Annotated in this window: 218 protein-coding genes and 3 tRNA genes; 97 read left to right on the top strand and 124 right to left on the bottom strand. The window is 49.2% G+C overall.

Annotated elements, in window-relative coordinates; all coding sequences use genetic code 11:
* Positions 1 to 41 precede the first annotated feature (41 nt).
* The gene (gene nagB, locus BLQ88_RS23700; protein ID WP_090155142.1) at positions 42 to 1,982 is read right to left on the bottom strand and encodes a glucosamine-6-phosphate deaminase; all 1,941 of its coding nucleotides are present in this window, start codon (positions 1,980 to 1,982) and stop codon (positions 42 to 44) included.
* Positions 1,983 to 2,329: 347 nt separating this feature from the next.
* On the opposite strand from nagB, the gene glyA reads away from it, so the two are divergent.
* The 5 genes from glyA (at position 2,330) to serS (ending at position 8,068) form a co-directional block, all read left to right on the top strand.
* Positions 2,330 to 3,631, top strand: a complete 1,302-nt coding sequence (gene glyA, locus BLQ88_RS23695; protein WP_090155114.1) for a serine hydroxymethyltransferase — start codon at positions 2,330 to 2,332, stop codon at positions 3,629 to 3,631.
* Between the two features lie 236 nt (positions 3,632 to 3,867).
* Positions 3,868 to 4,569 carry a tetratricopeptide repeat protein gene (locus tag BLQ88_RS23690; protein WP_090155113.1) on the top strand — a complete coding sequence of 234 codons (702 nt, stop codon included), beginning with the start codon at positions 3,868 to 3,870 and terminating at the stop codon, positions 4,567 to 4,569.
* Positions 4,570 to 4,688: 119 nt separating this feature from the next.
* Positions 4,689 to 5,186: a 6,7-dimethyl-8-ribityllumazine synthase gene (gene ribH / locus BLQ88_RS23685; RefSeq protein WP_090155111.1), complete on the top strand. Its 498-nt coding sequence runs from the start codon at positions 4,689 to 4,691 to the stop codon at positions 5,184 to 5,186.
* Between the two features lie 173 nt (positions 5,187 to 5,359).
* Complete coding sequence (locus BLQ88_RS23680; RefSeq protein ID WP_015813265.1) at positions 5,360 to 6,718, top strand: aspartate kinase; 1,359 nt, start codon at positions 5,360 to 5,362, stop codon at positions 6,716 to 6,718.
* 57 nt (positions 6,719 to 6,775) lie between these two features.
* Positions 6,776 to 8,068 carry a serine--tRNA ligase gene (gene serS, locus BLQ88_RS23675; protein WP_090155109.1) on the top strand — a complete coding sequence of 431 codons (1,293 nt, stop codon included), beginning with the start codon at positions 6,776 to 6,778 and terminating at the stop codon, positions 8,066 to 8,068.
* Between the two features lie 34 nt (positions 8,069 to 8,102).
* Here serS and BLQ88_RS23670 read toward each other — a convergent pair whose 3' ends face one another.
* The 3 genes from BLQ88_RS23670 to BLQ88_RS23660 all read right to left on the bottom strand — a co-directional run bounded on the left by BLQ88_RS23670 (position 8,103) and on the right by BLQ88_RS23660 (position 12,087).
* Positions 8,103 to 9,446: a MutS-related protein gene (locus BLQ88_RS23670; protein WP_090155107.1), complete on the bottom strand. Its 1,344-nt coding sequence runs from the start codon at positions 9,444 to 9,446 to the stop codon at positions 8,103 to 8,105.
* Positions 9,447 to 9,562: 116 nt separating this feature from the next.
* Positions 9,563 to 10,819, bottom strand: coding sequence for a hypothetical protein (locus tag BLQ88_RS23665; RefSeq protein WP_090155105.1), 1,257 nt, complete (start codon positions 10,817 to 10,819; stop codon positions 9,563 to 9,565).
* Positions 10,816 to 12,087: a hypothetical protein gene (locus tag BLQ88_RS23660; RefSeq protein ID WP_090155103.1), complete on the bottom strand. Its 1,272-nt coding sequence runs from the start codon at positions 12,085 to 12,087 to the stop codon at positions 10,816 to 10,818. Before BLQ88_RS23660 ends, BLQ88_RS23665 begins: the two co-directional genes overlap by 4 nt.
* Before the next feature lie 152 nt (positions 12,088 to 12,239).
* Here BLQ88_RS23660 and BLQ88_RS23655 point away from each other — a divergent pair, with 152 nt between their 5' ends.
* Positions 12,240 to 13,379: an acyl-CoA dehydrogenase gene (locus BLQ88_RS23655; protein WP_090155140.1), complete on the top strand. Its 1,140-nt coding sequence runs from the start codon at positions 12,240 to 12,242 to the stop codon at positions 13,377 to 13,379.
* A 172-nt stretch (positions 13,380 to 13,551) separates the two neighbouring features.
* A complete protein-coding gene (locus BLQ88_RS23650) occupies positions 13,552 to 14,481 on the top strand; it encodes a helix-turn-helix domain-containing protein (RefSeq protein WP_090155101.1) in 930 nt (309 codons plus the stop codon).
* Between the two features lie 100 nt (positions 14,482 to 14,581).
* Here BLQ88_RS23650 and BLQ88_RS23645 read toward each other — a convergent pair whose 3' ends face one another.
* Positions 14,582 to 15,013, bottom strand: a complete 432-nt coding sequence (locus BLQ88_RS23645) for a nuclear transport factor 2 family protein (protein ID WP_090155098.1) — start codon at positions 15,011 to 15,013, stop codon at positions 14,582 to 14,584.
* 96 nt (positions 15,014 to 15,109) lie between these two features.
* Between BLQ88_RS23645 and BLQ88_RS23640 the strand changes: the two genes are divergently transcribed.
* Positions 15,110 to 15,499 (top strand): hypothetical protein, encoded by a 390-nt coding sequence (locus tag BLQ88_RS23640; protein WP_090155096.1) that lies wholly within the window; start codon positions 15,110 to 15,112, stop codon positions 15,497 to 15,499.
* 37 nt (positions 15,500 to 15,536) lie between these two features.
* Here BLQ88_RS23640 and nadD read toward each other — a convergent pair whose 3' ends face one another.
* From nadD to BLQ88_RS23605, 7 genes are all read right to left on the bottom strand, one after another.
* A complete protein-coding gene (nadD, locus tag BLQ88_RS23635) occupies positions 15,537 to 16,109 on the bottom strand; it encodes a nicotinate (nicotinamide) nucleotide adenylyltransferase (protein WP_090155095.1) in 573 nt (190 codons plus the stop codon).
* A 15-nt stretch (positions 16,110 to 16,124) separates the two neighbouring features.
* A complete protein-coding gene (gene gmk, locus BLQ88_RS23630) occupies positions 16,125 to 16,694 on the bottom strand; it encodes a guanylate kinase (RefSeq protein ID WP_090155093.1) in 570 nt (189 codons plus the stop codon).
* Between the two features lie 9 nt (positions 16,695 to 16,703).
* Positions 16,704 to 16,907, bottom strand: coding sequence for a phosphohydrolase (locus BLQ88_RS23625; RefSeq protein ID WP_229212819.1), 204 nt, complete (start codon positions 16,905 to 16,907; stop codon positions 16,704 to 16,706).
* A gap of 166 nt (positions 16,908 to 17,073) precedes the next feature.
* Positions 17,074 to 17,673 (bottom strand): sigma-70 family RNA polymerase sigma factor, encoded by a 600-nt coding sequence (locus tag BLQ88_RS23620; protein WP_015813277.1) that lies wholly within the window; start codon positions 17,671 to 17,673, stop codon positions 17,074 to 17,076.
* 221 nt (positions 17,674 to 17,894) lie between these two features.
* Complete coding sequence (locus tag BLQ88_RS23615) at positions 17,895 to 18,398, bottom strand: hypothetical protein (RefSeq protein WP_090155089.1); 504 nt, start codon at positions 18,396 to 18,398, stop codon at positions 17,895 to 17,897.
* Positions 18,395 to 19,237, bottom strand: coding sequence for a rod shape-determining protein MreC (mreC, locus tag BLQ88_RS23610; RefSeq protein WP_090155087.1), 843 nt, complete (start codon positions 19,235 to 19,237; stop codon positions 18,395 to 18,397). Before mreC ends, BLQ88_RS23615 begins: the two co-directional genes overlap by 4 nt.
* A 12-nt stretch (positions 19,238 to 19,249) precedes the next feature.
* Positions 19,250 to 20,275: a rod shape-determining protein gene (locus tag BLQ88_RS23605; RefSeq protein ID WP_015813280.1), complete on the bottom strand. Its 1,026-nt coding sequence runs from the start codon at positions 20,273 to 20,275 to the stop codon at positions 19,250 to 19,252.
* A 261-nt stretch (positions 20,276 to 20,536) separates the two neighbouring features.
* On the opposite strand from BLQ88_RS23605, the gene BLQ88_RS23595 reads away from it, so the two are divergent.
* The 3 genes from BLQ88_RS23595 to BLQ88_RS23585 are packed head-to-tail and all read left to right on the top strand — an operon-like array spanning position 20,537 to position 23,673.
* Positions 20,537 to 22,039 (top strand): GH3 auxin-responsive promoter family protein, encoded by a 1,503-nt coding sequence (locus tag BLQ88_RS23595; protein WP_090155084.1) that lies wholly within the window; start codon positions 20,537 to 20,539, stop codon positions 22,037 to 22,039.
* Positions 22,040 to 22,062: 23 nt separating this feature from the next.
* Positions 22,063 to 23,223 (top strand): 1-deoxy-D-xylulose-5-phosphate reductoisomerase, encoded by a 1,161-nt coding sequence (locus BLQ88_RS23590; RefSeq protein ID WP_090155082.1) that lies wholly within the window; start codon positions 22,063 to 22,065, stop codon positions 23,221 to 23,223.
* The gene (locus BLQ88_RS23585; protein WP_090155080.1) at positions 23,224 to 23,673 is read left to right on the top strand and encodes a hypothetical protein; all 450 of its coding nucleotides are present in this window, start codon (positions 23,224 to 23,226) and stop codon (positions 23,671 to 23,673) included. It abuts the gene before it with no gap.
* A gap of 74 nt (positions 23,674 to 23,747) precedes the next feature.
* Here the strand turns inward: BLQ88_RS23585 and BLQ88_RS23580 are convergent, their stop codons facing one another.
* The 7 genes from BLQ88_RS23580 to BLQ88_RS23550 form a co-directional block, all read right to left on the bottom strand.
* On the bottom strand, positions 23,748 to 24,512 hold the full coding sequence (locus BLQ88_RS23580) for a glycosyltransferase family 2 protein (RefSeq protein WP_090155078.1): 765 nt from the start codon (positions 24,510 to 24,512) through the stop codon (positions 23,748 to 23,750).
* Positions 24,513 to 24,550: 38 nt separating this feature from the next.
* Entirely contained in the window at positions 24,551 to 25,381 is an 831-nt protein-coding gene (locus BLQ88_RS23575; RefSeq protein WP_090155076.1) for a glycosyltransferase family 2 protein, read from the bottom strand.
* 9 nt (positions 25,382 to 25,390) lie between these two features.
* Positions 25,391 to 25,615 carry a DUF2283 domain-containing protein gene (locus BLQ88_RS23570; RefSeq protein WP_090155074.1) on the bottom strand — a complete coding sequence of 75 codons (225 nt, stop codon included), beginning with the start codon at positions 25,613 to 25,615 and terminating at the stop codon, positions 25,391 to 25,393.
* 2 nt (positions 25,616 to 25,617) lie between these two features.
* A complete protein-coding gene (locus tag BLQ88_RS23565; protein ID WP_090155072.1) occupies positions 25,618 to 25,857 on the bottom strand; it encodes a hypothetical protein in 240 nt (79 codons plus the stop codon).
* Positions 25,858 to 25,874: 17 nt separating this feature from the next.
* Positions 25,875 to 26,693 carry a phytanoyl-CoA dioxygenase family protein gene (locus tag BLQ88_RS23560; protein ID WP_090155070.1) on the bottom strand — a complete coding sequence of 273 codons (819 nt, stop codon included), beginning with the start codon at positions 26,691 to 26,693 and terminating at the stop codon, positions 25,875 to 25,877.
* A gap of 96 nt (positions 26,694 to 26,789) precedes the next feature.
* Complete coding sequence (locus BLQ88_RS23555) at positions 26,790 to 27,725, bottom strand: glycoside hydrolase family protein (RefSeq protein ID WP_090155068.1); 936 nt, start codon at positions 27,723 to 27,725, stop codon at positions 26,790 to 26,792.
* Between the two features lie 33 nt (positions 27,726 to 27,758).
* Positions 27,759 to 28,640 (bottom strand): class I SAM-dependent methyltransferase, encoded by an 882-nt coding sequence (locus BLQ88_RS23550; protein ID WP_090155066.1) that lies wholly within the window; start codon positions 28,638 to 28,640, stop codon positions 27,759 to 27,761.
* 186 nt (positions 28,641 to 28,826) lie between these two features.
* On the opposite strand from BLQ88_RS23550, the gene BLQ88_RS23545 reads away from it, so the two are divergent.
* The gene (locus BLQ88_RS23545; protein WP_090155064.1) at positions 28,827 to 30,020 is read left to right on the top strand and encodes a M20 metallopeptidase family protein; all 1,194 of its coding nucleotides are present in this window, start codon (positions 28,827 to 28,829) and stop codon (positions 30,018 to 30,020) included.
* Here the strand turns inward: BLQ88_RS23545 and BLQ88_RS23540 are convergent.
* On the bottom strand, positions 29,983 to 30,744 hold the full coding sequence (locus BLQ88_RS23540; protein ID WP_090155062.1) for a polyprenol monophosphomannose synthase: 762 nt from the start codon (positions 30,742 to 30,744) through the stop codon (positions 29,983 to 29,985). The genes BLQ88_RS23545 and BLQ88_RS23540 overlap by 38 nt on opposite strands.
* 55 nt (positions 30,745 to 30,799) lie before the next feature.
* A complete protein-coding gene (locus BLQ88_RS23535) occupies positions 30,800 to 31,159 on the bottom strand; it encodes a DUF4296 domain-containing protein (RefSeq protein ID WP_090155060.1) in 360 nt (119 codons plus the stop codon).
* Between the two features lie 84 nt (positions 31,160 to 31,243).
* Here BLQ88_RS23535 and BLQ88_RS23530 point away from each other — a divergent pair, with 84 nt between their 5' ends.
* The 4 genes from BLQ88_RS23530 to rnhB are packed head-to-tail and all read left to right on the top strand — an operon-like array spanning position 31,244 to position 34,709.
* The gene (locus tag BLQ88_RS23530) at positions 31,244 to 32,131 is read left to right on the top strand and encodes a DUF58 domain-containing protein (protein WP_090155058.1); all 888 of its coding nucleotides are present in this window, start codon (positions 31,244 to 31,246) and stop codon (positions 32,129 to 32,131) included.
* Positions 32,124 to 33,050: a hypothetical protein gene (locus tag BLQ88_RS23525; protein ID WP_090155056.1), complete on the top strand. Its 927-nt coding sequence runs from the start codon at positions 32,124 to 32,126 to the stop codon at positions 33,048 to 33,050. Before BLQ88_RS23530 ends, BLQ88_RS23525 begins: the two co-directional genes overlap by 8 nt.
* Before the next feature lie 13 nt (positions 33,051 to 33,063).
* The gene (locus BLQ88_RS23520) at positions 33,064 to 34,083 is read left to right on the top strand and encodes a VWA domain-containing protein (protein WP_090155054.1); all 1,020 of its coding nucleotides are present in this window, start codon (positions 33,064 to 33,066) and stop codon (positions 34,081 to 34,083) included.
* Positions 34,083 to 34,709, top strand: coding sequence for a ribonuclease HII (gene rnhB, locus BLQ88_RS23515; RefSeq protein ID WP_090155052.1), 627 nt, complete (start codon positions 34,083 to 34,085; stop codon positions 34,707 to 34,709). The genes BLQ88_RS23520 and rnhB overlap by 1 nt, the downstream gene beginning before the upstream one ends.
* On the opposite strand, the gene BLQ88_RS23510 is transcribed toward rnhB, so the two are convergent.
* From BLQ88_RS23510 to BLQ88_RS23475, 8 genes are all read right to left on the bottom strand, one after another.
* Entirely contained in the window at positions 34,670 to 35,203 is a 534-nt protein-coding gene (locus BLQ88_RS23510; RefSeq protein WP_090155050.1) for a DUF2480 family protein, read from the bottom strand. The two genes, rnhB and BLQ88_RS23510, sit on opposite strands and share 40 nt — an antisense overlap.
* 73 nt (positions 35,204 to 35,276) lie before the next feature.
* Complete coding sequence (tsaB, locus tag BLQ88_RS23505) at positions 35,277 to 35,972, bottom strand: tRNA (adenosine(37)-N6)-threonylcarbamoyltransferase complex dimerization subunit type 1 TsaB (protein WP_090155048.1); 696 nt, start codon at positions 35,970 to 35,972, stop codon at positions 35,277 to 35,279.
* 42 nt (positions 35,973 to 36,014) lie between these two features.
* Positions 36,015 to 37,667, bottom strand: coding sequence for a S41 family peptidase (locus BLQ88_RS23500; RefSeq protein WP_090155046.1), 1,653 nt, complete (start codon positions 37,665 to 37,667; stop codon positions 36,015 to 36,017).
* 6 nt (positions 37,668 to 37,673) lie between these two features.
* Positions 37,674 to 38,090 (bottom strand): ribonuclease P protein component, encoded by a 417-nt coding sequence (locus tag BLQ88_RS23495; protein WP_090155044.1) that lies wholly within the window; start codon positions 38,088 to 38,090, stop codon positions 37,674 to 37,676.
* 97 nt (positions 38,091 to 38,187) lie between these two features.
* Positions 38,188 to 38,346 (bottom strand): 50S ribosomal protein L34, encoded by a 159-nt coding sequence (gene rpmH, locus BLQ88_RS23490; RefSeq protein ID WP_015813300.1) that lies wholly within the window; start codon positions 38,344 to 38,346, stop codon positions 38,188 to 38,190.
* 244 nt (positions 38,347 to 38,590) lie between these two features.
* A complete protein-coding gene (locus tag BLQ88_RS23485) occupies positions 38,591 to 38,815 on the bottom strand; it encodes a hypothetical protein (RefSeq protein WP_229212818.1) in 225 nt (74 codons plus the stop codon).
* 223 nt (positions 38,816 to 39,038) lie between these two features.
* Positions 39,039 to 42,155 carry a sensor histidine kinase gene (locus BLQ88_RS23480; protein WP_090155040.1) on the bottom strand — a complete coding sequence of 1,039 codons (3,117 nt, stop codon included), beginning with the start codon at positions 42,153 to 42,155 and terminating at the stop codon, positions 39,039 to 39,041.
* A 142-nt stretch (positions 42,156 to 42,297) separates the two neighbouring features.
* A tRNA-Met gene (locus BLQ88_RS23475) sits at positions 42,298 to 42,370 on the bottom strand.
* A gap of 108 nt (positions 42,371 to 42,478) precedes the next feature.
* On the opposite strand from BLQ88_RS23475, the gene BLQ88_RS23470 reads away from it, so the two are divergent.
* From BLQ88_RS23470 to BLQ88_RS23455, 4 genes are all read left to right on the top strand, one after another.
* Positions 42,479 to 44,479 carry an LTA synthase family protein gene (locus tag BLQ88_RS23470; protein ID WP_090155038.1) on the top strand — a complete coding sequence of 667 codons (2,001 nt, stop codon included), beginning with the start codon at positions 42,479 to 42,481 and terminating at the stop codon, positions 44,477 to 44,479.
* A 45-nt stretch (positions 44,480 to 44,524) separates the two neighbouring features.
* Positions 44,525 to 45,451, top strand: a complete 927-nt coding sequence (gene era / locus BLQ88_RS23465) for a GTPase Era (protein ID WP_090155036.1) — start codon at positions 44,525 to 44,527, stop codon at positions 45,449 to 45,451.
* Positions 45,452 to 45,515: 64 nt separating this feature from the next.
* Positions 45,516 to 46,826 (top strand): ribosome biogenesis GTPase Der, encoded by a 1,311-nt coding sequence (gene der, locus BLQ88_RS23460; protein ID WP_090155138.1) that lies wholly within the window; start codon positions 45,516 to 45,518, stop codon positions 46,824 to 46,826.
* A 329-nt stretch (positions 46,827 to 47,155) separates the two neighbouring features.
* Entirely contained in the window at positions 47,156 to 47,539 is a 384-nt protein-coding gene (locus BLQ88_RS23455) for a hypothetical protein (protein WP_090155035.1), read from the top strand.
* 62 nt (positions 47,540 to 47,601) lie between these two features.
* Here the strand turns inward: BLQ88_RS23455 and BLQ88_RS23450 are convergent, their stop codons facing one another.
* From BLQ88_RS23450 to BLQ88_RS23425, 6 genes are all read right to left on the bottom strand, one after another.
* Complete coding sequence (locus tag BLQ88_RS23450) at positions 47,602 to 48,438, bottom strand: fumarylacetoacetate hydrolase family protein (protein ID WP_090155033.1); 837 nt, start codon at positions 48,436 to 48,438, stop codon at positions 47,602 to 47,604.
* 120 nt (positions 48,439 to 48,558) lie between these two features.
* Positions 48,559 to 49,023: an RES family NAD+ phosphorylase gene (locus tag BLQ88_RS23445; protein WP_090155031.1), complete on the bottom strand. Its 465-nt coding sequence runs from the start codon at positions 49,021 to 49,023 to the stop codon at positions 48,559 to 48,561.
* Between the two features lie 11 nt (positions 49,024 to 49,034).
* On the bottom strand, positions 49,035 to 49,460 hold the full coding sequence (locus BLQ88_RS23440) for an Xre family toxin-antitoxin system antitoxin (RefSeq protein WP_090155029.1): 426 nt from the start codon (positions 49,458 to 49,460) through the stop codon (positions 49,035 to 49,037).
* 50 nt (positions 49,461 to 49,510) lie between these two features.
* On the bottom strand, positions 49,511 to 52,387 hold the full coding sequence (uvrA, locus tag BLQ88_RS23435; protein ID WP_090155027.1) for an excinuclease ABC subunit UvrA: 2,877 nt from the start codon (positions 52,385 to 52,387) through the stop codon (positions 49,511 to 49,513).
* Between the two features lie 75 nt (positions 52,388 to 52,462).
* Positions 52,463 to 53,257 carry a cysteine hydrolase family protein gene (locus tag BLQ88_RS23430; protein WP_090155025.1) on the bottom strand — a complete coding sequence of 265 codons (795 nt, stop codon included), beginning with the start codon at positions 53,255 to 53,257 and terminating at the stop codon, positions 52,463 to 52,465.
* A gap of 14 nt (positions 53,258 to 53,271) precedes the next feature.
* Positions 53,272 to 53,823, bottom strand: a complete 552-nt coding sequence (locus tag BLQ88_RS23425; RefSeq protein ID WP_090155023.1) for a hypothetical protein — start codon at positions 53,821 to 53,823, stop codon at positions 53,272 to 53,274.
* A gap of 53 nt (positions 53,824 to 53,876) precedes the next feature.
* On the opposite strand from BLQ88_RS23425, the gene BLQ88_RS23420 reads away from it, so the two are divergent.
* The 3 genes from BLQ88_RS23420 (at position 53,877) to BLQ88_RS23410 (ending at position 57,003) form a co-directional block, all read left to right on the top strand.
* Positions 53,877 to 54,905: a glycosyltransferase family 2 protein gene (locus tag BLQ88_RS23420; protein ID WP_229212817.1), complete on the top strand. Its 1,029-nt coding sequence runs from the start codon at positions 53,877 to 53,879 to the stop codon at positions 54,903 to 54,905.
* 22 nt (positions 54,906 to 54,927) lie between these two features.
* On the top strand, positions 54,928 to 55,680 hold the full coding sequence (locus BLQ88_RS23415; RefSeq protein ID WP_090155022.1) for a DUF5672 family protein: 753 nt from the start codon (positions 54,928 to 54,930) through the stop codon (positions 55,678 to 55,680).
* Between the two features lie 84 nt (positions 55,681 to 55,764).
* A complete protein-coding gene (locus tag BLQ88_RS23410; RefSeq protein ID WP_090155020.1) occupies positions 55,765 to 57,003 on the top strand; it encodes an OmpA family protein in 1,239 nt (412 codons plus the stop codon).
* 242 nt (positions 57,004 to 57,245) lie between these two features.
* Here the strand turns inward: BLQ88_RS23410 and tpiA are convergent, their stop codons facing one another.
* Complete coding sequence (gene tpiA, locus BLQ88_RS23405) at positions 57,246 to 58,007, bottom strand: triose-phosphate isomerase (RefSeq protein WP_090155018.1); 762 nt, start codon at positions 58,005 to 58,007, stop codon at positions 57,246 to 57,248.
* A 300-nt stretch (positions 58,008 to 58,307) separates the two neighbouring features.
* On the opposite strand from tpiA, the gene BLQ88_RS23400 reads away from it, so the two are divergent.
* The 5 genes from BLQ88_RS23400 (at position 58,308) to BLQ88_RS23380 (ending at position 65,247) form a co-directional block, all read left to right on the top strand.
* Positions 58,308 to 59,576: an aspartyl protease family protein gene (locus tag BLQ88_RS23400; protein WP_090155015.1), complete on the top strand. Its 1,269-nt coding sequence runs from the start codon at positions 58,308 to 58,310 to the stop codon at positions 59,574 to 59,576.
* 29 nt (positions 59,577 to 59,605) lie between these two features.
* Positions 59,606 to 60,262 carry a tRNA (5-methylaminomethyl-2-thiouridine)(34)-methyltransferase MnmC2 gene (mnmC2, locus tag BLQ88_RS23395; RefSeq protein WP_229212816.1) on the top strand — a complete coding sequence of 219 codons (657 nt, stop codon included), beginning with the start codon at positions 59,606 to 59,608 and terminating at the stop codon, positions 60,260 to 60,262.
* A gap of 23 nt (positions 60,263 to 60,285) precedes the next feature.
* Complete coding sequence (gene lpcA, locus BLQ88_RS23390; protein ID WP_090155012.1) at positions 60,286 to 60,870, top strand: D-sedoheptulose 7-phosphate isomerase; 585 nt, start codon at positions 60,286 to 60,288, stop codon at positions 60,868 to 60,870.
* Positions 60,871 to 60,928: 58 nt separating this feature from the next.
* Positions 60,929 to 61,372: an NUDIX domain-containing protein gene (locus tag BLQ88_RS23385; RefSeq protein ID WP_090155010.1), complete on the top strand. Its 444-nt coding sequence runs from the start codon at positions 60,929 to 60,931 to the stop codon at positions 61,370 to 61,372.
* An 89-nt stretch (positions 61,373 to 61,461) separates the two neighbouring features.
* Complete coding sequence (locus BLQ88_RS23380; RefSeq protein WP_090155008.1) at positions 61,462 to 65,247, top strand: DEAD/DEAH box helicase; 3,786 nt, start codon at positions 61,462 to 61,464, stop codon at positions 65,245 to 65,247.
* A gap of 38 nt (positions 65,248 to 65,285) precedes the next feature.
* Here BLQ88_RS23380 and BLQ88_RS23375 read toward each other — a convergent pair whose 3' ends face one another.
* The 7 genes from BLQ88_RS23375 to BLQ88_RS23340 all read right to left on the bottom strand — a co-directional run bounded on the left by BLQ88_RS23375 (position 65,286) and on the right by BLQ88_RS23340 (position 74,272).
* Positions 65,286 to 65,582: a hypothetical protein gene (locus tag BLQ88_RS23375; RefSeq protein WP_090155006.1), complete on the bottom strand. Its 297-nt coding sequence runs from the start codon at positions 65,580 to 65,582 to the stop codon at positions 65,286 to 65,288.
* A gap of 152 nt (positions 65,583 to 65,734) precedes the next feature.
* Positions 65,735 to 66,118 (bottom strand): RidA family protein, encoded by a 384-nt coding sequence (locus tag BLQ88_RS23370; protein ID WP_090155004.1) that lies wholly within the window; start codon positions 66,116 to 66,118, stop codon positions 65,735 to 65,737.
* Positions 66,119 to 66,612: 494 nt separating this feature from the next.
* Positions 66,613 to 67,203, bottom strand: a complete 591-nt coding sequence (locus BLQ88_RS23360) for a Panacea domain-containing protein (protein WP_090155000.1) — start codon at positions 67,201 to 67,203, stop codon at positions 66,613 to 66,615.
* A gap of 60 nt (positions 67,204 to 67,263) precedes the next feature.
* Positions 67,264 to 69,420 (bottom strand): DNA helicase RecQ, encoded by a 2,157-nt coding sequence (gene recQ, locus BLQ88_RS23355; RefSeq protein ID WP_090155135.1) that lies wholly within the window; start codon positions 69,418 to 69,420, stop codon positions 67,264 to 67,266.
* 59 nt (positions 69,421 to 69,479) lie between these two features.
* A complete protein-coding gene (locus BLQ88_RS23350; RefSeq protein WP_229212815.1) occupies positions 69,480 to 71,585 on the bottom strand; it encodes a ComEA family DNA-binding protein in 2,106 nt (701 codons plus the stop codon).
* Between the two features lie 36 nt (positions 71,586 to 71,621).
* On the bottom strand, positions 71,622 to 72,485 hold the full coding sequence (gene nadC, locus BLQ88_RS23345; RefSeq protein ID WP_090154996.1) for a carboxylating nicotinate-nucleotide diphosphorylase: 864 nt from the start codon (positions 72,483 to 72,485) through the stop codon (positions 71,622 to 71,624).
* A 17-nt stretch (positions 72,486 to 72,502) separates the two neighbouring features.
* The gene (locus BLQ88_RS23340; RefSeq protein WP_090154994.1) at positions 72,503 to 74,272 is read right to left on the bottom strand and encodes a capsule assembly Wzi family protein; all 1,770 of its coding nucleotides are present in this window, start codon (positions 74,270 to 74,272) and stop codon (positions 72,503 to 72,505) included.
* A gap of 126 nt (positions 74,273 to 74,398) precedes the next feature.
* Here BLQ88_RS23340 and upp point away from each other — a divergent pair, with 126 nt between their 5' ends.
* Positions 74,399 to 75,043 carry a uracil phosphoribosyltransferase gene (gene upp, locus BLQ88_RS23335; protein ID WP_090154992.1) on the top strand — a complete coding sequence of 215 codons (645 nt, stop codon included), beginning with the start codon at positions 74,399 to 74,401 and terminating at the stop codon, positions 75,041 to 75,043.
* Positions 75,044 to 75,046: 3 nt separating this feature from the next.
* Here the strand turns inward: upp and BLQ88_RS23330 are convergent, their stop codons facing one another.
* Positions 75,047 to 78,130, bottom strand: coding sequence for a carboxypeptidase-like regulatory domain-containing protein (locus BLQ88_RS23330; RefSeq protein WP_090154990.1), 3,084 nt, complete (start codon positions 78,128 to 78,130; stop codon positions 75,047 to 75,049).
* Between the two features lie 286 nt (positions 78,131 to 78,416).
* Between BLQ88_RS23330 and BLQ88_RS23325 the strand changes: the two genes are divergently transcribed.
* Both BLQ88_RS23325 and BLQ88_RS23320 read left to right on the top strand, forming a co-directional pair.
* Positions 78,417 to 79,484: a mannose-1-phosphate guanylyltransferase gene (locus BLQ88_RS23325; RefSeq protein ID WP_090154988.1), complete on the top strand. Its 1,068-nt coding sequence runs from the start codon at positions 78,417 to 78,419 to the stop codon at positions 79,482 to 79,484.
* Positions 79,485 to 79,594: 110 nt separating this feature from the next.
* Positions 79,595 to 79,879 carry a hypothetical protein gene (locus BLQ88_RS23320; protein ID WP_143016914.1) on the top strand — a complete coding sequence of 95 codons (285 nt, stop codon included), beginning with the start codon at positions 79,595 to 79,597 and terminating at the stop codon, positions 79,877 to 79,879.
* 34 nt (positions 79,880 to 79,913) lie between these two features.
* On the opposite strand, the gene recF is transcribed toward BLQ88_RS23320, so the two are convergent.
* Entirely contained in the window at positions 79,914 to 81,011 is a 1,098-nt protein-coding gene (recF, locus tag BLQ88_RS23315; protein ID WP_090154984.1) for a DNA replication/repair protein RecF, read from the bottom strand.
* Between the two features lie 124 nt (positions 81,012 to 81,135).
* Here recF and pdhA point away from each other — a divergent pair, with 124 nt between their 5' ends.
* Entirely contained in the window at positions 81,136 to 82,167 is a 1,032-nt protein-coding gene (gene pdhA, locus BLQ88_RS23310; protein ID WP_090154982.1) for a pyruvate dehydrogenase (acetyl-transferring) E1 component subunit alpha, read from the top strand.
* A gap of 137 nt (positions 82,168 to 82,304) precedes the next feature.
* Positions 82,305 to 83,192, top strand: coding sequence for a twin-arginine translocase subunit TatC (gene tatC, locus BLQ88_RS23305; protein ID WP_090154980.1), 888 nt, complete (start codon positions 82,305 to 82,307; stop codon positions 83,190 to 83,192).
* 15 nt (positions 83,193 to 83,207) lie between these two features.
* On the opposite strand, the gene BLQ88_RS23300 is transcribed toward tatC, so the two are convergent.
* From BLQ88_RS23300 to BLQ88_RS23280, 5 genes are all read right to left on the bottom strand, one after another.
* Positions 83,208 to 84,302, bottom strand: coding sequence for an aminotransferase class I/II-fold pyridoxal phosphate-dependent enzyme (locus tag BLQ88_RS23300; protein WP_090154978.1), 1,095 nt, complete (start codon positions 84,300 to 84,302; stop codon positions 83,208 to 83,210).
* 8 nt (positions 84,303 to 84,310) lie between these two features.
* The gene (locus BLQ88_RS23295) at positions 84,311 to 85,333 is read right to left on the bottom strand and encodes a dipeptide epimerase (protein WP_090154976.1); all 1,023 of its coding nucleotides are present in this window, start codon (positions 85,331 to 85,333) and stop codon (positions 84,311 to 84,313) included.
* Positions 85,334 to 85,359: 26 nt separating this feature from the next.
* Positions 85,360 to 86,235 carry an NAD kinase gene (locus BLQ88_RS23290; protein WP_090154974.1) on the bottom strand — a complete coding sequence of 292 codons (876 nt, stop codon included), beginning with the start codon at positions 86,233 to 86,235 and terminating at the stop codon, positions 85,360 to 85,362.
* 105 nt (positions 86,236 to 86,340) lie between these two features.
* Positions 86,341 to 87,012 carry a CBS domain-containing protein gene (locus BLQ88_RS23285; protein ID WP_090154972.1) on the bottom strand — a complete coding sequence of 224 codons (672 nt, stop codon included), beginning with the start codon at positions 87,010 to 87,012 and terminating at the stop codon, positions 86,341 to 86,343.
* An 89-nt stretch (positions 87,013 to 87,101) separates the two neighbouring features.
* A complete protein-coding gene (locus BLQ88_RS23280) occupies positions 87,102 to 87,875 on the bottom strand; it encodes an alpha/beta fold hydrolase (protein WP_090154970.1) in 774 nt (257 codons plus the stop codon).
* Between the two features lie 367 nt (positions 87,876 to 88,242).
* On the opposite strand from BLQ88_RS23280, the gene BLQ88_RS23275 reads away from it, so the two are divergent.
* Positions 88,243 to 89,154 (top strand): alpha/beta hydrolase, encoded by a 912-nt coding sequence (locus BLQ88_RS23275; RefSeq protein ID WP_090154968.1) that lies wholly within the window; start codon positions 88,243 to 88,245, stop codon positions 89,152 to 89,154.
* 33 nt (positions 89,155 to 89,187) lie between these two features.
* On the opposite strand, the gene BLQ88_RS23270 is transcribed toward BLQ88_RS23275, so the two are convergent.
* From BLQ88_RS23270 to glpK, 7 genes are all read right to left on the bottom strand, one after another.
* Positions 89,188 to 90,348, bottom strand: coding sequence for a polysaccharide biosynthesis protein (locus BLQ88_RS23270; RefSeq protein ID WP_090154966.1), 1,161 nt, complete (start codon positions 90,346 to 90,348; stop codon positions 89,188 to 89,190).
* Between the two features lie 113 nt (positions 90,349 to 90,461).
* Positions 90,462 to 91,856 (bottom strand): NADH-quinone oxidoreductase subunit N, encoded by a 1,395-nt coding sequence (locus BLQ88_RS23265; RefSeq protein WP_090154964.1) that lies wholly within the window; start codon positions 91,854 to 91,856, stop codon positions 90,462 to 90,464.
* A gap of 9 nt (positions 91,857 to 91,865) precedes the next feature.
* Positions 91,866 to 93,314 (bottom strand): complex I subunit 4 family protein, encoded by a 1,449-nt coding sequence (locus tag BLQ88_RS23260; RefSeq protein WP_090154962.1) that lies wholly within the window; start codon positions 93,312 to 93,314, stop codon positions 91,866 to 91,868.
* A gap of 54 nt (positions 93,315 to 93,368) precedes the next feature.
* Positions 93,369 to 95,288: an NADH-quinone oxidoreductase subunit L gene (gene nuoL / locus BLQ88_RS23255; protein ID WP_090154960.1), complete on the bottom strand. Its 1,920-nt coding sequence runs from the start codon at positions 95,286 to 95,288 to the stop codon at positions 93,369 to 93,371.
* 53 nt (positions 95,289 to 95,341) lie between these two features.
* A complete protein-coding gene (gene nuoK / locus BLQ88_RS23250) occupies positions 95,342 to 95,677 on the bottom strand; it encodes an NADH-quinone oxidoreductase subunit NuoK (protein WP_176885077.1) in 336 nt (111 codons plus the stop codon).
* Positions 95,678 to 95,797: 120 nt separating this feature from the next.
* Positions 95,798 to 96,607, bottom strand: coding sequence for a 3'-5' exonuclease (locus tag BLQ88_RS23245; RefSeq protein WP_090154956.1), 810 nt, complete (start codon positions 96,605 to 96,607; stop codon positions 95,798 to 95,800).
* Positions 96,608 to 96,827: 220 nt separating this feature from the next.
* Positions 96,828 to 98,327: a glycerol kinase GlpK gene (glpK, locus tag BLQ88_RS23240; protein WP_090154954.1), complete on the bottom strand. Its 1,500-nt coding sequence runs from the start codon at positions 98,325 to 98,327 to the stop codon at positions 96,828 to 96,830.
* Between the two features lie 163 nt (positions 98,328 to 98,490).
* Here glpK and pbpC point away from each other — a divergent pair, with 163 nt between their 5' ends.
* Entirely contained in the window at positions 98,491 to 100,791 is a 2,301-nt protein-coding gene (gene pbpC, locus BLQ88_RS23235) for a penicillin-binding protein 1C (RefSeq protein WP_090154952.1), read from the top strand.
* Between the two features lie 197 nt (positions 100,792 to 100,988).
* Here pbpC and BLQ88_RS23230 read toward each other — a convergent pair whose 3' ends face one another.
* Genes BLQ88_RS23230 through BLQ88_RS23210 form a run of 5 tightly spaced genes read right to left on the bottom strand, consistent with a single transcriptional unit; the run spans position 100,989 to position 104,852 of the window.
* A complete protein-coding gene (locus BLQ88_RS23230; protein WP_090154950.1) occupies positions 100,989 to 102,023 on the bottom strand; it encodes a M28 family peptidase in 1,035 nt (344 codons plus the stop codon).
* Entirely contained in the window at positions 102,007 to 102,528 is a 522-nt protein-coding gene (locus BLQ88_RS23225; protein WP_090154948.1) for a DUF192 domain-containing protein, read from the bottom strand. Before BLQ88_RS23225 ends, BLQ88_RS23230 begins: the two co-directional genes overlap by 17 nt.
* 1 nt (position 102,529) lies before the next feature.
* Positions 102,530 to 104,032 (bottom strand): cysteine--tRNA ligase, encoded by a 1,503-nt coding sequence (gene cysS / locus BLQ88_RS23220; protein WP_090154946.1) that lies wholly within the window; start codon positions 104,030 to 104,032, stop codon positions 102,530 to 102,532.
* A gap of 21 nt (positions 104,033 to 104,053) precedes the next feature.
* Entirely contained in the window at positions 104,054 to 104,440 is a 387-nt protein-coding gene (locus BLQ88_RS23215; RefSeq protein WP_090154944.1) for a DUF5618 family protein, read from the bottom strand.
* 28 nt (positions 104,441 to 104,468) lie between these two features.
* On the bottom strand, positions 104,469 to 104,852 hold the full coding sequence (locus BLQ88_RS23210) for a DUF5618 family protein (protein ID WP_090155133.1): 384 nt from the start codon (positions 104,850 to 104,852) through the stop codon (positions 104,469 to 104,471).
* A gap of 191 nt (positions 104,853 to 105,043) precedes the next feature.
* On the opposite strand from BLQ88_RS23210, the gene BLQ88_RS23205 reads away from it, so the two are divergent.
* From BLQ88_RS23205 to BLQ88_RS23195, 3 genes are all read left to right on the top strand, one after another.
* A complete protein-coding gene (locus BLQ88_RS23205; RefSeq protein ID WP_090154942.1) occupies positions 105,044 to 105,961 on the top strand; it encodes a PfkB family carbohydrate kinase in 918 nt (305 codons plus the stop codon).
* Between the two features lie 131 nt (positions 105,962 to 106,092).
* Positions 106,093 to 106,911, top strand: coding sequence for a glycerophosphodiester phosphodiesterase family protein (locus BLQ88_RS23200; RefSeq protein WP_090154940.1), 819 nt, complete (start codon positions 106,093 to 106,095; stop codon positions 106,909 to 106,911).
* A 17-nt stretch (positions 106,912 to 106,928) separates the two neighbouring features.
* The gene (locus BLQ88_RS23195) at positions 106,929 to 107,468 is read left to right on the top strand and encodes a hypothetical protein (RefSeq protein WP_143016913.1); all 540 of its coding nucleotides are present in this window, start codon (positions 106,929 to 106,931) and stop codon (positions 107,466 to 107,468) included.
* Here the strand turns inward: BLQ88_RS23195 and BLQ88_RS23190 are convergent.
* The 4 genes from BLQ88_RS23190 to kdsA form a co-directional block, all read right to left on the bottom strand.
* Entirely contained in the window at positions 107,465 to 107,998 is a 534-nt protein-coding gene (locus BLQ88_RS23190) for a DNA-3-methyladenine glycosylase I (RefSeq protein ID WP_090154936.1), read from the bottom strand. The two genes, BLQ88_RS23195 and BLQ88_RS23190, sit on opposite strands and share 4 nt — an antisense overlap.
* A gap of 37 nt (positions 107,999 to 108,035) precedes the next feature.
* Positions 108,036 to 108,494, bottom strand: coding sequence for a GyrI-like domain-containing protein (locus BLQ88_RS23185; protein ID WP_090154934.1), 459 nt, complete (start codon positions 108,492 to 108,494; stop codon positions 108,036 to 108,038).
* A 61-nt stretch (positions 108,495 to 108,555) separates the two neighbouring features.
* The gene (locus BLQ88_RS23180; RefSeq protein WP_229212814.1) at positions 108,556 to 109,233 is read right to left on the bottom strand and encodes a phosphatase PAP2 family protein; all 678 of its coding nucleotides are present in this window, start codon (positions 109,231 to 109,233) and stop codon (positions 108,556 to 108,558) included.
* Positions 109,234 to 109,244: 11 nt separating this feature from the next.
* Positions 109,245 to 110,057, bottom strand: a complete 813-nt coding sequence (kdsA, locus tag BLQ88_RS23175) for a 3-deoxy-8-phosphooctulonate synthase (RefSeq protein WP_090154930.1) — start codon at positions 110,055 to 110,057, stop codon at positions 109,245 to 109,247.
* A 232-nt stretch (positions 110,058 to 110,289) separates the two neighbouring features.
* On the opposite strand from kdsA, the gene BLQ88_RS23170 reads away from it, so the two are divergent.
* From BLQ88_RS23170 to BLQ88_RS23150, 5 genes are all read left to right on the top strand, one after another.
* Positions 110,290 to 110,526 (top strand): acyl carrier protein, encoded by a 237-nt coding sequence (locus tag BLQ88_RS23170; protein ID WP_015813362.1) that lies wholly within the window; start codon positions 110,290 to 110,292, stop codon positions 110,524 to 110,526.
* Positions 110,527 to 110,569: 43 nt separating this feature from the next.
* Positions 110,570 to 111,823: a beta-ketoacyl-ACP synthase II gene (gene fabF, locus BLQ88_RS23165; protein ID WP_090154928.1), complete on the top strand. Its 1,254-nt coding sequence runs from the start codon at positions 110,570 to 110,572 to the stop codon at positions 111,821 to 111,823.
* Between the two features lie 14 nt (positions 111,824 to 111,837).
* On the top strand, positions 111,838 to 112,584 hold the full coding sequence (gene rnc, locus BLQ88_RS23160) for a ribonuclease III (RefSeq protein WP_090154926.1): 747 nt from the start codon (positions 111,838 to 111,840) through the stop codon (positions 112,582 to 112,584).
* A 238-nt stretch (positions 112,585 to 112,822) separates the two neighbouring features.
* Complete coding sequence (locus BLQ88_RS23155; RefSeq protein WP_090154924.1) at positions 112,823 to 113,251, top strand: Hsp20/alpha crystallin family protein; 429 nt, start codon at positions 112,823 to 112,825, stop codon at positions 113,249 to 113,251.
* A 203-nt stretch (positions 113,252 to 113,454) separates the two neighbouring features.
* Complete coding sequence (locus BLQ88_RS23150) at positions 113,455 to 114,987, top strand: Do family serine endopeptidase (protein WP_090154922.1); 1,533 nt, start codon at positions 113,455 to 113,457, stop codon at positions 114,985 to 114,987.
* 70 nt (positions 114,988 to 115,057) lie between these two features.
* On the opposite strand, the gene BLQ88_RS23145 is transcribed toward BLQ88_RS23150, so the two are convergent.
* Positions 115,058 to 116,839 carry a pseudouridine synthase gene (locus tag BLQ88_RS23145; protein ID WP_090154920.1) on the bottom strand — a complete coding sequence of 594 codons (1,782 nt, stop codon included), beginning with the start codon at positions 116,837 to 116,839 and terminating at the stop codon, positions 115,058 to 115,060.
* A 301-nt stretch (positions 116,840 to 117,140) separates the two neighbouring features.
* Here BLQ88_RS23145 and BLQ88_RS23140 point away from each other — a divergent pair, with 301 nt between their 5' ends.
* The 4 genes from BLQ88_RS23140 (at position 117,141) to BLQ88_RS23125 (ending at position 123,043) form a co-directional block, all read left to right on the top strand.
* Positions 117,141 to 119,090: an acetoacetate--CoA ligase gene (locus BLQ88_RS23140; protein WP_090154918.1), complete on the top strand. Its 1,950-nt coding sequence runs from the start codon at positions 117,141 to 117,143 to the stop codon at positions 119,088 to 119,090.
* Positions 119,091 to 119,211: 121 nt separating this feature from the next.
* Complete coding sequence (locus BLQ88_RS23135; protein ID WP_090154916.1) at positions 119,212 to 120,915, top strand: S41 family peptidase; 1,704 nt, start codon at positions 119,212 to 119,214, stop codon at positions 120,913 to 120,915.
* A 24-nt stretch (positions 120,916 to 120,939) separates the two neighbouring features.
* Positions 120,940 to 121,692: an SDR family NAD(P)-dependent oxidoreductase gene (locus BLQ88_RS23130; RefSeq protein WP_090154914.1), complete on the top strand. Its 753-nt coding sequence runs from the start codon at positions 120,940 to 120,942 to the stop codon at positions 121,690 to 121,692.
* A gap of 106 nt (positions 121,693 to 121,798) precedes the next feature.
* Positions 121,799 to 123,043 (top strand): MFS transporter, encoded by a 1,245-nt coding sequence (locus tag BLQ88_RS23125; protein WP_090154912.1) that lies wholly within the window; start codon positions 121,799 to 121,801, stop codon positions 123,041 to 123,043.
* A 12-nt stretch (positions 123,044 to 123,055) separates the two neighbouring features.
* Here BLQ88_RS23125 and BLQ88_RS23120 read toward each other — a convergent pair whose 3' ends face one another.
* The 5 genes from BLQ88_RS23120 to BLQ88_RS23100 form a co-directional block, all read right to left on the bottom strand.
* The gene (locus BLQ88_RS23120) at positions 123,056 to 123,475 is read right to left on the bottom strand and encodes a type II toxin-antitoxin system VapC family toxin (protein WP_176885076.1); all 420 of its coding nucleotides are present in this window, start codon (positions 123,473 to 123,475) and stop codon (positions 123,056 to 123,058) included.
* Complete coding sequence (locus BLQ88_RS23115) at positions 123,465 to 123,713, bottom strand: DUF6364 family protein (RefSeq protein WP_090154909.1); 249 nt, start codon at positions 123,711 to 123,713, stop codon at positions 123,465 to 123,467. Before BLQ88_RS23115 ends, BLQ88_RS23120 begins: the two co-directional genes overlap by 11 nt.
* A 42-nt stretch (positions 123,714 to 123,755) precedes the next feature.
* Positions 123,756 to 124,430: a peptidoglycan DD-metalloendopeptidase family protein gene (locus BLQ88_RS23110; RefSeq protein ID WP_090154907.1), complete on the bottom strand. Its 675-nt coding sequence runs from the start codon at positions 124,428 to 124,430 to the stop codon at positions 123,756 to 123,758.
* Between the two features lie 60 nt (positions 124,431 to 124,490).
* Positions 124,491 to 127,058, bottom strand: a complete 2,568-nt coding sequence (locus BLQ88_RS23105) for a zinc-dependent metalloprotease (RefSeq protein ID WP_229212813.1) — start codon at positions 127,056 to 127,058, stop codon at positions 124,491 to 124,493.
* A 63-nt stretch (positions 127,059 to 127,121) separates the two neighbouring features.
* Positions 127,122 to 128,057 (bottom strand): Ppx/GppA phosphatase family protein, encoded by a 936-nt coding sequence (locus BLQ88_RS23100; protein WP_090154903.1) that lies wholly within the window; start codon positions 128,055 to 128,057, stop codon positions 127,122 to 127,124.
* A gap of 157 nt (positions 128,058 to 128,214) precedes the next feature.
* Here BLQ88_RS23100 and rpsU point away from each other — a divergent pair, with 157 nt between their 5' ends.
* The 6 genes from rpsU (at position 128,215) to BLQ88_RS23070 (ending at position 134,107) form a co-directional block, all read left to right on the top strand.
* Positions 128,215 to 128,409 carry a 30S ribosomal protein S21 gene (gene rpsU, locus BLQ88_RS23095; RefSeq protein WP_090154901.1) on the top strand — a complete coding sequence of 65 codons (195 nt, stop codon included), beginning with the start codon at positions 128,215 to 128,217 and terminating at the stop codon, positions 128,407 to 128,409.
* A 106-nt stretch (positions 128,410 to 128,515) separates the two neighbouring features.
* A complete protein-coding gene (locus tag BLQ88_RS23090) occupies positions 128,516 to 129,388 on the top strand; it encodes a phage lytic cycle repressor MrpR family protein (protein WP_090154899.1) in 873 nt (290 codons plus the stop codon).
* A gap of 66 nt (positions 129,389 to 129,454) precedes the next feature.
* The gene (locus tag BLQ88_RS23085) at positions 129,455 to 132,037 is read left to right on the top strand and encodes a phosphoenolpyruvate carboxylase (RefSeq protein ID WP_090154897.1); all 2,583 of its coding nucleotides are present in this window, start codon (positions 129,455 to 129,457) and stop codon (positions 132,035 to 132,037) included.
* Between the two features lie 177 nt (positions 132,038 to 132,214).
* Complete coding sequence (locus tag BLQ88_RS23080; RefSeq protein WP_015813381.1) at positions 132,215 to 132,649, top strand: MarR family winged helix-turn-helix transcriptional regulator; 435 nt, start codon at positions 132,215 to 132,217, stop codon at positions 132,647 to 132,649.
* Positions 132,650 to 132,876: 227 nt separating this feature from the next.
* A complete protein-coding gene (locus BLQ88_RS23075) occupies positions 132,877 to 133,614 on the top strand; it encodes an SIMPL domain-containing protein (RefSeq protein WP_090154895.1) in 738 nt (245 codons plus the stop codon).
* 163 nt (positions 133,615 to 133,777) lie between these two features.
* Positions 133,778 to 134,107 (top strand): YtxH domain-containing protein, encoded by a 330-nt coding sequence (locus tag BLQ88_RS23070; RefSeq protein ID WP_090154893.1) that lies wholly within the window; start codon positions 133,778 to 133,780, stop codon positions 134,105 to 134,107.
* Positions 134,108 to 134,163: 56 nt separating this feature from the next.
* On the opposite strand, the gene nudK is transcribed toward BLQ88_RS23070, so the two are convergent.
* On the bottom strand, positions 134,164 to 134,748 hold the full coding sequence (nudK, locus tag BLQ88_RS23065; RefSeq protein WP_090154891.1) for a GDP-mannose pyrophosphatase NudK: 585 nt from the start codon (positions 134,746 to 134,748) through the stop codon (positions 134,164 to 134,166).
* 134 nt (positions 134,749 to 134,882) lie between these two features.
* On the opposite strand from nudK, the gene BLQ88_RS23060 reads away from it, so the two are divergent.
* Entirely contained in the window at positions 134,883 to 135,389 is a 507-nt protein-coding gene (locus tag BLQ88_RS23060) for a cupin domain-containing protein (RefSeq protein WP_090154889.1), read from the top strand.
* 55 nt (positions 135,390 to 135,444) lie between these two features.
* Here the strand turns inward: BLQ88_RS23060 and ggt are convergent, their stop codons facing one another.
* Positions 135,445 to 137,211, bottom strand: coding sequence for a gamma-glutamyltransferase (gene ggt, locus BLQ88_RS23055; protein WP_090154887.1), 1,767 nt, complete (start codon positions 137,209 to 137,211; stop codon positions 135,445 to 135,447).
* Between the two features lie 124 nt (positions 137,212 to 137,335).
* Here ggt and BLQ88_RS23050 point away from each other — a divergent pair, with 124 nt between their 5' ends.
* Positions 137,336 to 138,580, top strand: coding sequence for an ABC transporter permease (locus BLQ88_RS23050; RefSeq protein WP_090154885.1), 1,245 nt, complete (start codon positions 137,336 to 137,338; stop codon positions 138,578 to 138,580).
* Between the two features lie 67 nt (positions 138,581 to 138,647).
* The gene (locus tag BLQ88_RS23045) at positions 138,648 to 139,088 is read left to right on the top strand and encodes a DUF8785 domain-containing protein (RefSeq protein ID WP_090154883.1); all 441 of its coding nucleotides are present in this window, start codon (positions 138,648 to 138,650) and stop codon (positions 139,086 to 139,088) included.
* Positions 139,089 to 139,100: 12 nt separating this feature from the next.
* On the opposite strand, the gene BLQ88_RS23040 is transcribed toward BLQ88_RS23045, so the two are convergent.
* Together BLQ88_RS23040 and BLQ88_RS23035 are read right to left on the bottom strand one after the other, a co-directional pair.
* Positions 139,101 to 139,433, bottom strand: a complete 333-nt coding sequence (locus tag BLQ88_RS23040; protein ID WP_090154882.1) for a translation initiation factor — start codon at positions 139,431 to 139,433, stop codon at positions 139,101 to 139,103.
* Between the two features lie 20 nt (positions 139,434 to 139,453).
* A complete protein-coding gene (locus BLQ88_RS23035) occupies positions 139,454 to 140,329 on the bottom strand; it encodes a diacylglycerol/lipid kinase family protein (protein ID WP_090154880.1) in 876 nt (291 codons plus the stop codon).
* Positions 140,330 to 140,423: 94 nt separating this feature from the next.
* On the opposite strand from BLQ88_RS23035, the gene BLQ88_RS23030 reads away from it, so the two are divergent.
* Complete coding sequence (locus tag BLQ88_RS23030; protein WP_090155131.1) at positions 140,424 to 140,858, top strand: YybH family protein; 435 nt, start codon at positions 140,424 to 140,426, stop codon at positions 140,856 to 140,858.
* Positions 140,859 to 140,912: 54 nt separating this feature from the next.
* Here the strand turns inward: BLQ88_RS23030 and BLQ88_RS23025 are convergent, their stop codons facing one another.
* Together BLQ88_RS23025 and meaB are read right to left on the bottom strand one after the other, a co-directional pair.
* The gene (locus BLQ88_RS23025) at positions 140,913 to 141,389 is read right to left on the bottom strand and encodes a lipocalin-like domain-containing protein (protein ID WP_090154878.1); all 477 of its coding nucleotides are present in this window, start codon (positions 141,387 to 141,389) and stop codon (positions 140,913 to 140,915) included.
* 161 nt (positions 141,390 to 141,550) lie between these two features.
* The gene (gene meaB, locus BLQ88_RS23020; protein ID WP_090155129.1) at positions 141,551 to 142,555 is read right to left on the bottom strand and encodes a methylmalonyl Co-A mutase-associated GTPase MeaB; all 1,005 of its coding nucleotides are present in this window, start codon (positions 142,553 to 142,555) and stop codon (positions 141,551 to 141,553) included.
* Positions 142,556 to 142,628: 73 nt separating this feature from the next.
* On the opposite strand from meaB, the gene BLQ88_RS23015 reads away from it, so the two are divergent.
* Positions 142,629 to 144,629: a M1 family metallopeptidase gene (locus tag BLQ88_RS23015; protein WP_090154876.1), complete on the top strand. Its 2,001-nt coding sequence runs from the start codon at positions 142,629 to 142,631 to the stop codon at positions 144,627 to 144,629.
* Positions 144,630 to 144,701: 72 nt separating this feature from the next.
* Here BLQ88_RS23015 and BLQ88_RS23010 read toward each other — a convergent pair whose 3' ends face one another.
* From BLQ88_RS23010 to yihA, 5 genes are all read right to left on the bottom strand, one after another.
* Positions 144,702 to 145,646: a 3-oxoacyl-ACP synthase III family protein gene (locus BLQ88_RS23010; protein ID WP_090154875.1), complete on the bottom strand. Its 945-nt coding sequence runs from the start codon at positions 145,644 to 145,646 to the stop codon at positions 144,702 to 144,704.
* Positions 145,647 to 145,787: 141 nt separating this feature from the next.
* Complete coding sequence (locus BLQ88_RS23005; RefSeq protein ID WP_090154873.1) at positions 145,788 to 146,900, bottom strand: glycosyltransferase; 1,113 nt, start codon at positions 146,898 to 146,900, stop codon at positions 145,788 to 145,790.
* Positions 146,897 to 147,556, bottom strand: coding sequence for a deoxyribose-phosphate aldolase (deoC, locus tag BLQ88_RS23000; protein WP_090154871.1), 660 nt, complete (start codon positions 147,554 to 147,556; stop codon positions 146,897 to 146,899). The genes BLQ88_RS23005 and deoC overlap by 4 nt, the downstream gene beginning before the upstream one ends.
* 54 nt (positions 147,557 to 147,610) lie before the next feature.
* The gene (locus BLQ88_RS22995) at positions 147,611 to 148,156 is read right to left on the bottom strand and encodes a DUF5606 family protein (RefSeq protein WP_090154869.1); all 546 of its coding nucleotides are present in this window, start codon (positions 148,154 to 148,156) and stop codon (positions 147,611 to 147,613) included.
* 98 nt (positions 148,157 to 148,254) lie between these two features.
* The gene (yihA, locus tag BLQ88_RS22990; protein WP_090154868.1) at positions 148,255 to 148,863 is read right to left on the bottom strand and encodes a ribosome biogenesis GTP-binding protein YihA/YsxC; all 609 of its coding nucleotides are present in this window, start codon (positions 148,861 to 148,863) and stop codon (positions 148,255 to 148,257) included.
* 195 nt (positions 148,864 to 149,058) lie between these two features.
* On the opposite strand from yihA, the gene BLQ88_RS22985 reads away from it, so the two are divergent.
* Complete coding sequence (locus tag BLQ88_RS22985) at positions 149,059 to 149,475, top strand: thioredoxin family protein (protein ID WP_229212825.1); 417 nt, start codon at positions 149,059 to 149,061, stop codon at positions 149,473 to 149,475.
* 67 nt (positions 149,476 to 149,542) lie between these two features.
* On the opposite strand, the gene gmd is transcribed toward BLQ88_RS22985, so the two are convergent.
* A complete protein-coding gene (gene gmd / locus BLQ88_RS22980; RefSeq protein WP_090154863.1) occupies positions 149,543 to 150,655 on the bottom strand; it encodes a GDP-mannose 4,6-dehydratase in 1,113 nt (370 codons plus the stop codon).
* A 55-nt stretch (positions 150,656 to 150,710) separates the two neighbouring features.
* Positions 150,711 to 151,277, bottom strand: a complete 567-nt coding sequence (locus BLQ88_RS22975) for an SPOR domain-containing protein (RefSeq protein ID WP_229212812.1) — start codon at positions 151,275 to 151,277, stop codon at positions 150,711 to 150,713.
* A 111-nt stretch (positions 151,278 to 151,388) separates the two neighbouring features.
* Here BLQ88_RS22975 and murB point away from each other — a divergent pair, with 111 nt between their 5' ends.
* Together murB and BLQ88_RS22965 are read left to right on the top strand one after the other, a co-directional pair.
* The gene (gene murB, locus BLQ88_RS22970) at positions 151,389 to 152,405 is read left to right on the top strand and encodes a UDP-N-acetylmuramate dehydrogenase (protein WP_090154859.1); all 1,017 of its coding nucleotides are present in this window, start codon (positions 151,389 to 151,391) and stop codon (positions 152,403 to 152,405) included.
* Between the two features lie 126 nt (positions 152,406 to 152,531).
* Complete coding sequence (locus tag BLQ88_RS22965) at positions 152,532 to 153,890, top strand: hypothetical protein (RefSeq protein ID WP_090154857.1); 1,359 nt, start codon at positions 152,532 to 152,534, stop codon at positions 153,888 to 153,890.
* A gap of 245 nt (positions 153,891 to 154,135) precedes the next feature.
* On the opposite strand, the gene BLQ88_RS22960 is transcribed toward BLQ88_RS22965, so the two are convergent.
* Positions 154,136 to 155,044 carry an ROK family protein gene (locus BLQ88_RS22960; protein WP_090154855.1) on the bottom strand — a complete coding sequence of 303 codons (909 nt, stop codon included), beginning with the start codon at positions 155,042 to 155,044 and terminating at the stop codon, positions 154,136 to 154,138.
* A 73-nt stretch (positions 155,045 to 155,117) separates the two neighbouring features.
* Positions 155,118 to 155,828, bottom strand: coding sequence for an SDR family oxidoreductase (locus BLQ88_RS22955; RefSeq protein ID WP_090154853.1), 711 nt, complete (start codon positions 155,826 to 155,828; stop codon positions 155,118 to 155,120).
* Between the two features lie 62 nt (positions 155,829 to 155,890).
* Here BLQ88_RS22955 and BLQ88_RS22950 point away from each other — a divergent pair, with 62 nt between their 5' ends.
* Positions 155,891 to 156,619 (top strand): MlaE family ABC transporter permease, encoded by a 729-nt coding sequence (locus BLQ88_RS22950; protein WP_015813410.1) that lies wholly within the window; start codon positions 155,891 to 155,893, stop codon positions 156,617 to 156,619.
* 41 nt (positions 156,620 to 156,660) lie between these two features.
* Positions 156,661 to 157,407 (top strand): ABC transporter ATP-binding protein, encoded by a 747-nt coding sequence (locus BLQ88_RS22945; RefSeq protein WP_090154852.1) that lies wholly within the window; start codon positions 156,661 to 156,663, stop codon positions 157,405 to 157,407.
* A 5-nt stretch (positions 157,408 to 157,412) separates the two neighbouring features.
* Here the strand turns inward: BLQ88_RS22945 and BLQ88_RS22940 are convergent, their stop codons facing one another.
* The 8 genes from BLQ88_RS22940 to BLQ88_RS22905 all read right to left on the bottom strand — a co-directional run bounded on the left by BLQ88_RS22940 (position 157,413) and on the right by BLQ88_RS22905 (position 168,915).
* Positions 157,413 to 158,915, bottom strand: coding sequence for a lipopolysaccharide biosynthesis protein (locus tag BLQ88_RS22940; protein WP_090154850.1), 1,503 nt, complete (start codon positions 158,913 to 158,915; stop codon positions 157,413 to 157,415).
* A gap of 98 nt (positions 158,916 to 159,013) precedes the next feature.
* Positions 159,014 to 159,619, bottom strand: coding sequence for a TetR/AcrR family transcriptional regulator (locus BLQ88_RS22935; protein ID WP_090154848.1), 606 nt, complete (start codon positions 159,617 to 159,619; stop codon positions 159,014 to 159,016).
* Positions 159,620 to 159,947: 328 nt separating this feature from the next.
* On the bottom strand, positions 159,948 to 161,006 hold the full coding sequence (gene darG / locus BLQ88_RS22930) for a type II toxin-antitoxin system antitoxin DNA ADP-ribosyl glycohydrolase DarG (RefSeq protein ID WP_090154846.1): 1,059 nt from the start codon (positions 161,004 to 161,006) through the stop codon (positions 159,948 to 159,950).
* Entirely contained in the window at positions 161,006 to 161,650 is a 645-nt protein-coding gene (gene darT / locus BLQ88_RS22925; protein WP_090154844.1) for a type II toxin-antitoxin system toxin DNA ADP-ribosyl transferase DarT, read from the bottom strand. The genes darG and darT overlap by 1 nt, the downstream gene beginning before the upstream one ends.
* 103 nt (positions 161,651 to 161,753) lie before the next feature.
* A tRNA-Gln gene (locus BLQ88_RS22920) sits at positions 161,754 to 161,824 on the bottom strand.
* A gap of 66 nt (positions 161,825 to 161,890) precedes the next feature.
* Positions 161,891 to 162,769, bottom strand: coding sequence for an ACP S-malonyltransferase (fabD, locus tag BLQ88_RS22915; RefSeq protein ID WP_090154842.1), 879 nt, complete (start codon positions 162,767 to 162,769; stop codon positions 161,891 to 161,893).
* A gap of 94 nt (positions 162,770 to 162,863) precedes the next feature.
* The gene (locus tag BLQ88_RS22910) at positions 162,864 to 165,722 is read right to left on the bottom strand and encodes a T9SS type B sorting domain-containing protein (RefSeq protein WP_090154840.1); all 2,859 of its coding nucleotides are present in this window, start codon (positions 165,720 to 165,722) and stop codon (positions 162,864 to 162,866) included.
* 286 nt (positions 165,723 to 166,008) lie between these two features.
* Complete coding sequence (locus tag BLQ88_RS22905; RefSeq protein WP_090154838.1) at positions 166,009 to 168,915, bottom strand: T9SS type B sorting domain-containing protein; 2,907 nt, start codon at positions 168,913 to 168,915, stop codon at positions 166,009 to 166,011.
* 290 nt (positions 168,916 to 169,205) lie between these two features.
* Here BLQ88_RS22905 and BLQ88_RS22900 point away from each other — a divergent pair, with 290 nt between their 5' ends.
* From BLQ88_RS22900 to BLQ88_RS22885, 4 genes are all read left to right on the top strand, one after another.
* Positions 169,206 to 169,877 carry a succinate dehydrogenase cytochrome b subunit gene (locus tag BLQ88_RS22900; protein WP_090154836.1) on the top strand — a complete coding sequence of 224 codons (672 nt, stop codon included), beginning with the start codon at positions 169,206 to 169,208 and terminating at the stop codon, positions 169,875 to 169,877.
* Between the two features lie 50 nt (positions 169,878 to 169,927).
* Positions 169,928 to 171,916, top strand: coding sequence for a fumarate reductase/succinate dehydrogenase flavoprotein subunit (locus tag BLQ88_RS22895; protein ID WP_090154834.1), 1,989 nt, complete (start codon positions 169,928 to 169,930; stop codon positions 171,914 to 171,916).
* 75 nt (positions 171,917 to 171,991) lie between these two features.
* Positions 171,992 to 172,744: a succinate dehydrogenase/fumarate reductase iron-sulfur subunit gene (locus tag BLQ88_RS22890; protein ID WP_218132948.1), complete on the top strand. Its 753-nt coding sequence runs from the start codon at positions 171,992 to 171,994 to the stop codon at positions 172,742 to 172,744.
* A gap of 126 nt (positions 172,745 to 172,870) precedes the next feature.
* Positions 172,871 to 173,449 (top strand): Uma2 family endonuclease, encoded by a 579-nt coding sequence (locus BLQ88_RS22885; protein WP_090154830.1) that lies wholly within the window; start codon positions 172,871 to 172,873, stop codon positions 173,447 to 173,449.
* 79 nt (positions 173,450 to 173,528) lie between these two features.
* Here BLQ88_RS22885 and BLQ88_RS22880 read toward each other — a convergent pair whose 3' ends face one another.
* The 4 genes from BLQ88_RS22880 to BLQ88_RS22865 all read right to left on the bottom strand — a co-directional run bounded on the left by BLQ88_RS22880 (position 173,529) and on the right by BLQ88_RS22865 (position 177,850).
* Positions 173,529 to 174,146 (bottom strand): OmpH/Skp family outer membrane protein, encoded by a 618-nt coding sequence (locus BLQ88_RS22880; protein WP_090154828.1) that lies wholly within the window; start codon positions 174,144 to 174,146, stop codon positions 173,529 to 173,531.
* 109 nt (positions 174,147 to 174,255) lie between these two features.
* The gene (locus BLQ88_RS22875) at positions 174,256 to 174,621 is read right to left on the bottom strand and encodes a hypothetical protein (protein ID WP_090154826.1); all 366 of its coding nucleotides are present in this window, start codon (positions 174,619 to 174,621) and stop codon (positions 174,256 to 174,258) included.
* A gap of 3 nt (positions 174,622 to 174,624) precedes the next feature.
* On the bottom strand, positions 174,625 to 177,081 hold the full coding sequence (locus BLQ88_RS22870) for a penicillin acylase family protein (RefSeq protein WP_090154824.1): 2,457 nt from the start codon (positions 177,079 to 177,081) through the stop codon (positions 174,625 to 174,627).
* Between the two features lie 37 nt (positions 177,082 to 177,118).
* Positions 177,119 to 177,850 (bottom strand): copper homeostasis protein CutC, encoded by a 732-nt coding sequence (locus BLQ88_RS22865; protein ID WP_090154822.1) that lies wholly within the window; start codon positions 177,848 to 177,850, stop codon positions 177,119 to 177,121.
* 322 nt (positions 177,851 to 178,172) lie between these two features.
* Between BLQ88_RS22865 and BLQ88_RS22860 the strand changes: the two genes are divergently transcribed.
* The gene (locus BLQ88_RS22860) at positions 178,173 to 178,394 is read left to right on the top strand and encodes a DUF2795 domain-containing protein (RefSeq protein WP_013927448.1); all 222 of its coding nucleotides are present in this window, start codon (positions 178,173 to 178,175) and stop codon (positions 178,392 to 178,394) included.
* Positions 178,395 to 178,583: 189 nt separating this feature from the next.
* The gene (locus BLQ88_RS22855; RefSeq protein ID WP_090154820.1) at positions 178,584 to 179,237 is read left to right on the top strand and encodes an AlbA family DNA-binding domain-containing protein; all 654 of its coding nucleotides are present in this window, start codon (positions 178,584 to 178,586) and stop codon (positions 179,235 to 179,237) included.
* 6 nt (positions 179,238 to 179,243) lie between these two features.
* Here BLQ88_RS22855 and crcB read toward each other — a convergent pair whose 3' ends face one another.
* From crcB to BLQ88_RS22840, 3 genes are all read right to left on the bottom strand, one after another.
* Positions 179,244 to 179,627 (bottom strand): fluoride efflux transporter CrcB, encoded by a 384-nt coding sequence (crcB, locus tag BLQ88_RS22850; RefSeq protein ID WP_090154818.1) that lies wholly within the window; start codon positions 179,625 to 179,627, stop codon positions 179,244 to 179,246.
* Between the two features lie 26 nt (positions 179,628 to 179,653).
* Positions 179,654 to 180,016: a DUF3127 domain-containing protein gene (locus BLQ88_RS22845; protein WP_090154816.1), complete on the bottom strand. Its 363-nt coding sequence runs from the start codon at positions 180,014 to 180,016 to the stop codon at positions 179,654 to 179,656.
* A gap of 80 nt (positions 180,017 to 180,096) precedes the next feature.
* Positions 180,097 to 181,242 carry a cystathionine gamma-synthase gene (locus BLQ88_RS22840; RefSeq protein ID WP_090154814.1) on the bottom strand — a complete coding sequence of 382 codons (1,146 nt, stop codon included), beginning with the start codon at positions 181,240 to 181,242 and terminating at the stop codon, positions 180,097 to 180,099.
* A 100-nt stretch (positions 181,243 to 181,342) separates the two neighbouring features.
* Here BLQ88_RS22840 and BLQ88_RS22835 point away from each other — a divergent pair, with 100 nt between their 5' ends.
* From BLQ88_RS22835 to BLQ88_RS22815, 5 genes are all read left to right on the top strand, one after another.
* The gene (locus tag BLQ88_RS22835) at positions 181,343 to 182,029 is read left to right on the top strand and encodes a VTT domain-containing protein (RefSeq protein ID WP_229212811.1); all 687 of its coding nucleotides are present in this window, start codon (positions 181,343 to 181,345) and stop codon (positions 182,027 to 182,029) included.
* Between the two features lie 126 nt (positions 182,030 to 182,155).
* The gene (locus BLQ88_RS22830) at positions 182,156 to 183,739 is read left to right on the top strand and encodes a sodium:solute symporter family protein (protein WP_090154810.1); all 1,584 of its coding nucleotides are present in this window, start codon (positions 182,156 to 182,158) and stop codon (positions 183,737 to 183,739) included.
* A gap of 65 nt (positions 183,740 to 183,804) precedes the next feature.
* A complete protein-coding gene (locus BLQ88_RS22825) occupies positions 183,805 to 184,785 on the top strand; it encodes a dihydrodipicolinate synthase family protein (protein WP_090154808.1) in 981 nt (326 codons plus the stop codon).
* 31 nt (positions 184,786 to 184,816) lie between these two features.
* Positions 184,817 to 185,140: an RNA polymerase sigma factor gene (locus BLQ88_RS22820; RefSeq protein WP_090154806.1), complete on the top strand. Its 324-nt coding sequence runs from the start codon at positions 184,817 to 184,819 to the stop codon at positions 185,138 to 185,140.
* A 152-nt stretch (positions 185,141 to 185,292) separates the two neighbouring features.
* On the top strand, positions 185,293 to 186,168 hold the full coding sequence (locus BLQ88_RS22815) for an AraC family transcriptional regulator (RefSeq protein WP_090154804.1): 876 nt from the start codon (positions 185,293 to 185,295) through the stop codon (positions 186,166 to 186,168).
* Here the strand turns inward: BLQ88_RS22815 and BLQ88_RS22810 are convergent, their stop codons facing one another.
* The 6 genes from BLQ88_RS22810 to prfB all read right to left on the bottom strand — a co-directional run bounded on the left by BLQ88_RS22810 (position 186,169) and on the right by prfB (position 190,600).
* Entirely contained in the window at positions 186,169 to 186,603 is a 435-nt protein-coding gene (locus BLQ88_RS22810; RefSeq protein ID WP_090154802.1) for a DoxX family protein, read from the bottom strand. It abuts the gene before it with no gap.
* 137 nt (positions 186,604 to 186,740) lie between these two features.
* On the bottom strand, positions 186,741 to 188,024 hold the full coding sequence (locus tag BLQ88_RS22805) for an MFS transporter (protein ID WP_090154800.1): 1,284 nt from the start codon (positions 188,022 to 188,024) through the stop codon (positions 186,741 to 186,743).
* A gap of 24 nt (positions 188,025 to 188,048) precedes the next feature.
* On the bottom strand, positions 188,049 to 188,831 hold the full coding sequence (locus BLQ88_RS22800) for an alpha/beta hydrolase (RefSeq protein ID WP_090154797.1): 783 nt from the start codon (positions 188,829 to 188,831) through the stop codon (positions 188,049 to 188,051).
* 1 nt (position 188,832) lies between these two features.
* Complete coding sequence (locus tag BLQ88_RS22795; protein WP_090154795.1) at positions 188,833 to 189,216, bottom strand: type II toxin-antitoxin system VapC family toxin; 384 nt, start codon at positions 189,214 to 189,216, stop codon at positions 188,833 to 188,835.
* Positions 189,216 to 189,425 carry a type II toxin-antitoxin system VapB family antitoxin gene (gene vapB, locus BLQ88_RS22790; RefSeq protein ID WP_090155127.1) on the bottom strand — a complete coding sequence of 70 codons (210 nt, stop codon included), beginning with the start codon at positions 189,423 to 189,425 and terminating at the stop codon, positions 189,216 to 189,218. The genes BLQ88_RS22795 and vapB overlap by 1 nt, the downstream gene beginning before the upstream one ends.
* 100 nt (positions 189,426 to 189,525) lie before the next feature.
* A protein-coding gene (gene prfB, locus BLQ88_RS22785) for a peptide chain release factor 2 (RefSeq protein ID WP_143016912.1) occupies positions 189,526 to 190,600 on the bottom strand; the annotation gives its coding sequence in 2 pieces (ribosomal slippage) (positions 189,526 to 190,539 and positions 190,541 to 190,600; 1,074 coding nt in all).
* A 319-nt stretch (positions 190,601 to 190,919) separates the two neighbouring features.
* Between prfB and lpdA the strand changes: the two genes are divergently transcribed.
* Complete coding sequence (gene lpdA, locus BLQ88_RS22780; RefSeq protein ID WP_090154793.1) at positions 190,920 to 192,317, top strand: dihydrolipoyl dehydrogenase; 1,398 nt, start codon at positions 190,920 to 190,922, stop codon at positions 192,315 to 192,317.
* A gap of 174 nt (positions 192,318 to 192,491) precedes the next feature.
* Here the strand turns inward: lpdA and BLQ88_RS22775 are convergent, their stop codons facing one another.
* Together BLQ88_RS22775 and BLQ88_RS22770 are read right to left on the bottom strand one after the other, a co-directional pair.
* Entirely contained in the window at positions 192,492 to 193,487 is a 996-nt protein-coding gene (locus tag BLQ88_RS22775) for a polysaccharide deacetylase family protein (protein ID WP_090154791.1), read from the bottom strand.
* A gap of 87 nt (positions 193,488 to 193,574) precedes the next feature.
* Positions 193,575 to 195,311 (bottom strand): DUF4153 domain-containing protein, encoded by a 1,737-nt coding sequence (locus BLQ88_RS22770; RefSeq protein WP_090154789.1) that lies wholly within the window; start codon positions 195,309 to 195,311, stop codon positions 193,575 to 193,577.
* Between the two features lie 138 nt (positions 195,312 to 195,449).
* Here BLQ88_RS22770 and BLQ88_RS22765 point away from each other — a divergent pair, with 138 nt between their 5' ends.
* On the top strand, positions 195,450 to 196,430 hold the full coding sequence (locus BLQ88_RS22765) for a DUF6268 family outer membrane beta-barrel protein (protein WP_090154787.1): 981 nt from the start codon (positions 195,450 to 195,452) through the stop codon (positions 196,428 to 196,430).
* On the opposite strand, the gene BLQ88_RS22760 is transcribed toward BLQ88_RS22765, so the two are convergent.
* From BLQ88_RS22760 to BLQ88_RS22750, 3 genes are read right to left on the bottom strand one after another with little or no spacing between them, the layout of a single operon-like run.
* Positions 196,431 to 197,408, bottom strand: coding sequence for a bifunctional heptose 7-phosphate kinase/heptose 1-phosphate adenyltransferase (locus tag BLQ88_RS22760; protein WP_090154785.1), 978 nt, complete (start codon positions 197,406 to 197,408; stop codon positions 196,431 to 196,433).
* Positions 197,409 to 197,450: 42 nt separating this feature from the next.
* Positions 197,451 to 197,879: a GNAT family N-acetyltransferase gene (locus BLQ88_RS22755; protein ID WP_090154783.1), complete on the bottom strand. Its 429-nt coding sequence runs from the start codon at positions 197,877 to 197,879 to the stop codon at positions 197,451 to 197,453.
* The gene (locus BLQ88_RS22750) at positions 197,876 to 199,132 is read right to left on the bottom strand and encodes a bifunctional 3,4-dihydroxy-2-butanone-4-phosphate synthase/GTP cyclohydrolase II (protein ID WP_090154782.1); all 1,257 of its coding nucleotides are present in this window, start codon (positions 199,130 to 199,132) and stop codon (positions 197,876 to 197,878) included. Before BLQ88_RS22750 ends, BLQ88_RS22755 begins: the two co-directional genes overlap by 4 nt.
* 182 nt (positions 199,133 to 199,314) lie before the next feature.
* Here BLQ88_RS22750 and BLQ88_RS22745 point away from each other — a divergent pair, with 182 nt between their 5' ends.
* The 4 genes from BLQ88_RS22745 (at position 199,315) to BLQ88_RS22730 (ending at position 204,827) form a co-directional block, all read left to right on the top strand.
* Complete coding sequence (locus BLQ88_RS22745) at positions 199,315 to 201,273, top strand: T9SS type B sorting domain-containing protein (RefSeq protein ID WP_090154780.1); 1,959 nt, start codon at positions 199,315 to 199,317, stop codon at positions 201,271 to 201,273.
* 189 nt (positions 201,274 to 201,462) lie between these two features.
* Positions 201,463 to 203,385, top strand: a complete 1,923-nt coding sequence (locus BLQ88_RS22740; RefSeq protein ID WP_090154778.1) for a T9SS type B sorting domain-containing protein — start codon at positions 201,463 to 201,465, stop codon at positions 203,383 to 203,385.
* Positions 203,386 to 203,440: 55 nt separating this feature from the next.
* A complete protein-coding gene (locus BLQ88_RS22735) occupies positions 203,441 to 203,788 on the top strand; it encodes a YbaB/EbfC family nucleoid-associated protein (RefSeq protein ID WP_176885075.1) in 348 nt (115 codons plus the stop codon).
* 10 nt (positions 203,789 to 203,798) lie between these two features.
* The gene (locus tag BLQ88_RS22730; RefSeq protein WP_090154776.1) at positions 203,799 to 204,827 is read left to right on the top strand and encodes a glycosyltransferase family 2 protein; all 1,029 of its coding nucleotides are present in this window, start codon (positions 203,799 to 203,801) and stop codon (positions 204,825 to 204,827) included.
* Here BLQ88_RS22730 and BLQ88_RS22725 read toward each other — a convergent pair.
* Positions 204,808 to 205,029 (bottom strand): PspC domain-containing protein, encoded by a 222-nt coding sequence (locus BLQ88_RS22725; protein WP_090154774.1) that lies wholly within the window; start codon positions 205,027 to 205,029, stop codon positions 204,808 to 204,810. The genes BLQ88_RS22730 and BLQ88_RS22725 overlap by 20 nt on opposite strands.
* 352 nt (positions 205,030 to 205,381) lie before the next feature.
* On the opposite strand from BLQ88_RS22725, the gene BLQ88_RS22720 reads away from it, so the two are divergent.
* The gene (locus BLQ88_RS22720) at positions 205,382 to 205,576 is read left to right on the top strand and encodes a cold-shock protein (protein WP_015813455.1); all 195 of its coding nucleotides are present in this window, start codon (positions 205,382 to 205,384) and stop codon (positions 205,574 to 205,576) included.
* Positions 205,577 to 205,639: 63 nt separating this feature from the next.
* On the opposite strand, the gene lysS is transcribed toward BLQ88_RS22720, so the two are convergent.
* On the bottom strand, positions 205,640 to 207,355 hold the full coding sequence (gene lysS, locus BLQ88_RS22715; protein ID WP_090154772.1) for a lysine--tRNA ligase: 1,716 nt from the start codon (positions 207,353 to 207,355) through the stop codon (positions 205,640 to 205,642).
* Between the two features lie 212 nt (positions 207,356 to 207,567).
* Here lysS and BLQ88_RS22710 point away from each other — a divergent pair, with 212 nt between their 5' ends.
* The gene (locus BLQ88_RS22710) at positions 207,568 to 210,063 is read left to right on the top strand and encodes an AsmA family protein (protein WP_090154770.1); all 2,496 of its coding nucleotides are present in this window, start codon (positions 207,568 to 207,570) and stop codon (positions 210,061 to 210,063) included.
* Between the two features lie 3 nt (positions 210,064 to 210,066).
* Here the strand turns inward: BLQ88_RS22710 and BLQ88_RS22705 are convergent, their stop codons facing one another.
* The gene (locus BLQ88_RS22705) at positions 210,067 to 210,777 is read right to left on the bottom strand and encodes a response regulator transcription factor (protein ID WP_090154769.1); all 711 of its coding nucleotides are present in this window, start codon (positions 210,775 to 210,777) and stop codon (positions 210,067 to 210,069) included.
* An 87-nt stretch (positions 210,778 to 210,864) separates the two neighbouring features.
* On the bottom strand, positions 210,865 to 211,674 hold the full coding sequence (locus BLQ88_RS22700) for a YjiK family protein (RefSeq protein WP_090154767.1): 810 nt from the start codon (positions 211,672 to 211,674) through the stop codon (positions 210,865 to 210,867).
* A 46-nt stretch (positions 211,675 to 211,720) separates the two neighbouring features.
* Here BLQ88_RS22700 and BLQ88_RS22695 point away from each other — a divergent pair, with 46 nt between their 5' ends.
* Positions 211,721 to 212,887: an AI-2E family transporter gene (locus BLQ88_RS22695; RefSeq protein ID WP_090155123.1), complete on the top strand. Its 1,167-nt coding sequence runs from the start codon at positions 211,721 to 211,723 to the stop codon at positions 212,885 to 212,887.
* A gap of 3 nt (positions 212,888 to 212,890) precedes the next feature.
* Here the strand turns inward: BLQ88_RS22695 and BLQ88_RS22690 are convergent, their stop codons facing one another.
* From BLQ88_RS22690 to BLQ88_RS22675, 4 genes are all read right to left on the bottom strand, one after another.
* Entirely contained in the window at positions 212,891 to 213,373 is a 483-nt protein-coding gene (locus BLQ88_RS22690) for a gliding motility lipoprotein GldH (protein WP_090154765.1), read from the bottom strand.
* 46 nt (positions 213,374 to 213,419) lie between these two features.
* Positions 213,420 to 213,920, bottom strand: a complete 501-nt coding sequence (locus BLQ88_RS22685; protein WP_090154763.1) for a hypothetical protein — start codon at positions 213,918 to 213,920, stop codon at positions 213,420 to 213,422.
* 90 nt (positions 213,921 to 214,010) lie between these two features.
* The gene (locus tag BLQ88_RS22680) at positions 214,011 to 214,808 is read right to left on the bottom strand and encodes a (Fe-S)-binding protein (RefSeq protein ID WP_090154761.1); all 798 of its coding nucleotides are present in this window, start codon (positions 214,806 to 214,808) and stop codon (positions 214,011 to 214,013) included.
* Positions 214,809 to 214,820: 12 nt separating this feature from the next.
* Entirely contained in the window at positions 214,821 to 216,179 is a 1,359-nt protein-coding gene (locus BLQ88_RS22675) for a 4Fe-4S dicluster domain-containing protein (protein ID WP_090154760.1), read from the bottom strand.
* Between the two features lie 223 nt (positions 216,180 to 216,402).
* Here BLQ88_RS22675 and BLQ88_RS22670 point away from each other — a divergent pair.
* The 3 genes from BLQ88_RS22670 to BLQ88_RS22660 all read left to right on the top strand — a co-directional run bounded on the left by BLQ88_RS22670 (position 216,403) and on the right by BLQ88_RS22660 (position 218,193).
* A tRNA-Phe gene (locus BLQ88_RS22670) sits at positions 216,403 to 216,475 on the top strand.
* Between the two features lie 401 nt (positions 216,476 to 216,876).
* On the top strand, positions 216,877 to 217,170 hold the full coding sequence (locus BLQ88_RS22665; protein WP_090154758.1) for a helix-turn-helix domain-containing protein: 294 nt from the start codon (positions 216,877 to 216,879) through the stop codon (positions 217,168 to 217,170).
* Positions 217,171 to 217,215: 45 nt separating this feature from the next.
* A complete protein-coding gene (locus tag BLQ88_RS22660) occupies positions 217,216 to 218,193 on the top strand; it encodes an AAA family ATPase (RefSeq protein WP_090154756.1) in 978 nt (325 codons plus the stop codon).
* Between the two features lie 37 nt (positions 218,194 to 218,230).
* On the opposite strand, the gene BLQ88_RS22655 is transcribed toward BLQ88_RS22660, so the two are convergent.
* On the bottom strand, positions 218,231 to 218,530 hold the full coding sequence (locus BLQ88_RS22655) for a hypothetical protein (RefSeq protein WP_090154754.1): 300 nt from the start codon (positions 218,528 to 218,530) through the stop codon (positions 218,231 to 218,233).
* Positions 218,531 to 218,638: 108 nt separating this feature from the next.
* Here BLQ88_RS22655 and BLQ88_RS22650 point away from each other — a divergent pair, with 108 nt between their 5' ends.
* The 9 genes from BLQ88_RS22650 (at position 218,639) to BLQ88_RS22610 (ending at position 227,476) form a co-directional block, all read left to right on the top strand.
* A complete protein-coding gene (locus tag BLQ88_RS22650) occupies positions 218,639 to 219,619 on the top strand; it encodes a DUF8464 domain-containing protein (protein WP_090154752.1) in 981 nt (326 codons plus the stop codon).
* Positions 219,594 to 219,920: a hypothetical protein gene (locus tag BLQ88_RS22645; protein ID WP_090154750.1), complete on the top strand. Its 327-nt coding sequence runs from the start codon at positions 219,594 to 219,596 to the stop codon at positions 219,918 to 219,920. Before BLQ88_RS22650 ends, BLQ88_RS22645 begins: the two co-directional genes overlap by 26 nt.
* A complete protein-coding gene (locus tag BLQ88_RS22640; RefSeq protein WP_090154749.1) occupies positions 219,917 to 220,627 on the top strand; it encodes a P-loop NTPase family protein in 711 nt (236 codons plus the stop codon). The genes BLQ88_RS22645 and BLQ88_RS22640 overlap by 4 nt, the downstream gene beginning before the upstream one ends.
* Positions 220,608 to 221,141 (top strand): hypothetical protein, encoded by a 534-nt coding sequence (locus tag BLQ88_RS22635; protein WP_090154747.1) that lies wholly within the window; start codon positions 220,608 to 220,610, stop codon positions 221,139 to 221,141. Before BLQ88_RS22640 ends, BLQ88_RS22635 begins: the two co-directional genes overlap by 20 nt.
* Positions 221,142 to 221,355: 214 nt before the next feature.
* Entirely contained in the window at positions 221,356 to 221,685 is a 330-nt protein-coding gene (locus tag BLQ88_RS22630) for a plasmid mobilization protein (RefSeq protein ID WP_090154745.1), read from the top strand.
* A complete protein-coding gene (locus BLQ88_RS22625) occupies positions 221,682 to 222,467 on the top strand; it encodes a relaxase/mobilization nuclease domain-containing protein (protein ID WP_090154743.1) in 786 nt (261 codons plus the stop codon). Before BLQ88_RS22630 ends, BLQ88_RS22625 begins: the two co-directional genes overlap by 4 nt.
* Before the next feature lie 207 nt (positions 222,468 to 222,674).
* Entirely contained in the window at positions 222,675 to 225,719 is a 3,045-nt protein-coding gene (locus tag BLQ88_RS22620; RefSeq protein ID WP_090154741.1) for a sensor histidine kinase, read from the top strand.
* Positions 225,720 to 225,725: 6 nt separating this feature from the next.
* On the top strand, positions 225,726 to 226,160 hold the full coding sequence (locus tag BLQ88_RS22615) for a response regulator (protein WP_090154739.1): 435 nt from the start codon (positions 225,726 to 225,728) through the stop codon (positions 226,158 to 226,160).
* An 8-nt stretch (positions 226,161 to 226,168) separates the two neighbouring features.
* Positions 226,169 to 227,476, top strand: a complete 1,308-nt coding sequence (locus BLQ88_RS22610; protein WP_090154737.1) for a hypothetical protein — start codon at positions 226,169 to 226,171, stop codon at positions 227,474 to 227,476.
* Positions 227,477 to 228,106: 630 nt separating this feature from the next.
* On the opposite strand, the gene BLQ88_RS22605 is transcribed toward BLQ88_RS22610, so the two are convergent.
* Both BLQ88_RS22605 and BLQ88_RS22600 read right to left on the bottom strand, forming a co-directional pair.
* A complete protein-coding gene (locus BLQ88_RS22605; protein ID WP_090154735.1) occupies positions 228,107 to 228,778 on the bottom strand; it encodes a hypothetical protein in 672 nt (223 codons plus the stop codon).
* A 2-nt stretch (positions 228,779 to 228,780) separates the two neighbouring features.
* Positions 228,781 to 230,043 (bottom strand): site-specific integrase, encoded by a 1,263-nt coding sequence (locus tag BLQ88_RS22600; protein WP_090154733.1) that lies wholly within the window; start codon positions 230,041 to 230,043, stop codon positions 228,781 to 228,783.
* Positions 230,044 to 230,199: 156 nt separating this feature from the next.
* Between BLQ88_RS22600 and BLQ88_RS36800 the strand changes: the two genes are divergently transcribed.
* Both BLQ88_RS36800 and BLQ88_RS22590 read left to right on the top strand, forming a co-directional pair.
* Positions 230,200 to 230,346 (top strand): hypothetical protein, encoded by a 147-nt coding sequence (locus tag BLQ88_RS36800; RefSeq protein ID WP_176885073.1) that lies wholly within the window; start codon positions 230,200 to 230,202, stop codon positions 230,344 to 230,346.
* 77 nt (positions 230,347 to 230,423) lie between these two features.
* Positions 230,424 to 230,686: ISAon1 family transposase N-terminal region protein (locus BLQ88_RS22590; protein ID WP_090154730.1), on the top strand; the 263-nt coding region annotated here is incomplete at its 3' end.

The following is a 230,686-nucleotide window of genomic DNA, read 5'->3' as shown; positions in this document are numbered from 1 at the left end:
AGCCCGGAATTTTCCGGGCTCTTTTCATTTACGGTTATCGCTTAGAATTTCCAGCGTACAAATGCTTCCATCGCTTCGTATTCGGCGAGGCCAAGGGAATCGTAAAGCTGCGCGGTGCCGCGGTTACGCTCTTCAGCACGCTGCCAGAATTCGCGGGAATCTTCTCCCTGGAATACCACACCGTCTTTTTGAGACTGGTGTTTGAAAATTCCCTGGCGTTTTTTCAGCACCTGGTCAGGGCTCATCGGTACCGCCATTTCGATTTCATAGATGTCCCACTCAGCCCATGCACCGCGGTACAACCATACCCAGCAATCTTTCATGAAATTCTTATGTTTCGAACGCTGCAATGCGGCTTCGATCGCGTCCCAGCACACTTTGTGCGTTCCATGCGGATCGGCGAAGTCGCCGGCTGCGTAGATCTGGTGCGGTTTTACCTCTTCGATCAGGTTTTCGATGATCTTGATATCTTCTTCTCCGATCGGCTTTTTCTGCACGGTACCCGTTTCGTAGAAAGGCATATCGAGGAAATGCGCCTGGCTGGTAGGGATACCTACGAAACGGCAGGTAGCCTTCGCCTCACCGCGGCGGATCAGACCTTTCACTTTACGAACCTCAGGAGAGTCGATTTCGCTATTTTTGGTATGTCTCAAAAATTCCTTTGCATCGAGGAAGAGCTTGCTGGCATTCGGGCTGTCAATCTCGAAACCTTGGTTGAAGTCGACTACGAAATCGATGAAACGCAATGCTTCGTCGTCAGCAACGGCGATGTTACCGGAAGTCTGGTAAGCAACGTGTACTTCATGGCCCTGGTCGACGAGGCGCTGGAAGGTACCACCCATCGAGATGATGTCGTCATCCGGGTGCGGGCTGAAAATCAACACGCGTTTTTTCGCAGGCTGTGCACGTTCCGGACGGTGGGTATCATCCGCATTAGGCTTACCACCCGGCCAGCCGGTAATAGTATGCTGCAACTGGTTGAATACATTGATATTGATCTCATAACCGGCACCATATTGCGCCAGCAAGTCGCTCATACCATTATCGTTATAGTCCTTGTCGGTCAGTTTCAGGATCGGTTTTTTCAAGGTTTGCGACAAATGTGTCACCGCTTTCTTGATCATTTTATTATCCCAGATCACCGAATCGACCGCCCAAGGCGTTTTAATGCGGGTCAGCTCGGAAGCCGCACTTTCATCGACTACGAAAGAAACATCGGCGTGCGCTTGCAGGTACGAAGCAGGGTTCAGCTCCGTTACCGGGCCTTCTACCGCACCTTTGATCACCTGCGCTTTTCTTTCACCCCAGGCCAGCAATACCACGCGGCGTGCATTCAAAATCGGCGCAACACCCAATGTGATTGCCTTACGCGGTACATTATGCAGCCCGCCGAACTCCATGCTCGCAGCGGCGCGCGTAGAATGGTCGAGCGTGATGAGGCGGGTATGCGAGTTGATAAGTGAGCCAGGTTCGTTGAAACCGATGTGCCCGTTACCACCGATACCGAGCAACTGGAAATCCAGTCCGCCTACCGCATTGATTTTATTTTCATAGGACATGCAGTAATCGCGCAGCAATGGCGCAGGTACAGTACCGTCCGGGAGGAAATAGTTTTCTTTTGGAATATCTACGTGATCGAACAGTTGCTCTTTCATGAACCGGTGGTAGCTGTAAATGGAATCCGGCTCCATTTGATAGTACTCGTCCAGGTTGAAAGAAATCACATTTTTGAAGCTCAAACCTTCTTCACGGTGCATACGCACGAGAATCGCGTAAACGGTTTTCGGCGACGAACCGGTTGCCAATCCTAAAACGCAAGGCTTACCTTCCTTTTGTTTCTGACGGATCAGGTCCGAGATCTCTTTTGCAACTGCATAGGACGCTTCTTTGGAATCGGCAAAGATCTGCGTCGGGATCTTTTCATAGGTAATGGGCTGCCCTATGGTGCCGTTAGTGCCTTTTCCATTGCTGGAAGCTTGCATCAGGATGGTTTGTGGACTTACCGTTTGTTGGCTCATAACTAAATGTTGAATGATGTAAGAGTTTCGTGAATAGAATTAAACCGCAAGTTACTCATGTGTTCGATCACGCACGAACGATTTAACCACAAAAGTACAACGGAAAACAATTATTCTTAAAATAATTTAAGAAATAACTTACACTTAAAATTACGCTTGCCGCAATGCAAAGGGCTATCCGCATAGGTTATTCTCACAGGCCGGTTCGCACTTTAAATATAAAGTAAGTGTTAATATTTTATTCCAAAATAATTGCTTGTATTTTTGCGGCTTATTCCAAGAGTATCACACCATTTTTTCTGACAAATCCCATGTCTACACTCACCAGCGTTGAACGCGACACCGCCATTTTTGATCTGATCAACAGAGAAAAACATCGCCAGGAGTCTGGTATCGAACTGATCGCTTCTGAAAACTTCACGTCTCGCCAGGTGATGGAGGCGTCAGGCAGTGTGTTGACCAACAAATATGCGGAAGGCCTTCCAGGCAAACGCTACTATGGTGGTTGCGAAGTAGTCGACGAAATCGAGCAGATCGCGATCGACCGTTTGAAAGAACTTTTCGGTGCAACCTGGGCTAACGTACAACCGCATTCGGGAGCACAAGCCAACACAGCCGTTTTCCTGGCTTGCTTGAACCCAGGTGATAAAATTATGGGTTTTAACCTTTCACACGGAGGTCACCTTACCCACGGCTCGCCCGTCAACATTTCAGGTAAATATTTCCAGCCTGTATTTTACGGTGTAGAAGCGGAAACTGGTCTGATCGACTGGGACAAAGTAGAGGAAACAGCATTGAAGGAGCGTCCGAAGCTTTTGATCTGCGGCGCGTCTGCGTATAGCCGTGACTGGGACTACGAGCGTCTTCGCGCGGTAGCCGACAAAATCGGTGCATTGCTGATGGCTGATATCTCTCACCCTGCCGGTCTGATCGCGAAAGGCCTTTTGAAAGACCCGTTCGATCACTGCCACATTGTTACTACTACAACGCACAAGACACTTCGCGGCCCACGCGGCGGTGTGATCATGATGCGTAACGACTTCGAAAACCCGTTCGGCATTAAAACTCCTAAAGGCGCGCTTCGTACCATGTCGTCACTTTTGGATTCGGGCGTGTTCCCGGGTACCCAAGGCGGACCTTTGGAGCACATTATCGCTGCCAAAGCCGTTGCGTTCGGTGAAGCATTGAGCGAAGGATATTACAACTACGCAACACAGGTTGCGAAAAATGCCCAGGCGATGGCCAAAGCATTTGTCGACAAAGGTTACCGCATTATCTCAGGCGGTACCGACAACCACCTGATGCTGATCGACCTGCGCACCAAAAATGGTGTAGAATCAGGCCTGACCGGTAAACTGGCGGAGAACACGCTGATCAAAGCGGACATTACCATCAACAAAAACATGGTGCCGTTCGATGACAAATCACCGATGGTAACCTCGGGTATGCGCGTAGGAACAGCTGCAATGACGACCCGCGGATTGGTTGAGGCGGATATGGAACGCATTGTCGACCTCGTTGATACCGTTCTGGTTAACAATGACAATGACGCGAAAATCGCCGCTGTGAAAACAGAAGTGAACGAATGGATGAAACAATATCCATTGTATTAATATCATATAATAATGCATTACGCTGCGTGGTGACCCTGGTTGCCGCGCAGTTTTTGTTTCCACGGCAGGGTAATGCATTGACGCACAAATCAAACGGTTTGAAATGCATTTGTCACCGTAAGCCTTTCGTTCACTAATGGTTGACGGGAAATATATAACTTGAAGAATTGTGTGCTAACTTGTTTTGACTTAATAAGTTTTTCATAACTTTGCACTCCAAAATCGAATTAATTGATATGAGCAAGAAAAATCCGGGCGAACCCGGGATTGAAATCATCGAATCTCCGGAGGCATTAGCGGGTCAGATCAATAAAGCTGAGGTTTTTTTCCTTAAAAACCGCAAGGTTGTGCTTGGAATCGGGGTGGCGGTTGTGGTTGCTATTGCTGGTTTCGCGGGTTACCGTTTTTATATAGATGGTCAGGAAGGCACTGCCCAGAATGCACTTGCCAGTGTCGTTTACGATTTTGAAGCGGATTCATTGCAAAAAGCATTGAACGGAGCCGGTGGTAACGAAGGCCTTTTGTCTATCGCCGACAATTACAAAGGAACTGACGCAAGCAACCTCGCCAGCTTTTACGCGGGTGTAGCTTTGCTGAAACAAGGAAAATACGACGAAGCGATCAGCCGTCTGCAATCGTTCAGCTCTTCCGATTTGTTGATCCACGCACGTGCGCAGTCATTGATCGGTGATGCTTATCTCGAAAAAAATCAGGCAGCTGAGGCGATCTCATACTACCAGAAAGCGGCTGATTATGAGAAAAACGAATATTTTACACCCGTTTATCTGATGAAGCTAGGTCTTGCCCAGGAAAAAGCAAACCAGCCTGCCGATGCGGTTGCTACCTATAAACGTGTTGTTGACGAGTTCCCCCTCTCCTCGGAAGTGGTGAACGCGAAGAAATATATGGGATTATTAGAGGGACAGGTCGGCAAATAATGGTTAAACCATTCTGTTTCTAAAAAAGGATAAAGCCGACAGAGGTTTTATCCTTTTTTTATTCATTTAATCCGCAGTTTTAAATAATACCTGTTTTTAAATAAACCCATTGAAAATCAATGTCGAGCGCTGATAAAAACCTGAGTGTATTCACTACGGAAGGACTTCCGGACATTAGTAATAAAAAATTCGCGATCGTCGTGGCCGAATGGAACAGCGAAGTGACGGAAAAGCTCTTCGAAGGAGCTTATCAAACCCTGATTACCTACGGGGCGTTGCCGGCGAATATCGTCAGAGGTAATGTGCCTGGAAGCTTCGAGCTTACGATGGGCTCGCAATGGTTTGCGCAACGCGCCGATATCGATGCGGTAATTGCATTGGGCGTTGTAATCCAGGGTGAAACGAAACACAACGATTACATTAACCACGCAGTGGCGCAAGGCATCACGAACGTAAGCCTGAAATATGATAAACCAGTCATTTTCGGCGTACTGACTCCCAACAACATGGAGCAGGCGCTCGATCGTTCGGGAGGTGTACATGGTAACAAGGGAGACGAAGCTGCTATTACGGCGGTTAAGATGATCGGACTTAAAAATTTAATTTTGAATGACTGACCGGGTCGCCGGTGCGATGACTGAATGATTGAATAGGGCGTGTTACTGTTCAGCGACAGAAGTCAAGGCTTAACTTACTGCTGAAAAAATATTCAATCATTCAATCATTCAATCATTCGGTCATTCAATCATTACTACTTAATCATTCAAAATTCAATCATTCAAAACTAGTTATGCAAGTCTGGAAATTTGGCGGTACTTCGGTAGGGAAGCCTGAGCGTATGCACTCAATCCGCGAACTCCTCAACAATGATCCTAATCGTAAAATTGTGGTATTGTCGGCTTTGTCCGGCTCCACCAATGCGCTGATCGCTATCGGAGAAGCAGCCAAATCGTATGATGACGCCAAGGCTGCGGCACTGATTGAAGAGTTGAAAAATCATTACGATCTGTTTATCAAGGAATTGTATTCAACTCCGGAAGGCCTTGCGGCTGGTCAGCAGATCGTGGATTCTGAATTCGGTTTTATCAAATCCGTGGTAAGCGTGAAACCATTCACGATCAAGCAGGAGAAAGAACTCGTTGCAGAAGGTGAAATATTGAGTACCAAAATGTTCCAGGCTTATCTGGAAGAAAAAGGAGAAAGCTCGGTGTTGCTGCCTGCATTGGATTTCATGCGTATCGACGCCGACGGCGAGCCTGAACTGGCGACGATCGAGGAGAAGTTGGTGACGATTTTGAACCAGTACACCGACAAGCAAACCATCGTTACCCAGGGCTTCATTTGCCGCAACCCGCGTGAAGAAGTGGATAACCTGAAAAGAGGTGGTTCCGACTACACGGCGTCATTGATCGGCGGTGCGATCCGTGCGGACGAAATCCAGATCTGGACCGATATCGACGGGATGCATAACAACGACCCGCGCATTGTGAAGCGTACCTTCCCGATCCGCGAGCTGACATTCGAAGAGGCGGCTGAGCTGGCATACTTCGGTGCGAAGATTTTGCACCCGAGCACCATTACGCCTGCCAAATTGCGCGGCGTACCGGTTCGTTTGAAAAACACCATGCAGCCCGAAGCTCCCGGAACGCTCATCGCGACCCAGACTTCCGACCGCGACATCAAAGCCATTGCCGCGAAAGACAATATCACGGCGATCTACATCCACTCGACCCGTATGCTGAATGCTTACGGCTTCCTTCGTAGAGTGTTTGAGATCTTCGAAAAATATAAAACACCGGTGGATATGATCACGACTTCCGAAGTATCGGTGTCGGTAACGATCGATAACTCCGAAAACCTGGAACAGATCAGTGCCGAATTGCGTGAATTCGCTGATTTGGAAGAACATGACCGCGATCAGAACATCATTTGCATTGTTGGTAATTTCAGTGCGGACAAAGAAGGTATCGCATTGAAGGTGCTGGATGCGATGAAAAACATTCCGATACGAATGATTTCGTACGGTGCGTCGGAGCATAACCTCTCATTGCTGATCCATTCAAAATACAAAGCGGAAGCATTGAATGTCCTCAATGAGCGCCTGTTCTTTTACGAGGACGCGATGAAGGATATTTTCACTGCTCCCTGATATCGAAGCATTCAAATACTAAAAAGCTGATCGACGAGAGCCGACAGCCGACAGCCAATGTTACAAACGAATTTTATCCGCGAAAACCGCGAACTGACGATCGCGGGTCTGACCAAAAAACATTTCAAGGATGCCGAACAAGCGGTAGACCGCATTATCGAGCTCGACGGCAAACGCCGCCAGATCCAGCAGGACCTAGACGACGTGCTGGCTGCGTCAAACAACAAAGCCAAGGAGATCGGTGCGTTGATGAAGGCCGGGCAGAAAGCCGAGGCAGAAGCCGCCAAAGCCGACACCGTTGTATTGAAAGAGCGTTCCAAGGCATTGGAAGAAGAACATAAGGAGTTCGAGGAAACTTTGCTGCAAGAGCTGGTAAAGCTTCCAAATCTTCCGCATGAGAGCGTTCCTGAGGGCCGCACTGCCGATGACAATGTGACCGTCCTCGAAGCCGGTACCAAGCCAACATTGCACGAAGGTGCATTGCCGCATTGGGATTTGATCAAAAAGTTGGGAGGTAACCTGGCCCCGATCATCGATTTTGAACTGGGTAACAAAATTGCCGGCGCTGGTTTCCCTGTATACAAAGGGAAAGCGGCCCGTTTGCAACGCGCTATGATCGCATTCTTCCTTAGCGAGGCCGGTAATGCAGGGTACAACGAAGTACAGCCGCCGATCGTCGTGAATGCGGATTCAGGTTTCGCGACAGGCCAATTGCCGGACAAGGAAGGCCAGATGTACCACGCGACTGTCGATGATCTCTATCTGATCCCGACTGCCGAGGTGCCTGTTACCAACCTCTACCGTGATGTAATTGTGGCCGAAAGCGAATTGCCGGTGAAAAACGTGGCATTCACGCCGTGCTTCCGCAGGGAGGCGGGCAGCTGGGGCGCGCACGTACGCGGGTTGAACCGTTTGCACCAGTTCGACAAAGTGGAAATCGTGCAGATCAACAAGCCGGAGGAGTCTTACAAGGCGCTGGACGAAATGGTAGCGCACGTGAAAATGCTGCTCGAAAAGCTGGAATTGCCTTATCGCATTCTGCGCTTGTGCGGTGGCGATATGGGTTTCACTTCCGCATTGACCTACGATTTCGAAGTATGGTCGGCCGGGCAGCAGCGCTGGCTGGAATGCAGCTCGGTTTCGAATTTTGAAACCTACCAGGCTAATCGTCTGAAACTACGCTACAAGAATGCCGACAAGAAAACGCAGCTGCTTCACACATTGAACGGCTCCGCATTAGCATTGCCCCGCATTCTGGCTGCATTGCTGGAAAACAACCAGCAGGCCGACGGGACCGTGAAAGTACCGGCCGTATTGGTACCATTTTGCGGTTTCGATGTGATTGAATAATGCATTTGAAATACTAATCATATGTAAAAGGCTCTCATTCCGATGAGGGCCTTTTTGCGTTTTGGAGCAATGCGGTCACGCCAGTTTGATCCATGATAAGCCTGCCCACTTTTTCAAATGCCGCGCCTTCTTCGATTTTAAATGTATTTCGAAATTGATTGTCGGTAATGCGGGTGCGGAAGCACCAGAAGCTGAGCTTGGAATGGCTGGTGTAATGCGTGATCAGTTCATGAAGGTGCGTGGATACCAGAAAGTACGAGCCGCCGAAATTCGCAAAACCATCGAGAACGGTTTTGGAACAATGCAATGCATCCTCCTGATTGGTACCGCGAAATAATTCATCCACGATTACAAAGCATTGCTCGCCATTGCTCAATGCTTCTGAAATCTGTTTGATACGCATCATTTCATTGTAAAAATGGCTGAAACCTTGGTCGAGGTCGTCGGAGAGGTGAATGGAGGTGAAGAGCCGGTCGGTAAACGGTAGGTGCAGCGATTTTGCGGGCACAGGCCAGCCCAAATGCGCGAGGTAGACGATGATGCCGCAGGTTTTGAGAAAGGTCGTCTTACCGCTCGTATTTGCGCCGGTGAGGATGCAGACGGGCCTATCGCCGGCCAGACTCAGATCGTTGGCGATGGCATCGGTAATGAGCGGGTGCCAGGCTTCCTCGGCATTAAAACCATGGGAATGCGAATCGAACACCGGGAATGCAAGCTGATGGCGTTTGGCGGCTTTGACGATCGCCAGACAAGCATCCAGCTTGTAAAGGGTGTCGAGCATCTGCCGGAACCCGTCTCTGTGACTGATCCGCAGATAATAATCGAGGTAGAAGATGGATCTGTCGGAGAGCTTACCGTCGTTTTTTCTCAAAAACACAGACAGAATAGGAGAGTAGATAAACTTCCTGACTTCGGCAATGTCGTCAGAAACTTCATCGGGAATTGCAGTTTCGGCAAGGTGATCCAAAGTAGATTGAACCGCCCTTGCCAGCCGCAGCGTCGCCAGCACGCCACTTTGAATGCGGTAATATTCGCCTTTGTTCCTGATCGAATATAACCAGGTATCAAACCAATGCTTTACCGCATCCTGCGACATGGAATGCGCCACGCTTAATGCATAGTAGCTTTCCGCCGCCGCCGCATAAGCCTTCGCAATGTTGACCTGCCATGCCGCCGGGCGCAATGCAATCGTTTTTAACAGCTTCTGAAAACGCATAACGTCTTTCAGCGTTTCCTTCGGTTTGGTAATAATGCTTTTGAGATAATCCGCGCCGCCGAGCGTTTCCGTATGGTTGTAGAAAGCGAATATGCTGGCTGTCCGGCTATGTTCGGGCAGGAGTTGCAGTTCGAATAAGGTATGCCGGTCTACGGGCTGCATTCGGGGCGGTTTGGGGTTTTTCCAAATGTAAAAACCGGTGCCGAATGCAAGGCGTTAAAGAAAGTTAAACTTGTGGTTACAGAAATGCGAACGTAGAGAAAGCAGAATTTCCCTCACTAATGCTGGCCTGAAACGACTTCTCCTTTTTTTGGGAATGCGAGCCAGATAAAGTAACCCGTCAGGATCACAATGGCCGTTTGCATTATGTAGTCAATCAAAAGCTCAGACGAAGCTGTCGGGTCAGAAGGAGTCATGTAGCAAGGCATGCCAAGCCGCCACCAATACGATGGATGCACGACGCAAAGCAGATTGAATACGAAAAGAATCGTAACCTGTGTTTTGTTCTTCCAGTCAATCACATAGAACACGAGCGGGAGCAGGAAGAGGAAGATATAATTGCTGTAAGCGCTCTGTTGTACGATCATCATCGTAGCATACAAAACCACCCAGACCTTCGAAAGCATTACCCGGAAATCGGCATTGCGGAGGCGCCACGCGGAAATGCAGGCCAAACCTACCGACGCAACCAGCCCAATCCAATTCCAGAATTTCTCTCCCACGCCGATCGAATTATAGAACAAAGGATTTAGTATAGACTGAATATTCGGGGCACGCAATGTTTTGGCTTCATCCAGCGGCTGCATGAATTCCAGTCCAACGAGGGGGTACAGAACGGCGAGGGAAATAATGCCGATAACGGCAATGGGAATGACGAACCGCACCTTTTGTTTTTCCAGTAAAAACAATGGCACCATGATCAGCACAAAAATCGCCTTGGTCATCAACAAACCAATGGCGAGAATGACCGCGTACCACTCCACACGCAATGTGCGCTCCCGTACGAGGTACGCGAGGATCACAAAAAGCCACATCCACACATCCTCCTGCGCGCCTATCACGCATAGCACGAGCGAGCCGGGCAATAGCAGGTAAATAAGCGAGCGGAACAGGACCGTTCCCCGCGTTTGGAATGGCCTGAAAAAATGGTATGATATGAACAATGCAACGCCGTCCATAACCGCCATGGTGAGCACGATCATTTTCGGGCTATACCAGAGTTTGAGCCAAATGCCGAGGAAATAGGCGTAAAGCGGCGAGTAAGGCGACCAGAAATCGCGGTATACGACCTGGCCGAGCGAAGCTTTGCTGCCTTCGTCCCAGAAGCCGTTTACATCGGAAGTAGGTTCCATATTCGCGACGAGGTACACCGCGATAAATGGCAGAAGCCGGAGGATAATCCACGCGATGCCGAGAACCGCATTCGCTGACTTCTTTTCCAGCCATTCGGTCAAAGATTCCCTTTTAACCAGCAATGCTGCCGTGACCAACAATGCGGCAATGCTGATGGCGGTTTTGGCAAGTACTATGTTCATGCCGTAGCCAGGTTTTGCGCCGGAACTACTTTGCGGAACGTTTCACGGAGAATCCACAGGAAGCAGAGCACATTCAGGATTTGCAGCACGTACTCAAACAGGTAGGACGCATTAGCAAACATGCCCAGCGATGTGTACGCGGGCTGTTTGATATACACCCACACAAACGGCTGTACAACAGTAAGCCAGTTCAATGCGAGCAATACCACCACGTGAGCGGTTTTGCGGATGTCGATAATGTCAAATAGAACAGCCATCAGGTATGCGATCACATATGCACCCATGGCGCTGGCCTGGAAGAGCATCATGCATACGAAAACGGCAATGAAAAGGCCAGGTAGTACTTCACTGATATGTCGCTGCCGCGCTTTGAATGCCATGTAAACGGGTATGAAAACCGTAAATAACAATCCGAACCAGTTGATTAAGGTCGATTTCTTTTCATCCACATGGAAAATCAGCTCTACAAATGGCCGGAGTACCGAGAACAGGTTTGGCGTCATGAGCTGCTCCGTGTGGCGGATCGGCATCAGGAACAGGTCGCCGATTTGCCAGTAGAGGAAACCGACGGCAGGCAAGCCGATCGCCGCCATGACGAGGAGCATTTTAACAGGTTTTTTCACCATTACCAGCAACGCCGGCAGCAGGAATATGAATGTGACCTTGATCGTGAGCAATGTCATGGCGTACAAAACCCCGATGCCGACCTCGTTATTGCTTCTGTTTTTAATGGTATACCGCCAGATCAGCAGCGCCGCGCCCCAGAACCATACTTCCTCCTGGCCATCCACGAGAATGTACATGAATGCGGCAGGCAACATGTAATAAATAGAGGCCAGCTGCAATGCTTTCGGGTTTTTGGATTTGTAAGTGTCGTAGGTAAGCCAGAGAATGGCGGTTTCCATCAGCACCATAAAAAGAACGATCGCCCGCGCATTGTGCCAGATCCAGACTGGAATGCTGATAATGTAGGCGTAGAGCGGCGCGTGGTACGACCAGAAATCGCGGTACACGAAACCGCCGGCTTTCGCTCCCTCGGCTTTGTAGAAGAAAAAAGGAATATCGCCGCGGGGCTCCTCGTTGATGATCAGGAATATGCCGATCCAGGGAATGAGCCGGAAAAGCACGAAGCCTAAGGTGAATATCAGTTTATCGTTCTCCTGCTGCCATTTTGAAAAAAGATCCGAACGGCTGATCGTCCAGATAATTCCGATTGTCAATGCAAGGTTGATGAGGAGCTTAATGTAAAAAACGGTGAGAACGGGCATGTGTAATCTGTCGTGATCAGGGCGCAAACATAATAAGTTTTAGCCGGTTAGGAAATGTATGCTTGCATACCTTTTTGGTAAATCCTATTTTTGAAAATCTTCATCCTCAAAAATCAACGTCTTCTATGTCAGCTTCCCAACCCCTTTCCGGAATGGATTTCAACCTCAGTGAAGAGCACCTGGCCGTACAGGCCGCTGCGCGCGATTTCACACAAACCGAGTTGTTGCCCGGTGTGATCGAGCGTGACACTGCCCAGCATTTCGATCCTGCATTGCTTCGTAAAATGGCCGAAATGGGCTTCCTGGGCATGATGGTCGCGCCCGAGTACGGTGGCGGGGGCATGGATACGCTCGCATATGTGATCGCGATGGAAGAAATTTCGAAGGTGGACGCGTCGGCCGGCGTGATCATGTCGGTGAATAATTCGCTGGTATGCTGGGGGCTTGAAAAGTATGGTACTGACGAGCAAAAGCAGCAATACCTGACTCCACTCGCATCCGGGGAAATCATCGGAGCATTCTGCCTGTCGGAGCCGGAAGCCGGTTCCGATGCCACGTCCCAACACACGACAGCGGTACTGAACGGCGACCATTATTTATTGAACGGCACGAAAAACTGGATAACAAGCGGGAATACGTCATCGGCATGCCTGGTCATCGCGCAGACGCACCCGGAGCTGAAACACAAGGGTATCAATGTATTTATTGTCGAAAAGAGCTGGGATGGGTTTTCGGTTGGGAGAAAGGAAGATAAAATGGGTATAAGGGCCTCTGATACACATACTTTAATGTTTTCGGACGTGAAAGTGCCTTTACAGAACCGGATCGGGGAGGATGGGTTCGGATTCCGGTTTGCGATGAACGTGCTCAATGGCGGGCGCATCGGCATTGCGGCGCAGGCATTGGGAATAGCGGCAGGCGCTTTTGAGCTGTCCTTGAAATATTCCAAGGAACGGAAGACATTCGGCAAACCTATCTCCGACCACCAGGCGATTCAGTTCAAATTGTCGGAAATGGCGACGAAAATTGAGGCCGCACGGTTACTTGTTTACAAGGCTGCGCGGTTGAAGGATGAGGGGAAAGACTACATCCAGGCGGCGGCTATGGCAAAATTGTACGCATCCGAAGTGGCGATGTGGGTTGCAACAGAAGCCGTCCAGGTGCACGGTGGCTACGGTTATGTGAAAGAATACCACGTCGAGCGCATGATGCGCGATGCGAAAATCACACAGATTTATGAAGGTACCTCCGAAATCCAAAAACTGGTGATCGCCCGGGAACTCCTTAAATAATTAGCAATTGCCATAAATGTCGATTTTGATTCGAATCTTGGATTTAAATAATATTAAAATATCACTTTTTTTTAAATTTTTGTGAAACTATACTTGTATTAGTTTTGTACAATTTATTAGATTTGTACAAAATTTGAAAAATCGGTCAAAACGGCCCTTAAATAGATCAAGTATGGAAGACTATAATAAGATTATTGAGTCGTTGGGAGTGAAATTTGTGAAGGCCCGTCATATCCGGATTTTACAACCCATCACAATCAAAAACTTTTACGATGTACAGAACTCTTTGACCATTCTGTACGACGGCGAAGTTTCTTTCGGACATGACGAGCCTCAGCGTGTTGAGGAAGGGGATATGCTCTTCATTCCGGGAGGTAAGCATGCTACCGTGACATACGGCAACGGCGCATCCGCCAAAACCGTGTCGAACGAGGAGTTCATGACCAATCGTGATAATTATATCGAAGCAGGCCACGATCCGGCGTTGATCGGAAAGCTGCCTAACTCTTTCGGTTTGATATCTTTCGAAGCGAAAGTATTTGATACTGTTAACTTCTTCACGTCACTCGACGTGCCTCCGTTCCTGATCAAACGCGACGACCAGATCGCCGCTACGATCAACCAGATCCTGACGGAAGATATGCTCGATACGCCGGGTAAAGGCCGTATCATCAAGATCAAAACCGAAGAGGTGGTGATCGAGATCATCCGTTATATTTTGAAAAACAAACTGTTCGTAGAGCAGCTTGTTACCAACAGTACTTATTTCAAAGATCCTCGTCTGATCGACATTTTCGCTTATATCAAAGATAACCTGGGTGGCGATCTGTCGAACAAGGTGCTCGCGAACGTAGCGAACGTTTCAGAGGATTATGTAGGTCAATATTTCAAAATGCTGACCGGTATCAACCCGCAGGATTATATCGAGTACCAGCGCATGGAAAAGGCTGTGGATCTGCTCCGCACGTCGAAGAAAAGCATCCGCGCGATCGGTTCCGATGTGGGTTACAAAGACACCGCGTATTTCTGCCGCCGCTTCAAGATGATGTTCGGTATCCCGGCCGGAAAAATGCGCCGTCGCGAATCGCTGATGAATGTTTAGAATGTAATGTTAGACTATAATTGAAAAAGAGAACTGGTTCCGGTTCTCTTTTTTTGTGGCCATATTTCGAGAATTAGCCCGTACTTAATGGGCTTCGGTGTCATTGCGTGGGCGTCAGCTGCACCGTGGTGACCTTCCAGCTCCCGCCCGAACGCACGCATACGCTCGTGTACGCGACGTTGCCATTAAATCCGTTGTTCTGAATGCGCGCACTCACATTCCAGATGCCCTGTACCACCGCCACGTCCCCGTATGTACGCGTGCGTGTGCCTGTGAGCATGCCCGAGTCGACCACGATGTAACCCTGGCTGATGGCTTGCTGCAATGCACGGCCGTCGATGGTGGAGCCGTTGAAATTGGTGACGGTAAAATCGTTTGAAATGAGACTGGTTACCGCATTGGCATCTTCGTCGAGCAATGCTTTGAAGAACAGGTTGGAGCAATCGGTGCCGTCGGTGGGCTGCGGCGTAGTGTTTTGCGCAAATGCCGTCGTGGCGATTGTCAGTAATAGTATGGTCAGGAGTTGTTTCATGTGGTCAGGTGTTGTAAGGAATGGTCAGGTGCAAATTGCAACATTCTCGCATTGTATGGCTAGATTCGCCTTTGTTTTAATGAACGAATCAGTACAATGAAATTAGGTATAAAAATCCTTCTGAGCGCATTCATCGTCGTTTCGGCGGCCTGTTCGAGTGCTCCCGATAAATTAGGTAACCTGGACCTTAAAAAGTGGCGTGGCGATCGCGGAGGCTGCAACGACGTGCGAAAAGGCCTGGAAGGTGATTTTAAGCGTGCAGAAAAAGAATTGAAAGGGAAGTTTGCAGACACGATCGGCGAGTTGCTAGGTCGGCCCGATATACACCAGCTCGGTGAGCGTAATACCAAGTTTTACGTGTATTACCTGGAAAAGGGCCCGCAATGCGAAAATATGCAGGCAAAATCGAATGCACGGAAAGTGCTTTTGAAATTCAATGCGGTAGGATTGTTGTCCGAGATTACCTACCAGGACCGGCCGCTTTAACCGAGGCCATCGTTTCAGCAAGGACCAGTGCTTTCGGCTATAAGTAAAACTTCTTGATCTTGATCAGCTGCTCCACCGGCTCGGGAACCATGTAGCGGATCGACTGGCCTTTTTTAATGCAGGCGCGAAGAAATGTGGCCGAAATATCCAGCAGAGGCGCTTCTACAAAGTGCACACCGGGATGGTTACCGAATGCGTGTGCCTTGGAATTGGGCCTGGGATAAACGTACAACCCGGTGTATTCGAGTATCTTCTCATAGTTCTTCCAGTTCGGAAACTGCGCCAGGTTATCCTCGCCCATAATCAATTTGAACTGATGCTGCGGGAATTTCTCCTGCAACCGCACGAGCGTATCGATCGTGTAGCTCGGCTTGGGCATGTGGAATTCGATGTCGTTCGCCCGGAGTAGTGTGTTATCAGAAATAGCCCGCTGCACGAGGTCGAACCGGTCGAATTCGTGAAGCAGGCTACTGTTCTTTTTAAATGGATTTTGCGGGCTCACGATAAACCAGACCTGTTCGAGGTCCGTGGTCGTGGCCATGGTGTTGGCAATGATCAGATGACCGACATGAATAGGATTGAACGATCCGAAAAACAGGCCGATCTTCATCGTAAAAAGTAAATTTTAGGATTGAATGAAATCCTGGACGAGCTGTTCCGCTTTGGCAAGCGCTTCGTCCAGTTGATCATTGATTAGCACCTCGTCGAACTCGTGTTCGAAACTCTGCTCGTAACGCACTTTTGCCAAACGGGTGGCAAGCGTTTCGGGCGTTTCGGTACCGCGGCCCGACAGGCGGCGCTTAATTTCTTCGTCGGAGGTAACTTTCACAAATACGCCGAGTGCGGCGTCGCCGTATGCTTCTTTCAGTTTGAGTCCTCCTTTCACGTCCACATCGAAGAGTACGTGTTTGCCTTCATCCCAAAGGCGCTGAATTTCTGCTTTGAGTGTGCCGTAATAATTACCGGCGTAAACTTCCTCCCATTCCGCAAACTGCTGATCCGCTATTTTCTGACGAAAGTCCTGTAAGGTCAGGAAGTAATAATCTTTGCCATCTATCTCGTGTTCGCGGCGCGGGCGCGTACATGCCGAGACAGAAAATGCCAGTTGCTGTGTGTATTTATTTAAAAGATGCCTTACAATGGTGGTCTTTCCGGATCCGGAAGGGGCAGAAAATATGATAAGCTTACCTTTCACTCGAACAGATTAACTGTTAATTTTTGAAATAATCGTATTGAGAATGCTCTCCGGGCAAGGTTTCTTGACAATTTTCATGTTAAGGGAATCCTTGATGCACTTTTCCAGGCGGTACGCCTCGATACAAGGGATGCATTTATCCATGTTTTCGCGGAAGTGGTCCTTCTCTGCTTCGCTCGCCTCGTCATCCAGGATAGCCTGAATGATTTTCATACACTCAGCATGGTGCTCGCAGGTATGCTTCATTTGTTTTTGCGCAACTTCTGTTACAGAAGGCGTCGTGGAAGATGCATTCATTAGTTAAAATGAAAAAAGAATAATGGAATATATGTACAGTTGTACCCTATAACCGAAGAGGTTGCAAAAAAAGTTTCACAACCTATGAATCATATCCCATTGAGCTCGCGTAGCTTCTGAGTTTTTCTTTCAGGAGGTTACGTGCGCGGTGCAATCTGGACCTCACCGTTCCGATCGGAATGTCCAGGATTTTGGCCATCTCTTCGTAGGTGAAACCCTCGATATCGCAGAGAATGATGACCGTTCTGAAGTCCACAGGCAGGGCGTTGAGCGCATTAGCGACCTCATCGCCGATCAGTTCCTGTACAGCATCGGCACGGAGATCTACGGTATAAGTGGTATCGGATGCTTCCTCGGAATTATAGGTCGTTTCAACTTCCTGATAATCAACTTTGGAAGGTTCTTTACTTTTTTTACGGTAGTCGTTGATGAAGCTGTTTTTGAGGATCCTGAAAAGCCACGCTTTGGCATTCGTACCCTGCTCGAAAGAAGATATAAAACGGAACGCTTTCAGATAAGTATCTTGAACCAGGTCGTTTGCATCGTCTTCGTCCATGGTGAGGCGGAAGGCGAAGTTGTACATGGAGTCAATGTGTGGCATGAACTCGCGGTTAAATACTTCATAACGAAGATCGTCCGTGTATTCATTAGTCGTGAGCGTTTCTGACATGGCAACTAACATAGGAATGCTGAATTTACAAAGATTAATAACAGCTCCAATTCGTACAAATTAAAATTTGATAAACGGGTAAATGGAGCGTCCTAACTGCCCTTATTTGACGATAAAATTAAAAAGAGCCAGGATGAGTGATGTGCCTCCCAAACGGTGTCGCCTCCTATCGTTAATTTAATGTTAATACATCAAATTTCGAGCCAAAAAGCAGGTTCGGTCAAAATGTCATGCTAGCGTTTGGAGAAGAGTTCCAGCAGAATAATGAGTACGGTTGTGAAGAGTGCGCTGGCACCGATGCGGATCAGCGTGTAAAGGATCATTCCAAAGTTGTTCATCTCCATTAAAAACAGCATGGAATGATGCAGCAGGATCAGCGGGAAAATGTACGAAACAAATTGGCCGAACCCCTGCACACGTATGCCTACCTCCGCGCGCTCGGCCCCGCGCGACTTCATCTGGTAATGGATCAGGAATGGCCTGAGGTAGGCGATCAGTACCGTCGCCGAGGCGTGCATGCCGAACGTATTCGAAAAAACATCGACAATAAAACCTACTGCGAAGGCAATGAGCAACGTATACATGCGGTCCATGTCTGCGGGCAGCAGCAGAATGGGCGCAATGTAAATGAAACAGAACGCGTAGTTGAACAGCACGATATTCCGCATGAAGAAGATCTGCAAAAACAGGTAAAGCAGGATCATCAGGGAATATTGTATCGCCTCGCGTAAGCTCATTTTTTCAGTTCTATGGTTCTTGCTTTAAGGTTTTCCTGTTCTACAAGTTGGTGATTTTGTACCACATACACGTATGACAGGTTCCGGAAGTCGGTAGCCAGTTTAAGCACGATATTGTAAAAAGTCTGGTTCGGGTTCACGGCCACGCTCTGTACTTTCCCGACCATAATGTTCGGCGGGAATACCGAGTTCTGGTCCGACGTTACCGCTGAGTCACCCTTGTAAACTTTGGTATACTTCGAAACATCGATCATATCGATCAGGTTAGGATCTTTTCCGTCCCATTTCGCATAACCGATTTCTTTGCTCCGCACGAGCTTGGACGACACCATGAAATTCGAATGCAGGATCGAGGTAATGACCGAGTAATGCTGCGAGCAGAACCGCACCTTACCCACCACGCCGGTGGCTGAAATGACGCCCATACCCGGCTTGATGCCATGCGCCGTGCCTTTGTCGATCGTAATCACGTTGTTGGCCTTGTTCGTTTCGTTGTCCACCACTTTGGCAACCGTGTAGCTAAACCGCGCCGCGAATGCAGAATCGGGTACATAACCCGCCGGCAACTGACTTGAATTGGTCTGGCTCAGCCGGGCAACCTGCGCATGCAAATGCGCATTCTCGCTCGCGAGGTCGGCATTGATCTCGTCGAGCTTGGTATAATCCCGCACCGAGTTCGAAAATGCGAGCGTTTTGGCCACGTAATAATTCGAAGTATTGAAATAGGTAGCTCCCCAGTAGGTGTTGTTGCGCACGATCATCCAGACACTGAGCACTTCCAGCAACACAAAAACCAAAAAGAAACGATTCCGGACAACGAAATCAACGAGTTGGAGCATGGGTTAAATGTCCTACGAAATCAGCACAGGCTTGTATAGTTCGAGGTTTTTGAGGACTTCCCCGGTACCTTTTACAACCGCCTTCAACGGATCGTCGGCGATGTGTACGGGGAGCTTGGTTTTCTGAGCGATACGTCTGTCGAGGCCGTGGATCAATGCGCCGCCGCCTGTGAGGTAAATACCGTTTTTGAAAATGTCCGCAGAAAGCTCTGGTGGAGAAATTTCGAGGGCTTTCATCACGCCCTCTTCAATTTTGGAGATCGATTTATCGAGAGAATAAGCGATTTCGCTATAAGTAACGCGGATTTCCTTTGGAATACCCGTCATAAGGTCACGGCCGCGGATCTGGTAGTCGTCCAAAGGCACTTCCAGCTCGGGAGATGCGGAACCGATGGCCATTTTGATCAATTCGGCAGAACGCTCACCGATCAGCAGGTTGTGCTCGCGGCGCATGTAATCCACAATATCACGTGTGAAAACGTCACCGGCAATGCGTACCGACTGCTCGCAGACGATACCCGACAATGCGATAACCGCGATTTCCGTAGTTCCACCGCCGATATCGACGATCATCACCCCGTTAGGCTGCGTAATGTCGATACCGATACCGATCGCCGCGGCGATAGGCTCGTGAACCATATATACTTCCTTCGCGCCTGCATGCTCGCAGGAATCCTTTACCGCCCGTTTTTCAACTTCGGTAATTCCCGAAGGAATACAAACGACCATGCGATGGGAAGGAGTGAAGAAACGACTGCCGGTATCGATCATTTTGATCATCCCGCGGATCATCATTTCAGCTGCCGTAAAGTCGGCAATCACCCCGTCTTTCAGCGGACGGATCGTCTTTATATTCTCGTTCGTTTTCTCATGCATTTGCATTGCTGTGTGCCCGATCGCCAGCACTTTGCCGGTGGTTTTATCCATAGCAATGATCGACGGCTCATCAACAACAACAGTATCTTTATGGATGATCAAAGTATTGGCAGTACCCAAATCAATCGCAATATCGCTCGTCAAAAAATCAAACAATCCCATATATATTTTTAAAAACTTTTAGCCCACTTTGATTTCAGGATGGCAAAATTACAGATTATTAACCACAAACAAAGGCATTTAAAAAATTTCGGTATATGGTATCCGAAGGGCGTAAAACTAGTTGCAAACGGGTTTTCAAGCGGCTATGGGATGCGCTTTCAAACGGCGTTTGCAACTGGTTTTGCAACCGGGTTTCCATCCGGGTTTCCAACCGGGTTACAATCATGGAATTTGTAATTCCTGCGTACATTTGTTTTCACTATGGGAATCAGATCAGTTTTGAGCAGGCCGCTGGCCCGTTACATTGTCAAACAACAAAGGGAATGGATCGCGCGAAGTGTTGAGGTCCAGGAAAAATGGAGGTCGGAGCTGGTAAATAAGGCCACCGACACGCAGTTTGGAAAAGACCATTTCTTCAAAGACATTCATAGCTATTCCGATTTTCGGGAAGCCGTTCCGGTGCACGATTATGAGGACCTGAAACCTTATGTGGAGAAAATAAAATCCGGGGAAAGTGATATTTTATGGCCGGGCAAGCCATTATACTTTGCCAAAACATCAGGTACCACTTCCGGTACCAAATACATCCCGATTTCCCGGGACTCTATCTCCAATCATATCGACTCGGCACGCAATGCCATTTTGACGTATATTGAAGAAACTCAAAAGGCTGATTTTCTGGATAATAAGCTAATTTTTCTCTCCGGCAGCCCGATACTGACAGACACCGGCGGGGTACTGACAGGCCGCCTGTCAGGCATTTCCAACCACCATGTGCCGGGTTACCTGCGCTCGAACCAACTTCCGAGCTATGAAACAAACTGCATTGAAGACTGGGAAACGAAGCTGGAAAAAATCATAGACGAGACGATTGACCAGCGCATGTCGCTCATTTCGGGTATTCCTCCCTGGGTGCAAATGTATTTCGACCGCATTATTGAACGGACGGGCAAGAAGATTAAGGACGTTTTCCCCGATTTCTCGCTGTTTATTTATGGAGGTGTCAATTTTGAGCCGTACCGCGCCAAATTGTTCGAATCCATCGGCAAACCGATCGATTCCATTGAGCTATACCCGGCTTCCGAAGGCTTTTTGGCATACCAGGATAAGCAAGGCGACGAAGGCCTGTTGCTTTTGCTCGATACCGGCATTTTTTTCGAATTCATCCCGGTAGAGAACTACTTCGATGAAAACCCGCGCCGATTATCCATCGGTGAAGTGGAAGTAGGGAAAAATTATGCGGTGATTGTCAATAACAATGCGGGATTGTGGGGATACTCGCTGGGCGATACCGTCAAGTTTGTCTCTACTGATCCTTACAAGGTGTTGGTGACCGGGCGTATCAAGCATTTCATTTCCGCATTTGGCGAACACGTGATCGGTGAGGAGATCGAAAAAGCATTGAAATACGCATTGGAAAGGCATTCCGAAACCGAAGTCGTGGAATTGACAGTGGCGCCAATGGTAAATTCGGCCGACGGTGGACTTCCTTACCACGAGTGGCTGGTAGAATTTGCCACCCGGCCGAATGATATGGAGCAATTCGCGAACGACCTCGACCGCAGGCTAACCGAGCTGAACATTTATTACAAAGACCTGATCACCGGAAGCATCCTGCGCCGCCTGGAACTTACGCCGCTGCGCAAGAACTCGTTTATCGACTTTATGCGCGCCAACGGCAAGCTCGGCGGCCAGAACAAGGTACCGCGCCTTTCCAACGACCGCAAGATCGCCGACGAGCTGACGCAGCTGAACAAAATTTGACCGAACCTAACTGTGAGAATGCAATGAAAAAAAGAGTAGCCATTTTAGGTTCGACCGGTTCTATCGGCACCCAGGCCCTAGAAGTGATCGCGGCCCATCCGGATCATTTTTCGGTATCGGTGCTTACCGCAGGCGGCAATGCGGATCTGCTGATCGAGCAGGCTGTGAAATTCAAGCCGGAGGAGGTTGTTATTTGTAACGAGCAGCATTATGAAAGGGTGAAAGCCGCCCTTTTTCCATTCAATATCAAAGTGTACAGCAGTGCGTCGGCATTGGTTTCGGTTGTGGAATCGGATCATGTGGATGTGGTACTGACGGCCATGGTGGGCTACGCAGGCCTTTTACCGACCATTCATGCGATCAAAGCTGGAAAGGACATTGCATTGGCGAACAAGGAAACGCTGGTTGTTGCCGGTGAAGTGATTACCGCATTGGCAAAACAGTATAATGTCAGTATTTACCCGGTCGATTCGGAGCATTCGGCTATTTTTCAATGCCTGGCCGGTGAGCAGGACAATGCAATCGAAAAGATCATATTAACCGCATCCGGCGGTCCGTTCCGGGGCAAAGACCGGGCATTCCTCGCGCACGTCACGAAGGCGCAGGCACTCAAACACCCGAATTGGAGCATGGGCGCGAAGATTACCATCGATTCGGCGACGTTGATGAACAAAGGGCTGGAAGTGATCGAAGCGAAATGGTTGTTTGATCTGAATGCTTCGCAAATAGACGTGATCGTGCATCCGCAGAGCATCGTGCATTCGCTGGTGCAGTTCGAAGACGGGAGTATCAAGGCGCAAATGGGCCTTCCCGACATGAAATTGCCCATTCAATATGCCCTTAATTACCCGCTGAGGCTGAAATCGGATTTCCCGCGGTTCAATTTCATCGATTACCCCACGCTCACATTCGAAAAGCCAGACCTGGAAACTTTCCGTAACCTGGCCATCGCTTATGAAGCCTTAGAAAAAGGCGGAAACGCCGCTTGCATAGTGAATGCGGCCAATGAAATTGCCGTTGACGCATTCCTGCACGACAAGATTGGTTTTCTGGATATTTCAGACGTTATTGTCGAGAGCCTTGCCAAAATCGCTTTTGTCGGGAATCCTTCAATCGACGATTACGTTCAGACGAACGAGGCCACAAGGCGTTTTGCTTCCGAAATGATACAGGTTAAAGTCTAAATGAAAACCACCTTTTTGAAATACCTGTCTGTTGCGCTTGCCAGTACATTGAAATTCTTCGGAGGGCCGATTGCGGGGGTTGTGCTAAAACTGACCTGGATTGAAACCGCCCTTTGCTCGGCTGTGGGCATGATGTTCAGCGTATTTGTGCTCACTTACCTCGGTGGCGCGATCCGTAACCTCATTCAGAAGCGGAGAAAATCGCCCCCAAAAAGATTCACAAAAACCAACCGCATTGCCGTCAATATCTGGCGCAAGTTTGGTATCGTAGGCATTGCATTCCTGACGCCGCCGCTGTTCACACCGCTATTCGGGCCGATTCTGGCCGTCGCATTCCGTGTACCCAAGGGTTCGATATTCTTCTGGATGTCGGCCAGCGCGCTCGTATGGGGGCTGGCGATCTCCTACATCGCCCACAAAATGACATTTATCCAGGAGTGGATTAAATAAAGCGCAGGCCAGCTAGGCGCCGCCGGTCAGGCGCTGCTAGTCAGGCGCGGCCGGCTAAGCGCGGCCTGCCAGGTTTACCGGCTGACTTCCTTCTTAGGCGCAGCGGTTTTCTTCATGAAATCGCCTCGCGAGAAGTATTTTTCAATCAGGCAGTACATCAATATAAAGAAGTACCGGCTGCCCATTTCCTTGATTTTCAGCTTCGATTCGCCGAATTTCCGGTTGGTCCAGCTATTGGGCACCACGGCGTAGTTATAGCCGCGTACCATCGCTTTGAGGGGAAGTTCAATGGTTAAATTGAAGTGGGGAGCTAAAAAAGGCTTGATACCTTCGATCGTTTCGCGCTTGTAGAGCTTGAATGCATTGGTGGTATCGTTGTATTTAATGCCCATTACCATGCGTACAATGGCATTCGCTACCCGGTTAATCACCTTTTTCAACGCAGGATAATCGATTACCCTTCCGCCTTTTTCCCAGCGCGAGCCGAAAACGCAGTCGTAATCGCCTTCCAGCATTTTGTAATAAAACTTCACGAGGTCCTCGGGATCGTCGGACATATCGGCCATGAAAACGGCCACACAGTCGCCTTTGAAACGCTCCAAACCATAGCGCACCGCATAGCCGAAACCGTTAGGGCCGGGATTGGTGTAATAAACCAGCGTAGGAATTTGAAGGGAAAGCTCGTCGAGTACACGCAATGTCCCATCCTTCGAATTGTCGTTGGTGACGCATATTTCGTGGGGGATATTGTACTTATTTAATGTATTGTGTAACGACACAAGCGTGTGAGTAATCGATTCTTCTTCGTTATATGCTGGTATTACGACGCTTAGCTTCATAAATGTATTTCGTGTTAAACAGTACAAATTAAAGATTATTAATTCGAACTGCCAATTTTTTCAAGGCTGGCAAGAAGCTCATCGTAACGTTGCAGGGTTTGGGTAACAGTCGCATTATAGCGTCCGTCGAGCCATTTGCCCACGTTTTCGAACATCTCCCTTCTGTTTTGTAAAAATTTCAAATTCGTGTGCGCGTGTACATTGCTCAGGCCCGCGCTATGCTTGCGGTAGACGCCCATGACGTCGGGTAAGTATCCGATTTTGCCTTTTGCAGCGAGCTGAAACATGATCGCCCAGTCGCCGGCAGCTGCTTTGGCATGCCATTCTGCAAAATCTTCGGTTAGAAACTGATTCCGGTAAACCCAGCTGGCCGTGGCCATAAACCATCGGTCTTCCAGCAAATCTTCCATTGTAGAAACCGCCTTCTGATCAGCCGCATTGAAGAAATGCGAAGGAGATCCATCTTCATAAATGACTTCCATATTATGATGGCAAACGGCGTAATCGGGGTTCTGATCAAGGAAATCGACCTGTTTTTGGAGTTTCAATGGATCGGTCCAGTAGTCGTCGCCTTCGCACATGGCTACATATTCGCCTTTGCAGGCTTTCAGCAGTTGCAGCACATTGTTACGTCCGGCAAACTCGCGCGGCTCTTTCGGCCCCTGGTTTTCAGAATGCAAAAAAGCCCGGATTATGCCAGGCTTTTCTGCATCATATTGACGGATAATGTCCGGCGTCGCGTCGGTCGAAGCGTCGTCCCCGATCACTATTTCAAAATCAAAGCTGGTCTGCTGCATCAGCGCGCCTTCCAGCATTTGGTCTATGTATTGCTCGTGGTTGTACGTCGGGACGCAAACGGAAAGTTTCATTGAATGGTATTAAATGGCGACTAGTTGTTTAATGGAATCGCCATTGATCTGTTGGAAAGATAAGCCGTGCACATTCGTGAACGATTTTGCATGTTCAATCGTCATCGATACCGGATTGCCGTTTTCATCTAGATCGACGAGCATATTCTCATTCAGATCATCAGTGGCTACAACCTCATTCTGGTTGAAAATGAGCAACAACGTATCCGTATCTTCAAAATATCGAATGTCCATAGCTAGTTTCCCGGTTTAAATGATCTGTCAAAGAATGCATTATGAACTGTAACGCCGTCTTCGAGCAGAACGATGCGCAAATACTTTTGGTTCTCGGCAATTTTAGCCCAACGCCTTATCCGGCCGTCTGATTGGATTTCTTCCTTTTCAGGAAAGTTGAAAACGTGCTCGATCCATTCCAGCTTGATTTCCTGACGATCCGGCCGCTCCCGTGTGAACAGAAAGTACTGCGTAAACTTCATCGGCCGGATTCATTTTATTAGCTGAACACTTCCTTCAACTGCTCCACGGTTGGGAAATCCGGCGTTACGAGCTCGGTTTCGGGCTTGTAAATGTACGCCATCGGGTAGCCGCGCTCGATGAAGGTTGGTTCGTCGAGGTTATTGTAGCGCAGCTGCACCGACCAGCGGATGTTGTTGGTGGTGTTGTTGCCCGACTGGTGGATCAAAAATGCCGAGAAGATCAGGATGTCGCCCACCTGGAATTCCGTTTGAACAAAATCTTCATCCTTTAACTCAACCGTAATGCCTCCCTGATAACCGGAAGTCGTAGATGCCTGCAAGCCGATCTTGTGGCTGCCCGGGATCACCTGCAATGCGCCGATATCCGCGCCGGCGTCTACCATCGGGAACCAGATCACCGCACTATCCAGCGAGCCCTGGCCGGTACGCCAGTCCTGGTGCGCGTCGAGTTTCCAGTGCTTGCTGCCGTCTTTCGACAAAAAGCGGCTGTTGAACTGCATCGCCGCACGTGCACCGATAATAGGCGCCGAAAGGCCTACGTCTTTCAACAGGTTTTCAATCACCGGATCTACGCCCAGGCGGTGCAGCGAGAATGAATGCTGTACCGTTTTGCCCGTACTCACAAATCCATCGAAATCTTTTTCGAAAAACTCGAACATCGCGTTCTCGAAGGTATCCTTGTCGTCGATATCGACGGTTTTGCCCGTTACGCGTTTAATTTGCGTCGCGAAAATCTGGCGGGCTTCGGTGTATATTGCATTAATGACGTCCTTGTCGAGTTGGTTTCTTAAAAGGACATAACCATCGCGGTTGAACTGCTCCTGAAGTGTACTCATTGTGCGATCACGTTTGTGACATTTAATGGTGATTTCTTCAAAATTATCTCGCCATTGTTGCTGAGGCTATGACTAGCCTCAGTTTGATTCAGAATATTAATCTTCCCAAACCGCATAACCAAAACCCGCCGCACCGAAGCCATTACCATTATAAAGCAGGTAACGCTTGCCGTTGTGCTGGTAGAAATTGGCGTAATCGATCATTTCGTAGTCGAAATCTTCCGGGTTGTCGGATTTCGCGATGCCTACCAAATGGTCTTTGCGTTCCCAGGTCGTGCCGTCGGCCGACTCGGCGTAGCCCAGGCGATAGCTCTGGTTGCGGTCGGTGCGGTAGTCGCGGGAGTGGCGGTAGGAATAGTACATTTTGTAAATACCATCTTCCTTAAATACGCTCGGGCGGCCTACTGCGTGCAGGAAATCGTCGAAATCCAAGGTAGGAATGTCGCTGATCTCCCAATGGATGCCGTCTTTCGAAGTCGCCGACTGTGCGCGGTAGTAAGGCTCGGGGTAGTCGTGGATGACCTCGCATTTGTGGCCCGAAATGTACCACATGCGCCAGGTACCATCGTCGTCGATGAGTACGGAAGGCTGCGCGGCCCAAAGCGGGTTTTGAATGCTGCGGTCCATAATGGGCCCGCGGAACATCTTTTTGAATGTCAGACCGCCGTCGTGGCTTACTGACAGCCCCATTGATAAACGGTAAGAATTGTGAGTGCGGTTCCAGCCGGTGTAGTAGAGCCAGATGTCGCCGTTTGGACGGTCAACAAACCAGGCGGGCATGGCGCCGGTTTCGTCGTATTCGCCCGGGCCACCGAGTTCGAGCACGGGGCGGTCGTGTACGTAAAGGATCTTTTTGGGATCATCGTAATCCACGTCGATGAACGTCGGCCGCGATTGCGTGCTGTTATCCCTCGTCGAGAAATAGATCCGCAGAAAATCCTTGTGTTTATAGGCAAATGGCACCTGGGCATGGCTCTGACTGTGCGCCAGACTGCCGTCAGGTTTATAAATAACTCCTTTTTTAACCCACATTGGAACGTTGAATTTTTGGTATTGAAAATTGGCTTAGTCGACTGCTTTTTCAGCACGAATGCGCCAGTTATCAACGAAATCTTTGCCCGGGATCGGCAGATCGATATCCACTTCCGGTGCTTTGGCCGTAACACGGTATTCCATTATGTAAAATGCATTACCAAACACATAATGCAGCTTGAAGTTCTCGATATTGGCGGGTACGTCCTCAATCGGCACTTCGGCACGGAAAAGCGGGTTTGCTTTCAACAAAGTAGCGTAAGTAGGAGTGTCCCGAAGCCACGGGGCCACGCTTTCATCGCCTACTACTACTTTTCCACCGGGTTTCACTACGCGGGTCAGCTCGTCGAATGCGCGTTTGCGCTCCGAGAAAGTGTTAATGCCGCCGAAATGGAACACAGCGTCGAAAGTATCGTCCGGGAAAGGCAGGTAAGAGCCATTTCCGAGGAAATAATGCACGTTCAGGTCACCGGTATCGAGTTTTTCCTGCGCCAGTTTCAGCATGTTAGGCGAAAGGTCAGAAAGAACCGCGGTTCCGCCCGGTCTTACTTTATCCAGAATCAATGCAGAGTCCTTACCGGTTCCTGCACCTACTTCGAGCGCTTTCATACCGGGTTTCAATTCCATCAGATCGATGAAAAAGCGACGGGTAGCAGCTTCGTCGGAATGGTTCAGGGTTTCGAAAACCCAGGAAACGCCGCGGTCGTAACGAAGGAAAGCCTGGTCGTACAAGTATTGTTCGCGGGCATCTTCGGGTAGCAATTCTTTGGGATACAGCATGTTGACAATGCCTGTGTCGCCAACTTCATAAACAGTTCCGTCTTCGCTTTTGAGAGATTTACCGTCTTCGGCTATTGTTAAAGGGGTTCCTGTGCGTGGGCAAACCAGTGATTCTAAAAACTCCTGTTGATTCATTTTTGCGTGTCTGATTGATTCATAACCGGTCAAAATTACCCTTTTTCTTTGGAACACCAGCCAATGCGGGCCGCGTTCTTAGCAAATGGGCGATGTGTTTTTCTGTTGCATGGCAACGATACCGTGCCATTTTTTTATTATTACCTTTGAATGTTTTGTAAAGACAACCCGTAGTACTTCAATATCATGTCCCAGCTTCAGGAAAAAATCAAAGCGCTTGCCAAGGATCAGTCGCAAGACATTATTGCCCACCGCCATCACCTGCATAGTAACCCCGAGTTATCATTCGAAGAGTTCAAAACGGCCAAATACGTTGCATCCGAGCTGACGGCCATCGGTCTGCAACCCGAAGAGGGCATTGCCGGAACCGGTGTGGTAGCGATTATCGAAGGGCGCAATCCGGGTAAGAGGATCGTCGGCCTGCGCGCCGATATGGACGCATTGCCAATCCTCGAAGCGAACGATGTTCCCTACAAATCCACCGTCCCGGGCGTAATGCACGCATGCGGGCACGATGTGCACACGTCATCGCTCCTGGGCACGGCGCGTATCCTGCACGCATTGCGCGAGGAGTTCGAGGGGACCATTAAATTGGTATTCCAACCGGCAGAGGAGAAAGCACCGGGCGGCGCATCCCTGATGATAAAAGAAGGTGTGCTGGAAAATCCAAGACCAGCCAGCATGGTAGGCCAGCACGTGGCGCCGAATATTCCGGTGGGCAAAATCGGCTTCCGCGAGGGAATGTACATGGCCAGCACCGACGAGCTGTATCTGACGGTAAAAGGTAAAGGCGGCCACGCCGCGGCGCCGCACCAGCTGGTTGACCCTGTGCTGATGGCATCGCACATTATAGTAGCATTGCAGCAGATCATCAGTCGCAACCGCAACCCGGCGAACCCATCCGTATTGTCATTCGGCCGTTTCATTGCCGATGGCGTTACGAATGTGATCCCAAATGAAGTGACCATTCAGGGAACATGGCGGTGTATGGACGAGGAATGGCGGGAGGACGGCCTGCGCCGCATGAAGAAAATGGCCGAAAGCATCGCCGAAGGCATGGGCGGAAGCTGCGAGTTCGAGATTGTCAAAGGTTATCCATTCCTGAAAAATCACCCTGAACTCACACGCCGCACACGCACAGCAGCGGTAGGTTATATGGGCGCCGAAAACGTCATCGACCTCGACCTTTGGATGGCGGGCGAAGACTTCGCATTCTACTCACAAGTCGTGGACTCATGCTTCTACCGACTCGGAACGCGCAATGAGGCACGCGGAATTATCTCCGGCGTGCACACACCTACATTCGATATCGATGAAAGCGCACTCGAAATTTCGACCGGCCTTATGAGTTGGCTGGCAATTTCTGAGCTGAATGCTTAGGGATATACCTTTTGAAATAACTGTTGATTTTCAACGTGATCACACCAAAGATAGCTTCCTTGAAAATGCCTTTCGACATTTTTGAGGCGCCTTTGGTGCGGTCGGTGAAGATGATAGGCACCTCGGTAATGCTGAAACCGTATTTCCACGAGTTGAACTTCATCTCGATCTGGAATGCATAGCCGATGAAACGGATATTGTCCAGATTGATCGTGTTCAGCACTTTGGCGGTGTAGCAAATGAAGCCGGCGGTAGGGTCCATGATCGGCATTCCGGTGATCATCCGGACGTAATATCCTGCGAAATAGGACATTAACACCCGATTGATAGGCCAGTTCACCACGTTCACACCCGTAATATACCGCGAACCTACCGCCACGTCGTGGCCTTCGTTGGCGCACGCATTGTAGAGGCGCACAAGGTCTTCCGGCGGATGCGAGAAGTCGGCATCCATTTCGAAAATATAATTATACCCTTTTTCGAGCGCCCATTTGAAGCCGTGGATATAAGCGGTACCCAGGCCCAGTTTTCCTTTTCTTTCTACCAGGTGCAGGCCCGAAAACTCCTTCATTAACTCCTTGACGATCCCTGCGGTGCCATCCGGCGAGCCGTCGTCTATAATCAACAGATCGAATGGATGTTTCAGGCTAAAAACCTTCCTGATGATGGCTTCAACATTTTCAAGTTCGTTGTAGGTAGGGATAACTACAATGCAATCGTTCACAGAAATTGTCCAGTTTAGAAGTTAAATGCGTAGTATAGAGCGCGATACAAAAATTTCAGAGCTTAATATTATTATTTTTCTCCCGATCCTCAACTTTCTTGTTCACTTTTTCGTAAATGGTCGTCATGCGCTCGGGATGGCTCATGTAGTAAGAGTAGCTTTCGCGATAGGCCGTGGTATCAACCTTATGTTTTTTCCAGATATCAGTTTTCAAACGGTTGAAGATCATAAGCGACGAATCGAGCGATTTCAGCTGTAATCGGTTCACGCGTGCCTCGGCGAGGTGGATGTCGGTCAGGATGACGGCCATTTTTTCTTCGGACAATGTCCCCTTAGGCGGTTTCTCCTCTTCGGAGCAGGCCGAAAGCAGCAGCAAAAAAAGCGCCAGAAGGCTTATACCGGTCGTGAATTTCATGGCAGGGCGTAGCTTACTATCAAAATACCTATCTTTGTTTTAGGTACACCAGACGACAAAGGTGGTGATTTTTTTGCAAAACTTATGTTTGAGCAGTTCCTGGGTAAGTTAAGGAAGTATGAAATCCGGATGCGGAAAGCGGTGACCAGCGAGCGTCACGGCAATTTTCACTCGGTATTCAAAGGGTCCGGCCTGGAATTCGACGACCTGCGCTTGTACCAGTACGGCGATGACGTGCGGGCGATCGACTGGAACACTTCTGCGAAAGGCCACGGTACATTTGTCAAGATTTTCAAAGAGGATAAGGAGCAGACGGCGTTTTTTATGCTCGATGTGAGCGCGTCGCAGCAGGTAGGGGAGATCAAGAAGCTGAAAATCGATATTGCAAAGGAAATATGCGGGGTGTTGACCCTGTCGGCCATTCAGGAAGCGAGCAGGGTAGGTTTGCTCTGTTTTTCGGATAGAAACGAACGTTACATTCGCCCGTCCGACGGTATGAAACATGGTTACGGCCTCATTTCGGAGCTTTACAAGCTCGTTCCCGAATCTACCAAAACCAATATCGCGGAAGCTATTCTCGTCGCATTGAATGTGCTGCGCCGCCGGAGCCTGATATTCCTGATCTCCGATTTTATCGACAACAATTACCAGCATAACCTCAAAGCGCTGGCCCGCAAGCACGATTTGATCGTGATCCATTTGTACGATTCGCGGGAGGTGAACCTGCCAGGACTGGGCATTATTCCGCTTTACGATGCGGAAAAGAAGACCACCGTTTGGGTGAACACGTCTTCGCGCCAGTACCGCGAGGAAATGGCCAACCGTTTCGGCAAACGCAGCGCAGAATTGCAACGGTTGTGCCACCAGAACCGCGCCGACTATATTTCCATCAATACCCAGGAAGATTATGTGCCGGCGCTGATCCATTTGTTTAAAGTGAGGCGTTATACCAAAAGTTCGGCCAATGGCTAGGGTCTTTCAGGTAATCTTTTCGGTGATTATGGGAATTCTGCTGTGCTTTTCGGGCATGGCGGGAGACGCGCGCAAGCAGCGTATGAAGCCGAAAGGCATTTTCCTGACCGACAGCCTGGAAGTAGGGAAGCCGGTTTATTTTTCACTCAGCGTACGCCACAGCCCCGAATCCGAGATCTTCTTCCCCGACAGTACATTCGATTTTGCACCTTTTGAATTGGTATCCCAAAGAACTTTCGTGTCCAGCACCGACGCCCGCGGCACACTCGACAGCGCAGTTTACCACCTCATTTCCTTCGACGTTTCGAAGGTTCAACGGCTCCGCTTGCCGGTTTTTGTATTCCAAAAGAAAGACTGCACAGCTGTTTACACCGCGCCCGACTCGGTTTTACTCATTAAAAACAACAATATCGATCTCCGGAAAAAGCCGGTATTGAAAGAAGAGGCCCGACTGGTACCGCTCAGCAGCGAGTTCAATTTTTCAATGCTGATCGGCTCGATGGCGTTGATTATCGGCGTGGTAGGGAGCATTTACTGGGTTTTTGGGCGGGATATTTACAAGCAATGGCAGTTGCTCAAATTGCAGCGCCGGCACCTCGAATACGTGCGCTCGTTCAACCGCCTCATGCGCAGCGCGCGCGAGAAGAGCAATATCAAGGATGCCGAAAAGGCCATTATCATCTGGAAAAACTATTTGGAAAGGTTGGAGAAAAAGCCCTTTGCTACTTACACTACCCGCGAGATTATCGACAACATGCCCGACGACGCACTGGCCGACGCATTGAAAAACATGGACAGTATCGTGTACGGGCAGAGCCGGTCCGGGAATATGGATCAGTACCTGGAAGTGCTCAAAACCGGTGCTACCCGCCTGTACCGCGCCAAAAGGAAGTTTGTACTCGATAACCCCGTCGCATAACCCTGGTCATTGAATGGAGAATTGGTTTTCACTGGAATGGTTCGGGTACAATGCGCTGCGGTCGTATGAATGGGTTTATCCCTATTTCCTCTATTTGCTGCCGCTGGTGCCGTTCCTGTTCTGGCTTCGGAATGCATTGCACCGCAAGCACAAGCAGCGGCTCACAATCACTTACACGTCGGTAACCGGTTTCCGCAGCTGGCTTACATTGCTGCGGTTTGTACAGCCGGTATGTGTGGGGCTGGCCATTTGCTTTATTCTAATGGCATTAGCACGGCCGCAGGTGGTTTCGGAGCGGAAAGACCAATATTCCGAGGGTATCGACATCATGCTGCTGCTTGATATTTCGGATTCGATGATCGAGAAGGATTTAAGCCCTAACCGCCTGGAAGCCGCCAAAAGAATGGCCCGCCAGTTCATTAAAGGCCGTTTGCAGGACCGTATCGGGCTGATCGTTTTTGCGGGAGAAGCGGTGTCGCTCTGCCCGCTTACGACGGATTATGAATTATTATACGGCTTTCTCAACGAGGTAACGCCGAGCCTCATCCCCACGCCCGGTACCGCTATCGGCAGCGCATTGGCAGTGGCGGTGAACCGGATGCGCGACACGCCGGGAGAAAGCAAGGTGGGCATCCTGATCAGCGATGGCGATAATACTTCGGGTAACCTCGGTCCCACCACTTCCGCACAGCTTGCCAATGCATTCGGCGTAAAGGTGTACGCGATTTCGGTGGGCCGGCCCAAAAAAATGTCGAAAGCCGATACTACGGCCAATGCAGGGGCATTAATGGATGAAGGAGAGCTGCAAAATATTGCGGGAATCGGGAATGGGAAGTATTTTCGTGCTACCGATAATACCGCGCTTGAAACGGTTTTTAAACAGATCGACCAGCTCGAAAAAGTGAAATCACGCGATGTGCTGTCGCGGGATGTGAAGGATTACTACCGCGTTTACCTCTATTGGGCAGTTACATTGCTGCTGGTGGCGATTGGGACGAAGAGTACATTTATGGCCAATATTCTGGAAGATTGATGCTGAAAGCTTATTACAATATCGACGCCGTCGAGGCAGGGTTGGATGAAGTGGGAAGAGGCTGTCTGGCCGGGCCGGTAGTGGCCGCGGCGGTGATATTGCCGCGCGATTACAGGCATTCATTCCTCAATGATTCCAAGCAGCTCACCAAAGCGCAGCGTCTGGATCTGGAAAAAGAGATTATCAGGGAGTCGATCAGCTGGGCTGTGGCTGAGGTAGATAATGTCGAAATTGATAAAATCAATATTCTGAAAGCGAGTTTTCTGGCTATGCACCGCGCGGTGGACAAGCTGCGGGTACGTCCGGAGCATTTACTCGTCGATGGCAACCGCTTCACGCCTTACCCGATGATCCCGCACACCTGCATTATCAAAGGCGATGCGCATTACCTTTCCATTGCGGCGGCTTCGGTTTTGGCAAAAAATTACCGGGACGAGCTGATGAGCAACCTGTCCCGGCAATTCCCGCATTATGGCTGGGAGCAGAATGTAGGGTATCCGACCATCCATCACCGCAAAGCAATCGTGCTGCACGGCCCTTGTTCCTACCACAGAATGACTTTCAAACTGATTAAAACGGAGGAAGATCAGTCGGTGGAGGAAACGGAAGATTTGGGCTTTTTATAGAGCGGTACCGTGCTGCAAGGCTCGCCGAACATCAGGCTTTGCACAACCGGTTTCAACAACTTGCTCACCGCTACATAAGCCGAAACAGGCACTTCTACTTTACTACAACCTTTCACTACCACGCGTTTTCCTGCAAATTCTTCTGCGTTCAGCTTACTGATGGCGTCGGCGAAAAGTTTGTCTTCCAATGCATTCAAATCACCGAAAACGAATGCATTTGCATAAGGTTCGAGCTGAACGGCGAGGAGCATATAGGCCCAGGTGGGTACAATCGCGTCCTCGGAGCAGATAATCGCTATATTTTTGCCCTGGTACTGAGCCCAGTCGTGGCTTTTGAGAAAGTCGCGGAAGTCTTTTTCCCGCAGGATCATGCCCTGCCAGAGGTTGTCTTTGATATCGTAAACAATGCGTTCGCCGGGGTGGTAGAGCTCTTCGAGATCGAGTGAGACAATGCCGCTGGTGGCAACCCGGTTTACTATTTCGTCAGTTTCCATGCTTAAAATCCATTTACAAAAAGGCTAACAACAAAATGCGGGCGATTGTTTGACAAACCTGTAAAATCGTCGATTACTGTACGAGCGTGCTGGCTTTCCGCGGCGCGGGCGACATGAAATCTTTCAGATAATAGGGCTCAAATGTTGCTACATCCTCAAATTGCCCATTTGCAAAAGCTAATGCGCCCAGCTGGCCCACTGTTTTGGCTGACGGTTTGATATCAATTTCAGGAAAAACCGCATTCGCATGCTGCCCGAACAACGGCTTGCATTTAGCCGCGCCATCACCGAAGAAAACGACCTTATTGGTCGCCAGCAGGTTTTCAAATGAGTTTTCAGTCAAAATCACAGCCTGCGTTTCCTGCACGAATGCATTGTTTTCATCCAGTACCGCCGCGTAAACTTCCATCCGCCGCGCATCGATCATCGGGCAGAACAAATGGCCCGGATAGAACGGCGCGAGCTGTAAAGCCATTGCCTGCAAGGTATTAATGGCGATCAGCGGCTTATCCAATGCATAGCAGAGGCCTTTCGCGGTCGACACGCCCACGCGCAGGCCTGTATACGAGCCCGGGCCTTTCGCGACCACGATCGCGTCGATGTCCGAAAGTGCAAATCCCGCGTGCGTCACGCTGTCGCGCATGAGCGTGGTGAGCATTGCGGACGAGGATTTGTCGGTAAAAAGGTCGTAAGCTGCCAGCAGGCCGGTGTCGTTGTGCACGGCCACCGAGCATCCGCGGATCGATGTGTCGATACTTAATAGAAGCATATAAAAACAAAAAGCCCGCCGCGAGCGACGGGCCGGGTGGTATTATTTCTTTTTCAAAATCTGGCTGTAACGGGCCGGGTCTTTGAAGAGCGCCAGCGCCGCTTTCACTTCGGGATCTTCGTTGAAAGACGCTTCCCGCATGCCTTTTTCCAGGTAATAATGCTTGATAATTTCTTCTTCGAGGATTTTTTTGATCTCCGGTTTGAAGATTTGCAGATCGTTATCTTTGCTGTGTGAAAGCTTGGATTTCAATGCTTTTAGTTGATCCTCAATCACTTCCAGAGATTTTTCCTTTTTGGCCGAGGCTTCCAGGTCTTTCAGGTCGCGCTCCACTTGCGTAGTGTAATCGTATTCCTTATCGCCCAGCCATTTTGTAAATGCGGCATAATCGGCGTCGGTCAGTTGGAATTCTTTTGCGGGCTTAATGGTCGGATGTTCGAAATGATATTTCACCGCGTAGTCGAAGAACAGGCGGTTACGTCCGAGCGAAATGGCCAGTGGCGAGAAGCTTTCCTTTTCCGTGATAATGTCGGGCAGGATACCGCCGCCGTCGAACACCGCCCGACCGTTTTTCGTCTTGAATTCGGTCATGAGCGAATCGGGAATCTTGCCCACGCTGCCGTCGTCGTTGCGGTGGCTGTAATCGATCGCCTGGATGCACCGGCCGCTCGGAATGTAGTATTTGGCGGTCGTGATCTTCATTTTGGTATTGAATGAAAGGTCGCGCGTGGTTTGTACGAGGCCTTTTCCATAAGTCCGCTGGCCGATCAGCACGCCGCGGTCATAATCCTGGATAACACCGGACACAATTTCTGCTGCCGATGCACTGCGGTTGTTGGTCAAAACCACCACTGGAATTTCTGTATCGAGCGCCGGATTGTAAGCCGTGTAGGTTTTGTTCCATTCACTCACTTTTCCTTTGGTCGAAACCACTTCTTCGCCTTTTGGAATGAATATGTTCGAGATTTCAATCGCCATATTCAGCAATCCGCCCGGGTTGTCGCGCAGGTCGAGCACGACGGATTTCATGCCTTTGCCTTTCAGCTCCTGGAATGCATTGCGTACCTCGCGGGAAGCTGTTGCGGTGAAGTCTTTCAGATCGATATAACCCACTTCCTCGTTCAACATGCCGTAGTAAGGCACATTGGTCACCTTCACGATGTCGCGGTTCAATGTAATTTCCAGCGGCTTGGTGTTGCCGTAGCGTTTTACGGTGAGTTTGACAGCCGTTTGAGTCTGGCCTTTGAGCAGTTTGCCGGTATCGAAATCCTCACGTGTCGAAAGGTCGATGTCGTTGATTTTGGTGATCTCGTCGCCGAGCTGCAAACCTGCTTTCTGCGCAGGGGTATCTTCATACACCATCATCACGGTATGCTTGCCATCCGCGGAGTTGACCATCGCCCCAATGCCGTTATACTTGCCGGTGGTCATGGTCATGTAATCCTCGATGTCGTCCTCGGCGTAGTACACAGTGTACGGGTCGAGCGAGCGCAACATATTGTCGATGCTCGTCTTGATCAGCAGGTTAGGATTGATCTCATCGACATAATACGCATTCAATTCCTTGAAAAGCGTAGCATAGATGTCCAGATTTCGCGCTATTTCGAAAAGACGGTCGTCGTGACGGAATGAAAAGAATGCGAGCCCGCCCACAACGGGAGCAGCCAGCAAAATGGAACGAAGATACTTTTTCATCTATGTTCAGGAATTGGATTGTTCTTTGGGAAAGGCAGGCGGCAGTTTTTCAAGCTTTCTGAGCGACTGCTTCATGGCCGTTTCAATAACGTCATAGGAAGTTATTTCTTTTGCAAGATACAAAAAAGCAATGTAGGAAGGGCGCGTTTCGGCGGGTAATGCCAGAAGCGCGGATTTGTGCAGGCGGTAAGCCTCGCGGCACCGGCGGCGAATCAGATTGCGGTCGACCGCTTTCTTGAAATTCCTTTTGGAAATGGAGAAAAGTACTTGTGGAAGAGGTTCGGGCGACTGCTGGTCATACATGTACAGCACCCTGAATGGATAAAGGTAGAACGTCTGAACCTCCGGGCTGCCTTTTTTGAAAAGCCTGCCGATGATACGGAGGTTACATAACCGCTCGCTTTTACCAAATGTCTGTTTCAAGTTCTTGTAGAAAAAAATGTCTGATAAGTTTGTGGTTACCAAACTTATCAGACTATGGAAGACGAAAGCGTCCTCTACTCAAACCTTCAAGCGCTAATTATTGCTTGTGACGTTTTTCGTCAGAAACAGTCAGTTTCCAACGGCCTTTTTTGCGACGGCCAGCCACAACTTTGCGTCCGTTTGCAGTGGACATTCTCTCACGAAATCCGTGCTTGTTTCTCCTCTTGCGATTCGATGGTTGAAAGGTACGTTTCATCTCAGTATCAAATTATTGCGATATAAATCTCTGTCTACCCGTAATTTTGGCTTGCAAAGGTAGACAAAAAAATTATTCAAGTCAAAATTTCTGTATTTTTTTCAGAAATAGTCTGTTAGCAAGGCTATTCCCGAACATTATAGGCGTATCGCCACTGGCGTGAATGCAAAAGGAACCACTAAAAAATGGGAAGAGCGTGGCAAAAAATGCCGGACAAGCAATCGTGCGCAGGAAGCCGCCGGGCCTAGGCCGACATCAGGTTGTAAGCCGAGTAATTCTTCGTAAAAGATTCGCGGACATCATCGATCTGATGTGTCAAAAGCCAGGTTCTGAAACGGATTGCGTCCTCTGCCTCGTGGTGAACGATACGTCCGCCTGAAAGCAGAAGTGTAAATGTCTTGTGTGTTTGCAGAAAACGCCGGATTTGCGCTGCACTATGTTCGAAGCCGGAGAAATAAGGGTTTGTCATAATCATATTCGCATGGCATCATGAGTAAATCAACGGCAAGATACAACATTGTAGGTGTTGTTGTATAAAATTGTAGAATAAATTTACTTCTTGCTATTAATTTTTTCCAAATATAATGCAAAACCTGTAAAACAATATGTCACCGATAGCAAATAAATTTTTCGTTTCTATTTTTATCAGGTTTGAGGAATGAATTGATACTGACAGTAATAAAGTCGCGAGGCTACTGTAACCGGTCGCTGGCTTGGGCTGTGTCGAACACCAGATGGAATTCGCAGCCGCTGTCGTGGTTGTCGACAAAAACGGAAAGATTGATCAGGCGCGCCACCTCTTTTACGATTACCAGGCCGAAACCTTTCGGCGACGCATTGCCATAGGAATCGGAATGCGCCGAGGCCGGATTGTTAAACCATTCCCTGACTTCCGGGTCGATTCCCTTGCCGGAGTCGGCAATGACGAGATGTACCGACTGGCTGGTAACCATCGAAAAAATGCGGATCTGGCCGTTGCGGGCGTATTTGCTGGCATTATCGATAAGGTTATGGATCACCACCGAAAGCAATTCCGGGTTGGAATGGACAGTGAGACCCGGCGGCACGTCATTCGACACATCATTATTGTAAAGCTGAAATACCTTTTCAAACAATATCAATTTCTGTGCGATCAGCTCCGAAAGGTTCACGTGCGATGTTTCCACCTTGTTATGGTAAAGCGTCGTCCGAACGTAGCTAAGCAGGTTATCCAGGAAGTTGGTCATCTGCACAAGGCTCTGTTCCAATGCATTGCCTACCTGGTTCAGCATTTCGCGCTCGCCCATTTCGTTGAGTTTCGGAATCTGTCGCGACGCCTGCGTGACGTATTTGAGCGGCGCGCGTACATCGTGCGTGATGGACGCGATGAGGTGCGCCTGGATGTTCAACTGGCGGCTGAGCTCGTTTTGGGACTCTTTCAATGCGGCCGTCCGTTCGGTTACGGCGCGTTCTAGGTCTTCGTTCCGTTTTTCGATCGAGCGCGTGCGCCATTTGAAAAATGCATAAGTACCGAGCACCAGCAAGCCCAGGAGCAATGTCCTGAACAACCAGGTTTCGTACCATTTCGGGGCGATGAAGAATACCAGCCGTTTGGTAGTATAATTATTCGGCCCGAACCCATTCAGTTTCCGGATCGCGAGCACATACCGCCCGCTGCCAAGCCCGTTGAAAACAATCTCGCCGCCCTCGCGCACAGGCAGCCATGAGCCATGCTGCTCGCGGCTTGTCAGCTGGTAATCGATCTGCACATTGTCCGGATGTCCGAAGTAGGGCGTTGAAAGCGAAAACTTGATAAATTCAAAGTCGTTGTCGAGCTGTAAAGTATCGCCCTTATCCACGCGCTTGCCATTGTATTCGATCCGGTCGATCAGGAGGGGTTTGTCGGGCAATTGCGGACGAATGGTAGCAGGATTGAAATAGACAAGCCCGCTGATGGAAGGCATCGAGAACTGCCCGTCGGGCAATACCATCGTGCAGGGAATGCAGCCGCCGTTGAATTCGTTTGTCGGGAAACCGCTTTCGTAGTCGTAATACAGGTAGTAGAGGTTTTTATCGGGCTGCCTGGCGGACGCGAGCAGGTCGTTGGCTTTCATTTGGAACAAGCCTTTGTTGGTAGGTACCCAAAAGTAGCCGTTCTTGTCCTCGGTAATGCAATGCGCGGAGCTCAAATGCCTTTTTCTGTCTGTGGGAAAAAGCGTGGCGTGGTTGTATTTAATCAAAAATAGGCCTTTGCCGGAGATAGTTCCCCAAACCTCCATTTCGCCGGCCGCGCGCCGCAAAAGCAACGAATGCACAGACCTGTTCCCGAAGTTTCGAATCTTTTCAAAGCGGTAACCCGGAAATGTATACCGGTATAGGCCGGAGCTCGTAGCCATCCAGAAAATGCTTTGATTCGGATGGGATGTTTTGTCTTGTAACAGGAATGTAATGTGGACATTCAATCCGGCAACTTTGATAAAGGTCCATTTGAACGTTTTCATATCGAACCTTTGCAGAAGCCCGTCCCGGTGCCCCAGCCAGAGGTTGCCGTCCAGGTCGACGTAGGAAATGCATACGTCGTCGCCGATATGCCATTTGCCCAGCAACCGGGTGTCTTGCTCATTGAAGAGGAAAGCCGTATCCCTTTTGTAGCCCCAGATGTAGCCGGTCTTTGTTACAAACGGACCCCAGCTTTTGAACTTATCCGCGGCCAGAGGGCTCGCTTCCGCTTTCGAAGGGATATCGTACGTGCCGAAATTGGTAAGTATATAGCGTTTTTTGTACAGGCTTTGTTCATGAAAGGAATAGCCCTCGCTGTTCTGAAAAGCGGAAAATTGCTTTTTAGTAAAAACAAATAACCCCTTGGTATGGCTGCCGAGAAGCAGTAACCCGCTACTCTTATCGTAAAACGAGCTGATAATTTTATTCTCGCTGGTATCGAATCCTTCGAGCAGCAAGGTGGTGCCGAAAGTATCGCGGCCTATGATATCGACATTGAAAATTCGGCCGCCGGAAGCCAGTAACAGTGTTTTGGAGAAGGTATTCCAAAGGATTTCCAGGCCCGCACTTTTGCCAGCATGGCCTTCCAAGATATCGCCAGTGATCGTTACCGGATGCTTCCCGCCGCGGTCGACGCGGTAAATGCTTGCATTAAGTCGGTCGAAATGGTACAAATCCTGGCCGATTGTGAAATAGTCAATCACTTTTTTGGAAGAAACCTGCGCTCGGTAGGCCAGTTTGCCTTTTTGAAAGCAAGTAACACTGCTTGTGTCGCACAGATAGTGGTTGCCCGGCGAAACCGGGAGAATGGCGCCCTTCCAGTAATAATCGTAAATGTGCCGGTTGGTAAGTTCGAAGGCCATGCAATAGCTTTTCTCGACAGCACTGTACGAATTCAGCTTTTTGAAGTCCTTTTTGTATAAATCGGTTTTCGTCAGGCGCCCACCTGAAACTTTATAGGCCTCATCTCCTTCGAGGAGAATATAGGGCCATTCGTCCGAAAGGCTACGGAAGCTCTGTATGGCGCGATTGGAGTAAAACTTTGCGTTGGAGCTGTTGAAAATATGGAAATTTCGGCCGTCGAACCGCGCCAGGCCATCTTCGGTCCCAAACCAAAAGAATCCCGCATCGTCACGGACAATTGTTTTGATGCTGTTCTGCGGCAAACCGGTTTCGGCTGTATAATGTTTGAGACTGTATTTGTCGGATTTGAATGCGACTTCTTGTGCTTGCGCGGGGGGAAGTAATTGGCTTAAAAAGAAGAAAATGCACAGGAGGTAACGCTCCATGAATGCATTGGTACGGAAGGTCAGGGAAATAGAGCGGTTCATCGATACTTCGTCAAAACGGCGGCTCCAAAATAGTGCAAATAATCCTTGCCCTGCCACTTTGTTTTAAGAAAGTTTACAACCGGTCGGGAATGGTCACAAATGCAAAAAAACCACCTTCTTTCGAAAGTGGCTTTGGCCTGTGTAGCGGGAGCTGGACTCGAACCAGCGACCTTTGGGTTATGAGCCCAACGAGCTACCAACTGCTCCATCCCGCGGTGTCGTTGAATTGGAGTGCAAACATACAACAAATGTTTTACAGAAAACAACTATTTTTGTGAAAACTTTTCAAAAAAGTTTGCCTCTAACGTTCTGACATCAATTTTATGCGTTCATATTCAGTCGCTTCCGGTTTCGGGTGGCGCATTCATCAGGTGCTGCTGATCAGGTTGCTCGGCATCATGATTTTGTACACCGTATGCCGTATTCTCTTTTATTTCTTCAACCAATCGTTTTTTCCGGAGGTTAGTCTGGCACTCGCGCCCCGTTTATTTCTCGGCGGCTTGCGTTTCGACTTAGTAGCGGTGCTTTACACGAATATTCTTCACGTGTTTCTCACGCTCATCCCCGTCACGTTCAAGTACCGGCCTGCGTTTCAGAAATTCCTGAACTACCTTTTTATCATCACCAACAGCATTGCATTGCTGGCCAACTGCGCCGATTTCATCTACTACCGTTTCACCATTAAAAGAAGTACGTGGTCGGTATTGCAGGAATTTTCGCATGAAAACAATATGCACAAGCTGTTTGGCGGCTTTATCGTGAACTACTGGTACGTGGTGCTCGTGTGGGTAATGCTCGTAGCGCTGGTCGTGTACATAACGCGCCGCTGGAAAGTCGATACCAGACCTGCGCGCCCGGCCTGGCAGATATTCCTGGTACACAGTGTATTGATGACCGTTGCGGTATTTCTTTTTATCGGCGGGGTGAAAGGAGGCTTCCGGCACAGCACGCGTCCGATTACGCTGAGTAATGCAGGCGAATACGTGGATAAGCCAAAAGAGATGTTCATCGTACTGAACACGCCATTTTGCATTTTCAAGACCCTGAAACGCTCCGACTATCAACGCGCAAGTTTTTTCAAATCGGAGCAGGAAATGAATGCGGTGTATTCGCCGATCCATTACCCCGATCCGAACGCGCCTGCATTTCAGCCTAAAAACGTGGTGATCCTCATTTGGGAAAGTTTCGGGAAGGAAATGGTAGGTACTTATAACAAGGACCTGGAAAACGGTGCCTACAAAGGCTACACGCCATTCATCGACTCGCTGATGCAGCACAGCAAGGTGCATTGGTATTCCTTTGCAAATGGGGCGAAGTCGATCGAAGCCATTCCGTCGGTACTGACGAGCATTCCGGGCATTATGGAGCCGTTCATCCTGACGCGCTATACCGATAACAAGCTGCCCAGCCTGCCCGAGATGCTGCAAGCCAAGGGTTACCATACATCTTTTTTCCACGGCGCGCCTAACGGCTCGATGGGCTTCAAGGCATTCACCAATCTGATCGGTATCAAGGATTATTATGGTAAAACCGAATACAACAATGATGCGGATTACGACGGTATCTGGGGCATCTGGGACGAAGAATTCCTGCAATTCTGGGGTAAAAAGCTGAATACTTTCCAGGAGCCGTTTATGAGCACACTATTTACCGTGTCCTCGCACGACCCGTACAAGGTGCCTGCGCGCTACCAGGGTAAATTCCCGAAAGGCCCGCTGCCGATTTACGAATGCATGGGCTATACCGATCATGCATTGCGCAGGTTTTTCGATTCGGTGAAGGATAAGCCCTGGTTCAAGAATACTTTATTCGTGATAACCGCAGATCACTCAGCCACATTCGCCCATTATCCGAAGTATCAGACCTCAGTTGGTAACTTCTCGGTTCCTATTCTTTTCTATGAACCCGGCATCGAATCGCCGGGCGACGCCTCGCAGCGCGACGGCGCTCCCATCGAACCAGCCATGACCGGCACCGACAGCACGCGGTTAGTCCAGCAAATAGACATAATGCCGTCCGTTCTGGGTTATTTACATTATGACAAACCCTATTTCGGCTTTGGGAAAAACGTGTTCGGGAACCCGCCGCTCAACTTCGCTGTCAACTATGACGGCGTCTATCAATGGTTCAATGGGCCGTATGTTTTGCAATTTGATGGCCGGAAAACCGTAGGTTTGTATAAATATCAGGAAGACAAGCTTTTGAAAAATAACCTTATGGGCCGTATTCCGGAGGTTCAGGGGCCTATGGAATTGCAGGTTAAGGCATTTATCCAGCAGTATTCGAACCGGATGCTGGACGACAAGTTGACAGTAACACCCTAGGAACCACGTTTTTGGGAAGCTGAAAAAAGTGAAGAAGTAATTTTTATGGAAGAAAAAGTCGAAAATAATAATACCGAGTTGCGCAACCACCGGGCTGGTTTTGTGAGCATTATCGGAAAACCGAATGTGGGCAAATCGACGCTGATGAATGTGCTGGTAGGCGAAAGAATGTCGATCATCACGTCCAAAGCGCAAACGACCCGCCACCGTATTATCGGGATTTTGAATGGAAAACATGAGGATATCCCGTTCCAACTGGTGTATTCGGATACTCCCGGCGTAATCAAGCCCTCGTATAAGCTGCACGACTCGATGATGACCTTCGTGAAAGGCTCGCTCGAAGATGCCGATGTGGTGCTTTTTGTGGTCGAAATAGGGGAGAAGGCGGCCGAGCACGAAGTATTGCCGCTGCTGAAACGTACCGAATCCCCGGTGGTTTTGGTTTTGAACAAAATCGACCTTTCGAACGACGAGGAAGTGAAGCAAAAGATGGCTGAGTGGGAGAATGAAATTCATCCGGCCGCCATTATACCGATCTCCGCATTGGAGAAGGCCAATATCGGGACGTTGTTCGATGCGGTTGTGTCGCGTCTGCCGTTCCACCCACCGTATTTCGATGAGGATGAACTAACCGACAAGCCGGAGCGTTTCTTTGCTTCGGAAATCATCCGCGAAAAGATCTTCTTGAATTACCGCCAGGAAATTCCATACAGCTCCGAAGTAGTAATCACTGAATTTAAGGACAAGGACGACATCATTGTGATCCGTGCAGAAATTCTGGTTGAACGCAAAAGCCAGAAAGGGATCATTATTGGTGAAAAAGGGGAAATGCTGAAAAAAGTTGGTACGCAGGCCCGCCAGGACCTTGAAGATTTCTTCGGCAAAAAAGTTTTCCTCGAACAGCACGTAAAAGTAGAGCCGGATTGGAGAAGCAAGGAAAACAAGCTGCGCCAGCTCGGGTACCAGGAATAAATTTTAAATAAAACGAATGAAGAGCAGGTGCCAGACCGGCTCGGATCATATTAATAGTAAGAAAATGGCAAATGTAATATCGATTGTTGGTCGTCCGAACGTGGGCAAATCCACTTTGTTCAACCGCCTCACCGAAAGCCGGAAGGCGATTATGGACAACCAGAGCGGCGTAACCCGTGACAGGCATTACGGCTACGGCGAATGGACCGACCAATATTTCACAGTAATTGATACCGGAGGTTATGTAGTAGGTTCCGAAGATATTTTCGAAGGCGCGATCCGCGACCAGGTGGAGCTCGCGATCGAGGAATCGACCGTGGTACTTTTTATGGTGGATACCATGACCGGCCTCACCGACCTCGACAAAGACTTCGCAAATGTGCTCCGTCGCTTTAATAAACCCGTTTATTTGGTAGCCAATAAGGCTGAAACGACCGAACGTTATCAGTCGGCAGGAGAGTTTTATGAATTGGGTTTGGGCGATGAAATTTTCGCTATTTCCGCACAAACCGGCTTCGGTACAGGTGAATTACTGGACAAAGTAATCACGCATTTCGAAACCGCAGGCGTCGAAAACCCGGAAGAAGGCATTCCCCGCATCGCGATCATGGGACGCCCGAATGTAGGTAAATCGTCATTTCTGAACGTACTCACCGGCACCGACCGCAGTATCGTGACGGACATTGCAGGTACTACCCGCGACGCGATCCATACGCATTACAATGCATTCGGAATGAATTTTATCCTCACCGACACCGCCGGTATCCGCCGGAAATCGCGTGTGAAGGAAGATATCGAGTTTTACTCCACGCTTCGTTCAGTGAAAGCAATGGAAGAATCCGACGTTTGTATCGTCCTGCTCGACGCTACACTCGGGCTCGAAGGCCAGGATCTGAACATTATCGGTCAGGCCGACAAAGCGAAAAAAGGCATTGTGATTATGGTCAACAAATGGGATTTGGTTGAAAAGGATTCCAAAACGGCCGATCAGTACAAGAAAGCGCTGCTGGAAAGATTGGCGCCGATGAACTACATGCCGATCATTTTCGCGTCGGTAGTGGAAAAACAGCGCATTCACCAGGTGATGGAGAAGGCCATGGAAGTTTATCAAAACAAAACCAAGAAAATCTCGACTTCGAAACTGAACGAGGTAATGCAGGCGGAAATCGAAAAATACCCTCCGCCGGCACACCGCGGGAAGTATATCAATATCAAATACATGATCCAGCTGCCGACGCCTTCACCGACGTTCGTATTTTTCAGCAGCCATCCGAAGCATGTGAAAGAGCCCTATTTGCGCTATCTCGAAAACCGGTTACGCGAAAATTTCGATTTTTCGGGTGTCCCGATCACGATTTTCTTCCGCGAGAAATAATCGTCAGGAATAAGAAAAGAGAAGCGCCGGCGGGGATTTTCCTCGTCGGCGCTTTTGCAATTTATCCGTAACCTGCTACTGTTCAGACGGAAATTTTGACGGTTCGTCTTTTTCCGGATATCTCGAGCAACCTTTTATATTACTTTTACATCTGTTATCCGGCCAGCCACGGTACTTTGGAAGCATTTAAAGAATTTTCGAAAAAAATGTTAAAAACAAGGTACTATGTATTGCAAGATACCTAACAAAACATATATATTTGTAAGGTCAATGAGTTACACCTAATTCCATCCGGTTTCACCAGGGATTCTTAACGATTGAATATAGCCATGAAAACACTCAGAATCGTAATACTACTCTTGATAATCAGCCTGCAAGCGAGCGCAACGGGCTACGTGCATAATATGTTCGTAGCGCACAGAAAGTTGCAGTCAGGCAAGGAATGTGTAACTGAAAAGGCGATTGCGAGAAAGGCCAGGCCTGTTCTGAAAGCGAAAGCAGCGGTACAGGTGAAGCATGCGAAGGTGGTAAAAAACGCTGGCATGCCGGGTTCTGAATTGATGACATTGAATGCGCGCATCCTGGAAGAAGGGCCGGCGGCATTTTTTGAAAGCGAGTCTGAAGAAAGTGAAGGGGAGTCAATGGTTACCAAGCTGGTAAGCGCGGTGAAATGTGTGATTTTCACCTTTATTCCCAAACTGAGCCATTCGTAAGCAAACCTATCACGATAAAAACAAAAAGCTGCGGGAGCCGATCCCGCAGCTTTTTGTTTTTATCAGCCTACTGTATTAGTCAATGTGCCGATCGGCTCGATGGTAATGTGGACGATGTCGCCGGCCTGCAATGTAAAGTCCGAGGATGGCACGATACCCGTACCGGTCATCAGGTAAGCACCCTGCGGGAACGCCATTTCGCGGTAAAGGAAATGCAGCAGCTCTTCGGGCTTGCGCTTCATTTGGGCCAATGTAACTTCTCCGTTAAAGACTTCCTCGCCCCCGCGCACGATGGAAAGGTCGATCACGGTATCGGCACCGAGCTTTTCTTTAAATACATAAAGGCAAGGTCCCAATGCTGCGCTGCCCGTGTAGGACTTAGCCTGAGGCAAATACAACGGGTTTTCGCCTTCGATGCTGCGGGAACTCATGTCGTTTCCGATGGTATAACCTACCAATGCGCCTTCCGAAGTAGCGAAAAGGGTCAGTTCCGGCTCAGGCACATCCCAGGTTGAGTCTTTACGAATGCGGACTGTGCCATGATGGCCTACTACGCGCCAGGCCGTCGATTTGAAGAACAATTCCGGGCGTTCTGCTTCGTACACGCGATCGTAGAAACTGCCGCCGCCCGCTTTTTCGGATTCTTCCATCCGCGCCGTGCGGCTTTTGAAATACGTCACGCCGGAAGCCCACACTTCCTGGGTACCGATCGGTGCCAGCGCCTCGGGCATTGGAAAATCGTCGCTGAACGTCAATGCGATGAGGCTTTTGGTCTGATCTTCCAGCCATTCGTACAGGTTATTCCTGTTCACGACAATGTCCCAGTCGGTTTCGTGGAGGCGGTAGAAAATGTCCTCGTTTTCAAGGAGGATACCATTTTCGGTCTTATATAACTTCATGAAATGCAGATTTTGGTTTAGCCTGAATAAGTCCCCCGCAGGGCGTCTTTACTGTTGAATACGGGGAGGAAAGTGTTTCAGGCCACTCGATTTTACCGGAATGCGGGGAAGTAGCAAATGCTAGCTGCGCCACAAGCGCCGGTCGATCGGGATCGGCTCCTGGGCAATGAGTCTAATGTCCGCAAACAGCGGATGATCGGGATGGAGAATGATATTGGTGGAAAAAGGTACGATCACCGACGGGAGGCTGATCCCGAGTACATCAGGTTTGATGAGCCAGTCTTTAAGCCAGAATTGTGTGCGGCTATAGGTTTTGTCCTGCCAAAAGTCCGGGAGATCTTTCCGCGCATAATGCCGTATGTCATCCGGAATCTCAATCGACGAAAGCCAATATTTGGGAAGATCCTCGTAGCGCACGCCCGGCGCGTGTGCGAGGGTTTCTACGAGCCCGAGTTCGGGAGTAGAAGTGGTGTAAAGTACGCCGAAGCCTTTCGGGTTCCAGCGCGCACCGAACAGCCGCGCGCCTTCGGTCGAAAGCGCGTCAGCCCGATATTTTTCGCGCGTGATCCTGTATACCAGTGGCATATGCAGCGCAATCAGGCAGGTAAACCATAATCCAGGCGCCCGAGCACATTATCCACCAGCCCGAAACCCGTAACGGTATCCATCATTTGCAGCGGCGATTGGTCGTTAAGCGAAGTGATAGGTGTTCTCAGCCAATGCCTGACGACATTTTCTTTTCCCTCAAAGGTATCCAATGCATGAATGAGCACGTTGCGAAGCAGCAACAACCGCTCGGAAGCATCGGTACCAAGGCGTTTCTCTCCCTGAATGCGATGCAAATTACGGGGCGTCATACCCAGCACATAAGCGATTTCATTGTCGGTCAATCCCACCAAATCGGAAATTCCATCTGCGGCGGAGCGCATGACGCCTTCGCGGGACGTTTTGACCACTAAATATTCGGAAGCAGGTTCCTTGCCGTAAGGAACAAACTCTTCTTCAAAAGACCGTACTGCCATAAGATTTCCTGTGAAGTATGTCACTAAGATAAGTGACATACTTCACATTTTCAAATCTTTTCCTTCAAAAACTCCGCGGTATAGTTCCCTTCGAGTTTTACCATTTCTTCCGGCGTGCCGGTGAAGGTGAGCTGGCCGCCATTGTCGCCGCCTTCGGGACCGAGGTCGATGATCCAGTCGGCGCTTTTGATGACTTCCATGTTGTGCTCGATGATGATCACGCTATCGCCCTGCTCTACCAATGCATTGATGGCTTTAAGGAGCTTTTTGATGTCGTGGAAATGCAAGCCGGTTGTCGGTTCGTCGAAAATGAAGAGCGTTTTGCCTTTGTTGGAAGAGCCTTTGCCGAGGAAAGAGGCCAGTTTCACGCGCTGCGCTTCACCGCCGGACAATGTATTTGAAGATTGTCCGAGGCCCACGTATCCAAGCCCTACTTCCTGTAATGGGAGCAACTTATCAGCCAGTTTCGGTTCCGTTTCCCTGAAAAAGTCGATGGCCTCATCGACGGTCATATCCAGGATTTCAGCGACGTCTTTGTCGTGGTATTTCACCTCCTGCACTTCCTGCTTGAAACGTTTGCCGTTGCAACCCTCGCAAGTGAGGTAAATGTCGGCCATAAACTGCATTTCGATCTTCACCTGGCCTTCGCCCTGGCAAATTTCGCAGCGGCCGCCGTCGACGTTGAAAGAGAAATGCGACGGTTTGTAGCCCCGCGCTTTCGAAAGCGGCTGTTCCGACATCATTTGCCGGATATAATCGTAAGCCTTAATGTAAGTAACCGGATTCGAGCGCGACGATTTTCCGATCGGGTTCTGGTCGATCATCTCAACCGCCTCGATACGGTCGACGCTGCCCGTAAGCGCGTCAAAGCGCCCCACATCCTCGCTGAACTCGCCTTTGAGGCGCATTAATGCAGGGTAGAGAATTTTACGGATCAATGTAGATTTCCCTGAACCGCTCACGCCTGTCACGACGGTAAGGTTGTTCAAAGGAATTTTAACATCCAGTTCTTTCAAATTATTCTCGCGGGCACCCTTAATTTCAAGGAAATGCAACGACTTTCTGCGTACAGAAGGCACCGGAATCGAGTCATTTCCCAAAAGAAAATCCAAAGTGTGCGACTGCACCTCATCCCCAACGTCCTGACTATTCCTGACCTCTGAACCATTGACTTTCAACTCCTCAATATCCCCTTGATTCCCCTGAAAAACCACATGGCCACCGCCAGTGCCGGCTTCCGGACCAATATCGATAATCTGGTCCGCCGCGTGCATTACTTCTTCCTCGTGTTCTACCACGATGACCGTGTTACCCAGGTCGCGCAGGGATTCGAGCACGCCTACGAGCCGCTGCGTGTCGCGTGGGTGCAAGCCGATGCTCGGTTCGTCGAGAATGTACATGGAGCCTACCAATGCGCTGCCTAGCGAAGTGGCGAGTTTAATGCGCTGGAATTCACCGCCGGACAATGTGCTGGTGAGCCGGTTCAATGTCAGGTAACCAAGTCCGACGCGGTTCATGTAATCGAGCCGCGATTCGATTTCGGTCAGAACACGGCGTGCGATCTGGCGGTCGTGGTCGCCGAGTTCGAGCTGTTTGAAAAAGCCCGAAACATCCTGGATCGGCATCAGTACCAAATCGGTAATGGATTTGCCGCCTATTTTGACATAAGAAGCATCTTTCCGCAAACGCGAGCCGCGGCAATCGGGGCAGGTTGTGCGGCCGCGGAAGCGCGAGAGCATTACGCGGTACTGAATTTTATGGGTTTGGGATTCGAGTTCCGCAATGAAGTTGTTGATCCCGTCGAAATATTGGTTACCGGTCCAGAGCAGTTCTTTTTGCGCCGGAGTAAGGTCTTTATAGGGCCTGTGAATCGGAAAATCGAATTTCACGCCGTTGCGGACGAGCGGCACGAGCCATTCGCCCATTTTCTCGGTACGCCACGGCGCAATGGCGCCGTCGTACACCGAAAGGTTTTTGTCGGGAATGACCAGATCCGGGTCGATACCCAATATTTTTCCAAAGCCTTCACACCTTTTGCAGGCGCCGAAAGGGTTATTGAAGCTGAAAAGGTTGACGGTCGGTTCCTCGAAAGTAATGCCGTCGAGCTCAAACTTATCGGAGAATACTCTTTTTTCACCCCCGACAATATGCACCGTACAGGTACCTTCTCCTTCGAAAAAGGCGGTCTGTACAGAATCGGAAAGGCGATATTGGGTATCCTCGTCGTTATGCCGGACAGCGGCGCGGTCTATTAATATAAAAACCTGATTGCCCGCCTGCGGGAAATGGTCCGGTTTTTCAAGAATGTCCTCAATGGAAACCACTTCCTCGTTCAGTACAATGCGGTTATAACCTTTTGAAAGCAATATGGTGAGTTCTTCGATTTGCGAGCGGCCGTCGCGGATGAGCAACGGCGCGAGGATCATCACACGTGTGCCCTCGTCGTGCGCCAGCATGTAATTCACGACATCCGTAACCGAATCTTTTCTCACAATTTCCCCCGATACCGGCGAATAGGTATGCCCGATGCGTGCAAAAAGCAGTTTGAGGTAATCGTAAATCTCCGTGGAAGTACCTACCGTCGACCGCGGATTGCGGGTATTCACTTTTTGCTCAATGGCAATAGCCGGTGAAATGCCTTTGATGTACTCTACTTCCGGCTTCTCCATCCGCCCGAGGAACTGCCTCGCATAGCTGCTGAGGCTTTCGACGTACATACGCTGGCCCTCCGCAAACAGCGTATCGAACGCCAGCGAGGACTTCCCGGAGCCCGAAAGGCCCGTAATGACGACCAGCTTGTTGCGCGGGATCGCCACATCTATGTTTTTCAGATTATTTACACGGGCACCTTTGATCAGGATGTATTGTCTCGGATCCAGTTCATCGAACTGATCGGCCTCGATCCGGGGCACAGCTAATTGCATCATAGCGGGGTTATTGGAAGAATAATGATATTAGTTTGAATGATGATGTGATACTATTATAACCAAAAGCATCGGCATTTAGTTTTCTTTAAAGACCTGGCCCGCTTTCAAAAATTTCATGCCGCTTTTCGCTGCCTCTTCGAATATTGGATCGGCGAAATGGCCGAAGTTGGGGACGTCGGACATGCAGTCCGTCAATGCGATCGTTTTGGCGGCCAGCGCCGGTGCATATTTCACGATTTGCCGGATGCTGGTCGCGACGCAATGTGAGCGCGCTTCGCCGGCCACGAGTACCTGGTCATATTCATTTAATTCTGCCAGGAAGCGCGCGTCGAGCTCCGTTTCCGGCGCGTTTTCGACTGGAACCTGGGCTTTAAATACCCCGAAATGCTCTGTCAGCGGGTTAATGCCTTTCGAAACTGTACGATAATCGCGGCGGGTGCGGTGCGTCCACGCTAGTACCGCGCGCATGAGGGTATCGTCGATCGCAGCACCTTTCGACCCGATAAGGCAATGCTCCGGCCAGATGAAATGCTGGAATTCGCCTTCCGCTTCGAGGGTTTGCAGGTATTTCAAAACATATTCAGGCTGGTAACGCGGCAGCCATTTCCCCGCTTCCACCGATTTACTCGAAATCAATGTAAACGGCGCGACCGTATTGCCGTTCTGATCCTCCCAGAAAAGCGGATGTGCAATATCGAGCACCTTATGGGTATCGAGCGTGAGAAATACCGCGTCGATCCGGTCACCTTCCAGCGCGATGAGGTTGGCAATGCGCTCCACGTCCTTCTCGGCGCCCGGCACATATAAGGTCCCGTTAGGATCACAAAAATCAAACTGGGCGTCGATGATCAGCAATGCGGTCTTTTTCATTTTGAATGGTGTGTTTAAAATTCGATTTCCTGTGGCAGCTCCATTTGGCGGGCGTACATTTTGGAACAAAGGGTAAATACCAGTTGCAGCATCCGGTTTGCATCTTTAATGTAATCAATGCGGTAATCTTCGTCCAGTTTACTCAGCCCGTTGAGGATAACCTGCGCCTTTTTGGCAATGTACAATGCGCAGGTGTCGGCGCGGGAAGAATAGGTCCGCAGAATGTCCGAATAGCTTTCCAGAAAGGTATTGAGCAGGAAAAGGTTGAGTTCGATGCCCCCGATTTTGTCTTTCGTAACCTTCACATGGTAGGCAATGTCGCCGCTCAATGCGCGCATGTCCATCAGCACCCAGCCGGGCGTGTTCTGGTTGAATTTCGAAGTACGCACGATCCGCCCCATCAGTTCTTCCCGTCGTTCGGGAATGGTGGCGCTGTCTTCGATAAGCTCGAAATGGAGCCGGTCGCTCAGGGTTTTGTCTTTCGTGATCAGTCTCAGGAGCAGTTTATCCTTTTCTTTGGCAGGCATTTGGATAATCGCCTTTTTGAGCTGTTCTGGTAACGCCATTCGGGTGCTTTTAATAACTTTTAGTTTAATTCCCGGCTCAACCACGTAACTTTATGGCGCTTAAAACGGCCGGGAAGCTTTTACAAAAATATAAAATACACATTATGATTTCAGTGGCTATGTGTACCTACAACGGGGCAAAGTTTCTGCCCGAACAGTTGAAGAGCATTGCTGATCAGACGGTTTCGGTGGACGAATTGGTTGTTTGCGACGACAGATCGAAGGACGACACTATTGAAATCATAAAATCTTTTGCTGCTACCAGCAAATTCCCCGTGCGGATCCACGTGAACGAGGAAAATTTAGGTTCGACAAAAAATTTTGAAAAATGCCTTTCGCTCTGCGAGGGCGACGTAATATTTTGCTGCGACCAGGACGATCGCTGGCGGAAAGATAAGGTGCAGAAGCAAGTCGCTTTTCTGAATGCACGCCCGGACCTGGACGCGGTTTTCAGCGATGCCGAAAAGATTGGCGATGACTCACAACCGGCGGGCGGCACGATCTGGGAAGAAATCGAGTTCGACGCTGCACGACAGCAGCTTTGGCGAAGCGGCAAATCACACGAGATTCTTTTTAAGGGCTTTATAGTAACGGGCGCCACGCTCGCGATCCGTAAATCTTGCCTCAAAAGGCTGATGCCTTTCCCTACAAACGTGCCGGACCTGATCCACGACGCCTGGATAGCGATGGTACTGAGCCTGGAAGCCAAAATCGATTTTATTCCCGAATGCCTGGTTTCCTACCGCATTCATTCCAGCCAGCAGGTGGGATTTGGCAACAAAGTCGAGAAAGTACAGCTCGCTGATCGTTTCAACCGTGACCGGAAGTTGAAACTTGTCCCGCTCGGGGAAAAGGCCGCCAAGCTACACGATATGTATTTATTGCTCCTTGCGCTCCCGTTCGTCCCCAAGGAGAAGCTATCTAAATTGAACCTCTCACAAAAGCATTTTTACATCCGCGCCGCGCTGCCCGAAAACCGGTTGAAACGCGTCATACCTGTGCTAGGTCAGCTGGTACGCGGCCATTACGGGTTCAGCAGCAGGGACTGGTGGCTGCCGTTTATGGGCGATTTATTGGAATAACAAACTGGATAATTATTGAAAAATGGCTGGAAATAAGTCGTTGGTGGCGGTGGTAATACCGGTATATCAGGCAGATCTGACGGATGCGGAACGGGCGTCGCTGCGGCAATGCATGCACGTACTGGGCAATTATCCGGTGATCGTCGTGAAGCCGGAAAGTTTGGACCTTTCTGCATTTCAAAAGGAATATCCCTCGCTTACGTTCCAGTCTTTCGACAACAGCTTTTTCAAGGGAGTCGACGCCTATAACCGGCTGATGGTTTCCATTGATTTTTACAAAACTTTCACGGCCTACGAATACATGCTCATTTACCAGCTTGACGCATTCGTGTTCCGTGATGAGCTGAAAGAATGGTGTGCCAAAGGCTATGATTACATTGGTGCGCCGTCGCTGCATCAGCCTGAATTTGATTCCCTACCCGCGGCATCGGCCCAGGAATTTGCAAACGCATTATCGACCCGGAGAGTCGTGCTGAACGGCGGCCTCTCGTTGCGGAGAATTCCGTCCATTCTAAGGTATTTAAAAATCTACAACACCTTCTACCCGGCCTGGAAAGGGAATGAGGACATGCTTTTCTGCCAGGAAGCCACGCGGCTTAAACCGATGAAACTCTTCATGAAGTTGCCCGACTGGCAAGAGGCATTGCGCTTCGCATTTGAAAAGAGCCCGGCCGCGACCTATGAGCTTACAAATCATCAGCTACCCTTCGCCTGCCACGCGTGGGAGCGCTACGATCCTGCTTTTTGGGCACCATTCATGGCTGTAAACCAGTGACTTTCTGGGTTTAACAATTTTTAACAAACTATCACCGGTTTTCGCGCGTTCTTGCTGATATTTAGGACAAACCCCAATATCACCATGAATTTCAAATTGCTTTCGGCCAGTTTTGGAGCCATTTTGCTATCCATCCATACCAGCTTCGGGCAAGTCACTGAAAACCCCAAAGTAGAGGAATCGTCGGTACCATACGTGAAAATCAGGAAAGTAGAGCTGACCGACGCCAATACGATCATTCACCTGCAATTCATTGAAAAGCAGTCGCAGCAGCCGCAGTTCCGTTCGCAACCCAGGATGCCCGCATTCCCCGATTCGCGCATTCCGCAACCGCAAAAGCAAGACCAGAGCCAGATATGGCTCGATCCGGAAACCCGGCTGTATAAGCCAGGTGAGATCGACAAAAAATTCAAGTTCATCAGGGCCGAAAATATCACTACCACCACTAAAACAGCCGTAGCAAATGGCGATACGGTCGATTTTGTGGCCTATTTCGAAAGACTTACGCCGGGAATCGAAGAGTTCGATTTCTATGAAGGCAGAAGTTCGGCGGGCAACCAGTCCTGGAATTTTTATGGTATCCATATCAAAAACCCATTGAAGAAGGACGCCACGAAATCCTCGAAACCGGTAGCCAAGACCACCGCGCCAGCCAAAAAACCTGCTGCCAAACCGCCGGTTAAAACGCCCCAAAAGCCTGCACCGGCATCGAAAAAAGAGATCGAAATGGCTGTTTTGAAGGGTACCATCTACAATGGGAAAACAAAAGAGCCGATCGCGGCGCAACTTTCCTACATGGAAGGTGGTGATACGCTGCAAATCCGGTCGTCGTCGGGAAAATATCGCGTGGGAGTCGATGCCGATGAGAAATACAAATTTCGCGTAATGGCCCGTGGTTACTACGGATCATCGTTCAGTCTGGCGCCGGGAGATTCTTCCGGCAAAGCGTTTAACCAGGACGTATACCTCACGCCGCTGATCGTCGGGGAGACGATTTTGCTTCCCAATATTTATTTTGAAACATCTCAATACACGCTGCTACCGGAGTCGTTCGAAGAGCTGAACCGGCTCGTGGACGTCATGCGCGACAGCCCGACCGTCAAAATCCGGGTGGAAGGCCATACCGATAATGTAGGTGATTTTGACAAAAACCTCGACCTCTCCCGCCAGCGTGCGGAATCGGTCAAAAATTATCTGATCGAAAAAGGCATTGAAAGCGGCCGGATAGAGGCAAAAGGCTACGGCGGCACGCGGCCGATCACAAAAGGCTCCGAAGACCGCAAAAAAAACCGCAGGGTGGAGTTTGTGATTACGGAAATGTAAAGGCCTGCGGGTCAGGGTTGGTCAGGCATTGCCAGGAGTAGTCAAGTATTGTCAAGAGTAGTCAGGTATTGTCATTGGTTGTCAGGTGTGTCAAGCATTGTCATGTGTTGTCATTGGCAGTCAGAGATTGCCATCAACGGGAACACAAATTCTCCCTCCTGACTATATCTGACTACCAATGACTACACATGACCATTAATGACTACGCCTGACAATAAATGACCATACGTGACGGCGAAGCCCTACCGCGCCTTGATAATATTCGTGAATTCGCGGGATTTCAAAGAAGCGCCACCTACCAGACCGCCGTCGATATCCGGTGCAGCGAAGAGCTCGGGTGCGCTGGCGGCCGTAACGCTTCCGCCGTAGAGGATCGAAATTTCGTCCGCTACTTCCGCACCGTATTTCGAGGCCAGGTGCGCGCGCAATGCGGCGTGCATTTCCTGCGCCTGCTCAGCCGAAGCCGTAAGGCCGGTACCGATCGCCCAGATGGGTTCGTATGCGATCACCACCGATTTCAGTTGCTCTTCCGACAGGTGGAAAAGGCTTTCGGTGATCTGGTTTTTCACAAAACCGATATAATCTTCATTCTGACGCTGTTCGAGAGACTCGCCGCAGCAGAAAATAGGGGAAACGCCGAAAGAAAGCGCGGTATTTACTTTTTCGGCCAGCAATGCATTGGTTTCATTGAAATACTGACGGCGCTCGCTGTGGCCGATCAGCACATATTGTACACCGATCGATTGCAGCATTTGCGCGGAAATTTCACCGGTAAATGCACCTGAAACTTTGTCGGAGCAGTTTTGAGCGGCCAATGCGAAGTTGGGCGCGTCCTCGATATATTTTTGAATCGTAGTAAGGTAAATCGCAGGAGGGCAAAGGATGATTTTCGCGTCGTTACGGACCTCATCTTTGGCCATATTAACGAGCTCCGATGTAAGCGCAACCGCTTCATCCAGAACCTTGTTCATCTTCCAGTTACCGGCAACAATTTTTTTTCGCATGAGAAATTTTTATAATGGGAAAAAGTCATTTTACGCAACAAAAGTACCATATTTTCCTCATTTACATGATTATATATATGTGATCAAAAAAATGTCGGAAAATTTGCACATATCGAGATTTTTTTGTGTTTTATTAATGCAAAATCAGCTACTTTTACTTGATTCACCGTTCAGGTTGAATCTGACACTTAACGTACACCGAAGAATATAAATAGGAGCACAAATCATTTATAGTCAAAGTGTTTTAATGATGTTATCAACGGAATTAAAAACTTAGCCATTTAAAGAAAGGAGGCCACGATGAAAACGTCTAAGTGGTTCATAGCAGCAATCATACTTTTTACTCACACCCTGACATTCGGCCATTCCAGCGACGTACCTCCTGTATCAGAGGAAAAGTATGGTTACTTTTTGGATAAAAACCATAAAACAGCACGCATCCCGTTCGAGCTGCATTCCAATCTCATACTACTTTACGCGAAGATCAACGATAACGATTCGCTACGGTTTATCCTCGATACGGGCGTTAGTTCCATTATCATTACCGATCCGAACGTCCTGAAAGCCGACAAGCTGCGCTTAACCCGTAAAGTTAACCTCACGGGTGCAGGCGAGGGTGCTTCCATTTCGGCGCACGTGGCGATCGATAACCGGTTTTCAATGGGCAGGCTCAAAGCCAACCACCAGAATATTGTCATCCTCGAACAGGACTTCCTGCGCCTGTCCGAGTACGTGGGCGTGCCTGTGCACGGGATTTTCGGGTATGAAATCTTCAATAACTTCGTGGTAACAATCGATTTTGCCAAAAAGGAAATTCTCCTGATGCGCCCCGAGCGATACAAATACAAAACCAGCAAGGGCGATAAACACCCGCTCATTATCGAGGATACCAAGCCGTTTACAGACGCCGTGACGCTCTTCGCCGATGGCCGCGAGCATCCGATCCGCGTGCTGATCGATACCGGCGCCGGGCATGCATTGCTGCTGAACAATACCCGCAAGGAAACCTTCCGCTTGCCGGAAAAGGTGATCCGCGCGCAATTGGGCCGCGGCTTGAATGGCGTGATCAACGGAAACCTGGGCCGTGTCGACAAAATGCGGCTGGGCCGCTTCGAGCTCAATAACGTGGTAGCATCGTTTCCCGACAGCATTGCATTCGGTTCCAAAATCCGGGCCGGGGCCGAGCGGCAGGGCAATATCGGTTGCGAACTGCTCCGCCGTTTCAAAGTCACATTCAACTATGGCGAGCGCTATATGGTGCTGAAACCGATCAAAAGCCGTCTGCGTGAGAAATTCGAGCATGATATGAGCGGCATGGAGATCCGGGCGGAAGGTACCGATCTGCGAAATTACTTCGTGAACCATATCGTGGACGATTCTCCGGCCGCGCGTGCGGGCCTGTTGGAAGGCGACCAGTTACTATTCATCGACGACCATTCCGCTTCCGAACTGAATGTGAGTGAAATTTACAAACTCATGCAGCGTGGCGACGGGAAAAACATCGGTCTCCTCGTGAAACGGAAAGGCGATATTTTCTTTACCCAGATCACTCTGCGCAGAATGATTTAGTACTTTTGGCCAAACTAAAACCCGGCCATTTGGAACGCTTCATCATTACCGAAGACGGCTCGCATTCATTATACAGCGCGCAATTCAACCAGCAATACCATTCCCTGCATGGTGCACTGGATGAATCGGAGCACATTTACATCAATCTTGGTTTAAGGCCGGTCCTGGAAGCTGCTTCCGGGCCGGTTTCTGTTTTTGAAATGGGTTTCGGAACAGGATTGAACGCATTCCTCGCCTGGAAACTCGCAGACCAGCTGCAAAAGCAGGTTTTCTACACTTCCGTGGAAGCATATCCCGTAGCACCGCTGGAAGCCTCGCAGCTCAACTATGAGGAAGCGACGGGTGAAAAAGGCTTTATGCAGCTGCACAATGCACAATGGGGGAGGGACGTGGCTATTTCTCCCTATTTTACCCTTCGAAAAGAAGTGACGACCTTACAAGACTTCACGCCGGACCGGTTTTTTGACGTCATATTTTACGACGCATTTGACCCGCGTTCGCAGCCCGAACTCTGGACGAGCGAAATTTTTACAAAAGTGGCGGCCCAAACGCGTCAGGAAGGCGTATTAGTAACATATTCGTCCAAAGGTATCGTTAAAAGGGCACTGAGAGCAGGCGGTTTCATCGTAGAGCGGCACAAAGGCCCCGCCGGAAAAACGCATGTTCTGAAAGCCATCAAACTCTGATATTCATCCGCATCAATACAAATATGAATTACCAAAGCATTATTAGCCAGGAATTGAAGGAAGCACAGGCCGTTCTCGACAATTTCCTGAGCGATCCGGAACAAATCGAGAAGATCGAAAAGGCGGCAGGCTTAATGGCCGACGCGATTATCCACAACGGCAAAATCCTTTCCTGCGGCAACGGCGGCTCGCATTGCGACGCCATGCACTTCGCCGAGGAACTCACCGGCCGCTACCGCGATAACCGTCGCGCATTACCCGCCATCGCAATCTCTGACGTGAGCCATCTGAGCTGCGTGAGCAACGATTTCGGGTATGAATATGTGTTTTCAAGATATATTGAAGCATTGGGTCAGCCCGGCGACGTGCTGCTGGGACTGAGTACCAGCGGCAATTCGGCCAATATCATCCGCGCCGCCGAAGCTGCGAAGGCGAAAGGCATGAAAATCATCATTATGTCCGGTAAAGATGGCGGCAAGCTCGCGGGTGTGGCCGACGTTGAAATCCGCGTGCCGCATTTCGGTTACGCCGACCGCATTCAGGAAATCCACATCAAGGTCATCCACATTTTCATGCTGCTGATCGAAAAAATGGTGCTACGGGATTAAGACTTATGGGCGGAAGTTTGTTTATTGAGCAATAGTAATCACTATTTGAGCACACCATATGAACGTCCGTCCATCCGCCATCATTCTCGACAACGACAAGATCCTTACCCTTCGATATTGCTACGGCGAAAAGGAGGTATTTGCATTACCAGGCGGCAATCCCGACCCTGGCGAATCGCTTTCCGATGCATTGGCGCGGGAGCTGATGGAGGAGCTGGGCGTGGAGATTTCGGTCGGAAAAATGGTTTCCTGCGGCGAAGTGATCTGGCAGGAAGTGCAGAAAGAGACGCTGCACATGGTATTTAATGCAAATATAACAAACGGCACTCCCGCGCTCGACCCTGCGCATACGACTGCGCTGGAAATTGTGTGGCTACCGGTTTCTTCGCTTGCTTCCAGGCATTTGTATCCCAATGTCGGCCCGCAGATCGCCGCATTCTGCAACGAAGCGCTGCATTCGGGGCATATCGGGGTCATCGATCAGCCTTATGTACGCTCATAAACAGGTTAGTTGAGGTCAATACTTCTCCGTTCGTTTCTATAAGACAGAAACATACCGTACTTTTGCGTTTTTAATAGGCAGCAGGGTAAATGGAAAACGAAAAGAAGGAGAAACTATCCAACTTCTTACTGAGACGGGCGGAGCGGGATGTACTATCAAGAGGGCGTTCCATTTATAGCAGTGGCGGCTTAAAAGTTTCCAAACTCGATTATAATGGCCCCGGTAATGCTGAGTTCAAGGTCAAAAGCGACTATTCGATCCAGTACTACCAGATTTTCATCCGCGATTTTCTCACACCGCAGATAACCACCGAATGCTCATGTCCCGACAAAGCGGGGCTGTGCAAGCACCGCGTGGCGAGTATTTTGTACATTCTGGACAAGATGCCGACGATCAAACAGGTTGTCCATGAAATGGCCAACACGACGATCGAATTGCAGGAAATCCGCGAAATGCAGCTCCGCGGCATGGTACTGGACGAAACCTGGCAAAACCGCGAAAACGTTGGCCCGGTGGAAATTGTATCGGCGAAGGAAGGCGAGGCGGAATGCCAGGTGACGGACAAAGGGCAGGAGTATCTGACCACTTTCCGGCGCGTAAAAGGCACGCGGCAAGTCCAGACGTCCTGTACTTGCAACCAGAAACTCTGGGTACCGCTTTGCGAGCACAAACTCGCCGCATTGCTCAAACTCCGCGAAGAACTCGGCGAGAAGGCATTCGAAGTAATGCGCGACATGACCGTCGAGAAGAGCAACCTGCTGGCCGAATACGGCTATTCCCTGGAAGATCCATTTAAAGATAAATTCGAGTTCCGGCTCGATGAGGACGGCGGGCTGCATTTGATCAAGCTCGATCCCGCGATTCAGAAAGTAGGCGCTTACCAGGATTGGCAATCACTACGCGACCGCATATTGCCCATGCAGGAATCGTCTTTCGCCGTGACTTTGACCGACAACGGGCAGGACGACGAGGACCGCGTTTCTATTTTTGTGTTTTGGCCAAAAGGAAAAAACCACTTGCTGGACATCGGTTTCGGCGTTTTTTCGGTCAAATTCAGTTCCAAATCCGAGAAGGTTACCAACATCCGCAACATTGCCGGAGGTTCGAGCCACTATTATAATGCGGATGAAATCCCGGTACTCACCGAGTCGGACGCACGCCTCGTGCGCATGGCGAAGCATTGGGAGGAAGGTTTGCAGAAATTCATCCGAAAACAAGGCTGGGCGTACAATGCCTACCTGCATTTCGACGATGTAGAACCCGACCAGCGTTACGAAGCCCGCAATTACGTGGGCAAGCAGCTTACCCGCGTTTTCAACGACCTCGATGGTGACCGTCTTTTCCTGGCCGACGGCGATTACGTGACGAGCAATCACCAGCTCACGCAGCTCGAATTGCACCGCGAGCCGGTCAAATTGTTCTTCGTCTTAACCGAAGACAAAGAGTTCATTACGCTCAATCCGTATGTCGAAATCAAAGCCGGTACGCCGCTGGAATTGCAGAAAGTGGTGTCGCTCGACAGTTTCTGGCTGGGGATTTACAACGAAAAGACCCTATTCCGCTGGGCGGGTATCAGCGAGGCCGAAATGGTCGCTTACCTGAGCCAGAATGGTTTTAAAATACGGGTTAAGAAAGATTTCGGCGACGATTTCCTGAAAAACTGGATCATACCGGTTTCGGAGAAGTTCGACGTGATCTTCCAGACGCGCCACGAAATACAGACTTCGCCGCTCGCATTCCAGAAACCGAAGTTTTACCTCAAAGAAGACGAGGCGAACCTGCTCATCGTGCCTTCCTACGTGTATCTGGAAGAGAACGGTAAAACGGAAGAGTTGGAGCTGCTGCACGACCAGCGCCGCACGAAAACCAGTTTCGATAATAACCAGATTACCATGCTGGAACGCGACGTTCCGGCTGAGAATGCGGTTTGGGACTGGTTGAAAGCATTACATCCGGCTTTCGATCATCAAACAGGGCAGCCGTTCTTCTACGTGCCGTTTGAGCAGGTGATGAAAGATGGCTGGCTGTTCAATTTCGTGGATGCCGCCAAGAAGAAGCATTACGAGATTTTCGGGTTCAAGGACCTGAAAAAGATGAAGTTCAACCCGAACCGCGGGACCGTGAAGGTGCATACCTCGTCCGGCATCGACTGGTTCGATATGAAAATCGAAATCAGTTTCGGGGACCAAACGGTATCATTGGCCGACGCGAAGAAGGCATTGCTCAAAAAGCAGAACTATATTCAGTTGCAGGACGGTTCGCTCGGCGTGCTACCCGACGAATGGATCGCCAAGCTGGAACCGCTCATGCAGTTCGGCCGTGTGCAGGATGATCAGATCCATTTGTCCAAAATCCATTTCTCGCTGATCGACGAGCTGGTTTCCGAGATCGATAACGAGGATGTGTTCCGCGAACTTTGGGAGAAAAAGCAGAAGCTGCTCAATTTTAAACAAATCCCATCGGTACCGCTTCCGCAAAACATCCAGGCGACGCTCCGCCAGTATCAGGAAGAGGGTTACAAATGGCTGCATTTCCTCGACGAATTCCAGTGGGGCGGCTGTCTGGCCGATGACATGGGTTTGGGAAAAACGCTGCAAATGCTGACGTTCGTACAAAACCAGAAAAACCTCGATCCGGAATATACGAACCTTGTCGTAGTTCCTACTACATTGATTTTCAACTGGCAAGCGGAAGCGGCGAAATTCACGCCTGATCTTAAATTGTATGTTCACAGGGGCATGGCAAGGCGAAAAGACATCGAATTTTTCCGTGAGTACGACATTATCCTCACCACGTACGGCACCATGCGCAGTGATGTGGAGCTGTTGAAACAATTCGATTTTAACTACATTATCCTCGACGAAGCGCAGGCCATTAAAAACCCGGATTCGCTTACTTCCAAGGCGTCGCGCCTGTTACGCGCACGTAACCGCCTGACCATGACAGGTACACCTGTCGAAAACAATACATTTGACCTGTACTCGCAATTTGAGTTCCTGAACCCGGGAATGCTCGGCCATGCCGACTTCTTCCGGACAGAATATGCGACGCCGATCGATAAGTACCAGGACAAGGAAAAGGCTGCCGAGCTGCGCAAGCTCGTGTACCCATTCATGCTGAAACGCACGAAAGAGGAGGTTGCGACCGACTTGCCGGATAAGACCGAGACGATCCTGTTCTGCGAAATGGGTAACAAGCAGCGGAAGGTTTACGATACATTCCGCGAGCGCTACCGTCAGGAAATCGCTGAAAAACTGGCAACCGAAGGCCTTAATAAGAGCAGTTTCCTCATTCTGGAAGCATTACTGAAACTGCGCCAGATTTGCGATTCGCCTTCCATTTTGTCGGGTGATGAGGACTTTGGCAATGAATCGGCGAAGCTGGAAGAAATTACCCGCGAAATCGAAGAGAATGCATCGAATCACAAAATATTGATATTCAGTCAATTCCTCGGCATGCTGGACCTTATCCGCAAGCATTTGGAAAAAATGAATATCCCTTACGAATACCTCGACGGCCAGACCGTCGACCGCGCCGGACGCGTGAACCGCTTCCAGAACGACTCGACCTGCCGCGTGTTCCTGATGAGCCTCAAAGCGGGCGGGGTGGGCCTCAACCTCACCGAAGCGGATTACGTCTACCTCGTGGATCCGTGGTGGAACCCTGCCGTGGAGCGTCAGGCGATCGACCGCACGCACCGGATCGGGCAGACGCGCAAGGTATTTGCCTATAAAATGATTTGTAAGGATACGATTGAAGAGAAAATTCTGCTGTTACAGCAACGTAAGCAGGACCTGGCGGAAGATTTGGTAGGCGGGGAATCCGGCTTTATCAAGAAACTGAGCCAGGAAGATATTATGGGGCTTTTCAGCTAATTCCGGACATCGGCTAAATTACTGAATCGATTATTGGTTCAGTAATTTAGCAGCTTGCTCCCCGCGGAAATTTGCAATAACCTTTGATTGACTAACCGCGCCGCAGGCTGAGATTTCAGTGAGTCAGCGGTCGCGAATTCGAAGGTTTGCGAATCTGTCAGCAATTCATCGGCATATTGTGGTTCCGAAGTACCCCCGTCTTTGGGCGCGATCGGCGAGGATTTGTACAATTTTTCTACACTATCGGTCTGGGCCGTTCCATATCTGGCTTCTTTTTGTATTACGCACAGGACCAGTAAAACTGAGGCAATTAGAAGAGTAATTCTATTTTTCATGTCAGAGATGCCTATTTGTTCAGGGTTCTAAATCAGACAACACTTGGACAAAGAGCAAATTTCGCGCCAGAAGGTTGGAACAAGTTTTTGAATGGTGACAAAAAAGGCCCGTTTCCGTTCAGAAACAGGCCTTTTTTAAATATTCCAATACCTTACTGTACTATTGCGGTGAACTCGATCTCAACCAGGTAGTCGGGTGATACCAGCTTGCTGATTTCGTAAATACCTGTGGTGGGCTTAATCTCCCCAAAGTACGCGCCATGCGCGCGGGCGATGTCCTCAAAAAGGGCAATATCCGTAGTGAAAATCCGCGTGCGCACCACATCGGCGAGGCTCGCGCCAGCATCCTGCAACACCTTCTCGATGCGCTCGATGATATTGTTCGTCTGCGCATAAGCGTCATTAGCCTTCACTTTGTCACCGTCCACGATAGCCACCGTGCCGGCAACCTCCACGATATTCCCGATCCGAACCGCCCGGCAATACCCCATTTTGTCTTCCCAAGGGGATCCTGAGAGTATATTTTGTCTTGACATATTAAGTTGTTAAAAATAGAAATTGCTCAAAGTTAATGATCAATCAGTTGCGAGTAGTCTGCGAAAGCGACGTTTTACGCTCGCAGATTGAGCAAAACATGCTTTTAAATGCCTGAATTCCGCGTCAAGTAATCTGCCAAGGATCTTGTAGTCGAGACCTTGAACCGGATAAATATCTTGCAAAGTCGCGATTTCATACTCGTCAATTTGCTGTCCGTAAACAAATGTGTCAAGAGGAAATGCCCAATTGTTGGTCGTGACTGGTATCCCCGATCTGAAAACGAAACAATTGAAACAAGCTTCTGGAACTTCAACACAGCCATATTTATCCGAGGAAGACATTGGTCAGAAGTCGCGACTCGACGGCAGACTTGCAATTACCGTCGTTGTACCGGTAGTTTTCAGAACAATAAAATATTTGGCTTTCGGTGTTTTGCCATTCTTGAAGTAGAATAGATCGAAGTACAGAATATCTCCTTCTCCGCCCATTCCACTCAGATTTTAAGTGACTTTGTGTTTCTCAAATAGCTTACCTGATCCTGATAAATCTCCTTTTTTAAGGGCATATCTTCCAGCAAGCGTGAAAAATCGATGGGGATTTCCGTAGAATTAAGGTGGCCACTTTCCAAATGCTCCAAAACACCATTTTCCTGCGCAGTTAAGTACCACAAAGAATGCTTGCGATGCGTAATCTCCACCAGTTCAGCGGCCGAAGTCGTTTTGAAAGTATCGGTGATGTGTTCCAGCAAATCCATCTCATTGTCAGAGAACTCATCATCGGAAAATGCTTTTTTGGGACTGATAAAGACAGAGCCGTCCAAAATTGTACGCGTAATGTAGTTGGCCAGCAAAACGGGTTCATCAGAGGACAAATCGACAAAAACGTCCCGCGAAACCGGACCTAATTTCCACACTGAAAAATCCAGATTGAAGAAAGGCAGGCCATAGGTGCGCACCGAATATTCTTCAATGAGGTAAATCAGTTTCAGAAGTTTGGTTTTCGACAAAGGTTTGATCCGCTCGGCAAGGTAAATGACCGTATTTCCGAGCTTGTCAATCTCTGAATTTGAAAAAGGTTCCAGCATTTATTTTGATTTTGTGCTAACTAAATTACACTATCTAAACACATTACCCAAAAGCCGCGTTCAAGGAACCGTCCTCTCACCTTCTAATATCGCCAGCGCCAGCCGGATCTGCCCGTAATCGAACCGTTCGTTCAACAGTTCGAACAATGGCTTCAACGGATCATTTTTTCCGACCTGGATTTCTGCGGCGGCGGCGGTGATCGTTTTGTAGGCTGCGGGTTCGATCAGCGATTTCAGATCAATGCCGTGGCCGTCTTCTTTCAATTTGACCAGATGCGAAATGATGGTTACCGGGTTCAGGTTACGCTTTTCGGCGATGACTTTGACGGAATACCCTTCTTTGTAAAGATCAAAGGTTTCTACGAAAGTCATTCCTTTCACCACGCGTGTGCCGGGTGCATTGTTCTCGCGGGCGAAATTGAAGATTTCGTTGATGAATGCTTCGCCATACCGACGGAATTTTTCGGCTCCTACACCGGAAACGGCCTTCATTTGCGCTTCTGAGATGGGTTTTTTCTGCGCCATTTCAGAAAGTGATGCGTCGCTGAAAACGACATATGGCGGCACGCCGAGTGTGTCGGCCAGTTGTTTGCGAAGCTGGCGGAGGCGTTCGAAAAGGGCGTCGCGGATGATCTCCTGCTTCGGTTTTTCTTTCGGTACCAACTCTTCTTCTTTCGCTTTCCGCTCGCTGACCGGGATGAATTTCACCAATTCGATCTGCCTTTCGCCTTTCAAAACCTGCCAGCTTACCGGGTTCAGTTTGAATGAATGCGCCTCATCGTAAGCAATGTCCATTACCCCGGAATTGAGCATTTGACCCAGGTACTCCGACCATTCCTCGCCCCGCAGCTCGTGCCCGACGCCAAAAGTAGGGAGCCGGTCGTAGCCGTGTTGCAGGATGTTGCGGTTGCGGCTGCCTCGGAGAATGTCGATGAGCATACCCATAGCAACTTTTTGCTCCGTGCGCGCGATGCCTGATAATGCTTTTTGAGCAATGACCGTCGCATTAAACCGGGTGCGCGGGTTGCGGCAAACGTCGCAATTGCCGCAATCGTGGTCTACGGGTTCGTTGAAATAACTCAAAAGAATGCGGCGGCGGCAGATGTCGGCCTCGGCATATTGTTTCATCCGGTTCAGTTTGGCGTTCAAAAGCTCTTTCTGCTCTGCCGACTGGTCCGAATTGTTGATCATATCCTGCCGTGTGATAATGTCGAGGTAGCTGTAAAACAGGACAGTATCCGCATTAGCGCCATCGCGACCGGCCCGTCCGATTTCCTGATAGAAACTTTCGACATTCGAAGGCAAATTGTAGTGGATCACCCAGCGCACATTCGATTTATCGATCCCCATCCCGAAAGCGATCGTAGCGACAATTATCTGAATATCATCCCTCAAAAAATTCTCCTGCACCTGCGAGCGCTTGTCGCCCGGCATACCCGCGTGGTAGTAGGCCACCCGGAAGCCGGCTTTTTGCAAACTGGCGGCTACGGTTTCGGTACCTTTCCGGCTGAGGCAATAGATAATGCCCGGCTGGCCTTCATGGCGGCTGAGAAAGCGCTGGATTTGCTCGATACGCTTTCTTCCGGGCAGCACATTCAGGCTCAGATTCGGCCTGTCGAAGCTGGAAATGAAGGTTTCGGCGTGTTCGATATTGAGTTGTTTCAAAATATCACGGCGGGTGACGCGGTCGGCGGTAGCGGTGAGCGCCACGATCGGAACATCTGGGAAGCGCACTTTCAGCAGGTTCAGCTGGCGGTATTCCGGCCGGAAATCGTGGCCCCAGGAGGAAATACAGTGCGATTCGTCGATCGCGAACAGGCTTACATTCCATTCGCGCAGCAGGTCAAATGTATTTCCGGCAAAAAGCCTTTCCGGCGCGATGTAAAGCAGTTTCAATTCGCCCAGCTTGATTTGCCACATGATCTGGTCCTGCTCAGCCCCGGAAATGGTGGAATTGAGGAATGCAGCTGTGATACCATTTCCGCGCAATGACTCCACTTGATCTTTCATGAGGGCGATCAGCGGGGATATCACCACGGTAAGCCCCTCGCGGAGCACGGCCGGGATCTGGAAACAGACCGATTTCCCGCCGCCGGTGGGCATGAGCACCATACAATCGCGGTTGGCCATGATGGTGTCGATGATTTCGGATTGCTGGGGGCGAAAGGAGTCGTATCCGAAATATTTCTTTAATGCTTCAAGTTTGTTGGTAGTCATGGTGTACTGATTAATGTTCTTCACTTCAAAAATTCCTTTCGCGGTGCAAAAATAGGCTTTCAAAACTGATACATCACCTGCAACTTTGCTTCGCTGCGTTTGTTTCCGTTTATTTCGTTGAGTCCCGAGCTGATCTTTTCAATATCCGAATAGCGCGTTTGCGACCACCGGAGCCATACTTTGAGCTGTTTTGAAACAGTGTAGCGCAGCATCAGATAATGCCTGATACCCGTATTGTAGTAAGCAGGGATCGAGAATGCGTAGAGCATATCTTTTTCATACACATATTGGCGGCTGTCGTAATCGTCGGTTTTGAAGAATGCCGCCCGACCGCTGAATTCCAGTTTCGAAAAATGCCAGGTAACGTCCTGTGCAACCGTAAATCCATTGGAACCTTCCGAATGCTCATTTTTTAACCCGCCATATTGCAGCCGCGTCCTGAATGCGCATTTGAGTGGGATTTCATAATCGACATTGAGCATGGCCGTCCGTTTGATAGACCAGATCAGCGAAGGATCACTTTCGCTCGCCGAAGGATCATTAGTTTGCTTGTGCTTCTCATGAAACAGCACATAGGCATTCAGCCGCTTCGAGGGTTTCCAGAGCAAATGCAGGAAGTAATCGAACCCGCGCGACGGTTTATCGACCTGAAACTTTAACCACGGAAACCGGAAATAATCGAAATAAGCGCTCCATTGCCACCTGCGCGAAGGCGACCAGCGCACGCCTGCGTAAGCGGCGCGCTCATTGACAGGCCGTGTGGCTTCGCTGATGGGGTTACCATAAAATGTATGAAAGTTGCGGGCATAATGCCTCGCCATTACCGAAACGTCGAATTTCTTGCCAATGCTGGCGATCAGGCCGCCGATCGCGCCCGTGCCGCCGCTTTTTGAAATGGCGCTTTCTCCAATGAAATGCACGTTCTGCCAGTGGTAATCGCCGTGCAGACCTGCTATGAGGTTTTGTTTACCTGAAAATTCGTACCGGTTGTAAGCCAGATCGCGCTTTTGGATAAATGAATCGTAGCCGGTATGCAGCATTATAACTCCGACCTGACCTTTTTGAGAAGCCATTTTGTGCAACAAATGCAAACCCGCATTCAGCTCTCGGAGCACATTGTGTTTGTCAATTTCGGAAGGCGTGCGGTGGTAGCCGGTAATGGGCAATGAAGTGGTAATGGTGGCATGAATGCTGTCCGTATCCTGGGTAGCATCGCGCTTTGTGTTGGAAACTAAAATTGTGAGCTCGGTACGCGACGTAATGCTCAATGTAGCTGCTATACCCCGGAAAAAATTGGCTTCCGTGGCCGAAGTGTAAGGTTTCAAACCGGTAGTGCTTCGGTAAACAGTTCTGATCACCTCCGAGCCTTTGCCTAGCGAAAAGCCCGCGCCCGTGACCATTCCTTGCCCGGCCTGCATTTGGAAATCACCGATTATCAGATTTTTAAGTCTTCCCCGGTTGATGATCTGGGCGTGAAAAGAAGTGTAATCGATTCCGAAAATCTGCCTCCGCGCATTCCATTGCCATATTTCTTCACCGGAATCTTTTTCTAATGTAATTCCAAAACTATAAGCGCCGCTTCTTGCATTGCGGTAGCGCACATACCCATTGAAACGCGGTCCCTGATACCGCGTCACCGCATTCGAGTTGGAGTCCAGCGGTGCGAAACCCTTCTGCCGCTCCATTAATTTACCCGAACGAAACATCAGGAAATGCTGACCCGGGTTTTTCAATGCTTCCCGCATGGAAACGGCTTTGGTACTGATCGTTACAAACGGCAGCAGCCTTCTAATGGTGTAAATATCGAAGCCCGGAATGGCTTGCAGCTCGTAAAGCGAAAGCAATGCACCCGCTTTTGACCGGTATTCAAAGAACGACCGAAGCTGTTGTTCGCTTAAAATAAATGTGGCTGAGAGGTCATCCGGCGTCGCTGCATTCAGGTCGAGCGGGCTGGCGTAGAGCTGCAAAAGTGCCTCGTACAACTCTTCGGAATCGTCAGGAGGGATCGGGAAGAGCTCGGCGATGAAGGTATTGATGTCGATTTCGCTGCGCGGAGGGGCCTGGGCCAGCGAAACAGGATGAATGTAAATGCAGAGCAAAGCGGTTACCCACAGGAAATATCCGACAGGAAACCCTTGAAGATCAAAAGCGTATGTGATTTTCATCGATCTCAGCATACGCTTTTGATATGAATGAAAAGGTTAGAAGGCTTTCAGACTTAAATCCAGACTTCGCGCCTGATGCGTGAGCGCCCCGCTGGAAATCCCATCCACACCGGTTTCGGCCACTGCGCGTAATGTTTTTTCGGTAATGTTGCCTGATGCCTCCGTCTCGTACCGGTCGCCGATCCGCTGCACAGCTTCCCGGAGGTCGTCCAGCGAGAAGTTATCCAGCATAATGATATCGACGTTCCCGACGCGCAGCACTTCGTCCACCTCGGCGAGGTTCCGCGTTTCGATCTCGATTTTGAGCTTCCGGCCGGTTTCTTTCAGGTATTTGTTGGCCCCGGTAATCGCTGCTTCGATGCCGCCCGCGTAATCCACGTGGTTGTCCTTCAACATTATCATGTCGTAAAGGCCCATCCGGTGGTTCACCGCGCCGCCGATTTTCACTGCCATTTTCTCAAACAGCCTGAAATTCGGGGTCGTTTTGCGGGTATCGAGCAGTTTTACGGGCAAATCCTTGATCAGGTCCGACATTTGCCGTGCATAAGTGGCGATACCGCTCATGCGCTGCATAATGTTCAGCACCAGCCGCTCGGCTTTCAGGATCAGACGTGCATTTCCTTCTACCGTAAAAACAATGTCTCCTGTTGATACGACGGAACCGTCAAAAAGTAACACATTAATTTTCGGAAGGGGGTAACCGTAATATTTTGCGGTTTCATCGAAGATGATCTGCGCCACTTCCACACCCGCGAGTACGCCGTCTTGCTTCACCAATAACTTGGCGCGCTTGGTGGCATGCTCGGGAACACTGGCGAGGGATGAATGGTCTCCGTCACCGATATCTTCCAGCAATGCGAGCCTGAGAAGATTCCGGAGTTCGTGGGGGTCAGTTTCCATTTTGATTGAAATTAGAATCAGTAGGTTTGTTGCCGGTAGGCCATATTATAGCGGATGGCAATCGAGAAAATGTTGGAGTTGGTTGCCACTTTCGGGTCCGCCGACTTCACTTTCCGCATCAGGTAGCGGCCGTCGAGGAATAAATTGTGGGCCAGAGAATAGGACAATCGTAAATCTGTAAATAAAGTAGTCGCTTTAATGCCCTGGCCGATCTTTTGGTTCTCTTCACTTTGTCCCTCGCGATCAATGTGCCGGGTTTCATAGCTCTTCGAAATATCGCCTCCGTAGTTCATCAAAGGCTTGTCGGACGGATCTTTACCCTGCATGGCCGACATCACGGTACCGTAAATCGACAGCCTTGGCGTGGCTTTGTAACGGATGATCCCTAAATATTCCCGGAAATTGGCCCCCAGCGGGTGAGCGAGCGCCTGTCCGTAATGCATATAGTTGCGCCCGCCGTCCTTGTGGGAGTAGGTGTAGGGGCGCACGAGGTTGTATTCGGCCTGCAAATCGAGGTTAGGGATTCCAAATGCATCCACATATTTGCCACCGAGCTGGAAGCTGTACTTGTTGGTCCAGGAACCGCTGCCGTTGAAAAGGTACTTGGTCAAAAACTCGTCGAGCACAAACTGGCTGTAAATGGAAGCGGTTTTGCCCACGAGCCAGCGGAAATCGAAACCGAGCAATGCATTATCCTGGCTACCGATGTAGGACTCTACATAACGGTAGAAGATAATGGGGTTCAGATAGTTAAGGTCGTATCCGCCGCCTACCGAGTCGCGGTTAAAGACTTCCGCTTCGAATACCCCGAAATTGATTTTGTCGGTCAGGTTAATGCTCAAATGGTGAATGGCGGCAAATTTCTTTTTCCTCAAAAACTCCGAGAATGCATCCTCGCCGCCGTCGATCATGCTGGTCCAGAGGTTGGTATAATGGAACCTGCCGAGATCGGTGTCTAATCTTAAAAAAAGGTAAGGGCTGCTATTGTCGGACAGGATCAATGAGCGGTAACCGCTGCCGAATGTATTGTAATCATGCCCGAATTTTACATTAATAGCTTTCAGCGGGCGAAAAGTAATGTAGCCGCGTGCCGAGAGGAAGTCGTTTCCGTGGTTGCGCGTGGCCTTCGCCAGACCTTCACCCGGAAAGCTGTATTTCGGCGCAAAGCCATTCACATAGCGTGGAAAACGGCCCTGATTGTCGGAAACGAATGTATAAAAGCCCAGCTTTTCATTGATCATCCCCCGGATTTCCACGCCTCGACCGGTAAACCATAGCGTCTGGTGCGACGTGGTGTCGTAGCTGTTGTCTTTTCCGATAAAATTGGTGGTAGTAAAATTGAAATGCAGGTCGAAATCTTTATTGTGAATGCTGTACAAATCGGCGGGGTGGTGGAAAAACTTGCGTTTCTGCCCCGGTGGCGGCGATTTGAACCAGCCTAGCCGCGCAAGTTTGTTGTATTTGGCGGAGTCTGTCGAAACCATGCCATTGGTCCATTCCCAACTGTCTTCGCGCAGGTAATCGATCGTTTCCCAGTCGCGGTCCGTAAGTTGTACGGTGCCTTCTTTCAGTATGGAATCGGTGAGGGCCACCACGGCTTTGCGCTCGAACGGCTTGGCATTGGAGTGAAAACCTTCGGAGAATTTGCCCCTTTTGATTTCCAGGCGATCTATGAGATGGTAATAGTCGTCGTTTAGCGGAACGAATGAACTTTGCGCGTGTACGTATGCAGAGGATGCCAGTGTTAAAAACAGTATGCTAAAATGCCGGATAATTCCTTGATACATAGGCAACAAAATTCTTCTGGTACGGCAATATGAGCTCTTGCCCGTAATTTTTAGAAATAGAGTTCCAAATTACGTCAATGAATTTGTATTATCTTGCATGGAGTAGTCTAAAAAACTGTCGCTCCCATGTTTTTACTTTCCCAAAAACCTTCCATAGCAGATCACTATCTGGCCGAATTGCGTGACGTAGATTGTCAGAAAGACAGGATGCGGTTTCGTCGGAATATGGAACGGGTAGGCGAGCTGCTGGCCTATGAAATGTCCAAAACGCTCACTTTCAAAACGGAGAAGGTTGAAACGCCACTCGGTACCGCATCGTGCCGCTCGATGTTGCAGCCGGTAGTGCTCGCCACCATTCTTCGGGCCGGATTACCGTTCCACCAGGGCTTTCTGAACATTTTTGACAAGGCCGACAATGCATTTATCGGCGCCTACCGCGGGCACCACATCAATGCTGAGGAGGAGTTCACGGTTGAAATGGACTACATTACCAGCCCCGACCTTACCGGAAAAATCCTGGTGATGATAGATCCGATGCTGGCGACCGGACGCTCAATGGAAAAGGTTTACCACGCATTGCTGCGCTTCGGCATTCCTTCGCAAACGCATATTGCCTCCGTGATCGCAAGTCCGGAAGGCGTTCAATATTTGCAGCAAAGGATTCCCCAATGCCGCCTCTGGCTCGGTGCCGTCGACCAGAAGCTAAATGAACAATATTATATTGTACCAGGCCTCGGCGACGCCGGCGACCTGGCCTACGGGGAGAAATAGCGCTCAGTTCAACAATTCATCGAACATAATGGACACATAGTACGTGCTGCCCACGTTCGGGCTGGCGTATGACTGGAAGTACGACTTACCGAATAGGTTTGTACCGCCTACCTTGATGATCGACTTGATCGCAGGTACTTTCAGGCTCACCTGCGCATCCAGGTTCTTGATCGCCGGCACCCGTGTGTTTGAAAACACCGGAACATCGGTAGTAGTAGGCACCACGAAGCTGGATTCCCACGTAAATGCCTGCTGGTAGCGGTACACCACATTGAAACCCCACGTATTCGAGCTGGTAATTCGGCGCCCGAAATTCACATTATACCGGTATTTGGGTGTATTAAACTGCGAATATTGTACTTCCGGCGACGGGGTGAAGTCTTTCAGCTCATTGTTCGCCACATTACCACCTACGTTGAAGCCCCGCGGTAATGCATAGTTCAACCCGATCGCGAAGCCGCGTGTGGTAATGGTTTCGGTCGTATTCACCGTCCGTGCAAACCCCTGATAACTTCCCACGCCGATACCCGATTCGATAGGCAGCCCCGGCGCAGCCGCAGCGGTTGGCACGACGATCACCGTACCGCCGATGAGGTTTTTGTATTTACTGATATAATAATAGGCATCAATAAACAGCTTCCTTGCGATAATGCCTTTATAACCAATCTCATATGAGGCAATGCGTTCCGGTTTAAGCTTCACCGGCTGGTATTTGGGAAGTTTTCCCAATGCATAGGCTTTCGCCAGGTCAGGCACGAGGCCAGGTACCTGGGCCGCCAGAATGCCGGGAAGCTGCGCGGCGAGCACGCCTGGAAGCGTTTGGTTCACGCCTGCGGTAATCGCCGCCTGGATTGCCGCCGGATCGTTTGGAACGGTGCCTGCCGCTACTCCCTGGTTGACCTGCGTAGTTACCGCCGTGGTTACCTGTTGCGTAATGGCTGTCGTCGCCTGCTGCGTGACTACCACCGTAGCATATTGCTGGGCACTTTGTAGCACCGACGGGTCGCTCTGCACAACTGCGAGTACCGATGCCTCAGACAAATTTTGGCGAAGGATACCGCTCGACAGGTTGTAGCGGGAGTCAAACTCGGGTAAGCCGCCTACCAAGGTACCCGATGGTGTCCGGAGATCGATGTACTGGTTCTGGGTGGTTGGAATCCGGAATCCGGTCTGGTAGGAGAGGCGGATATTGTGTTCGCCAAAAGTGGTAACGGCCGAAACGCGGGGTGTAAACTGCCCGTCGAAGTTCTCGTTTTTGTCGTAACGGATCGAACCGGTGAGTTTCAAATGGTCGGAAAGCAGGTTTTTACCGGCCTGCACGAATGCGCCCCATTCATTGATAGGAATAGTACCGTCGCGGCCCTCCTTGGTATCGGCAAACAATGTTCCCGCGGACCGAAGCGTATAAAGCCGGTAATTCGCGCCTGCGATCAGTTCCAGGAAGCGGATCTGGTTTTTGAAATTGTAAAAACCTTCCGCGTGGTACATATTGGTTTTGTCGGCAAATCCGCCCCCGCCGTTTACAATCGGCATATTCCGGTATTTATCAAGCAATTGGTTGAACTGAGCGCTGCCCGGCTGCGGCATACCCTGGTCGGCAAACTGCCGTGCGGCCACATGCGCGTCCGCCTCCGCCACACCCGCGCCGCGTGCCTGCACGAAGGCCCCCACGTATTGCCCGAACCACGTATTGTTCGGTTTGATCTCGCCCAGCATGGATACCGCCGCAAGGCCCGAAAGGTACGACTTGCCCGAACGTTCCTGCGTGGTATACGCCCTCACGGTAAAATTGTCGCCGCGAAGTTCCAGTTTCGCCTGGGTAAGGTTGAAATCACGCAGGGAATAGCGGCCGGTACCAGTGTAGACGGTTGTTCCATAGCCATAATTAACCTGGGCAATGGCCTCTACTTTCTCGTTCAACCGGTAATGCAATGCCGCATTGGCTTTGAAGCTTTTAGTATCGTAATCCACCAGGTCTTTTTCGCGGAAGCCTGTGCGGCTGACAAATGCATTCGGTACCAAACCTACCGCCGCCTGCGGAATTTGGCCCGCGGAAGCCAGCGCTTTCGCTACTGCATTGATATTCGTCTGGATTTCATCACCATACACATTCGTTCCGTCGTAGTCCAGGTCGGTACCTTTCCCCCGGTTGGGATCGGCATTGCCGCCTACATTGAGGTTGGTATAATTGGTAGCTTCCCAATCCTTGGCCTGGATGTACGAAAGGTTTACTTTGAATGCGAACTTGTTATTGAATGCTTTTGCGTAACGAATGGTGGCCTCGGCAAATGGCGTGGTGGCTTTCGAACGGTTCTTTTCATGCATGATGCCGCCTTTGAGGTTCGCGCTCAGCCCCTGGTAGAGGAACGGGCTTTTGCTGTTCATCAAAACCAATCCATTCACCGCATTCGGACCGTACAATGCCGATGCCGCGCCGGGAAGCACCTCCACGCTCTCAACGTCGAGCTCCGACATACCTATGATATTGTCGAGCGGGAAATTGAGCCCGGGCGCCTGGTTGTCCATACCGTCGATCATCTGCACGGTGCGAGGATTACCCGTTGCGCCAAAGCCGCGCATGTTGATGGATTTGAACAAAACACCTTGCGTCGTCATGTCGATGCCTTTCAGATTGGCCAATGCGTCGTAAAAATTGGTCGCCGGCGTGTCGCGGATGCCCCGGATATCGAGCTTTTCAACTGCTACCGGCGATTTCATCACACTTTCTTCCACGCGCGAGGCCGATACCACGATCTCCTTGCCGAGCACAGGTTGCTCCACCATTTTAATATCCAGATTGGACATACTGGCCGTCACCGCGATTTCCTGCGTTTGGAAGCCTACGGAACTAACGATGATCGAAAAAGGAGGATTGGAAGTGGTTGTCAATGCGAATTCACCTTTCGTATCAGTGATCGTACCCGCTACTTTGCCCTGTATACGTATGCTTACGCCGGCGAGCGGTTCCTGCGTGACCGATTCGGTAACCTTGCCTGTTAAACTAATCTGTGCGAAAGAATGTTGGCACAACAACAATGCAAGGAGCGAAAAGAGCAGGTTTCTGATGAATGCAGAAGTTCGGTTCATAGTTCTTAATGGGTTGATGTCTGTAACAAGTTACTAAGAATTCAAATTTGTTGACATAATATCCAATTTTTTCTTCGGGTATTTATAAAACAAAAATACATAACAGTTATATAGAGTTACTTCTACTACGAATACCAGCAGAATTTAGCGACGAACTATTGCCGGGAGTGCCATGAACTAACTTTCACGGACTTTTCCGCAGCCGGGGTTGAGCATACTGGCGCTTTATCATTAGTTTTGAGGGATTTTATTTAACGTTATAACAAACATACCTTACACAACACAGATGCAGGATACTTATGTGATAATCATGGCAGGCGGCGTAGGGACCCGTTTCTGGCCGTTTAGCCGGACGGATTTCCCGAAGCAATTCCATGATGTGCTCGGCACGGGCAGAACGTTGTTGCAGCAGACTGTCGACAGGTTCGATGGCGTTTGCCCTATTGAAAACATTTATATAGTGACCAGTCAGGAATACAAGGAGCTGATCAAACAGCAGATCCCTGAACTGACCGACGACCAGATCCTCCTGGAACCGCATCGCCGTAACACTGCGCCCTGCATTGCCTATGCTTGCTACAAAATCGCAGCGCGTAACCCCAATGCGAACGTGGTGGTGGCTCCGGCCGACCATATTATCCTCAAAGAGGAGGTTTTCAAGGATACGATCAAAGTGGCGCTCGGCGCGACGCGCAACGAGGATATTCTCGTCACGCTCGGTATCCAGCCGACCCGCCCCGATACCGGCTATGGCTATATTCAATACATTCCGGACAAGCTGACGGTCAAAAAAGTGAAGTCTTTCACCGAAAAACCGCATCTGGAACTCGCATTGAAGTTTCTCGACAGCGGCGATTTCGTATGGAATGCCGGCATTTTCGTCTGGAACATCAATGCATTCAAGAAAGCGCTGACCTCTTTCCAGCCCGACATCGCGGAGATTTTCCAGGGCGGAAACGATCACTACTACCTCGATTCGGAAGATTCGTTCATCCAGCGCGCCTACCAGCATTGCGGCAGCATTTCCATCGATAATGGTATCATGGAAAAAGCCGAAAATGTACACGTGGTACTCGCAAGCTTCGGCTGGTCGGACCTTGGCACCTGGAAATCGATGTACGAAGTATCGGAAAAGGATGCAAACATGAACGTTGCCGACGGCAACCTGATCCTGCACAACACGACGAATTCGATCATCAAAACGCCGAAAGACAAACTCGTAGTGATCAATGGCCTCGACGGTTTCATCGTCGCCGAATTTGATGGTGTGTTATTGATTTGCAAAAAAGACGACGAGCAAAAGGTGAAAGAGTTCGTGGCGCAAGCCAAGGAGCTCGATCCTAAATATGTTTAATGCGGTTGCTGGTTGACAGCTACCGTTTGGAAAGCCAGGTCGTTTGGGCCTGGCTTTTGTTGTTTTATTTGGGTAAATTTGATTACTGTTGAATCAAAACAATGCTGGCTATGTCTGACCAGGAAATGAAAAACGAAGCAATCCGCCTGATAAACGAGATCGATGCAGATCGTATGGAAGATTTGCTGGCGTGTCTTCGGGTGTTCAGAGAACAGCAAGACTATGCCAGCTCTTATTCCAATTCCCCCGAAGTAATAGAACAACTCAACCGATCTCTACGCGAAGCCAAAACCGGTCCTTTTTACACAACTGAGGAAGTTTTTAGCGAAGTAAGGCGTGATTTACGAGATAGAATGGACAGATTCGGCAACATTAGACTGCAATCAGAATTCTAATTGCGGCGAATTCGCCATAATTAAAATCGCAACCTCACTCCTTCAACACCTTCTCAATCTCAAAAAATCGCACGTCCGCCTTCACATGTTCCAATATTCTTTGGGAGCGCTCCGGCCTTGCGTCAGTAATGAAAACCTGCGCTAAAAAGCCGGTATCGATAAGCTCAATCAGCTTGTGAATGCGCCGGTCGTCGAGTTTATCGAAAATATCGTCCAGCAGTAGAATGGGCGTTTTGCCTTTTTCTTCTTTTAGCAATTCGAATTGCGCGAGTTTTAAAGCGATGAGAAAGGACTTTTGCTGACCTTGGGAGCCGAACTTCTTCAAAGTAACCCCATCTATTTCGAAAACATATTCATCCTTATGCACGCCTTTGCCCGTGCGTTGCGCGTGGAGGTCGCGGCTGCGGTGGCGGCGGAACTCGGCAGGAAAATCGGGGCTGGACACTTCACTTTCGTAGATTACATCCACTTTTTCGTGTCCGCTGCTGAGGAATTCGTAGTATTTGCAGAACAGCGGGATGAATTTTTGCATGAATGTGGCCCGGTGCTCGTGGATGCGTTGCGAGAGCACGACCAGCGGCTCGTTGTAGGTTTCGAGCAGGTCTTCGTCGAGGTAATTGCGCTCGGCAAAGAGTTTCAGCAGGCCGTTTCGCTGGTTGAGGATCTTGTTGTATTGCAGGAAATCGCCGAGGTAACCGGGCACGGCCTGGCCGAGTACGCCATCGAAAAAGCGGCGACGCTCTTCGCTGCCGTCGCGGATGAGATCGGTGTCGTCGGGGGCGATGAGTACGACGGGAAAAAGGCCTATGTGGTCGCTCAGGCGGTCGTAATGCTTTTTATCGGCCATGAAAACCTTCCGCTGGCCGCGTTGCAGGCTGCAAGTGATCTGGATGTGCTTTTCGTGCTCGTTGAAAACGCCGTCGATGAGGAAAAAGTCGGCCGTGTGGCGGATACCTAGTGCGTCCTGGTTATGAAAAGCGCTCTTGGTAAGGGTCAGGAAATAGATTGCGTCGAGCAGGTTGGTTTTGCCGCTGCCATTCTCGCCCACGATACAGTTCACATGTTTTCCAAAAGTGAAGGCCTTCTCCTCATAGCTTTTAAAGTAGGTAAGACGGAGCTTTTCTAGCCACATGAACTTCTTTGTTATTTAGTTTATGCTTATTTTCGCACATCATTGCGTGAGTACGGCAAAACAGACTCTGTTCATACCATAACTTTAAGACAAAGTTCTGTCTTTATAAACGAGAACCAAATACATGGCCACCGTTACTGAGAAAAAGAAAGCATCAGCCCCCAAAAAGTTACAGCATCCGAAGGAGCAATACATGTTCTGGTTCGAGAATATGCTTTTACAACGCCGTTTTGAAGAAAAATCGGGCCAGTTGTACGGTCAACAGAAGATTCGTGGTTTTTGTCACCTCTACATCGGCCAGGAAGCCTGTTCTTCCGGCGCGGTGAGTGCCCTCAAAAAGGGCGACAAGTACATTACCGCTTATCGTGATCACGGTATTCCGCTCGCATTAGGCACGAGCCCGAACGCGATCATGGCTGAGCTTTTCGGCAAAAAGACCGGTACTACCAAAGGTAAGGGCGGTTCCATGCACATTTTTGATAAAGAAGTGGGCTTCATCGGAGGCCACGGTATCGTAGGCGGCCAGATTCCCCTGGGTGCAGGTATCGCATTCGCTGAGAAATACAACAAGACCGATAACCTTTGCATTTGCTACTTCGGTGACGGCGCGATCCGCCAGGGTTCGTTCCACGAGACGCTGAACATGGCGATGAGCTGGAAACTGCCGGTGATTTTTGTGGTGGAAAACAATGGTTACGCGATGGGTACTTCCGTAGCGCGTACTTCCAATGTTACCGAGCTTTACACGTTGGGCGAGGCTTATGACATTCCTTCCGAGCCGGTTGACGGTATGAGCGTAGAAGCGATTCACGAAGCGGTTTCCCGCGCGGCCGATCGTGCACGCAAAGGTGAAGGACCTACTTTCCTTGAATTCCGTACGTATCGTTACCGCGGACACTCAATGTCCGATCCTCAGAAATACCGTTCGAAAGAGGAGGTAGAAGAATACAAACACCGCGACCCGATCGAGCAGATCCGTGCGGTAATCCTTGAAAACAAGATCGCTACCGAGGAAGACCTAGATAACATCGATAAAAAAGTAAAAGAAATCGTTGCCGAATCCGTGCAATTCGCCGAAGAATCGGAGTGGCCGGATCCGAAAGAGGCTTACACAGACGTGTACGTTGAAAGCGATTATCCTTTTGTAATGGATTAATTTGATCCAGAACGCATGAATAAAAAACCCGTCGGATCACTTCGACGGGTTTTTTAAGTAATTTCAGCTTTTAGTAAACAGGACTGATCCTGTTTTTCAGTTTCCACGTAGATTGAGTTCTAGTAATAATTTAAAATATGTCCCTGGATCAGGATTTTGACAGAGAGCAGGATGATGAAGATGGCGATGGCAAGGAGATGTCGTTCATTTCGCATCTCGAAGAACTAAGATGGCACGTAATCCGCGCCGGTGCTTCGATTCTCGTATTTGCGATTCTTGCCTTCATTTATATTCAAGAAATATACCATTATGTGATCATAGCGCCGTCACAGCCTGATTTCTGGACTTACAAAATGCTTTGCAAGCTGTCGGAAATCACCGGTTATGACGACCTGTGCGTGAAGACACTCAACTTCAAATTGCAGGTGATCGGGATGGGCGATGCTTTTACGATGAGTATGACGTCGTCGGTGATCGCGGGGCTCGTTTTCGCATTCCCTTATGCATTCTGGGAAATCTGGCGGTTTATTCAGCCGGGTTTGAAACCTTCGGAAAGGCGGTCGGCGCGTGGTGCGGTGTTTTATGTGACATTCCTGTTCTTTTCCGGCGTGCTTTTCGGCTATTACGTGGTATCGCCGCTGGCTATCAACTTCCTTGCAAACTACACGCTCGATCCGACGATTATCAACGAATTCAGCCTTGCATCCTACATTTCACTCGTATCGACGCTCACGCTGGCCTGCGGTGTGGCATTCCAGTTACCGATCGTAGTGTTTGTGTTATCTAAAATCGGGGTGCTTACGCCGTCGTTCATGCGCGAATACCGCAAGCATTCGATGATCGTGATCCTGATCGTGGCTGCGGTTATCACACCTTCGCCGGACATTTACAGCCAGGTACTCGTGGCGATCCCACTATTCCTGTTGTATGAATTGAGTATCATGGTTTCGGCCAAAGTAGAGCGCGAAAAGCTGGAAGAGGAAAAACGCCTCGCTAAACTGGGCGGAACCACTACCGAAGATTAATTGGATTAGGAAATATTAAGCATTAAACCGCTTACAGACCTCGGCCAACCGGTCGAGGTCTTCTTTTTGGTGCAAACTGCTGATCGCAATGCGCGTGACTGGTGCATCGGCGGGCGAAGGGTAGGGGAAGCAGGAGGCCATAATGCCGTTTTGCAGCAGATGGTCGAATAGTGCGGCATTGGTTGAGCAGAACACGGGATAGTCGGAGACGGTTTCAAATAGCGCATTACCTTCCATTTTTGCATTGAAATAGGCAATGTTATCCATCAGTACCACGCGGGCAGCAGCATATTTGTTTTGTTCCAAAAGCATTTTCAGCGCATACGCATACGCAGGGGCCGGCGGGGACGCGCCTGCGAACCACGGCGATTTCCGCACCGTTTCCACAACCGTTTTCGAACCCCAGATTGCGCCGGCCGGAATGCCTAATGCTTTGTTCAGGGAGGAAACAAAAATGGTTTTGGTTAAAAGTTTGGGATCGATTTGTTCCGCGACGCCGTTTCCGCTGGAACCCGTTACGCCCAGCGAATGCGACTCGTCGATGATGAGCCACAAATTTGCCGGTTTTTGAACGCCATTCAAAAGCGTAAAATCAAATGCCTTCACCATCGGCGAACCAACGGCATCCATGCAAAGAATATGTGCAACGTCCGAGTCCGTCGCATTGATTTTTCGAACTGTTTGTGATGCCCATTCGCTCCATTCACCTTCGTTTCGCTGAAATACATGGCCCCATAATGCGGGGTGCACGCCGGGGGCGTAGTGGTAGAAGATTCGCGCGATCGTGGGCTGTTGCTGAACAATGTTTTCAATCTCCTTCATCACCAGCTGCCCCGCCCACATTCCAGAAGAAACAATGATAGCAGCCTCATTTTGCAGATAATCAGCCAAATGTGATTCGGTTTCATCATAAATGTCGAGCCTCAGACTATTGTTCCTGGAACTTCCATAGTGATTTCCGAAAGTTTCCGTAGCTGAATTTACATATCTACGAAGGTCTTCGTTGTGGCCCATTCCGAGGTAATCCGTACCGGTGAACCATAGAAATTCCTGCCCATCGATGGTTACGACGGTCCGGCCGGGGAGTTTGCTGGTGTGATAAATCTTCACGGCAGCGGTTACAGGAATTCAGGTTTCAATGCGGCACCGGTACCATTGCCGTTGGCGTAAATCACTTTGCCAAAATCGAAAGTGACTCCGGTCGCGGGGTCATTGCGGATCAGTAAGGAGCCGTCCATATCGACGTAATCGAGTATCGGAAGCAAATGCGCAATGGCCGAAATGCCCACGCTGGTTTCGGTCATGCAGCCTACCATCGTTTTCATACCCAGGGAACGGGCCTCAGCGATCATTCGAAGGGCAGCGGTAGGCCCGCCGCATTTGGTCAGTTTTACATTAATACCATGAAAAAGACCGTGACATAGCTCGACGTCTTCCTCTATGATGCAGCTTTCATCGGCAATAACAGGCAATGCGCTTCCAATAAAAACCCTTCTCATTCCCTCGATATCATCCGCGGGAAGTGGTTGCTCGATGAATTCTACGCCTAAGGCGGCGAGTTTCGGTGCTATTTCAATGGTCTTTTCGGCCGTCCAGCCGCAATTGGCATCGACGCGGAAGATGGCGTCGGTGTTTTTTCTCAGTTCCTGTACAATGCGCAGGTCTTCGTTGGTACCGAGTTTGATTTTGTAGATCGGCCAGGGAAGCTCTTTCATTTTCTCCACCATCTTTTCCACGGTATCAATGCCGATGGTAAAGTTGGTCATAGGGATATTTTCAGGCGACAAACCCCAGCTTTCGTACAGTTTCTGGCCCTTCTTTTTGGCAAAATAATCCTGTGCAGCCTCGTCCAGGGCACACTGTGCAAAGGAATTGTCTTTCAGAAGCGGGTGTACCATCGCCCATAATTCTTCCGCCGACGCAAATTTTCCTTTTTCAACGATTTCCTTAACTACATCCAGCGTCGCGATCATATTACCGATCGTAATGCCGTAATAAGGATTAGCAGTTGCCTCTCCAAAGCCGGAATGCACGCCGTCATTGAGCTGCACGATGAGCGTTTGCTGCACATCGCGCGAGTCGTGGGCGATGGTGAAGGTATGTTTTAATTGAAGGTCGAAAGTGTGGTAGGTAAGGTGCATAGTGTCAGAAATTGGATTTCGGGAACCTAGTTGCGCATATCAAGCCCCCATGATAGTTTGCTTCGCAATGTATTCAAAAAACTGTCGTCTTTCATTTTGATCAGTCGCGCCACGAAACCGGCCTTGCGCACGAGCAGCTGCGTGTTCTCGTCCACAATGCGCGAGCGAGCGTCGAGGGAGACGAGAAAGTTGCTGCTGCGGCTTTTCACTTCCAGGCGGATCACGGCGGTATCTTCCACCACCAGCGGACGCACGTTGAGGTTATGCGGGCTGATGGGCGTGACGATGAAATTCTGCGAATGCGGCACGAGTACCGGCCCGCCGCAGCTTAAAGAATAGCCCGTGGAGCCTGTTGGCGTCGAAACGATAAGTCCATCCGCCCAATAGGAGTTCAGGAACTCGTCGTTCAGGTAGGTATGTACGGTGATCATTGACGACGTATCGGTTTTGGTGATGGTAAAATCATTCAAACCGAAGTTGAGGCCGTCGAACAGATCGATATTGGATTCCACTTCCACAAGCGTGCGTTCGTCGATACGAAACTGGCTGTTTTCGAGTGCGGCGATCATGTCCGTAATGCGCTCTGGCGATACCGTCGCCAGGAAACCCAAACGGCCCACATTGATCCCGATCGCTGGGATTTGGCGTTTGCCCACATGCGAAATCGTTTCCAGCAAGGTACCGTCACCACCCATGCTTACCACCAGGCGCGCGTCGCACAGCTCTTCCGGCTTTTCATACACCTGTTCGGAATAATGCGAAATACCGGCCTGATCCAGGAAAGTCCGGAACGACTGGGAAAGCTGAACCTCAACTTTTCGACGCGACAGTTCATCGAACATATTTTCAATGAACGGTCTTGCGGACTCATTAAAGTTGCGTCCGTGAATGGCGATTTTCATGAAGAAAAAATAAAACGTGTGGTTTCAGCCGAAAGATACACGACAAATGGTGCGATTCAAAAGCCGTAGGAACATTTGAAGGTGTTGGGCACCATGCGGCGTGTGCTAGGTGGCCAGATAGCGCAGAAGCATATCGAGGCGTTCCTGGTCGAGGCTTTCGATCGGATCGTTGGCGTGCGCCTCTTCGATTTCGTACCCGAAGCGTTCGAGCGTGGCGATGATGGGGGTAATATGCGTCCGGTTCAGTTTCAGCGTCAACCGGGCCTCATTGGTAGGATTGTAAACTTCTCCCGAAGAATAATAGCTGCTTAGGATCTTGACATCGTTGGATTCGATCAACCGGCTGATTTCGGAAAGCGAGTAGCTTCTTTCGGCGATTTTAAGGACAATCACCGCGCCTTTTTCCTGGACGCCGAGCTCGTTTACAAACTGCTCGACGAGTTCGCTCACCAGAATGCTGCCGGCAAATGTCCGGTCCTCATGAAGCACAGGAATGATCAACAGGCCGAACTGGTTTACCAAACGGAGTAGCTCGTAAGGATGCTGATCTTCGGTCGCGAAAATGTCCTTATGTTGAATGATTACCTTCGAAAGCTGCTCGGAGATGTCGGTGATGTCGAAGAGAATGTCCTCCGAAACAATGCCCTGATAAATGCCCGAATCGGCGATAACCAACTGCTTCACGCCAAACTCATCCATCCAATCCAAAGCCGTACCCACCGAATCGTTCGGTTTCAGTACAGGGATCATTGGATTTATCAGCGTGGCGGCGAGCATGGGTCAGAAGGTCATTTTTCGAAGCTATAAAAAAACTATATATAGGTCAACTATTGTAACAAAAGAAATTTCCCGGGAATTCCCGCGCTTTACGCCATCGGCACCGACACATCTTTTTCCAGGAAGCTTTCGAGGATCACATTGAACTCGTCGGGGCGCTCCATCATCGGTGCGTGGCAGCATTTATCGATAAAATACAATTCCGAATTGGCAATGAGGCGATTGAACTCATACCCTACGTGCGGCGGGGTAATGGTATCGTTGAGGCCCCACACCAGCAAGGTCGGAACGGTGATCTGGCTCAGATCTTTCGCAAGATTGTGCCGCTGCGCCGATTTAGCAATCCCTACAATGCTCATACACTTCGGAATGCTCGATGTAGTTTCAAAAACTTCATCAACGAGATCTTTCGTAGCTACTTCCGGATCGTAGAAAGTGTAAGCTACGCGCTCCTTGATATAATCATAACTTCCACGTTTCGGGAAAGAGCCGCCCATTGAATTTTCGAACAACCCTGAGCTGCCCGTAAGCACCAGGCGCTGAACGTTCTCCTGATTTTTCAACGTGTAGAGCAAACCGATGTGGCCTCCCAGCGAATTGCCGATCGCCGTAACGTTGGTAAGGTTTTTAAACGAAACAAAGTCTTCCAGAAAAGTGAGCAATGCTTCCAGACCGGCTTCACGCGGGGGAAGCGAGTAAATCGGAAGCAATGGGATAATGACCCGGTATCGGTCTGAAAAATGGTCGATAATACCGTCCCAATTACTCAATGCACCGAAAAGGCCATGCAAAAGCAGTAATGTTTCGCCCTTTCCCTCGTCGATAAACTGAAACCTGTCTTCTGCATGTACTGTATATTTCATTCTTTTGCGGATTTAAGACGATTTATAACTTATCAAAGAAACTAGTGCATGATTAGGATACTCTACAAAACTAGTTATTTTTTTGATTGTTCAATGGGGCAAAGTAACAAACGCGTTTCGAATTTCTTGTAAATATTATATTAATATTAAAAGAATTAGTCGAATAACACAGAATGGTGCAATTCTGTTCGTTTACTTCCAGAGTTCTTGCGCACGTATCACGCAGGTATATTTTATCGAACTATGTCTTAACCCATTGTTTGCCGGGTACTGGCCACAACGGAGGGTTGTGTGTGACCGGGCGGTTAAACAGTGTAACCGAAATTTAGCCAGAAATTATTCTTAATAGGAATTAGAAAAAAATTAAATGATCAAAATATCCTGCCTCCTGGCCGCGATCGGCCTTGTTCAGCTCCTCTCGACGCCGCTTCTGGCGCAGACCGAAATAGAACTTTACCCGGGCCGCATCCCGAACGCGATTGAAGCGGAAAACCAGGAAACGAGCGAAAAAGGCTCCGTCAGGAATGTTTCTAAACCCACATTGACTGCATTCCTGCCGCCGGCGGGTACCGCGAATGGCGCGGCGGTGATCGTCTGCCCGGGCGGAGGATATGGCGGGCTGGTGATCGAGCGGGAAGGTTACAGGGTTGCGAAGGAGTTGAATAAGTCCGGGATTGCTGCATTTGTGCTGAAATACCGCCTGCCCAGCGACCGCATCATGAAAGACAAGGCCATCGGGCCGTTGCAGGATGCTCAGCAAGCCATCAAAACAGTCCGCGAGAGGGCAAAAGAATGGCAGATCGATCCGGCGAAGATCGGTATCATGGGCTTTTCCGCGGGCGGCCACCTCGCTTCCACAGCGGGCACGCATTATGACAGTACTTTTATCGATAATCCACAAAAGACCAGTCTTCGTCCTGATTTCATGATCCTGGTTTACCCGGTGATCAGTTTTGAAGGGAAAATAGGGCATAAGGGCTCGTCGGCCAACCTGCTCGGCGCTTCGCCTTCCACGGAGCGCGTGAACTATTTCTCGAACGACTTGCAGGTAACGGCCGCTACGCCGCCCGCATACCTCACGCACGCGGGCGACGACACGGTAGTGCCGGTGTCGAACAGCATCCGATTTTACGAAGCATTGAATGCAAAAGGCGTCGCCGCCGACATGCACATTTACTCCCAGGGACTGCATGGCTACCCCAAAACGCCATCGTTCGACGAGTGGTTTGGCCGCTGCCTGCATTGGATGCGTACAAGCGGCTTCATTCCAGGAAACTAATCACAAACCCGTACCAACATCGGCGGTCAGCGGTCAGCCGTCGGCGGTCAAAAAGTGCTCACCCACAATCGGCATATCCAATTGCTCAAAGGGCGAATTGGCGCTTATGTATTCCGGGATCGCGGTTTTGAGAACGTTAACCATTTGCACCGGCTGGCCCGAATCGAGCGCTTTTTGCAATGCGGCCATCGCGTACCGCATACATTGTGCTCCCGGAGCAGAAAAGCGGGCCGTTTTCAGTTGCCCGAATGCGGTTGTTTGCATTCCCTCACCATCCAGGTCTTCCGTCAGTTTTTCGCCAGGCCGTAATCCGGTGAAACGGATCTGAATATCCTTTCCCGGCACCAATCCCGCAAGCCGGATCATTTTCCGTGCGACATCGGCGATCCGGACGGGTTTACCCATATCGAACGACAGGATTTCGCCACCGTTGCTCGCCGCCGCAGCTTGCAGTACCAGCTGGCATGCTTCGGTGACCGTCATCAGGTACCGCTGTGCCAGCGGATGCGTAACCGTCACGGGACCTCCTTCACGGATTTGCTGTGCGAAGCGGAGCAGGAACGAGCCGGCCGAGCCCAATACATTTCCAAACCGGGTGATGATGAATTGCGTCTGACCGGGATATTCGTGGCTCAGGTATTGGAGATACAGTTCGGCGAAGCGTTTGGTGGCGCCCATTACGCTGGCGGGTCGGATTGCCTTGTCGGTGGAAATGTAAATGAATTTCCGCGCGCGGTAGGAAACGGCCAGGTCGGCCAGGATTTCGGTGCCGAGTATGTTGGCCCTGATCGCTTCGTAGGGGTGATGCTCCATAAACGGCACGTGCTTGTAGGCCGCGGCGTGGAAAACGACGTGAATCGCTGTCCGGGAAAACAGTCCGGCCATGCGTAATGCGTCGGTAATGCTTGCTACCTGGCTGCAAATCTCGATTAGCGGATATTGTTGCCGAAGCAGGTGGTCGAGCTCGTACAATGCTGTTTCCGCCTGGTCCACCAAAATCACTTTCGCAGGTGCGCAGGCGCATACCTGCAAGGCCAGTTCGCTGCCGATGGTGCCGGCTGCACCTGTGATGAGGATGTTACGGCGACGGATTTCGTGCGCGGCGTTTTGAAGGTCCAGTTCAATGGGCTCGCGGTTCAGCAGGTCTTCCGGCTTGAATGTGAACGGGGGACAAGTGTGTTGAAGTGATTGCATTTGGATATCGTTTTAAATAATTGATATCCTTGATACGCTTGTTTGGAAAATTGGTAACAAAAAAAGAGCCGTAGGTTATACAGCTCTTTTCAAAAGGTATTATTTGAATGATTTCAGATCAGTTTTTCGAAGATACCCGGCGCCAGACCAAACAGGATCGTGAGAAATGTAGCCAGTACCAGGATAATCTGGTAGAAAGGCGCGACGCGGATCCGTACCGTGTCCCCTTCTTTGAAATACGAAGAAATGATCACCCGGAAATAGTAGTAGATACCGACTGTCGACATCAGAACGGCAATCACGGCAATCCACATGATACCACGCTCTGCGGCGCTGGTGAAGATGAAGAATTTACCCCAGAAACCAGCCGTCAACGGAATACCTGCCAGTGAAAGCATGGATACCGTCAGAACGAACGCGAGCAAAGGGTTTTGTTTAGCCAAACCATTGAATGCCTCGTAGCGCTCGTTCGGCTGTCCTTCGATCGTTTTTTCCTTCGCAACGAGCATCAGCACACCAAATGCGGCGATGGTCGATAACGAGTATGCAAGTGAGTAAAAGATAATGGCGTTTTGAGTAGGCTTGGTCAGGGCCGTGAGCGCGATCAGCAGGTAACCCGCGTGCGAGATACCCGAGTAGGCCAGCATTCTTTTAAAGCTGTTCTGGCTGGTAGCGCCGATGTTGCCCACGAGCAATGTCAGTACCGCGATGACCGCAATCACGATCCACCAGAAATTGTAGATAGCGAATGAATGGTTCAGCAAACGGAACAATGCGGCAAATCCGGCAGTTTTAACGATCGTCGACATGAACGTCGTGAAAATGGTAGGCGCGCCTTCGTACACATCCGGCGTCCAGAAGTGGAACGGGGCGGCTGATACTTTGAAAAGCATACCGATTAGCAATAGCAGCAAACCCGCGTAGAAAATGTAGGATTGCGATGCGGGATTCATATTCGATGCGAACCCCTGGATAGCTGTAAGCTGGAAAGAGCCGGTTGCGCCGTAAATCAACGTCATTCCAAAAAGCAGGAAACCCGTCGCGAATGCGCCCATGAGGAAGTATTTCAATGCAGCCTCGTTTGAGCGCAGGTTACGCTTGTTGCTACCCGTGAGCACGTACATGGCTACTGAAAGGATTTCGACGCCGATGAAGAGCATGATCAGGTGATCGAAGCCGATCATCATAATGGCCCCTACGAGGGAGAAAAGCATTAATCCGTAATATTCAGCGGGCTCGGAATCTGCATTGTCCTGGAAACCTCCCGAGATCGCTGCGATCATGAATGCCGAAATCAGCACGATCCCGTTGAATGCAAGCGTGAGGTTATCGACGCGCAGCATATCGTAGAAGTACAGTAACGGCCCTTTGCCCCATTCGATGAAGTTGCTTCCCAGCGCGATAGCCAGGAAAAGCAGGGTAGATGGCAGGAGGATGTTCTTGGATTTCGAGAAGCCCAGAAAAAGCGTTACTACTCCAAAAACCGACAACAATATAATGGGATACATATTCTTAACTTAGTTATTGACCAGTTGCAACAATTGGGTTACAGCAGGCTCAGTTATTTTCAGGAATGTGCTTGGGTAAATACCGATCCAGAATACCATCACGATCAGCGGCAGCAATACAGCCCGCTCACTGGCAGTAAGGTCCTGGAAGCCTTCCACCCATTTGGATTTCGGCCCGAACATGGATTTCTGGAACAAACGGAGCATGTACACCGAACCGAGAATGATCGTCAGACCAGCTACGGCACCGAGCCAGCCTTTGTATTGGAATACACTCGAAAGCAACAGGAATTCACCCACAAAACCGTTGGTAAGCGGCAATGCCACGCTACCGAGCAGCAATATCATGAAGTACACGCTCAAATGCGGCGTGCTTTGGGTAATCCCGCCGAGCTGGTCGAGGTAACGGGTTTTGGTTCTCGAATAAATGATGTCGACGATGAAGAACAGGCCGATCACGTTGATACCGTGCGCCAGCATCTGGATCAGCGCGCCTTGCAAGCCATTCAATGAAGAAGAGAATACACCGGCGGCCATGAGTCCCACGTGTGCGAATGACGAATACGCGATGAGCGTTTTCATGTCGCTCTGCTGGATGGCGATGATGGAACCGTAGATGATACCGATCACCGAAAGGATCATCGCCAGGAAACCCCATTGCTCCATGCCCAGCGGCACGATCGGCAGCAGCAGGCGGATCAGACCGTAAACCCCCATTTTAAGCATAATACCCGATAACAGCATCGTAGCCGCGGTAGGCGACTCGGTGTAAGTATCCGGCTGCCAGGTGTGGAAGGGGAAAAGCGGCATTTTAATGGCAAATGCAATGAAGAATGCCCAGAACACGTAACCCTGTGCTGCGGGGCTCAGTTGCAGTTGGTAGAATGCTGAAATCTCGGAAGTATGCGCGCCCGGAGTTTGGTAATAGAGGTAAACCAGCGCCACGAACATGAACAAGCTTCCGAAGATCGTGTAAATGAAGAATTTAAATGTAACCTTAATCCGGTTCTCTCCGCCCCATATCGCCGCCAGGAAGTAAACGGGGATCAAAGCGGCTTCGAAAAACAGGTAGAAAAGGAATGCGTCGGTAGCTGTGAAAACACCGATCAGCGCCGCTTCCATAAAAAGGATCAGCGAATAGAATGCCGTCGGGTTTTTGTACTCGTTTTTAAATGCTGAAAGGATGATCAGCGGCGTCAGGAACGTGGTGAGCAAAACGAGCAGCATGCTGATACCGTCGATACCGGCGGCAAAAGAAATGCCTCCGGATGTGAGCCAGGCGTATTTGAACCCGAATTGGGAACCAGCCGCGGGGTCGAATTGCAGCCAGGTGAAAATAGCGAGGCCTAATCCGGCCAAACCGCCCACCAGTGCGAGCTGCTTCGCCATGCGTTCGCCGGCCAGGAGGGTGATGACGCCTGCCGCTATGGGTAAAAGTATTAAAAGAAGAGTAAGCATATTTTCAAGTCGACGGTCCGAAACTACTATGGAACGGATTTATGGATGATCGGATCAGAGTAACAGCTTCCAGAATAATATGACCACAATGCCGATCACCATTGCGAATACGTATTCGCCGGTGGAGCCGGTTTGTGTTTTTCTCAACAATTTGGCGCCCAGGCTCACGAGTTTTACAAATGCATCGATGATGAGGTCGATAAAGATCTCGCCGAAGCTGTAAAGGACATTGGAAAGCGTTTTGATCGGTTTCACAAATACCGCGTCGTACAGTTCGTCGACATAGTACTTGTTGTAAACCGCACGCTGCAAGCCTGATTTTTCTTCCGAATCGGGTGCAGGTACCGCGCTTTTTTGTACATACATTACATAAGCTGCAATGGCGGAGATCAATGCTGCCGCAACTGAAACGGCCATCAGCATGTATTCTTCCGAATGCGAAAGGGAAGTATGTTCAAATGCGGCCGGGTTTGCGGTTTTGGCGAGATCGTAAAGCGGGTTCATAAACTGCGCCAGCTGGTGCGAACCGTGCAATGCTTCGGGAACGCCGATGAAACCACCGACAGCCGACAGAATGGCAAGGATGATCAATGGTACCGTCATCGAAGCAGGCGATTCATGCAAATGGTGCTCCTGCTCGTGTGTACCGCGGAATGTCCCAAAGAATGTCAGGAACAGCAGGCGGAACATATAGAAGGAAGTCATTACCGAACCGAGTACACCGATTACCCACAGGATTTTGTTGTGTTCAAAAACATGCGCAAGGATTTCATCTTTCGAGAAGAAACCTGCAAATGGCGGGATACCTGAAATAGCGATAGTCGCGATCAGGAAGGTAAGGAAGGTAACAGGCAATTTTTTTCTTAAACCACCCATCGAGCGGATATCCTGTTCGTCGGACATCGCGTGGATCACGCTACCGGCACCGAGGAAAAGCAATGCTTTGAAGAATGCGTGGGTAATAACGTGGAACATCGATGCCGAATAGGCCATCGCGCCCAGGCCCATGAACATATAGCCCAGCTGACTCACAGTAGAGTAGGCCAGTACTTTCTTGATATCGTTCTGCAAAAGGCCGATCGATGCGGCGAACAATGCGGTAGCACCACCGATAATGCCGACGATTTCGAGCGTCGAAGGCGCCAAAGAATAGAGCACGTTGGAGCGGATCACCATGTAGATACCCGCGGTAACCATCGTAGCCGCGTGAATGAGCGCGGATACAGGGGTAGGACCTGCCATCGCATCGGGTAGCCACGTGTACAATGGAATCTGGGCCGATTTACCCATTGCACCTACAAAGAGGAACAAGGTAATGGTAATGATCACCGGATCGCCCACCTGAAAACCGGCAGCGGCTTTGGCAAACACTTCCGAATATTCTACCGAACCGAATGTGGCGATGATCGTGAAGATACCCAGGAGGAATCCAAGGTCACCCACGCGGTTCATAATGAATGCCTTACGGGCTGCATTGTTGTAGTTGGTGTTCTTGTTCCAGAAACCGATGAGCAGGTAAGAGCACAGCCCTACGCCTTCCCAGCCGATGAACATGATCACGTAGTTCGAACCGAGCACCAGCAGGAGCATGAAAAACAAAAACAGGTTCAGGTAAGCGAAAAATTTACCAAAACCCGGATCGTGGTGCATGTAGCCGATCGAATAAATGTGGATCAGCGAGCCTACGCCGGTGATGATCATCAGCATTAACAACGATAGCTGATCAACCTGGAAGGAGAACGGGATGTTGAGGTCGCCGACGGTGATCCAGTCGAAAAGCGGTACGATGAACGGCTGGCTGCCGGATGCTACGAATGCGTTGAAAGTCATGACCGACAATACGAAACTGGCAACGACCGCCAAAGTTCCGATAATGCCGACTGCGCCTTTGGGAATATTGGGGAATCCTATTCCGTTGATCAGGAAGCCGGCAAGCGGCAGCAGCGGAATCAGGATGAGTAATGATGCAGACATGTCTATTTTTTAATCTTTAATCTCTTGATTGTGTACCGGCTACGCGCCGATAGTTACCATTTCAGCTTGTTCAGGAACCCGATGTCCGTATTTCTGGTGTTGCGGTAAATCATTACGATAATGGCAAGCCCCACGGCCACTTCGGCAGCGGCTACGGCCATGATGAAGAACACGAAAACCTGTGCGGATGGATCGGACCGGTAGGAGGAGAATGCGATCAGCAGCAGGTTTGCGGCGTTCAGCATTAACTCGATCGACATAAAAATGATGATTGCATTCCTGCGTGTAAGCACACCGATGATACCGATCACGAAAAGCAGGGTTGCAAGGATTAGGTAACTTTGAAGTGGGATATGTTGAATAACCGCTGGTATGTTAACCTCTGGCATGGTAGGGTTTGGGATCATAGCAGGTTTACCTAATGGGATATCCGGTTAAAATAGTCAAAAATAGATTTCAGGCAAAAATAGACATAATTACTACTTACTCAAACCTGAGGTAAGATTATGTCAACGTTGGGTTAATCCCCTTAATTTAATCTCCGTCAATTTGCGTTTCGTGTCGAGTGGAAACTCGCCTTTCATCATCCAGTCGAAAAACGACGGTTCGTTTTTCAGGATGTCGGTCACGCGCTTGCCATTGTGCTTTCCAAAATTGAAAACCTCTTCACCTTTGTCGTTGAATACCATCCGGCCCGCGAAGTCCACGATTTTGGACGCGGTGAGCTCGTGCAATGCGGTTACATCGTTCTTCACCGGCTCGGTAACCTTACCGTGCGAATCCGTGAGCGTAACGCCCTGGTACTTTTCGATTTGCCCTTGTAATACTTCAAATGTGGCAATGGTATCCGCTTCGGCGCTGTGTGCATTGTCGAGCGTTTTGCCGCAATAGAACTTGTAGGCAGCTCCCAGGTTGCGAGGCTCCATCATGTGGTAAATGCGTTGCACGTCCACCATCCGGCGGTTTTTCACATCGAAATCCACTCCCACGCGCAGGAACTCCTCCACGAGCATCGGAATGTCGAAACGGTTGCTGTTAAAGCCCGCCAGGTCGCATCCTTCGAGGAATGTCGCCAGGTTTTTGGCAATGCTTTTAAATGTGGGGGCGTCCTTTATATCCTCGTCGTAAATGCCGTGTATGAGGCTGCTTTCCAGCGGGATAGGCATTTCAGGATTGATTCTCCGGGTACGGATTTCGGTTTCGCCATTCACCAATGCTTTTACAACGGAAATCTCTACAATGCGGTCGCGGACAATATTTACTCCTGTTGTCTCAAGATCAAAAAAAGCAAGGGGCTTTTTGAGATGGAGGGTATGCATGGGTTACTGAGGTTGATTTGGCACCGCGAAGTTAAGGTGAACCGCTTGACGGCACAAGGAATGGGCTTGTTTATAAAGATTATAAAAAAGGTCATTGGTGGTCAGGTGTTGTCATTTGTAGTCATTTGTAGTCAGGAATAGTTAGGAGAGGAGAAATTTTCATTCAAAATCCTGACTCTATCTGACAACACTTGACAAACACCCGACAAACACACCGTCACTAATCAATCCAGTCGTAAGATTTGGTAACTGCCTTTTTCCAGCCTTTATAGTAAGCATTGCGCTTTTCTTCGGCCATATCGGGATGCCAGGTGTGAGCGACGGCCCAGTTTTTCTTCAAATCGTCGGTGCTTTTCCAATAACCGACGGCGAGTCCGGCGGCATATGCGGCGCCGAGCGCGGTGGTTTCGGCGACGGCCGGAGAAACGACTTGCGTGTTGAGAATATCCGATTGGAATTGCATTAATAGCTGGTTATGAACCATACCGCCATCGACGCGCAGGCAGGCGAGCTCGATGCCGGAATCTTGTTCCATTGCTTTTACCACATCAGCCGTCTGATAAGCCGTAGCTTCGAGTACGGCGCGTGCGATGTGCCCCTTGTTCACGTAGCGCGTGAGGCCCGCGACCACGCCTCGCGCGTCGTTGCGCCAGTAGGGTGCATAAAGTCCTGAGAATGCGGGTACAAAGTAGGCGCCGCCGTTATCTTCGACAGTTGCAGCGAGTGGTTCGATGTCGCTCGCGTTCTGGATCAGGCCGAGGTTGTCGCGGAGCCATTGCACGAGTGCACCGGTGACGGCTACGCTGCCTTCCAATGCATATTGCACGGGTTGGTCGCCGAATTTGTAGGAAATCGTGGTTAACAGGCCGTTTTCGGAGGTTTTCAGCTCGGTACCGGTGTTCATCACGAGGAAGCAGCCGGTCCCGTAGGTGTTTTTGGCCATGCCGGGCTCGAAGCAGGTTTGGCCTACCAATGCAGCATGCTGGTCACCGAGGTCGCCGGCGACGGGTACGCCCGGAAGAACCTCGTGATCGGAATAACCATATATTTCACTGCTGCTTTTGATGGCGGGCAGCATGATTTCGGGGATATTATAAGCGGCGAGCATCGATTTGTCCCACTGCAATGTGCGTAGGTTCATGAGCTGCGTGCGGCTGGCATTGGTCACATCGGTCACGTGAATGCCGCCGTGCGTGCCGCCGGTCAGGTGCCAGATCAGGAAGGTGTCGATGTTCCCGAAAATCGCCTCGCCTTTTTCAGCGTCTTCCCGGATGCCCTCCACGTTTTCAAGCAGCCATTTCAATTTTAAACCACTGAAATAGGTAGACACGGGCAGGCCGGTAATGTCGCGGAACTGGTTGAGCCCGCCTTCCTTTTCATATTTCGCTACCAGATCGGAGGTACGGGTGTCTTGCCAAACCAATGCATTATAATAAGGCTTGCCGGTGCGCTTGTTCCAGACGACGGTCGTTTCGCGCTGGTTGGTAATGCCCACCGCCGCAATATCCGACGCGTGCGCCGATACATGAATGCGTGCCAATGCGATCACTTCCAGGGTATTTTTCCAGATTTCGGTGGGATTATGTTCCACCCAGCCGGGTTTCGGGTAAATCTGTTCGTGTTCTTTTTGTCCTACCGAAACGATATTCCCCTGTTGGTTGAAAAGTATGCAGCGTGTGCTGGTAGTACCCTGGTCAATGGCGGCAATGTATTTGGACATAATGGTATTATGATTGATTTTATTTGTAGTAAAGCAAGTAAATAGGGAAAATTAACCGATCAGGGCAAATGACCGCGCAATTTTATTGAACGGGGCGCCCGAAAACCGTCTGGCCGCGTTGACTGTATTATATTGCAGCTCAATCGGATTTCAGCATTTCCCCATGAAAAACAGCAAGGCCAGAAAAGGGTTATTGGCATTAATCGGCCTCATACTCCTGTTTTTTGTACTCGACCTGGCCTTTCCATTTCATCCCCAAATCCGTTACGCGACGCAAATAACCGATCAGAAAGGTCGCGTAATCCATGCTTTCCTGAGTAAGGAGGACAAATGGCGGCTCTATTCGAATGTGAACGAAATCACGCCGTTACTTCGGAAAACGCTCATTTATAAGGAAGACCAGTACTTTTATTGTCATCCCGGCGTGAATCCGTTCGCGGTCGCGCGGGCGGCTGTCAAAAATGTATTTTCAGGGAGAAGAACTTCCGGCGCGTCCACCATCACTATGCAGGTAGTGCGGCTGATGGAGCCCCGACGCCGGACCTATTTTAATAAGGTAGTGGAAATGTGGCACGCGTTTCAGCTTGAAATGCATTATTCCAAAGACGAAATCCTGCAATTGTATGTAAACCTCGTGCCTTATGGCGGCAATATCGAGGGCATTAAGGCTGCTTCGCTGCTATATTTCGGGAAAGCGCCGCAGCTATTGAGCCTCGCCGAGATCACGGCATTGACCATCGTGCCCAACCGCCCGTCGGGCCTGCGCCCGGGTACGCGTAACGACGCATTGCGGGAGGCAAGGAATAGCTGGCTGAAACGGTTTGAAGCGGATGAATTATTTGAATCAACCGTGATCCGTGACGCATTGGAAGAGCCATTGAATATCCGTCGCCTCCAAACCCCGCGCTTCGCGCCGCATCTTTCGATACGCCTCAAACAGCAACATCCCGACGAGCCGGTGATCCGCACCAACCTTAACTTACAAGCGCAAAGCCAGATCGAGGAGCAAGTACGGAATTACATTAATCGCCGGCAATTGATGAATATCCACAATGCGGCCGTGCTGGTTGTGAATAACGAAACCATGCAGGTGGAGGCTTACGTCGGCTCGGCGGATTTCAACAATCCGTTCGACGGTGGGCAGGTCGATGGCGTGCGGGCCGTGCGCTCGCCGGGGAGTACTTTGAAGCCATTATTGTACGCCGCAGCATTCGACGCCGGCATTATCACGCCGAAATCCGTTTTGAATGATGTTCCGGGGAATTTCAACGGCTATGAGCCCGAAAACTTCGATAAGCATTTCAATGGCGCGGTCACTACGGAATTTGCATTGGCCAACTCGCTGAATATCCCGGCTGTAAAGGTTTTGAAAGACATCGGTACGCCCGCATTGATCGCCAAATTGCGGAAAGCAGGTTTCAAAACGGTCGATAAGCAGGCCAAGGACCTCGGATTATCGATGATATTGGGCGGCTGCGGCGTGACTTTGGAAGAGCTGACGCGCCTTTTCGCCGCATTTGCCAATGAAGGGAAGCTGCGGAACCTGCGGCTAAGCGGCGGGGATGTTGAGGATAAAAAAGGCACTGCTATTTTATCGGAGGAAGCGACATTCCTTACCACCAGCATTTTAACCCAAATCACCCGCCCCGATTTGCCGACCAATTTTGACAACACCTATCATTTACCCCGAATTGCCTGGAAAACCGGTACGTCGTATGGCAAAAGAGATGCTTGGAGCATTGGCTACAACCGCCGGTACACGGTGGGCGTGTGGGTCGGGAATTTTTCAGGCGAAGGCGTTCCTGAGCTGAGCGGCGCAAATACGGCCACTCCGTTGCTGTTTTCGATCTTCAATGCATTGGATTACAACTCTCCGAAAGGCTGGTACAAGTCGCCGGCCAATATTTCGCTCCGTAACGTGTGCCCTGTAAGCGGCGATATCCCGTCGGATTTCTGCGATCATCAGATTCCCGATCAATACATCGTTGGCACTTCGGCTTACAGTAAATGCCAGCATATGCGCTGGGTATTTACGGATGCGGCGGCGAAAATGTCGTATTGCACTTATTGCCTGCCCGAAAAAGGTTTTGAGAAAAAAGCTTATCCCAATCTGGCCCCGGAGCTGATCGCTTTTTATGAATTGCAAAAACTCCCTTACCAAAAGATACCGCCCCATAATCCGCAATGCGAGCGGGTTTTTCATGAAGGGGCGCCGCTGATCGTGAGTCCGAATGATGGGAGCGAGTACTACATCCGCAAGGACGAGCCGCAGCAAATCCAGCTCGCCTGCCAGGCCGCGAACGATGTGCAGGAGGTTTACTGGTATGTCAATGACAAGTTATACCAAAAATCGCCGCCGCAGGAAAGCGTCTTCCTGAGCCCGCCACTGGGGCGCGTGAAGATTTCATGCAGCGACGATAAGGGACGCAACTCCGATGTCTGGATTGTTGTGAAGCGGATGTGAACAGTCAGGTATTGTCAAGTGTGGTCAGGGGTTGTCAAGTGTTGTCAGGTGTGGTCAGGGGTTGTCAGGTATGGTCAGGTGTGGTCAGGAGAAGTCAGCTACTGTTGATTTAGTCAAAGACAACTCCTGACTTTCAATAACAAAACTTGACAACTCCTGAATATACCTGACCACATCTGACAATACCTGACCACACATTACAGCGGCTGGTCCTGCGCTTCCTGGTAAAGGACCTGAACGAGCGTCTGACCGACGGCTTTTAACGTTTTCGGATCGATGTTTTCCATCGTATCGTGTGAGGTATGCCACTGGTCGAAGAACGTTTTGCTTAGGTTATTGGGCCGGGTATGGATGATATCGATCATCGGGATATGCCCCACCTGATTTACAGGAACGTGGTCGTCGATAATGCCGGGGCCGGCTTCGTCGATGAAATAATTGCTGTAACCCAGGCGGCTGGCTGTTGTCCAAACCTGCCGTACCACATCGCTGGCGAGCTGCAATGAATAGGCTTCTTTAAAGAATGTGGCCCCTTTTGCGCCAGCCATGTCCAGCAGAATCCCGAAATAGGCGGTATAATTAGGTATATGTTTGTTGGCCGCCCAATACTGCGAGCCGAGGCAGAATCCGCCGTGTTCCATTTTGGTCTGCTCCGATTCGGAACTGCCCCAGTCTTCGAGGTCAAAAAAGATGATATCGACGCCAATCTCCGGTTTGGCCGACTGAACCGATAGCGTACGAGCTACTTCCAGCAGAATCCCTACGCCACTCGCGCCGTCGTTTGCGGCTAGCACCGGCTTGTTTTTCACTATCGAATCCTGGTCCGAGAATGGACGGGAATCCCAGTGGGCTGCCAGGAGAATTCGTTTCGCAGCCTTCGGATTGAAGGAACCGATGATATTGCGGCCATTGAGAATTTTGCCGTCAAAAGTGGTGTCCTTGAAAATCTGCTCACTTACCTCCAATCCATATTTTTTCAAGCTGGCTACAAGGTAATCGCCGCAGGCTTTGTGCTGCGACGTCCCCGGCACGCGCGGGCCGAAATCGACCTGCTTTTGTACGAATTGAAATGCGCTGTCGGCATTGAAATCGGCACTTTTAACGAGCGCCGGCGGTGCCTGTTCGGCGGTTTGCTCGGAACCGGTGTTGCTGTTGCAGCCGTAAGCACCGATCATGATCGCTAATGCGACCGGTAATTTTTTAAAAAACAGGCTATTAGAAAGAAATGACATCTCCTGATTGAATATTGTTTTGCTTGGTAAAACCCGCATTGACCTCCACCACATATTGCACCAAACCATAAGGCGGAATGCTTTCTTCCGAATACGGTTGGGTGTTTTCTGCAATGGAAATGATTTTTTTATCCGGACCAACATATATAATGTCCAGCGGAATGGATGTGTTCTTCATCCAGAATGAATGGTTGTCAGGCTGCTCGAAAATGAAAAGCATACCCACGGAATCGGGCAGGTATGAACGAAACATGAGTCCTTTGTCACGCTCCGCCTCGTTTTCGGCGATCTCGACCTCGATCTTTTTGAACGGCTGGCCTTTTTTTACGAAGGTTACTTCTCCTTCCTTATTGAAAACCGGCGTCGGCGTTGCCGCAGCAGATTCCAGATCGGACTTCTCAATGGTTTTGCCCTTTGGGAAAAATGACCTTAGCAAATAAGTGCCACCACCCACGATCAATACCGCCCAAAAAAGATACGCAAAGAAAGACCGCCGCTTTTTCATATTATTCTTCGTAGGCCCAGTCGATGCGCGTTTTCGTATCGCGGATCACCAGCCCCTGATTTTTGAAATAAGAACGGATCTCGTCCACTTTTTCGTAGTTCTGCGAGAGTTTAAATTCCCGGTACAGTTTCAACATACCGTCGAGGATCGCGTGACCTTCGGCGAGCTCTTCCTTCAGGCCGAGCACATCTTCGAAGAAAACGACAAACTGCTCTTTCAGTGAAGTAAATACTGCTTCGCCCAACGCAACAGATTTCAATTGCCCCGTATTCAGCATGTTAATGTATTTCAGCATGTTGAAAAGGTTGGCAAATGCCACGGCGGTGTTCAGGTCGTCATTCATCGCATTGTAAAAACCTTCGATCGACTTTTCGATATCAGCCTTTTTCGCTTCGTCGGCATTCACGCCGTCTTCGTGCGTGTACGTGAGCATTTTCGCGATGCGCAGGCCGTTTGCGAGTTTTTTGTAGCCTTTCTGAGCGGCTTTCAATGCGTCGTTCGAGAAGTCGAGCGTGCTGCGGTATTGGCTTTGGAGCATGAAAAAGCGCACGGTCATCGGGCTGTAAGCCTGGTCGAGCAGCTCATGATTACCTGAAAACAATTCCGAAGGCAGGAATGAGTTGCCCAGCGATTTGGACATTTTCTGCCCATTCACTGTGAGCATATTGGTATGCATCCAGTAGCGCACCGGTTCTTCGTCCGTCAGCGACTTACCCTGCGCGATTTCACATTCATGGTGTGGGAATTTCAAATCCATTCCGCCGCCGTGGATATCGAATTGCTTGCCTAAGTATTTGGAACTCATGCAGGTACATTCCAAATGCCAGCCCGGAAAGCCTTTGCCCCATGGCGATTCCCATTGCATAATGTGCTCGGGACTGGCTTTTTTCCACAATGCAAAATCGAGCGGGTTGCGCTTTTCGGCCTGACCGTCGAGCTCGCGGGTTTCATTCAGTAAATCCTCTATAATGCGGCCGGAAAGCTTGCCGTATTCGTTGCCGTTTGCCTGGTATTTGTTAATATCAAAATACACAGAACCATTCGATTCGTACGCTACCCCTTTGTCGATCAGCGTCTGAACGGCCTCGATCTGCTCGATCAAATGGCCGGTTGCCGTTGGCTCGATGCTGGGAGAAAGCAGATTAAATATGGCGGTAACTTCGTGAAAATCATTGGTATACCGCTGCACGATCTCCATTGGTTCCAGCTTTTGCAGCTTGGCCATTCTACCGATTTTATCCTCACCTACGTCACCGTCACCTACAAGGTGGCCTACGTCGGTAATGTTACGCACGTAGCGGACCTTGTAGCCAATGTGCGTCAGGTAGCGGAACAGGATATCGAATGAGAGGAATGTACGGATGTTGCCCAAATGCACATTGTTATAGACCGTCGGCCCACACACATACATGCCGACATAGGGAGGGGCAATGGGAACGAAAACATCCTTTTTACGGGTAAGCGTATTGAATATTTTAAGTGGCTGGAAAGTTTGTGCGGTCATTTATATGTTGTACTTTCTTGATTACTGATTTTTCTTTTCAAGCCGTGTTTCGACCCAGTCGATGATTTTCTCGGCACTATCTAGCCCTAATGCGGCTATTTTGGCGCTTTGGGTTCCCTGGTACCCCATGTCGATATGCAGTATCTGATAAGCGGTTGCAAAATTTGATAGCAAACTCTTATCAACCCGGCTCAATTCATACTGGTACCACTCCACGCTTTTGGGAGTCTTCTTGTTTTTCTCTCCTAACAATTCATTCAGCACCAGCAGTATACCAGTGTAGGCTGTATGACCTGCAATTTTAACATACTTTTTGTCCTGATAGAGTCCATCCTGTTTTCTGGCATTGTTGCTGAGAAAATTTTTTGCATTGTCAATGTGTCGTCTTGCTTCTGAGATTGCTTCCATGATAGTATGTGATTACGTGTGGTACTAGTTATCTGGATGTTTTCTTTTCAAGCCGTGTTTCGACCCAATGGATAATCTTGTCTGCGTCTTGCAAGCCGATAGTGGCCATTTTTGCATTTGGATCACCGTCATAGCCCATTCCGATATGCAGATGATGATAGACATTCATAAAATGGGCTAATACCCGTTTGTCGATAGTACTAAGCTCTTTCTGGTACCACTCGACACTTTTGCGTGACCCCTTCTCTGGAAGCACGGCATCGAGCGCGATCAACACGCCGCTGTAAGCCGTGTGCCCGGCGATCTTCACATATTTAGAGTCCTGGTATATGCCGCCTTCCTTCCTTGCATTGTCCCTAAGAAACCCTCTTGCGTTGTCGATGTACCTTTTTGCTTCGTTAATTACTTCCATAATAGTATGTGATTTAGTTGATAGAGAATTTACCTCAGACAAAAATAGCAAATAACCCAACATTGATTTGTAGGTGTAGCTGAGAATGAGCGGGCGGGAGAATGCTATTCGACCGTTTTGTTTATCTTCGCAGCGTTTTTGCATTTAAAATCCAGTTTGAAACTAACTTAAAATCAACACAGTAATCACTTATGAGTTTACTTACCGTAGGATCTGTTGCATTCGATGCGCTCGAAACCCCGTTTGGAAAAACAGACAAAATTATCGGTGGTGCAGCCACTTACATCACACTAGCTGCTTCCTATTTCACCCAACAAAATAACCTCGTTGCGGTTGTCGGCGGCGATTTTCCCCAGGAAATGATCGGCCTGCTCCAAGAACACGGCGTGGATACCAAAGGTTTGGAGATCGTTCAGGATGGCAAGACGTTCTTCTGGTCGGGTAAGTACCATGAGGATATGAACACCCGCGATACGCTGATCACGGAGCTGAATGTAATGGAGCATTTCGATCCTATGATCCCGGATTCCTACCAGGGTACCGAGTATCTGATGCTGGGTAACACGGTTCCTGCGACGCAAAAACTGGTGATCGAGCGACTGGCGAAACGCCCGAAGCTGATCATGCTCGATACGATGAACCTGTGGATGAACATCGCTTTGGATGATTTGAAATCGGTGCTGAAACTGGTCGACCTCCTGACGATCAACGACGAAGAAGCGCGCCAGCTTTCCGGCGAATATTCTTTGCGCAAAGCTGCCAAGAAAATCATGGCGATGGGCCCGAAAACGCTGATCATCAAGAAAGGAGAGCACGGCGCGTTGCTGTTCCAGGAAGATCGTATTTTCTTCGCGCCTGCATTGCCATTGGAAGAAGTATTCGACCCGACCGGCGCTGGCGATTCATTCGCAGGTGGTTTTATCGGCTACCTCGCTGCTACCGACGACATTTCGTTCGAAAACATGAAGCGTGCGATCATTTACGGATCGGCGATGGCCTCTTTCTGCGTTGAGAAATTCGGTACCGAGCGTCTCGTGAACCTTTCGACAGAAGAAATCAATGCCCGCGTTCAGGAATTTGTGAAACTGGCAAGCTTCGAAATACAATAAAAGTTTAAAGTTTTGAGTAGATGAGTCTATGAGTTGGAATTAACTTTCTGCTTGTAGACTCATTTTTTTGGCCGCACATTAGCCTGTTTGATTGAAAAAGTTGTAACCCCGCTGATAACCTGAAATTCAAGATGAAATTGTTTATCCGAAAAATAGGCTCTCTCGCAGCGTGCGCAATGCTCGTCGTACCTGCATTTCCGCAACACGCGGCGAACCCGGCGCTGCCGCATGCCAAACACAAAACCGTCGTGATCGCCCACCGCGGCAACCATGTGAATGCACCGGAAAACACGCTGGCGTCTACCCGCGAGGCCATTCAATGCGGCGCGGATTATGTGGAGGTGGATTTGCGGACTACCAAAGACGGGCATCTGGTCGCAATGCACGACGCCAAAGTCGATCGCACGACTAACGGCATGGGCAAAATCGCCGATATGACCTGGCAGGAAGTGGTGGAATTGCAGGTTTTCAACCGAAATAAAAAGACCCACCGCATTCCCGAATTCCGGGAGATATTGGCTATTTGCAAGGGCAAAATCAACATTTACCTCGATTTCAAAGACGCTGACGTAACCGAGAGCTGGAAACAGATCAAAGCCGCCGGTATGGAACATCAGGTGGTGGTTTATTTAAATAAGGAAGAGCAGTACAAAAAATGGAGGGAAGTAGCGCCGGAAATGCCGCTGATGACCAGCTTGCCGAAAGAAGTTACCAATAAGGAACAGCTCACAGCATTTTTGAACCATACACACATTCAGGTCGCCGACAATATTACTGAACCAGAATTGTTGAAAGCCGCACATGAATTGGGCATTGCGGTCTGGCTCGATGTACAAAGCCCTACCGAAGGCCCGGCTTCCTGGAATGAGGCATTGCACAAAGGCGTGCAGGGTTTGCAGACAGACAAGCCAGCTGAAATGGTGTCCTATATCAAAACGAATGTTCAATAGAATTCAACAGGCCGGTCATGAAACATCCTATCATTGCAAGTACTATGTTTCTGTTGGCCTGCTGCCATTCGCCAAGGCAAACAGAAGCCCCGTCCGGCTCCGCCGAGCCTGCCGCTCAATTGAGCCGTCCGTCGGTTTTAATGTATGCCGACATTGATCCGTTTATCGATGTCGGGAATATGACAGAACAGGAAGTTGCCGGGCTTTTCAGCAAAATGCATCAGGCCGACCAGCAATACCGCGACAGTTTGTATAATGGAAGGAAGGAAAATGAGGCGGCTTTTTCACAGAAAATGCGCGCCAATGACGAGGCTAACCTGAAAATTCTGAACAAAATCATCCAGGTACATGGCTGGCCGAAGAAAAGTGTTTTCGGCGAAGAAGCGGCGGAAACGGCTTGGCTTGTTATCTGGCATCACCGTGGTAACAGGCACATTTTATGTCAGCATTTTGATCTGATGGAAAAGGCGGTGAATGAGGGAGAGATGAGCGCTTCCCTATTCCGGCAGGTTGAAGATCAGGTTGCGATGCTCTCTCCCGACCAAGTCAATTATTAGACTGATTGAATAGTTCGATACACCGGGCAATCCGCGTCATGCGCTCCCGGTAAATAACCTGTACTCATCAGAAACTCATTTACGATCTCCCCACCGGTAAATTTGAAGGTCTTCTTGAACAGCTTGATCCATTGTTCTTTGGTCAAAGGATGATGCGCGTCGATCCAGCCTTTGAATGAGCCATATTCCTGTTTGAGTTCGAGAATTTTCTGCGCATTCACGATAGCCGCATTTACTTTCAAGTGGTTCCGCACAATGCCGGCATCTGCCAACAACCGCTCACGGTCAGCTTCGTCGTAAGCAGCTACTTTTTCAATGGAGAAATTATCATAAGCCGCGCGGAAACTGTCCTGTTTCCGTAGCATTAATGTCCAGCTAAGCCCGGCCTGATTGATTTCCAGTAACAAACGCCCGAAAAGTTCGTCGTCGTCTTCGATCGGGAAGCCGTAATGGTTGTCGTGGTAATGTTTGTGGAGCAGGTAATCGGCCTGCTCCGAGGGGTTGTTGTTGACGTAAGTGCAATATGACATCGCGTAGGTAGTAAAGAAACGTGTGTTGTGAGTAAGCTTATTTCAAAATGCCGATCTGAACCTCGGTAATGTTGCGTTCCGGATTTTCGAAATCCATATTCAGGTAAATCTCGCGGTTCTGGCCCGACATGTTCAGTTTCTGCGCCATGATCTCTCCGAACAGCGCACCGTAAGTATTCACCAGCCCATCCCAATTCCCGTAAAGCTCCGCACTAATGCATTCAAATGCTTCGAGCTGTTTCAAATGGTAAGGCGAATCGATCGAATGCGATGGCTTCGTGACAGGCAATGCGATCGTCAATGTAAAAACCGTATCGGGCTGGCCGTCCGCACCATTGTAGATCCAGTAAACCGGACCGGTGATTTCGAGATCGTTACGGACGGCGTCCTGGTAGAGCTTCCGGGCTTCTACACGCACATACTGGAAAATTTCCTTGAACGAAGTCCGCGTTTCGAAGTACAGAACGTGAATGGGCTGAATGGTTTTCGTTTGCATGGCTAACAGATGTTTATGCAAAGGACAAACTCGCAAGTGACAACCCTATGTCAGCAGCATTTCAAATTTTTTCGCGGTGTTTCCGGGCTTTCATTCTGCGCACCTGCTGTTGCATCCAGGGGTAGCTGATATAGAGGACTTTCGTCGCGCCAATGCCTATACCCGCACCCATGAGCACGTCCGCGAGCCAGTGGTGATTGCCAAGTACGCGCATTGTGCCTACCGCCGTGGCCGTTCCGTAGCCGCCTATACTATATAATATGCTCCGCTGGCCGTATTCCTCGTGCAGGATCGTCGCATTTGTGAATGCGGTCGTGCTGTGCCCCGAGGGAAACGAGTGGTAATCCTCGCCATTCGGCCGCGGGTAGCGTACAATGCGTTTAAGGCTTTGTGTGACACCCTGGGCGATGATGTTCGAAAGCAATGCAAGAATCACCTGATCGCCCAGCTTATGCTTTCCTTTCACACCCGCCGAGGCAAGTCCGAGGCTCACGACGCCAGGCGCGTAAGGCAGGTATTCGTCCCATTTCGTGTTGTAATTGGGATAGCTTGAAACCACGCGCTCCTGTAAATGCCGGCTGATTTTGCCTTGTACAATCAGGCCGGCCAGGCCAAGCGTAACCGGCGGAATAACATCGCCTGCCGTGACTTTCCAGAGCTTCGTGGAATCCTCCTGTGCAAATGCAGCCTGTGGAAGGATTTGGGCCAAAAGAAAAAGGCATATCAGATATGCCTTCATTGTTTTTGTAATCATAAAATAGCTTCTCTCACACGTACTAATCTTTCCAATAGCCCTTCCAGCTGATCCAGCGGAAGCATATTGGCGCCGTCGGATTTGGCTTCGGCAGGGTTGAAATGGGTTTCGATAAACAGGCCGTCGGCACCTACTACAATGGCCGCCTTGGCAATGGTTTCGATCAGTTTCGGCTTGCCACCGGTTACGCCGGATGATTGATTGGGCTGTTGCAATGAATGCGTGCAATCCATTACCACCGGCACGCCGAATGCGGCCATTTCCGGCAGATTCCGGTAGTCGACTACCAGATCGCCGTAGCCAAAGCTGTTGCCGCGGTCGGTGAGGATCACCTGTGCGTCCGGATTGACCTCGTTGATTTTTTCAGCGGCGAATTTCATTGAAGCACCGGAAAGAAATTGTCCCTTTTTCACATTCACAGCCTTGCCCGTGCGTGCGGCCGCGGCGAGGAGCTCGGTCTGGCGACACAGGAATGCGGGGATTTGCAGCACGTCCACATATTCGGCGGCAAATGCGGCTTCGTGCGATTCGTGTATGTCGGTTACAGTAGGAATGCCGAAAGTCTGACTTACCTCCTGCAAGATCTTCAATGCTTTTTCATCACCGATCCCGGTAAAAGAATCGATTTTGGTGCGGTTGGCTTTGCGGTAGGAACCCTTGAAAATATATGGAATACGCAGGCGGTCGGTGACCGTCACGATATGCTCGGCGATCCTGAGCGCCATGTCCCGTCCCTCGATGGCACAGGGGCCGGCCATGAGGAAAAAGTTGGTCGAATCGGTATTTTTCAGCTTTGGTATCGAGATCATACTGGTGTTGGTATAGATATTGATAAATGTTTTGCGAATGTACGGCTATCCGTAATGTTCTCTTTGTAGTGGAGATATTTCTTGGAATGAAACCTTTCTAAAAGGCTGATTTCCTGCTTTTTTTTATTTTAAACAGGGATTGTGCAATAAAAAGGCCAGTTTAAAAAATTTTTGAAAAAGTGAACTGAAATATCTTTCTTTGTGGCGATTTTAACCAAAAAGTGATTATAAAATGTCAGCAATTGCAGAAAGAGTTAAGCAAATTATCGTCGAAAAACTCGGCGTTGAAGAGTCGGAGGTTACACCGGAAGCAAACTTCCAGAACGACTTGGGAGCGGACTCTCTAGACACCGTTGAATTGATTATGGAATTCGAAAAAGAATTCAATCTTTCTATCCCTGACGATCAGGCAGAGAACATCGGTACAGTTGGTCAGGCTGTTGCATATCTGGAAGAAAACGTGAAGTAATCTCGGTTTTTACCAGTACAATCTTCTATTCTGTCCCAATTTTATGAGTTTTAAGCGAGTTGTAATTACAGGAATGGGCGCTCTGACGCCCGTTGGCAATGATGTTCCTACCTTTTGGTCAAATCTGGTTGCAGGCGTAAGCGGTGCAGCCCCCATCACGCGGTTCGATGCTGAAAAGTTTCGCACCCGTTTTGCGTGTGAGGTAAAAGGCCTGGACGTTACGAATTACATCCCCCGGCAAGAAGCCCGTAAAATGGACCCCTTTACACAGTATGCCGTCATCGCGGCTGATGAAGCGATGAAGGACGCCGGCTTTGACGCAGATACGCTTGATCTCGACAAAGCCGGTGTAATTTGGGGCTCCGGTATCGGTGGCCTCAAAACTTTCGAGGAAGAAGTGATGAACTATTCCGAGAACGGCAGAACACCCCGTTTCAACCCTTTCTTTATCCCGAAAATGATCGTCGACAGCGCTTCTGGCGTTTTGTCGATCCGGTATGGTTTCCGGGGGCCCAACTTTATCACGGTATCGGCTTGCGCTTCGGCAACCAACGCATTGATCGACGCATTCAACTATATCAAACTCGGTTTGATGAATGTGTGTATCTCCGGCGGTTCGGAAGCGGCGGTAACGATTGCCGGTGTGGGTGGTTTCAATGCATTAAAGGCATTGTCCGAAAGAAACGATTCGCCTGAAACCGCTTCGCGCCCTTACGATAAGGACCGGGATGGTTTCGTGCTAGGAGAAGGCGGGGCGGCGATTATTTTGGAAGAACTCGAACATGCGAAAGCACGGGGAGCCAAAATTTACGCCGAAATGATCGGTGCGGGCATGTCGTCCGACGCCTATCACATCACGGCTCCGCATCCGGAAGGATTGGGGGCGTTTATTGTAATGAAAAATGCAGTCGAGAATGCAGGTATCAAGCCTGAGGACATCGACTACATCAACACCCACGGTACATCTACCCCGATCGGTGATCCGCAGGAGATCAAAGCCATAGAAAAATTCTTCGGCGAGCATGCATATGATCTGAATATCAGCTCTACGAAATCGATGACAGGGCATTTATTGGGAGGAGCAGGAGCGATTGAAGCTGCCGCCTGTATCATGGCGATCAAAGACCAGGTCGTGCCGCCTACCATTAACCACTTTACCGACGACCCGGAAATCAATCCGCGGTTGAAGCTTACATTCAACAAAGCTGAAAAACGTCGCGTAAATGTCGCTTTGAGCAATACATTCGGTTTCGGAGGTCATAATGCGTCAGTCGTTTTCAAGAAGTACGAAGACTGATTAATACTCTACCATTGGCAAAGCGAATTCTTATACCGATACTTTCCCTTTTCAGGACCGGAAGTGCTGAGGACAAAAAATTTAAGGAGTCGGTTGCGCATGTCATAGGCGACAAGCCTTCCAATCTCGGCGTTTATCAGCTGGCTTTCAGGCATACCTCCGCTTCCCGCGAAACCGCTATCAAAGGTTTCAGGGAATCGAACGAGCGTTTGGAATACCTCGGCGACGCGGTGCTGGGCATGGTGGTAGCAGAATTTCTTTTTACCAAATATCCCTACAAAGACGAAGGCTTCCTCACCGAAATCCGTTCCCGGATCGTTAACCGCGAGTCGCTGAACCAGATTTCGCGCAAGCTGGGCCTCGACAGGCTGATCGAATACGATGGCAACCGCCGCGGTATGTCGCCACGCTCGTCCATGTACGGGGATGCGCTCGAAGCATTCGTAGGCGCTATTTACCTCGATAAAGGCTTCCGTTTCACGCGGACCTTCATTATCAGCAAGCTGATTACGCATTACGATCTGGACAGCATTATCCAGAACAATGTGAACTTCAAAAGCCTTATCATCGAATGGGCGCAGCGCGAGGGCAAGGAAATCCGTTTTGAAATACTCGAAGAACGGGGCACCCGCCATCACCGCGAATTCATTTCACAAATTCTTGTGAACGACGAGCCTTTTACGACAGGTAATGGCTTTACCAAAAAGAAAGCCGAGCAATCTGCCTCTGAACAAGCTTGCGCGATTCTTGAATTGAAATAAACCTTACTTATTGGTTAATGCTTGCTCATTGGTTTTCCAATGGGCTATTGGTGTTTTTGTCATTTTCAAAAACGCATATCGGTCATTTTGTCTGTATTTACAATAGTGATTTTGAGAAAATCGGTCATTTTGTCGCATATTTTTCACTTTTTCAGCACCGGAACAGAAGTTGTTATAAAGGGAGCATAACCGAGAGGTTAGCAGAAACTGAAAAACTAAAAACAAAAACCTTATAACAATGAGCACATTAGTCAAACATTTCGCAGGTCCATCTTATTTGAACGGATTTTTTGGTAAGGATCTTTTTAACGAATACAACACTCCTGCATTTGCGGGCACCGTACCAGCTGTGAACGTGGTTGAAAGTAAAGAAGGCTTCCGCATCGAAGTAGCGGCTCCTGGCCTTCAAAAATCCGACTTCAAACTCAACCTTGAAAAAAATCAACTGACCATTTCAGCTGAGAAAGAGCAGAAGGAAGAGAATGCAAACGAGAAGTACACAAGGAAAGAATTCAAATACGCATCTTTCCAAAGGACCTTCACCTTGCCTAACACCGTGGATGGCGATAAGATCGAAGCGAACTATGCCGATGGCATCCTGAGCATCGCATTGCCGAAACGTGAGGAAGCGAAAGAAAAACCAGCCCGCCAGATCGACATCGCGTAATCGGACGGACTTACATAATGGGCGTTATTCGAAAGGATAACGCCTTTTTTATGGAGCCGGCAGATAATCCTGTGGCAGGATATTTTAGTAAATTCTCAAATAAAATATCTTTGTTAAAAGATGTTAAACGAATCTACGGCGGGAATAATTTGTTGATCGATTTACGTTATTTGTCCATAAAAATATAACCCCAACATATGTCTATGAAAACAAATTGGAAAGGTTTGGTGTTGGTTGGGTTGATTTCAAGTGCGTCAACCATAGCTGGCCTCAAACTCCTTGGTCCTGATAGTGATAGAGATGTAATTTTCAAAGAAGCGGCTTCCGAAAATATAGCACGTTTTACCTCGGCAGGCGCTCCGGCAGGTGCTCCCGGCGATTTCGTTTACGCAGCCGAGGCTACCACACCGACGGTCGTGCACATCAAATCGACCGTTACACGCCAGGCCTCCCGCGGCCAGCAACAGATCCCGGATATCTTCCGCGACTTCTTCGGTGATGATTTCGGAGGCGGCCAACGCGGCCCGCAGCAATCGGAAGCGACCGGTTCGGGTGTAATCATTTCAAATGATGGATACATTGTTACCAACAACCACGTGGTGGAAGGTGCGCAGGAACTGGAAGTGACCCTGCACAACAAAGGTAAGTTCCGCGCGAAAGTGATCGGAACCGACCCTTCTACGGATATCGCCGTGATCAAAATCGAAGGTAAGGATCTGCCGGCCGTGACGATCGGAAATTCGGATGCGGTGAAAGTAGGAGAGTGGGTCGTGGCCGTGGGTAACCCTTTCAACCTGGAATCTACCGTTACAGCCGGTATCGTAAGTGCAAAAGGCCGTGGATTGGGCATTATCGGCCAGTCGAGCCGTCGTAACCAAATGCAGCCAACCGCAGCCACAGCCGGTGACTCTCCATTGGAATCATTCATCCAGACCGACGCCGTTGTGAACCCTGGTAACAGTGGTGGTGCATTGGTAAACCTGAAAGGCGAGCTGATCGGTATTAACACGGCTATCGCCAGCCCTACGGGTAGCTTCGCAGGTTATGCGTTCGCGGTGCCTTCGAGCATTGTGAAAAAAGTATCGAGCGATTTGATCAAATTCGGTAATGTACAGCGTGGTTACCTGGGTATTTCCCTTGACGACCTCGATAGCCGCAAAGCCGAAGAATACGGTGTGAAAGTAAACGACGGTGTTTACGTGCGTGACTTTACGGAAAACAGCGCTGCAAAAGCAGGCGGTGTTGCCAAAGGTGACGTGATCGTGAAAGTGGACGGTATGAACATCCATTCGATCCCTGAATTGCAACAATCGATTGGTTTGCACAAACCTGGCGATAAGGTGAATGTGACCGTAAACCGCGATGGCAAGGAAAAAGACTTGAACATTACATTGCGTAACCGAACAGGTGGTTCCGAAATCATCAAACGCGACGAATCAGCTGCGGTAATGAGCTCGCTGGGTGCGCAGTTCGGTAACCTGAGCGATCAGGAAAAACAAAGACTGTCTCGCTACAAAATCGACGGCGGTGTGAAAGTACTTTCCATCGACGGCGGCAAATTCGCCCGCTCGCAGGTGGAAGAAGGCTTCATCATCACCAAGGTGAATGGCAAAGCTGTTAAGACTGTGAAGGAGTTCGAAGCGGCAATCGCCGGCAAGGAGGAATCGATGGTGCAGTTTGAAGGACTCTATCCTGACGCACCTTACGATGTGTACTCTTTTGGGTTTAGATTGTAATAGTTGAAAGTATAAAAGAAAGGGCTGCGGTGAATGTCATCGCAGCCCTTCTTGTTTTTAATGCTTTGTATTAAAGCAGAAATTTCAGCTTAATCACTTCCTTCTCCGTCAAAAAGCGCCATTTACCGCGTGGCAGATCTTTCTTATTCAAACCTGCGAAAACGGTACGGTCAAGTTTCTGAACTTCGTAGCCCAAATGCTCGAACATACGGCGTACAATGCGGTTGCGGCCACTGTGGATTTCGAGGCCTACCACCTGCGCATCCGGTGTTACCAAACCAACTTCGTCGGGGCGGATGAAACCGTCTTCCAGTTCAACTCCGGCCTGCAACTGTTCGAAATCTTCGGTTGCAATCGGCTTATCGATCTCAGCCTGGTAAATCTTTTTAATACCGCTCGAAGGGTGCGTCAGCTTTTCAGCCAGTTCGCCGTCATTGGTAAGCAAAAGCAAACCGGTTGTATTGCGATCGAGGCGGCCTACGGGGTACACGCGCTCGGAGCACGCGCCTTTGATCAGGTCGAGCACGGTTTTGCGCTCTTCGGGATCGTCGGTAGTGGTAATGTAATCCTTCGGCTTATTGATGAGGATATACACCATCTTCTCCGGGTTTAATGCCTTCTTGCCGTATTTCACCACGTCGGTAGGGCGTACTTTGTAACCCATTTCGGCGACGATCTTGCCATTTACCGAAATCTGGCCCGAAGAAATGAGGTCGTCGGCCTCGCGGCGCGAGCAAATGCCCGCATTCGCGATGTAACGGTTCAAACGGATTTCATCGGTTTCCTCCTTATCCTTATGTCTTGCCGATGGTTTTTTCTTGTGCTCGTAGCTGTCAAGATTATAGCGCGGCGCGGTTTCATACCGTCCTACTCGTCTCTCCAACCCGCTGCGGTCCTGCTCTTCATTGTCCTGGAACCGTGAGCGGTAAGGTTTGTCGCCGGGCTCTTCTCTATCGTCTTTTTTTTTAAATGTAGGACGGTCGTTACGATCGAATGAGCGTGCGGGACGCTCACCGCGCGGCTTATCGAAGCCCGGCTTAAACTCACGGTCGCTATTGTCTCTGTCGGAACGCGGTTTGAACTCACGGTCGCCATTATCTCTATCGGAACGTGGCTTAAACTCACGGTCGCCGTTATCTCTATCGGAACGCGGTTTGAACTCACGGTCGCCATTGTCTCTGTCGGAACGTGGCTTAAACTCACGGTCGCCATTATCTCTATCTGAACGCGGCTTATCGAAGCCCGGCTTAAATTCACGATCACCATGGCCTCTTTCAGGACGTGATTTGAAATCGCGGGAATCCCTGTCTGCGCGTGGGCGGAACTCGCGCTCGTCATTTTCACGGTCGAAGCGGGGTTTGAACTCGCGGTTGCGGTCTCCTCCGCCGAATCCGGATCTTTCAGGACGGTCGCCGAATGGTTTCCGCTCACCCGAACGGAAATCTTTTTTACCAAAATCCTTTTTAAAACCGCGCTCGGCAGAATCGCCTTCGCGACGGAACGGGCGTTCGCTGTTTGAACCGCCTTTGTCGGAGCCGTATTTTTTGAACTCGGGCTTGTCGAAGCGAGGTTTGTCAAAGCGAGGCTTACCGAAGCCCGGCTTATCGAAGCCCGGCTTACCGAAGCTCCCACGGTCGTCGCGTGGCTTCTCGTGATCGAAGCTTGGACGTGCTTTCTGGCCGTTGTTGTCGGCAGAAGCGGAAAATTTCAGACTGGATTTTTTAATGCTGGGCTTGCTGAACCGGCTTTCTACCTCTGGTTTAGCACGTTTGAAGAAGCCGCCTCCACCTTTGGAGCCACCGGCTGATGGGCGGGAACTGTTGCCGCCTTTGGGATTACTTCTGTTTCTCATTAGGAATGCAGTATCACTACTGGATTTATTTCCTCTTACAAATTTACCTTGTAACCGATTAGTGCTTTAATTCGCACAAAATGGTATGAATTGCCACTAAAACTGGTTATCCAACGTATCTGATGGTCAGAGTACTAGTGTTATAAAAAATTAGCCCGCAAAGATACGTGATTTTTTCCGGGTAAAAATTTTTGAATGGGTTTATGTCAAAAATGATATGGAAACGTTTATAAGTACTATCGGAGAAATGCCGCTGAAATGGCCATTTTAACCTAACTAAACCTTCATTAACAAGTAGATTATGTCAGCTGAGGCGCAGACGCAACCGTTATGGAAGCCGGGAAGGACCCTGTTGGAACAGTCCAATCTGAAAAAGTACATGGACTGGCTGTTTGTCAAAAAGGGCCTCTATTTCCGTTCATACCACGATCTCTGGGATTGGTCGGTGACCGACCTGGAAGATTTCTGGGAAAGTCTTTGGAATTACTTCAATATCAAATCCCACGATTTGTATCTCGAAGTGCTGCAAAGGCCTTTGACCGGCTTCATTGGCACGCGCTGGTTTACCCGTTCCAAACTGAATTACGCTGAACATATTTTCAGGAATAAAACCAAAGACCGCCCGGCGATCATATTCCAGGCCGAGCGATCGGAACCCGTGGAAATCTCCTGGGAAACGCTCGAAGCGGAAGTAGCAGCCGTTTCGACCTGGCTGAAACAGCGCGGCGTCAAGCCCGGAGATCGCGTGGCTGCGATATTGCCCAACATTCCGGAAGCCGTAGTCGCATTCCTGGCGACCAATGCGGTAGGTGCGGTGTGGTCGTCGTGCTCGCCGGATTTTGGCAAGCCAGCCATTACCGAACGTTTCGCCCAAATCGAACCGAAGGTATTGTTCACAGTCGACGGTTATGTTTATAATGGCAAAACGTACGATATCACCACATTTGCCGGCGAGCTTTCAGCGGCATTGCCTAGCGTCGCGGACACAGTATTGATCACCAACATATTTTCAGAAACGCGTCCGGACCGGTTCACAGCCTGGGACGACATCCTGCATTTCGAAAACTTCGGGATCGATTTCGAGCCGGTCGCGTTCGATCATCCGATCTGGATACTCTATTCGTCCGGCACCACAGCCAAGCCGAAAGCCATTACGCACAGCGTCGGCGGCTGTCTGATCGAGCATATGAAAGCATTGGCGCTGCACCAGAACGTGAAGCCGGGCGACCGCTATTTCTGGTACTCGACTACCGGCTGGATGATGTGGAACTACGCATTAAGCTCGCTGCTTTGCGGTGCTACGCTGGTCATGTACGACGGCGCCCCAGCCTACCCATCGTCGCAGGTACTCTGGACTTTGGCAGAAAGAGCTAAAATCACGCATTTCGGCAGCGGTGCCGCATTCTTTATCGCCTCTATGAAAAGCGGCGTCAGCATTACTTCCGAGCGGCTCAATCATTTGGAAACGATCGGCTCTACGGGCTCCCCGCTACCACCCGAGGCATTTGAATGGATTTACAAGCAAGTGAAGAAGGATGTTTGGCTGATTTCCCTGAGCGGGGGTACCGACGTGTGCAGCGCGTTTGTAGGCGGCTGCCCGCTCCTGCCCGTATACGCGGGCGAGATCCAATCCCGGATGCTCGGTGCCAGGATCGAAGCGTTCGACGAGAATGGGAAGCCGGTTTTGAATGAGCTGGGTGAAATGGTGATCACGCAGCCTATGCCATCGATGCCCATTTACTTCTGGAACGACGAGGATGACGAAAAATACGTTTCCAGTTATTTCGAAATGTATCCGCACGTATGGCGCCATGGTGACTGGATTAAGATTACCGACCGGAAATCGGTGATTATTTATGGCCGCTCCGATGCTACTTTGAACCGCGGCGGCGTGCGCATTGGTACTGCCGAGATTTACCGCGCCGTGGAAAGCATTCCGGAGGTGAAGGACAGTCTGGCCGTTTATCTCGAAAAATCGAATGGTGAGGGGACTATTTCGCTATTTATCGTCCTGGCGAAGGACAAGGAGCTTACCGAAGATTTGAAGAAGCAGATCAAAGACACGCTACGCACGCAATACAGCCCGCGGCACGTGCCCGACACTATCGAGCAGGTAGGCGATATTCCTTACACGATCAACGGTAAAAAGATGGAAGCGCCGATGAAGCGGATACTCATGGGCCAGGACCCTGCCAAGTGTATCAACATCGATACGATGCGCAATCCCGAATCATTAAAGGCATTCATCTAGCAATCCGTGCTTTTGGTCTGTTAACGGCCTGCATTCATTTGCATTAGGCAACCAAAATCGTTTAATTCACGTTGGGGAAAAATAGCCTTTTCCTGCACGCATACTCCAAATTTTTAACGGTATGAACTCACATAGCCCCCAGCCCCCTATCCAGAACTCGAAATCCGTGGTTCGTTTGCCTATCATCATCGCGATTACGCTGGCAGCGGGGGTGCTGCTGGGTAGTACGTTTTTCAGCGGTGGGAAGAAATTGTCCGACGTGGCGAAGGGCTACGGGAAGTTCAGGGAAGTGCTGATGCTGGTGGAGAACAATTATGTGGATTCGGTTGATACCGACGAGCTGGTTGACTTTTCGATCTCCAAAATGCTCGAAAAGCTCGATCCGCACACCGCTTATTTCAATGCAGAAGAAGCCACGGCCGCGCGTTCGCAGCTGGAATCGGGTTTTGACGGCATTGGCGTGGAATTCAATATTTACAATGATACGGTTTACGTGGTAACGCCACTGAGCGGCGGCCCGTCGGAAGCGGCCGGTATCCAGAGCGGCGACCGCATTATTTCTGTTAATAAAGAAAACCTTTCGGGTCCGGGCGTTACCAATGCGCAGGTTTACAAGCTATTGCGTGGAAAACGCGGTACCAAGGTCGATTTGGCGATAGAGCGGGTAGGGCTGAAAGACAAAATGAATTTCGCCGTCGTTCGTGACCGCATTCCTACCTATTCGGTGGATGCTTCTTATATGGTGGATCAGGAAATAGGTTACATCAAAGTGAGCCGTTTCTCGGAAACCACTTTCGACGAATTCAAATCCGCATTGAAAACATTAAAGGCCGAAGGTTTGAAAAACCTCATTCTGGATCTTCGCGGCAATCCGGGCGGCTATATGGAACGCGCTACGAGCATGGCCGACGAGTTTATCGCTGGCGATAAATTGTTGGTTTACACCGAAGGAAAAGACAGCCGTTTCGATCGCAAAACCCGTTCGCACGTGGACGGCCTCTTTGAGCAGGGCCCGCTGATCGTGCTCGTGGACGAAGGCAGCGCGTCGGCGTCCGAAATCCTCGCAGGTGCATTGCAGGACCACGACCGTGCTTTGGTGGTGGGAAGAAGGTCTTATGGAAAAGGACTGGTACAAATGCCGATCAAACTGTCGGACGGCTCCGAACTGCGCCTGACTATTTCACGCTACTACACGCCGAGCGGCCGCAGCATTCAGAAACCTTATGAGCTGGGCAAAGGCGAAGATTACAGCCAGGATCTCGCGCACCGGTACGAAAGCGGCGAGCTGTTCAATGTAGATAGCATTAAATTCGATAAAAGCAAAGTTTACAAAACCGACGGAGGCCGTGTGGTGTATGGCGGAGGCGGCATTACGCCGGATATTTTCGTAGCAAAAGATACATTGATGAACAGCAAATACCTGTTTGAGTTGTATTCCAAAAACATTATCCGCGAATATGCGCTGCGCTATGCCAACGAGAATCAGAAAAAGCTGGAAAAGCAGCCATTTAAGGAATACCTTAAGACATTCCAGGTATCGGATGTCATGCTGGCGGAATTGGTTAAAGACGCGTCCAAAGCGGGTATTAAGCTAAATGAAAAAGAATTAAACCTCTCCAAATCGCTCATTACCTCGCAAACCAAAGCGATTATTGGTCGCTATGTGTGGGGTAGGAAGCAGAAAAATGGTCTGAATAATGAAGTATTCCAGGTGCTGAACCCGAGCGACAATGTTTACCAGCAGGCGGTGCAGCTTTTTACGCAGGCAGCCCAGCTGGAAAAAGGCGAGTTCAGCAGCATGAATATTCCTAAAAACAAAAAATAAACTTCACTCCACACCATTCACTCAATGTCCCGTATTGCATTTATTACCGGAGCTACATCCGGTATCGGTAAGGCCACGGCGGAAGCATTCGCCGGGGTCGGAATAGATCTTATTTTGTGCGGCCGCCGCCAGGAACGCCTCGACGAAGTGGCCGCCGACCTATCTTCAAAAGTAAAGGTAACCACGCTCGTATTCGACGTCCGCGACAAAGGCGCGGTGCTTGCCGCCGTCGGTTCGCTGCCCGATGAGTGGAAAAACATCGATATCCTGGTCAACAACGCCGGCAATGCGCACGGCCTGGGCACGCTCGACGAGGGCGATACTGATGACTGGGACGCGATGATCGATGGTAATGTCAAGGGGCTTCTCTATGTTTCCAAAGCCATTATCCCGTTGCTTCTCGAACGCGGCAAAGGCCATATCGTGAATATCAGCTCCATTGCCGGCAAACAAACCTATGCGAACGGCGCCGTTTACTGTGCTTCCAAAGCCGCGGTGGAGGTAATCAGCGAAGGAATGCGCCTCGAACTGACGCAGCACGGCATTAAAACTACGAATGTCGCGCCCGGCGCAGTAGAGACGGAATTCTCACTCGTGCGTTTCAAAGGCGACGAAGACCGGGCAGAAAAGGTGTACCAGGGCTTCGATCCATTGCAGGCCGGCGACATCGCCGATGCGATCCTGTATGCCGTCAATGCGCCTGACCGTGTTACCATTGCGGACATCACTATCCTGGCCGGAGCCCAGTCCGCCGCGACGACAATCCATCGTAAATAGAATTTTATTTGGTTCCCGGCCATTATCCGGCCGGGAATCGATACCTTTGTCATTCTTTTTAAGGCCCCGACTTCCCTAAAATGAAGTTGGGGATATTTGAATGCCTATGAAAAGTTTTGACCAGAGTTCCGCAGCCGATTCCTCCGCTGCGACCGCCACAGATACGGCCTCAGTTTCCGCCTCCCAGACCGTATTTCCAATCCTTCTGGCGCTGAGTTTCTCCCACTTGCTGAACGACACGATGCAGTCCCTTATCCCGTCGATTTACCCGATGGTGAAGGAATCGTTCCATTTGAGCTTTTCGCAGATCGGGCTCATTACATTTACATTCCAGGTGAGCGCGTCGGTATTTCAGCCGCTTGTAGGCTCATATACGGATAAACGACCGCAGCCTTATGCATTGGCCGTCGGCATGTGTTTTACATTGCTGGGGCTTATTTCACTGTCAATGGCCAACAGCTTTCACATTGTACTGCTTTCCGTGGGCCTTATCGGTATCGGTTCGGCGGTATTTCACCCCGAAGCCTCACGCGTGGCGCGTATGGCATCCGGGGGCAAGCATGGGATGGCGCAATCGCTGTTCCAGGTCGGTGGTAATGCAGGCAGCTCGCTCGGGCCGTTGCTGGCGGCATTGATATTGCTGCCTTATGGCCGCTTCCAGGTGATCTGGTTTTCATTGGTAGCATTGCTCGCGATCATTATCCTTTCGTGGGTAGGCGGCTGGTACAAGCAGAATTTGAGTACGGTTGTCAAAAAGGCGACCAGCGCTGTGAAACAGGAATCAACTTTGTCGAAATCCAAAGTGGTGGTTTCCATTAGCATTCTGCTCCTGCTCATTTTCTCGAAATACATTTACATGGCCAGCATTTCGAGCTATTTTACTTTTTATCTGATCGATAAATTCGGCGTTTCCATTCAAAGCTCGCAGATTTACCTGTTTGCGTTCCTTTTCGCAGTAGCGGCTGGGACGTTCATCGGCGGGCCGGTAGGGGACCGGATCGGTCGTAAATATGTGATCTGGATATCGATCCTCGGTGCGGCGCCATTTGCGTTGCTGCTGCCTTATGTCGATCTGTTCTGGACGGGTGTATTGAGCTGCATTATCGGCCTGATCCTGTCGTCCGCATTCTCTGCGATCCTCGTGTACGCGCAGGAGCTCATCCCGGGCAAAGTAGGAATGATCGCCGGTCTGTTCTTCGGTTTCGCATTCGGTATCGCCGGCATTGGCTCGGCAATCCTCGGAACGCTGGCAGACAAGACCAGTATTGAATATGTATTCTGGATTTGCTCGTTCCTGCCTTTGATTGGCTTACTGACAGGGTTTTTGCCTAATTTGGAGAAGCGGAATTGAGAAGTTTTGGCGTCAGCTAAAAAGTTTCAGGAATTCGGAGACATTACGCACCGGTAAAACGGTAAATGCCTGTTCCTGAAACTTCCTATCCCTGCTGATGAAAAAATCCATTCTATGGTGAATAGCGGTATAATATTGCAACGCATCTTCAATATCGTCTATTTGAGAGGTGAGCGCAACGTTTACGATCTCATGGTTTGCGTCTATAATCCTTACATCCGAAAGAAATAGCAACAGCAAATCTTTGGATTTTGCGCTTCCATAAGACTTTGTTAACCAGTAGCTTACTATATGCAGGATAGAGGCAGAAATGAAAGCTGTAATTTTCTTTTCCACTACCAAAACCATAACCTTTCGGACGTCTTCATAATCCTTTCTCTTCAAAAGAAAATCTAGTACAATATTGGCGTCCAGAAGAACATTAGTGGCCATATTTTTCGTCGCGGGCTTCGTAATATCCTTTCTTAAGGTCATCATCACTGCCAATGCCGGAAGGCGTTTTCATGCGATCCATCACTTCCAGAATATTTTCCTTGCGCCCTTCCGACGAGGCAATGCTCCTGAGGTGTTCCTCAATGATTTGAGATACACTGATCTGCCGCGCCGCCGCGTAACTCTTGATATAACTCAGGACCGTGTCCTCGATCGTTATGTTTAAGCGAGTTTTCATACTATGAATGTGCGCATAAATTTTGAGATATGCGCATTGTTTTCATGCGTTTATTCTCAAAATCCATTCAGGATCAGGACATAAATCCAAGTAATAATCGCTATCCGTAGCATTGCAAACACCCGGGAAATCGCCCGTGTGATTTCCCATATCACGTATTATCTGAAAATGCAGATGCGGCGGCCAGTCGCCATTTTCGGGGTAGGGGCCGATGGAAGCGAAATGCTCGCCTGCATTGATGTTCTTACCTTCCCACAGGCCTTCGAGCGAGCTGAGCGATAGATGCCCGTAAAGCGTGAAGAAAGTTGTTCCGGCTAGCTCGTGTGAGAGGATAATGGTCGGGCCGTAATCTCCGTAATGGTCATTGAATGCAAAACTATGAACGGTCGCGTCGAGCGGGGCGTAGAGCGGCGTTCCGGCGTCCGTCCAGATGTCGATACCGAGGTGAATGCTGCGGGGCTTTTCGGTGTCGGCAGTGAAATGCTTGCGGTGCCTGTAAATGACCCTGTCCTCGCCGTACCCGCCAAATCCATTGAATTTATTTTCAGAAAGCATTTCTCCGAAAACATAATCCGAAAAATCAACGGTTTCCGACAAATCACGCGTCAGCAAATCGGTATTGGCTGCTGTAAAATCCAGCTTGCGGTAAGGTTTGCCATTTTCCACGATAGCGCAAAATCCAGGATGGCGGCGAAGCAGTTCGGCGAGTTCTGACATTTTCCAAAGGTTAAAAACAAATCAGGCAAGCCGTTTCCGACCTGCCTGATTCAATTTACATTATTTCGGATCGAGCGCCTGCTTGATCCTCTGTGATACATCCTGCAAATGGTAGCGCGTGTTCTTGTCGGCGCTTTTCGCGATAGCCGCATTCACGGTCGTTTTCAGACTTTCCAGATGCGCCCGGGCAATCGACGGCAAATCGGTTTTTTCGAGCTCTACCGAACGCGTCGAGAAGCCGTAAGTAATGCCCACCGGAATCGACTGTACATTAGCCCGGCCGGGCTTCAACAGCGAAATCAACTTTTCGGCATACACTTTTTGAAGATTTCTGCGGTACAGGTCAATCGGCTTTCCGGCTTTCGCTTCCGACCATATGCCGACTTCGAGATCCGTAAAAAGATCGTCCAGCGTGTAATTTTTGGTAGAAACACCTGTTTCCATGAGCCTCACCGCGCGGTCACCTGCGAAAAGTGCTGTTAATGCATAGTCCTGCAATGCTTTCACGGCTTCCATACCGGTTTCTGGTTTCACTTTATTGAGGATATTCTGGTCCAAAAGCCAGATTGGCGTTTTGAAAAGCTGTGCATTCAGGAAGTCGATGGCCTCTTTCTGGGTTGCTTTTGGAACGGGGGTAAAAGTCGGGCCTTCCATGTCGTAGGTAGTAGGCGTATCGTAAATACCACCCACATTCTTGATCACGTGACCCAGGTAGCGGCGGTATTGCGTCACCACATTGCCGTAGATTTCATCGAGCTCCTTGTAGCTCTCGCCGTCTTCCTTGCTCCATTCGATGAGGTTCGGAAGAATGCGTTTGAGGTTTTTAATACCATATTCCGAGGCTTTCATGGCATTGTCGCTCAAATCTTCGGTCTGGTAACGCGGGTCGTAAGGGCTGATTTCCGTTCCGAAATGCAGCCGGTTGTCTTTGTAAGCCTCTTTGGTCAGATCGTTCAGGACCAGTTTTTCAGCTTTCGCGTCCTTGTCGGGGAAATTGCTGTAACCCCATTGAATGGCCCATTTGTCATAATCCCCGATGCGCGGGAAAAGGTTGGTAATGCCGTCCTCGGGCTGCGCCACGTAATTGAAACGTGCATAATCCATGATGGAAGACGTATGCCCGTGCTCCTCTACCCAGGCTTTGTCGCGCAGCTTTTCAACCGGCGTGGCCGAGCTGGCGCCCATATTATGACGCAAACCGAGCGTATGACCGATCTCGTGTGACGACACGAAACGAACGAGCTGCCCCATCAATTCATCATCAAATTTCTTGGTGCGCGCCTTCGGATCCACAGCCGCCGCCTGGATAATGTACCAGTTTCGGAGCAGGCGCATTACATTATGGTACCAGCCAATGTGGCTTTCGAGTATCTCGCCACTGCGCGGGTCGTGCACGTTAGGTCCGTAAGCATTCTGAATGTCGGCCGCGAAATAGCGGATCACCGAGTAGCGCGCGTCTTCAAGACTCATAGTAGTGTCGCCTTCCGGCCAGTATTCCCCGCGGATCGCGTTTTTCCAGCCTGCTTTTTCAAATGCAACCTGCCAGTCGTCCACGCCGGCTTTCAGGTATTTGCGCCATTTTTCAGGTGTAGCCGGGTCGATGTAGTAAACGATCGGCTTTTTGGGCTCGATCAGCTCGCCGTTTTGCTGCTTCTTCGCATCCTCTGCATTTTTAGGTTCAAGGCGCCATCTCACGGCAAATACTTCGTTGTCCGAACGCTGCGATTCTTCGCCGAATGTGGCATATTGGTTCGCGAAATAACCCACCCGGCTATCGAAAAAGCGTTTTTTCATCGGCGATTTCGGTAGCAATATCAGTGAGGAGTTCATTTCAAATGTAACAACGCCCGCATCCAGACCAGACGGCAAATACTGGCCAATCGAAGGCACCGGGGTGGGTGTCAGCATTTGCGGCGTCACATTGAAGGTCTTGATCGTCCGGATTTCGGTATTGATCGGGTAGCTACTGATTTTGGAGATAAACGATGCCTCTCTCTTGAATGCGGCAAGTTTCAAAAGCTGTTTGCTTACAGAACTCAATGAGAACACCTGGTTATCCGAGTTGAAAAATTCAGTAACATCGATCACCGAGGTCTTTGCTGGCTCCTTTTTCACCGCTTTAATATCGAAAACACCAATAATAGGGTCCGAATTGGAATTTTTGACGGCCTGGAAAATGGGTTTCGTACTATCCGGGCTCGTCACGACCATCGTTACCGAGCGCAGCAGCAGGTTATTGTCCATTCCCCTTTCCCAGCGGATCATCTGGCGGTTCACTTCTTCGCCCCCGAAAATCCCGCCGCCCGCCGCGGTTTTGGAATAGCGGGTTACAGCCATGATATCACGGTTCAAAAGCGAGTCGGCGATTTCGAAATACCACTTATCATCCACTTTATGGACGGAAATCATGCCCTTCTGGCTGACGGCATTGGTACTGTCGATGAGGTCTTTGAATGCTTTCGGGCCTTTCTTCTTTTCGTCTTTCAGCTTGTCTTTGACGGCTGATGCCACCGCATCGACTGCCTTTTCAATTTTGACGTCTTCCTGTTTGTCTTTCTTTTTCTTTCGTTGCGCGTGCGCGTCGTGCATATACACGCATGCCAGCGCCGCGAGGAGAAGGTAACGCATTAATCTCATAGAGTTGGTTTTTGGATAAAGTATAAAGGTGTAAGTAAATGAGCTTTTAGGAGGTTAACGGGCCATCAATTCGGCCAGCACGCCCTCTTTAAGGGCATATTTGGAAACCTGGATTTGCCGGATACCGTGCGTTTTGAGCACATAATCGATGAGACACACAGCTACGACGATCATGTCCACACGCAGCTCGATCATTCCCGGGATCGCCATGCGTTCGTCGTGGTTGCCGGAAAGGATGAGGGCGTAGGCGCGGTAAAATTCTTCCAGAGTTATGTCAAAATCGGTTTCCGGTGCCGGCGGCCAGCTGCCGGTGCGGTAATGAAAGTCGATATCGACGAGCGTATCGAATGTTCCCGAGGACCCTACCAGCTTTTCAGGGGCATATTGATGCACCGCATTGGCAAGCGGGATCAGGTTTTCGTCGAAGTGATTGTAAAGCGCCCGGCGGTCGGCTTGCGAAAGCGGGTCGTTCCGCATGAATTTTTCCATCAGCCGCTGTCCGCCGATCTCGAAACTTTGTTTCCAGAAAATTTGCGAGCGGTTGCCGATGATGAATTCCACGCTTCCGCCACCAATGTCCATGATCAGGGAAGGGCCATCACCAATGTCGGCGCCGTGGCGGACGCCTTTATATATGTACTCTGCCTCGCGGTTACCGTCGATCACCGTCACTTCGATATTCGTTTTTTCCAGGATCTCGGAACAGAACTCGTGCCGGTTTTCCGCATTACGCACCGCACTGGTACCGAATGCGAACGTCTTTTCGGGCATTACTTCGAAAGAATCGAGCTTTTCGCGGAAGTAGGAGAGGACGGCGAGCGCGCGGTCCTGTGCTTCGGGCGTGATAATGCGTTTGTTGATACCCCCGAGGCCGATCCTGGCAGGCCTGCTTTCGTGGAAAACGGTCTTAAAATGAGGGCCGTTTGCTTCCGCGATCAGCAGGTGAAAAGTGTTGGTGCCTAAATCAATTATTCCCAGTCTGGAACTCATATCGGGCTGTTTATGCTGTTAATGACTAGTGTTTCAATGCAATGGATACAAAAATAAACGAATTTTAACGACTTATTTCTTGATTTTCTGTTGGATATAGTTTTTCTTTGCAGTCCGATTTCAGAAACCAATTCAAAGAACATTAGAAATTATAAGCATGCTTATTATTAACATTAAAGACAACGAATCGATCGACCGCGCTCTTAAGCGTTACAAGAAGAAATTTGAAAGAACGGGTACAATGCGTCAGCTTCGTGCGCGTACGGCTTTCGAAAAACCATCTGTTAAGCGTCGTTTCGAAGTTTTGCGTGCCGTTTACAAAGAGAAGACTTACGGTCATTTAGAAGACTAGTTCTTAACGGAATGGTTCTCTGAAAGACTTCTATAGGATTATTGTATCCATATCATACGAGAGGAGCTGTCTTGAATAAGACGGCTCCTTTTTGTATGTTCGGACTATGATAACGCCGTTTCTGGAATTCCTTCAATTCGAAAAGCGCGCCAGTGCGCACACGATCAAATCGTACCAGACTGATCTCGAACAGTTTCAGAAATACCTCCTTTTTCAATACGAATGCGCCGAACCCGAAACGGCGAAAGCGCCGATGCTGCGGTCGTGGGTGGTTAGTATGATGGAAGAAGGACTTAATCCATCATCCATTAACCGGAAAATTGCTGCGCTTCGCACTTTTTACGGGTATTTGAGAAAGAAAAAACACATTGACGCCGATCCGACGAAAATCCTGTCGGCTTTGAAAACGCGCAAAAAGCTGCCGGCATTCGTGGAAGAGAAATCCATGGAAATGCTTTTCGAAGAGGGGACATTCACCGAAGATTTCGAAGGGCTGCGTGATCAGGTCATTATGGAGCTGCTCTACGGCAGCGGTATCCGCCTTTCGGAGCTGGTGGAACTGGAATTGAAGGATTTGAATTTGCCTGCACGCACTATCCGCGTATTCGGAAAGCGATCGAAAGAGCGGATCGTGCCGGTTTCCAGTTCGTTGGTACAATTACTTCAAAAATATATCGAACAGCGTGCGCCGGAGGAGAATACGGATATTTTACTGTTAACCGATTCAAACAAACCCATTTACCCGGTATTCGTGCAACGGAAGGTGAAACAATATCTTTCGGCTGTCACCACGCTTGCGCAGAAGAGTCCGCACGTGCTCAGGCATACGTATGCGACGCATTTGCTCAACCGCGGTGCGGACCTGAATGCGATCAAGGAATTGCTGGGCCACGCCAACCTGGCCGCTACACAGATTTACACCCATAACTCCATTGAAAAGCTTAAAAAATCGCATCAACAAGCGCATCCCAAAGCCTGAAACCCATTTTTTAAGGTTATATTTGCCTTCAGTGCAAATTTCAAAATATAATTTCGTCACTCCATTATGAATAATAGTTTCCAGGACGCAGTTGTAACGAAGTATAATATTTTTAATAGCCTGTTTCTGAGTTTACCCTACCGCGGTATCTTCCAAACAGGCTCCCTGCTTCCGATACTGACTCAGCAAAGTGAGATTGGCTTTCAGGAAGGCAAATCTCCTAAAGAAATCATCGAGCACTTTTTTTCAGAGCTCCTGGAAACGGCTACTCCCAAGGAACGTGCGGACTTGCTTTTTGCATTTATCCAATATATCGAACGCCAGGTGGTGCTTTTCGATTCGGTGGAAGATGCCGCATTCGATGAGACGCACGACCTGACGGGCAAAGGCTCGGTAACTTACCTGACGGAACGCCTGGAAAATGACGAACTGAAAAAGAAATTGCTCGCGAAGCTGGAAGATTTCAGCGTGCGCATTGTCCTCACCGCCCACCCGACCCAGTTTTACTCTGGCAAGGTGCTAGGGATCATCAACGACCTCGAAGACGCGATCAAGCTGAACGATTTCGCGGAGGTTAACCAGCTGTTGCTGCAACTCGGCAAGACGGCCTTCATTAACCACGAGAAACCAACTCCTTTCGACGAGGCGGTGAGCTTGTGCTGGTTCCTCGAAAATGTATATTACGACGCCATCCCGTCCATTCTGGAAAAACTCATTAATGGCCTGGGAATGAGCGTGCACGACTGGCCTTACCCGAATGTGTTCCGTCTGGGCTTCTGGCCGGGCGGCGACCGCGACGGTAACCCGTTTGTGAACCCTGAAATTACATTGAAAGTGGCGGCACGCTTGCGTGAGACGTTGCTCCGCGGGTACTACCGTGATATTCGCCAATTGAAACGCCGCCTTACATTCAAGGGTGTCGACGATGCGGTTTCATTGGCTGAGAAGAAAATGAACAGTACCATTTTCGGGCCGTTCGAAGAAGGTTACGAGAATGCACAGGAACTGATCGACGAGTTGCTTGCTGCACGGGAAGTGCTGGTGAATAAGCACCAGGGTTTGTTCGTGGAACTGCTCGATAATTTTATATTGAAACTCAACCTGTTCGGGTTCTTCTTCGCAAGCCTCGACGTCCGCCAGGACAGCCGCAAACACGGCAAGGCGTGGGAGGATATTCTGAAAAGACTCGAAAAGAAAATACCCCTGTTGAAATACAGCGATTACGAGAGCTGGGACGAGGCGAAAAAGATCGATTTGCTGCTCTCTCTCAACATTCCGCTTCGTGACGAGGATTACGAAGACGAGCTGACGAAAGACATTCTAGGGTCTATCCGGGCTATCAAAACCATTCAGGAAAGCAACGGTGAAAAAGGTGCGCACCGGTATGTGATCAGCAACAATACTTCCGCGTTGAATGTAATGCAGGTGGTATCACTGGCTAAAAACCTGATTGCGGACGAAGAAGGCAAGCTGGCGCTCGACGTCGTGCCACTTTTTGAAACCGTGGATGACCTTGCCAATGCGCCGGACATTATGCGGACGCTTTATGAAAATGAGTTTTACCGCAATCACCTCACCAACCGTGAAAATCACCAGACGATCATGGTGGGCTTCTCAGATGGTACCAAAGATGGCGGTTACCTGCGTGCCAACTGGTCTATTTATCGCGCTAAGGAGGAATTGACCAAGGTTTCGCGTGAATTCGGCATTAAAGTCACCTTCTTCGACGGCCGCGGGGGACCTCCGGCACGTGGGGGTGGCAACAACCATAATTTCTATTCGTCGCTTGGGAAGGATATCGAGGATAAGGAAATTCAGCTAACTGTTCAGGGACAGACTATTAGCTCTAATTATGGCACGGTTACTACTGCCATGTATAACCTGGAAAGGCTATTTACCGCCGGTCTTGAAAATCATCTTTTCAAAGGCCACCGCGAAGACGAACTGACCGATGCCGACAAGGACCTGATCGAGGAAATGGCTGAAATCGCCTACAACTCGTACCTCGACCTGAAAAACCACCCGATGTTTGTCAAATACCTCGATAAGAAGACGCCATTGCGTTTTTACGGGCAAACCAACATCGGAAGCCGTCCTACCAAGCGCGGTAACGACGACGAAGGCTTGAAGTTTGAAGACCTGCGCGCGATCCCGTTCGTAGGCTCGTGGGCGCAGATGAAACAGAATGTGCCGGGCTTCTACGGTTTCGGAACCGCCATTCGCGAGTTGGCGAAGCAAAACAAGGTCGAAGAGATCAAAAAGCTTTACCAGAAATCGCTTTTCTTCCGTACGCTGATCGAAAATTCGATGCAGTCGCTTTCCAAGGCATTTTTCCCTGCTACCAAATACCTCCGCGAGGAAGCGGACTATACGGCATTCTGGGATAAAATGTACGACGAGTTCCTGCTCACGCGCGAGCTCCTGCTCGAAGTATCGAACCAGAAAGAACTGCTCGACAGCAACAACGTCACCAAGGTTTCAATCAAAACCCGCGAACGCATCGTATTGCCGCTGATCACCATCCAGCAATACGCATTACAAATGCTCGCTGCCGATCCGAAAGATTTGCCAGTGGATGTGGAAACTTATAACCAGCTGATTATCCGGGCGATGTTCGGGATTATCAATGCGGCGCGGAATTCGGCGTAAGGGATATTCTTTTGAAATAGCAAGGGGTTGGATGCACAATGTGTCCAACCCTTTTTTCTGAATTCACTACAAGTAAGCTCCAAACTTTTTCCCACAACTATTAGTAGACGAATTGTTGCGAAGACTTATATTTGGTAATACTCAATCCATCTCGAAACCTCTACTTACTTCCACATCATGACACATCAGTCGGATCATCGTGCCTATTTTTTTAAGATAGATACGACTATCAAAAAGATTCGTAATGCGCTGCAAAAGCAGCTGACTGAGGCGGGTTTTGACCTGACGGTCGACCAATGGGTGCTTATCGACCATATTTTCAGGAAACAGGGCATCAGCCAGAACGAACTGGCGGAAATGACTTTTAAGGATCCTCCGACGGTGACGAGGATTATCGATTTGCTGGAAAAGAAAGGCCTCGTAGAGCGCGGGCCTGCCGCGGGCGACCGTCGTAAATTCAATTTGTTCCTGACCAAAAACGGGGAGGCCATTTACAACCAGGCATTCCCGATCGTAGCCGACATTCGTCGCAAGGGCTGGGGTAGTCTGAGCGACTCCGATTATCAACATTTCGTGCGGATAATGGACTCTATTTACCAAAATTTTACCTGATCTGACAAAATTTTTACTAAGCTATTAAGTGGAAGAATGACAGCTTTTTAAGTCGCTCTTCCACTTTTTTTGTGTAAAAACACTTGCCTGACGGAGCATTTGAACGAGCATACGGTTAAACCTTTCACCCCCTTTTTGTATCTAAACCATAGAATGGTTCGCAAACCAAGAGGTTTGAAAGGGCCGTTCCGGTTTATATCAGTTTCATTTTTATCCATTGTTAAGCCATGAAAAAGTATTTTTTGCTCGGCGCTCTGATCACTTCATCACTTGTTACTCCTGCGTTTTCACAAGTCAAAACAGAACAATTATTTCAGGTACCGAATATAGAAGTGGCGGGCTTCGCCGAAATGGAGGTTGTGCCCGATGAAATTTATTTCAGCATTTCACTCCGCGAGTATTTCCAGGATGAGAAAAACCAGAAAGACAAAGTCAATATTTCGGCGCTCGAAAAGCAGCTGATCAAGGCGGTAGCGGACGCAGGTTTGCCGAAGGAAGCATTGTCGATCAGTGGGGTGGGAGGTTACCAGAACTATAATTATGTGGACAAAAAGAAAAAGCCCGCCACATTCCTGGAAGCCAAGCAGTATGAGCTGAAAGTGGCTAGTGCTGAAAAATTGGATGGTATTCTGTCGAAGGTTGAAAGTCGTGGCGTGCAGTATGCGAACATCGCCCGCGTTGACCATTCCAAACGGGAGGAATTCAAAAAGCAGGTGAAAATCGATGCATTGAAAGCTGCCAAAGTGAAGGCGGAATACCTGGTGGCTTCTTTGGACCAAAAGCTGGGCAAGGTGCTAGAAATCAAGGAGCTGGATGAAAACCTGTATTTCCCGCAGCCGGTATTTGCGAAAGCCAATGTGCGCGCATTTGCGGCCGAAGCTGCTGACACTGTTCAGGATAGCGACGTGCAGTACCAGAAAATCAAAATCAGTTACCGTATGCAGGCTGCATTTGAAATCAAATAGGCCATTTTGCGTATCAACTTCTCTTTCAGGTGCCCGGCGACTAGTTTGCCGGGCACAATTTTTTTCCGGTGTCACGCATCCGGATTTGTCAGTCCGTTCCTTTGTTGGAAGTATTAGTTTCTTTAAATTGAATATTCATTCTCGAACTAAGTAACTGGAAATCATGAGCATTAACGCAAAACACCTGGCCACATTCATTTTGGGCGCCGCCGCGGGAGTGGCTGCACACAAATACCTTCAAACCGAGGAAGGGGAGAAGCTTCTGGAAGACCTCAAAACAAAGGCTAACAATTTGAAATCCGAAGCGGAAGGGGCCATCGATAAAGCTCCTGAGTATTTCGAAGAACTTAAAACGAAGGGTGCCGAGACCCTGAAAGGCAATTTTCCGGACGCAGAAGCCTTTTTCAAGGACCTGTTCGACAAGTTTAAGGGTACCAAGGGCGCGGCTTCTACTGAAACAGATATCACGCCCACGCCGGACCCTATTTCTTAGTAACACCACATATGGATGCCGGAGAATGTGTTAATGCGTGTTCTCCGGCATTTTTATTATCCGACGAGTCCGTTAATCTGTGCATATTGAACGAGCATAATGGTTTTGGCGTCGTTAATCCCGCCGTTGGCTACCATTTGCACGGCTTCATTAAAGGGGATTTCCATTACTTCGATATTCTCCTGCTCTGTGGCACAGCCTCCGCCGTCGCTCACTTTCATGTCGTCGGAATATTCGGCTACGAAGAAATAGAGGATTTCGGTCACAGAGCCGGGCGACATATAGGCCTGAAATATCTTTTTCACCGAACTTACTTTGTAACCCGTCTCTTCTTCGGTTTCGCGCTTGATGCATTCTTCGGGATTGTCTTTGTCGAGCAGCCCGGCGCAGGCTTCGATCATCATGCCGGTGTCATTGCCGTTCGTGTAGGTAGGCAGGCGGAATTGCCTCGTCAGCACCACAGTTTGTTTTTCCTTATTATAAAGTAAAATCACCGCGCCATTCCCGCGGTCGTACGCCTCACGCGCCTGGCGCTCCCATGAGCCGTCGGCACGCTGGTAATCGAATGTGTATTTGCGGAGCGTGTACCAGTTGTTGGAAAGCACTTCTTCGGAGGCAATATTAACGCGCGGATTAGCCATTGATTAATAGTGATTATTTATGATTAATAATGATCAAAATTAATCAAAACTTTTCTGCTGGCAAAAAAGAATGAGCCAATGGTGGATATTTAGTGATCCGGGTTACTTTGCGGTTGTATCTCAACCGACGTTCCATGAAACCTGTATCTTACTGGATTGAAAAGTACAACCTCCTGCCGCACCCGGAAGGTGGCTACTATGCCGAAACTTATCGGGCTGCCGAAGCCATTCCGCATGAGGCATTACCTGCGCGGTTCAAAGGAGACAGGGCATTCTCGACAGGCATTTATTTCCTGCTCGAATCGCATAACTTCTCCGCATTCCACCGCATTCAGGCGGATGAAATGTGGCATTTCTATGCCGGGGAGCCATTAGAAGTATTTGTAATAGATGAAAAAACCGGCGAACTGAGCGTCATCCGACTCGGTAACAATCCGGATAATGGCGAAACATTCCAGGCCGTAGTGCCGGCTGGTGCGTGGTTTGGCTCGCGTCCGGCACACGGGAGCACGTATGCGCTGGTTGGCTGCACAGTGGCGCCCGGGTTCGACTTTGCGGATTTTGAAATGGCCCAACGCGAGCCATTATCACAACTTTATCCGCAACATTCGGAGCTGATCTCCCAACTGACTTATTGCTGATCAAGGTATTCCCGCGTGTGGCGCCTGTATGCGGGAGTAGTTTTTGGAATACAAACTAGTAGCCAATGCTGGTATCATCGCCGCGTGGATCGGAACCGCCTTCGAGGGTGCCATCGGGCAGGACCAGAATGCAATCCATCCGGCCGATGGAGTTGCGCTGCTGTTCGAGGATATAGCCTTTATCCTGCAACTTTTGAATAGCCTCGGCGGGGAATGCATTGGCTTCGAAAGTGGTTTTATCGGGCAGCCATTGGTGGTGGAACTTCAATGCATTCACGGCCTGCTGCATGGTCATTCCGTGTTCCAGCACATTCAGGATGGTTTGGTAAACCGAGGTAATGATGGTAGAACCGCCTGGCGTACCGACTACCATCAGCAATTTTCCGTCTTTCTCGATGATCGTCGGCGTCATGGACGATAGCATTCGTTTGCCCGGTGCAATCGCATTGGCTTTGTTGCCGATCAGTCCGTACATATTCGGCGCGCCGGCTTTGATACTGAAATCATCCATTTCATTATTCATGAAAAAGCCCCCGCCCTTCACGACCACGCGACTGCCGTAGCCGCCATTCAACGTGGTAGTTACGGATACCGCATTGCCTTCTTTATCTACCACTGAAAAATGCGTGGTTTCGAGACTTTCGTAGCCCGGTAGCTCGCCGCCATGGATGTTTTTGCTGTCGGTGGCCTTGTCCCAGGTGAAATCGCTCCAACGTTTTTGCAAATAATCTTTACTGATTAGATCGCTTACCGGCACTTTCACAAAATCGGGGTCACCGAGGAATTTGGCCCGATCGGCGTACACGCGGCGTTCGGCCTCGATCATCACCTGAATGGTGGAATCGCTGTGCCAGCCCCATTTGCGCAATGGATGCTGTTCGGTGAGGCGCATGAGTTGCAGCAAAGCCACGCCGCCGCTCGAAGGAGGCGCCATTGTTATTACTTTGTAACCCTTGTAGCCCTCGGTAATGGTTTCACGCCATTGCGCGTGGTAGTCGGCCAGGTCTTGTTTAGTGATAATGCCTTCGCCGTTGCGGTTAATGTCCTTCACGAGCTGTTTAGCCACCTTACCGGCATAAAAGCCTTCCCTGCCTTTCTTTTGAATGCGTTTCAATACTTTGCTCAAATCCTTCTGGACCAGCAGATCGCCGGCCGCCCAATTTTTGCCGGTCGGGTTCAGAAAATATGCCGATCCCGGATTCACAGCCAGCAAATCACTCTTGATCGAATTGAGGCTTCTCGCTTCGCGCTCGGTGAGTACCACGCCATTCCTGGCGATGTCGACAGCGGGTTGCAATACCCGTTTCCAGCTCAGTTTACCATATTTTGCATGTGCCTGCACCATGCCGTCCACAGAGCCCGGTACGCCGGATGCAAGGCGGCCCAGGGTGCTCGCGTCGGGAATAATGTTGCCGTCCTTATCGAGGTACATATCGGCATGGCCTTTTCCGGGTGCTTTTTCGCGAAAATCGATGCTGTAACTTTTGCCTTCTTTATCCCGTAAAACCAGAAATCCGCCGCCGCCGATATTGCCTGCCGAAGGATGCACGACAGCCAATGCAAATTGCACCGCTACCGCAGCGTCCACCGCATTACCGCCCGCTTTCAGAATATCCACGCCCACCGCCGACGCCACCGGGTGCGCCGTAGCCACCATCCCGTTCTGCCCGATGACGCCCTTTCGGTCACTGAAAAACGGTTTCTGATTGGGATCGTCGGAGAGGAATTGGTAGAAACCGGTGGATTCCTGTAAGGGTTTCTGGGCGTAAGAAATGCCGGATAGCGTGCCGGCAAGCAGCATTAGCGTAAAGCGTAATTTCATATAGGAGTGTCAGGTTAATGTTGTAATTTATTAAATCGAGCCCTTTTTCTTACCTTTTATACCAATTTATTTCGGTGCATTGGGGCGATGCGCTAACTTTTGAACTCAAATTGTCCGTAACGTCATGATGAAGTTTTTACGACAGGTCTGGGAGAGTTTCCGGTTCGCCTGGGGAGCGCTCAAAACCAATGTTACCCGCACAATCCTATCGCTGCTGGGCGTTACGGTGGGCATATTCGCCATAGTGGCCGTGTTTACCATCGTGGATTCGCTCGAAAAAAGCATCCGCGACAGCCTGAGCTTTATCGGCGACAAAGTGATTTATGTACAAAAATGGCCCTGGGGCTTCGGTGGCGAGTACCAATGGTGGAAATACTTCCAGTGGCCGGAACCCAACTATTCCGAATACAAGTACCTCTACGATAACCTGGAAAGCGCCAGTGCGGTGGCGGTAATGGATTTCAGGGGCAATACCATGCTCAAAAACGGTTCCAACAGCATTAATGCACTCATCCAGGGCGTTTCCTTCGAATACAATCTGATTTCCGATATTCCCGTCCAGAACGGCCGCTACTTCATCCCGCTCGAAACCAACAACGCCCGGAATGTGGCGATCGTCGGCGCGGACATTGCCGAATCGCTTTTCCCAGGGCAGGACCCCGTCGGGAAGCCGTTCAAGCTGTCGGGACATAAGTTTACGATCATCGGCGTGCGGGAGAAAAAAGGGGAAAGCCTGGTCGATTTCGGCGGTAGCCCCGATAAAATCTGCCTTATCCCTTTTGCTTCATTTTCCAAGCTGTTTCAATCCGGCCGACGGAATGCGGACATTGTGGTGAAAGGCTTTCCTGACGATGTGGGTATGAAAGAGGTGGAGGCCGAGATCGTAGGATTAATGCGTACCAAGCGCGGTATCAAGCCCCGCGACGGAAACAACTTCTCCCTGAACCGGCCCGAAGCAGCTGCGGTCGCGATCTCCGGGTTGTTCGCGGTATTGACGGTTGCGGGTTGGGTCATCGGCAGCTTTTCGATCCTCGTGGGAGGTTTCGGCATTGCCAATATCATGTTCGTTTCGGTAAAAGAAAGGACCAACCTGATCGGTATCCAGAAATCGCTGGGCGCCAAAAACTATTCGATATTGTTCCAATTCCTTTTTGAAGCGGTTATGCTGAGCCTTGTGGGCGGATTGGTAGGCATATTTTTAGTATACCTGCTTTCATTCCTGAAACTCGGTTCGCTGGAAATCCTGCTGCTGCCGCGCAATGTGCTTCTGGGGCTGGGCGTATCAAGCATTATCGGGGTGCTTTCGGGGATTGTGCCCGCAATGCTCGCCGCGCGGATGGATCCGGTGATCGCGATCAGGGCAAAATAATAACTAGGAAAAATCAAACTGTTTTGCGAAGTTCGCTTCCATCACCAAACTAAACTAATCGGGTATTATGCGTAAATGGGTCATTTTCGCCGTATTTCTGGCTATCGTATTCGGAATACTATATTATATCACTTTTGGATATTACAGTGAAGGAAAGCGGGGAGGATATGTGACACGGCTCAGTAACCGGGGCTATTTGTTCAAAACCTATGAAGGCGAACTGCGCATGGGTGGCCTGTTTGAAGGTGACGGGACGATGAATTCCTCACAATGGGTATTTTCGGTGAGCGGCAAAAACAAAGATGCTATTTCAAAACTCGAAGAAGCGATTAAAAACGGCCACCGGGTTTCGCTGACTTACGAAGAAAAGTTTTTCAAACTGCCGTGGAATGGCGATACGAAGTTTTTTGTGACGGATGTGGAAGTGCTCGGGCCATCGCAGCAGAAATTGCCTCCGCCATCTTCGGTACCCGCACCGACGGAAATCGATACTACCAAAACATTATAATGCAAGCCGGAGCTATCCTCCGGCTTTTTTGGCTTTATAGCTCTTGCTCGTGAGCCAGGTAATGACCTTGTCGCGATGGTCGCCCTGGATCTGGACTTCGCCGTCTTTCACCGTTCCGCCGCTGCCGCAAAGGCCTTTCAGCTGTTTGCCGAGCGTTTCCAGGTCTGCATTTGTACCAATAAATCCTTTCACAACGGTAATCACCTTGCCGCCGCCTTTGCGGTCGAGCCAGATGCGTAAATCCTGCTGCTGCGGTGCCAGGGTTTCGGCTTCGTCGTCCTGGTCGTTATATTCAAACTCCGGGTTGGTGGAATACACAATGCCCGAGCGGTTTTTCTTTGACATATTTCAAATGTTAAGGGGAATCACAGGATCACATTCAGGCTATCCGGTTTGATTTTCACTTCAATGCGCATCGTATCCAGTTGCAGCGGCTCGCCGTCGTAATGGATCATCGGCGGCGCATCGGTTTCCACGACAGCCTCCGTGGCCCGCTCGTAATGGATGTAGGTCGATTGCTTCAACTGCTTGGTAAACAGTCCATAAGCAAGCGCTGTGCCATACCACTGCGGGAACGGGCTGATCGTACACACATCGAGCAAGCCGTCTTGCAAATTCGCCTGCGGGGCTACCCACGCATTGTTGCCAAACTGCCCCGCATTGGCAAATGAAAGCGAGAAAGCCTGCGTTTCGACGCCATTGAGCCGGAAAGTCTGCGGTTTATACGACCAATATGCCTTGAACGACACATTCAAATAGGTAGCCAGCCCGCGCGCTTTTTGCTGGCTGAACAAATGCCCCACGTAAGCATCGAAACCCATTCCTGCGGTGCAGAAGAAAGGTATACCATTCAATTCCGCGCTGTCGATCGTCGAGGGTTTGCCTTCAAACAGGCGTTTCAGGGATGCATCCAATGTAAGCGGAAGGCCCAGGTGGCGAGCTAGGCCATTTCCGGAGCCGAGGGGCAGGATTCCAATCGGAATATCGGTTCCGACAAGTGGTTTGGCGATTTCATTCACAGTACCGTCGCCGCCCACAGCCACAATCGCCTTCCATTTTTCCGCGTGCATATGCTCGCGTACGAGCTCGGTTGCGTGTGCGCGCTCCTCCGTGAAGAGGATTTGGGCGGTACCGGCATTCTTTTTCGCCGCGGCATGGATCCGGTCCTGTACCACCGCACTGTTTTTGCCGATCGAAGTGCCCGAGTTGGGATTCAGTATAAATAAATAGGGATGGGTCACTGTTTATGATATTTCGGCAATGCGCCTTTCGGGGGCGCCGATCTTTCCGTTATATTTAGAATCGTCTATCGCATTACAAAAATCCATAAAAAATATGAGAAACTGGCTTTTTACCCTTATTCTGATCGGCATGGGACTCGCGGCGGAGGCACAATCGGCCGCCGACAAAGACGAGGTCCTCGGCATCCTGAAACGCCAGGAGGCGGATTGGAACAGAGGGGATATCCGATCGTTCATGAACGGCTACTGGGAATCCGATTCGTTGATGTTTGTCGGAAAGGCAGGCATTACCTATGGTTACAAGCCTACTTATGAAGGTTATCTCAAACGTTACCCCGACCGCGCGACGATGGGTACATTGAAATTCACATTCCTGAACTTCTCATTTCCCGGCCAAGATGTGGCGTTCGTAGTTGGAAAATTCCATTTAACCCGACCTGAAAAAGGCGATCTGGAAGGGCATTACACGCTTTTGTTCAGAAAGATTAAAGGGAAGTGGTTGATCGTTTGCGATCACACGAGCGGGTAACGAAAAAAGCCGGACTGTGAAGCCCGGCTTTTTTGTTTATGATACTTTGAAATACTAGACTTTCTTGAATTTCAACACGACATCGATGGCTGGTGAGCCTGGGATAACCGCAGCATCGTCCACAGAAATTTGCAGGTCCGAGCCATTTAGCGTGTACTTGAACGTTTTGGATGCATTGTTTTTATCCTTCAAAGTAAGATTGCCATCCTTTACTTCCCATGTTGCTCCATCGATGGGGATCACGGAGTTGATCAATGTCACGGCAGTAGGGCAATCGGCAGTTCCGATGGTATTATCTGCCTTAAAAGTCAATTTTAAGCTATAAATACATGAGACGAGCGCCGCAGGGTCCACGGGCAAGGTAGATCCTGGTGCCGCGGCAACGGCAGTCAGTTGCCATGTAGCTGCGATCGGATCATTGTTTACCGGTGGTGTTGGTTCATCGTCATCATCCTTACAAGCAAAAACGACAGAAAGGATCATGAACATGGCCAGCAAGGAGGCTTTGCTGAGGGCATAGGTTTTTTTCATAGTTGAGAACTTAAAATGTTAAGATCAATAGAGTTTGATTCGCGTTAGTTTTAACGTCCAAACTTAGTGAAAAATGCTTTTACAGTGAATTTTTATGACTTATCGGAAATTTGGGGCGGTCGGCGGTCGGCGGTCGGCTGTCGGCTGTCGGCGGTCGGCGGTCAGCCATTGAATGCATTACCGGAACGAAGGAACATCTCAATCAACTCCCCCGCCGCATCTTCCGGCAGCTTCTCTCCATTTCGTACCGCCTCGTCCGCTGAGGCAATGTGCTTTTGCACCCATTCATTTTCATAAAACCGGTCTTCCAGCGACTGCCGGATCTGCTCGCGAAGCCATTCTATCCGTTGAAACTGCCTGTTTTGTTCTAAAAAGCCACTTTTGGTAGTCTGCGCAAAATAATCGGAGATCAGGTTCCATATCAGTTCCATTCCCGTATTTTCCAATGCCGAGCACGCTACTACCTGAACCGGTACTTTCGAAGCTGTTTCGGGAAACAGGTGCAATGCCTGCCGGTATTCCGCCACTGCATTTGTCACTGCCGGTTCGTTACCATTATCGGCTTTGTTGACGGCCACGGCATCCACCATTTCCATAATGCCCTTTTTAATGCCCTGTAACTCGTCGCCAGCGCCCGAGAGCATGAGCAGGAGGAAAAAGTCGGTCATGCCCTTCACCAATGTCTCCGATTGGCCTACGCCGACTGTTTCAACCAATACAATGTCGTAACGCGCCGCTTCGCACAGGAGGATCGCTTCGCGTGTATGCCGCGCTACGCCCCCGAGGGAGAGGTTGGTGGCCGAAGGACGGATGTAGGCATCCGGGTCGCGCGCGAGTTTTTCCATCCGCGTCTTGTCGCCTAGTATGCTCCCGCCCGACTGCTTGCTACTCGGATCGACCGCCAGTACGGCCACGCGCTTGCCCAGGGAGGTGAGGTAGCTTCCGAATGCTTCGATGAATGTACTTTTTCCCACACCGGGCACGCCGGTAATGCCGATGCGGACCGAGTTGCCGGTGTACGGCAGGATATTTTGAAGAATCGCGCCTGCCAGTTTACGGTCTTCGGGCAAGCTGCTTTCCATAACGGTAATGGCGCGGCTGAGCGTCGACCGGTCACCTGCGAGGACACCTTTGGTATATGTTTCAACTGACAGTCGCTGGCGCATTCGGATGAGAATTTGGCGAAAAGATGTATATTGCTCGTTTACAACCCAATATTTCCAATTTTTAACCATTATAATGAAAATTTCAATATTTCGTCTGGGCGTCATTGCAATGAGCAGTCTGGGCTTCTTCAACAACGCTATCGCACAGGAGGCTGAGAAGGTGAAATATGATGCGCACGTGCTCTTTCACCCGCTCTTCAACTTCCAGCCGGGCAACGAATACCGGACGGGAAGCGGTGCCCCCGGGCCCAAATACTGGCAGAACCGTGCCGATTACAAGATCAACGTTGCGCTCGACGAGGAGAAAGGGACCGTGAGCGGGGAAGTGGAGCTTACCTATAAAAACAACAGTCCTGAAAACCTGGAATTTATCTGGCTCCAACTCGATCAGAATGCATTCGGCAGCCATTCGAGAGGCGCGCAAACCACACCTGTTACCGGTGGCCGTTTTGGCAACATGGGTTTCGATGGAGGAGATTCTATCAAAGCCGTAACTGTTCAGCAAGGCAAAGGAGCATTTGTAGATGCGGAGTATAAGGTTACCGACACCCGCATGCAGATCCGCCTGAAAACGCCTGTGAAAGCCAATGGCGATGTGATCAAAATCAAGCTGGCGTATTCATTTAAAATCCCCGAATACGGCTCCGACCGCATGGGAACGCTCGAAACCAAGAATGGTATTGTGTATGAAATGGCGCAATGGTACCCGCGTGTGGCCGTTTTCGACGATATAGAGGGCTGGAATTTGCTGCCGTACCTGGGCGCAGGTGAGTTTTACCTCGAATATGGTGATTTTGAATACAATGTGACTGTGCCCTGGGACCATATCGTAGTAGGATCGGGCGAATTGCTCAACCCGAATGAAGTACTCACTGCCGAGCAACGCAAAAGACTGGCCGACGCCGCTAAAAGCGACCAGACTGTGATGATCCGCAGCGCGGAGGAGGTTACCAACCCGAATACAAGACCGAAACAATCGGGTACGTTAACCTGGCGCTTCCGCTGCTTGCAGGCGCGCGACATCGCGTGGGCAACTTCCAAAGCATTCGTTTGGGATGCCGCCCGGATGAACCTGCCCAAAGGCAAAACTGCATTGGCGCAGTCGGCATACCCGGCTGAGGACGGCGGACTGGATGGCTGGGGCCGTTCTACCGAATATGTGAAGGGCTGTATCGAGTTCTATTCCAATTATGTGCATGAATATACCTACCCGGTAGCGACCAATGTGGCTGGTATCGTGGGTGGTATGGAATATCCGGGCATCGTTTTTTGCAGCAGCAAAAGCCGTAAGGATGATCTCTGGGGCGTAACCGACCACGAATTCGGCCATAACTGGTTCCCGATGATCGTCGGTAACAACGAGCGTAAGTATGCGTGGATGGACGAAGGTTTCAACACGTTCATCAACTTCCTGTCGGGCGATAACTTCAACAATGGTGAGTACAAAACGACCCAGATGAACGATATGCACCGCCTGGCACCGATGATTTTCCGCCCGAAAGCGGACCCTATCATGACCATTCCGGACGTGGTCCAGGCTGTGAATTTGGGCTGGGAAGCTTACTACAAACCCGCAATGGGCCTGAGAATGCTTCGCGAGCAGATTCTCGGCAAGGAGCGTTTCGATTACGCATTCAAAATTTATGTGCAGCGCTGGGCATTCAAGCATCCTACGCCTTACGATTTCTTCCGGACCATGGAAGATGCGGCTGGCGAAGACCTGGGCTGGTTCTGGAAAGGCTGGTTCTTCGAGAACTATAAGCTGGATCAGTCGGTGAAAGAAGTAGCTTACGTGGAGCAAAACCCGACGAAGGGCTCTTACATTACCATTGAAAACCTGGATCAGCTGGCAATGCCTGTAAAAGTGGACATCGAGGAAGTGAGCGGCAAGAAAACGCGTGTTGAACTACCGGTGGAGATTTGGCAGCGTGGCGGTGCATGGACCTTCAAAGCGGCTACGCAAGGCCCGATCCGCGCCGTAACGATCGATCCGGAGCACAGTCTTCCCGATATCAATCCCGAGAACAATGTTTGGAAACCGGCTTCTTACAGTTCTGAGCCGGATGTGAACTAAGCATGCATTAACATAGCAAAAGCCTTCCAATCGTAGCGGTTGGAAGGCTTTTTTATGGGTTAATATCAATTATCAAATGGTAACTAACATGGCGCCGTACGAATAGCCGCCGCCAAATACCGTGATCACGATGTTTTCACCTTTTTTGAATTTCTCCTTATTCTCCGAAAGCGCGATCGCACAACCTGCGCAGCCCGTGTTGCCGAGGTACTGAATGTTCGATATCAGTTTTTCGGCCGGGATACCCAGTGTGTTGATCACGTTGAGGCTGATGCGGTGATTAGCCTGGTGCGGGATGAGGTAATCGAGGTCGTTGATGGTCAGGCCGCATTCCTGCAATACCTGCTGGCTCACTTTGGGCATGTATACACAGGCATTCTGGAACACATCGCGCCCGAAAGGCATTACCACGCCCCGGTCGTTGGGGCGGAGCACCACCGCTTCGACGGCCTTTCCGCTGGTGGCTGCGCCGCCGGTGATAAGCTTTTTGATCTGCATATCGCCTTCTGTCTGCCGCTCTTTGGAAATGAGCAATGCCGAAGCGCCATCGCCCCACAAATGTCCTGAAACCGTGTCCATTTCATTGTAATAGGCCGTATTGTGGTCGGAAACAACCACCAATGCTTTCGAAGCCTTGCCCATCGCGAAGTAGCCTTCGACGATCTCGATGGCATTGAGCAACGACGAACAAGCGGATGAAATGCTGACGACCGGAATATCGGGGATTTGAAGCTGGTGCTGTACCGCATGGGCCAGCGTGACGATGGTGTCGTAAGGCGTATAAGTAGCCCCTACGATCAGATCTATCTCGTTTTTACTGTATGGGATATCTTCGAGCAATGATTCGACCGCCTTGATGGCCATGGTCGAGGTATTTTCGTCTGTTGATGCTTTACGTCTTTCCGAGATTCCTGTTCTTTCTACGATCCACTCGTTGGATAGGTTGTTGAGATTTGTAAAATATTCATTACCAATAACTTCGCTTGGCAGATAATGACTAACCGTATTAATATACATGATTGAGAAGTTGACTTCGCAAGCTACAATTCTTTTCGATTCCGAAAGTTAAATATTTCGTAGAAATCGTAGCACTCCATATTTGAACAATTCAATAATAAATTTATAAAATCATAATGACGGCGACGGCGAATTAGATTATCAGGAATGCAAAATGTCGTCATAAAATGACAAAAGCTTTGCTTCCTCCAATGCCCAGTTGTAATAAGTCTCCGTGGCTTTTCTGCCATTATTGCCCATTACCGACCGCAATGCGCTGTCGGCAATGCAACATTCCAATGCGTCGGCCAGCGCTTTTTCATTATCCGGTGAAATACAAAAACCGCACCCGGAACCCTCCACGATTGGCCTGTAAAGGGGAAAATCGGACGTAATGACAGGCAATTTTAATGCCATGTACTCGAATAGTTTCGTCGGAAACGATTCGGGATAGTCCGCCACGGGTTTGAGCAAGGCAATGCCGGCCGCCGACTGCCTGGCATAACGCAGCGCTACTTTCTGAGCGGTGTAGCCGTGAAATGTAACGCTATCCTTTACCTCCCGGTAGCCTGCTATCGCTTCCAGCCCGGCGTTTTCTACCCGCACAGGGCCGAAAAGGTGTAAATGACAATCGGGATGACTGTTTTTCAGTATTGCCAGCGCATTGATCATCGTATCCAGACAGCGCTCCATCGACACCACGCCCAGGTAGAAGAGCTCAGCCCCTCGTGTACGTGCGCCCTCATGTGCGAGGGAGTCTATCAACGGCAGCGATACATAATTGTGGATAACCGCGAACGGCTTCGCCAGATCCTGATATTCTTCGAGATAGGCGTCTTCCGTAAAAACACAATGAAACTTCCTTCGTGCCAGCCTGTCGAAAAGCCGGAACAGCCGTTGGAAAATCGGTGCATTGTTGTACCGCTTGATCGCGAATTTCTTGAAGAGGTTCTCCTGCACCTCATACACCACTTTTGCGCCCGTCCATTGGAAAAGCAATGCGAGCGGGATCAATTCAGGCACAAAAATGTGGACGATAGCAGGCCTCAATCGCAGGCATTTGAGCAATGCGACTGGATGTGTAAGCAAAATCCTTGGCAGTAACCGTCCGAATTTTGGCAGATTGATTAAATGCAGCCCGTCACGCAAACTTCCAAGCAGGCCGGGTAATGCACAAAAAACCTCATAATGGCTTTGCAGCGACGGGGCGATCTTGTACATAATGCGCGGGTCTGCCGACGGATGTACCGTGCTGAGCAAGAGCACGCGTTTCATGCGCGGGTGACGATTGCCACGCCCGAAGAAGTCCCGATCCTTTCCGCACCGGCTTCGATCATCGCCACGGCCTGTTCGTATGTTTTGATGCCACCCGACGCTTTGATTTTCACTTCCGCAGGCAGGATCGACCGCATTTTACGCACAGTTTCCACATCCGCACCGCCGGGACCGAAGCCCGTGGATGTTTTGACAAAATCAGCTTTCGCCTCCGCGCAGATTTCGCAAGCCGTGTACAGGTCGAACGAATCGAGGCTGGCTGTTTCGATAATGACTTTCAGCAATGCATTCTGTTCGTGAGCGAGGTCGGCAAGCTGTTTCAGCTCCTCGCGAATGCTCAGGTACGCCATAGATTTGAATTGCGACAGGTTCATCACCACGTCCAGCTCGCTGGCGCCAAACTGCAACGCTTCCCGCGCTTCGCTAACTTTCGTCGCGGTCGTAGAATAGCCCAACGGAAAGCCGATTACAGTCGCAATTTCGATTTTAACAGGACAAAATTCCAGCATTTCGACGACATATGGCACGTAAGTAGGCGCCACGCACACCGCTTTGAACTGATGTATCCAGGCTTCTTCACACAACTTGCGGATATTGGTTTCGCTGGCCGTCGCGGCGAGGAGCGTGTGGTCGATGTAGGAGGAGAGATTGTCCATAAAAAAGGAAAAACCCCACCGGAAAGGCAGGGTTCCACATGATATCAGTCGCTGTTAAGCTTTGCTTTTTTCTTTTTTGGGAGCCTTTTTCGCAGGCGCTTCTTCTTTTGCCTCTTCTTCCGCCGAAGCTTCCGCAACCGGCCCGGCAGCTGCTTCTACTTCGCCTTCTGATGCTACAAATGCTTCTGGAATGTATTTAGAAAGCAGGTTGTACCAGGTAATGACTTTTTTGATGTCCGACACATATACTTTCGTGCGGTCGAACTCCGGAAGCACCTCAGCAAGAAACTCGATGAGTTCTTTATCCGATGAAGTTTTTACAGACAATGTAACCTCTTCGCCGTGAATCTCACGGATTTTCAGGAACACTTCCGACAGGGCAACAGATTCTTCTGCACCGTCTGTAAAGATCGAAACGTCTTTCAATACCGATACGCGCGCGGTCGGGCCGATCAGCGTTTTTTCACGTTTCTCGTCCAGGCCTTCCACGATCACGCCCGCACGGCTTGGTTTCAGAATGCGGAACAACCCTGGCTTGCCGGATACATTGGCGATTTCTTTCAACAAATCCATTCCTGTTGACTCTACTTTTTCACTCATCCTTTCTTACTATGTTTATATCTTGATGTTAATGTTGGATGCGGCAATCAATTTTTGCGCAAAATAACGGAAAGATTGTCCGGGAAACAACCGATATCCTATTTTGTCTTCACAAACGACTGATTATAAGTTTCTATTGCCGCCAGGATAGGCTCCCGGCCCTCGTTTTTTTCTGCCGAAGTCACATACATTTCAGGTATTTCCTCCCACATTTCACCCATTTTACGCTTGTAAGCTTCCACCTGGGCAGCTACCTGTGCGGGTTTGAGTTTATCGGCTTTGGTAAAAATGATTTCAAACGGAATGCCGGCCTCGCCTAATGCGGCCATGAATTCAAGGTCGACGGCCATGGCGCTGTGGCGGACGTCCACCAGCACGAATGTACAAATGAGGTTTTCGCGGTAATGCAGGTAATCGTGGATCATTTTCTCCCACTTGTCGCGCTCCACTTTGCTCACTTTGGCATACCCATAACCCGGCAAATCGACCAGGTACCATACGTCGTCGATGATAAAATGGTTGATCATCTGCGTTTTTCCCGGTTGCTGCGAGGTTTTGGCCAATGCTTTTTTGCCTGTCAGCATGTTGATAAGCGACGATTTACCCACATTGGAACGTCCGATAAATGCATATTCGGGAAGGACGGGCTCCGGGCACTTCTCGTAATCCGTATTGCTCATCACATACTTCGCTTCCTGAACTTTCATGGTATTCTGGTGTTAATGAAGTTGCGAAGTTACCCTTTTTGAGCTTCTTATCCGCAAAAGCTGCGAGATAGGCTGTGAGTCCATAATTGTGTAAAATAAAACAAAGGCGTATTTTCGTTAACCCAATATTGAAATCATAAATAAGCACTGAAAATGAAAAGTTTAAAGACGCTCGGGCTCGCGATGATGGCACTCATGCTGGCCATGTCGGTAGCGATCGCCGGGGAAGGGGATAAGAATAAGGCTGCCGAAAAGGGTATCCAGTTTACCGAAGGTTCATGGTCTTCTATTCTAAAAAAGGCAAAAAAAGAGAACAAGATCATCTTCCTCGATGCCTACACAACCTGGTGCGGGCCGTGTAAGTTGCTGCAAAAGAACGTGTTTACCCGTGAGGATGTAGGCACTGTGTTCAATGGTAATTTCATCAATGTGAAAATGGACATGGAAAGCGGCGAAGGCCCTGCGCTTCTGAAAAGGTATCCGATCGAAGGTTATCCTACCTTGTTTTTCATCAATGGAAAAGGCAAGGTGGTGAAACAACTTCTCGGGAACCAGAAGCCGGAAGACCTGATCAAGGCAGCCAAATCCGTCAAGGTGGGACCTGCTATTTAAATTATGAGTACCAAAAAGAAACCCCGCAGAGCCAACTCTGCGGGGTTTCTTTTTGGGTATAACATTCTTACTCGTAATAGTTGGGAACACGGTGACCACTGCTTTCCAGCAAGCGATCCTTGCGGAACAACTGCACGTCGGCCGCAACCATATCGTTTACAAGCGCTTTCAAATCATATTTGGGTTTCCAGCCCAGCTTTTCCATTGATTTCGTAGGATCGCCGATAAGCAATTCCACTTCGGTAGGACGGAAGTAACGAGGGTCAACAGCCACCACTTCTTTGCCGATCTCGATCTGGAACTCAGGATTGTTGCATTTAACCACCTTCGCAATTTCGCCAGCGCCTTCGCCGCTGAACTCAACTTCAATACCCACTTCGGCAAATGCCATTCTCACAAACTCGCGAATGCGGGTAGTAACACCGGTAGCAATTACGAAATCTTCGGGTGTGTCCTGTTGCAGAATGAGCCACATTGCTTCCACGAAGTCCTTGGCATGGCCCCAGTCACGCTGTGCATCGAGGTTACCGAGGTACACTTTGTCCTGCAAGCCCAATGCGATACGTGCTACCGCACGGGTGATCTTGCGGGTTACGAAAGTTTCGCCGCGCAATGGGGATTCGTGGTTGAAGAGGATACCATTTACGGCAAACATATTATATGCTTCGCGGTAGTTCACGGTGATCCAGTAGCCATACATCTTCGCAACCGCGTAAGGCGAGCGCGGGTAGAACGGCGTGCGCTCCGATTGCGGCACCTCCTGCACCAAACCGTACAGTTCGGAAGTGGAAGCCTGGTAAATTTTGGTTTTTTGGGTCAATCCCAGCAAGCGTACGGCTTCCAGGATACGGAGCGTTCCGATACCGTCTACGTTGGCCGTGTATTCAGGTTCTTCGAAACTCACCTGCACGTGCGACATCGCGCCCAGGTTGTATATCTCATCCGGCTGAACCTCCTGGATGATGCGGATAATATTCGTAGAGTCGCTCAGGTCGCCGTAATGAAGGTGGAAGCGTACGTTTTTTTCGTGCGGGTCTTCGTAAATATGGTCGATCCGCTGGGTATTGAACAACGAACTGCGGCGTTTGATACCATGCACTTCATATCCCTTGCTCAAAAGGAGCTCGGCCAAATAGGAGCCATCCTGCCCGGTGATCCCTGTAATAAGCGCTTTCTTCATTCTGTTGGTAGTATGTATATGTGGATAAAATTATCCGGTTAAATAAGTAGTTACATTAATTATGATCCGAAGCCGGGGTTACCATCAGGCTCCGCTTGATATCCACCCTGTCGGCGAGGATCACGGCGGAAGCATACTGTTCTCGGATCAGGTCGAGGTATTGCTCTGCGTCGCTCCGGTACATGAAATCGCCCACCTTCACGCGGTAGGTCGGCTGGGTGTACGAAACGTAAGGGTTCAAATCCGGAAAAGCCTGGTAAACGTAGGACTTCGCACCGTCCGCTTCCTGCCGCACATTTCCTACATAAATCTGTATCCTGAAACCATTGATATAGCGGATGGACTTATTCTGCTTCACGAGCGTATCCAGCGCCGATTCCAGTTTTTTATTGACATACAACGGCTTATCCACATCCGCTTTTTGAACGTTGCTGTTCCTGGCGGGTGCTGCGGGTTCTGTACGTGTTACTACGGCCGGCTCTACATATTCATAGCGTGGCCGGACCGCGGAAAGATCTTCCCTGTACTCGGAACCGGAGCTCACCACCGACTTTTTCGCACAACCCGAGATCAAAATGATGCCAAGATGCAGAGCCCATAAAAATTTCTTTTTTAGCGTCATATCCTGAACCATTGTAACTGAGCCCACAAACTTAATCAAAATTGGATGAATCACCATACCACTGAATTTTGAATGTAATACCTAACTTTACCCGGTTTATCCCCGATTTCAATGCTAGTACAATCCAACGTTTCGCTTCGCCATCTCAATACATTCGGGCTCGATGCCGATGCCAGGTTTTTTATAAATGTGCACTCTGTCGATGAATTAGCGGCCATTTTGCATGATCCTGAGTGGAAGAATACGCCAAAGTTCATCCTCGGCGGCGGCAGCAATATTTTGCTTACCAGGGACATCGAAGCGCTCGTGATCCACCCGGCTATCGTGGGTATCACAGTTGTGGAAGAAAATGAGGAAACGGTCGTGCTGGCAGTGGGCGCGGGTGAGGTTTGGCACGATTTCGTAATGCATTGTGTGGATAAAGGCTATGGCGGCGTGGAAAACCTCTCGCTCATTCCCGGAACGGTTGGCGCGGCTCCCATGCAGAATATCGGCGCATACGGCGTGGAAGTTAAAAGCGTGATCGAATGCGTGGAGGCGGTAGACATCGAAAGCGGCGAAAAACGTATTTTCAGTAATGAAGAGTGCCAGTTCGGCTACCGCGAAAGCGTATTCAAGAAGTCTTTGAAAGACAAATATGTGATTACCGGTGCCACTTTCAGACTGAATAAGAAGCCTGTTCTGAATGCGGCATACGGAGATGTTCAAAAGACTTTGCGGGAAATGGGGGCGGAGATTCCAACTATCCGTGACGTCAGCGAGGCAATCATGCAGATCCGGCGAAGCAAATTGCCTGACCCTGCCGAAATCGGTAATGCAGGAAGTTTTTTTAAAAACCCTGAAATCCCCGTTGCGCAATTTGCCCATTTACGGGAATTGTTCCCCGAAATACCGGGCTACCCTGTCGACGCCGAAACCACCAAAGTTCCGGCGGGCTGGCTGATCGAGCGGGCGGGCTGGAAAGGTTACCGGGAAGACGATATCGGCGTTCATGCACGGCAGGCGCTGGTACTTGTCAATTACGGTGGCGGCTCGGGGGCGAAAATCAAGGCATTGTCGGAAAAAATACGTGAATCTGTAAATAAAAAGTTCGGGATAACTCTCAACGTCGAGGTTAATATTCATTAATGAATGAAGCGGCTTACATATGTTACTCTTGCCTACATCGCTCTTCCATCGGTATTATTTATCTGGTATTGGCTAGCACCGATATATGCGACCGTGTCCCTGATAGCCTGCTCATTTGCTTTCGCCATGTCCGTTCGGGGCCTCGGTCGCGACAGCCCGGAAATTAACCTCAAACCAATTGTAATATCATCGGCCATCCTCGCGCTGATCGTTTGTAGCCTGTCGGAATTTGGCATGGTGCCCTACCAGAGTTACGATTACCTCATTCACAATTACAAGCTGAATATTCTGGCGACCAAGCCCTTGCCTATTTATGAAGAAGACAAGGGGATTTATATGTGTTATTACCTGGGATTTTACCTGATCCCGGCGCTATTAAGTAAATGCACGTCGTTGTCATGGGCCAAATATTACTTTTTCCTGTGGTGTGCGGCAGGAGTAACATTAACCTTCATCTGGACACAGATCAAGTTCATTCACTTCGGATTCTGGCAACGAATTTTTGTTTGCCTTTCGCTATTGATCGGCGCATATATCAGCATCTGCTACCCGCTTCTTGACTGGCTCGCCCCTCAATCGGGCGTTATCCAGAACAACGCAGTTTATCTTCCCGATAAATTTGTATTGAACCAGGTGCCCGTATTCACCCGGTCGCTGTCCGAATCGCCACAGCATACGATTCCCTGCATACTGATGGTGAGCATGTTTGTGGCAGTTTGCAAAGAGAAAAACTACCTTTTTTCACTCTTGTTCCTGCTTCCGGCAACGCTTTTTCTGACGCCGTTTGCAACGGTGGGTATGCTGCCGTTCGTCCTGATACCGGTGTTCGTTTATTTCAAAGATTTGATCGCCGAATCGTTTGGCAGGTGTCTTCTGTTTTTGATTACAACGACACTGGCTTATTTGCCGGTGCTGCTCTTTCTGGCGGGCTCCCAGGCCACGGATATGGAAAGCAACAGGGTAATCTGGAATTCAGGCGCATCGGACTGGATAGTGTATTATGCCTTCTACCTGTTTTTCTCCTATGGAATCTGGTTCGTTTTCTTCGGCCGCGACTTACTTTACTTCGACCGGACCATTGTTCTGGCCGCCATTGCATTTGCTTGTGTATTAAGCTTATTTCAGGTTGGTTACTACAATGATCTGAACATCAGGGCAGCTCTTTGCATTCAGATGATAATGGGAATGTCAATCGCCCATTTGTTTGTAAATCTTTGGAGTAAAAAGCAAAAGCTCCGGAAAGGGATTCTGTTGGGAATTGTTTTCTGGGTGGCTAACGGCACCAGCTCGGTCAAATTCTACTACGACCGGATTTTTGTTTTAAAGGGGAAACGGAACACCATTGAAAATCCGAATGTCAGCGGATTTGGGACGGATATTTATGATATGCTTGAAAGGGCCTATTCATCAAATGGACCGGAAGTGGTTAAGCAGTATTCGCTGAAAGAAGGGTCTTTGTTTGAAAAGTATTTGCTCAAAAAATAAAACCAGGGTTATCACCCGCAATTCCGCAAATTATCCTGATCAAGCATAAAAAAAGATGCGGTGCAATTCCCGAATAAAACGGGAACCTTGCACCACATCCGCAAAATCCTTTGATAACCGGTTTTAGCTATATATTAAATTCCTTGTAATCATATTCAGGGTTAATGTCCTGAATGAGGATAAAGCAGGGACCAATAAGAGTGAAACTGTCTAAGACTGAACCTCTGTTGTTTCGGTGTTATTCGTTATTCAAAACACAATGAAGCCGCGCCAAGAAGTCCGGCGTCATTCGCAAGCGTTGCGCGTTTGATAGTAATGGTTTTCAAATAATAAGGTGTGAGCCAGTATTTGAAACGATCGTTAATTGCCGGCAAAATAAACTCAAATGAGGCAGAAATACCACCGCCGATCAAAATTGTTGTAATATCCAGTATACGGATCATCGAAACCAGACCTTCGCCGAGCAGGTAACCCATTTCGGTGAAAACAGCTTTCGCCAGCTCGTCGCCAGCCGAAGCAGCTGCTACAAGTCCGGTAGTTGAGATCGTTCCGTCGGCAGGAAGCTGGGTAGTTCCAGTGTAAGCGGCGCGCATGGCATTGGCCATATCGAGCAATTCTTTCTTACCGATGTTGCGTTCGAGTACCTTTCCGTTTTTAGAAGGAACGTGGCCTGGCTCCATGGCATTACCGCCGCCGCCTTTGAATACCTTTTTATCGATAATCGCCGCACCGCCGATGCCGGTGCCGAGGGTTACGAAAATATAGTCTTCCGGAAGTTTGTCTTCTCCAAAATAATATTCACCCAAAGCAGCCGCGTTCGCGTCGTTTTCGAGGTAAAAATCATGCTGTGGGAAACGCGCTTTCAGATCCGGAACAATGGTGATCCCGTCGATTTCGGGGATTGCCGTGATTTCGATCAGCGTGGTCCTGTCGCGGGAAATGAGTCCCGGAACGCCAATCCCTACTTTTTTGACTTCGGGGTATTCAACGAGTTGGAGCGCAATTGCATCACCTAATCTGTCTATAAAATGCCCGGAGCTGCGCCAGCTGGCGGTATCGTGACTGTAAAAATTCGAGATTCTTCCGTCCGTAGCGTCAACGATCCCCATTTTTACGTTAGTACCGCCCACGTCTATACCGAGGTATTGTTCCATGAAATGAAATATGGGTTTAATAAATAATTTTAAAAATGCGGCAATTTAGTAAAATTGCGCTATTGTTCACTCATCAATCCAAATCTCCCAGCTGCGGGCGGATCAGAATTTCTTCCACAACTGCCCTGGGAGACAAGGCGTAGGCAGCCCAGATCGACTCGGCCACGTCGCCGGAATCCATGAAACGGTCCTCGGGTAGCTCGGTGCCTTTCCAGCTGTCGGTATACGTCGCGCCGGGTAAAATGGCCGTTACCTTCACATTGTAGGGTTTCATTTCCTCGCGCAAAACCTTCGTCATACCGTACAATGCGAACTTCGAAATGCAGTAGGAGCCGCCATTCGGGTAGGCGATAATGCTGGCGGTGGAGCAAATGGTGAAAATATGGCCCTTTTTGTGCTCCATCATACCTGCGAGCAGCCCGCGCGTGAGGTGGTAAGCACTGTACAGGTTGGTCTCCATCGTCTTTTCCAGCGTGCCTTCGGTTTCGTTATGAACCTGCCCGGGGATGAATACGCCGGTATTGTTGATAAGTACCTGCGCAGGCGCAGGGTGCTTGTGGATAAATGCGATGAATGCGTCTACATCGGCCCTTACCGAGAGGTCGGCCGTTAAATAACTTAGTTTCGATTGGGGAAAACTTTCGCTGAATGTTTGTTGCAGTGCGAGCAGGTCGCTCTCGTTTCTTGCGCAGGTAATTACATCGAAGCCTTGTGCTAAAAATTTTTCTATCGCTGCCCTTCCGATCCCTTTTGTTCCACCGGTTACAACCGCTAATGGATTCATTTTTCTGATTACTTCTTTTTTTGCCTAATTTTCCCGAAAATATTGAATACAATTAAGATATCATGTCTGTAATCGGTAAATACTTCATTTTTTTAGGGACGTTGTTCGGGAAGGGCGAGAAATTATCGGTGTACTGGCGGAGGCTGATGGAGGAATGCGTGGGTATCGGAGTGAGTTCAATCTTCATCGTCGCGATCGTATCCACGTTTATCGGTGCGGTGTCTTGTATTCAGACGGCATATAACCTTGTGAGCCCCATTATACCGATTTCCACCGTGGCATTGATCGTCCGCGACATGGAAATCCTCGAACTCGCACCGACCATTACCTGTATCGTTCTCGCCGGAAAAGTAGGTTCCAATATCGCCAGCGAGTTGGGTACCATGCGCATTACCGAGCAAATCGATGCATTGGAAGTGATGGGAATTAACTCATCTTCTTATCTGGTGCTTCCGAAAGTCGTAGCGGCAATGCTCACATTCCCGATGCTTGTCATATTTTCCGCATTTCTGGGCATTCTGGGCGGTTATCTGGCCGGGACGCTCACGGGCGTCATTACCGAACGGGATTATTTATACGGTATCCGCGATTCCTTCGTGCCCTATAATATATTTTTCATGTGTGTAAAACCTTTCGTTTTCGGCTTCCTGATCGCCTCCATTTCTTCCTTCAAGGGATTTTTTACCTCGGGCGGCGCGTTGGAGGTTGGTAAAGCCAGCACGCAGGCCGTTACCAACAGTTGTATTTCGATCCTGGTGGCCGATTACCTGCTCGCACAGCTGCTTTTGTAATGCACTAAAACCATTTGGTTTGTTCTCAACTGAGCCACAAAATGATTGAAATCAACAATATCTCGAAGGCATTCAACGGTAAGGAAGTTTTAAAGGGGATTTCGGCCCAGTTTCAGAAAGGCGAGACGAACCTGATCATCGGCGGCAGTGGTACGGGTAAAAGTGTATTGCTCAAATGTATGATCGGCCTCGTGAAGCCCGACCAGGGTAATGTGCTTTACAATGGCCGCGATTTTTACAATTGTGACAAAGAAACCCAGCAATCCATCCGCCGCGAAATGGGCGTTTTGTTCCAGGGCGGGGCATTGTTTGATTCCAAAACCGTTGAAGAAAATGTGCGCTTCCCACTGGATATGCTAACTTCTCAATCGCCGGAAGAAAAACGCGAGCGGGTTGCATTCTGCCTGCAAAGGGTAGGGCTGGAACAGGCCGCTAAACGGATGCCTTCGGAGATCAGCGGCGGGATGAAGAAGCGTGTAGGCATTGCGCGGGCCATTGTAATGAACCCGGCCTACCTCTTTTGTGACGAACCCAACTCGGGATTGGACCCATTGACGTCGGTGAAGATTGACGAACTGATCAAAGAGATTACCGAGGAATACCAGATCACCACCATTATCATTACCCACGATATGAATTCGGTGATGGAGATCGGACAGAATATCATGTTCCTTTACCAGGGAGATAAACTTTGGGAAGGCGTGAATACCGAAATTACCAAAACCACCGTTCCCGAGCTGAAAGAATTCCTTTTCTCTAACAAGCTGCTCCGCGAAATGCAGGAATAGGTGTTTTAACGCCGGTTCAATGCGGGAATATTCTTTCTTTCAACCAAAAATACCACGGCAGCGAAGACCGCCAGCACGCCCATGTGCACGGGTACGGAAAGCCACAGATTTGGTATTTTAAACAAAGAAGAGGCGTAGATTAGCAATGCGCCCCCGCCGATGTAGCCTACCGCCGACATTACATCGTAAGGCACCGGGTAAAATTTCTGCCCGAAATAATAGCAAAGCACAAGCATTATAAAGCCCGACAGCGCAAATGCGATCGCAAAACCCATGTAGCCGATCTGCGGCACGAGTACAAAGCTGGTTGCGATGGTGATGCCCGCGCCCGTGAGCGTGAGCCAGGTACCATATTGCGTTTTATCGGTGAGTTTAAACCAGGTCGCCAGATTGTAATACACCCCCAGGAAAAGGTAACCAGCCAGCAGCCATGGTACCACGGCCAGTCCTTCGTGGTAAATCTTCTTTTTAAGGAATAGCTCAGCAAAGAGGTCGAGGTTCAGGCATATGCCCACCCACATGAGCACGCAGATGATGATAAAATACTTGGTGACCTTCGCAAATACCGGCGGGGCATTCTTGTCTTCGCCTTTGGAAAAGAAAAATGGCTCTGCGGCGTATTTAAAGGCCTGGATCGCCAGGTTCATAAATATCGACAGCTTGTAGCATTGCACATAAATACCGATGGCGGTTTCGTTGCTGCGGCCGGGGTAAAAACCTTCGGGCAACAGGAACTGGATAAATGCGCGGTCGAAGAGCATATTGAGCACGCCGCCGATGTTCATGACCATCACCGGGAATGCGTAAACCCAAACCGGTTTGAATAAATCGCGGCTGAATACGAACCGGAAGTCGGCGAATTCTTTCCGCAGCATCCAGAAGAATGCAAGATTGGCGATGAGGTTCGCAAGTACGATGTAATCCGGCGCATGAAGCGGGTTGTAAAACAAATCTACGGCCGGTTGGAGGAAGATTAGGTATTTCCCGGCATGAATGTCACGGCAGACAAGCAGGAAGAACAGGTTCAGGAAAATGTTGATAAGAATGTTGGTAACCCGGATGATCACGAACTTTTTGCCTTTGCCTTCCAGCCTTAGCCGTGCAAACGGAATGGACACGATGCCGTCGGTAGCCATGATGATGGCGAACATTCTTACAATGGAAGCCGACTCGGGATACCTGATCAGCTCCGCGACCGGCTGCGCGAACACGAACATGAGGGTGGAGCAGACCAGGCTCACCATGATCACCGCGCTTAATATGAGATCGTAGTACTGTTTCCGGTCCTTTTCCTCCCGCGCGAAACGGAAGAATGCCGTTTCCATCCCGAATGTGTAAAGGACGAGGGCGAGGCCCGCGTAGGCGAAAAGCTGTCCTTGTGCGGCAATTTGCTGAGGTTCAAAAAGCTTGGTATGCAGGGCCACCAGCAGGTAATTCAGGAAGCGGCCCAGCATGGTGCTGATGCCGTAGGTGGCGGTTTCACTGGCCAGTTTTTTCAGTACGCTCATTCAAATGCGGTATTTTCCACCGCAAATATAGTTGAGTAACCGCCAATAAAAGGAAATGCCCTTCCCGTTTCGTGGGAAGGGCATTTGGTTTTTTATCGTCAACCCCGGACGTCCGAGATAATACTGTCAATCACGCGCTCGATTCGCTTCCATCCTTCATCGGTTTGAAGGTCTACATCAAGCATTTTTTCACGATAATCGGAGGAGATAGTCAAAAAATAAATGCCTGCTGAAATGAATGCGATCAACGCGCTGGTGTCATTGTAATAGGGCAGGTCTCCTATTTTGCTCAGGATGCGCGTCGCAATCTGGTTGCGGGCGTCTGAAAGCATCGACTTTCCGGTTCCGATTTCCCAGCGGAGCAGGTCGCGCGTGGCTTTACGCTGGCGCAGATCGTTCGTGAAAGTGTGCATGAGGGACGTGAGAGCTTTCTTCCGTTCTTCCGGAGTCAGCTCGGGGATGTTGTCAATGTAATCGGTGCTGAGGGTTGACGTGTACTCTCCCGACCTGACGTATTGTTCCATCAGGCCGTCTACGCTTTCAAAGTACCTGTAAATCAGTACTTTGTTGACTCCGGCAGTTCTGGCGATCAGATTGACGCCTACTTTTTCGGTGCCATGTTGTTCAATTACTTCGCCGACCGCCTTGAGTATTTTACTCTTCGTGCGCTCGCGATCACGCTTTTTAACTTTGTCTACTTTCATATGGGTGCTGTTTAGGTTAAAACATAGTAAATGTAACATTTCATATCAAATTTTATAGCAGAAAAGTTACATTAAGTAACCAAATTTTTAAAATGGTTTCCTTAATGTCACCGTAAAGTCGCAAAAATTTGGAAATGCTATTAAATGGTGATGTCACCGCTGGAATTAAGGAGTATTCTTATGTCGGAAAGGTGGGGGTGGGGGAAATAAAAAAAGAGCTCATTTTTCAATGAGCTCTTTTTTTACTGTTGGCCGACAAGGCTGGCAATGTTAATTTGACACTTCGCGAGTCTCACTGTGTATGTACTTTACGCGAGGGTGTTCAAATTTAAGAAGATAATGACGCACGTTTCGCGTACTCTTGCAAGTGAGAAAGCGCGATAGAAATATGCCTGTCTTTAAACAGGTTACTTTTTCGATTGCTCCATGATTTTATCGATTCAACAACCTGTTCTTTGCTAAATTCAGGATTGGATCTTTTAATAAAATCAACGGTGGCAAGAACCTCAAGAGCAAGGGCTGATTGAAACCCGTCTATCAAATCGATCAGGTTTTTTACGCGATTTCGTTGGTCTTCATGAAGCTCTTTCCTGACGTAATCGCTGACTTCCTGCATTTTATCGTATTTCAGCACTATTGGTTCAAAAGCCTTGACACTCATTTGTTCCAGGCCGCGGATATACTCTCCGTTTAGGGCAAGTAACATATGCTCTACCTGAACAGCATAAGGGCCGTAATGATTTGCTTGGAACTTCATCCGATTCATACTAGACTCCCCTAATCTTTGGAGCAAGTAGGCGAGCTTATTAGCAACGAATAAGCTGGATGACTCTCCTGAACTCTCATAATAAAACATAGCGTAAAGGAGCATGGCACGAGCAGGAGTCAATTTGCTTTTCTTGGAGCTACTTTCTCTTTTCAGAATCTCTTTGACTTCAGCGCTTGGTTCATAGACTGTTACCTTAACGTCTTGGATCGGGGAAAGGTATTTCTGAATTAGGTCTTTTACTCTTTCCCATTTTAACCCGCCATTTCCGCATCCCAACGGGGGTATGGCGATACTCTTGATCCGATAGGAATGAATCACGTTCACAAGCTCTTTTAAGCCCTCTTCGATGTATTCATATTTTGATTTGAGATACCACTGTGTCTTTGTGGGAAAGTTTATTATGACGCGTTCACCAGTGATGATACGTTCGCGAACCACCAACAGTGAGCCTATCCTTAGTTCACCAGTCTTGCACGCTTGAACATATTCTTTAAAATTATTGGGAAATGTCTCTTTAAACTGGAGTGCTATACCTTTGCCCATAACACCAACGGTATTAACGGTATTCACCAAGGCCTCACTTTCGGAGTCAAGAAGGTTTCCTGTTACGAAGTGCATCAGTAGTAGAAATTGTTATTCGGATTTACATACACAGATATGTTCATACCATTTCTTTGTAGAACCAGATTTACGATATTCTCGGTTTCGGAGTCGAATACTACAATGGCATTTATACATTTGGCTGGCACATGGTCTTTGACGAGAAATTCCGCTTGCTTTTGCCGCATCTTATCATAATTGTCATCGTCGTTGTGCCAATATCTTGCACGGACGACATCCCAGTTTACATGATCCAGGTCGACCAACTGATTAAAGAACTCGGTTATATGATTTTTTGCATGACCATCTATAAAGCACCATTTGTCGCAAGCATCGACAATGCTGTTGGCCTCGCACACAATATAGATAATTTCAGATTGAGATCGTTGCCTAATTCCCCGGTAGCCAGTTTTTATGTTAAAAAGCATGGGAGAAAGTGGACCAAAATAAAATGGAACATACGTTCCTAGTGTGCCATTGGGAGGGATTGATATTGGATAGTCATTCCTTTGTGCTATCAAGGAATTGTCTCCGATGTCGATGTAGTTAGGGTCTCTATTCGGGGAATGTTTTGTATACATCCCATTTAGGACGATGAATTCCAGATTGTCCCTATGTGTAATCCGATAAAGTCGGATTTTATTCGGTTTTTTTCCAGGCATTCGACGTCCGAGTTTAGGGGAATTTGTCCAATGCGTGCCACCGGAACACCTTTAAAAATAAAACCGCTGTAACATTCATTACAGCGGTTTATGACTTCTACTGTTGGCCGACAAGGACTCGAACCCTGAATAAGACAACCAAAATGTCCTGTGTTACCATTACACCATCGGCCAAAACCGTAAACAGTGGTGCAAAAGTAATGTTAGCAGGGTAACGTGTCAAGTTTTTTGGTAAAAAAATTAAATACTTTTTAGCTCTACGTTGCTAGCGATCTTTTTTACAAGGCCTTGCAAAACTTTGCCCGGTCCCGACTCGATAAAGATTTCCGCGCCATCGGCCACCATTTGCTCTACCGACTGCGTCCATTTTACCGGAGCGGTGAGTTGTGAGATCAGGTTTTCTTTGATAACGGCTACTTCCGTGGCCGGTTTTGCATTCACATTCTGGTAAACCGGGCAGATCGGCGGCTCAAATTGCGCCGCATGGATCGCCGCAGCGAGTTCTTCACGTGCAGGCTCCATCAATGGCGAGTGGAATGCGCCTCCCACGGGCAGTACCAATGCGCGTTTCGCGCCGGCGGCTTTCAGGAGTTCGTTGGCGCGTTCTACACCTTCGATGGTTCCCGAAATCACCACTTGTCCCGGGCAGTTGTAGTTAGCAGGCACGACGATCTCGTCGGTAATACCGGCGCAGATCTCTTCGATCACATTGTCGGCAAGACCCAGGATCGCAGCCATCGTCGACGGGCGGATTTCGCAGGCTTTCTGCATGGCGGCGGCACGTTTTGCCACGAGCGAGAGGCCGTCCTCGAAGGAAAGCGCTCCTGCTGCAACCAATGCCGAAAATTCGCCCAGTGAGTGTCCCGCTACCATGTTTGGTGCAAAATCGGGTGTGATTTTCGCGAGGATTACCGAGTGGATGAATATCGCCGGTTGGGTCACATTCGTCTGTTTCAGCTCCTCGTCGGTGCCTTCGAACATGATTTTCGTGATGTCGAAACCGAGGATTTCGTTCGCTTTTTCAAACAATGCCTTGGCGGAATCGGAGCTCTGGTAAAGGTCCAGACCCATTCCTTTGAACTGCGAGCCCTGACCAGGGAAAACATATGCCGTTTTCATATCGATGATTTAAGGTTATTCACAATAAAATAAAAAAGCCCGGTAAAAAAACCGGGCTACAAAGGAAATACTTGAATGTGAAAGAAAAAAGCGCCTATCGCAGCAGCTGCACCCATCCTTTCATGGTTACAGGCGTGCTTTGTTTTTGAGATGATTCGAAATAAATAGTCACTTCATAATAGTACTGGCCTGCCGCAAGCTCTTTACCGCCATTGGTTTTACCGTCCCAGTTGATGTTCACGTCTTTGGTGGAATATACCTGCGCACCCCAGCGGTTGTAGGCCTTGAATTCCAGCGATTGTACGAAAGCAGGGCATTCAAGAGGCTGGAATGTGTCGTTTTTGTTGTCGCCGTTTGGTGTAAATACATTGGGTAAGACGAACATCGGGCAGTTGTCGCGGCATACCGTATTGCTGGGCGCACTTTCGCTTCCGAAGCGGTTAACGGCAGTTACAAAATAGCAACCGGCAAATGAGGTCAATCCTTCGTGGTCGAAGCTGGTTTCCAATGGCGATGGCGGGGTCGTCACAGTGGCGATCAACGTAGGCGTATCACCTGCATATCTTGCATAGTAAACTCTGTAAGCGGTGACCAGCGGGTCGCATTCGCGGCCGTCGAGTTCAGCCGGATATTCCCAGGTAAGGTGATTGGTAAAGCCGGAAGTAGTACAGAATGCTTCCGGATGTGCCCTGAGCGAATCGCAGTTAAGCGGGTCGAGGCTCAGCACAGGCGGACAAGGCTTGGTGGTATCCGAAGAGGAAACACAAAGAATCTGCGAGAAATTATAGAGTACCGATGGTTTGATCTGGCTGTTATTATAGGAACCTACGGTTTCAACTTTGTAACAATAGGTCGAGTCTTTGACAATGCTCACATCGACAGTTCCGTCGGCGGCATATTTGTCTTTACCGTCATCGACGTAAGTGAAAGTCTGTGGCCCTGTTACGGAAACCTCGGCAATGCGGTTGAAAGTACCCGGTTTGGTTTTGTCCTCGCGGTATACGCGGTGCACGCGATTGCCATTGTCCCAGGGCACGAGGGCGGTCCATTTCAAACCAACCTGGTTGGATTGGGCGGCGGCTTGTTCGAGCCTTACCGAGCTGGCCGTTTCCGTTTCATCGAATTTGGTGAGCTGGCCATTTACGGTGGTGTAATATTCGAGTTTGTAGTTGTAGGCATTCGCTTCGGTGTTCAGGCCTTTGTCTACAAACAGGGTATCGGCTGCCCGTGGTGTGAGGTTGGTATTGATGTCGGCGATCTTGGTGAATGCATTACCATTCTGGCCGGTGGCCCTGTACAGGCGGTATTGAGCCGGCAAACCTGCCGCTACTGCCGGTCTGATCCATTTTACGGTGATCTGTCCTCTGGTGGTGCTAGTCGAATCGACGGTAACATTGGTAATCACCGGCATTGCCAACGGCAAGTTGAGGCAATATTCGGCCGAAGCAAGGCTTTCACCGCCTCCGATCAGGTAACCCGGATCGCTCGGGCTGGCGCCTGGTCTTGGGAACATGGCCACAATGCGGTAGGAGTAAGATACACCCGGACGGAGCCCTTCGCCGCCGTTGTTATCCAGGAAGGTAGTCTGATTGATATCCACTCTTCCTATTTCTTCGTAACCGGAACCCGCGGGAATGCCGGGGCTACATACTTCTATGGGAATGTCGGTACATTTTTCAGCACGGTAAATGGCGATCTTGGCGCCCGGGATCTGGCATTTGTAAGCGTCCCAGTTGAGGCGGTACGCGGTCCCGGTAGGGTCGGTCACTGCTGTGCCTTTCAATCCGGTTGCCTGCGGCCCGTAGACCCGGATATTCACCGTAGTCATATCGACCAGCTTTCGGAACAGCGAGGGATTGGGAACGCCCGGACCGGGAGCATCTTCTACTTTGAAAAGAACATCATAAGGCTCCAAACGGATGTGCGCGCAGGAAGTCTGCCAGCTGAACAGACCCGTGACGGTACCCTGAGAACCCTGCTGGGCAACCGTGAACTTGGCGACTGCGGGCGGGATCAAAGAGGCATCGTACACACCACCCGACGATGTGAGCGTAAGCTTATCGCCATTCTTGTCCGTCGCCGTGACTGGCTGGTTGATCAGCGTCCCGGCTTCGACGCAAATATCGGGCAGCGGTTTTATCTCCGGTCGGTCGTTGCGGGCATCTTCCACGATGATCTGCATATCCCGGACGATCTGCCCTATCAGCGCGCCGTCGCGCCATTCCTCGACGACAAATGCGACGTTATAGTAGCCTTTCGTGACGGGCGCGTCCCAGATCAGGTCGCCCGTGACCCGGTTCATGCTGAAAGTGGCCGGTGAAGCGCCGGACTCCGTAGCTCCCGGAGGCGTCACCATATTGGGATCTCTGTATTGCAAATTGATACCCGAGCCGTTCACGCCGCTTCTTTGGGGGATAAACATACGGTACGCAAGGCTGTCGCCATCCGCATCGAATGCACCGGGGTTGTGAATGTAACGCTGCCCTACCGCGGCCACGTCGATTGGTGCATTGAGTAGTACGGGCGTCTGGTTCTGCCCGAAGTTGGAATTGATTTCCAGAACGGTGCTCACGTAGAAGTTCAGGTTCTGCGTAGGCGGAGGGCCGATGTTGAGTACGTTGTTGTTCCGGTTATCCTCTTCGAAAGAAATGCGGTACAAACCGGCGGTGGGGAATGTGTAGGTGATGATATAGGTGTTCTGCGTGGTATTGTTCCCGATGTTGGGAATGGGTTGGATACGCGGCGCTTCCAGTACCACAGGCTTGTAGTTGGGGTCGCGTTCCGAGTTTACAGAACCTATCGTGAAAAACACGCTATTCTGCGCGTTTGCAGCACCTTCGCCATTCTGCATATCAAAATAGGCGGTCAGTTTGATCTCGTAGGTGTGCCGTGCCGAGCCTGCCGGACTGGTCCGTTTGGCCGTGATCTCCCCTGCGCGTATGTGCGTGGCCATAGCCTGAAAGCCGTTACACAGTAAAGCCAGGAAGATTAAGTATAAAGAAATTCGTAAAACAGAGCGCATAAATCCGTGTCGAGCTATGATGATAGGGAGGTAACGGCAGGCGCCATATCTCCTGTCAAGTACGTTAAATCAACGAAAATTCAGGTAAAAATGTGTGCTTTGGGAATGAATATAATATGTCGGTTTGTAAACTTACAAAACAACTTCATAAATCATATATGAATTATTACAAACTCCCAAAGCAGCACAAATAGCGCTCTGACGTGATTTTACCTTGCTATCTCAGCAATTGCACCCAGCCTTTCATGCTGGTCTCCGTGCCCTGTTTTGTGAAAGACTCGAAATAGATGGTTACTTCATAGTAGTACTGGCCTGCCGCAAGCGCTTTACCGCCATTGGTTTTACCGTCCCAGTTGATGTTCACGTCTTTGGTGGAATACACCTGCGCACCCCAGCGGTTATAGACCTTGAATTCCAGCGATTGTACGAAAGCAGGGCATTCAAGCGGCTGAAATGTGTCGTTTTTATTGTCGCCGTTTGGTGTAAACACATTGGGTAAAACAAACATCGGGCAGTTGTCGCGGCATACGGTATTACTTGGCGCACTTTCGCTTCCGAAGCGGTTGACGGCCGTTACGAAATAGCAACCGGCAAACGAGGTCAATCCCTCGTGATCGAAACTGGTCTGCAATGGTGATGGCGGAGTGGTTACAGTGGCGATCAAAGTAGGTGCATCGCCCTCATATCTTGCATAGTAAACCCTGTAAGCGGTCACCAGCGGGTCGCATTCGCGGCCGTCGAGTTCAGCCGGATATTCCCAGGTAAGGTGGTTGGTAAAGCCGGAAGTAGTACAGAATGCTTCCGGATGTGCCCTCAGCGAATCGCAATTGAGCGGGTCGAGGCTCAGCACAGGCGGACAAGGCTTGGTGGTATCCGAAGAAGAAACACAAAGGATCTGCGAGAAATTATAGAGTACCGATGGTCTGATCTGGCTGTTATTATAGGAACCTACGGTTTCAACTTTATAACAATAGGTCGAATCCTTGACGATGCTCACATCGACAGTACCGTCGGCAGCATATTTGTCTTTACCGTCATCGACGTAAGTGAAAGTCTGTGGCCCTGTTACGGAAACCTCGGCAATACGGTTGAAAGTGCCCGGCTTGGTTTTGTCCTCGCGGTAGACGCGGTGCACGCGGTTGCCATTGTCCCAGGGCACGAGTGCGGTCCACTTCAAACCGACCTGATTGGATGGGGCAGCGCCTTGTTCGAGCCTTACCGAGCTGGCCGTTTCCGTTTCATCGAATTTGGTGAGCTGGCCATTTACGGTGGTGTAATATTCGAGTTTGTAGTTGTAGGCATTCGCTTCGGTGTTCAGGCCTTTGTCGACAAACAGGGTATCGGCTGCTCCCGGTGTAAGATTTGTATTAATAGATGCGATCTCGGTAAATGCGGAACCGTTTTGCCCCGTGGCTCTGAAAAGTTTGTATTGAGCAGGTACGCCGGTAGTAACCGCCGGTCTGATCCATTTTACGGTGATCTGTCCTCTGATAGTACTGGTCGAATCGACGGTAACATTGGTAATCACAGGCATTGCCATTGGCAAATTGAGGCAATACTCGGCCGAAGCAAGGCTTTTGCCGCCTCCGATCAGGTAACCGGGATCGCCCGGGCTGGCGCCCGGTCGCGGGAATATGACCGCAATGCGGTAAGAGTAAGAAACACCCGGACGTAGCCCTTCGCCGCCGTTGTTGTCCAGATAGGTGGTTTGATTGACATCCACCCTTCCGATTTCTTCATAACCCGAACCTGCGGGAATGCCCGGTTCGCATACGTCCTCCTCGATCTCCGTACATTTCTCTGCCCTGTAAATGACAATTTTTGCATTCGGGATCTGGCATTTGTAGGCGTCCCAATTCAGGCGGTACGCGGTTCCGCCCGGATCGGTAACAGCTGTGCCTGTCAATCCGGTCGGTTTTGGGCCGTAGACCCTGATATTGAACGAAGTCATATCGGCCAGCTTCATGAAAAGCGAGGGGTTGGGATAGGTTGGAGGCGGTCCGTCCTCGACCTTGAACAGCACATTGTACGATCCCAGACGAATGTGGTCGCAGGAGGTCTGCCAGGTGAATGTGCCGGTTACGCTGCCCTGAGCGCCCTGGTTGGCGACATTGAATGTGGCGAGCGGAGGCGTGATCAGCGTGGCATCGTACAAGCCGCTTGCGGATGTGAGCGTGAGTTTGTCGCCATTTTTATCGGTCGCGACAACCTTCTGATTGATCAAAGTGCCCGCTTCCACACAAATATCCTGCAAAGGCGTGAGCACGGGGCGGTCGTTGCGGGCATCTTCGACGATGATCTGCATATCCCGGACGATCTGTCCTATGAGCGCACCGTCGCGCCATTCCTCTACGATAAATGCAACATTGTAATATCCCTTCGTAACGGGAGCGTCCCAGATAATGTCGCCGGTTACGCGGTTAATGCTGAATGTCGCCGGGGAAGCGCCGGTTTCGGTCTGGCCGGGCGGTGTGACCGTGTTTGGGTCCTGGTATTCGAGGTTGATGCCCCTGCCATTAGTGCCGGCCTGCTGGGGGACGAACATGCGGTAGGCAATGCTGTCTCCATCGGCGTCGAATGCGGCGGGGTTATGAATGTACCGCTGGCCCACAGCGGCAATGTCGATCGGCGCGTTGCGGAGGACCGGCGTCCGGTTCAAACCGAATGCGGCATTGATTTCCAGGGTCGTGCTTACGTAAAAATTGAGGCGATTCGTTGGTTTAGGCCCGATATTAAGCACATTATCATTGCGTGCATCCTCTTCCACGGAGATGCGGTAGGCGCCCGCCGTTCGAAAGGTGTAAATGGCAATGTAAACGTTTTGCGTGGTATTGTTACCGATATCGACAATGGGGGGGATTCTCGGCGCGGTAACGAACTCTGGATCCCCGGTGCCGTCGGTACTGTTGATGGTAAAAACTACATCATTCTGCGCCTGTGCAGCGCCTATGCCGCCAATCATGTCGAAATACCCGGTCAACTTGATCTCATAAGTAGGCGACGAGAGCGAGAGCCTCCTTGCCGTGATTTCCCCGGCCCGGAAGTGTGTCGCGAAAACGTGGCTGAGCGGTAATGCCAGCAACAGAAAAACAATCAGGGGCCGGGAAGATAGAGGTCTGAGCATGGGTCGGTTCGTTAGTCGTCCGGTATGTAACAACTCAACGAAACTCGTATTGGAAAATGTGTGCTAAACGGTTACAAAATAGTTGGAAGAGAAATGCTGAGTCCTTCGCCCTGAGCGTCTTGCTTTTGCAAAGGCTAATCAGTCTAAATAATTCTTAATAATGATTATAAATAAACAGGGCGGTTTGCAAAAATGAAACGGATTTATTGTCTCGCTAACGTTTGTGATATACCTTTGAAAGGTTCTAAATATACCTCATTTTTTTGCACTAAAACCATTCGTTTTTGATTATGTCGTGGTTTTCACAAACGTTAACGAGCTCTATCGGTAAAAAACTTCTGATGGCTCTTACCGGACTTTTTCTGATTAGTTTTCTGGTTGTTCATGCCACCATCAATGCAATGATTTTTTATAATGATGGCGGAGAGACTTTCTCGCATTGGGGGCATTTCATGGGTACCAACCCGATTATACGTACGCTTGAAATCGGCCTGGTAATAGGCTTTATCATCCATATCGCTGACGGTCTGCTCCTTTGGAAAAACAACCGCGACGCCCGTCCGGTTAAATATGCTGTCAACAACGCGGCAGCGAACAGCACCTGGTACTCACGCAGCATGGGTTTGCTCGGTACATTGCTTCTGATCTTCCTTGTGGTTCACACCTCGCAGTTCTGGATTCCCAACCGTTCCAACCAGTTTGCGACCGGCGAAGAATTGAACCTGTATCAAATGATGCTTGAAACATTCCAGAACCCGGTTATCGTGCTCGTGTACGTCCTGGGCTGCATTTCTCTGTTCTGGCATTTGCTGCACGGTTTCAAAAGCGCATTCCAGTCGCTGGGGCTCAACCACGTGAAATACAACGGGCTGATTTCCTTCGTAGGAACCGCATTCTCGATCATCGTGCCGATCCTCTTCGCATTAATGCCGATCTCGATCTACCTTGGCTGGGTGAAGTAACCCCCGAAAGTGTCTTATTTCTAAATTTTCGATTAAATAATATTTGATATATGGCAACTTCATCTCGTCTGGATGCCAAAATACCACAAGGACAACTCGAAAGTAAATGGAGCAAATACCGCTCGTCCGTTCCGCTTGTTAACCCTGCCAACAAACGTAACCTCGAAATCATTGTCGTAGGAACCGGATTGGCCGGTGCTTCTGCCGCTGCTACGCTCGCGGAGCTCGGTTATAAAGTGAAAGCATTCTGTTTCCAGGATTCCCCACGCCGTGCGCACTCCATTGCCGCACAGGGAGGGATCAATGCAGCAAAAAACTACCAGAATGACGGTGACTCGGTTTACCGTCTTTTTTATGATACCATTAAAGGGGGTGACTACCGTTCACGCGAAGCGAACGTACACCGCCTGGCCGAAGTTTCGGGTAACATTATCGACCAATGCGTAGCGGCTGGTGTGCCTTTCGCGCGTGAGTACGGCGGCTTGCTGTCCAACCGCTCGTTCGGTGGAACGCAGGTGCAGCGCACATTCTACGCGGCAGGCCAAACAGGCCAGCAGCTGTTGCTCGGAGCATATTCGGGCTTGCAGCGCCAGGTAGGTATGGGTACTGTTAAAATGTACAACCGCCACGAAATGCTCGACGTCGTGAATATCGATGGCAAATGCCGCGGTATCATCGCGCGTAACCTGATCACGGGCGAGATTGAAAGGCATGGCGGCCATGCAGTACTGCTTTGTACGGGTGGTTACGGAAACGTGTTCTACCTTTCTACCAATGCCATGGGTAGCAACGTCACCGCAGCATGGAAAGCCCACAAACGCGGCGCATTCTTCGGTAACCCTTGTTTTACCCAAATTCACCCGACTTGTATCCCGGTTTCCGGCGAACACCAGTCGAAACTGACACTGATGTCGGAGTCGTTGCGTAACGACGGCCGTATCTGGGTTCCTAAAAAGCAGAACGACAACCGTCCGGGTAATGAAATCCCCGAAGCGGAGCGCGATTACTACCTCGAACGCCGTTACCCTGCATTCGGTAACCTCGTACCGCGTGACATCGCGTCGCGCGCGGCGAAAGAGCGTTGCGATGCCGGTTTCGGTGTAGGAACTTCCAAGCTGGCCGTTTACCTCGATTTTGCTGCGGCGGTTGAGCGTTACGGGCGTGGGGAAGCCAATAAGAACAACATTCACAATGCCTCCGACGCCGACATTATCACATGGGGTAAGGCGGTTGTGAAAGAAAAATATGGTAACCTTTTCGATATGTATAAGCAAATCACGGGTGAAGATCCGTATGAAGTGCCTATGCGTATCTATCCTGCGGTACACTATACCATGGGCGGTCTTTGGGTGGATTACAACCTGATGACCACCGTACCTGGTTTGTATTCACTGGGAGAGGCCAATTTCTCCGACCACGGTGCCAACCGCCTCGGTGCTTCCGCATTGATGCAGGGCCTGGCCGACGGTTATTTCGTGATCCCGTACACCATCGGTAATTACCTGGCGAGCGAAATCCGTACCGGCAAGATCTCTACCGACCACGAAGCGTTCGTGAAAGCGGAAGCGGAGGTGAAAGATCGGATCGACACCTTGCTGCGCATTCAGGGTAAGACATCACCTGAGCTTTTCCACCGCCGGTTAGGCAAGATTATGTGGGAAAAATGCGGCATGGCGCGTAATGCACAGGGCTTGAAAGAGGCGATCGAAGAGATCCGCCAACTGAGAAGAGACTTCTGGTCGGATGTGAAAGTTATGGGTACTGCCAATTACTTCAACCCTGAACTCGACAAGGCTAACCGCGTGGCGGACTTCATCGAGCTCGGCGAGCTGATGTGTATCGATGCATTGGACCGCAATGAATCATGCGGCGGCCACTTCCGGGAGGAGTACCAAACGGAAGAAGGCGAAGCAATGCGCGACGATGAAAACTATATGTATGTTTCGGCCTGGGAGCATAAAGGTCTTGAAAACTGGGAGCTTCACAAGGAAGAACTCGTTTACGAAAACATCAAAATCGCTCAGCGCAGCTATAAGTAAGACCTCCTGTGGCATGGATTTATGTCACGCATAAAAGAAGAATCAGATATAAAGAATATAGGTATGGAAGGAAATATGAGGTTGTCTCTGAAAGTTTGGAGACAAAGCAATAAAGACGCAGCGGGAGGTTTCGAGGAATATAAACTGGACCATGTTTCTCCCGATATGTCATTTCTTGAAATGTTCGATGTATTGAATGAGCAACTCGTGGTGGAAGGCAAGGAGCCTGTATCATTTGATCACGACTGCCGCGAAGGAATCTGCGGTGCTTGTTCGATGTATATTAATGGCCGTCCGCACGGACCGTTGCGCGGGGTAACTACCTGCCAGTTGCACATGCGTTCGTTTAACGACGGTGATACCATCGTGGTGGAGCCTTGGAGAGCGCAGGCATTCCCGGTGATCAAAGACCTCGTGGTAGACCGCGACGCCTTCGACCGGGTGATCTCAGCCGGTGGTTTCGTATCGGTAAACACCGGTAATGCACAGGATGCGAACGCATTGCCTATCGCCAAAGAAGCAGCGGACGACGCATTTGCGGCTGCGGCCTGTATCGGTTGCGGTGCTTGCGTAGCGGCTTGTAAAAATGCCTCTGCAATGCTTTTCGTTTCAGCCAAAATCTCCCAGCTGGCATTGTTGCCGCAAGGACAGGCCGAACGGAGCATCCGCGCCGAGAAAATGGTCGCACAAATGGATGCAGAAGGCTTCGGAGCCTGCACCAACACCGGCGCCTGCTCAGCAGAATGCCCTAAGGAAATCAGCCTCGAAAACATCGCCCGCATGAACCGCGAGTACATCGGCGCGAAGTTCTCTTCTTCGGCGGTTTAAGAATATATTTAATGCAAATGCAGGGCAGTCGGGAAACCGGCTGTCCTGTTTTTGTTTTTGAGGGGTAAGGCTTGAATCTGCTAATGTTTCAAATGTTTATATTGGCTTGGTTTAAAAATAAATTTGATGGAGGTAATTGAGCTAAAATACAAGCCATTGTCTGTGGATGAAAACTTCTATGAGTTTTGCAGCGAAAACGACGAGCTCAAAATTGAAAGAGGAAGCGACGGAACAATTTATGTAGGCCTTGGATCAGGAGGAACGACCGGAATGCTGAATGCAACTATTTCTTACTGGCTGATGCACTGGGATTTGAGTAGTAATTTAGGTCATGTTTTTGATTCATCTACTACATTTTGTCTCCCAAATTCCTCAATAAGGTCGCCAAGTGCGTCGTGGCTTTCTTCAGATAATTGGAATGCTTTGAATGAGGCCGAAAAAGCCAAATTCCCGCCGATATGCCCCGATTTTGTGATAGAGTTACTCTCGCCCCATGATGAGCTAAAAACCATTCAAAAGAAGGTACAAGAAGAATGGATCGGTAATGGATGCCACCTGGCCTGGCTGATCGATCCGGATACTGAAACCGCGTACGTTTATCGATCTAATGGTGAGGTTGACACAATCAAAGGTTTCGACCAGCAATTGTCCGGCGAGAATGTGCTGCCGGGATTTGAATTCGATTTAAGCGAACTCAAAATATAAACCGGCTTATATCAAAAACAGCGAAGCAGACGATCACCCGACCGTCTGCTTCGCTGTTTAATATCAGTTTGAAATACTGCTACTTTTTAGTAGTGTCAGCCGCAGCTGGTTTGCCGGCATTTTTATATTCTTTGTTCAAACCGTCGATGATCTTCTGCGTTACGTCCAGAGATGGGTTTGCGAACAGGATGCCGCCGCCCAATGAGTAACCGAGAACATATTCGTAGCCGTTTTCTTTGTTGTATTTGTCGATGTAAGAACGGATGTTTTTGTACAGTTCTTCATTCTTTTTTGCTTCTTCCTGACCCAGTGCCTGTGCCGATTGATCGCGGTAGGCCATCAGGTCCTGTTGCTTTTTCATCAGCTGCGCCTCTGTTGAACGGGCCTGCTCCGGAGTCATTGTTTGTGCTTTCTGCTGGAAGAAAGCTACTTCATTTTGCAATGAGCGTCCTTTGGTAGTCAGCTCGTTTTCAAGCTGGAAATTCTTGTTTTCAAGCTCTTTTCTGGTATCCTTGAAGAAATCGTAGTTTTTCAGAAGCGAATCCACCTGAACGTAAACAGTGCGGCGGCCTGCCACTACTGCACCATCTGCGGTTGCCCCGGCGTCTGACGATTTGCTTGAAAAATGAAGGAAGAATAACACCGCCACAGCAAGCGAAAGGACGACGTTCCAGATCAATGAAGTATTGTTGTTCACGTTTTTAAGGTTTATTGTTTTTTTGAACGAGCCGCAAAGATAATGATTTGTGTTTAAGTACAATGAATAACCGCCCCGAGCGGCGGACCAGGGAGCCGGGCCGGAACTTTCAGGAAGCACGCCCCGACAGCGGAACCGGATTGCTGCGGAAGATTTGCCGTACCCAATGCCCGGACAACCCCGAAAAGCCGCCAACAAGCCCGCCAACGAGTGCCGTAACCAGCAAAAGCAGAATGCCGTTAGGTAGCATAAATATCTTCGCAACGCGGTCGGATAACGCGCCATCGGAAATGAAATGCTGGTAGTAGCCGTAGAGCAGCCACGGCACGGCAATGCCGCCGAAGCCATTCCAGAATGCGCCCGACGAGGTAGCAGGCCGCCAGAAAAGGATCACAAACGGCACGATGGCGATTGTCCACCAGGGGGTGAATATTTGGAGCAATGCCGACAGAATGGCTATGATGAGGAAGTTCATAAGTTAACGTTTTTGCAATACAAGACTGGAAGCCAAGTGTGGCACTTTCTGATCGGGAGAGGTAAGGAAGATCAATTCATTTAGCTCTCCCTTCTCCCATTTTTTAAGCAGGTTAAGGTAGTAAGGACTTCCCGGGTTGCCCGATTGCCCTCCCGGATAAATGCCATAAGCACGCGGCGTGGGGCCTAATTCAACGACCATTCGCCACGACGGCCCTTTGCGCTTCGTCATCGCATTCACAATGCTGCTGCCTCCGCCCGTCACCAGCGGCGGTGCATTAAACGGTTTGATACTGCGGCTCAAATGCCTGATCTCGGTATCTTTCACCTTCGACCATTGCCATTGCGGGCTCATAGCGCCTTTACGCGCGGTGAGCGTGTCGAGCGAGGCGTTGAAACTTTGGTACACCAGGTCGGGCAGCGTCTCCTTTTCGGGGGTATTCACGTTATCGAACCACTTTTCATTGGGCTGCTTCAAAATCAGGTACAATGTCCGGTCACGCGAGGGGTATTCCATTGGGGCGTCGGGTGATGCGAAATCGTCGTTCCAGATGGCCTGGCCGAGTAATGGGAACCAGGTTTCGAAGATCGATGCCGCGATAGATTCCGGCGAATTTTGGTAATTCCAGTTCGAAAGCAGAATGTGGGCCGCTTTCTGTTTCGGCGTTAATGAGCGGGTTTCCAGAATGCCCAGCAATTTGGGTAGTAATGTGCGCGCAAGAACGCTGAAATTGTCGTTTTGAAGCATTCGCAGGCTGTCTGCATTGGCATTAGTCATCGCTTGCAAGCGCTCGTTAATGCGTATCGCGCGCTCGGACGGCGCGAAACTCCAGTTGATGTAATAAGGATAGGTCGTATCCGCGGACGACTGATTGGCGCTGCTCACAAAACCCCTCGGCGGGTTTTTCACAAACGGATTCTGTTCGGCGGGGATCCAGCCGTGCCAGTCGTCGGCTGGCTTCGAGCCGTCCAATACGAATTTGCCTTGCTCTTTGTACTTCAAAGGCATTTTCCCGTTCACGGTTAGGGCGATATTCTTCTCATTATCCGCAAATACGAAGTTTTGCGCAGGGCCAACATAATGCGTCAGCGCCTTCCGGTAATCGTCGTAGGTTTTGGCTTTATTAAGCTCGTAAAAGGTAATGAAGCTATTACCAGGCTCATGCCCGATCCATTTGATGGCCAGGTTAGGCAAATCCCCGAATGTTCCGTCCGAATCGGTTACCGGTCCGTGATGGGTGTACATGATCTGCTCGCGGTAGGGTCTCAGCTGTCCTTTGACATGAATAATTTCCTCCCGCTTGTGCGTAGGTTTCCATTGATTATCATGCCAATAGAAATTGCGGTATTCATTTTTGAATTTAATTTTATACAGATCGAAAACATCCGCATCCACATTGGTAACACCCCAGGCCACGCGCTCGTTGAAACCGATGATCACGCTCGGAATACCCGGCAGCGACACGCCGTATACATTGACGTCGGGTGAATGCAGCTGCACCTGGTACCAGATCGACGGCAGCGAAAGTTCGAGGTGCGGGTCGTTGGCGAGAATAGGATAGCCCGTAATGGATTTTTCGGCGCCCACGGCCCAGTTATTGCTCCCGATGCCTTCTTCTTTCGGAGCGCGGGGAGGTAAGGCTGTCAATGGTTTTGCGGATAATGCAATGCTGTCGCTCGGCATCATCGGCGGAATGGCCTTTGGAACAGGCAATTTAGGGAAATTCCAGGGGGTACCGGAAGGGATAATCGGGCTTTCCTGCAACATCGGGTAGTCGGGGAAAAGCTGGGCGATGGTTTCCTGTCCGTACTTTTTCAATGCATTGGTCATAGCCAGCTCGTTGGAGCGCCCCGCGAGCGTGAGCGTCATCTGTTCGAGCATGTACATCGTGTTGATCGGTTTCCAGGGCTCGGGTTTGTATCCCAATAATTTAAACTCTATGGGGTAATCTTTGGGCGCGAGTCGCCGGATAAATGCATTCACGCCGGCTGTGTAGCCCAGTAATGCTTCCCGCGAGCGCACGTCGGTCATGGCCACTTTCAGGTTGGCTTCCGCACCGTAACCCATTCCCAATCGTCGGCTCTGCTGATCGAGCGCCAATGTAGCCGGGCCGAGGATTTCGGAAAGCCGGCCGGCCGCGGCGCGGGTTTGCAGGTCCATTTGCCAAAGGCGGTCTTTGGCGGTAATGTAGCCCTGCGCGTAAAAAAGGTCGAAGTCGTTTTTGGCAAAAATGTGCGGCACGCCGGAGTCGTCAAAGCGGATTGTCACCTCGTCGCGCAGGCTGTCGAGTTGCAGGGTTATGCGCGTTTTGGGGTCGATCACCTTTTCGCTGTTCTGCCATAACCCGCAATAAGGGCTGAGGAAGGGGCCCAGCGCGGGTGCAGGCGCCCATGGCTTGTCCAGCACATACACGAGCCCGGCTGTGATCGCGATAAACAAAATTGCCTTTACGAACTTCATAGAGAGGATGTTGATGTGCTTTTGAAAGAAAAAGGCATTATTCCGAAACCGCCTGTACCATGGCCTCGATCAATTCCAGGTCCGAGTACATGACCGACTTTTCATCCGGAATCTCCCCGGCCATCGAAATGCCCTCCGGAAAGAATTTCTGCCGCGCCGGACGGAATTTTTTGGCAGTCAAATGCAGGGAATGCACGCCGGCAGCTTTCAGTTCGGCTGCATTGTTATGGTTTACGCCGCTGCCTGCCATGATTTCTATTTTTCCATCGGCTTCTTTCGAGAGCTTACCGAGCAATTCCGTCGCCTGAATGGCAGATGGCTTCTGACCGGACGTGAGGATACGCTCGGCGCCGGTGGCGATGACATCCTTCAATGCCTTCATCGGATCGGGCGTGAGATCGAATGCGCGGTGGAAGGTGACTTTTAACGGCGCGGCATAGTCGACGAGTGCTTTCGTGCGTGCCACGTCCACATGGCCGTCGGGCGTGAGAATGCCGAGAACAACCCCATTAGCGCCCAGTTTTTTGGCGAGATCGATGTCTTTCCGCATGATTTCCTCTTCGAAAAAATCATACACAAAATCCCCGCCCCGCGGCCTGATCATCACATATAGCTGAATGTCGATGTTTTTTCTTACGATTTCGATGAGTCCGGCGCTGGGCGTGGTACCACCTTCGCCGAGCCCGCCGCACAGTTCAATCCTGCCCGCCCCGCCAGCCTGCGCATTGATACAGGATTCCAGCGAATAAGCGCAAATTTCAATAGTCATAATAAGGTATTTGTAATGGTGAGGGAAATTAAGGGTTTTTCGGGAAAGAAGAGCGGGCGATCCGAAACTTGGGTATGGAATTTGCAGACGCTCGCGATAACGGGAAGTACGATCAAAGGATCACACAACTTAGCGCATTTGAAAGCTTTGTACGAGTCGGCAGATATTTAAATTGTTGACATTCAAAGCATTAATTGCCAGGAAAAAATAAATTTTGTAACCAGACAATTATTTTTGTTTTTTTTTGCTTTAAGCTTTTAAAAGATATCAAATTTTTTACTTTTGCAGAAAAGTAAAGTAACCATTAATAGGCGAAAATATTATGTACTGGACTCTCGAACTCGCATCGTACCTTGAAGATGCTCCCTGGCCAGCTACCAAAGACGAGCTAATTGACTTTGCAATCAGAACAGGCGCTCCGTTAGAAGTAGTTGAAAACCTTCAGGAGCTTGAAGATGATGGGCAGCCTTATGAAAGCATTGAAGAGATTTGGCCCGACTATCCCACCAAAGACGATTTCTTTTTCAACGAAGACGAATACTAATCCAAAACGGCACTCTATCGGTGCCGTTTTTTTATGATATATGGTCTGCTTTTTTTACGTAACTCAGTCTCCATTATTTTTTAAATCTGACAAAAGGAATGTAAATTGTTAGCGTTAACAAATGAGGAGGACGAGGTAAGTTACCGAAAGTGATTTAGTCATAACTCATAATTTATCCATTCCAACCCGATGGAGCTTCGATTGTTGAAAGAGCTGGTTAAGAAAGGTGAGGGGGAACATCTGGAATTCAAATTGAAATCCAATCACCCCGAGAAGATCGTCCGCGAAGTGGTTGCTTTCGCAAATTCAGGTGGCGGTAAGCTGCTGGTCGGAGTGGGTGACGACAAGACCTTGAAGGGCCTTAAAGATGCCGATGAGGATGAATACACCCTCACCCGTGCCATCGACAAATTCATTTTCCCCAAAATCAGTTTTAAAAAGGAACGCGTGGCCATCACGCGCGACCGCGACGTGCTCGTGCTGACGATTCCCAAGAGCATCGACAAGCCGCATTATGTGGTGGACGATACCGGTGCGCGCCAGGCTTACATCCGCGTGGAGGACAAATCCATCCAGGCGAGCCGGGAAATGAAGGAAATCATGCGCCGTGGCCGCGGGGAGCGCGACATTGCTTTCCAGTATGGTGATAAGGAGGAGAAACTGATGAAGCTGCTCGACGAAAAAGAGTCGGTGACGGTAGACCTGTTCGCGACCGTGGCCGGCATTCCACGCAAAATCGCCTCTAATACGTTGGTAGTGATGGTTTTGGCACGGATATTGGAAGTGCATCCGCATGAAATGCTCGACAAGTTTACAATGTCGATGGCTTACCAGAGTAATTAACCGCAATTATATTGCCAGAAACGTTTTGCCCAGCCACATTCCCAATAAAGTGGCTGCAAAACATGCTATGACGCTTATTATAATGTTGAGGGAAGCTTCGACCCAGCGGTCGTTGAGGAAAAGCTGAATGGTTTCGTTGCTGAAACTGGAAAAAGTGCTGAACCCGCCGCAGAAGCCGACGACCACGAAAAGCCTCGAAGTAGCTACCAGATCAGCCGATTTGAAGGTGGCCCACCCGCCGAATGTGCCGAGGATGAGGCAGGCCAAAATATTGGCCGTCAATGTTCCGAACGGGAAAACTGACGGCCATTGAGCGAATGCTCTTCCGATGCCGTACCGCGCCAAACTGCCTAATCCTCCTCCTACAAATACGATGATCAGGTTGTTCATTGCGGCCCGGCGGTGTTTGTTAAATGTTAGAACGGCAGATCGTCCGATTCTTCTTCGGTGAAAGTGGTTACCGGAGGCAGTGGTGCGCCGCCTGCGTTGTAGCCTGCATTTCCGCCGCCGCTTGCTCCTGCCTTTTCAACTTTCCATGCGCGCACCTCAGTGTACCAGCGGGAGTTGTACTCGCGGCTTTCCACATCGATAGAAGCGGTAACCGAGTCGTTCACTTGCAGGTTAGCCTGGTCAATTTTGTCGCCCCAAAGCGAAATACACACTTTTTTAGGGTATTGAGAAGGTATTTCAAGAATGAATTCCTGCTTGCGCCACATTCCGTTTTTTCCCTGGCCGGTAACTTCCGGCAGCAATGAAATGACTGTTCCTGATACTTCCATTGATAAATATGTTTTTTTAGTGTCGTTTCAAAAATGGTTCCAAAAGTAAGATTTTTGGCCGTCGATTGCAACGCTGAATGCTAATCCGTGCCGATGGCCTGGTCGAGATCGGCGATCAGGTCTTCCACATCCTCGATACCGACGCTGAGGCGTATCAACGTGTCTTTCAGGCCTATTTTCAACCGTTCTTCGCGCGGCATGCCCCCGTGCGACATGCTCGCGGGATGCGTGCAAAGCGATTCCACGCCGCCGAGCGATTCTCCCAATGCGAATATTTGCAGGTTTTCCATAGTGTGAACGGCCTTTTCATAACTGTCGTCTTTTAATTCAAAAGAAACCACACCGCCGAAGCTGCGCATTTGCTTAGCAGCCAGCTCATGGCCGGGATGATCGGGGAGGCCGGGGTAGTAAACTTTCCCGACTTTGGGATGGGCCGAGAGCCACAAGGCTACTTGCCCGGCGTTCTCGCAATGGCGCTGCATCCGAATGTGCAGCGTTTTTATTCCCCTTAAAACTAAAAAGCAATCCTGCGGGCCCGGTACCGCGCCGGTGGCGTTCTGAATGAATTTCAATTGCGCGGCCAGCTCGTCGTTGCTGGTGATCAATGCGCCCATGACCGTGTCTGAGTGCCCGCCGAGATATTTGGTGACCGAATGCATGACGATATCCGCACCGAGGTCGAGCGGATTTTGCAGGTAGGGGGATGCAAAGGTGTTGTCGACGCAGGTTAGCACATTCCGTTTCTTACAAATGTTTGTTACTTGCTCGATATCGATGATTTTGAGCAATGGATTTGTGGGTGATTCGAGCCATACCATCCGTGTTTTGTCGGAAATCAACTCGTCGATCCGGGTTACGTCTTCAATGTCTATAAACTTGAAAACCATTCCCAGCGGCTCGAAAATGCGCTTCATCATCCGGTAAGTGCCGCCGTAGATGTCGCTGGGCGCGATGATTTCGTCGCCGGGTTTGAACAGTTTCAGAACGGCGTCGGTGGCGGCCAGGCCGGAGGCGTAGCAAATGCCGTGCTTGCCGTTTTCCAGTGCGGCTAATGCGGTTTGCAATGCCGTACGCGTGGGATTGCTGCTGCGGGCGTATTCGTAGCCTTTGTGCTTGCCAGGGCTTTCCTGGACGTAGGTGGAAGTTTGGTAAATCGGCGTCATAATGGCGCCGGTGCTCGGGTCCGGCTCGATGCCGGCATGTATGGCTTTGGTTGCGAAATTCATTTTTTAAGGCAACAAAATATTAATTGCAGAAAAGCAAGTTCACAAAAACCTTTTGTCAAAACAACTGGTTATTCATTTAGGAAAAAAAGTCAAATTAGCCTTGGAAACGTCTACACCAAAAAGATTCTCACTCCCGGTCGTCGTAAGCATATTGATGACGATCGTGCCATTGGTGACGACCTCCATTCTGACGGCCTGGGCGATCAATCACGAAAAAATTCTTCGCGAGCTGCCTGTCGAATGGTGGCTGGGTATAACATTTATTCTTACGCTGGCTTCCTCCGCCGCGCTCACACCTCCTACATTCCTGGCATTGGTTTACGGCTACTTCCTTGGTTGGGCCTCGCTCCCGATGCTTTTCGTGCTGAACATCGGTGCCATTTCCATTATATATGTATCGGCGCATTTCCTGCACGCAGCGTCGGTCCGCAGTTACCTCATCCAGGTCTATCCACAGGTGGGTACCTTATTAAGGAGGTTTTACAAAAATGAATTAAGGCTGATATTTTTCGCAAAACTATCCCCGGTATTGCCTTTCGCAATTACGAACCTGTTTTTCGCCATGGCCGGTGCGCGTTTCAAACAAGTGCTCACGGGTGGGACATTGGGCATGATCCCGCGGACGATGTTGGCCGTTTGGGCAGGTAAGGAAGCGCAGGATATCCGCTATTTGCTCGAACATCCGAATGAGGGATTGGCCACCAAAATCGTGCTGATTGCATTGATCGTCATTTCGACTGCCGGCATCGGATATTTCTTCAAAGACAAGAGCATGGTAGAATCATAAGCGTAGTATTTACAAATTCATAACACGCTTTGATAATATCGTACAATAACTGGCTACAAAACGCTATAAAATCATCAACTTCATCCTGTTTCTTTGTGGTAAAGTTATAAATACCCGAAAAGTAGAATGAAATCCTTACCTTTCATTGACCTCCTCATCGTGATCGCCTACCTCGCTGGAATGGTGGCGGTAGGAATTTACTTTTCAAGGAAGAACACCAATGCCGAGCAGTTTACCAAAGCATCCGGCCGAATCCCCGGATGGGCAATCGGTATTTCCATTTACGCGACTTTTCTGAGCAGCAATACTTTCCTCGGCGTACCGGGCAAGGCATTCGGAAGCAACTGGAGTTCCTTTGTTTTCAGCTTGTCGATGCCGTTGGCAGCCTGGGTAGCCACCAAGTTTTTTATTCCTTTTTACCGAAGTACCGGCGAAGTTTCGGCTTACACGCACCTCGAACACCGTTTCGGGCCGTGGGCGCGTACTTATGCGGTGGCTTGCTTCCTGCTTACGCAACTCGCCCGCATGGGGTCGATCTTCTTCGGAATTGCATTGAGTTTGCAGGCGCTAACGGGCTATCCAATGTCGACGATCATGGTCGTGGTGGGGATATGCATTGTTTTGTACACGGTAATGGGCGGGATGGAAGCGGTGATCTGGACGGAAGTGGTGCAAGGCGTGATCAAAACGATAGGTGCGCTCGTGATACTTTACCTGGTTGTTTCGGGCGTTTCGGGTGGAATGCCGAGCATTATCGAAGTAGGTAAAGCAAGCGATAAGTTTAGTCTGGGCACGATGGCGCCGGATTTTACGACCGCGTCCTTTTGGGTGATCCTGCTCTACGGGTTTTTTATGAACCTGAATAACTTCGGAATGGACCAGAACTACGTACAGCGCTACCATACCACGTCTTCGGTGAAAGAAGCGGCGAGTTCGGTGTGGCTTTGTGTGTACCTGTACGTGCCTGTGTCGCTGATATTCTTTTTACTCGGAACGTGTCTTTTTGCCTATTACCAAGGCAATCCTGAGCTGCTGCAAACCATCAAAATGCAGGTAGCGGCTGAAAAACTGCCCGGGGGAACTACGGACGCGATCACAAACCTCGCCGCGACGCTCACACCGGCCGATTACGGCGATAAAGTGATGCCGCATTTCATGGTGACCAAAGTGCCGGTAGGCCTGCTCGGGTTGATCATCGCGGCGATCATGTCGGCGGCGATGAGTACGATCAGCTCGGGGATGAATGCCTCGGCGACGGTTTTCTCCGTGGATATTTATCAGAAATATGTCAAATCCGACCTTACGTCGCAGCAATCGCTCCGCTTGCTCTACATTGCCACCACGGTTTTTGGCTTGCTGGGCATGATTACAGGCATCGCGATGATCGGCGTGAAAAGTGTGCTGGATGTGTGGTGGATGCTTTCGGGGATTTTTGCGGGCGGGATGCTCGGGCTGTTCCTGCTGGGGATTATCTCAAAAAGTACCAAAAATACCGAGGCGCTTACGGCAACGATTATCGGGATCGTAGTCATCGTCTGGATGACATTCTCGAACCAGCTGCCCGACAGCTATGCCTATTTGCGAAACCCGCTCCACCAGAATATGATCATGGTGGTAGGAACACTGACGATCTTTTTGACCGGCGTGGTGCTTACCAGGCTGAAAGGCAGACAACCGGTTGAAAAAGAGGTGCTTTTGCACAGCAAATAACCAGAGCCCGGCATACGGGCCTATTTAGAAGGATTTTTTCTTATACGTATTTAAAATCTTACACGATGTCATCTGTAACGTCTTCTTCCGTGTCGTTGCCGCAAGGCTACATTCCCGTTATGCTCACACCATTCCTCGAAAGCGGCGAGGTGGATTATGACGGGCTAAAAGCATTGACGGACCTTTACCTCGAAGCAGGCGCTGCGGGGCTGTTTGCCAACTGTCTTTCAAGCGAAATGTATGAATTGTCGGTAGAAGAACGGCTGGACGTAACGCGGACAGTGGTGGAACATACTGCGGGACGTGTGCCGGTGGTGGCTACCGGGACCTTTGGCGGGCCTATCCCGGAGCAGGCACAATTTGTAAAACGTATATACGATACCGGTGTACAGGCGGTGATTGTAATTACCGGACTGCTCGCAAACGAGGACGAATCGGACGAAGTATTTATCCAACGGACAAAGGAACTGATCAGCCTGACGGGCGACATTCCCCTCGGTTTTTATGAATGCCCGGTGCCTTACAAACGATTGATCAGCAGCGAAGTACTCGCGGAATTGCTGCCTTCAAACCGCGTTATTTACCATAAAGACACGAGCCTGGATATCGAAGAAGTGGTTCGGAGGATTAAAGTCGCGGAAGGCTACCGTTTCGGGCTTTATGATGCTTATATGGTGAATGCGACGGCGTCGCTCAATGCAGGAGCAGCCGGGTTGTCATGCATTCAGGGAAATATTTATCCTGAACTCATCGTCTGGATTTGCGAGAACTACAACAATGCGGAACGGCAGGAGGATGTGAAGGTACTGCAACAATTTTTTGTGGATTCGATGGACATCGTGCATTCGGCTTATCCGACGATCGCCAAGTACTGTTTGCAAAAAAGAGGTTTCCCGATCTCCACTTACACGCGCCGAGACGTGGGCGAGCTTACGGACGATTTGAAAGAGCGGGCCGACCAGTTGCTCGACGAAGTAGACCGCATTCAGGCAGAGCTCGGAATTCCGGGTGTATTTAAAAAGGCACTCGAAGCACCGTTGAAATAATCCAATCGGATCAAACCCTAATTTTTGAGCTATGACTTTTCCTAACCAGCAAATTTTGGATCGGATAACCCAGGGTGACGAAGCGGCATTTACACAACTCCGTTCCTACTTCTCCGTCGCTGCTTTCAAGTTTTGTTCCGTTCTGCTGAAAGACGAGGCAGAGGCGGAGAAGGTGATCAACTCGGTTTTTAACAAAATCTGGAACGAACGGCTGGACCTGCGCACAGAAGTGAATTTTCAATCCTATCTGTTCAGCAGTCTGAAAGATCAGATTTTCGGCGAAATGAAAAAGTACAGCGACCCGGTTGCACGTAAGCAATATCTCGATCGTATACAGTCGTTTCACGCCAGTTAATTGGTACGATCGCCGGTGGGTAATATTAGTATTACGCTATTTAATAGTATTTTTTTAGCATCTTGTCGATTGCACAGGATGGATTATTAAAAAATTTTCTTTTAAATTGAGCAATGGCAGCCACCCTAAAACCCTGCCCGCATTGATTTAAAATGAAACCGCATTTCCATAAGGTCCCAATTCCGTCGAGGACTTCGTTCAGTATCCGACATGACAAAGATTCCGGCTTTGGCACGGTTTGGCATTACCACCCAGAGTTGGAACTGCATTATCTGGTTAAAGGAAAGGGAGTTAGGTTCATTGGCGACAATATCAGCAACTTTTCGGACGGAGAGCTCATACTGCTGGGCGAAAACCTGCCGCATACCTGGCGGGTGGAAGAAGGGGCGAGCAATACCACGGTGGAAGTCGTTATCATTCACTTTTTGCCTAACTGTTTAGGAAGTGAACTGCTGCTGCTGCCGGAGGCTTATCAGATCCCGAAACTGTACGAACGTGCCAAAAGAGGACTTCTGATACACGGCGAAGCGAAGGAAAAAGTGATAAGGTTAATGCATTCCGCGGTGGACGCCGAGAATCTCGACCGGCTGATCGCATTGCTTTCGATCCTGAAAATTCTGGCAGAGGCAAGTGAGTATGAAACGATCGCTTCGGCGCACGCATTTTATAAGTCCAACGACGCCGAAACGCTGCGTTTGAACAAGATTTACGCCTATACGCTTTCCAACTACCGCAACGATATTTCATTGCAGGATGTGGCCTCGATCGCCAATCTGGGAATTACGTCTTTTTGCAGGTATTTCAAATTGATGACCAAGAAAACCTACAACGATTTTCTGGTAGAAATCAGGATCAGTCAGGCTTGCCGGTTCCTGATCGAAGATAAAATGGCAACGGAAGTAATTTGTTTCGAGTGCGGTTTTAACAATGTTTCCAACTTTTACCGGCATTTCAAGAAGGTTACCGATATGACGCCGCTGGAATACAAGCGGAAATACCTTTATAAAGCCGCACCCGAAATGGTCTGATCACTTGTCGTGATTCTTCATCCATTCATCCATCGAGTACCGTCCGGAACCGACAATGGCGAACATGATCACCAGAATGAGCGTGATCATCGAAAGCCACAACTCCGAATTGAGGTAGGAAAAGCCGAGCCGGATGTTGACGAAGAATACGGCAGTCAGCAGGATTGGTATCTGAATGATGGATGCAATTCTGGTCAGGCATCCCAATGCAATCAGGAATCCGCCGAAAATGTGCGCAAAAGCTACGTAGTGAACGGCTGTGACGGTGTACAGGTGAAAGTCGAGGCCGGTAACCAGGTGAGACAACTTGGTGGTATCGCTGATGAAGCTGATACCCTTAGCAAACAAAAATACTCCCAAAGCGATACGAACTATATCCATCCAAGCCGGATGGTGCGTATCGCCCCAATGCTCGATTCGATCCATCATGTTCATAACTTCTCAAATTTTGGTTTGAAGTAAGTTACGTTAATGAATGGACTATGTCAAGAGAAAATGGCTTTTTTCCAAGGGGATTGTCGGCGTGGAATTGGAGCGCAAAACATTGCTGCAAAGCTCCTGTCAGCTGCATATTAATGCTTTTCAATGAGCGAGGTGTGCTTCGTGTCTTTCATGCGGATGTACACCATGAGTGAAACGAAAATGCAGATCGTCACATACCAATAGTACCACGTCTCATGTCCGAGGTTTTTGGCCCATAATGCCAGGTACTCGGCCGTTCCGCCAAATACCGCCACAGCAATGGAGTAGGGAAGGCCCACGCCCAACGCACGCACTTCTACGGGAAACAGTTCTGCTTTGACGACGGCATTGATAGACGTATAACCGCTCACGATAATCAATGCTGCCATCAGTAGGCCGAATGCAGGCCACATTCCGGTGGTATGGCTCAATGTCGTGAGTAATGGATAAGTGAGCAATGTTCCCAGCACCCCGAAACCGATCAATAACGGCCGCCGGCCGATGCGATCGCTGAGCGCTCCGAAAACTGGTTGTAATGCCGCAAAAATGAAGAGCGAGCAAAAGGTCAGTATCGTCGACTGGTATTTCGTCAGGCCCACCGTGTTCACCAGGAACTTTTGCATGTAGGTCGTATAGGTGTAAAAAGCGAGCGTACCGCCCGAAGTAAGGCCTATCACCACCAAAACCGCTTTCGGATGCTTCATGAGTTCTTTCAGAGAGCCTTCCTTTTTCTTGGATTGGAATGCTTCCGTCTCATTCAAATGCGCGCGGAGGTACAATGCGACCAGCGACAGCATCGCACCGATTACGAACGGAATCCGCCAGCCCCAGTCGTGCATTTGCTGGTCGGTGAGGAAGAGATTTTGTAAAATGAGTTGCAAACCCAATGCAATGAGCTGCCCGCCGATGAGCGTCACATATTGAAAGCTGGAAAAGAAACCGCGTTTTTCCTCCGTCGCGACTTCGCTAAGGTAAGTAGCGGAAGTCCCGTATTCACCACCGACACTGAGCCCTTGAAGCAAGCGGGCGATCAGTAGCAGCACCGGCGCCGCAATGCCGATACTGTTATAACCAGGCAAAAACGCGATCAGCAGCGATCCGAGCGACATTAACAGCACAGAAACGGTCATCGCCACTTTTCGTCCGCGGTTATCCGCCAGTTTACCAAAAACATAACCGCCGATCGGCCGCATCAGGAAACCCACCGCGAAAATGCCGGCCGTATTGATCAGCTGGACTGTCGGATTAGAATCAGGAAAGAATGCATTGGCGAAATAGAGGGAGAAAGCGGAATATGCGTACCAGTCGTACCATTCGACGAGGTTCCCTGCCGAGCCGCCGATAATCGCTTTGAGGCGCCAGCCGGTGTCGTCTTTGTGTAAAGTTTGCTCCATAAATCGGGATTAGGTTTTCCCAATTTACTTAAATAAAGTGCAAATCCACGTAGCCGAGTGCTCGACCAGGCGGGTATGGCCGCTTTTTAGTTCAATGTATTGATTTTCGGGAAGTAATGCGGCTAGCGGTCGCACTGCTTTGGGTTTCAGCAAACTATCATAAACGCCTGCAAAAAGGTAAATCGTCACCCCGTTCGTTTTCGCCGTTTTAGCCAACTTAGGAATATCAAATCGCAGATCGCGGAATGCCACCCAGGATCGGTAAATGGTCTGGCGTTTCTCGGGCGTGTTCAAAACCTGCTGCGTAAATCTTACCAGGCTTTTACTCGCCAATTTCAAAGTCCGCGCTACACGTACACCCGGGAAAAACACCTCCGGATGCCGCATCAGCCATCCGTAGATCCATCGCGCAGGCGGAATGCGCGTCGCGAGCGCGTACATCGGGTGCTCGGATACCCCGTCAGGTGCGATCAGGAATGCATTATCGATACGCTCCGGAAATGCTTCCAGCGTAGCCAATGCAAAGCGCCCGCCAATGCTAAAACCGGTGACGTCGAAGCGGGTGATGTTGTTTTGAGTAAGAAAGGATTGAATGCTTTCCTTCCAGGCTGTTTTTGAGATTACTTCAAATGGCGCATTGCTGTTGTGGCCGTGAAACGGCAGGTCGAATGCGTAGATGGTGTAATGCGAACCGAGCGGTTTTAGAACTGGTGCAAAACATGAGGGGCCATCTTGCCCTATCCCGTGGAACGCGAGGAGAATGTTCGGGCCGGAGCCTAGTTTCGTGTATGGGGGAAGGAGGGTCAAATTACCAGCGGGTTATGATACCGTACGACGAGAAGTCAGAATCCCGGGTAAGGACTTCCAAATTCTCTTCAATACTTTGTGCGATGATAAGCCGGTCGAAGGGGTCTCGATGAAAAAAATCTAGTTTGCTTACCCGGAGCGCATGGGGAAGTTCGATGGGCAGTACAGTGATTTTGGTCTTAGATAAATCTAAAAGGAAGTCATCAAGCGATTTAGCAAGTACTATTTTTTCCAAACTCACTTTGATGGCAATCTCCCAGATAGAGGCAATGCTCACAAATTTTTGGCTGTCGGTTTCTTCAATTATACTTTTGGCTTTTTTCGATAAAGCCGCATTGCCTTGTAAAAACCAGATTAAAGTGTGTGTATCAAGAATGTATTTCATTACATATATTCTTTAAAATCATCTAACGGTTCGTCAAAATCGTCAGATACCATGACGAATGTGTCTTTCATCATTCCAAATTTTAACGGCTTTTTAGGTAAATCCGCTTCTGCACTTTTTTGAAGAAGAAAATCGATATAACTATCCAATTCTTCTCTCAGGTTTTCCGGTAATTCGGAGACCTTCTTTAATAGTTCGGTATCGCTCATAACCATTGCTTTATATGAAGTAAGTTACGACAAAACAAAAAGACCTCCAAACGCCCTGCTCATTGAAACAGGCCGTTTGAAAGGTCTTAACGTCAAGTTGTTACGCTTCCATCAAATACGCCTTGATGAACGCATTGATATCACCATTCAGCACCGCTTCGGTGTTCGAAGTCTGGTAATCGGTGCGGTGGTCTTTTACGCGGCGGTCGTCGAGGACGTAGCTGCGGATTTGCGAGCCCCATTCGATCTTGCGTTTCGAAGCTTCCACTTCGGCGCGGGCCGAGTTGCGCTTTTCAAGCTCGATCTGGTAGAGACGCGATTTCAGCAAGCGGATCGCCACCTCTTTGTTCATGAGCTGCGAACGTTCCTGCTGACAGGCGATGATGATTCCCGATGGCTTGTGGTGCAAACGTACCGCGGTTTCCACTTTGTTTACGTTCTGCCCACCGGCGCCGCCCGAGCGGTAAGTATCCCAGGTAATGTCGGCCAGATTGACCTCGATTTCGATGTTGTCGTCCGCGAGCGGGTAAACATACACGGAGGTAAATGACGTATGCCGGCGCGCATTCGAGTCGAATGGCGAAATGCGGACGAGGCGGTGTACGCCATTCTCCGATTTCAGGTTACCATAGGCATATTCGCCGTCGATTTCGAGCGTCACGGATTTTACTCCGGCCACGTCGCCATCCTGCAAATCCACCTGGCGGACCTTGTAACCATTCTTTTCCGCCCACATGATGTACATCCGCATGAGCATCGAAGCCCAGTCCTGCGACTCGGTACCACCCGCTCCCGCATTGATTTCGATCACGGCAGGCAGCTCGTCGCCTTCTTCGCCCATCATTTTCCTGAACTCGATTTCGTCCAGTTTGTCGGCGAGTTTTTTGCCTTCTTCGTCCACCTCTTCTTCGGTGGCTTCGTCGGCTTCATAAAATTCCCAAATTGTGTCGAGGTCGTCGCGCAGGCGGGCGAGTTCTTCATATCCGTTGGTCCAGAATTTCAGACCGCGGATTTCCCGCATCACCTTTTCCGCACGATTCGAATCGTTCCAGAATTCGGGTTGAACAGTCTGCTGTTCAAGTTGTCCTAGCTGTTGTTTACGGTTAGCGTAGTCAAAGATACCTCCCCAAAGCCTCTACACGGGCTTTCAAGTCTTTCAATTGCTCTGCAGTCATTGAATTTTTTGAATTTAAGTTTGAAAAAATGTTTTACTGTAATACAAACGGTTACGTTGTCACCCTGAGCGGACCGGGCCGCCGGGCGGTCGAAGGGTAAATGCGACATCGTACATGCCCTTCGGCTCCGCTCAGGGTGACACCTCTAATCAAATATTAACGTTTGCGTAAATCTAACAGACACAAAGGTAGAACAAAACATCAGAACGGTCTGTTTCACTTAAATAGGGCGCATCGCAGATGTAGGCATTCTGGCAAATCGTCTTAACTTTGCGTCAAAATTTTGTCAACCCATTTCGTACAATAAAAATACCGGAAAATGGCTCAAACATATGATGTGATTGTAATTGGTAGCGGCCCCGGGGGTTATCCCGCAGCCATTCGTGCTTCCCAATTAGGACTTAAAGTTGCTATTGTTGAAAAAGAAAGTTTAGGAGGAATTTGCCTTAACTGGGGCTGTATCCCAACCAAAGCGCTGTTGAAAAGTGCTCAGGTATTTGAATACATCAAGCATTCAAAAGATTACGGTATTAATGTAAGCGATTCTTCGGCGGATTTCGGTGCGGTGATCAATCGCAGCCGCGGCGTGGCCGATACAATGAGCAAAGGGGTGTCGTTCCTGATGAAAAAGAACAAGATCGACGTCATCATGGGTACCGGTAAGGTGAAAGGCCAGAAAACGGTTGAAGTAACTGACAAAGACGGCAAAAAAACGGATTACAGCGCTTCCAAAGGTGTAATCATCGCAACCGGCGCACGCGCACGCGAGTTGCCGAACATCAAACTCGACGGCGAGAAAATCATCGAATACCGCAAGGCGATGAGCCTCGAAAAGCAGCCTGCTTCCCTGCTGGTAATCGGTTCCGGCGCGATCGGAATGGAGTTTGCTTACGTCTATAACTCAATGGGAACCAAGGTTACCGTCGTGGAATTCCTCCCTAATCTGGTTCCGGTTGAAGACGAAGAGGTTTCAAAAGAGATCGCGAAGCAATACAAAAAGATCGGTATCGAAACTTTGGTCAACTCTTCGGTTGAGAAAGTGGATACCAGCGGCAAAGGCTGTAAAGTGACGGTTAAAACGCCGGATGGCGAGAAAACTTTCGAAGTGGATGTAGTGCTTTCGGCTGCGGGTATCGTTTCGAACATCGAAAATATCGGTCTGGAAGAAACAGGGATCAAAACCGAAAAAGGCAAAATCGTCGTAAACGAATGGTATGAAACCAGCGTTCCGGGCTTCTACGCCATCGGCGACTGCGTACCAGGCCAGGCATTGGCGCACGTGGCGACAGCCGAAGGTATCATCTGCGCTGAGAAAATTGCAGGTCACAAAACCGAAGCATTGGATTACGGCAACATTCCAGGCTGTACTTACTGTCAGCCTGAAATTGCATCCGTAGGTTTCACCGAGAAAAAAGCGAAAGAAGCCGGTTACGAAGTGAAAGTAGGTAAATTCCCATTCAAAGCTTCCGGTAAAGCGGTAGGAGCGGGCGTTACAGACGGTTTCGTAAAGGTAATCTTCGACGCGAAATACGGTGAATTCCTGGGCGCGCATATGATCGGTGCGAACGTAACGGAAATGATTGCTGAGGTGGTAGTAGCGCGCAAGCTCGAAACTACTTCGCACGAAATCCTCCGCGCCATCCACCCACACCCAACCATGTCGGAAGCACTGAAAGGCGCTACCGAAGCGGCTTATGGCGAGGCGATTGATTTGTAAGAAGGACCGCCGACCATGGACCATTGACCGCCGAGCGCGGATCTGTATCATCTGTCGGTTGATAATTATCCTATTTAATGCACAATGCCCGGGAGTTTTTCCGGGCATTGCTTGTTTTGCGGCCGAAAGCCGATACCAGCAAGCGATCGGCCGTCGGCCGTCAGCCGTCGGCGGTCATTTAACCTTCCCCCGCCGCTGCATCGCCTCCCGCCAGGTCGTCAGCACAATTCCTTCCTTCTCGATATACTTCCGCAATTCCGGATCGATCATGGCCAGGAAATCGCCTTCCCGGGTGGGCCAGGAGTCGGAGATGTGGGGGAAAACTTCGGTGTGGATGGTACAATGCATAATTACCATCGTGAGGCCGGGTTTGAGTTTGCCGATCGCTTCGATGTATTTGGCGGTTTTGTATTTCTGCAATGCTTTTTCCGACTTGTCGCCATTTTCGGGACCTTTCCAGCCGTAGCTGCTGTTTTCAAGGTCATCCAGCACGGGTAGTCCTGCCGCCCAGAGCTGTTTTCCTACTTTCTGCGTCATTTCAAATCTTTCCGCAATCATTTTTTCCTCGCCCTGAATGGCCGTGTTATGCCCGCCGGGGAACATGACCGGGATTTTTTCCTGCATTCCTACTTTCAAATACCGCTCCAAAAACTCCGGCGTCGCGAATAATGTGCCCATATGCGAGTCGAGGTGCGTAGGTTCGAAACCCATTGTGCGGGCGCGTTCCAGTTGCGCGCGGATTTCGGTCTCCACTTCGTCCGGCGAGGCATTCTTCACCACGTCCGCTACGCTCCGCCACAATGCGCCTTCCGTGTCCGTGAGGCCTTTCACATTGGTTTTGCCAGCCAGCGGCCCCCAGCGGTAGTCTTTCCATTCGGAAGTCATCGTCAAATGCAGGCCGGCGTCGATATCCTTGTTTTCTTTCCAGTAATGCACAAAACCCGGTACCCAGCCGCAAGGCATCATCACGCTCAGCGAATTGGCAACGCCCTCTCGAATGGCTTTAATAGCACCCTGATTGGATTCGTACGACATCCCCACATCATCGACATGGATAATGAGCACCTTTTTACCCTTGGGATAGCCGAGTTTTTCGGCGTAGGTGGGTTCTGTTTGAGCAAACAAATGCTGACAGGGCAGGAAGGCAAGCAGAAATAGCAGTTTTTTCATAAACAAAATCGTTACTGGATGATGCAGGAAATCTGACGACTATACATGATAAAAGCGATTTCGGACTATGCGCCGGTCACTCACAATCTACTTATATAACAGAACACCATACCCATAGTAACTACTGTTATCCGAGGAAAGCGACCGGAAGACCATTTTGTAGTCTCCATAGGTGAGCATAAGTGAATCCTGCGGTACGTCCTCTGCATGACTGCCGAACGAGGCCTGCAATGCGTTCACCCGATCCGCAATATTCCAGACGGTTACCTTCTTTTTATCGCGGTACAAGGTCCAGGTTTTTCCATAAGTCCCGATTTTGATCTCCACATGCCCGTCGCCAAGCAGCTTATCCTGATTGGCATCGACAAATAGCGCACGCTCGAATCCGCTAACCGATATTCCAACTGCATTTTTAGCAAGCAAGGGTGAGAAGTTGGTATAGTTTTCCGATTCCTCTTGTTTTTCGGATATCACAAACTTGTTTAATGTATTCTCCATCGTCAAATAATACTGGAAGTCGCTTTTGTCCTTCTCTTTAAATCCCGCGAAATAGGATTCCAGACCTGTCAGCTCTCTGCTTCGGAAAAACTGAATGATGGAAGCGAGCCGTTCCCGGTCATCTTTGGTTACGGTTTTACGTTGTGTGATCTGATTTTTTACATCCAGGACATGGTTTCTACTCAAAATCTCCCGGAACTGTTTCAGTTGGCTGTTTTTTGAAACAACAAATATGTTCCAGGGCCCGAGGGGCAACAGAAAGCAAAAAATAGACAATGTGACAGGAACCCACCGGATATCGTCGCGTCGCCCCGAAAGGAAGTAAAGCGCGATTCCGGCCAGCCAGCATGCGAGCAGACCAACAATGTAACGGTTTTCGGTAATCCCATAATCGTTGATACGGCGAAATATCCCTATAAAAAGTAGCACGATAAGCGGCAGCAATGCGAGATAGAATCGTCGGGCGAAAATGGACACCCAGCGTTCCTGCGAGCTCTTACGCAACGGGTAGAGGAGCAAGAGAGCGAAAATCCCCGCTACTGAAAATGCCAGGACAAGGTAGGCAATACGTCCCTCCGGTAACTGCCATTGCAGGACGATCTTTCCGACATAAGCATACAAAATAATCAAATAGACCACTTCCAATGGCAACAGCACATATTGCGTAAATACCTTCAGGCCATTGGGGTAACCGGAGATATCCTCCTCAGGCCTTGGAATTTTGCTCAGAAAAAAGATCGTATGAAAGAAGCAGGAGACGATCAGGAATAAGTCCATTTCGACAGCAAACGAATATTCGATTCCGAAAAGGTATTTGACTGTTTGAACGGCAATGAGAAGACCAATGTACAACGTGCCCGAGTACAAGGTTGCATTAAGGAATTGGAGGAAGAGCGTTTTGTTGAATTGCCAGAAGCCCTCCGTATCCCCACTGCCGATAAACGGTGCGTAGGAAACGAAGAGGTGAGCACCCAGAAGGAAAATAAGGAAACGGTAAGTTTCACTATTGTCGGGATTCTGATCCATGAGCATGTAGTAGCCTCCAAGGGCGGCGATGATCAGGGCAGCTAACCCGCGTCTGACATTTGGTTTCCAGGACCTCCATTCCCCCGCAAGCTGAATAGCCAGAAACAGTGGAAGTGCGAGCGCTGCCACAAAGCAGAACCTGGTTATTTCGTTCCGGTCGATCTTTTCGGAGAAAGGGGTTTCGGTGAGCCAAATCAGCAAAATGGTCTTTAAGAACGCTATCAGGGTTACCCAGCGGTAACGCATGATAGTATCCAGGAGGCTGTCGCTCAATGTTTTCAGAGAAGGAAATTTGATCATGGCAAGACAAGACTTTTTGAATAGGATTTGTAAATCAACGAAGTTTTTCTAAAAACTTGTCGAGGGCCGTAGCATACAATAGCCCCGGCATTTCCTCGTTATCTGCCAACATTTTAACGCTTCCCCCTGACTTCCTGCATGGCTAACCCGCGCTACCTGTTAACCTGTCTGCTACTGTGCGCAATCATCCCCGCGCAAGCACAGCATTTTTCATTAAGCCGCCTTTTTTACCCTAATCTGACGCTCAAAGCGGATTATGCGGTGCCTTCCAACCTTGACGGCACGCGGGATTACGGCGTTTCTAAGACTGGTTTTTTCGGGATAATCCCTTTGCAAAGCGAGGTGCAGCTCGGTTACAGCCTTCGGAAAAAGTTCGATTTGCGGGCTGTTCACACTGTTGCGATTGCGCAATACACGCAGATTCAACCCACCTTCGATGGTAAGAATGATCCAGCCAACGGCTATAAAACGTTATCGCTCGGTATCATCCGTTTGCAGGCCAGCATTAAGGACCGGCTTTGGGTGTATGGCGGTGGTTTGGGGATGACGGAAAGTAATGAGACGTTTTTCAGTCCGCAGCCTTTTTTCTGGGGTGGCGCGGCAAGAATGCACATTCTCGGGCTACGAACCCAGTTTATGTATGGTTCGGTGCTGGCTTACAATCAGAAGCTGCGTTTTATTCCCGTGTTTGGGGTAAATAAGGGATTAGGAAGGCATTGGCGCGTGTCCGCATTGCTGCCGTTTATGGTAAATGCGAACTACAAGGCTACCAAATGGTTCAATGTCGATTTCCTGGCTGGCCTGAATGGTTACAGCGGCGGGTTTCAGGTGCAGACGCCGGAGGAAAAAGCATTGCGACGCGAGAATTACCGGCAGATTAAAACCGGCGTTGCAGCTAATGTACATTTGTTTTCGGTGCTGAATGTATCGGTAGAAGCGGGTGTGACCACATTCCGGCAATTGCGCACATTCAATAGCGCCCGCGAAAACCTTACCTCGTACACGCCCGCAACCACGCCTTACATAGGCGCGAGCGTACGCTACATTACGAGCCGGTCGCGGTTGTCGTCCAGATTTACGCGGAGAATGGGTCTTGGAGAAGGGGGTATCAACTGGTAGCTACACCAGTTTTTGCGCTTCCGATTTCAGCAATGCCTTATCAATAGGCACCACACCAACCATTTCACACACCAGTCCGCCGCCGAGGTTTGAGATTGCAGCCACGCTTTTCGGCGGAAGGCCCAATGCCACGCAGCAGGCGGCAATGCTGATCACGGTGTCGCCAGCGCCGGAAACGTCGGCGATCTGGCGGATATGTGCCGGAAGTTTGTGGGTTTCTTCATGTAGATCAATAAAAACACCTCTTTCCGACAACGTGATCAATGCGCCTTTTGCTTGGAGCGTATCTTTCAAATGCTGGACAGTCGCTTTCAGCTCGTCGAGGTTATCCACATTGAATTCGATTTTCAGACCTTCACGAAGTTCTTTCAGGTTTGGTTTGAAAAGCGTGACGTGGTTATAGGCGAGGAAATTGCGCTTTTTGGGGTCCACGACGGTCGGTACATCGTGCTCGTTGGCGAATGCGGTGATTTCGGCGATGGATTCGGGCGTAATCACACCTTTGTCGTAATCCTCAAAAATAATGACCTGGCAGGAAGGGATGAGCTCCTTCGCTTTCGCGATCAGTTTTTCGGTTTCTGATTTGGAAACAGGCTTGTCGGTTTCGGTATCGATGCGCACAACTTGCTGGGATCCAGCTATAATGCGTTCTTTGATTGTGGTAATGCGGTCATCGCTGCGGATGAGGCCTTCGCAGTTCAATCCTTTTTCTTTCAGGCTGTTTTCGAGCAGATCTCCGGGAGCGTCGGTACCGATTACCGAGCAGATAATAGCTTCGGCACCAAGCGACTGTACATTCAGCAGCACATTGCCCGCGCCGCCCAGCCTATACTCCCTTTTTTGAACGTTGACTACCGGAACGGGTGCTTCCGGAGATATTCTTTCAACTTTTCCCCAAACATAGGAATCGAGCATTACATCGCCGATTACCAGTACACGAAGGGTATTAAATGCTTCAAAAACCTGATCGATTGTCATGTAGTTATGTGCTAAAATTGGCCGGCAACCTGCATTAAAAAATCAGACCCTGGCCACGAAATGCAGGCTGGTAACCTGAAATCTTTTATTGAGATAAAGCCGGTGTGCGTCCGTCCGGGTTGCATTTACGCCGGAATCGAGGTGGATTTCATTGAAATCTTCCTTGCGGGCGTATTCCGCGATCCAGTCGAGCAACATACCTGCGTAACCCTTGCCACGCTGCGTCGGTAAAGTCGAAAGATCGTCGATGTAGATGTATTTTCCACGAAAAAGATTGTAACCGGTTTCAAAAACGGCTACTGCGGCGGCATCGGGGCTGCCATCTTCGATGAAAACGATTTGCCGGTTGTCGGCGAGGGTTTGCTTTACGGCATCGGTGTAAATGTCGTCGGTCAGCAATGGCCGCAGCGCCTGGATGGCGCCGCGGCATTTGAGGATATCAGCGTCGTTTTGGACGGTTTGAATCGTCATAATCCTTTGCTATGGCCTACGATGGTCGACAGATTGCTCAGGTTGTGGCCCATTTTGTCACGTTTCGTGAGCAAGTATTTCTCATTGTACGGATTGGCCGGGATTTCAATACCTACCGAATCCACGATTTCAAGGCCGTAACCGATCAGCCCGGCGCGTTTCTTCGGATTATTGGTAATGAGCTTGATTTTGGTCAGTTCCAGGTCGCGGAGGATTTGCGCACCTACGCCGTAGTCGCGATCGTCCATCGGGAAGCCCAGTTCCAGGTTTGCCTCCACGGTATCGCGGCCCATTTCCTGTAATTTATAGGCTCTCAGTTTATTCAAAAGGCCAATTCCGCGGCCTTCCTGGTTCATATATACGATAACACCTTTGCCGGCTTGGTCTACCATCTCCATTGCGGCGTGCAGCTGAGGACCGCAGTCGCAGCGGCAGGAGCCGAAAATATCGCCCGTCACGCATGACGAGTGTACGCGCACGAGGACAGGCTCGTCCTTCTCCCAGGTTCCTTTCACCAATGCAAGATGCAGGTCGCCGGTATTGATCTGGCGGTAGGCGATCAAGTCGAAATGGCCGAATTTCGTCGGCATATCCACCCCGATTTCGCGCTTGATCAGCGATTCTTCCCGCAGACGGTATTCGATCAGGTCTTTGATGCTGACGAGTTTCAGGTTGAAGCGGTTAGCGATTTCGCGCAGCTGAGGCAGGCGTGCCATCGAACCATCTTCATTCAGAATTTCTACCAAAACACCTGCCGGAGAAAGTCCTGCCAGACGTGGAAAGTCGATCGCAGCTTCGGTATGGCCTGTGCGGCGAAGCACGCCGCCTCTCTTGGCTTTCAGCGGGAAAATATGTCCGGGGCGGCCCAGGTCAGTAGGTTTGGTGTCTTTGCTGACAAGCGCCTGAATGGTTTTAGAACGGTCGCTCGCCGAGATCCCCGTCGTGCAGCCATGCCCGAGCAAGTCAACTGAAACGGTGAATGCAGTTTCGTGCAGGGCGGTATTGTTGCCCACCATCATTTCGAGTTCGAGTTCGGCGCAGCGCTCTTCGGTAATGGGTACGCAGATGAGCCCGCGGCCTTCCCTCGCCATAAAATTGACTATTTCCGGCGTTACCAGCTCCGCAGCGCAGATAAAATCACCTTCGTTTTCACGGTCTTCGTCATCGACAACGATGATAAGCTCACCTCTTTTGATTGCTTCAATGGCATCTTCGATAGAGTCCAGCGCAATCGGGTTCGAATTGTTACTCATTAATCGGGTTAATGAAAAAATAGTTTTAAACTAAAACTCGTTTTTACTCTGCAAAGGTACGTTGATAATGTCGAAAGTTCTATTTTTGAACGTCCGTTACAAATTGAACAAAGGATTTGCATGATCCGTTTCACCGGACCCAACCCGCACCAGTGCGCCTCGCGGAACCTACTTTACTCAATATGAAACACAAGCTACTGATCATATTTCTTTTAGGCATTTTTTCGCTTGTTATTCAAGAAGTTTCAGGTCAGGGCACACAGAGCTTTTGCGGGACTACCGGGGCATTTATAGTAGAACCCGAAACCGGCTGCGCGCCGATGAAGGTTAACCTCACAAACCAGATGACGAATGCGGAAAGTGTAACGTATTCCTACAATTTCGATCGGAAAAGCACAGAACCGCCCAAAGAAGCAGACCGCTCCTACGAATTAACCTACACTTACAACAATCCCGGAACTTACACGATCCTTCAATATGGCAGTATCAAGGACGTTGGCGGGTTCACTTTGTGCAAGGATGTTACCGTAAAGGAAACGCGCGGTCCTCAGGCAGAGCTGATCGCCTGTACAAACGGCAAAGTTCGGGTTACGCTGGGGGACGATGCCATTACGAAAGCATATGATGTAGTGACGATCAATTGGGGGGAAGGAAGCCCGCAGCAGGTCAATCTCAAAACAAATACTGCTCCGTTTTTCGAACATACCTACGCATCGGCGGGTAATCTCCCTGCCATTACCTTGAAAGGTTCTTATACCAGCGCCTTGTGCAATGCAGAGGCTAACACGACCACTTTGAAGGCCAGCGCGGCCCAGTCACTTGCCAGTATCCGCGTCAGAGTCGTCGAAATGATGGCGGACGGACATGCTACGGTTACCTATGACGGCATGGAGGGCATCGAAACCAAGTTGTTCATCGCCAAAGGAGACGAGGCGTTTACTTTTACCAACAAAAGCGGGAAAACCGGCGGTGTTCAGTCGGCATCGGTATCGCAGCTCGATCCAAAGGCCGTATATCGCTTCCAGCTCCGGTCGACGGATATTTGCGGGAACGTGATCGAAAGCCCCGTCGTGAGCACCATCGCAGTGAAGCAAGGAAGCTTGTCGGCGGACGAAATCCTTTCTCTGGAATGGGAGAACCAGCCGAATACCAATGGCATGGTGGAATACCAGCTGATGCGGAATGGTACCGTGATTTTTAACACGCCGGACAGGCTTTCATATGAAGATACGGACGTGAAATGCGGCAACACTTATGAATATAAAATCGTCGGGATCGTCGAAAACGATGTTCGTTCTTATTCCGCGCCTATTAGCCTTGAACCAAAAACTGACGTGCCAGGCGACATTACCAACGCGCTGGTGACCGTCAACGACGCCAATACGATCAGCACCAAAGTGGAGCTTTCGGGTGTGGGGCTTACGAGTGAATACAACCTGATTGTGGAACGTGCCTTGCTGGGCAGCACGAATTTCGAACTCGTTTCGCCTGCTAACAATCAGAGCTTGCAGTGGGACGATACCAATGTAAATACATCGCAGAGTTCTTATTGCTATCGTTTTCAATATGAGAATGCATGTAAAATGAAATCACCGTCGTTCAGCACGCCGGTTTGCTCTATTTTGCTGACTACCAGTACACCCGACATTGTATGGAACCCGGATGCGCCGTTTATCAGCACAGTCGGAAACTATACTTTGCAGCAGGTAGACGAGGCCGGGAATCTGGCGAATGAAACGCCTAAAGGCCTTTCCACCAATCACACATTGGATCTCGCTTCCCAATCCGACTTCGGTTACCGGATAGAGGCCAAATCTGCCGATGGAAACTTTACGAGCTTGTCCAACCTGCTGAATTTCAGAAGCGAGGCGATCCTCCTCATTCCCGACGCATTCACCCCGAACGGCGACGCTTACAACGAGCGTTTCGAAGTAAAAGCTTATTTCGTGAAGGATTTCAGCATGTCAATTTTCAGCCGCTGGGGTGAGGTGATTTATCACTCCGACGATATCGCCGAAGGCTGGGACGGCAACTTCAAAACCGGCAAAGCGCCGGGCGGTTATTACCTTTACAAGATCGAGGCGACGAATGCTACCGGGGAGAAGGTTGTGAAAAATGGTAGCTTTCTGTTAATAAGATAGGATTTTTCTAATACGACCCTTCCTCGGATAATACTTTTTTAATATCTCCGTTTAATAGTTACGCTTAATTGCCACCCCTAAATAGCTTATTTTTGCTATCGCGTTTTTGAATTCGTTACGATTCCTCGAAACACATCTGGTTTATCTATCGTCTTTGAAAAAAGGTCAGGGTTAAATATTGCCACACTTATGAGAATAAAACTACTATCCTTCTCTTTCTTACTTACATTTTCAAGCCTTGTTTCGTACGGTCAGGGGCTGTGCGGTATCGGTGGTGGCGGGTTCACAATTAATACCATCGAAGGTTGCGCGCCGCTCTACGTTGAATTTAAAAGTACTGTCCCAAATGCCAGCTTTGTGGGCTATGACGTAGCCTATAATGGGAGTTCCACACCTAATGTTGTAAGGAATAGGGTGAGCTATACCTATCCCGTTGCGGCAACAGCGACGATATTGCAATACGGTGTTACGGCTGGTGGAGCGGAGTTCTCATCTTGTAAGACTGTCAAAATATATGAGTCCAGGGGTATAACATCGCAATATTCTTCCTGCGGAGGCGGTAAGGTTGTTTTAGTTCTTAACGAAAACAACATTATGAAAGCCTATGATGAAATTGAAATAAAATGGGGTGATGGGGCAACTACCACGTGGCAAAAAGGTAATTCTTTTACTTTGGAACACAACTATGCAAGTGTGGCCACTAGCCCTACTGTGATGATCACAGGAGTGTATACCGGCGGGAAGGCTTGTAGCAGAGGCACGACGATAGAGGTACCGATCAAATTTGAACGTCCTCAGCTTAACGAAATACAGATGAGCGCGGTGGAAATGCGTAATGACGGGACGATTCGGCTTACTTACAAGGGAGTTGCAGGCATTCCGACCAACATTCAATACAGTTCCGATGGCTCAACTTATGTCACCTCAGGACGCCGTGTCAGCGGAGGAACACAGCCCTATGAGATCAAAGGCATGAATATTGGGCAGATTTACAAAGTGAGATTGTCATCGGAAGACCTTTGCGCCGGAAGTACCGAAACGTTGCCGATAAGCACAATGACGCTGTCTGTAACAGCTAACGATGGAAGCAATAACCTTAAATGGAGCCAATATCCGGATGCTTCACAGTTTGAAGGTTATGATCTCCTTCGCGACGGAACGGTAGTTAAAAGTTTCAATGCTATTGGTGAAATAACTTACACGGATGATGAAGTAGAATGCGGCACATTTGTAGAGTATCAGATAGTTGCAAAATTGAAGACGGCCACTTCCACCTCTGCTGCCGTTGGCATAAAAGTAGAAACTGGTAGTGCCAAACCGCTCAATGGGGGATCGGTTTCAGTGCTGGATGCATCTAGCGTAGTTATTAAAGCGGATGTCCCTGGCGCAGGACCGAATACGTCCTACGAGTTGTCCATCGAGCGTGCGGAAGCGGGCTCGACGTTATTTAAGAAAATCATCACCCTTTACAACGAAAGCGAATACACAGATAATGCCGCAAAAACGAGCGAGTTGTCTTATTGTTATCGTATGAGCTACGAAAACTCTTGTGGACAAAAGGTACCCGCATCGGCGCCGGTTTGCACAATACTGCTCAGTAAAAACCTTACCACATTAAACTGGACGGGGGAAACACCGATCCTGGGAGGTGTCGAAGAATATACCGTTGTGAAAACGGGTTCGGCCGGATCGGCGGAGGACATTCCCGTGGAGAAGAATACGAGCTATACCGTAAAGCTTAACAATCAGAGTGATCTGGAATATAACTTCCTTGTGAAAGCGGTTTCGCAGGACGGAGATTTCGAAAGTTTATCCAACATCATCAACTATCGCAGGAATGCGGGCGTTTTCATTCCCGACGCATTCACGCCAAATGGCGACGGCTTCAACGATATCCTGGAAGCGAAATCGGAACAGTTGCAGTCATTTAATATGTCGGTCATGAACCGTTGGGGCGTGGTTGTTTTCCACTCGGACGACATTGCCAAGGGCTGGGACGGGACGTTCGAGGGGACCAGTGCACCTGTGGGTTACTACTATTACAAGATGACTTTCGTCGACGACATCAATCAAACTGTTGAAAAAAGCGGTACTTTTATGCTTTTACGGTGAGGAACTATTTCCGTAAAATAAGTTTTTAAGGATTTTAAACTTAATATGTACAGCTATGTTTGGTAATATGGCGGATATGATGGGCCTCATGGGCAAAATGAAGGACCTTCAATCCCGTATGAAAGAAGCACAGGAGCAGCTCGTTCACATCACCGAAACCGCGGAATCGGGTGGAGGAATGGTGAAAGCTACGGTGGATGGAAAGAGAAAGCTGCTTACCCTGGACATTGATAAGGACATCATCAATTCCGACGATAGGGAGATGCTGCAAGATCTCATTGTAGCGGCGGTTAACAAAGCCAATGAGAATATCGAATCCAAAATTCAACAACATCTGCAGAAGGCAACGGATGGAGTGCTTCCCAATATTCCAGGGCTGGATTTGGGCGGTTTTATGAAATAACCGAACACCAATGACTCCCTCTGTTGCGATTGTAATCCTGAATTATAACGGTCAGCATTATCTCGAAAAATTCCTTCCAAAAGTCATCGAACATTCCGGTAGCCATGCTATCTGGATCGCTGATAATGCTTCGACAGACCATTCGCTCGAATGGCTGAATACGCATTACCCGGAGTTGAACACGCTCACAATCAACGAGAACAAGGGTTACGCGGGAGGTTATAACGATGCATTGCGCCGCATTCAGGCCGATTATTACATTCTGCTCAACTCGGATATAGAAGTTACCGAAAACTGGATCGCTCCGGTGATTGCATTCATGGAATCGGACCCGCTTATTGCGGCTTGCCAGCCCAAAATACGCGCATATGACCTGCCTACACACTTCGAGTACGCGGGCGCGGCGGGCGGATACATGGATTACCTCGGCTACCCCTTCTGCCGCGGGCGCATTTTCGATACGCGGGAAGAGGATTTAGGCCAGTACGACGACGAGAAGGATGTTTTCTGGGCCACAGGCGCATGCTTGTTCGTACGGTCGTCGGCATTCCATGCGGCGGCGGGCTTCGATGAATCGTTTTTCGCGCACATGGAGGAAATCGATCTTTGCTGGCGGCTGCTCAACATGCGTTACCGCATTACCTACTGCGGCAAATCGACGGTTTACCACGTCGGCGGCGGAACTTTGCACAAATCGAACCCGAAGAAGACATTCCTGAATTACCGCAACAACCTGATCATGCTTTACAAAAACCTGCCGAAAGGCCGCAGGTGGAAAACGGTGTTCATCAGGCTCGTGCTCGACGGTATTTCAAGTGTGCGGTTTATGGCCACCGGTGCCTGGCCCGACGTTTTGGCCATTATCAGGGCACATTTTGCATTTTACGCAATGATCCCTGGCCTAACGCGCAAAATACCGCGCACCCGGTACAGGGCGCCGCTCTATTACAGAAGTGTCGTTTGGGAATATTTTGTGCTTGGGAAACACAAATTCGGCAAGCTTACCGGCATCGAACCGATCAAAGCTCCCAGATTGTAGGGCTGTTGTGCTTGCGCCAATGCTGGTGCAATTCCATCCAGAATGCCAGTACCAGGTACAGGATAATAGGTGACCCGAAGGTCATGAAAGTGGCATAAATAAAGTATTTCCGGATGCTGCTAGCCGGGAAATTGAGCTTTTCTCCCAATTCCGCACAAACTCCAAATATTTGGTTCTCAACGAAATACCTAAACTTGTTCATACCAGTTTTGTGATAATAGCCTCATAATTAGCGATTTTCGCCGGAATATGCAATTCTGCTGTGTGAAATTTGCTTTAAATGAGCCAAAAAGGCAAAATACCGCTTGCTCGTTAAATTTTCAAATTCTTTAATCAAATAAATTGTTTTACAAACAATTTTTGTTTCTTTGTGATTGAAGATTTTGTAAGTACTTCATTATAATCAAGATGTCTTCGGGAAAATTTCCAAAATTTCTTTTGCTAATGCGTTGAGCCTCCCTCAATTATTTGGTAGAGCCATTTCGACTTTTAACTGAAACGCCTACATATCTTCTGTATTTTCACCTTATTTCAATTTTTTTATTTCAACTATTATGCCAACAGGTACTGTAAAATTTTTCAATGAAGCTAAGGGATACGGCTTCATCGTGGAAGACGACACAAAAAAGGACATTTTTGTCCATGTGACAGGATTGGGAGGACTTACTATCCGTGAAAATGACCAAGTAGAATACGAAGTCGTTGAAGGAAAAAAAGGACTTAACGCTGTGCAGGTAAAAAAGATATAACTGTATTTTTTTTGCAAGAGAAATTAAAAATGCCGCTCACTAGCGGCATTTTTAATTTAAAGACTATCCCACCCAGGACTTCACATCGTCCAGCTGCGGCATTTTTTCATCTATTTTGAGCTTTTTCCGCATTCCGCCCAGATCGTTGAAGATCTTATTCGGATTTGCACTTTTCAGTTGCTCGATCGTCAGGATATTCATTTTTTGCAAGGCCGGAACCCACACCGCCGGTACGCCCGCGGTCACGTAATCCGATTCTTTCGCCATCTCCGCTTTTTTCTCCGGACGCATTTGCGGGAAGAAAATTACTTCCTGTATACTCGCATTGTCGGTAAGCAGCATGGTAAGGCGGTCGATACCGATACCGATACCCGCGGTAGGCGGCATACCGTATTCCAGCGAGCGGATAAAGTCGTCGTCCATCTCCATCGCCTCGTCGTCGCCTTTTTCTTTCAGGCGAAGCTGGTCTTCGAAACGCTCCTTCTGCTCGATCGGGTCGTTAAGCTCGGAGTAGGCATTGGCTACCTCGCGTCCATTGACAAACAGCTCGAAACGCTCCACCATGCCTTTTTTGGTACGGTGTTTCTTGGTCAGCGGCGACATTTCCACCGGGTGATCGATGATAAAAGTAGGCTGGATAATGTTCGACTCCACTTTCTCCCCGAAAATTTCGTCGATCAGCTTGCCTTTACCCATGCTTTCGTTCACTTCCATTCCCCACGCGCGGCATTGCTCGCGGATCGCCACTTCGTCCAGCGCTTCTACGTCGAGGCCGGTATATTGCTTGATCGCGTCGGTAATGCTCAATCTCGGGTAAGGGCCGGCGAAATCCAGCTCCACACCGCCGAATACCGCTTTGGTAGTGCCATTCACGGCAACCGCCACTTTTTCGAGCACATCCTCCGTCATTTTCATCATCCAGAGGTAATCCTTGTAAGCCACGTAAAGCTCCACGGTTGTGAACTCCGGGTTGTGGGTACGGTCCATTCCTTCATTGCGGAACAGTTTACCAAACTCATAAACCCCTTCAAAACCACCTACAATGAGGCGTTTCAAATGCAGCTCCGTCGCTATGCGCAGGTACAGGCCCAGGTCGAGCGCATTGTGGTGCGTCGTGAACGGGCGTGCGGCCGCGCCCCCGTGAATGGATTGCAGCACCGGTGTTTCCACTTCCAGCCAGTTATTGGCATCGAAATAGGAGCGCATGGTGGTGATAATGCGGGCACGTTTAATGAAAATGTCGCGAACTTCCGGGTTCACGATCAGGTCCACGTAACGCTGGCGGTAACGCAGCTCGGGGTCGGTGAAGCCGTCATGGACATTGCCATCTTCGTCGCGTTTCACGACCGGCAATGGGCGCAGCGATTTGTTGAGGATCTTGAACTCCTGCACGTGCACGGAGATTTCACCGGTTTGCGTGGTGAAAACAAAGCCCTGCACGGCGATAATGTCACCGATATCGAGCAGTTTCTTGAAAACGGTGTTATATAATGTCTTGTCTTCGCCCGGGCAAAGATCATCGCGGCGGAAGTACAGCTGCACACGCCCGGTGGCATCCTGGAACTCGGCAAATGCGGCGCTACCCATAATGCGGAAGCCCATCAGCCGACCGGCCATCGTCACGTTTTTATAGTCGATCTTGTTGTTTTCGTAGTTTTTAAGAATGTCGGCCGCGTAGGCATTCACGACAAATTCTTCCGCAGGATAAGGCTCAATGCCCATTCGCATGAGTTCCTCGCGTTTTTGACGGCGCAGTATTTCCTGTTCGCTCAGTAGCATCTTACAGCAATGGATTGGTAAATGGAAGTAGGTATTCCAAAAGAGTGCGCAAAACTACTACATTTTGCGCTGAATAGCGAGTGAAGTGGCCGTTAAGATACTGTAATGGCCGATAGGACATTATTTCTGGCACGCTATTAATGTCTTCCTTATATTGTAAAACGGAGCGATCTGTTCCTCTTTCATCAACAGCGCTAAAACCTCTTCGTTTCATGTTTCAAAAAGTCTTAAAAATCACTGGTATCGTCGCCCTGGTTCTTGCATTATTGTTCGGGGCTGTCGAATTCTGGGTTTATAAGAACAGGGAAAAGCTTTTCAGAAGCGCCCAGGAGCTGATCAACGAAAACCTGAATGGCAATCTTGAAATAGGGGATTTTAAATTCCGGCCATTCTACGGAGGGTTGGGGCTGAACTTCACATTATACGACTTAAAACTGACCGATACACTCTATAACGTGCATCATAAACCGTTTCTTCAAGCGGCCCAAATGCATGTTGCGCTGGATCTCAAACGCGTTTTTTCAGGAAATATACAGGTCAAAAACCTGGTACTGGAAGACGGGGGACTCAAAATGTTCGTGCAGAAGAACGGTTATTCCAACGCTTCTATTTTCAAATCCGACGGGCAAAAGAAGGACAAGTCTCAAAAAAAGAACCCAAACGATATCATTAGCAAACTGGGCAATGTCCGTTTCATCAACTTTGCCCTTTCGTATTCCGATTCGGTAAAGGAAAAATATTATGGTGCGCTGTTCCATGACGCCACCAATATCATCGAGCGCACCGATTCCAGTACGAATGCCAGCTTCACCGGCTCGGTACTTTTCAACGGATTGACATTTAAAATAGATAAAGGAAGTTTTTTGAAGAATCAGGAAACCACGCTTGCCCTGGCGCTGGGGTACGACGACGATGAGAAAAAACTGAAAATCTATCCATCCATTCTCGAAAGTGCTACCCATAATAAGATCGGGATCAATGGCGTGTTCGATTTTTCGGATACGATAAAAGTATTCAATCTCAATTTCGAAGCGAAAGGCATTGCTGTAAAAGACGCATTGCCGCTGCTGAATGATCGATTACAAAAGCAGATCGATTCGATAGGAGTGCAGACCAATGTGGATACGCAGGTAAAAGTGGCAGGTATATTGGGCCGGCCGGGCCTAAAACCGCAGGTGGATGTGCATTTTGAAACGGATACTTTCCGATACAACCTGCCTGTGGGTGTGTTACGAAAAATGAAAGCTTCAGGGACTTTCACGAACCGTGCCGACACGACCAAGCTCGCGGACGTCTTCAATTCCCGACTGATAGCGCCGAAAATCACCGGCTTTTTTGAAACCATTCCTTTTGCATTCAAGCTCGTAGTCAATAACTTCCGCAATCCCAGAGCGGATATCGACGGCCGCATCGAAGCCGATTCTACCAATATGGGCTCGCTCCTCGACCCGGCACGTTACCGCTTCAAAAACGGCACCGCGCGAATCGACTTTCATTTCAGCGGTAATCTGAGGAAGTTTTACAATCCGCAGAAGGACAATTTCGATGGCAAGGTCACTGGAAAGGTTATGCTCCGGAATATTGCCATGGATTACCTGCCGCAGCGGGTGAGGATCAGCAAGGTCAACGGAGATCTTACATTCAATGAAAAAGTGATGGTGCTGCCGAACCTTCGTTTTCACGACGGCCAGAATATGCTCTATGTGCGCGGAACGCTGCTCGACCTGATACCCTATCTTTTCGGTTCACCCAAGCCGTTACGTGCAAACGTCGACATTAACATTCCGGAATGGCAACTGAACTGGCTTGAAACACTGCTTGCGGCCCGGGGTACTGCCAAGCCGAAACCCCGAAACTCCTTGAAATTATCGGAGTTGCTCGACAATGCGATCGACAAAATGGAGATCACGGCGAAACTCGACGCGAAACAGGTGAAATACCGGCATTTTACGGGACGGGATGTGAAAGGCCAGCTGACAATCAGCAACAATGCGGTAAGTATTGAGTATTTCCAGTTGAAAGCATTCGGAAAAGGGCAGGTGCGGATTTCGGGAGAAATGGATAATGATGGTAAAATGCCGCATATGGCCGTCCGTGGAAAGATCACGAACGCGGATGTGCATTCCGTGTTCTATTCGTTCGACGATTTTGGCCAGAAAACGCTCACCCACCAGAACCTGAAAGGTATTCTCAATACCGATTTCAATTTTGAATCGACACTCAATAACAGTGTGAAACTCGTGCCGTCAAGCATGAAAGGCTTGCTGAGGATCGACCTGGCGAATGCTTACATTATCAATTTTGAGCCGTTTATGAAGATGAAAAAGCTGATTTTCAAAAGACGGAACTTCGAACGCGTCAAGTTTGCCCCAATCCGGAACGATTTCCGGCTAACCGGGCAGGAGGTGGAGATAGCGCCGATGGAAATCGAATCCAACGTGCTTACGCTTTACATCGACGGCATTTACAGTTTTGGAAATAAAACGGACATTAACATCCAAATCCCGCTCAGTAACCTCAAAAAGCGCGATTCGACCTACGTTCTGGATCCCAATAACCCCGAGAAAAAAGAAGGCTCGAAGATTTTCCTCCGGGCTGTGGATGAAAATGGAGAGGTTAATATCAAACTTGCCTTCCGCAGAAAGAAGAAGGACAAGTCGAAGGACGATGAATCCGAGGTCAAAAAGCTGGAAGATATCGAGCGGTGACGGTTACTCCCGCTCGTTACTGAACATATAGCCTACGCCTTTCAAAGTTTTGATATAGCTGTCGCCGAGCTTCTCGCGCAGTTTGCGGATGTGTACGTCAACGGTCCTTTCGAGTACATAAATGTCTGCTCCCCAGATCTTTTGCAAAAGCTCATCGCGGCTGAAAACCTTGTTGGGCGTTTGCGCGAGGAAGAACAGCAATTCAAATTCCTTTTTAGGCAAAACAGTCGATTTTTCGGCGCCTTGCGTCACCGTATAGTTCTTCCGGTTGATCGACAGGTCAAGAATTTCAATCGTATCACCCGACTCCGCTTTCTGTGCTTCACGACGGAACAATGCATTAATACGGCTCATCAAAGCACGCGGCTTGATGGGCTTGGTAATGTAATCGTCGGCACCCACTTCAAACGCAGCTACTTCCGAATATTCTTCGGAACGTGCCGTCAGAAAAAGAATGTAGGTGTTTTTGATATCGGGATTCTGGCGAAGGATCCTGCCGGTTTCGATGCCGTCGAGTTGCGGCATCATAATGTCGAGGAGGATAAGATCGGGTACGAATACCTTGGCAATGTCGATGGCTTTCTTCCCGTTGGAAGCAGTCAATACCGAATAGCCTTCCTTGGTTAAGTTATATTCTAGCAATTCAACAATATCGGAATCGTCGTCAACTACCAGTACTTTCGGAGCCGAATTTGCAGATTTAGCAGTGCTCATTGTTTTGAGGATTAAAACACGATTCGAAATTAGCAGATGTGATGTTCACATTACATGAGGAAATCTATTGTTAACAGAAACATAACATCAGCGAAAAGTAGTTCGATAGATGCCGCCTTGCTCATTGGTAATCAGCATATCGGTATTGTTCAAAAATTCGATAGCCTCGGTTTGCTTCCTTGAAAAGCGGAAACAACCCTTTGGTTTACTGAAATCGATGTTGTCACCGGCAGTTTCGAAGAGTAACACTTTCCCATAAGTCAGCAAGGCGAACGTTTTACCGTCCGGACTGATGGCGGCCGACGTAACCTGGGCATCGATGCGTATGCTGTCGGAAGCCGCGAGGATATGATTACCCGTTTCCGCGGGCATCCGGTACATTTTCACCCATTTATTTTTGCCCCAGTTTTTGGAAAAAAGATACAAACTTCCCTGATGATAAAAAAAGGACTCGCAGTCTGTCGGGGCCGACTGGTAGCCAAATGTGATTCGCTCGCTGCTGTTTTGTTCGGGATTGAAGCGGTAAATGTCGAATTTGTTGCGGTGGGAAGTATTATTGCCGAAATCACCAATGTAAATATTGCCATTGTCGTCTTGCGCAAGGTCTTCCCAATCGACGTTTTTGGCATTCGGAACGGCTTTTGTATCGCGCAATTTGCCGCTAAGGTCGAAGAGGTAGAGTTCCGGTTTGCCGCCGCTGTCGTTGTGTGTCCAGAATGTGCCGGGCTGCGTGCCTTTTGCCAGTCCCGAACTTTCCGACGCTACCGCCGGAAGCTTTCCTATTTTACTATTTTTGTAATGCGCTTTAACTTTCTTAAAATCATTGGTTCTGTGATCGGGCTGACAGGTACAGAACACCGTTTTGACCGCTAACCACAGATATATCAACTTGTTCATGAATTCAACGTTGCGTCCTCTTCCAGACAAAGATAGGGAAACCCCCGTGTACCTGAAGCTCGCCAGCTCGCTGGTAGCGCTCATTGCGACGGTCTACATTCTCTACATTCTTCGCGAAACCATCATCCCGCTTGCATTCTCCATTTTACTCGCGATCCTGCTGCACCCGGTCTGCGCGTGGCTCGAAGTGAGGCGGGTACCGCGGGTAGGCGCCATTCTGCTAAGCATTCTCGCGCTTTTTACGGTGATCGTGATTCTCGTTTACGTCGTTTCGATGCAAATAGGCAGTTTCGCAGAAGAACTTCCCCGCATTACCGAAAAAGCCGAGGCCATTCTGGACCAGACGCTGACCATGGGTGAGCGATACCTGAACATTAGCCGCACGCAACAGGTGAGCGAAGCCAAAAAGTACCTGATCAATGCATTGAGCGAGGGCCGCGCCGTGCTGCTCAACACCCTCGTGACCACCACCGGCGCCATTTCCACATTTGTTTTAATACCACTTTATATATTCTTCTTTCTCCTTTACCGCGACTTTTTCAGGATGTTTGTGCATAAGGCCATCCGCAATGTGCCGAACGAGGAGTTGAATGTATTGTTGAAAAAAATCTATGAGGTAATCCAAAGTTACCTTTCGGGTTTGTTCCTCGTGATCCTGATCGTCGGGGTGCTCAACAGTATCGGTTTGCTGATTTTAGGCGTACCGCACGCGATATTCTTCGGTTTTCTGGCCGGGTTCCTGATCTTGATCCCCTACATCGGTATCCTCATCGGTTCCATATTGCCCGCATTGCTGAGTATTGTTACCATGGATTCGCCATGGTATGCGCTGGGCGTGATAGGCGTAATGAGCTTTGTGCAGTTTCTGGAAGGTAATTTTATTACACCGCACATTGTCGGTTCCAAAGTGAGCGTGAATCCGCTTGCGGCAATCGTCGCGTTGTTCCTCGGAGGGCAGTTATGGGGACTTTCGGGTTTGATCCTTGCATTGCCGGTAACCGCCATCCTGAAAGTGATCATGGACACCATCCCGAGTCTCGAACCTTACGGGTTTCTTTTGGGGGAACCTGTGCACGAAGTTGCCGAAGAAAAGGCTGATATGGCCCGAAATCAGGCTGTTGTCAAAGAATTCAAGAAAAAACCTTACCGCCGGCACCGTAACCGGCCCAAGAAAAGGCCGGAAGGCGATGTGCCGCCTGCACCGGCTGTTTAATACCTATTTTTCCAAAGCCACTTTTTCCACACTTACGCCCACGCTGATGATAAACGGCAGCGGGTTTTGGCGCATGGATTGGGAAATCGTAAAAGTGTAAGTTCCTGAACGCGGAAAGCGGTAGTTTTTCAGGAAGGGGATTTTATGGTCGAACAAATCGCCCAGGCCGTGGCCGTACGGCTTGCCTGTCGTTTCATTGGAAATAAAAACTTCTTCCAGCGTATTGGAAATGACTTTTCCGTCCGGCCCGGTGAAGTTCCGGGTAATGTAGAGGTTATAGTAAGGGTATTGCAATGCATTCCGCAGCACGTAATACAGGTTATAGGTCTGTGTCGTGTCGGTGATCTCAACCTTGAACGAAGGTTTGTTTTTAATATACCAGAGCCCGTCATCGATGTCCTCGTGGGCTTTGTAGACGACATTTTTATCACAACCTGATAAAAGGGACACAAAAAAGACGACGACCGCCAGCCGGATGAACTTCATGAAAGACTCTGATATGTTGGATTGCAAAAATACCGGTTTATCGATTCTATAAACTGGTTTGTTCACTAAAATAACGGCCCAGCCAGGAATGGGACGCGGGCGTCTTCCACCCATTCATCCATTGTGCCTTCGTAGCAACCTGGTTATCGAAGATGGTGGTGGTAGGCTGGATCGTTTCCTGGATGATCGCCTGCTTGATTTTCGGTACCGGAATCGTCTGAACGTGGCCGTTGTCATCGAGGTAGGCGAGGGAGCGGTCGAAGAAATCGATATTCATCCGCTGCCCGATTTCCTGCAACCAATGCACCGATTTATCGATCGAGCAACCGCTTGGTAACTCGTCGCGCTCGTCCACGGCGATCACCACGAAGCGGTGTTCGAATATTTTTCCCGAAGCCGTGAGGGGTTTGCCGTGTGCTTCCCAGGTGTCGAGCGAAGCTTTCAGCGTTTCGGTGATAATGCCCGTTTCGGTGGGCGTCAGCTCCCGGTTGGCCTGATAAACCCATACGCGGGATTGAAAATCGATATCACTAAAAGGGATGTACATGATTAAAAAGGGTTAAATGCCGGTTAAACGGTTTACTGTATTGGTACTCTAAAACAACCATGCTAGCGGCATAGTTCTGGCAACAGTCGGTTACAAGCCTTTGGCCTGCGCGATGAGCTCGGCCAGGTCGTACACTTTTACGGACTGTTCTTTTTCTTTGTTTTTGACGCCGTCGGTCATCATTACCATACAAAACGGGCACGCGACAGCGATCGTATCGGCGCCTGTCTGCAATGCTTCCTCGATCCTTTCGATATTCACGTCCTTTTTACCCGGCTCGGGTTCTTTGAACATTTGCCCGCCGCCCGCGCCGCAGCATAGGCCTTTGGTACGGCAGCGTTTCATCTCGACCAGATCCGCGTCTAGCGCTTCCAGTACATGCCTCGGCGCTTCGTACACATCGTTCGCCCGGCCAAGGTAGCACGAATCGTGGAAAGTGATTTTCTTCCCTTTGAATACTTCGCCACCCTGCAAACGCACGCGGCCCGCGTCGATCAGTTGTTGAAGGTATTCCGAATGGTGCAGCACTTCGTAGTTGCCGCCCAGTGCAGGATATTCATTTTTAAGTGTATTAAAACAATGCGGACAGGCCGTGACGATCTTTTCCACATTATACATATCCAGAACTTGGATATTCGACATCGCCAGCATCTGGAACGTGAACTCATTCCCCGCCCGGCGGGCCGGATCGCCCGTACAGCTCTCCTCCGTCCCGAGAACGGCGAATTTCACCCCGGCGCTGTTGAGTATTTTCACAAAGGCGACCGTCACCTTCTTATACCGATCGTCGAACGACCCGGCGCAGCCTACCCAGAACAGAACCTCCGGCGTTTCATTATTCGCCGCCATTTCGGCCATTGTAGGCACCCGGTATGCGGTCTCACTCATATTATTATGCTTTTATGACTGTGTTGAATTGTTTCCCGCGTCACTGTCAGCCAGCGCGGAGGCCCAGTTGAACCGGTCGCCCGGCGAAAATTTCCACGGCGCCTGGTTGGTATCCAGGTTTTGGAACATCATGTTCCACGAGCCCGGCGCGTGTGCTTCGTCCATGACCTTATGCCTGCGCAGTTGGAGGATAATGTCGAGTGGATTGATCAGCACCGGGCATTCCTGCACGCATGCATTACACGTCGTACATGCGAGGATTTCTTCTTCGATAATGTAGTCGCCGAGCAGGCTTTTATTGTCATTCACGAATTCACCCTTGTTGGCCAGCATAATGCGGCCTACGTCTTCCAGCCGGTCGCGGGTATCCATCATGATCTTGCGCGGCGATAATTTTTTGCCGGTAATATTCGCGGGACATGCGGTTGTGCAGCGTCCGCATTCGGTGCACGAGTAGGCGTCCATCAAATTCTTCCAGCTCAGATCCGCCACATCCTTTGCCCCGAACCGCTCCGGAACCGCCGCGTCGCCGGTCTGGGTTTCCAGTCCAAGCATAATCTTCACTTCCTGCGTGATTTCGGGCATATTCTTCATTTCACCCTTCGGTTCCAGGCGGGAGAAATAGGTATTCGGGAATGCCAATGCAATGTGCAAATGCTTGGAATACGTGAGATAGACCGCAAAAACGAAAATGCCCAGAATGTGAATCCACCACGCAATGCGCTCATAGGCGATCAATGCGTTCTCACTCCATCCACTAACCAATGGTTTCAACCACTGACTGACGAGGAACTCCCCCGCCGGAGGATAATGCGCGCTGCCGAGGTTCTGTAATGCACTGTCTGCGGCGTTCATAGTGAGGATCGCGATCATTAATACAATTTCAAAAACAAGGATCAGCTTGCCATCCAGCTGCGGCCATCCGTTCATTTCCCGGTGACGAGCAGGTTGGAACCTTTCAACTTTCAAAACGCTCCGGCGAATCAGGAAAATCGTACAGGAAACCAGCACGCCCAATGCAAGCAATTCAAAGAAGCCGATCAGAATGCGATAGAAGCCACCCAGCGGACCAGCAAAGATCCTGTGCGTGCCCAAAATACCATCCAGCACGATTTCCAGCACTTCAATATTGATCAATATAAACCCGGCGTACACCGCGAAATGCAGGAAACCGATCAGCGGCCGATCGAACATCTTTTTCTGTCCGAACGCAACCCGCATCATAATCGACAGCCGCCGTCCAGGCTGGTCGGTGCGATCTTCATCCTTCCCAAGCCGGATCGTCTTCCCGATAATGCCGATCCGCTGGAAGATCAGCCAGGCAGTAACGCCCAGGGCGGCTATAAAGATGATTTGCTGTACGATCGCCATTGCGAAATAGGGTTGTTTTGGTATGCTTGCATACTAACAAGGTAGGATAAAAATGTATTCCGGCGCAAATGAGTTTAGGATAAAAAATTTATATATGCGTAACTGAAAGACAATCAGGATACTTTTTTGACCAGACATAATAAAAAACCAAATATTTGCTTTTTGGTTTTGTTCGGTCAAAAAAACATCTACCTTTGCAGTCCCAAAAGGTACCAACTGAAACGGTGATGTAGCTCAGTCGGTAGAGCAATAGACTGAAAATCTATGTGTCGGCGGTTCGATTCCGTCCATCACCACAGAATGCAAAGCCAACCGCTTGATAATCTTTGAATTATCGAGCGGTTTTTTGTTTGGTTTACATTCTGGTTTACAGTCGCGCCGAAATTGGCTATCTACGGCGGATAATCCCCTCAATCTTGCTGGCAAAAAATCTCAATTTGCCGCTCGACCTGGCAGCGAAATTTCTACTTTGCGACCAGCATCAATCCCAAAAACGGTCCATTCACTTTACGTTTTTCTTAATTCCGAGCCGGAATTATCGCTTTCTCTACTTTATCGCGAGATAAGGCAAAATGCGCCTAAACGGCTTCTGGATGCATTTAACACCAGTTGAAGCAAAGTTCATACTTTTTCATACTTGATTTTTCGCCTCCCTTCCCCCAACCTTTGACCAACATCAACCGAAAACAAACGTGTCATGTCAAAACTGGTTTTAATCGAATTCGACGAGTTCAAGAGCTTCACCCGAGAGGTGATTCAAGAGGAGTTTAGAAATGTGTTCAGCCCGAATCAAGGTCTGAAAGGCTCGCAGGAAGAGCCGCTGCTATCGCGGGCTGAAATGGCGCGTGAGCTGAACGTTTCGCTGGTCACGCTGCACCAATGGCAAAGATCGGGCTTGCCTTATCGCAGGCTACATCGGAGGATTTACTTCATCAAGTCCGAGGTGCTGGATTACATGTACTCAAATCAGAAAACAAAGAAAAAGGGATAATGCCTCGTACGCATTACCCCCTGCAAAAATCTTAAAAATCTAAGTATGACAAATTTAACTGCCCTGAATGGTTTCTCCAACCATTCGGAAGGAAAGATTTTACATAAATCTTCCTTAAAAACAATGAAGGATCTGGCGGAGAAAAGTAAAACGCTTGCTCCGCTTAGGCGTTTGCTCGGGAATTATGTACTGGAAAACTCGGCAATAATCTTCGCAGCGGAGCGTGGTAGCGGGAAAACGCTTTTAGGCCTCCAGGCCTGTATTGCTATTTCAGCGAAATGGCCATCTCTGTGGAATGAACCAATCGAGTATCACGGAAACACGTTGTTTATCAATTGCGAGCTCAGTGAGGATACAATGAGTCGAAGGCTAGGGCAGCTATTTGAAGCACCGCCTAAGGAGATCGGGTCTTCGGAATACCATAGCTATGTCTACACGACCAAGAAAGGCTTGGAGGAAGAAGCACAGGCGATTATTGAGTTGTCGATGATCCAGAAGCCTGTCCTGATCGTTCTAGACAATTTCAGGGTAGCATTTCTGAACTCTGATACGAACAATGGGAAGGAAGTCGCAAAGGCAATGCACCTGATCCTGACGCTTCGTGATCTGCTGGACACAACGATCATTATCACTGATCATACCCGAAAGCATACCAGGAACTTGCTGACCGATAGTGACCTTCAAAGCGGCTCCGGCGTGAAATCAGATTTGACGGATAGCGACATGTTTTTACGGAGGAGTAAACTGGATATCCAATACCGGATCTTGAAGCGCTCCAAATCCAGGCATTGCGAAGAGACGGACGGTGCTAAGCTAATCCGTCTGAATCCTGATACGCTATGGTTTGAATTCGTCCAGGACGACATCGACGAGGCGCAACACATAGGCACTGAGGTAATGCCGGTAAAGGAGGAGCAGAAGGACTTAGCACGCGAGCTTCGAGATCAGGGAAAAACCATCGAGCAGATAGCGAAGATATTGAATAGGGGTAAAGGCACCATTCATCGCTGGCTGAACGAGTAGTGACTTGAACGGGGCCACATTTTTCTCACAACCCCTCCTAATTTTTGAGAGGGGATTGCGAGAAAAATGCTCGAAGAAAATGGCGACACCTGGCAAATAAACATGGCAAGTCCGGCCTGTTACACATGTTCCAAAAATTCCATTTGTTCCAAAATTCCATTCGTTCCACCCGTTCCATTTTGGTCTGAGATGTTCCATCTCGTTCCGCTTGTTCCAAAAGTTCCATTCGTTCCATCCGTTCCACTAATTCCGTTTTGTTGGCGATGTTCCATCTCGTTCCATTTGTTCCGCTTGTTCCATTCCGTTCCAGGCGTTCCACTTGTTCCAGAAATTCCATTTGTTCCACATTTTTCGCCTAGAAATCTCACTTAAAAATGGAACTCATTGATAGTAAATTAGATAGATAATTTTTTGGATAAAATGGAACAAGTGGAACGTGTGGAACATGGAACGGAACGGAACGACTGCGGGTGAAAAAAGAAAAGCTATGAATGCAAAACAGATCAATCAATCGTATGAAATCGTGGCCTTATTGGCGCATCATGGCTTTCGGCCAGTGTCCGTAAAAGGCGATAACTACTGGTATATCAGCATGATACGAGAGTCGGAGAGTAGGGCGTCATTCAAGGTTGACACTCGCAAAAATCTCTGGTATGATCATGCGCTCGGTGTGGGAGGCAACCTGGTGGACCTGGCTTGCCGGTTGTTCCAAAATTTAGATGTGAAGGAGGTTATGAGGCTGATCACTGACGGTTTTTCTTCTTTTCACCCGCAACAAACCGAAGTGAGGTTGCAACCTAACGTGAGTTCTGGGCTGCGTATAACGTCCGAAGGTATCCTTGAAAGCGATTATCTGCTGCGTTATCTATGCAGCAGAGGTATACCAGAGGAAGTCGCAAGAAGGTATTGCTTTCAGGTCATCTATGAGAACAGCGGCCACGAGTACAGCGCCATCGGTTTCAGGAATAGGGCTGGAGGCATGGAAATCCGGAGTGTCAATTTCAAATCATGCATAGCTCCGAAGGATGTTTCCTACATCGATAACTCTGGAAATAAGCTACTTGTTTTCGAGGGGTTTATGGATTTTCTCTCGTACTGGATGCTTCCTGTATTTCACATTTCCAACGCCAATTTCCTGATCCTGAATTCGACATCACAATTGAAACGGGCTCACGAATTTCTTGCGGCAACGGGTTCGAAGTACCTGTTTCTTGATAACGATAAAGCCGGATTCGAAACAGCGGCTTACATCAAGCACAACTATCCGAATGTGATCGACATGGCAGTAATGTATGCTGGCTGCAAAGATTTAAATGATTTTCTCACTCAAAACCAACACCTCAATGAACAAAGACTTGCTATTGCGCTTGTACGCGAGAAAGGACCGGAAGCGCCGGAAAATGCTCTTCGTACTTTTTGGGGATAAAATAAAGCTTGATGTCTCGATCGATGCGGTAGTCGAAATGATCAATCTGGAATTAGGAAAGCAAGGGATTGTCAATGCGGCCGATATCAAATACTGTCGCCACTATTTTGGGAAACGGCAGGCTGAGAACGAGAGACCAAAACTGATCGCAGAAATGGCCCCTCGGAATAATTCGAATTCACTAACCATAAGGAAGCAGGTCAAAAGCATCCAACCTGATCTTGAAGAAGTTGATTGGACGGACGTGGACGAAATAAGTGTGGCCATAGAAGGTATTAAATCAAAATTTACAAAAAGATGAAAAAACTTAATTTTATCCTTCAAGCGAAGGGAGGAGTGGGTAAAAGCCTGCTAACATATCTGCTCGCGGTTGCTGAGCAAAATTCTGAAACGTCTCTGTTCGTCGATCTGGACAGCTCGACTGGTACCTCGACTCGCCAGCTTCAATTTTTAGGTGACGCCCGGACGGAAGCGGTTTCCCTGCTGAATGAGAAGCAAGTGTTGGTAAGGGATAGTCTCATTTCTTACCTCGAAAGCCTCGCAGAGACGCCTTTTGAACGTATCTATTTTGATCTCGGTGCACCGGAATCTGAGCAGCTTCCAGCACTGATTGAACGGGATATCCCATTCAAGGATTTCGTCGACGAATTGGGCTTCAAAGCCAATTTTCACATTGTTATTGGCGGTGGCGGTATGTATAAATCGAGCGTCGATTATTTGCACAAGCTCCTCATGGCCTTGCAGAATGAGTTTGAAGTAACCGTCTGGCAAAGCATTACCACATTTAACAATTTTGCTAAGCTCGGCGAAGAGTTGGAGAGGAACTGCAAAGCCCTGGGATTACGAATCCGGAAGTTCGCCGATTTTGATCCCGGTTCCAATTTGGGCAGCCATATCCTCGACGGCATCAGGAAAGGTTACAGCATTGGCGAGTATCAAACAGGTGCAAAGCTGAGATTGAAGAAAGAACTTAACGACCATTTCAAAGATGAACTCAACAATCAGTAAGGACGCAATCACAAGAATGAGGGGCGCGTATCAGGCCAAGTATGGCTTTGAAATGGACGAGTGGACTGCGGTAATGCTGACCGAGCTGCACGAGCATTTCCATGATTTCAGCAAAAACGTTGCTCAGTCCAACAGCGAAATTGGAAAGGCTGCCCAATTGATCAAAGGACAGATTAACCAGGTGCATTTCAAAAGTGACCGACAAGCTTTTTGGTACGGCATGTCCCGACTTTTGCCTCCGTCATTGGTCACTTTGGTGGGAATATTATTGATCGCTTATTTCGTGAACCAAGGGAACAAGTATCAGGAGATAGCCAGATTCGAAGACAGTTATCCTAACTTCGAGCACTTCCGTCAGCTGATCCGAAATGGAGCACTCCACCAGGTGAAAAATACTACTTACCTGGTACTTCGTCCAGCGTCGAATATCTCTTCAATGAAGATAGGTGAGGAATACCAGTACCTCAAAAAACAAAATGTAGTCCTAGTTCCATTAGGCACAGATAGTCAGTGATAAACTCGCTGGTTTCGACTTCTTTCGACCAAATTCGACCGTTTTCGGCCGGTTTCTAACTTATCAATTGGCTTTTGTTAAGCAAGCCATGTGTTTGTAACTACAATTTCTGCGCTTCGCTCCGAATTGCAGTTACAAACACACCGGTCGTTCCTCCCTTGTCTTGTCGGGGAGCCACCCCGAACCCCCAAAATCCATCAACTTATCGATAACTATGAAAGAGCATTTCGACAATGCGGCTGATCGGCCGCGTCAATCCAAAAAGACAAATAAAGACCGGACAATCCCGCTGCGCGTAACGCAGCAACAATACGCGACGATCAAATCGAAAGCAATGCTTGCGGGGTATTCTGTGTCTGAATATTTACGTAGGTTGGGCATCGGTCATCCTGTCGAAGCCAGGTTCGACAAAGACGAAAAACGGAACTTAGTGGGTATCGGCAGAAACCTAAACCAGTTAGCCGCAAATGCCAATAACGGCTTCTTCTATCATAAGCCGATTATGGAAGTGCTGGAGCAGCTTAAACGGATCCTGGTGAAATGATAGCGAAAACTACGATTGGTGCTGACTTCCTTGGGGCGATCTGCTACGGTGCCGGCTTGCGAGTCAATGGGAAGGAGATAGAAGGGAAGTCGGAGCTGATTTTGACTCATAACCTGGTTTCTGTTGATCCGAAGGGGATGGCAATGGAAATGCAGCGTGAGGCGGAGTTTAGTCGATGCAAGAAGCCGGTTTGGCATACTTCACTGAGCTGGAAGCCGGGGGAGAATCCGAGTAAAGAGCAGATGATTGAGGCAGCTAACCGCTATTGTGAGAAGATGGGTGCTAAACCGGAGGATCATCAGATAGTGGTGTTTCAGCATCATGATCGACCGCATAGGCATATTCATGTTTATATGAATCGCTTGCCTATCGGTGGGGGTAAGGCGCTTGAGACGTCACACAATTATGCGCGGAATGTTCGGGTGTGCAATGAGATTTCGCGGGAACTTGGTTTTGAAAAGATAGAAAATCTTGAAAGGGGCAAATTACGGTACGTTGAGGAACATCAGGCTGAGGCTCAGAAAGTGGTTAGCTTTGCGATTAAGGTTGCGCTAAAGCAAAAATGTAGGACTTGTGAGGATCTGGAATGTCGACTAAATAAGAACGGCATTGAATGTAATTTTCTGGTTCAAAATGGAAAGTTGAAGTACTCTAGTTATCGCTACAAAGGTGTGTCGATCAAAGGGCAGGATGTAGGGTTCACTGCTAAGCAGTTGGAAGCGAAATTCAGGGAAATCAGAACATCTAAGATGGAACTTAGTCGAGAAGTTAGAATAGGATAATTTGCATAAGGGCAGTAGAACAGTTGCCCTGTGATGAGTAGCATGGATGGTGGTACTTCGAAATCGTATAGTGCAACGCGTACTCGATTATAATTCTGCACGTCTAACGCGAGGGTCCACAAGAAAAAAAATAACAGACTTCATTTGTGGTCAAGTAGAACCTGAGCCTCTGTGACTTAACGATACAAACCTCCTACCATCTACCGTATGCATATAGTACTTTCTTTCAAAGATTTATTATTTGATCCGGCGTTTGCCAACTTTATCATATCAATTCAGATCCCAATCGTTTTGTGTTTGATATTGCAGTCAATACAAGCGTATCGAATGCGAATAGAAAATTTTGACAAAATATGTTTGGCATGGTTTGTTAATTTTGTTTATCTGTTTGCAATAATTTATTTGCGAAGATTCCCTCTACCAGATGAAAGCAAGTTGATTATACGCACTGTTTTTGATTTAACTTGTGTGTATATTTTTTTCCTTGCTGCTAAAAATTATTATCCTTTTTTTGGAAGTAGACCGCGATTGTTTGCATTGTGTTTATTGATTTCGGGCATCTTAAAGGTTATTCCTAGTACTTCCAATCTAGTGCCTTTTATACACGTAAGATATATACCGGTCGCCGTTATAGATTTCAGTGTATTAGTCGCTCTATCAGTATATTTTCTTCAACTCTCTCGAAAGTACTTGCAGCGTAATTTTTTATTTTTTTCAACACTTGGATATGCAGCTATTCAGTTACTTCCTCTTATTCAAATCAATATTTTACACGAAAAACCTATCCCTTATATTGACAATGTTGGATTTTTTCTGGGCCTATTATTTAAGACTGGAATTCTAATTACATTATCTGCATTATTAATTAAAATAACAAGTAGTATTGAGCGGAGTAAGCATGAACTTCGAATTAAACAAAGTGAAAAAATACTTCAAAAACTTACTTTTGCTAGTAAGGTGTTTTTGATTAGAAATGAATACTCTTCCAAAGAAAATGCGAGCTACATTATAAGAAATGTTTTAAGAGAATGTTTAGATTATTTAGACGAGCAGTTAGGCTATTTTGCTTTTTTTGATGCTAAAAAGGATACACTAAAGATTGAATTTGCATCGAACTCTTATAGACATTTAGAGGGTCACGAATACTCCGCTTCGCAAGGAATTACGGGAAATTCAGTTAGAGAGAAAAAACAGATTGTTGTTGATCGTGAGATAGAAAAATCAGACTACATGCGATTTGATAACCAAGACCTTGATAAAAATGTAAAATCAGCTGTCGCAATACCATTATTGGAAAGTGGACAAGTGCTGGGGGTATTTATGTTTGAAAGCGAAAAAGAAAATAGCTTCACTGATTCAAACTTAAATATTCTCAATGCTACGGTTAGCCAAGCACTAGTTGCCATAAGCAATGTAAATCTTGTTAAGGAGCTTGAACAAAATCGCAATTTCCTAAATGACTTGAAGCAGATAGATAGAAACATGGTAGACAAATCCTTCAGATTGAGTGATATTTTATCTATAATCCTCAGGCAGTCGCTTGATCTGGTGGGAGGTAATATTGGATTTATTGCACTATTTGATCCAAAACTTAATGTTTTGAGGATTGTCGAAACAACTGAGTTGTCGACTCTGAATAAAATTATTGATATCAGCGATAGTATAAGTGGGCTAGCCGTAAAAACGAAGGATAAGGTGTATATTCCAGATATTACAAAATCCAGTACAGATATGCAAGAGTTGTTTAAGGATTACTTAGGCGATAGTATGATCTGTGAATTAGTGGTACCGCTAATCGTGCAAGGAGAGGTAATTGGAGTTGTTAACACCGAAAGTGATAAGCCAGACATGTTTTCAGATAGTGATATCGGAAATGTGCAAGCGTATGCAGGGCAGGCCTCCGTCGCAATTCATATAGCGCAGTTATTCGAAAAGCAGAGCTCTCATCTAGTTAGAGAAATGGAGCATCGTCGTAGGCTTGAGGCTCTTGCTGAAATAGATTTATCAATATTGAATGCTAATAAGGGCCTTTCAGAGATACTAGATTTAATATTGTCCAAGGGCCTGAGCCTACTTGGGAAGAGCTTCGGAGCGATAATGCTCGCAGAGCAGATTGACGGAAAGCTAAGTCTTGTAGTTAAAAAATCTACGAATTCAGACGAAGATGGTAAAGTTATTCCTGGCCGGTCAATAAGTGCCCTGGTTTTAAAGATGGGCAAGAGTCTTTTTTTACCCGATGTAGAAAGGCTTGACCTTGCACAAGTAGACGACCTGATTGGTTCAAAAGCAATCAATCTAAGTAAGTATTCCTACTATACTCCATCTTGGGGGAAAATGCGAAGTGAACTGATTGTCCCTCTAACCCTTCGAGGCGAAGTTATCGGCGTCATCAATATTGAGAGTCCAGAAATTAACGACTTTACCGACGATGATCGCGGGTTATTGACTAACCTTGCAATGGCAGCTGCGATTGCTATTCAAAATGCGCGTTTATTTGAGGAAATAGTCGCGAAAAATATAGCACTAGAAAACAGTGTTGATAAAGACAAAATAAGAATGTCAGATACTCTGGGGAAAGTTATCGATCACAGGATAGGTAATTCTATAGGATTAATCAGATCAATAGTAAAAGATAACCTTCTAGATGACAGATTTAATAGTGAATATGGACAATTGAATGAAAAAATGCGAAATGAATTGGGTAAAATTCTTACGCAGGCCGAAAAAGTGCTCAGCCATCGCGATGATTTGAAAACCAAGATTAGCAATCTTCTCTTTAGAGAGTCTACAGAAATCGATTTTATGGACATAAAAAAATTGATTGATGATGAAGAGTGGCAAAGTAGTGATAAGAAATATAAAGTAAATGTTGTAGGATTTGAAAATTTGAAAAGCATATACGCGAATCTAGATTTGCTTATTGATGGAGTATTTTTTGAATTAATTAGAAATGCAATAAAATCGATGCCCGAAGGTGGATCCATCTTAGTCGAAGGTAAAAGAAATGGAATGACAAATGTTATCCACGTGGTTGATAGAGGGTGCGGAATCGATAAATATCATCAGCGAAGAGTATTTGAAGAAGGATATACAAAGTGGAGTAATGGGATGAATGGGAGAGGGATTGGATTATATGAGCTTAAGACAATTGTAAAATTTTATGGTGGTGAAGTTTCGGTTACAGGCAATGGTGCCAAGGGTGGAACTACATTCAGAATTGAATTTCCAATAGATGTGAAAAATTTAACTTAAATTGATATGAAAGGTAAAGTATTGATCATAGAGGATGATCCTGTTTGGATCGAGCAGTTGTCTAGCCACCTGGAGTTTGCTGGCTTTCATGTAACCGTAGCCAATAGTATTGAATCCGCGATAGCAAAGCTGACTTCCGAGATGTTTCATTTCATCACAATCGACATGAATTTAAATGATCGGGCCGACGATCCAGATCAGTTCGAGGGCTGGAAGGTTTTGGAAACTGTAAATAGACTTCGTATACGCGACATTACCCCTACTATGATAATTACTGGATACGGGGCCGACTATGACAACCTTAGGCCAGAAAAGAAACTGCAGTCTGTTTTCTTTATGGAGAAGGGGTCTTATGACAGGGATCGATTGATTAATACTGCGCTTAGAGAAGTTGAGTTAATTAACCTAAGGTTTAAGGATGACCACCGTAATAGGCTCTAAATATTGAGATGAGAAAGAGAATTTTGCTTGTTGAAGATGATGGTATGTGGGCAGAACACATCTCATCCATATTACACAAGTGGTTTAATTTACACTTGGAGGTTTATACTTCTTTTACTGATGCAGAGAATCGACTACTAGATCCATCAAGTAAATTTGACTTGTTAATCACGGATTTGTATCCAAGCGACATGTCCAGAGAGGCAAAAGGGTTGAAATTCGTTGAGTTTTGTAAGAAGATGCACAAAGTTCCAGTGGTTGTAGTGACGGGAGAGTCGCACATGGTTAAATCCATACTGCGTGAGAAGGAAATTGATGTATTTGATAAGGCTGAATTTGAGCAATTAGATTTTGTTAGTATTGTCGATCGGCTCTTAAAGTACGAACGAATCCACGATGACCTTGGTGAAGCGGCGGTTGATCGGAGGAAGTTCATCGTGGAACGAATAAGTCTGGGAAAAGTTGATGATAGGCGATTTGTCAGAATATTGGTAGTACAGGCGGAATCTTCATCGGATTATTGGTCTATGAATGATGGGCTGATGAGTTACACAAGAGTTGATGATTTAAGATTATGGATTTGGAAGTCACTGGATTTTGCGTTGCGGCACGAGATCAATGTAATTGTCTTCCCTGAGCTGTCAGTACCAGTAGCGCTCTTAGAGGACCTTGGTGCGTGGTCACAGATCAACAAAGACGTAATTGTGATCGCTGGAAGCCACTATGCACAAGCTGGCAAAGCTTGGATTGCAAGAAGTCCGGTATTTCTTGGAGGCCGTCAAATTTTGACTGATAAGATTTTTCCAAGCCCAAGTGAGTTAAGTTCGATAGATGGATTCGGCCTGAGCGCGGGTGAAAGAATAATATATTTCACTGAGACAGGCATCGGGAGTTTCTTTGTGCTCATATGCTCGGATAATTTAAAACCTGCGCCCATAAGAAATCAAATTCTTTCTTATCAACCAGACTTCGTTTTTTCCTTGGCTTTTCAACGTGACTCAAATGATTTTTTCGTCGGAATTAGCGATTCTGTAAACAATGGTGAGGATGTTTACTTTGTTTATGCCAACAATCACGTGAAGGGAATGGCAGACGGAAGATCAGCTTTTTTTGGAATTGTTCGCCCAGAGGTCCGTGATGAGTTAATTAACAATCAGAAGACGGATTTCGTCCCCAAGGGGAAGCTATGTGAATTACGGGGCGAAGAGAATGTTTTAATTGTGGAAGCTGATATTCGCAACAAAAATCCTCCTGCAAAGCGAAAAGTTGGAGATTTGCCAAATGTTAAGATCTTTACTGGTCGAGTTGGCGATTAGAAATTTAACTAGTTTTCTGGCTCGCTTGTTTCGGGCTGCAAGTAACTGGCAAATCTGGAATCTACTCTCTTGAAGTAGATAAAATTTAGTGTGACGGTTTGTGAGTTTCTAAGATAGAAAGATCAGCTAAGCCAATGACAACACAACGGGGCCGCCGAAGAAGATTACAAAGAACAAGGTTGATATCCGTTAGCTTGCTGATCAGCTCCAAAGTATTTATGCGAATGACCATATCCTGTTTTCGAAGCTGATCCACCTTTTACCGCACGATTCCTTTCAGTTTGAACTGTCAATTAATCCTTGACTGTTGGTGAATTACATCAGGCTGTTATCGCTAAGACAAATTAAGACAACCGTTGCACAGAAGTTACCTGTTTAATGTTTGGCTACCTGAGGCAAGTAACTGATTAGCAATTTTCTTGATGATATTTGTTTTAATTTCTAGGATCTGACTACCGTCTTTTACCTTCGTTATGCCTAAGAAGTGCTTCCAGGCGCCCTCGTATTTTCCCACGGCCTGTTACTGCGCTATCCGCAACAGCTGCTTCAAATTTTCCGAAAACTGGTAGGCATTTTCTGCGAGCAGATAATTGACATACAGTCAATTGCTTTGCCGATGTCCTGACGAAACTAAGATTTATTTGACAGGAATTTTCTCAATTCAGCAATCAGTGAATCAGGCAAATAATCCTCCGGCACACTCTCTGTCACCTTCCTGGCAACGTAACTACGTTTCATTTTTTTGAACGGCGTAAAGTTTCTAAGAAGAGCAACAACATCATCTTGTGTCGCTTCGAAAGGTTTGTCCGCATTCGTACTATAGAAGATCGTTTTGAATAACGCGATAACCTTTCCTGGCGGCAAGTAGGTGTAAATATCAACCTCTTCTTCGCACTTCGTAGCGACTGTGTTTTCCGCCAGCTGTCGTTTGACTTCCGCCAGCAGGCCTTCCAATATGGTTTTTTCTTGCGCAGAATAGGGTTGTGTTAGTCGAATGGGAATTTCATTTACAAAAAAATCCCGAAACTCGACCTTATCCGGGTAAGCGTCATAATGGTAGCGGAAGCATCTGAGAGACTGGCTGAAAGTTGCGAGCCTTACCAGTTTCGAGAAGATTGTGTTTTCATACAAGGTTGTACTTGGTTCCGACGGGAAAACAAGATGAAATTCATTAAGCTGGTCAATTACATCGTACTTAAAATACGGCACAAGGGGAATGTCGTCTCCTTTGATTCCTAAAAATGTTTCTCCTAGTCGCTTTACTGTCGAATATTTCCCGACTGGTTTCTTACTGTCCTCCATAATCACTCGTCTTTAAACCGCTCCTTCCAGATCTCTGAAAGCTGCCGCGCGTACTGTTTTTTAGTAACCTTGATGTATGTCAAAAATGCTTTTTCGGTCCGATGGCCGGTGATTGCCATGATGGCGTAGGAGGGAGTGCCGGCAAGATACTCATTGGTTGCAAATGATCGCCTGGCGGTGTGAGACGTAATTAACGAAAACTTACTTACCTTTTTCTGTGTCCGGACTTTTCCTTTCTTTTCGAATAAAGCCACGTCATCGCTCAGATTAGCCTTCTCCCCGATCTCTTTGAGATACTCATTCATTTTTTGATTCGATATCACGGGTGGCAAGTGGTTCGGCGTCTTATACTTCTCCATCACCTTCCTGACGATCGGATGGATCGGGATTTCCAGGAATTCGTCCGTCTTGATTGTCTTGGTCTTCAAATATTTGAAGTCAGGCGATATGTTTTCTGCCTGTATGGCAGTGAGGTCGGAGAAGCGCAGGCCGGTGAAACAGCCCACAATAAAGAGGTCGCGTACCTTTTCGAGCCGGGGCTCAGCTGATAGGTCGAGTTTCAAAAGAAGCTTGATCTCGTCTTCATTCAGGTAAATCGATTCCACCTCTTTGCGAGGGGTCGAAAACCGCCGACTCTTAAACTCAATGTTGTCATTCTCCTTCCGCTCAGTCGCCTCATTCAGGAAGAATTTCAAAAGCCCGGTGTGCTTGTTCTGCGTGTTCTCATTATATTTCTTGACCTCTACCATAAACCTTTTGAAATCATGGTAGAAATCGAGTGTGATGTCGTTGAAGGCAATGGTCTTCTTCTTCGTATCGGTCTGATACGCTGTCAACATTTTCAAATGCGAGCGGTAGGTCTTGATCGTGTTGGCATTCTTAAATCCCTCGACGGACTTGATGTATTTGGTGACGAACTCGATTAAGCCAGGCTTACCTTTCTCGGGAGCTGCTTCATATTTATCAGTCCTTATCTCGCGCTCAAATAGCGGTTTCAGATCGGCGGGCGTGATCGACAGCTTCTGGTAAAGCCGCTGCTGGTATATCTTCTGAACCTCATTTCGCCATCTATCAAGGTTGGCATTGAGCTCCAAATAGGCCTCGTGGCTGGCCTTTGCCTTCTGATTTTTGGCATCCCAGGACTTGGGCTTGATAAACTGATTTGTAGAAACTACAACCTGCTCGGTTCCATAGCGGAAGTACAACGATATCAGGCAATTGCCATTTGGTTTTGGCTTTTTGAGATAGTATTTTGTAGTAGCCATGCAGCTGACGACTTGATTTACACAAATCTATCTTAACTGATCTGGTTTACAAAATGGTTTACGACAAAATTACTTTTTAAGGTTGCATGTTACTTGGTTCAATTTTATATATTTGCCGTTAACAGCTCAGAATCAGAATATTTTAACGAAAAGATCATGAAAGTAGAAATCAAAGGTTCGATTCCGTCCATCACCACCCAAAGTGCACTACGCCTTGATAGCCAAACTATCAAGGCGTTTTCGTTTTTTCCAACATTTGCCGCGAATACAATGGATCAAATCAAAAACTTGTGGAGCGCATAGGATTTTCGGATCAAATCAAAAACTTGTGGAGCGCATAGGATTTTCTAGGTTTGTGTTTTTAATCAACCTAGTTCGTTTTGGAGAGTTTCTTGCCTATTATCCAGTTTCTATTACCAGAGTTTATCCTTGAAAATTTTGAATTGACATCCATCGACCGTCAGGATGGAGTATTTCACGTGCATATAGATGAGAAGAATGCGGATGAGAATGACCCGGAGAGGAAGAATTTGCTCTCCAAAGGGTTCTTTCCGATGATTACTGTTCAGGATTTTCCAATTCGGGGCCATAAGGTCTTCCTTCACATCAAACGCCGCAGATGGCTTAATACCAAGACAGGGAA

It is taken from the genome of Dyadobacter soli, assembly GCF_900101885.1.
GTDB lineage: Bacteria > Bacteroidota > Bacteroidia > Cytophagales > Spirosomataceae > Dyadobacter > Dyadobacter soli.
The sequence above is the reverse complement of the archived record's forward strand: the minus strand, read 5'-3'. Positions and strand labels throughout refer to the sequence as shown.

Coding starts and splice junctions, on each gene's coding strand:
- BLQ88_RS23015 (WP_090154876.1), top strand. CDS start 142,629: ATGAAAATTTCAATATTTCGTCTGGGCGTCATTGCAATGAGCAGTCTG.
- BLQ88_RS22680 (WP_090154761.1), bottom strand. CDS start 214,808: ATGAGTGAGACCGCATACCGGGTGCCTACAATGGCCGAAATGGCGGCG.
- BLQ88_RS23190 (WP_090154936.1), bottom strand. CDS start 107,998: ATGTCATATTGCACTTACGTCAACAACAACCCCTCGGAGCAGGCCGAT.
- BLQ88_RS22840 (WP_090154814.1), bottom strand. CDS start 181,242: ATGAATTTCGCAACCAAAGCCATACATGCCGGCATCGAGCCGGACCCG.
- meaB (WP_090155129.1), bottom strand. CDS start 142,555: ATGCGCCAGCGACTGTCAGTTGAAACATATACCAAAGGTGTCCTCGCA.
- BLQ88_RS23520 (WP_090155054.1), top strand. CDS start 33,064: ATGGAGAATTGGTTTTCACTGGAATGGTTCGGGTACAATGCGCTGCGG.
- BLQ88_RS23080 (WP_015813381.1), top strand. CDS start 132,215: ATGACACATCAGTCGGATCATCGTGCCTATTTTTTTAAGATAGATACG.
- BLQ88_RS23595 (WP_090155084.1), top strand. CDS start 20,537: ATGGGAATCAGATCAGTTTTGAGCAGGCCGCTGGCCCGTTACATTGTC.
- BLQ88_RS23625 (WP_229212819.1), bottom strand. CDS start 16,907: ATGAAAATCATTCAGGCTATCCTGGATGACGAGGCGAGCGAAGCAGAG.
- cysS (WP_090154946.1), bottom strand. CDS start 104,032: ATGACCGCACAAACTTTCCAGCCACTTAAAATATTCAATACGCTTACC.
- BLQ88_RS22845 (WP_090154816.1), bottom strand. CDS start 180,016: ATGGAAGTATCAGGAACAGTCATTTCATTGCTGCCGGAAGTTACCGGC.
- BLQ88_RS22760 (WP_090154785.1), bottom strand. CDS start 197,408: ATGACAATCGATCAGGTTTTTGAAGCATTTAATACCCTTCGTGTACTG.
- nadC (WP_090154996.1), bottom strand. CDS start 72,485: ATGGAAACTGACCCCCACGAACTCCGGAATCTTCTCAGGCTCGCATTG.
- murB (WP_090154859.1), top strand. CDS start 151,389: ATGCTAGTACAATCCAACGTTTCGCTTCGCCATCTCAATACATTCGGG.
- BLQ88_RS23245 (WP_090154956.1), bottom strand. CDS start 96,607: ATGCATACCCTCCATCTCAAAAAGCCCCTTGCTTTTTTTGATCTTGAG.
- tsaB (WP_090155048.1), bottom strand. CDS start 35,972: ATGCTTCTATTAAGTATCGACACATCGATCCGCGGATGCTCGGTGGCC.
- BLQ88_RS23215 (WP_090154944.1), bottom strand. CDS start 104,440: ATGGAAGCAATCTCAGAAGCAAGACGACACATTGACAATGCAAAAAAT.
- BLQ88_RS23170 (WP_015813362.1), top strand. CDS start 110,290: ATGTCAGCAATTGCAGAAAGAGTTAAGCAAATTATCGTCGAAAAACTC.
- BLQ88_RS22650 (WP_090154752.1), top strand. CDS start 218,639: ATGGAACGGAACGGAACGACTGCGGGTGAAAAAAGAAAAGCTATGAAT.
- BLQ88_RS23025 (WP_090154878.1), bottom strand. CDS start 141,389: ATGAAAAAAACCTATGCCCTCAGCAAAGCCTCCTTGCTGGCCATGTTC.
- BLQ88_RS23130 (WP_090154914.1), top strand. CDS start 120,940: ATGTCCCGTATTGCATTTATTACCGGAGCTACATCCGGTATCGGTAAG.
- BLQ88_RS23100 (WP_090154903.1), bottom strand. CDS start 128,057: ATGAGTTCCAGACTGGGAATAATTGATTTAGGCACCAACACTTTTCAC.
- BLQ88_RS23450 (WP_090155033.1), bottom strand. CDS start 48,438: ATGAAGTTATATAAGACCGAAAATGGTATCCTCCTTGAAAACGAGGAC.
- kdsA (WP_090154930.1), bottom strand. CDS start 110,057: ATGATCTCGATACCAAAGCTGAAAAATACCGATTCGACCAACTTTTTC.
- gmd (WP_090154863.1), bottom strand. CDS start 150,655: ATGAAGAAAGCGCTTATTACAGGGATCACCGGGCAGGATGGCTCCTAT.
- BLQ88_RS23425 (WP_090155023.1), bottom strand. CDS start 53,823: ATGGCGTTACCAGAACAGCTCAAAAAGGCGATTATCCAAATGCCTGCC.
- upp (WP_090154992.1), top strand. CDS start 74,399: ATGTTTTTACTTTCCCAAAAACCTTCCATAGCAGATCACTATCTGGCC.
- BLQ88_RS23615 (WP_090155089.1), bottom strand. CDS start 18,398: ATGAGCTTACGCGAGGCGATACAATATTCCCTGATGATCCTGCTTTAC.
- BLQ88_RS22910 (WP_090154840.1), bottom strand. CDS start 165,722: ATGGCCACGCACATACGCGCAGGGGAGATCACGGCCAAACGGACCAGT.
- BLQ88_RS23385 (WP_090155010.1), top strand. CDS start 60,929: ATGAACGTCCGTCCATCCGCCATCATTCTCGACAACGACAAGATCCTT.
- lpcA (WP_090155012.1), top strand. CDS start 60,286: ATGAATTACCAAAGCATTATTAGCCAGGAATTGAAGGAAGCACAGGCC.
- BLQ88_RS23290 (WP_090154974.1), bottom strand. CDS start 86,235: ATGAAAATCGCCATTCACGGACGCAACTTTAATGAGTCCGCAAGACCG.
- yihA (WP_090154868.1), bottom strand. CDS start 148,863: ATGAAAGTTCAGGAAGCGAAGTATGTGATGAGCAATACGGATTACGAG.
- BLQ88_RS23500 (WP_090155046.1), bottom strand. CDS start 37,667: ATGAAAAAGTATCTTCGTTCCATTTTGCTGGCTGCTCCCGTTGTGGGC.
- BLQ88_RS22965 (WP_090154857.1), top strand. CDS start 152,532: ATGTCCGTTCGGGGCCTCGGTCGCGACAGCCCGGAAATTAACCTCAAA.
- rpsU (WP_090154901.1), top strand. CDS start 128,215: ATGCTTATTATTAACATTAAAGACAACGAATCGATCGACCGCGCTCTT.
- BLQ88_RS22860 (WP_013927448.1), top strand. CDS start 178,173: ATGTACTGGACTCTCGAACTCGCATCGTACCTTGAAGATGCTCCCTGG.
- BLQ88_RS22700 (WP_090154767.1), bottom strand. CDS start 211,674: ATGAACAAGTTGATATATCTGTGGTTAGCGGTCAAAACGGTGTTCTGT.
- vapB (WP_090155127.1), bottom strand. CDS start 189,425: ATGAGCGATACCGAACTATTAAAGAAGGTCTCCGAATTACCGGAAAAC.
- pdhA (WP_090154982.1), top strand. CDS start 81,136: ATGGCCACCGTTACTGAGAAAAAGAAAGCATCAGCCCCCAAAAAGTTA.
- recF (WP_090154984.1), bottom strand. CDS start 81,011: ATGTGGCTAGAAAAGCTCCGTCTTACCTACTTTAAAAGCTATGAGGAG.
- BLQ88_RS23510 (WP_090155050.1), bottom strand. CDS start 35,203: ATGGAAACTGACGAAATAGTAAACCGGGTTGCCACCAGCGGCATTGTC.
- BLQ88_RS22600 (WP_090154733.1), bottom strand. CDS start 230,043: ATGGCTACTACAAAATACTATCTCAAAAAGCCAAAACCAAATGGCAAT.
- deoC (WP_090154871.1), bottom strand. CDS start 147,556: ATGGACAATCTCTCCTCCTACATCGACCACACGCTCCTCGCCGCGACG.
- BLQ88_RS23585 (WP_090155080.1), top strand. CDS start 23,224: ATGAAAACCACCTTTTTGAAATACCTGTCTGTTGCGCTTGCCAGTACA.
- BLQ88_RS23005 (WP_090154873.1), bottom strand. CDS start 146,900: ATGAAACGCGTGCTCTTGCTCAGCACGGTACATCCGTCGGCAGACCCG.
- BLQ88_RS23650 (WP_090155101.1), top strand. CDS start 13,552: ATGGAAGACTATAATAAGATTATTGAGTCGTTGGGAGTGAAATTTGTG.
- BLQ88_RS23270 (WP_090154966.1), bottom strand. CDS start 90,348: ATGCAATCACTTCAACACACTTGTCCCCCGTTCACATTCAAGCCGGAA.
- recQ (WP_090155135.1), bottom strand. CDS start 69,420: ATGACTACCAACAAACTTGAAGCATTAAAGAAATATTTCGGATACGAC.
- rpmH (WP_015813300.1), bottom strand. CDS start 38,346: ATGAAACGTACCTTTCAACCATCGAATCGCAAGAGGAGAAACAAGCAC.
- BLQ88_RS22705 (WP_090154769.1), bottom strand. CDS start 210,777: ATGAGCACTGCTAAATCTGCAAATTCGGCTCCGAAAGTACTGGTAGTT.
- BLQ88_RS22950 (WP_015813410.1), top strand. CDS start 155,891: ATGTCTGTAATCGGTAAATACTTCATTTTTTTAGGGACGTTGTTCGGG.
- BLQ88_RS22605 (WP_090154735.1), bottom strand. CDS start 228,778: ATGGAGGACAGTAAGAAACCAGTCGGGAAATATTCGACAGTAAAGCGA.
- BLQ88_RS23010 (WP_090154875.1), bottom strand. CDS start 145,646: ATGTATATTAATACGGTTAGTCATTATCTGCCAAGCGAAGTTATTGGT.
- BLQ88_RS23280 (WP_090154970.1), bottom strand. CDS start 87,875: ATGAAATATACAGTACATGCAGAAGACAGGTTTCAGTTTATCGACGAG.
- BLQ88_RS23570 (WP_090155074.1), bottom strand. CDS start 25,615: ATGGACATTCGATATTTTGAAGATACGGATACGTTGTTGCTCATTTTC.
- rnhB (WP_090155052.1), top strand. CDS start 34,083: ATGCTGAAAGCTTATTACAATATCGACGCCGTCGAGGCAGGGTTGGAT.
- BLQ88_RS23265 (WP_090154964.1), bottom strand. CDS start 91,856: ATGTATCCCATTATATTGTTGTCGGTTTTTGGAGTAGTAACGCTTTTT.
- BLQ88_RS22690 (WP_090154765.1), bottom strand. CDS start 213,373: ATGAAGTTCATCCGGCTGGCGGTCGTCGTCTTTTTTGTGTCCCTTTTA.
- BLQ88_RS23195 (WP_143016913.1), top strand. CDS start 106,929: ATGAAACATCCTATCATTGCAAGTACTATGTTTCTGTTGGCCTGCTGC.
- BLQ88_RS22745 (WP_090154780.1), top strand. CDS start 199,315: ATGAAACACAAGCTACTGATCATATTTCTTTTAGGCATTTTTTCGCTT.
- BLQ88_RS23125 (WP_090154912.1), top strand. CDS start 121,799: ATGAAAAGTTTTGACCAGAGTTCCGCAGCCGATTCCTCCGCTGCGACC.
- mreC (WP_090155087.1), bottom strand. CDS start 19,237: ATGCTCCAACTCGTTGATTTCGTTGTCCGGAATCGTTTCTTTTTGGTT.
- BLQ88_RS23400 (WP_090155015.1), top strand. CDS start 58,308: ATGAAAACGTCTAAGTGGTTCATAGCAGCAATCATACTTTTTACTCAC.
- BLQ88_RS23185 (WP_090154934.1), bottom strand. CDS start 108,494: ATGCAAACGAAAACCATTCAGCCCATTCACGTTCTGTACTTCGAAACG.
- BLQ88_RS23295 (WP_090154976.1), bottom strand. CDS start 85,333: ATGCACCTTACCTACCACACTTTCGACCTTCAATTAAAACATACCTTC.
- BLQ88_RS22665 (WP_090154758.1), top strand. CDS start 216,877: ATGTCAAAACTGGTTTTAATCGAATTCGACGAGTTCAAGAGCTTCACC.
- BLQ88_RS22805 (WP_090154800.1), bottom strand. CDS start 188,024: ATGGAGCAAACTTTACACAAAGACGACACCGGCTGGCGCCTCAAAGCG.
- BLQ88_RS22610 (WP_090154737.1), top strand. CDS start 226,169: ATGAGAAAGAGAATTTTGCTTGTTGAAGATGATGGTATGTGGGCAGAA.
- BLQ88_RS22660 (WP_090154756.1), top strand. CDS start 217,216: ATGACAAATTTAACTGCCCTGAATGGTTTCTCCAACCATTCGGAAGGA.
- BLQ88_RS23260 (WP_090154962.1), bottom strand. CDS start 93,314: ATGCTTACTCTTCTTTTAATACTTTTACCCATAGCGGCAGGCGTCATC.
- BLQ88_RS23555 (WP_090155068.1), bottom strand. CDS start 27,725: ATGTGGGTTAAAAAAGGAGTTATTTATAAACCTGACGGCAGTCTGGCG.
- BLQ88_RS23230 (WP_090154950.1), bottom strand. CDS start 102,023: ATGTCATTTCTTTCTAATAGCCTGTTTTTTAAAAAATTACCGGTCGCA.
- nadD (WP_090155095.1), bottom strand. CDS start 16,109: ATGAAGATCGGCCTGTTTTTCGGATCGTTCAATCCTATTCATGTCGGT.
- BLQ88_RS22810 (WP_090154802.1), bottom strand. CDS start 186,603: ATGAACATGATGGATCGAATCGAGCATTGGGGCGATACGCACCATCCG.
- BLQ88_RS22935 (WP_090154848.1), bottom strand. CDS start 159,619: ATGAAAGTAGACAAAGTTAAAAAGCGTGATCGCGAGCGCACGAAGAGT.
- BLQ88_RS23455 (WP_090155035.1), top strand. CDS start 47,156: ATGAAAACACTCAGAATCGTAATACTACTCTTGATAATCAGCCTGCAA.
- BLQ88_RS23480 (WP_090155040.1), bottom strand. CDS start 42,155: ATGAACCGCTCTATTTCCCTGACCTTCCGTACCAATGCATTCATGGAG.
- pbpC (WP_090154952.1), top strand. CDS start 98,491: ATGAAAAACAGCAAGGCCAGAAAAGGGTTATTGGCATTAATCGGCCTC.
- BLQ88_RS23525 (WP_090155056.1), top strand. CDS start 32,124: ATGGCTAGGGTCTTTCAGGTAATCTTTTCGGTGATTATGGGAATTCTG.
- BLQ88_RS23050 (WP_090154885.1), top strand. CDS start 137,336: ATGATGAAGTTTTTACGACAGGTCTGGGAGAGTTTCCGGTTCGCCTGG.
- lysS (WP_090154772.1), bottom strand. CDS start 207,355: ATGCTACTGAGCGAACAGGAAATACTGCGCCGTCAAAAACGCGAGGAA.
- darT (WP_090154844.1), bottom strand. CDS start 161,650: ATGCCTGGAAAAAAACCGAATAAAATCCGACTTTATCGGATTACACAT.
- BLQ88_RS23115 (WP_090154909.1), bottom strand. CDS start 123,713: ATGAAAACTCGCTTAAACATAACGATCGAGGACACGGTCCTGAGTTAT.
- BLQ88_RS22890 (WP_218132948.1), top strand. CDS start 171,992: ATGAGGTTGTCTCTGAAAGTTTGGAGACAAAGCAATAAAGACGCAGCG.
- BLQ88_RS23605 (WP_015813280.1), bottom strand. CDS start 20,275: ATGGGATTGTTTGATTTTTTGACGAGCGATATTGCGATTGATTTGGGT.
- BLQ88_RS23285 (WP_090154972.1), bottom strand. CDS start 87,012: ATGCTCGCCGCCACGCTGATAAATCCAATGATCCCTGTACTGAAACCG.
- BLQ88_RS23210 (WP_090155133.1), bottom strand. CDS start 104,852: ATGGAAGTAATTAACGAAGCAAAAAGGTACATCGACAACGCAAGAGGG.
- BLQ88_RS22885 (WP_090154830.1), top strand. CDS start 172,871: ATGGAGGTAATTGAGCTAAAATACAAGCCATTGTCTGTGGATGAAAAC.
- BLQ88_RS23575 (WP_090155076.1), bottom strand. CDS start 25,381: ATGAAACTTTCCGTTTGCGTCCCGACGTACAACCACGAGCAATACATA.
- BLQ88_RS23330 (WP_090154990.1), bottom strand. CDS start 78,130: ATGAACCGAACTTCTGCATTCATCAGAAACCTGCTCTTTTCGCTCCTT.
- BLQ88_RS22625 (WP_090154743.1), top strand. CDS start 221,682: ATGATAGCGAAAACTACGATTGGTGCTGACTTCCTTGGGGCGATCTGC.
- darG (WP_090154846.1), bottom strand. CDS start 161,006: ATGCACTTCGTAACAGGAAACCTTCTTGACTCCGAAAGTGAGGCCTTG.
- BLQ88_RS23640 (WP_090155096.1), top strand. CDS start 15,110: ATGAAATTAGGTATAAAAATCCTTCTGAGCGCATTCATCGTCGTTTCG.
- BLQ88_RS23620 (WP_015813277.1), bottom strand. CDS start 17,673: ATGTTAGTTGCCATGTCAGAAACGCTCACGACTAATGAATACACGGAC.
- BLQ88_RS23415 (WP_090155022.1), top strand. CDS start 54,928: ATGGCTGGAAATAAGTCGTTGGTGGCGGTGGTAATACCGGTATATCAG.
- BLQ88_RS23360 (WP_090155000.1), bottom strand. CDS start 67,203: ATGCTGGAACCTTTTTCAAATTCAGAGATTGACAAGCTCGGAAATACG.
- BLQ88_RS23440 (WP_090155029.1), bottom strand. CDS start 49,460: ATGGCAGTACGGTCTTTTGAAGAAGAGTTTGTTCCTTACGGCAAGGAA.
- BLQ88_RS23470 (WP_090155038.1), top strand. CDS start 42,479: ATGCGTTCATATTCAGTCGCTTCCGGTTTCGGGTGGCGCATTCATCAG.
- BLQ88_RS23040 (WP_090154882.1), bottom strand. CDS start 139,433: ATGTCAAAGAAAAACCGCTCGGGCATTGTGTATTCCACCAACCCGGAG.
- BLQ88_RS23275 (WP_090154968.1), top strand. CDS start 88,243: ATGATCAAAATATCCTGCCTCCTGGCCGCGATCGGCCTTGTTCAGCTC.
- BLQ88_RS23560 (WP_090155070.1), bottom strand. CDS start 26,693: ATGAGTACACTTCAGGAGCAGTTCAACCGCGATGGTTATGTCCTTTTA.
- glyA (WP_090155114.1), top strand. CDS start 2,330: ATGTCTACACTCACCAGCGTTGAACGCGACACCGCCATTTTTGATCTG.
- BLQ88_RS22735 (WP_176885075.1), top strand. CDS start 203,441: ATGTTTGGTAATATGGCGGATATGATGGGCCTCATGGGCAAAATGAAG.
- BLQ88_RS23145 (WP_090154920.1), bottom strand. CDS start 116,839: ATGAGAAACAGAAGTAATCCCAAAGGCGGCAACAGTTCCCGCCCATCA.
- BLQ88_RS22975 (WP_229212812.1), bottom strand. CDS start 151,277: ATGACGCTAAAAAAGAAATTTTTATGGGCTCTGCATCTTGGCATCATT.
- BLQ88_RS23225 (WP_090154948.1), bottom strand. CDS start 102,528: ATGAAAAAGCGGCGGTCTTTCTTTGCGTATCTTTTTTGGGCGGTATTG.
- BLQ88_RS22620 (WP_090154741.1), top strand. CDS start 222,675: ATGCATATAGTACTTTCTTTCAAAGATTTATTATTTGATCCGGCGTTT.
- BLQ88_RS22675 (WP_090154760.1), bottom strand. CDS start 216,179: ATGGCGATCGTACAGCAAATCATCTTTATAGCCGCCCTGGGCGTTACT.
- BLQ88_RS22955 (WP_090154853.1), bottom strand. CDS start 155,828: ATGAATCCATTAGCGGTTGTAACCGGTGGAACAAAAGGGATCGGAAGG.
- BLQ88_RS23325 (WP_090154988.1), top strand. CDS start 78,417: ATGCAGGATACTTATGTGATAATCATGGCAGGCGGCGTAGGGACCCGT.
- BLQ88_RS22765 (WP_090154787.1), top strand. CDS start 195,450: ATGGCTAACCCGCGCTACCTGTTAACCTGTCTGCTACTGTGCGCAATC.
- BLQ88_RS22820 (WP_090154806.1), top strand. CDS start 184,817: ATGACTTTTCCTAACCAGCAAATTTTGGATCGGATAACCCAGGGTGAC.
- BLQ88_RS23350 (WP_229212815.1), bottom strand. CDS start 71,585: ATGAAAATCACATACGCTTTTGATCTTCAAGGGTTTCCTGTCGGATAT.
- BLQ88_RS22830 (WP_090154810.1), top strand. CDS start 182,156: ATGAAATCCTTACCTTTCATTGACCTCCTCATCGTGATCGCCTACCTC.
- BLQ88_RS23445 (WP_090155031.1), bottom strand. CDS start 49,023: ATGCCACTGGTATACAGGATCACGCGCGAAAAATATCGGGCTGACGCG.
- BLQ88_RS23380 (WP_090155008.1), top strand. CDS start 61,462: ATGGAAAACGAAAAGAAGGAGAAACTATCCAACTTCTTACTGAGACGG.
- der (WP_090155138.1), top strand. CDS start 45,516: ATGGCAAATGTAATATCGATTGTTGGTCGTCCGAACGTGGGCAAATCC.
- BLQ88_RS22725 (WP_090154774.1), bottom strand. CDS start 205,029: ATGAACAAGTTTAGGTATTTCGTTGAGAACCAAATATTTGGAGTTTGT.
- BLQ88_RS23320 (WP_143016914.1), top strand. CDS start 79,595: ATGTCTGACCAGGAAATGAAAAACGAAGCAATCCGCCTGATAAACGAG.
- nuoK (WP_176885077.1), bottom strand. CDS start 95,677: ATGCCAGAGGTTAACATACCAGCGGTTATTCAACATATCCCACTTCAA.
- BLQ88_RS23120 (WP_176885076.1), bottom strand. CDS start 123,475: ATGGCCACTAATGTTCTTCTGGACGCCAATATTGTACTAGATTTTCTT.
- BLQ88_RS22875 (WP_090154826.1), bottom strand. CDS start 174,621: ATGAACTTCCTCATCATAGCCATTCTGTCGGCATTGCTCCAAATATTC.
- BLQ88_RS23140 (WP_090154918.1), top strand. CDS start 117,141: ATGTCAGCTGAGGCGCAGACGCAACCGTTATGGAAGCCGGGAAGGACC.
- BLQ88_RS22825 (WP_090154808.1), top strand. CDS start 183,805: ATGTCATCTGTAACGTCTTCTTCCGTGTCGTTGCCGCAAGGCTACATT.
- BLQ88_RS23680 (WP_015813265.1), top strand. CDS start 5,360: ATGCAAGTCTGGAAATTTGGCGGTACTTCGGTAGGGAAGCCTGAGCGT.
- BLQ88_RS22750 (WP_090154782.1), bottom strand. CDS start 199,132: ATGAGTAACAATTCGAACCCGATTGCGCTGGACTCTATCGAAGATGCC.
- BLQ88_RS22895 (WP_090154834.1), top strand. CDS start 169,928: ATGGCAACTTCATCTCGTCTGGATGCCAAAATACCACAAGGACAACTC.
- BLQ88_RS23545 (WP_090155064.1), top strand. CDS start 28,827: ATGTCCCAGCTTCAGGAAAAAATCAAAGCGCTTGCCAAGGATCAGTCG.
- BLQ88_RS23030 (WP_090155131.1), top strand. CDS start 140,424: ATGAGAAACTGGCTTTTTACCCTTATTCTGATCGGCATGGGACTCGCG.
- BLQ88_RS23580 (WP_090155078.1), bottom strand. CDS start 24,512: ATGAAGCTAAGCGTCGTAATACCAGCATATAACGAAGAAGAATCGATT.
- uvrA (WP_090155027.1), bottom strand. CDS start 52,387: ATGATGCAATTAGCTGTGCCCCGGATCGAGGCCGATCAGTTCGATGAA.
- BLQ88_RS23660 (WP_090155103.1), bottom strand. CDS start 12,087: ATGCCCGTTCTCACCGTTTTTTACATTAAGCTCCTCATCAACCTTGCA.
- BLQ88_RS36800 (WP_176885073.1), top strand. CDS start 230,200: ATGAAAGTAGAAATCAAAGGTTCGATTCCGTCCATCACCACCCAAAGT.
- BLQ88_RS22645 (WP_090154750.1), top strand. CDS start 219,594: ATGCTCTTCGTACTTTTTGGGGATAAAATAAAGCTTGATGTCTCGATC.
- BLQ88_RS23590 (WP_090155082.1), top strand. CDS start 22,063: ATGAAAAAAAGAGTAGCCATTTTAGGTTCGACCGGTTCTATCGGCACC.
- BLQ88_RS23410 (WP_090155020.1), top strand. CDS start 55,765: ATGAATTTCAAATTGCTTTCGGCCAGTTTTGGAGCCATTTTGCTATCC.
- BLQ88_RS22795 (WP_090154795.1), bottom strand. CDS start 189,216: ATGAAATACATTCTTGATACACACACTTTAATCTGGTTTTTACAAGGC.
- BLQ88_RS23665 (WP_090155105.1), bottom strand. CDS start 10,819: ATGAACATAGTACTTGCCAAAACCGCCATCAGCATTGCCGCATTGTTG.
- BLQ88_RS23565 (WP_090155072.1), bottom strand. CDS start 25,857: ATGAAGTTTACGCAGTACTTTCTGTTCACACGGGAGCGGCCGGATCGT.
- lpdA (WP_090154793.1), top strand. CDS start 190,920: ATGGCTCAAACATATGATGTGATTGTAATTGGTAGCGGCCCCGGGGGT.
- BLQ88_RS22960 (WP_090154855.1), bottom strand. CDS start 155,044: ATGGAACAATACCTCGGTATAGACGTGGGCGGTACTAACGTAAAAATG.
- BLQ88_RS22940 (WP_090154850.1), bottom strand. CDS start 158,915: ATGAGCGTACTGAAAAAACTGGCCAGTGAAACCGCCACCTACGGCATC.
- BLQ88_RS22775 (WP_090154791.1), bottom strand. CDS start 193,487: ATGAAAAAACTGCTATTTCTGCTTGCCTTCCTGCCCTGTCAGCATTTG.
- era (WP_090155036.1), top strand. CDS start 44,525: ATGGAAGAAAAAGTCGAAAATAATAATACCGAGTTGCGCAACCACCGG.
- BLQ88_RS22685 (WP_090154763.1), bottom strand. CDS start 213,920: ATGTACATCCCTTTTAGTGATATCGATTTTCAATCCCGCGTATGGGTT.
- BLQ88_RS22900 (WP_090154836.1), top strand. CDS start 169,206: ATGTCGTGGTTTTCACAAACGTTAACGAGCTCTATCGGTAAAAAACTT.
- BLQ88_RS23370 (WP_090155004.1), bottom strand. CDS start 66,118: ATGTCAAGACAAAATATACTCTCAGGATCCCCTTGGGAAGACAAAATG.
- BLQ88_RS23485 (WP_229212818.1), bottom strand. CDS start 38,815: ATGACAAACCCTTATTTCTCCGGCTTCGAACATAGTGCAGCGCAAATC.
- tatC (WP_090154980.1), top strand. CDS start 82,305: ATGTCCCTGGATCAGGATTTTGACAGAGAGCAGGATGATGAAGATGGC.
- BLQ88_RS23375 (WP_090155006.1), bottom strand. CDS start 65,582: ATGAAAAATAGAATTACTCTTCTAATTGCCTCAGTTTTACTGGTCCTG.
- BLQ88_RS23090 (WP_090154899.1), top strand. CDS start 128,516: ATGATAACGCCGTTTCTGGAATTCCTTCAATTCGAAAAGCGCGCCAGT.
- fabD (WP_090154842.1), bottom strand. CDS start 162,769: ATGAAAACGGCATATGTTTTCCCTGGTCAGGGCTCGCAGTTCAAAGGA.
- BLQ88_RS22905 (WP_090154838.1), bottom strand. CDS start 168,915: ATGCTCAGACCTCTATCTTCCCGGCCCCTGATTGTTTTTCTGTTGCTG.
- BLQ88_RS23430 (WP_090155025.1), bottom strand. CDS start 53,257: ATGAAAAAGACCGCATTGCTGATCATCGACGCCCAGTTTGATTTTTGT.
- BLQ88_RS22985 (WP_229212825.1), top strand. CDS start 149,059: ATGCTGGCCATGTCGGTAGCGATCGCCGGGGAAGGGGATAAGAATAAG.
- BLQ88_RS23550 (WP_090155066.1), bottom strand. CDS start 28,640: ATGAATCAACAGGAGTTTTTAGAATCACTGGTTTGCCCACGCACAGGA.
- BLQ88_RS22615 (WP_090154739.1), top strand. CDS start 225,726: ATGAAAGGTAAAGTATTGATCATAGAGGATGATCCTGTTTGGATCGAG.
- BLQ88_RS23655 (WP_090155140.1), top strand. CDS start 12,240: ATGGATTTCAACCTCAGTGAAGAGCACCTGGCCGTACAGGCCGCTGCG.
- fabF (WP_090154928.1), top strand. CDS start 110,570: ATGAGTTTTAAGCGAGTTGTAATTACAGGAATGGGCGCTCTGACGCCC.
- BLQ88_RS22865 (WP_090154822.1), bottom strand. CDS start 177,850: ATGACTATTGAAATTTGCGCTTATTCGCTGGAATCCTGTATCAATGCG.
- BLQ88_RS23670 (WP_090155107.1), bottom strand. CDS start 9,446: ATGCAGCCCGTAGACCGGCATACCTTATTCGAACTGCAACTCCTGCCC.
- BLQ88_RS22740 (WP_090154778.1), top strand. CDS start 201,463: ATGAGAATAAAACTACTATCCTTCTCTTTCTTACTTACATTTTCAAGC.
- BLQ88_RS22640 (WP_090154749.1), top strand. CDS start 219,917: ATGAAAAAACTTAATTTTATCCTTCAAGCGAAGGGAGGAGTGGGTAAA.
- nagB (WP_090155142.1), bottom strand. CDS start 1,982: ATGCAAGCTTCCAGCAATGGAAAAGGCACTAACGGCACCATAGGGCAG.
- BLQ88_RS22755 (WP_090154783.1), bottom strand. CDS start 197,879: ATGACGATTCAAACCGTCCAAAACGACGCTGATATCCTCAAATGCCGC.
- BLQ88_RS22730 (WP_090154776.1), top strand. CDS start 203,799: ATGACTCCCTCTGTTGCGATTGTAATCCTGAATTATAACGGTCAGCAT.
- BLQ88_RS23110 (WP_090154907.1), bottom strand. CDS start 124,430: ATGTCAGAACTCGCCGAACTGCTTCGCCGCCATCCTGGATTTTGCGCT.
- BLQ88_RS23530 (WP_090155058.1), top strand. CDS start 31,244: ATGTTTGAGCAGTTCCTGGGTAAGTTAAGGAAGTATGAAATCCGGATG.
- BLQ88_RS23340 (WP_090154994.1), bottom strand. CDS start 74,272: ATGTATCAAGGAATTATCCGGCATTTTAGCATACTGTTTTTAACACTG.
- BLQ88_RS22945 (WP_090154852.1), top strand. CDS start 156,661: ATGATTGAAATCAACAATATCTCGAAGGCATTCAACGGTAAGGAAGTT.
- BLQ88_RS22655 (WP_090154754.1), bottom strand. CDS start 218,530: ATGGAATTTCTGGAACAAGTGGAACGCCTGGAACGGAATGGAACAAGC.
- tpiA (WP_090155018.1), bottom strand. CDS start 58,007: ATGCGAAAAAAAATTGTTGCCGGTAACTGGAAGATGAACAAGGTTCTG.
- nuoL (WP_090154960.1), bottom strand. CDS start 95,288: ATGTCTGCATCATTACTCATCCTGATTCCGCTGCTGCCGCTTGCCGGC.
- BLQ88_RS22630 (WP_090154745.1), top strand. CDS start 221,356: ATGAAAGAGCATTTCGACAATGCGGCTGATCGGCCGCGTCAATCCAAA.
- BLQ88_RS23045 (WP_090154883.1), top strand. CDS start 138,648: ATGCGTAAATGGGTCATTTTCGCCGTATTTCTGGCTATCGTATTCGGA.
- BLQ88_RS23535 (WP_090155060.1), bottom strand. CDS start 31,159: ATGAAATTCACGACCGGTATAAGCCTTCTGGCGCTTTTTTTGCTGCTG.
- BLQ88_RS22770 (WP_090154789.1), bottom strand. CDS start 195,311: ATGATCAAATTTCCTTCTCTGAAAACATTGAGCGACAGCCTCCTGGAT.
- BLQ88_RS23150 (WP_090154922.1), top strand. CDS start 113,455: ATGAAAACAAATTGGAAAGGTTTGGTGTTGGTTGGGTTGATTTCAAGT.
- BLQ88_RS22720 (WP_015813455.1), top strand. CDS start 205,382: ATGCCAACAGGTACTGTAAAATTTTTCAATGAAGCTAAGGGATACGGC.
- BLQ88_RS22855 (WP_090154820.1), top strand. CDS start 178,584: ATGGAGCTTCGATTGTTGAAAGAGCTGGTTAAGAAAGGTGAGGGGGAA.
- crcB (WP_090154818.1), bottom strand. CDS start 179,627: ATGAACAACCTGATCATCGTATTTGTAGGAGGAGGATTAGGCAGTTTG.
- BLQ88_RS22815 (WP_090154804.1), top strand. CDS start 185,293: ATGAAACCGCATTTCCATAAGGTCCCAATTCCGTCGAGGACTTCGTTC.
- BLQ88_RS23200 (WP_090154940.1), top strand. CDS start 106,093: ATGAAATTGTTTATCCGAAAAATAGGCTCTCTCGCAGCGTGCGCAATG.
- BLQ88_RS22710 (WP_090154770.1), top strand. CDS start 207,568: ATGTTTCAAAAAGTCTTAAAAATCACTGGTATCGTCGCCCTGGTTCTT.
- BLQ88_RS23075 (WP_090154895.1), top strand. CDS start 132,877: ATGAAAAAGTATTTTTTGCTCGGCGCTCTGATCACTTCATCACTTGTT.
- BLQ88_RS23205 (WP_090154942.1), top strand. CDS start 105,044: ATGAGTTTACTTACCGTAGGATCTGTTGCATTCGATGCGCTCGAAACC.
- BLQ88_RS22635 (WP_090154747.1), top strand. CDS start 220,608: ATGAACTCAACAATCAGTAAGGACGCAATCACAAGAATGAGGGGCGCG.
- BLQ88_RS23645 (WP_090155098.1), bottom strand. CDS start 15,013: ATGAAACAACTCCTGACCATACTATTACTGACAATCGCCACGACGGCA.
- BLQ88_RS23070 (WP_090154893.1), top strand. CDS start 133,778: ATGAGCATTAACGCAAAACACCTGGCCACATTCATTTTGGGCGCCGCC.
- BLQ88_RS22995 (WP_090154869.1), bottom strand. CDS start 148,156: ATGAGTGAAAAAGTAGAGTCAACAGGAATGGATTTGTTGAAAGAAATC.
- BLQ88_RS23155 (WP_090154924.1), top strand. CDS start 112,823: ATGAGCACATTAGTCAAACATTTCGCAGGTCCATCTTATTTGAACGGA.
- BLQ88_RS23085 (WP_090154897.1), top strand. CDS start 129,455: ATGAATAATAGTTTCCAGGACGCAGTTGTAACGAAGTATAATATTTTT.
- BLQ88_RS23420 (WP_229212817.1), top strand. CDS start 53,877: ATGGCGCTTAAAACGGCCGGGAAGCTTTTACAAAAATATAAAATACAC.
- BLQ88_RS23135 (WP_090154916.1), top strand. CDS start 119,212: ATGAACTCACATAGCCCCCAGCCCCCTATCCAGAACTCGAAATCCGTG.
- ribH (WP_090155111.1), top strand. CDS start 4,689: ATGTCGAGCGCTGATAAAAACCTGAGTGTATTCACTACGGAAGGACTT.
- serS (WP_090155109.1), top strand. CDS start 6,776: ATGTTACAAACGAATTTTATCCGCGAAAACCGCGAACTGACGATCGCG.
- BLQ88_RS23105 (WP_229212813.1), bottom strand. CDS start 127,058: ATGCGTTACCTTCTCCTCGCGGCGCTGGCATGCGTGTATATGCACGAC.
- BLQ88_RS23690 (WP_090155113.1), top strand. CDS start 3,868: ATGAGCAAGAAAAATCCGGGCGAACCCGGGATTGAAATCATCGAATCT.
- BLQ88_RS23180 (WP_229212814.1), bottom strand. CDS start 109,233: ATGAAGGCATATCTGATATGCCTTTTTCTTTTGGCCCAAATCCTTCCA.
- ggt (WP_090154887.1), bottom strand. CDS start 137,211: ATGAAATTACGCTTTACGCTAATGCTGCTTGCCGGCACGCTATCCGGC.
- BLQ88_RS22870 (WP_090154824.1), bottom strand. CDS start 177,081: ATGAAGTTCGTAAAGGCAATTTTGTTTATCGCGATCACAGCCGGGCTC.
- nudK (WP_090154891.1), bottom strand. CDS start 134,748: ATGGCTAATCCGCGCGTTAATATTGCCTCCGAAGAAGTGCTTTCCAAC.
- glpK (WP_090154954.1), bottom strand. CDS start 98,327: ATGTCCAAATACATTGCCGCCATTGACCAGGGTACTACCAGCACACGC.
- BLQ88_RS23060 (WP_090154889.1), top strand. CDS start 134,883: ATGAAACCTGTATCTTACTGGATTGAAAAGTACAACCTCCTGCCGCAC.